204 protein-coding genes and 1 pseudogene (1 of these 205 cut by a window edge) are annotated in these 230,686 nt (G+C 71.1%); 130 read left to right on the forward strand and 75 right to left on the reverse strand.

The features are described from left to right. Positions 1-863, reverse strand: the 5' portion of a protein-coding gene (locus tag C2865_RS21685; RefSeq protein WP_106400371.1) for an acyl-CoA desaturase. Its footprint begins 94 nt before the window's first position; 863 of the gene's 957 nt are visible here — the first part of the coding sequence; its start codon is at positions 861-863; its stop codon lies beyond the left edge, outside the window. Between the two features lie 195 nt (positions 864-1,058). Here C2865_RS21685 and C2865_RS39085 point away from each other — a divergent pair, with 195 nt between their 5' ends. The 6 genes from C2865_RS39085 (at position 1,059) to C2865_RS21715 (ending at position 8,354) form a co-directional block, all read left to right on the forward strand. Next, complete coding sequence (locus tag C2865_RS39085) at positions 1,059-2,306, forward strand: cytochrome P450 (protein ID WP_110554885.1); 1,248 nt, start codon at positions 1,059-1,061, stop codon at positions 2,304-2,306. After that, complete coding sequence (locus C2865_RS21695) at positions 2,303-3,886, forward strand: peroxidase family protein (protein ID WP_232835748.1); 1,584 nt, start codon at positions 2,303-2,305, stop codon at positions 3,884-3,886. The genes C2865_RS39085 and C2865_RS21695 overlap by 4 nt, the downstream gene beginning before the upstream one ends. Then, positions 3,883-6,159 carry a hypothetical protein gene (locus tag C2865_RS39525; protein ID WP_157963854.1) on the forward strand — a complete coding sequence of 759 codons (2,277 nt, stop codon included), beginning with the start codon at positions 3,883-3,885 and terminating at the stop codon, positions 6,157-6,159. Before C2865_RS21695 ends, C2865_RS39525 begins: the two co-directional genes overlap by 4 nt. Before the next feature lie 160 nt (positions 6,160-6,319). Continuing rightward, positions 6,320-6,571 carry a hypothetical protein gene (locus C2865_RS21705; RefSeq protein WP_106400373.1) on the forward strand — a complete coding sequence of 84 codons (252 nt, stop codon included), beginning with the start codon at positions 6,320-6,322 and terminating at the stop codon, positions 6,569-6,571. Between the two features lie 120 nt (positions 6,572-6,691). Then, a complete protein-coding gene (locus tag C2865_RS21710; protein ID WP_157963855.1) occupies positions 6,692-7,279 on the forward strand; it encodes a Uma2 family endonuclease in 588 nt (195 codons plus the stop codon). A 79-nt stretch (positions 7,280-7,358) separates the two neighbouring features. Continuing rightward, positions 7,359-8,354 carry an aldo/keto reductase gene (locus C2865_RS21715; protein ID WP_106400375.1) on the forward strand — a complete coding sequence of 332 codons (996 nt, stop codon included), beginning with the start codon at positions 7,359-7,361 and terminating at the stop codon, positions 8,352-8,354. A gap of 143 nt (positions 8,355-8,497) precedes the next feature. Here the strand turns inward: C2865_RS21715 and C2865_RS21720 are convergent, their stop codons facing one another. From C2865_RS21720 to C2865_RS21740, 5 genes are all read right to left on the reverse strand, one after another. Then, positions 8,498-10,180 (reverse strand): protein kinase domain-containing protein, encoded by a 1,683-nt coding sequence (locus C2865_RS21720; RefSeq protein WP_106400376.1) that lies wholly within the window; start codon positions 10,178-10,180, stop codon positions 8,498-8,500. A gap of 141 nt (positions 10,181-10,321) precedes the next feature. Continuing rightward, positions 10,322-12,292, reverse strand: a complete 1,971-nt coding sequence (locus C2865_RS21725; protein ID WP_269802737.1) for an ABC transporter ATP-binding protein — start codon at positions 12,290-12,292, stop codon at positions 10,322-10,324. Then, positions 12,289-14,022, reverse strand: coding sequence for an ABC transporter ATP-binding protein (locus tag C2865_RS21730; protein WP_157963856.1), 1,734 nt, complete (start codon positions 14,020-14,022; stop codon positions 12,289-12,291). Before C2865_RS21730 ends, C2865_RS21725 begins: the two co-directional genes overlap by 4 nt. Before the next feature lie 44 nt (positions 14,023-14,066). Further along, on the reverse strand, positions 14,067-14,660 hold the full coding sequence (locus tag C2865_RS21735; RefSeq protein WP_106400377.1) for a TetR/AcrR family transcriptional regulator: 594 nt from the start codon (positions 14,658-14,660) through the stop codon (positions 14,067-14,069). A gap of 99 nt (positions 14,661-14,759) precedes the next feature. After that, entirely contained in the window at positions 14,760-16,352 is a 1,593-nt protein-coding gene (locus tag C2865_RS21740) for an acyl-CoA synthetase (protein ID WP_106400378.1), read from the reverse strand. Positions 16,353-16,547: 195 nt separating this feature from the next. Between C2865_RS21740 and C2865_RS21745 the strand changes: the two genes are divergently transcribed. The 3 genes from C2865_RS21745 to C2865_RS21755 all read left to right on the forward strand — a co-directional run bounded on the left by C2865_RS21745 (position 16,548) and on the right by C2865_RS21755 (position 19,100). After that, positions 16,548-16,757, forward strand: a complete 210-nt coding sequence (locus tag C2865_RS21745) for an EF-hand domain-containing protein (protein WP_232835749.1) — start codon at positions 16,548-16,550, stop codon at positions 16,755-16,757. A gap of 86 nt (positions 16,758-16,843) precedes the next feature. Then, entirely contained in the window at positions 16,844-17,377 is a 534-nt protein-coding gene (locus C2865_RS21750; protein WP_106400380.1) for a hypothetical protein, read from the forward strand. Between the two features lie 118 nt (positions 17,378-17,495). Beyond that, positions 17,496-19,100, forward strand: a complete 1,605-nt coding sequence (locus tag C2865_RS21755) for a dolichyl-phosphate-mannose--protein mannosyltransferase (RefSeq protein WP_106400381.1) — start codon at positions 17,496-17,498, stop codon at positions 19,098-19,100. Here the strand turns inward: C2865_RS21755 and C2865_RS21760 are convergent. The 3 genes from C2865_RS21760 to C2865_RS39530 are packed head-to-tail and all read right to left on the reverse strand — an operon-like array spanning position 19,036 to position 22,606. Beyond that, entirely contained in the window at positions 19,036-20,241 is a 1,206-nt protein-coding gene (locus C2865_RS21760; RefSeq protein WP_106400382.1) for an Ig-like domain-containing protein, read from the reverse strand. The genes C2865_RS21755 and C2865_RS21760 overlap by 65 nt on opposite strands. A 13-nt stretch (positions 20,242-20,254) precedes the next feature. Next, complete coding sequence (locus C2865_RS21765) at positions 20,255-21,268, reverse strand: cupin-like domain-containing protein (RefSeq protein ID WP_106400383.1); 1,014 nt, start codon at positions 21,266-21,268, stop codon at positions 20,255-20,257. A gap of 27 nt (positions 21,269-21,295) precedes the next feature. Beyond that, entirely contained in the window at positions 21,296-22,606 is a 1,311-nt protein-coding gene (locus tag C2865_RS39530) for a DUF6801 domain-containing protein (protein ID WP_157963858.1), read from the reverse strand. A gap of 513 nt (positions 22,607-23,119) precedes the next feature. Between C2865_RS39530 and C2865_RS40125 the strand changes: the two genes are divergently transcribed. From C2865_RS40125 to C2865_RS21795, 3 genes are all read left to right on the forward strand, one after another. Then, positions 23,120-24,436 carry a DUF6801 domain-containing protein gene (locus C2865_RS40125; protein ID WP_198653491.1) on the forward strand — a complete coding sequence of 439 codons (1,317 nt, stop codon included), beginning with the start codon at positions 23,120-23,122 and terminating at the stop codon, positions 24,434-24,436. Between the two features lie 63 nt (positions 24,437-24,499). Further along, positions 24,500-25,717, forward strand: a complete 1,218-nt coding sequence (locus tag C2865_RS21790; RefSeq protein WP_106400387.1) for a DUF6801 domain-containing protein — start codon at positions 24,500-24,502, stop codon at positions 25,715-25,717. A 19-nt stretch (positions 25,718-25,736) separates the two neighbouring features. Continuing rightward, the gene (locus C2865_RS21795) at positions 25,737-26,816 is read left to right on the forward strand and encodes a DUF6801 domain-containing protein (protein ID WP_106400388.1); all 1,080 of its coding nucleotides are present in this window, start codon (positions 25,737-25,739) and stop codon (positions 26,814-26,816) included. A 55-nt stretch (positions 26,817-26,871) separates the two neighbouring features. Here the strand turns inward: C2865_RS21795 and C2865_RS21800 are convergent, their stop codons facing one another. Then, positions 26,872-28,110, reverse strand: a complete 1,239-nt coding sequence (locus C2865_RS21800) for a lipase family protein (protein WP_198653492.1) — start codon at positions 28,108-28,110, stop codon at positions 26,872-26,874. A 246-nt stretch (positions 28,111-28,356) separates the two neighbouring features. On the opposite strand from C2865_RS21800, the gene C2865_RS21805 reads away from it, so the two are divergent. The 15 genes from C2865_RS21805 (at position 28,357) to C2865_RS21875 (ending at position 41,764) form a co-directional block, all read left to right on the forward strand. Further along, the gene (locus C2865_RS21805) at positions 28,357-28,914 is read left to right on the forward strand and encodes a hypothetical protein (protein WP_106400389.1); all 558 of its coding nucleotides are present in this window, start codon (positions 28,357-28,359) and stop codon (positions 28,912-28,914) included. A gap of 3 nt (positions 28,915-28,917) precedes the next feature. Next, the gene (locus tag C2865_RS21810; protein ID WP_198653493.1) at positions 28,918-29,703 is read left to right on the forward strand and encodes an MlaE family ABC transporter permease; all 786 of its coding nucleotides are present in this window, start codon (positions 28,918-28,920) and stop codon (positions 29,701-29,703) included. 4 nt (positions 29,704-29,707) lie between these two features. Beyond that, a complete protein-coding gene (locus C2865_RS21815; RefSeq protein ID WP_106400391.1) occupies positions 29,708-30,544 on the forward strand; it encodes an MlaE family ABC transporter permease in 837 nt (278 codons plus the stop codon). After that, positions 30,541-31,746, forward strand: a complete 1,206-nt coding sequence (locus tag C2865_RS21820; protein ID WP_106400392.1) for an MCE family protein — start codon at positions 30,541-30,543, stop codon at positions 31,744-31,746. The genes C2865_RS21815 and C2865_RS21820 overlap by 4 nt, the downstream gene beginning before the upstream one ends. After that, on the forward strand, positions 31,743-32,783 hold the full coding sequence (locus tag C2865_RS21825; RefSeq protein ID WP_106400393.1) for an MCE family protein: 1,041 nt from the start codon (positions 31,743-31,745) through the stop codon (positions 32,781-32,783). The genes C2865_RS21820 and C2865_RS21825 overlap by 4 nt, the downstream gene beginning before the upstream one ends. Further along, positions 32,780-33,796 (forward strand): MCE family protein, encoded by a 1,017-nt coding sequence (locus C2865_RS21830; RefSeq protein WP_106400691.1) that lies wholly within the window; start codon positions 32,780-32,782, stop codon positions 33,794-33,796. The genes C2865_RS21825 and C2865_RS21830 overlap by 4 nt, the downstream gene beginning before the upstream one ends. 1 nt (position 33,797) lies before the next feature. Continuing rightward, the gene (locus tag C2865_RS21835) at positions 33,798-34,766 is read left to right on the forward strand and encodes an MCE family protein (RefSeq protein ID WP_106400394.1); all 969 of its coding nucleotides are present in this window, start codon (positions 33,798-33,800) and stop codon (positions 34,764-34,766) included. Next, the gene (locus C2865_RS21840) at positions 34,763-35,788 is read left to right on the forward strand and encodes an MCE family protein (protein WP_106400395.1); all 1,026 of its coding nucleotides are present in this window, start codon (positions 34,763-34,765) and stop codon (positions 35,786-35,788) included. The genes C2865_RS21835 and C2865_RS21840 overlap by 4 nt, the downstream gene beginning before the upstream one ends. Continuing rightward, a complete protein-coding gene (locus C2865_RS21845; protein ID WP_106400396.1) occupies positions 35,785-37,005 on the forward strand; it encodes an MCE family protein in 1,221 nt (406 codons plus the stop codon). The genes C2865_RS21840 and C2865_RS21845 overlap by 4 nt, the downstream gene beginning before the upstream one ends. After that, on the forward strand, positions 37,002-37,484 hold the full coding sequence (locus C2865_RS21850; RefSeq protein ID WP_106400397.1) for a hypothetical protein: 483 nt from the start codon (positions 37,002-37,004) through the stop codon (positions 37,482-37,484). Before C2865_RS21845 ends, C2865_RS21850 begins: the two co-directional genes overlap by 4 nt. Before the next feature lie 3 nt (positions 37,485-37,487). Further along, entirely contained in the window at positions 37,488-37,976 is a 489-nt protein-coding gene (locus tag C2865_RS21855) for a nuclear transport factor 2 family protein (protein WP_106400398.1), read from the forward strand. 40 nt (positions 37,977-38,016) lie between these two features. Further along, entirely contained in the window at positions 38,017-38,529 is a 513-nt protein-coding gene (locus C2865_RS21860; RefSeq protein ID WP_106400399.1) for a hypothetical protein, read from the forward strand. Then, positions 38,526-39,038: a hypothetical protein gene (locus C2865_RS21865; RefSeq protein ID WP_106400400.1), complete on the forward strand. Its 513-nt coding sequence runs from the start codon at positions 38,526-38,528 to the stop codon at positions 39,036-39,038. Before C2865_RS21860 ends, C2865_RS21865 begins: the two co-directional genes overlap by 4 nt. A 147-nt stretch (positions 39,039-39,185) precedes the next feature. Further along, positions 39,186-40,409 carry a PucR family transcriptional regulator gene (locus C2865_RS21870; protein WP_157963859.1) on the forward strand — a complete coding sequence of 408 codons (1,224 nt, stop codon included), beginning with the start codon at positions 39,186-39,188 and terminating at the stop codon, positions 40,407-40,409. A 122-nt stretch (positions 40,410-40,531) separates the two neighbouring features. Next, positions 40,532-41,764, forward strand: coding sequence for a PucR-like N-terminal domain-containing protein (locus C2865_RS21875; RefSeq protein WP_106400402.1), 1,233 nt, complete (start codon positions 40,532-40,534; stop codon positions 41,762-41,764). Here the strand turns inward: C2865_RS21875 and C2865_RS21880 are convergent. Continuing rightward, positions 41,715-42,134: a CoA-binding protein gene (locus C2865_RS21880; protein ID WP_232835750.1), complete on the reverse strand. Its 420-nt coding sequence runs from the start codon at positions 42,132-42,134 to the stop codon at positions 41,715-41,717. The genes C2865_RS21875 and C2865_RS21880 overlap by 50 nt on opposite strands. An 85-nt stretch (positions 42,135-42,219) precedes the next feature. Between C2865_RS21880 and hrpB the strand changes: the two genes are divergently transcribed. Both hrpB and C2865_RS21890 read left to right on the forward strand, forming a co-directional pair. Then, positions 42,220-44,658: an ATP-dependent helicase HrpB gene (gene hrpB, locus C2865_RS21885; protein WP_106400403.1), complete on the forward strand. Its 2,439-nt coding sequence runs from the start codon at positions 42,220-42,222 to the stop codon at positions 44,656-44,658. Positions 44,659-44,785: 127 nt separating this feature from the next. Next, on the forward strand, positions 44,786-45,139 hold the full coding sequence (locus C2865_RS21890) for a hypothetical protein (RefSeq protein WP_106400404.1): 354 nt from the start codon (positions 44,786-44,788) through the stop codon (positions 45,137-45,139). Here C2865_RS21890 and C2865_RS21895 read toward each other — a convergent pair. Then, positions 45,079-45,657, reverse strand: a complete 579-nt coding sequence (locus C2865_RS21895) for a MarR family winged helix-turn-helix transcriptional regulator (RefSeq protein WP_106400405.1) — start codon at positions 45,655-45,657, stop codon at positions 45,079-45,081. The genes C2865_RS21890 and C2865_RS21895 overlap by 61 nt on opposite strands. A 77-nt stretch (positions 45,658-45,734) precedes the next feature. On the opposite strand from C2865_RS21895, the gene C2865_RS21900 reads away from it, so the two are divergent. Further along, positions 45,735-46,286: a YceI family protein gene (locus C2865_RS21900; RefSeq protein ID WP_106400406.1), complete on the forward strand. Its 552-nt coding sequence runs from the start codon at positions 45,735-45,737 to the stop codon at positions 46,284-46,286. A 93-nt stretch (positions 46,287-46,379) separates the two neighbouring features. Further along, entirely contained in the window at positions 46,380-47,030 is a 651-nt protein-coding gene (locus C2865_RS21905) for an HAD family hydrolase (RefSeq protein ID WP_106400407.1), read from the forward strand. On the opposite strand, the gene C2865_RS21910 is transcribed toward C2865_RS21905, so the two are convergent. The 3 genes from C2865_RS21910 to C2865_RS21920 all read right to left on the reverse strand — a co-directional run bounded on the left by C2865_RS21910 (position 47,027) and on the right by C2865_RS21920 (position 48,076). After that, positions 47,027-47,593 (reverse strand): hypothetical protein, encoded by a 567-nt coding sequence (locus tag C2865_RS21910; RefSeq protein WP_157963860.1) that lies wholly within the window; start codon positions 47,591-47,593, stop codon positions 47,027-47,029. The genes C2865_RS21905 and C2865_RS21910 overlap by 4 nt on opposite strands. A gap of 77 nt (positions 47,594-47,670) precedes the next feature. Then, complete coding sequence (locus C2865_RS21915) at positions 47,671-47,853, reverse strand: hypothetical protein (protein ID WP_106400409.1); 183 nt, start codon at positions 47,851-47,853, stop codon at positions 47,671-47,673. A 7-nt stretch (positions 47,854-47,860) separates the two neighbouring features. Further along, positions 47,861-48,076 (reverse strand): HGxxPAAW family protein, encoded by a 216-nt coding sequence (locus C2865_RS21920; protein ID WP_106400410.1) that lies wholly within the window; start codon positions 48,074-48,076, stop codon positions 47,861-47,863. 118 nt (positions 48,077-48,194) lie between these two features. Here C2865_RS21920 and C2865_RS21925 point away from each other — a divergent pair, with 118 nt between their 5' ends. Further along, a complete protein-coding gene (locus C2865_RS21925; RefSeq protein ID WP_106400411.1) occupies positions 48,195-49,031 on the forward strand; it encodes an alpha/beta fold hydrolase in 837 nt (278 codons plus the stop codon). Positions 49,032-49,054: 23 nt separating this feature from the next. Next, complete coding sequence (locus tag C2865_RS21930; RefSeq protein WP_232835751.1) at positions 49,055-49,681, forward strand: dihydrofolate reductase family protein; 627 nt, start codon at positions 49,055-49,057, stop codon at positions 49,679-49,681. Positions 49,682-49,705: 24 nt separating this feature from the next. Here C2865_RS21930 and C2865_RS21935 read toward each other — a convergent pair whose 3' ends face one another. From C2865_RS21935 to bluB, 3 genes are all read right to left on the reverse strand, one after another. Then, entirely contained in the window at positions 49,706-51,331 is a 1,626-nt protein-coding gene (locus tag C2865_RS21935) for a protein kinase domain-containing protein (protein ID WP_106400413.1), read from the reverse strand. 78 nt (positions 51,332-51,409) lie between these two features. Further along, positions 51,410-52,378 (reverse strand): aldo/keto reductase, encoded by a 969-nt coding sequence (locus C2865_RS21940; RefSeq protein WP_106400414.1) that lies wholly within the window; start codon positions 52,376-52,378, stop codon positions 51,410-51,412. Between the two features lie 45 nt (positions 52,379-52,423). Then, entirely contained in the window at positions 52,424-54,196 is a 1,773-nt protein-coding gene (gene bluB / locus C2865_RS21945; RefSeq protein WP_106400415.1) for a 5,6-dimethylbenzimidazole synthase, read from the reverse strand. A gap of 56 nt (positions 54,197-54,252) precedes the next feature. On the opposite strand from bluB, the gene C2865_RS21950 reads away from it, so the two are divergent. Then, on the forward strand, positions 54,253-55,650 hold the full coding sequence (locus C2865_RS21950) for an NAD(P)/FAD-dependent oxidoreductase (RefSeq protein ID WP_106400416.1): 1,398 nt from the start codon (positions 54,253-54,255) through the stop codon (positions 55,648-55,650). Here the strand turns inward: C2865_RS21950 and pgm are convergent. Further along, entirely contained in the window at positions 55,608-57,233 is a 1,626-nt protein-coding gene (pgm, locus tag C2865_RS21955; protein WP_106400417.1) for a phosphoglucomutase (alpha-D-glucose-1,6-bisphosphate-dependent), read from the reverse strand. The two genes, C2865_RS21950 and pgm, sit on opposite strands and share 43 nt — an antisense overlap. Before the next feature lie 47 nt (positions 57,234-57,280). Next, positions 57,281-58,090, reverse strand: coding sequence for an Fpg/Nei family DNA glycosylase (locus tag C2865_RS21960; protein WP_106400418.1), 810 nt, complete (start codon positions 58,088-58,090; stop codon positions 57,281-57,283). Positions 58,091-58,151: 61 nt separating this feature from the next. Between C2865_RS21960 and C2865_RS21965 the strand changes: the two genes are divergently transcribed. Then, a complete protein-coding gene (locus C2865_RS21965; RefSeq protein ID WP_232835752.1) occupies positions 58,152-58,775 on the forward strand; it encodes a TetR family transcriptional regulator in 624 nt (207 codons plus the stop codon). Here C2865_RS21965 and C2865_RS21970 read toward each other — a convergent pair. Both C2865_RS21970 and C2865_RS21975 read right to left on the reverse strand, forming a co-directional pair. Continuing rightward, entirely contained in the window at positions 58,772-59,419 is a 648-nt protein-coding gene (locus tag C2865_RS21970) for a carboxymuconolactone decarboxylase family protein (protein ID WP_106400420.1), read from the reverse strand. The genes C2865_RS21965 and C2865_RS21970 overlap by 4 nt on opposite strands. Before the next feature lie 11 nt (positions 59,420-59,430). Beyond that, positions 59,431-59,997, reverse strand: coding sequence for a VOC family protein (locus C2865_RS21975; RefSeq protein WP_232835753.1), 567 nt, complete (start codon positions 59,995-59,997; stop codon positions 59,431-59,433). Positions 59,998-60,273: 276 nt separating this feature from the next. Here C2865_RS21975 and C2865_RS21980 point away from each other — a divergent pair, with 276 nt between their 5' ends. Beyond that, complete coding sequence (locus C2865_RS21980; RefSeq protein ID WP_106400421.1) at positions 60,274-62,451, forward strand: anthranilate synthase component I; 2,178 nt, start codon at positions 60,274-60,276, stop codon at positions 62,449-62,451. A gap of 67 nt (positions 62,452-62,518) precedes the next feature. Here the strand turns inward: C2865_RS21980 and C2865_RS21985 are convergent, their stop codons facing one another. Beyond that, positions 62,519-63,133, reverse strand: coding sequence for a TetR/AcrR family transcriptional regulator (locus C2865_RS21985; protein ID WP_157963861.1), 615 nt, complete (start codon positions 63,131-63,133; stop codon positions 62,519-62,521). 5 nt (positions 63,134-63,138) lie between these two features. Further along, positions 63,139-64,320, reverse strand: a complete 1,182-nt coding sequence (locus tag C2865_RS21990) for a globin domain-containing protein (protein WP_106400423.1) — start codon at positions 64,318-64,320, stop codon at positions 63,139-63,141. A gap of 377 nt (positions 64,321-64,697) precedes the next feature. Between C2865_RS21990 and C2865_RS21995 the strand changes: the two genes are divergently transcribed. Continuing rightward, positions 64,698-65,399, forward strand: coding sequence for a gamma-glutamyl-gamma-aminobutyrate hydrolase family protein (locus C2865_RS21995; RefSeq protein WP_106400424.1), 702 nt, complete (start codon positions 64,698-64,700; stop codon positions 65,397-65,399). A gap of 30 nt (positions 65,400-65,429) precedes the next feature. Here the strand turns inward: C2865_RS21995 and C2865_RS22000 are convergent, their stop codons facing one another. Continuing rightward, positions 65,430-66,611 (reverse strand): acyl-CoA dehydrogenase family protein, encoded by a 1,182-nt coding sequence (locus C2865_RS22000; RefSeq protein ID WP_106400425.1) that lies wholly within the window; start codon positions 66,609-66,611, stop codon positions 65,430-65,432. Positions 66,612-66,951: 340 nt separating this feature from the next. On the opposite strand from C2865_RS22000, the gene C2865_RS22005 reads away from it, so the two are divergent. From C2865_RS22005 to leuE, 11 genes are all read left to right on the forward strand, one after another. Next, positions 66,952-67,743 carry an MlaE family ABC transporter permease gene (locus C2865_RS22005; protein WP_106400426.1) on the forward strand — a complete coding sequence of 264 codons (792 nt, stop codon included), beginning with the start codon at positions 66,952-66,954 and terminating at the stop codon, positions 67,741-67,743. Between the two features lie 6 nt (positions 67,744-67,749). After that, a complete protein-coding gene (locus tag C2865_RS22010) occupies positions 67,750-68,613 on the forward strand; it encodes an ABC transporter permease (RefSeq protein WP_106400427.1) in 864 nt (287 codons plus the stop codon). Next, on the forward strand, positions 68,610-69,638 hold the full coding sequence (locus tag C2865_RS22015) for an MlaD family protein (protein WP_106400428.1): 1,029 nt from the start codon (positions 68,610-68,612) through the stop codon (positions 69,636-69,638). The genes C2865_RS22010 and C2865_RS22015 overlap by 4 nt, the downstream gene beginning before the upstream one ends. Then, the gene (locus C2865_RS22020) at positions 69,635-70,690 is read left to right on the forward strand and encodes an MCE family protein (protein WP_157963862.1); all 1,056 of its coding nucleotides are present in this window, start codon (positions 69,635-69,637) and stop codon (positions 70,688-70,690) included. Before C2865_RS22015 ends, C2865_RS22020 begins: the two co-directional genes overlap by 4 nt. Further along, a complete protein-coding gene (locus tag C2865_RS22025; protein WP_106400430.1) occupies positions 70,690-71,724 on the forward strand; it encodes an MlaD family protein in 1,035 nt (344 codons plus the stop codon). The genes C2865_RS22020 and C2865_RS22025 overlap by 1 nt, the downstream gene beginning before the upstream one ends. Next, positions 71,721-72,785 (forward strand): MCE family protein, encoded by a 1,065-nt coding sequence (locus C2865_RS22030; protein WP_106400431.1) that lies wholly within the window; start codon positions 71,721-71,723, stop codon positions 72,783-72,785. The genes C2865_RS22025 and C2865_RS22030 overlap by 4 nt, the downstream gene beginning before the upstream one ends. Further along, positions 72,782-73,825, forward strand: a complete 1,044-nt coding sequence (locus C2865_RS22035) for an MlaD family protein (RefSeq protein WP_157963863.1) — start codon at positions 72,782-72,784, stop codon at positions 73,823-73,825. The genes C2865_RS22030 and C2865_RS22035 overlap by 4 nt, the downstream gene beginning before the upstream one ends. Next, positions 73,825-75,117 (forward strand): MCE family protein, encoded by a 1,293-nt coding sequence (locus C2865_RS22040; RefSeq protein ID WP_106400433.1) that lies wholly within the window; start codon positions 73,825-73,827, stop codon positions 75,115-75,117. The genes C2865_RS22035 and C2865_RS22040 overlap by 1 nt, the downstream gene beginning before the upstream one ends. Positions 75,118-75,133: 16 nt before the next feature. Beyond that, on the forward strand, positions 75,134-76,006 hold the full coding sequence (locus C2865_RS22045; protein ID WP_106400434.1) for a hypothetical protein: 873 nt from the start codon (positions 75,134-75,136) through the stop codon (positions 76,004-76,006). Between the two features lie 41 nt (positions 76,007-76,047). After that, entirely contained in the window at positions 76,048-78,126 is a 2,079-nt protein-coding gene (locus tag C2865_RS22050) for a coiled-coil domain-containing protein (protein WP_157963864.1), read from the forward strand. Between the two features lie 61 nt (positions 78,127-78,187). Beyond that, complete coding sequence (leuE, locus tag C2865_RS22055) at positions 78,188-78,856, forward strand: leucine efflux protein LeuE (protein ID WP_106400436.1); 669 nt, start codon at positions 78,188-78,190, stop codon at positions 78,854-78,856. Between the two features lie 65 nt (positions 78,857-78,921). Here leuE and C2865_RS22060 read toward each other — a convergent pair whose 3' ends face one another. Next, the gene (locus C2865_RS22060; RefSeq protein WP_106400437.1) at positions 78,922-79,944 is read right to left on the reverse strand and encodes a CHAP domain-containing protein; all 1,023 of its coding nucleotides are present in this window, start codon (positions 79,942-79,944) and stop codon (positions 78,922-78,924) included. A gap of 200 nt (positions 79,945-80,144) precedes the next feature. Here C2865_RS22060 and C2865_RS22065 point away from each other — a divergent pair, with 200 nt between their 5' ends. Next, positions 80,145-81,377 (forward strand): MFS transporter, encoded by a 1,233-nt coding sequence (locus C2865_RS22065; RefSeq protein ID WP_106400438.1) that lies wholly within the window; start codon positions 80,145-80,147, stop codon positions 81,375-81,377. Between the two features lie 39 nt (positions 81,378-81,416). Beyond that, positions 81,417-82,214, forward strand: coding sequence for a hypothetical protein (locus tag C2865_RS22070; protein ID WP_157963865.1), 798 nt, complete (start codon positions 81,417-81,419; stop codon positions 82,212-82,214). Between the two features lie 21 nt (positions 82,215-82,235). On the opposite strand, the gene C2865_RS22075 is transcribed toward C2865_RS22070, so the two are convergent. Further along, positions 82,236-84,662, reverse strand: a complete 2,427-nt coding sequence (locus C2865_RS22075) for a Tex family protein (RefSeq protein WP_106400440.1) — start codon at positions 84,660-84,662, stop codon at positions 82,236-82,238. Positions 84,663-84,916: 254 nt separating this feature from the next. Here C2865_RS22075 and yczR point away from each other — a divergent pair, with 254 nt between their 5' ends. From yczR to C2865_RS22090, 3 genes are all read left to right on the forward strand, one after another. Next, positions 84,917-86,362 (forward strand): MocR-like transcription factor YczR, encoded by a 1,446-nt coding sequence (gene yczR / locus C2865_RS22080; protein WP_106400441.1) that lies wholly within the window; start codon positions 84,917-84,919, stop codon positions 86,360-86,362. 83 nt (positions 86,363-86,445) lie between these two features. Beyond that, positions 86,446-86,811, forward strand: coding sequence for a hypothetical protein (locus C2865_RS22085; protein ID WP_106400442.1), 366 nt, complete (start codon positions 86,446-86,448; stop codon positions 86,809-86,811). Continuing rightward, a complete protein-coding gene (locus C2865_RS22090) occupies positions 86,804-87,196 on the forward strand; it encodes a hypothetical protein (RefSeq protein ID WP_106400443.1) in 393 nt (130 codons plus the stop codon). Before C2865_RS22085 ends, C2865_RS22090 begins: the two co-directional genes overlap by 8 nt. A 39-nt stretch (positions 87,197-87,235) precedes the next feature. Here C2865_RS22090 and C2865_RS22095 read toward each other — a convergent pair whose 3' ends face one another. Both C2865_RS22095 and C2865_RS22100 read right to left on the reverse strand, forming a co-directional pair. Continuing rightward, complete coding sequence (locus tag C2865_RS22095; protein WP_157963866.1) at positions 87,236-87,469, reverse strand: DUF5302 domain-containing protein; 234 nt, start codon at positions 87,467-87,469, stop codon at positions 87,236-87,238. A gap of 41 nt (positions 87,470-87,510) precedes the next feature. Next, positions 87,511-87,855 (reverse strand): ankyrin repeat domain-containing protein, encoded by a 345-nt coding sequence (locus C2865_RS22100; protein ID WP_106400694.1) that lies wholly within the window; start codon positions 87,853-87,855, stop codon positions 87,511-87,513. Between the two features lie 110 nt (positions 87,856-87,965). On the opposite strand from C2865_RS22100, the gene C2865_RS22105 reads away from it, so the two are divergent. Next, positions 87,966-88,640, forward strand: a complete 675-nt coding sequence (locus C2865_RS22105) for a DUF402 domain-containing protein (RefSeq protein WP_106400445.1) — start codon at positions 87,966-87,968, stop codon at positions 88,638-88,640. 70 nt (positions 88,641-88,710) lie between these two features. Here the strand turns inward: C2865_RS22105 and C2865_RS22110 are convergent, their stop codons facing one another. After that, positions 88,711-89,916, reverse strand: a complete 1,206-nt coding sequence (locus C2865_RS22110; RefSeq protein WP_106400446.1) for a beta-ketoacyl-[acyl-carrier-protein] synthase family protein — start codon at positions 89,914-89,916, stop codon at positions 88,711-88,713. A gap of 195 nt (positions 89,917-90,111) precedes the next feature. On the opposite strand from C2865_RS22110, the gene C2865_RS22115 reads away from it, so the two are divergent. The 5 genes from C2865_RS22115 (at position 90,112) to C2865_RS22135 (ending at position 92,698) form a co-directional block, all read left to right on the forward strand. After that, the gene (locus tag C2865_RS22115) at positions 90,112-90,726 is read left to right on the forward strand and encodes a helix-turn-helix transcriptional regulator (RefSeq protein ID WP_106400447.1); all 615 of its coding nucleotides are present in this window, start codon (positions 90,112-90,114) and stop codon (positions 90,724-90,726) included. 12 nt (positions 90,727-90,738) lie between these two features. Then, on the forward strand, positions 90,739-91,182 hold the full coding sequence (locus C2865_RS22120; RefSeq protein ID WP_106400448.1) for a DUF3291 domain-containing protein: 444 nt from the start codon (positions 90,739-90,741) through the stop codon (positions 91,180-91,182). 12 nt (positions 91,183-91,194) lie between these two features. Continuing rightward, positions 91,195-91,659, forward strand: a complete 465-nt coding sequence (locus C2865_RS22125; RefSeq protein ID WP_106400449.1) for a fluoride efflux transporter FluC — start codon at positions 91,195-91,197, stop codon at positions 91,657-91,659. Beyond that, positions 91,656-92,027 carry a fluoride efflux transporter FluC gene (locus tag C2865_RS22130; protein ID WP_106400450.1) on the forward strand — a complete coding sequence of 124 codons (372 nt, stop codon included), beginning with the start codon at positions 91,656-91,658 and terminating at the stop codon, positions 92,025-92,027. Before C2865_RS22125 ends, C2865_RS22130 begins: the two co-directional genes overlap by 4 nt. A 68-nt stretch (positions 92,028-92,095) precedes the next feature. Next, positions 92,096-92,698, forward strand: a complete 603-nt coding sequence (locus tag C2865_RS22135; RefSeq protein WP_106400451.1) for a TetR/AcrR family transcriptional regulator — start codon at positions 92,096-92,098, stop codon at positions 92,696-92,698. 6 nt (positions 92,699-92,704) lie between these two features. Here the strand turns inward: C2865_RS22135 and C2865_RS22140 are convergent, their stop codons facing one another. Continuing rightward, a complete protein-coding gene (locus tag C2865_RS22140; RefSeq protein ID WP_106400452.1) occupies positions 92,705-93,655 on the reverse strand; it encodes a hypothetical protein in 951 nt (316 codons plus the stop codon). A 169-nt stretch (positions 93,656-93,824) separates the two neighbouring features. On the opposite strand from C2865_RS22140, the gene C2865_RS22145 reads away from it, so the two are divergent. The 4 genes from C2865_RS22145 (at position 93,825) to C2865_RS22160 (ending at position 97,190) form a co-directional block, all read left to right on the forward strand. Beyond that, positions 93,825-94,646 (forward strand): hypothetical protein, encoded by an 822-nt coding sequence (locus C2865_RS22145; protein WP_157963867.1) that lies wholly within the window; start codon positions 93,825-93,827, stop codon positions 94,644-94,646. A 99-nt stretch (positions 94,647-94,745) separates the two neighbouring features. After that, positions 94,746-95,891, forward strand: a complete 1,146-nt coding sequence (locus C2865_RS22150; protein WP_106400454.1) for an acyl-CoA dehydrogenase family protein — start codon at positions 94,746-94,748, stop codon at positions 95,889-95,891. Positions 95,892-96,186: 295 nt separating this feature from the next. After that, the gene (locus C2865_RS22155; RefSeq protein WP_106400455.1) at positions 96,187-96,585 is read left to right on the forward strand and encodes a hypothetical protein; all 399 of its coding nucleotides are present in this window, start codon (positions 96,187-96,189) and stop codon (positions 96,583-96,585) included. A 32-nt stretch (positions 96,586-96,617) separates the two neighbouring features. After that, positions 96,618-97,190, forward strand: a complete 573-nt coding sequence (locus C2865_RS22160) for a DUF6036 family nucleotidyltransferase (protein ID WP_106400456.1) — start codon at positions 96,618-96,620, stop codon at positions 97,188-97,190. Between the two features lie 277 nt (positions 97,191-97,467). Here C2865_RS22160 and C2865_RS22165 read toward each other — a convergent pair. From C2865_RS22165 to C2865_RS22185, 4 genes and pseudogenes are all read right to left on the reverse strand, one after another. Further along, positions 97,468-97,737: pseudogene (locus tag C2865_RS22165) on the reverse strand (transposase); the annotation flags it as partial. 75 nt (positions 97,738-97,812) lie between these two features. Further along, positions 97,813-100,329: a glycoside hydrolase family 78 protein gene (locus tag C2865_RS22170; RefSeq protein ID WP_106400458.1), complete on the reverse strand. Its 2,517-nt coding sequence runs from the start codon at positions 100,327-100,329 to the stop codon at positions 97,813-97,815. Between the two features lie 119 nt (positions 100,330-100,448). Continuing rightward, the gene (locus C2865_RS22175) at positions 100,449-101,795 is read right to left on the reverse strand and encodes an MFS transporter (protein ID WP_106400459.1); all 1,347 of its coding nucleotides are present in this window, start codon (positions 101,793-101,795) and stop codon (positions 100,449-100,451) included. Positions 101,796-102,464: 669 nt separating this feature from the next. Continuing rightward, positions 102,465-103,460, reverse strand: coding sequence for a LacI family DNA-binding transcriptional regulator (locus C2865_RS22185; protein WP_106400460.1), 996 nt, complete (start codon positions 103,458-103,460; stop codon positions 102,465-102,467). 226 nt (positions 103,461-103,686) lie between these two features. Between C2865_RS22185 and C2865_RS22190 the strand changes: the two genes are divergently transcribed. The 3 genes from C2865_RS22190 (at position 103,687) to C2865_RS22200 (ending at position 108,932) form a co-directional block, all read left to right on the forward strand. After that, entirely contained in the window at positions 103,687-106,278 is a 2,592-nt protein-coding gene (locus C2865_RS22190; protein WP_198653495.1) for a glycoside hydrolase family 3 N-terminal domain-containing protein, read from the forward strand. Continuing rightward, positions 106,265-108,082: a family 43 glycosylhydrolase gene (locus C2865_RS22195; RefSeq protein ID WP_198653496.1), complete on the forward strand. Its 1,818-nt coding sequence runs from the start codon at positions 106,265-106,267 to the stop codon at positions 108,080-108,082. Before C2865_RS22190 ends, C2865_RS22195 begins: the two co-directional genes overlap by 14 nt. 85 nt (positions 108,083-108,167) lie before the next feature. Further along, the gene (locus tag C2865_RS22200; protein ID WP_106400463.1) at positions 108,168-108,932 is read left to right on the forward strand and encodes a DeoR/GlpR family DNA-binding transcription regulator; all 765 of its coding nucleotides are present in this window, start codon (positions 108,168-108,170) and stop codon (positions 108,930-108,932) included. Between the two features lie 16 nt (positions 108,933-108,948). Here C2865_RS22200 and galK read toward each other — a convergent pair whose 3' ends face one another. The 4 genes from galK to C2865_RS22220 all read right to left on the reverse strand — a co-directional run bounded on the left by galK (position 108,949) and on the right by C2865_RS22220 (position 113,171). Beyond that, complete coding sequence (gene galK, locus C2865_RS22205; RefSeq protein ID WP_232835754.1) at positions 108,949-110,013, reverse strand: galactokinase; 1,065 nt, start codon at positions 110,011-110,013, stop codon at positions 108,949-108,951. Next, a complete protein-coding gene (gene galE, locus C2865_RS22210; protein ID WP_106400465.1) occupies positions 110,010-110,960 on the reverse strand; it encodes a UDP-glucose 4-epimerase GalE in 951 nt (316 codons plus the stop codon). Before galE ends, galK begins: the two co-directional genes overlap by 4 nt. A 37-nt stretch (positions 110,961-110,997) precedes the next feature. After that, positions 110,998-112,020, reverse strand: a complete 1,023-nt coding sequence (gene galT / locus C2865_RS22215; RefSeq protein WP_106400466.1) for a galactose-1-phosphate uridylyltransferase — start codon at positions 112,018-112,020, stop codon at positions 110,998-111,000. Positions 112,021-112,382: 362 nt separating this feature from the next. Next, the gene (locus tag C2865_RS22220) at positions 112,383-113,171 is read right to left on the reverse strand and encodes an IclR family transcriptional regulator (RefSeq protein WP_198653497.1); all 789 of its coding nucleotides are present in this window, start codon (positions 113,169-113,171) and stop codon (positions 112,383-112,385) included. A 198-nt stretch (positions 113,172-113,369) separates the two neighbouring features. Here C2865_RS22220 and C2865_RS22225 point away from each other — a divergent pair, with 198 nt between their 5' ends. The 17 genes from C2865_RS22225 (at position 113,370) to C2865_RS22305 (ending at position 137,785) form a co-directional block, all read left to right on the forward strand. Next, positions 113,370-113,969 carry a TetR/AcrR family transcriptional regulator gene (locus tag C2865_RS22225; protein ID WP_198653498.1) on the forward strand — a complete coding sequence of 200 codons (600 nt, stop codon included), beginning with the start codon at positions 113,370-113,372 and terminating at the stop codon, positions 113,967-113,969. A gap of 485 nt (positions 113,970-114,454) precedes the next feature. Further along, positions 114,455-115,666: a hypothetical protein gene (locus tag C2865_RS22230; protein WP_106400469.1), complete on the forward strand. Its 1,212-nt coding sequence runs from the start codon at positions 114,455-114,457 to the stop codon at positions 115,664-115,666. A gap of 91 nt (positions 115,667-115,757) precedes the next feature. Continuing rightward, on the forward strand, positions 115,758-116,507 hold the full coding sequence (locus C2865_RS22235) for an SDR family NAD(P)-dependent oxidoreductase (protein WP_232835755.1): 750 nt from the start codon (positions 115,758-115,760) through the stop codon (positions 116,505-116,507). Positions 116,508-116,509: 2 nt separating this feature from the next. Then, positions 116,510-117,763: a sulfotransferase family protein gene (locus tag C2865_RS22240; RefSeq protein WP_198653499.1), complete on the forward strand. Its 1,254-nt coding sequence runs from the start codon at positions 116,510-116,512 to the stop codon at positions 117,761-117,763. Positions 117,764-117,827: 64 nt separating this feature from the next. Beyond that, positions 117,828-118,730: a sulfate adenylyltransferase subunit CysD gene (cysD, locus tag C2865_RS22245; protein WP_106400472.1), complete on the forward strand. Its 903-nt coding sequence runs from the start codon at positions 117,828-117,830 to the stop codon at positions 118,728-118,730. After that, the gene (gene cysN / locus C2865_RS22250) at positions 118,730-120,634 is read left to right on the forward strand and encodes a sulfate adenylyltransferase subunit CysN (RefSeq protein ID WP_106400473.1); all 1,905 of its coding nucleotides are present in this window, start codon (positions 118,730-118,732) and stop codon (positions 120,632-120,634) included. The genes cysD and cysN overlap by 1 nt, the downstream gene beginning before the upstream one ends. A gap of 53 nt (positions 120,635-120,687) precedes the next feature. Further along, positions 120,688-121,725, forward strand: a complete 1,038-nt coding sequence (locus C2865_RS22255) for an alcohol dehydrogenase catalytic domain-containing protein (RefSeq protein WP_106400474.1) — start codon at positions 120,688-120,690, stop codon at positions 121,723-121,725. Between the two features lie 184 nt (positions 121,726-121,909). Beyond that, entirely contained in the window at positions 121,910-123,406 is a 1,497-nt protein-coding gene (locus C2865_RS22260) for an FAD-dependent oxidoreductase (RefSeq protein ID WP_106400475.1), read from the forward strand. Between the two features lie 359 nt (positions 123,407-123,765). Next, positions 123,766-126,270, forward strand: a complete 2,505-nt coding sequence (locus tag C2865_RS22265) for a glycoside hydrolase family 2 TIM barrel-domain containing protein (RefSeq protein ID WP_106400476.1) — start codon at positions 123,766-123,768, stop codon at positions 126,268-126,270. Continuing rightward, positions 126,267-127,550 (forward strand): MFS transporter, encoded by a 1,284-nt coding sequence (locus tag C2865_RS22270; RefSeq protein ID WP_106400477.1) that lies wholly within the window; start codon positions 126,267-126,269, stop codon positions 127,548-127,550. The genes C2865_RS22265 and C2865_RS22270 overlap by 4 nt, the downstream gene beginning before the upstream one ends. 28 nt (positions 127,551-127,578) lie before the next feature. Beyond that, entirely contained in the window at positions 127,579-129,864 is a 2,286-nt protein-coding gene (locus C2865_RS22275; protein WP_106400478.1) for a beta-glucosidase family protein, read from the forward strand. 40 nt (positions 129,865-129,904) lie between these two features. Next, the gene (locus C2865_RS22280; protein WP_106400479.1) at positions 129,905-131,086 is read left to right on the forward strand and encodes a glycoside hydrolase family 1 protein; all 1,182 of its coding nucleotides are present in this window, start codon (positions 129,905-129,907) and stop codon (positions 131,084-131,086) included. Positions 131,087-131,155: 69 nt separating this feature from the next. Next, positions 131,156-132,613, forward strand: coding sequence for an MFS transporter (locus C2865_RS22285; RefSeq protein WP_106400480.1), 1,458 nt, complete (start codon positions 131,156-131,158; stop codon positions 132,611-132,613). A 49-nt stretch (positions 132,614-132,662) separates the two neighbouring features. After that, positions 132,663-133,427 (forward strand): SDR family NAD(P)-dependent oxidoreductase, encoded by a 765-nt coding sequence (locus C2865_RS22290; RefSeq protein ID WP_232835756.1) that lies wholly within the window; start codon positions 132,663-132,665, stop codon positions 133,425-133,427. 178 nt (positions 133,428-133,605) lie between these two features. After that, positions 133,606-135,807, forward strand: a complete 2,202-nt coding sequence (locus tag C2865_RS22295; RefSeq protein WP_106400482.1) for an MMPL family transporter — start codon at positions 133,606-133,608, stop codon at positions 135,805-135,807. Positions 135,808-136,022: 215 nt separating this feature from the next. Next, a complete protein-coding gene (locus C2865_RS22300) occupies positions 136,023-137,120 on the forward strand; it encodes a sensor histidine kinase (RefSeq protein ID WP_157963868.1) in 1,098 nt (365 codons plus the stop codon). Further along, a complete protein-coding gene (locus tag C2865_RS22305) occupies positions 137,117-137,785 on the forward strand; it encodes a response regulator (RefSeq protein ID WP_106400484.1) in 669 nt (222 codons plus the stop codon). Before C2865_RS22300 ends, C2865_RS22305 begins: the two co-directional genes overlap by 4 nt. 30 nt (positions 137,786-137,815) lie before the next feature. On the opposite strand, the gene C2865_RS22310 is transcribed toward C2865_RS22305, so the two are convergent. Further along, positions 137,816-138,145, reverse strand: coding sequence for a DUF202 domain-containing protein (locus C2865_RS22310; protein WP_106400485.1), 330 nt, complete (start codon positions 138,143-138,145; stop codon positions 137,816-137,818). Beyond that, entirely contained in the window at positions 138,142-138,501 is a 360-nt protein-coding gene (locus C2865_RS22315) for a YidH family protein (RefSeq protein WP_106400486.1), read from the reverse strand. The genes C2865_RS22310 and C2865_RS22315 overlap by 4 nt, the downstream gene beginning before the upstream one ends. A 165-nt stretch (positions 138,502-138,666) precedes the next feature. On the opposite strand from C2865_RS22315, the gene C2865_RS22320 reads away from it, so the two are divergent. The 5 genes from C2865_RS22320 to C2865_RS22340 all read left to right on the forward strand — a co-directional run bounded on the left by C2865_RS22320 (position 138,667) and on the right by C2865_RS22340 (position 146,057). Then, on the forward strand, positions 138,667-139,971 hold the full coding sequence (locus tag C2865_RS22320; RefSeq protein ID WP_198653500.1) for an MFS transporter: 1,305 nt from the start codon (positions 138,667-138,669) through the stop codon (positions 139,969-139,971). A gap of 38 nt (positions 139,972-140,009) precedes the next feature. Next, positions 140,010-142,223, forward strand: coding sequence for a glycoside hydrolase family 3 C-terminal domain-containing protein (locus tag C2865_RS22325; RefSeq protein ID WP_106400487.1), 2,214 nt, complete (start codon positions 140,010-140,012; stop codon positions 142,221-142,223). A gap of 46 nt (positions 142,224-142,269) precedes the next feature. Beyond that, positions 142,270-143,994 carry a sulfatase gene (locus C2865_RS22330; protein WP_106400488.1) on the forward strand — a complete coding sequence of 575 codons (1,725 nt, stop codon included), beginning with the start codon at positions 142,270-142,272 and terminating at the stop codon, positions 143,992-143,994. A gap of 34 nt (positions 143,995-144,028) precedes the next feature. Next, complete coding sequence (locus tag C2865_RS22335; RefSeq protein WP_106400489.1) at positions 144,029-144,937, forward strand: formylglycine-generating enzyme family protein; 909 nt, start codon at positions 144,029-144,031, stop codon at positions 144,935-144,937. A gap of 91 nt (positions 144,938-145,028) precedes the next feature. Next, positions 145,029-146,057, forward strand: a complete 1,029-nt coding sequence (locus C2865_RS22340; protein WP_198653501.1) for a LacI family DNA-binding transcriptional regulator — start codon at positions 145,029-145,031, stop codon at positions 146,055-146,057. Here C2865_RS22340 and C2865_RS22345 read toward each other — a convergent pair. From C2865_RS22345 to C2865_RS22360, 4 genes are read right to left on the reverse strand one after another with little or no spacing between them, the layout of a single operon-like run. Next, positions 146,038-146,490 (reverse strand): MaoC family dehydratase, encoded by a 453-nt coding sequence (locus C2865_RS22345; RefSeq protein ID WP_106400491.1) that lies wholly within the window; start codon positions 146,488-146,490, stop codon positions 146,038-146,040. The two genes, C2865_RS22340 and C2865_RS22345, sit on opposite strands and share 20 nt — an antisense overlap. 60 nt (positions 146,491-146,550) lie before the next feature. Then, positions 146,551-147,393 carry an alpha/beta hydrolase fold domain-containing protein gene (locus C2865_RS22350; RefSeq protein ID WP_106400492.1) on the reverse strand — a complete coding sequence of 281 codons (843 nt, stop codon included), beginning with the start codon at positions 147,391-147,393 and terminating at the stop codon, positions 146,551-146,553. A gap of 38 nt (positions 147,394-147,431) precedes the next feature. Next, on the reverse strand, positions 147,432-147,965 hold the full coding sequence (locus C2865_RS22355) for a nuclear transport factor 2 family protein (protein WP_106400493.1): 534 nt from the start codon (positions 147,963-147,965) through the stop codon (positions 147,432-147,434). A gap of 38 nt (positions 147,966-148,003) precedes the next feature. Next, positions 148,004-148,792 carry an SDR family NAD(P)-dependent oxidoreductase gene (locus C2865_RS22360; protein ID WP_106400494.1) on the reverse strand — a complete coding sequence of 263 codons (789 nt, stop codon included), beginning with the start codon at positions 148,790-148,792 and terminating at the stop codon, positions 148,004-148,006. Between the two features lie 184 nt (positions 148,793-148,976). On the opposite strand from C2865_RS22360, the gene C2865_RS22365 reads away from it, so the two are divergent. From C2865_RS22365 to C2865_RS22405, 9 genes are all read left to right on the forward strand, one after another. Continuing rightward, positions 148,977-149,861 carry an LLM class F420-dependent oxidoreductase gene (locus tag C2865_RS22365; RefSeq protein ID WP_106400495.1) on the forward strand — a complete coding sequence of 295 codons (885 nt, stop codon included), beginning with the start codon at positions 148,977-148,979 and terminating at the stop codon, positions 149,859-149,861. Beyond that, entirely contained in the window at positions 149,854-150,336 is a 483-nt protein-coding gene (locus C2865_RS22370; protein WP_106400496.1) for a nuclear transport factor 2 family protein, read from the forward strand. Before C2865_RS22365 ends, C2865_RS22370 begins: the two co-directional genes overlap by 8 nt. Positions 150,337-150,496: 160 nt before the next feature. Further along, positions 150,497-151,696: an ABC transporter substrate-binding protein gene (locus tag C2865_RS22375; RefSeq protein ID WP_106400497.1), complete on the forward strand. Its 1,200-nt coding sequence runs from the start codon at positions 150,497-150,499 to the stop codon at positions 151,694-151,696. A gap of 79 nt (positions 151,697-151,775) precedes the next feature. Next, on the forward strand, positions 151,776-152,633 hold the full coding sequence (locus C2865_RS22380) for a branched-chain amino acid ABC transporter permease (protein WP_106400498.1): 858 nt from the start codon (positions 151,776-151,778) through the stop codon (positions 152,631-152,633). Continuing rightward, positions 152,633-154,495 carry a branched-chain amino acid ABC transporter ATP-binding protein/permease gene (locus C2865_RS22385; RefSeq protein ID WP_106400499.1) on the forward strand — a complete coding sequence of 621 codons (1,863 nt, stop codon included), beginning with the start codon at positions 152,633-152,635 and terminating at the stop codon, positions 154,493-154,495. Before C2865_RS22380 ends, C2865_RS22385 begins: the two co-directional genes overlap by 1 nt. Then, on the forward strand, positions 154,492-155,271 hold the full coding sequence (locus tag C2865_RS22390) for an ABC transporter ATP-binding protein (protein WP_106400500.1): 780 nt from the start codon (positions 154,492-154,494) through the stop codon (positions 155,269-155,271). Before C2865_RS22385 ends, C2865_RS22390 begins: the two co-directional genes overlap by 4 nt. 229 nt (positions 155,272-155,500) lie before the next feature. Further along, positions 155,501-157,891 (forward strand): beta-glucosidase, encoded by a 2,391-nt coding sequence (locus tag C2865_RS22395; protein WP_106400501.1) that lies wholly within the window; start codon positions 155,501-155,503, stop codon positions 157,889-157,891. A 56-nt stretch (positions 157,892-157,947) separates the two neighbouring features. Next, positions 157,948-159,174, forward strand: coding sequence for an MFS transporter (locus C2865_RS22400; RefSeq protein WP_106400502.1), 1,227 nt, complete (start codon positions 157,948-157,950; stop codon positions 159,172-159,174). 13 nt (positions 159,175-159,187) lie between these two features. Then, on the forward strand, positions 159,188-161,932 hold the full coding sequence (locus C2865_RS22405; protein WP_198653503.1) for an alpha-L-rhamnosidase: 2,745 nt from the start codon (positions 159,188-159,190) through the stop codon (positions 161,930-161,932). A 60-nt stretch (positions 161,933-161,992) separates the two neighbouring features. Here the strand turns inward: C2865_RS22405 and C2865_RS22410 are convergent, their stop codons facing one another. From C2865_RS22410 to C2865_RS22425, 4 genes are read right to left on the reverse strand one after another with little or no spacing between them, the layout of a single operon-like run. Then, entirely contained in the window at positions 161,993-163,306 is a 1,314-nt protein-coding gene (locus C2865_RS22410; protein WP_106400503.1) for a glycosyl hydrolase 53 family protein, read from the reverse strand. A gap of 34 nt (positions 163,307-163,340) precedes the next feature. Beyond that, the gene (locus C2865_RS22415) at positions 163,341-164,600 is read right to left on the reverse strand and encodes an ABC transporter substrate-binding protein (protein ID WP_106400504.1); all 1,260 of its coding nucleotides are present in this window, start codon (positions 164,598-164,600) and stop codon (positions 163,341-163,343) included. 40 nt (positions 164,601-164,640) lie between these two features. After that, positions 164,641-165,462 carry a carbohydrate ABC transporter permease gene (locus tag C2865_RS22420; RefSeq protein ID WP_106400505.1) on the reverse strand — a complete coding sequence of 274 codons (822 nt, stop codon included), beginning with the start codon at positions 165,460-165,462 and terminating at the stop codon, positions 164,641-164,643. Then, positions 165,459-166,424 (reverse strand): carbohydrate ABC transporter permease, encoded by a 966-nt coding sequence (locus C2865_RS22425; protein ID WP_106400506.1) that lies wholly within the window; start codon positions 166,422-166,424, stop codon positions 165,459-165,461. The genes C2865_RS22420 and C2865_RS22425 overlap by 4 nt, the downstream gene beginning before the upstream one ends. Positions 166,425-166,603: 179 nt before the next feature. Here C2865_RS22425 and C2865_RS22430 point away from each other — a divergent pair, with 179 nt between their 5' ends. Continuing rightward, positions 166,604-167,506, forward strand: coding sequence for an AraC family transcriptional regulator (locus C2865_RS22430; protein WP_106400507.1), 903 nt, complete (start codon positions 166,604-166,606; stop codon positions 167,504-167,506). A gap of 439 nt (positions 167,507-167,945) precedes the next feature. Further along, complete coding sequence (locus C2865_RS22435) at positions 167,946-168,716, forward strand: SDR family NAD(P)-dependent oxidoreductase (RefSeq protein WP_106400508.1); 771 nt, start codon at positions 167,946-167,948, stop codon at positions 168,714-168,716. 31 nt (positions 168,717-168,747) lie between these two features. On the opposite strand, the gene C2865_RS41500 is transcribed toward C2865_RS22435, so the two are convergent. Further along, entirely contained in the window at positions 168,748-169,350 is a 603-nt protein-coding gene (locus C2865_RS41500; protein ID WP_106400697.1) for a TetR/AcrR family transcriptional regulator, read from the reverse strand. A gap of 102 nt (positions 169,351-169,452) precedes the next feature. Between C2865_RS41500 and C2865_RS22445 the strand changes: the two genes are divergently transcribed. Genes C2865_RS22445 through C2865_RS22455 form a run of 3 tightly spaced genes read left to right on the forward strand, consistent with a single transcriptional unit; the run spans position 169,453 to position 172,250 of the window. Then, complete coding sequence (locus C2865_RS22445; RefSeq protein ID WP_106400509.1) at positions 169,453-170,280, forward strand: SDR family oxidoreductase; 828 nt, start codon at positions 169,453-169,455, stop codon at positions 170,278-170,280. A gap of 15 nt (positions 170,281-170,295) precedes the next feature. Further along, positions 170,296-171,459, forward strand: a complete 1,164-nt coding sequence (locus C2865_RS22450; protein ID WP_106400510.1) for an NADH:flavin oxidoreductase — start codon at positions 170,296-170,298, stop codon at positions 171,457-171,459. 32 nt (positions 171,460-171,491) lie between these two features. Further along, positions 171,492-172,250, forward strand: a complete 759-nt coding sequence (locus tag C2865_RS22455; protein ID WP_106400511.1) for an SDR family oxidoreductase — start codon at positions 171,492-171,494, stop codon at positions 172,248-172,250. 83 nt (positions 172,251-172,333) lie between these two features. Here the strand turns inward: C2865_RS22455 and C2865_RS22460 are convergent, their stop codons facing one another. From C2865_RS22460 to C2865_RS22480, 5 genes are read right to left on the reverse strand one after another with little or no spacing between them, the layout of a single operon-like run. Then, positions 172,334-172,717, reverse strand: a complete 384-nt coding sequence (locus tag C2865_RS22460) for a hypothetical protein (protein WP_106400512.1) — start codon at positions 172,715-172,717, stop codon at positions 172,334-172,336. 1 nt (position 172,718) lies between these two features. Beyond that, positions 172,719-173,432, reverse strand: coding sequence for an ABC transporter ATP-binding protein (locus tag C2865_RS22465; protein WP_106400513.1), 714 nt, complete (start codon positions 173,430-173,432; stop codon positions 172,719-172,721). Beyond that, positions 173,429-174,160 (reverse strand): ABC transporter ATP-binding protein, encoded by a 732-nt coding sequence (locus C2865_RS22470; protein WP_106400514.1) that lies wholly within the window; start codon positions 174,158-174,160, stop codon positions 173,429-173,431. The genes C2865_RS22465 and C2865_RS22470 overlap by 4 nt, the downstream gene beginning before the upstream one ends. Beyond that, positions 174,147-176,396 (reverse strand): branched-chain amino acid ABC transporter permease, encoded by a 2,250-nt coding sequence (locus C2865_RS22475; protein WP_232835757.1) that lies wholly within the window; start codon positions 176,394-176,396, stop codon positions 174,147-174,149. Before C2865_RS22475 ends, C2865_RS22470 begins: the two co-directional genes overlap by 14 nt. A 58-nt stretch (positions 176,397-176,454) precedes the next feature. Continuing rightward, positions 176,455-177,837, reverse strand: a complete 1,383-nt coding sequence (locus C2865_RS22480) for an ABC transporter substrate-binding protein (RefSeq protein ID WP_106400516.1) — start codon at positions 177,835-177,837, stop codon at positions 176,455-176,457. Between the two features lie 360 nt (positions 177,838-178,197). Between C2865_RS22480 and C2865_RS22485 the strand changes: the two genes are divergently transcribed. From C2865_RS22485 to C2865_RS22500, 4 genes are all read left to right on the forward strand, one after another. Further along, entirely contained in the window at positions 178,198-179,067 is an 870-nt protein-coding gene (locus C2865_RS22485; protein ID WP_106400517.1) for an alpha/beta fold hydrolase, read from the forward strand. An 85-nt stretch (positions 179,068-179,152) separates the two neighbouring features. Beyond that, a complete protein-coding gene (locus C2865_RS22490; RefSeq protein ID WP_106400518.1) occupies positions 179,153-180,337 on the forward strand; it encodes an acyl-CoA dehydrogenase family protein in 1,185 nt (394 codons plus the stop codon). Between the two features lie 60 nt (positions 180,338-180,397). Then, entirely contained in the window at positions 180,398-181,318 is a 921-nt protein-coding gene (gene bphC, locus C2865_RS22495; RefSeq protein WP_106400519.1) for a biphenyl-2,3-diol 1,2-dioxygenase, read from the forward strand. A gap of 39 nt (positions 181,319-181,357) precedes the next feature. Beyond that, on the forward strand, positions 181,358-182,536 hold the full coding sequence (locus C2865_RS22500; RefSeq protein ID WP_106400520.1) for a 3-ketosteroid-9-alpha-monooxygenase, oxygenase component: 1,179 nt from the start codon (positions 181,358-181,360) through the stop codon (positions 182,534-182,536). A gap of 129 nt (positions 182,537-182,665) precedes the next feature. On the opposite strand, the gene C2865_RS22505 is transcribed toward C2865_RS22500, so the two are convergent. From C2865_RS22505 to C2865_RS22520, 4 genes are all read right to left on the reverse strand, one after another. After that, positions 182,666-184,336, reverse strand: a complete 1,671-nt coding sequence (locus C2865_RS22505; RefSeq protein WP_106400521.1) for an FAD-binding protein — start codon at positions 184,334-184,336, stop codon at positions 182,666-182,668. Between the two features lie 75 nt (positions 184,337-184,411). Further along, positions 184,412-185,266 (reverse strand): IclR family transcriptional regulator, encoded by an 855-nt coding sequence (locus C2865_RS22510; protein WP_106400522.1) that lies wholly within the window; start codon positions 185,264-185,266, stop codon positions 184,412-184,414. Positions 185,267-185,394: 128 nt separating this feature from the next. After that, the gene (locus C2865_RS22515; protein WP_106400523.1) at positions 185,395-186,654 is read right to left on the reverse strand and encodes a glycoside hydrolase family 1 protein; all 1,260 of its coding nucleotides are present in this window, start codon (positions 186,652-186,654) and stop codon (positions 185,395-185,397) included. A 95-nt stretch (positions 186,655-186,749) separates the two neighbouring features. Next, complete coding sequence (locus C2865_RS22520; RefSeq protein ID WP_106400524.1) at positions 186,750-188,210, reverse strand: MFS transporter; 1,461 nt, start codon at positions 188,208-188,210, stop codon at positions 186,750-186,752. A 253-nt stretch (positions 188,211-188,463) separates the two neighbouring features. Between C2865_RS22520 and C2865_RS22525 the strand changes: the two genes are divergently transcribed. Beyond that, entirely contained in the window at positions 188,464-189,960 is a 1,497-nt protein-coding gene (locus C2865_RS22525; protein WP_106400525.1) for an FAD-dependent oxidoreductase, read from the forward strand. A gap of 51 nt (positions 189,961-190,011) precedes the next feature. On the opposite strand, the gene C2865_RS22530 is transcribed toward C2865_RS22525, so the two are convergent. Continuing rightward, the gene (locus tag C2865_RS22530) at positions 190,012-190,638 is read right to left on the reverse strand and encodes a TetR/AcrR family transcriptional regulator (RefSeq protein WP_106400526.1); all 627 of its coding nucleotides are present in this window, start codon (positions 190,636-190,638) and stop codon (positions 190,012-190,014) included. 139 nt (positions 190,639-190,777) lie between these two features. Here C2865_RS22530 and C2865_RS22535 point away from each other — a divergent pair, with 139 nt between their 5' ends. Beyond that, complete coding sequence (locus C2865_RS22535; RefSeq protein WP_106400527.1) at positions 190,778-191,284, forward strand: nuclear transport factor 2 family protein; 507 nt, start codon at positions 190,778-190,780, stop codon at positions 191,282-191,284. 168 nt (positions 191,285-191,452) lie between these two features. On the opposite strand, the gene C2865_RS39535 is transcribed toward C2865_RS22535, so the two are convergent. The 3 genes from C2865_RS39535 to C2865_RS22545 all read right to left on the reverse strand — a co-directional run bounded on the left by C2865_RS39535 (position 191,453) and on the right by C2865_RS22545 (position 195,315). Further along, positions 191,453-191,617: a hypothetical protein gene (locus tag C2865_RS39535; protein ID WP_157963869.1), complete on the reverse strand. Its 165-nt coding sequence runs from the start codon at positions 191,615-191,617 to the stop codon at positions 191,453-191,455. A gap of 157 nt (positions 191,618-191,774) precedes the next feature. Further along, positions 191,775-194,651 carry a glycosyl hydrolase gene (locus tag C2865_RS22540; protein ID WP_106400528.1) on the reverse strand — a complete coding sequence of 959 codons (2,877 nt, stop codon included), beginning with the start codon at positions 194,649-194,651 and terminating at the stop codon, positions 191,775-191,777. 193 nt (positions 194,652-194,844) lie between these two features. Next, complete coding sequence (locus C2865_RS22545) at positions 194,845-195,315, reverse strand: MarR family winged helix-turn-helix transcriptional regulator (protein WP_106400529.1); 471 nt, start codon at positions 195,313-195,315, stop codon at positions 194,845-194,847. A gap of 298 nt (positions 195,316-195,613) precedes the next feature. Here C2865_RS22545 and C2865_RS22550 point away from each other — a divergent pair, with 298 nt between their 5' ends. The 3 genes from C2865_RS22550 to C2865_RS22560 are packed head-to-tail and all read left to right on the forward strand — an operon-like array spanning position 195,614 to position 198,677. After that, positions 195,614-196,510, forward strand: coding sequence for an SMP-30/gluconolactonase/LRE family protein (locus C2865_RS22550; RefSeq protein WP_198653504.1), 897 nt, complete (start codon positions 195,614-195,616; stop codon positions 196,508-196,510). A gap of 44 nt (positions 196,511-196,554) precedes the next feature. Then, positions 196,555-197,436, forward strand: a complete 882-nt coding sequence (locus tag C2865_RS22555) for an SDR family NAD(P)-dependent oxidoreductase (protein WP_106400531.1) — start codon at positions 196,555-196,557, stop codon at positions 197,434-197,436. Between the two features lie 32 nt (positions 197,437-197,468). Continuing rightward, positions 197,469-198,677 carry a cytochrome P450 gene (locus tag C2865_RS22560; protein WP_106400532.1) on the forward strand — a complete coding sequence of 403 codons (1,209 nt, stop codon included), beginning with the start codon at positions 197,469-197,471 and terminating at the stop codon, positions 198,675-198,677. A gap of 117 nt (positions 198,678-198,794) precedes the next feature. On the opposite strand, the gene C2865_RS22565 is transcribed toward C2865_RS22560, so the two are convergent. Then, positions 198,795-199,664: an SDR family NAD(P)-dependent oxidoreductase gene (locus C2865_RS22565; RefSeq protein ID WP_198653505.1), complete on the reverse strand. Its 870-nt coding sequence runs from the start codon at positions 199,662-199,664 to the stop codon at positions 198,795-198,797. A gap of 32 nt (positions 199,665-199,696) precedes the next feature. Beyond that, on the reverse strand, positions 199,697-200,224 hold the full coding sequence (locus tag C2865_RS39540) for a nuclear transport factor 2 family protein (protein ID WP_157963870.1): 528 nt from the start codon (positions 200,222-200,224) through the stop codon (positions 199,697-199,699). A gap of 370 nt (positions 200,225-200,594) precedes the next feature. Here C2865_RS39540 and C2865_RS22575 point away from each other — a divergent pair, with 370 nt between their 5' ends. From C2865_RS22575 to C2865_RS22585, 3 genes are all read left to right on the forward strand, one after another. Then, positions 200,595-201,773 (forward strand): 3-ketosteroid-9-alpha-monooxygenase, oxygenase component, encoded by a 1,179-nt coding sequence (locus C2865_RS22575; RefSeq protein ID WP_232835758.1) that lies wholly within the window; start codon positions 200,595-200,597, stop codon positions 201,771-201,773. Positions 201,774-201,877: 104 nt separating this feature from the next. Next, positions 201,878-202,075 carry a hypothetical protein gene (locus C2865_RS22580; RefSeq protein ID WP_157963871.1) on the forward strand — a complete coding sequence of 66 codons (198 nt, stop codon included), beginning with the start codon at positions 201,878-201,880 and terminating at the stop codon, positions 202,073-202,075. Further along, complete coding sequence (locus tag C2865_RS22585; protein WP_106400536.1) at positions 202,072-203,112, forward strand: ferredoxin--NADP reductase; 1,041 nt, start codon at positions 202,072-202,074, stop codon at positions 203,110-203,112. Before C2865_RS22580 ends, C2865_RS22585 begins: the two co-directional genes overlap by 4 nt. A gap of 35 nt (positions 203,113-203,147) precedes the next feature. Here the strand turns inward: C2865_RS22585 and C2865_RS22590 are convergent, their stop codons facing one another. Next, entirely contained in the window at positions 203,148-203,996 is an 849-nt protein-coding gene (locus tag C2865_RS22590; protein ID WP_106400537.1) for an IclR family transcriptional regulator, read from the reverse strand. A gap of 98 nt (positions 203,997-204,094) precedes the next feature. On the opposite strand from C2865_RS22590, the gene hsaA reads away from it, so the two are divergent. Further along, positions 204,095-205,249 carry a 3-hydroxy-9,10-secoandrosta-1,3,5(10)-triene-9,17-dione monooxygenase oxygenase subunit gene (gene hsaA, locus C2865_RS22595; protein WP_332873383.1) on the forward strand — a complete coding sequence of 385 codons (1,155 nt, stop codon included), beginning with the start codon at positions 204,095-204,097 and terminating at the stop codon, positions 205,247-205,249. 33 nt (positions 205,250-205,282) lie between these two features. Here hsaA and C2865_RS22600 read toward each other — a convergent pair whose 3' ends face one another. After that, positions 205,283-206,503, reverse strand: coding sequence for an acetyl-CoA C-acetyltransferase (locus tag C2865_RS22600; RefSeq protein ID WP_106400539.1), 1,221 nt, complete (start codon positions 206,501-206,503; stop codon positions 205,283-205,285). 127 nt (positions 206,504-206,630) lie between these two features. On the opposite strand from C2865_RS22600, the gene C2865_RS22605 reads away from it, so the two are divergent. Together C2865_RS22605 and C2865_RS22610 are read left to right on the forward strand one after the other, a co-directional pair. Continuing rightward, a complete protein-coding gene (locus C2865_RS22605; RefSeq protein WP_106400540.1) occupies positions 206,631-207,389 on the forward strand; it encodes an enoyl-CoA hydratase family protein in 759 nt (252 codons plus the stop codon). A 15-nt stretch (positions 207,390-207,404) separates the two neighbouring features. Next, positions 207,405-208,199: an SDR family oxidoreductase gene (locus tag C2865_RS22610; RefSeq protein ID WP_106400541.1), complete on the forward strand. Its 795-nt coding sequence runs from the start codon at positions 207,405-207,407 to the stop codon at positions 208,197-208,199. Between the two features lie 40 nt (positions 208,200-208,239). Here the strand turns inward: C2865_RS22610 and C2865_RS22615 are convergent, their stop codons facing one another. Then, entirely contained in the window at positions 208,240-209,877 is a 1,638-nt protein-coding gene (locus C2865_RS22615; RefSeq protein WP_106400542.1) for an AMP-binding protein, read from the reverse strand. A gap of 90 nt (positions 209,878-209,967) precedes the next feature. Here C2865_RS22615 and C2865_RS22620 point away from each other — a divergent pair, with 90 nt between their 5' ends. Beyond that, positions 209,968-210,594, forward strand: a complete 627-nt coding sequence (locus C2865_RS22620) for a TetR/AcrR family transcriptional regulator (protein ID WP_106400543.1) — start codon at positions 209,968-209,970, stop codon at positions 210,592-210,594. 44 nt (positions 210,595-210,638) lie between these two features. Here the strand turns inward: C2865_RS22620 and C2865_RS22625 are convergent, their stop codons facing one another. From C2865_RS22625 to C2865_RS22650, 6 genes are all read right to left on the reverse strand, one after another. Then, entirely contained in the window at positions 210,639-211,394 is a 756-nt protein-coding gene (locus tag C2865_RS22625) for a CoA-transferase subunit beta (protein WP_198653506.1), read from the reverse strand. Between the two features lie 2 nt (positions 211,395-211,396). Next, entirely contained in the window at positions 211,397-212,251 is an 855-nt protein-coding gene (locus C2865_RS22630; RefSeq protein ID WP_198653548.1) for a CoA transferase subunit A, read from the reverse strand. A 165-nt stretch (positions 212,252-212,416) separates the two neighbouring features. Next, positions 212,417-213,547: an acyl-CoA dehydrogenase family protein gene (locus C2865_RS22635; RefSeq protein WP_106400546.1), complete on the reverse strand. Its 1,131-nt coding sequence runs from the start codon at positions 213,545-213,547 to the stop codon at positions 212,417-212,419. 9 nt (positions 213,548-213,556) lie between these two features. Beyond that, a complete protein-coding gene (locus C2865_RS22640; RefSeq protein ID WP_106400547.1) occupies positions 213,557-214,555 on the reverse strand; it encodes an acyl-CoA dehydrogenase family protein in 999 nt (332 codons plus the stop codon). Then, the gene (locus tag C2865_RS22645) at positions 214,552-215,718 is read right to left on the reverse strand and encodes an acyl-CoA dehydrogenase family protein (RefSeq protein ID WP_106400548.1); all 1,167 of its coding nucleotides are present in this window, start codon (positions 215,716-215,718) and stop codon (positions 214,552-214,554) included. The genes C2865_RS22640 and C2865_RS22645 overlap by 4 nt, the downstream gene beginning before the upstream one ends. Then, positions 215,715-216,593 carry an enoyl-CoA hydratase gene (locus C2865_RS22650; protein WP_106400549.1) on the reverse strand — a complete coding sequence of 293 codons (879 nt, stop codon included), beginning with the start codon at positions 216,591-216,593 and terminating at the stop codon, positions 215,715-215,717. Before C2865_RS22650 ends, C2865_RS22645 begins: the two co-directional genes overlap by 4 nt. A gap of 147 nt (positions 216,594-216,740) precedes the next feature. On the opposite strand from C2865_RS22650, the gene C2865_RS22655 reads away from it, so the two are divergent. The 12 genes from C2865_RS22655 (at position 216,741) to C2865_RS22710 (ending at position 229,913) form a co-directional block, all read left to right on the forward strand. Beyond that, positions 216,741-217,925, forward strand: a complete 1,185-nt coding sequence (locus C2865_RS22655; RefSeq protein WP_106400550.1) for an acyl-CoA dehydrogenase family protein — start codon at positions 216,741-216,743, stop codon at positions 217,923-217,925. After that, positions 217,922-218,737 (forward strand): SDR family oxidoreductase, encoded by an 816-nt coding sequence (locus C2865_RS22660; protein WP_106400551.1) that lies wholly within the window; start codon positions 217,922-217,924, stop codon positions 218,735-218,737. The genes C2865_RS22655 and C2865_RS22660 overlap by 4 nt, the downstream gene beginning before the upstream one ends. Before the next feature lie 13 nt (positions 218,738-218,750). Continuing rightward, complete coding sequence (locus C2865_RS22665) at positions 218,751-219,902, forward strand: acetyl-CoA C-acetyltransferase (RefSeq protein WP_106400552.1); 1,152 nt, start codon at positions 218,751-218,753, stop codon at positions 219,900-219,902. A gap of 53 nt (positions 219,903-219,955) precedes the next feature. Continuing rightward, positions 219,956-221,308: an LLM class flavin-dependent oxidoreductase gene (locus C2865_RS22670; protein ID WP_106400699.1), complete on the forward strand. Its 1,353-nt coding sequence runs from the start codon at positions 219,956-219,958 to the stop codon at positions 221,306-221,308. Beyond that, entirely contained in the window at positions 221,305-222,498 is a 1,194-nt protein-coding gene (locus C2865_RS22675; RefSeq protein WP_106400553.1) for a flavin reductase family protein, read from the forward strand. Before C2865_RS22670 ends, C2865_RS22675 begins: the two co-directional genes overlap by 4 nt. A gap of 16 nt (positions 222,499-222,514) precedes the next feature. Then, positions 222,515-223,288: an SDR family NAD(P)-dependent oxidoreductase gene (locus C2865_RS22680; RefSeq protein ID WP_106400554.1), complete on the forward strand. Its 774-nt coding sequence runs from the start codon at positions 222,515-222,517 to the stop codon at positions 223,286-223,288. After that, a complete protein-coding gene (locus C2865_RS22685; protein ID WP_106400555.1) occupies positions 223,285-224,157 on the forward strand; it encodes an aldo/keto reductase in 873 nt (290 codons plus the stop codon). Before C2865_RS22680 ends, C2865_RS22685 begins: the two co-directional genes overlap by 4 nt. A gap of 12 nt (positions 224,158-224,169) precedes the next feature. Continuing rightward, a complete protein-coding gene (locus tag C2865_RS22690) occupies positions 224,170-225,726 on the forward strand; it encodes an FAD-dependent oxidoreductase (RefSeq protein WP_106400556.1) in 1,557 nt (518 codons plus the stop codon). Between the two features lie 27 nt (positions 225,727-225,753). Continuing rightward, complete coding sequence (locus tag C2865_RS22695) at positions 225,754-228,069, forward strand: sensor histidine kinase (RefSeq protein ID WP_198653508.1); 2,316 nt, start codon at positions 225,754-225,756, stop codon at positions 228,067-228,069. Then, positions 228,066-228,482 (forward strand): roadblock/LC7 domain-containing protein, encoded by a 417-nt coding sequence (locus C2865_RS22700; RefSeq protein WP_106400558.1) that lies wholly within the window; start codon positions 228,066-228,068, stop codon positions 228,480-228,482. Before C2865_RS22695 ends, C2865_RS22700 begins: the two co-directional genes overlap by 4 nt. Before the next feature lie 50 nt (positions 228,483-228,532). After that, the gene (locus C2865_RS22705) at positions 228,533-228,970 is read left to right on the forward strand and encodes a nitroreductase family deazaflavin-dependent oxidoreductase (protein WP_106400559.1); all 438 of its coding nucleotides are present in this window, start codon (positions 228,533-228,535) and stop codon (positions 228,968-228,970) included. A gap of 127 nt (positions 228,971-229,097) precedes the next feature. Beyond that, the gene (locus C2865_RS22710; protein WP_106400560.1) at positions 229,098-229,913 is read left to right on the forward strand and encodes an SDR family NAD(P)-dependent oxidoreductase; all 816 of its coding nucleotides are present in this window, start codon (positions 229,098-229,100) and stop codon (positions 229,911-229,913) included. Positions 229,914-230,221: 308 nt separating this feature from the next. On the opposite strand, the gene C2865_RS22715 is transcribed toward C2865_RS22710, so the two are convergent. Continuing rightward, positions 230,222-230,590 (reverse strand): helix-turn-helix domain-containing protein, encoded by a 369-nt coding sequence (locus C2865_RS22715; RefSeq protein WP_106400561.1) that lies wholly within the window; start codon positions 230,588-230,590, stop codon positions 230,222-230,224. Between the last annotated feature and the right edge of the window lie 96 nt (positions 230,591-230,686).

Here is a 230,686-nt window from a genome sequence, read left to right on the forward strand (position 1 = left end):
AGGCGCTCCAGGGCGCGGATGAGGACGGCGCTGGGGTCGTGGTGGCCCTTGAGGACCCCGTGGCGGGCGCAGGTGGGCTCGGCGTGGTGCCAGTTGTGCCAGCCCTCGCCGAAGGTGAGCAGGGCGACCCAGCGCAGGTCGGTGGACCGGTCGCGGGTGGTGAAGGGGCGGTCGCCGAAGCTGTGCGCGAGGGAGTTCACCGACCAGGTCACATGGTGGACCACCGCGTAGCGGACCAGGCCGCCCCAGAAGAGCGCCGACCAGAAGCCCGCCCACGACTGGGACAGCACGCCGCCCAGCGCCGCGGGCAGCAGGAACGAGGCGGCCGCGACGAGCGGGTAGGCGGCGTCCAGCCGCCGGATGCCGGGGTCGGCCAGCAGGTCGGGCGCCCAGTGCGCGCGGCTGGAACGGCGGCGCGCGGTGTAGAACCAGCCGGCCTGGGCGTGCAGCAGGCCCCGGAGCAGGCCGAGGCCGCTCTCGCCGTACGCCCAGGGCGAGTGCGGGTCGCCGGGCCCGTCGGAGTACTTGTGGTGGCGCCGGTGCTCGGCGACCCACAGCGTCACCGGCCCCTGGAGCGCGAGGCCGCCCGCGACGGCCAGGGCGGCGCGGACCGGCCGCGCGCACTTGAACGACCGGTGGGTGAGCAGGCGGTGGTAGCCGACGCTGATCCCGAAGATGCTCACCGTGTACATGACCAGGAAGATCATCAGATCGCGCGGGCCGACGCCCCGTCCCCAGGCGGCGCACACCGCCGCGCCGAGCGCCAGCAGGGGCAGCACGACGAGCACCAGCAGGTACGCGTGCCGGCGTGCATGCGAGACGGGGAGCGTCCCCCGCACGTCCGGCTCGGGCGTGTCGGACATCGAGGCCTCCCGGGAGCGCGGTCGTGACCCCATTCGACCCGGGAGGCATGACGGTCGGTAGTGGCGGGAGGTGCATGAAAGTCTCACCTGGGGAATCTAGTTGCCTACTCTTCGTGTTTCCGGGCTTGCGACCTGCGCGATCATCTGCTTACTCTCTGGCTCCGGTCGATCACAGTCCCCCGCGTGGAGGCCAGCATGCACACCGACGGTTACCTCGCCCGGTACGACGCGCTCCAGCAGGCCGACCCCGCGGCGGCGCTCATGCTCCTGGCGGGCTGGCTGCGCACCGACTGGCGGCCCCTGTTCGCCGAGCTCCGCGCCCGCAGACCCGTCCTGACCACCCCGGCGTTCACCCTCGTCACCCGCCACGCGGACGTCACCGAGGTGCTGTCCCGCCCGGCCTCCTTCACCGTGGGCGCCTACACGGCGCCCATGGAGACCGCGCTGGGCGGCCCCGTCATGCTCACCCGCGACGCCACCCCGATGAACTGGCGGGAGAAGGGCCTCATGCAGGTCGTGCTCGCCCCCGAGGACGTCCCCGGGCTGCGCGCGCTCACCGGGGAGCTCGCCGACGCGGCGCTCGACGCGGCGGGCGGTGCGATCGACGTGGTCGGCTCCCTGTTCCGCGCCGTCCCGCTGGCCGTGTGCGCCCGGTACTTCGGCTTCCCCGGGCCCGACCCGCGGACGCTCTCCCGCTGGTCCCGCGCCGTCATGACCGACGTCACCGCCAACCTCGCCGGCGACCCCGCGATCCGCGCGGCGTCCGCCGAGGCGGGCGCGGAGATGATGGCCTACCTCCGCGGCCTCGTGGCCGACCGCCGCGCCGGCCCGGAGGGCGCCGACGTCCTCGGCCGGCTCGTGCGCACCCGGCTGCCCGCCGAGTTGGGCTTCGACGACGAGCGGATCGCCGTCAACACCGCCGGGCTCCTCCTGGGCTTCGTGGAGAACGCCGCAGGGTCGATGACGAACGTGCTCGACCACCTCCTGGCCCATCCCCCGCTGCTGGAGCGGGCCGCCGATGCCGCCCGCGACCCCGAGCGCTTCGAGCCCCACGTCTGGGAGGCCCTGCGGTTCGACCCCTTCCTCAAGATGATCGTCCGTTTCTGCGTCCGCGAGCACGCCCTGCCCTCGGGGGCGGTGGTCCCGGCCGGCGGGCTCGTGCTGGCCGCGGTCGCCTCGGCGATGGACGACGAGGCGGCGGTCGAGGAGCCGGAGTCCTTCCGGCTCGACCGGCCCGGACACACCCTGCTGCACTTCGGGCACGGCCCGCACGCCTGCGTCGGCGTCCACCCCGGCCGCACCGTCGTCACCGAGACGCTGCGCAGGCTGCTGCTGCGGCCGGGCCTGCGGTCGGGCGGCGAGACCGTCCGCGACCGGGGGATCTTCCCCGACCGCCGCATCCTGCATCTGGACGCCCCCGCATGGAAGGAATCCCGGGTTTGAGCCGTTCCAAGGCACGGAGCATCGCCACCGACGGCGCCGTCAACAGGCTGCGCTTCCTCGCCCTCACCCACGCCCGGCCCCTCTGGCGGCTCGCCGAGACCGCCGTGCCCGTGCGCCGCCGCCTCAACGCGACACTGATCGACCAGGCGGTCCGCGAGATGCCGCCCCGGCCCGAGCCGCTGAGCACCCTGGCGCCCTACACGTCCTGGACGTCCCTCACCGACCGCACCTACAGCGGCAGGCACCTGCCCCCGCACGACGACCAGGAGACCGGCCGCCCCTCGGTCGACAAGGCAGCCGACCTCTTCCTGCGGGAGGGGCCGATGGACCCCTGCCCCCGCTCGACCGTGCTGTTCGCCTACTTCGCCCAGTGGTTCACCGACGGGTTCCTGCGCGGGGAGTCCCGCGAGCCGCGCGACCCCCGGCGCAGCACCTCCAACCACGAGATCGACCTCAACCCGCTCTACGGCCTCGACGCGGCGGCCACCGCGGCGATCCGCGCCCACGAGGGCGGCCTGCTCAAGAGCCAGCTGGTCAACGGCGGCGAGTTCCCGCCCTACCTGTGCGAGAACGGCGAGGTCAAACCGGAGTTCCGGGCGCTGACGGCCGTGCGCATGGAGATGCTGCCGCCCGAACGCCGCGACACCCTCTTCGCCCTCGGCGGCGACCGCGGCAACGTGCAGGTCGGCTTCACCATGATGACCGTGCTGTTCCTGCGCGAGCACAACCGCGTCGCCCGGCTCCTGGCCGAGCAGAACCCCGGCTGGGACGACGAACGCATCTTCCAGACCGCGCGCAACATCGTCATCGTGCAGGTCATCCGGATCGTGGTCGAGGAGTACATCAACCACATCACCCCCTACCACTTCCGGTTCCTGCTCGACCCGAAGCTCGGAACGATGCTGCGCGGAGCCCCCTGGCACCGGCAGAACTGGGCGTCGGTGGAGTTCAACCTCGTCTACCGCTGGCACAGCCTGATCCCGGGCACGCTGGTGGTCGGCGAGAAGGAGCTGCCGGCACCGCACACCCTGTTCGGCGGGGCGCTCATCCCCGGCCCCGGCCTGGGCAGGCTCTTCGAGGACGCCTCCGAGCAGCGTGCCGGACGCATCGGCCTCTTCAACACCGACCCGTCGCTGCGCGAGGTGGAGGTCTCCTCCATCACCGACGGCCGCACCCTCGGCCTGGCCCCCTACAACGACTACCGCGAGCACTGCCGCTTCCCCCGCGTCCGGCGCTTCGACCAGGTCTCCGGCGACCCGCGCGTCCACGAGTCCCTCGCCGACCTGTACCGGGACGTCGACGACCTGGAGCTCTACGTCGGCATGTTCGCCGAGGAACCGGGCTCGCCGAAGGCCATCCTCCCGCCCCTCCTCACCAAGATCATCGCCATCGACGCCTTCTCCCAGGCCCTCACCAACCCCCTCCTGGCCCCCCGCGTCCTCAACGCCGCCACCTTCACCCCCCTGGGCCTGGAGACCATCGCCCGCACCCGCACCCTCTCCGACGTCCTGCACCGCAACACCCCCGAGGACCCCGCCCCCCGCTTCGTCTCCATGACCTGGCGAGGCGCCCTGCGATGACCCCCGAGAACACCCCCATCCCCGCCCGAACCCCGGAGGAGCGGGACCAGGTGAGCGGTGAGAGCGATTCCGGGGCGCGGTGCGGGGGAGCGGGGGAGGAGGCCTCCGGGCGGTTGATGGCGGCGGCCCGGGAGCTGGCCGAGATCGCGCACGCGTTGCGGGAGGCCTCCGTCCACGCCACGGCGGCGCTCCACGAACCCGCGCTGGCGGCGTCGCTGCGGCGGTCGCCCGGCACGGGACTGCGCGCGCAGCGCGCGCTGCTGCGGGCGGTCACCGACCGGCGCGGGCTCGGGTGGGCCGTCAGCGGGGGCAGGGCCGGGACGCTCGGGGCGAAGCTCGGCGGGCTCGTGCACGCCGGGAACCTCCCCATCCGGGTCATGACCACGTCGTTGCGGCTGCGCATCGCCGCCGTCGTCCTGCACCACCCCGAGCTCGCCGAGGATCCGCTGCTGCGCCGCCTGCTGGAGGCCGTCTCCGCCGACGGCGACCTCGCCGCAGGCCGCGCGCTGCACGCCCTCATCAGGGACCGCGGGGCGGCCCGCGCCCTGTCCGGCATCGCGCCGATCTTCGGCGAGCTCCTGGCGCTGCGCGCCCTGCTCGACAAGAACCCGCTCAACGACAACACGGCCTGGCTCATCGCCACGGGCCTGGGCGCCGCCACCGCCGACCCGCTGACCGGCATGAGCAACCGCGTCGTCGCCCGCCTCGACCGCGGCGCGGGCGCGGCCGTGCCCGTCGAGCCCGCGCCGCACGAGGCCGGACGCCTCAGCACCCGCGGCTCGTTCCTGGACTACCTCTGCGACCTGCTCGTCATCCGCCCCACCGGCCGCGCCCTCGTCCAGACCGTCCGCGGCCCCGACGGGGTGGAGCGCCACGTCGTGCTCGCCCCCGGCATGCGGACGGGCGGTTTCGACACCGACTCCCCGGCCGACCTCCTGGGCGCCTTCAGCAGCACGGTCCTGGACAGCGGCCCCTACAGCCGCTCCCTGGCCGCGGCCGTCGCCGACTACGGCGTCCCCGAGGGCGCCGAGGTGGCGCTCATCGGCCACAGCGCGGGCGGCTCGGCCATCATGAGCCTCGCCCAGGACCCGGAGTTCAACGCCCGCCACGTCCTGACCGACGCCATCGCCATCGGCTCGCCCATCGACTTCAAACAGCCCGCCTCACCCGCCACGCGGGTCTCCAGCATCACCAACCACCACGACATCATCCCCACCCTCGACGGCCAGGGCGCCGGGAACTGCTTCGCCCTGCACCCCGACTGGTACATCGTCGACTACACCGACTCCACCCACCTCTTCCCCGCCTGCCACGGCCTGGAGCAGTACGCCGCCAACCTCCGCGACGACCTCCCCGAGGCCCGCGCCCACCTGGAGGCCCAGCTCACCGCCTACACCGGCCCCATCGTGCGCCGCCGCCTCTACCGCCTGTACGACCACGCCCCGCACCCCGCGGGCTTCCCCTTCCTCACCGTCCCCACCCACTCCAGGCACACCTCCGAGGGCCCCGTCACCGTCCCCGTCCGCACCTTCGACGCCACGGTGTTCACCGCCTGGTTCACCGTCCCCGCGGAGAAGGCCGCCGCCCTCCTCACCGGCACCCCCTTCACCCCCGTGACCGCGGCCTCCCGCGCCATCGCCGTCCTGCACTTCACCACCCACCACCGGAGCACCCTCGACCCCCACCACGAGACCACCCTCAGCCTGCTCGTCCACTCCCCCCTGCACCCCCGCCCCACCGGCCTCCTGCGCGACCTGCTGCGCGCCCCCGCCCTCCGCCACGCCGGCCTCCACCCGCTGGCCGCCGCCGTCACCACCCCCCAGGCCCGAGCCGCCGCCGCCGACCTGTGGTCCCACCCCGCCCACCTCACCGAAACGACCCTCACCCTCACCCCCACGGCGGTGGAAGCCGCCATCACCGCCCCCGGCGAGACCACCCCTCTCCTCGTCCTCACCGGCACCCCGGGCCCCCGGCTCCGCCCGCCCGCCCCCCGCCGCTCCGCGGCCACCCGAGTCCTGTACTCCCGCACCGGGAACACCCCCTACCGCTCCACCCTCCAGTCCACCGGCCCCACCACCACCCACCCCGTCCCCCGCCTCCTCCTCACCGCCGGAGCACCCGAGCACCCCCTGCCCGCCCTCCTCCACGCCCTCTCCCTCCCCCGAACCCGCCCCTTCCTCTGCCAGACCACCCCTTCCGCCCGCCTCCTCCACCATCCCCCCGCCCCGCTCACTTCTTCTTCCGTCGACCACCCGCTCACCCCGGAGCCCTGATGCCCGTCCCCCTCGCTCCGCTCGCTTCTTCTTCCGTCGACCGCTCGTTCATTTCGGGGCTCTGATGTTTCGTCCCGCTCAGTAGTCCTTCTGGCCATCACCTTCGCCATCCCCCCGTTCCGCTCGCTTCTTCCGTCCACCCGCTCATCCCGGAGCCCCGATGACCGATCCGCTCAGCGACCACGCCGCCCGCCTGGCGTCCGACGCGGAGGCCCTCGAGCGCTGCACGGTGCGCCTCCGCGCTCTGGCTCGCCGCCTCCGTGCCGACGAGGCCGCGCCGTCCTGGCTCCACGCCGCCCTTGACGCACACCTGACGGCCTGCACCGTTGCGTACGACGACCTCTCCACCGCCGCCGTCCTTCTCCGCGCCCATGCCTCGGGCTCGGCCGGGCCTTTCGAAGACCGGGAATGACGTACCAGGCGGAACGGGTCCGGAACAGCGAAAGGAGCCGCCGCCGGACAGGTGATGGCGTACACGCTGATGACGTCTTCGTTCCGTGAAGGCCCGCAGCGGACCGGTAGACTCGCGGCCATGACGAGCGGCGCTCCTGAAGACTGGTATCGCTGGATTCCCGAGCAGATCACCGCGCAGGAGTACGAGGCGCTGCCCGAGGATTTCTGCCGGACGATCGAGGTCATCGACGGGCATGTCGTCAAGTGCGAGAGTGCTTCCCGGTTGCACAACCGCGTCGCACGGCGGCTGGCGGCGGTACTGGAGCAGGGACGTAAGCCCGAGCCATGCCTGATGGTGGAAACCGATGTCGATGTCCGGATCAGCGATGTGCCGCTCAACCTCAGGCGCCCGGACGTCACCGTGTACAGGTGCCTGCCCGACGACCGGCGTTTGTACGCGGGAGACAGCGTTCTGGTCATCGAGATCGTGTCACCGGAGAGTTCCTTCCGCACCGACACGGTCGACAAGAAGGCCGCCTACGCTGCGGCGGGCATCCCGGTCTATCTGATCGTGTTCCTCTCCGAGTCCCAGGACGGTATCGAGCAGATCGAGGAGTACCGGCTCTCGGAGGGTCGGTATCACCTGGTCTGCCTGCACACCCGCAGGCTGTCCCTTGACGGACCGATCCCTGTCGATACGACTTTCAGGGAGCTTTCCGACGGGTGACGAGGCTTTCGTGCAGCCGGGCGGAGGAGAGCGGGGCGGTGATCGGAAGATCATGCGGCTTCGGGGCGTTGTTCAAGGTATGGACTACGTACAGCTGGGACGTACCGGACTCAAGGTGAGCCGTCTGGTGCTCGGGACGATGAACTTCGGGCCGGAGACCAACGAGGCGGACAGCCACAAGATCATGGATGCGGCGCTGGACGCGGGCGTCAACTTCTTCGACACGGCCAACGTGTACGGGTGGGGCGAGAACAAGGGGCGCACCGAGGAGATCATCGGGACCTGGTTCGCGCAGGGGGGCGGGCGCCGGGACAAGACGGTGCTGGCCACCAAGGTGTACGGGAGCATGGGGGCCGACGGGAAGCCGTGGCCGAACGCCGACAAGTTGTCGGCGTTGAACATCCGCCGTGCGGCGGAGGATTCCCTGCGGCGGCTCGGCACCGACTACATCGACGTCTACCAGTTCCACCACATCGACCGGGCCACTCCGTGGGAGGAGATCTGGCAGGCGATGGACGTGCTGGTGCAGCAGGGGAAGGTGCTCTACGTCGGGTCGTCGAACTTCCCCGGGTGGGCGATCGCGCGCGCCAACGAGACGGCGGCCCGCCGCGGCTCGCTCGGGCTGGTGAGCGAGCAGTGCCTGTACAACCTCTTCGAGCGCCGCGCCGAGATGGAGGTCATCCCGGCCGCCGAGGCGTACGGGCTCGGCGTCATCCCGTGGTCGCCGCTGCAGAGCGGCCTTCTCGGCGGGGTACTGCGCAAGGAACGTGAAGGGGGAGGAGCCCGGTCGTTGTCCGAGCGGAACCGGCAGCTCCTCTCCGACCCCGCGACCCGCGCGAAGATCGAGGCCTACGAGGAGCTCTGCGCCGCCCACGGACTGGAGCCCGGCGAGGTGGGGCTGGCCTGGCTGCTGACCCGGCCGGGCGTCACCGGCCCGATCGTCGGCCCCCGCACCATGGAGCAGCTGGAGTCGGGCCTGCGCGCCGCAGCCCTGGAACTCTCCCCGGAGTTCCTCGAGAAGCTCGAGGAGATCTTCCCCGGCCCCGGCCCCTCTCCGGAGGCCTTCGCCTGGTGACGGGCGGCCGGACCGCGGTCCGGCATGTTTCACCGTCCCGGAGGCAGCAGCCTCCGGGACGGTGCGGGACGGCGGAGCGGAATGCTCCGCCGTCGGCTTTCCGGCAGGACGGCGGCCTGCCCCGAAGCCGGGTGCTTCGGCGGTCAGTGCCGGGCACAGGTGTGGTCGGCGGGCAGGGTGGTGTTGCTCTGCGGGGACTCGCCGCGGCGGCGGGCCAGATCCTGGAAGAAGGCGGTCTCGTGCGAGTCGAGGTGAGTGGGGATGTCTATATGGATAGAGACGTAGATATCGCCACGGCCCTCACCGTTCACGTGGCGGGCGCCGTAGCCGGACAGGCGGAACCGCTGGGCGGGCTGGACGCCGGGCGGGATCTTGAAGGTGACCGGCTTCCCCGTCAGGTCACGGAGGGTGGCCTGGGAGCCGAGCACGGCCTGTGACAGCGGGATCCGCAAAGTGCAGTGCAGGTCGTCGCCCTCACGGCGGAAGGTCTCGTGGCCGAGCTCGACGATCTTGAGGTAGAGGTCGCCGGGTTCGCCCGCGCCCGGGCCGACCTCTCCTTCGCCGGCGAACTGGATGAGGGTGCCGTGCTCGACGCCCGCGGGGATCTTCACCTTGAGCGTCCGCTGGACGGCCACCCGCCCCTCGCCCTCGCACTCCCCGCAGGGACGGGTGAGAAGGTCCCCGTAGCCGTCGCACCGCTCACACGCCTGCCAGCGGGACGGGCCGGTCATCGTGCCGCCCCGGCCGCGGCACGGGGGACAGGGGACGGGAGAGCGGCCGTCGGAGGTGCCCGCCCCCGAGCAGGCGGAGCAGGCGGCCGCGGTCTCGATGGTCAGCTCCTCCACCGAACCCTCGCAGGTCTTCTGCAGGCAGAGCTCGAGCGGGATCGTCGCGTCTTGGCCCCGCGCCACCCGCTCGCGCCGTCCCAGGACCGTCTTCTTCCTGGATCCGGCGGCCCCGGAGTCCTCCGCCGCCGGCCGCGGCGCCCAGTGCGTGGCACGCGCCGAACGCAGTTCGGCGGCGACGAGGGAGGCGTCCGCGGGACGGTCCGCGGGCTCCTTCGCCAGCAGGGCGCCGAGCAGGTCCGTGACGGAGCCGGGGACGCCCGCGCGCAACGAGCCCAGCGACGGCGGCGCCAGGTTCAGGTGCTGGTTCATGAGCTGGTAGATGGTCGAACCGTCGAACGGCGGCCTGCCGGTCAGCAGCGCGTATCCGAGGCAGCCGAGCGCGTACAGGTCCGCCCGGTGGTCGATGCGCGAGTCCTTCCACTGCTCGGGGGCCATGTAACCGGGTGTGCCGATCGGGGCGCCCGCCCGGGTCAGCGCGGTGGCGCCCCCGTACCAGGCGATCCCGAAGTCGCAGATCTTCACCCGTCCTCCGGCCAGGAGCATCAGGTTGGCGGGTTTGAGGTCCCGGTGCACCACGTCGTGCGCGTGCGCGACCGCCAGCGCCTCGGCGGTCTGCGCCAGCAGGTCGATCGCCCGGTCCACCGGCAGCCCGCCCGGGTGCGCCCGCAGTTCCCGGTCCAGATCCGACCCGTGCAGGAACTGCATCACGATGAACAGGTGCCCCCGGTCGTCCCCGCTGTCGAAGACCGTGGTGATGCCCGGGTGGTCGAGCTTCGCCGCGGCCCTGGCCTCCCGGTGCAGCCGGGCCGACAGCCTGTGGTCGGGAGTCCCGCCCGGTTCGGTGAGCACCACCTTCACCGCGACGTCCCGGTCAAGCCGCAGGTCGGCGGCCCGCCAGACCTGGCCCATCGCCCCGTTCCCGAGCAGCGCCTCCAGACGGTACCGATGCGCCAGAAGCATTCCGGCCTGCAGTGCCATGGATCCCCCGACAGAGTTCTGCTGGACTCCGCTGAATATCTCACCGGTCCTCGCGTTCCGTACAGGATGAGAGAGGACGAAAAGGCCGGACCCCCGGTGGGAGCCCGGCCCTGTCGTTCGGACGGGGAGCGGAGGGGGCCGTCAGGTGGTGACGGCCTCGGCGAACTGGGCGGCGTAGAGGCGCTGGTAGGCGCCGTCGGCCGCGATCAGCTCGTCATGGGTGCCCTGCTCCACGATGGTGCCGCGCTCCATGACGAGGATGAGGTCGGCGTCGCGGATGGTGGACAGGCGGTGGGCGATGACGAAGCTGGTGCGGCCCTGGCGGAGGCTGCGCATCGCCCGCTGGATGAGGACCTCGGTGCGGGTGTCGACCGAGCTGGTGGCCTCGTCGAGGATGAGGATGGCCGGTTCGGCGAGGAAGGCGCGGGCGATGGTGATGAGCTGCTTCTCGCCCGCGCTGACCGTGCCGCCCTCCTCGTCCAGGACGGTGTCGTACCCGTCGGGGAGGGTGCGCACGAACGGGTCGACCTGGGTGGCCTTCGCCGCCTCGACGACCTGCTCGCGGGTGGCGCCGGCGTTGCCGTAGGCGATGTTCTCGGCGATGGTGCCGCCGAAGAGCCAGGCGTCCTGCAGGACCATGCCGGTGCGCGAGCGCAGGTCGGCGCGGCTCATCTCGGCGATGTCCGCGCCGTCCAGGGTGATGCGGCCGCCGTTCAGCTCGTAGAAGCGCATCAGGAGGTTGACCAGCGTCGTCTTGCCGGCGCCGGTCGGGCCGACGATCGCGACGGTCTGGCCCGGCTCGACGGTCAGGGACAGGTCCTCGATGAGCGGCTCGTCCTGCTTGTAGGAGAAGTTCACGCGCTCGAAGGCGACGCGGCCCTCGACGTGCTCCAGCGTCGCGGGCTCGTCGCGGTCCGGGCGCTGCTCCTCGGCGTCGAGCAGGCCGAAGACCCGCTCGGCCGAGGCGACGCCGGACTGCACCAGGTTCGCCATGCTCGCCAGCTGGCTGAGCGGCTGGGTGAACTGGCGCGAGTACTGGATGAACGCCTGCACGTCGCCGAGCGACAGGGAGCCGTTGGCGACCCGCAGCCCGCCGATCACCGCGACCAGCACGTAGTTGAGGTTGCCGATGAACATCATCGCGGGCTGGATCAGCCCGGAGATGAACTGCGCCTTGAACGAGGCCTGGTAGAGGCTGTCGTTCTGCTCGGTGAACGTCTCGGCGGCCTCGTCCTTGCGGCCGAACACCGACACCAGCGTGTGCCCGGTGTACATCTCCTCGATGTGGGCGTTGAGCTTGCCGGTGCTCGCCCACTGCTGGATGAACTGCGGCTTGGACCGCCCGCCGATCTTCGCCGCGACGAGCATCGACAGCGGCACCGTGATCAGGGCGACCAGCGCCAGCAGCGGTGAGATCCACAACATCATCGCCAGCACGCCGACGATGGTGAGCAGGGAGTTCGCCGCCATGCTCAGGGTCTGCTGCATGCTCTGCGACAGGTTGTCGATGTCGTTGGTGACACGGCTGAGCACCTCGCCGCGCTGCTGCCGGTCGAAATAGCTCAGCGGCAGCCGGGAGAGTTTGGCCTGCACCCGCGCGCGCAGCCGGTACATCGCCCGCTGGACGACCGTGGTGGTCACCCGCCCCTGCACCACCGCGAGGAGGCTGGCCACGAGGTAGACGGCGAGGGCGGCGAGCAGCACCCGGCCGACCGCGCCGAAGTCGATGCCCTCGCCGGGGACGACGTCCATCGAGGAGACCATGTCGGCGAAGTTGTCGTCGCCCTGCGCGCGCAGCCCCTCGACGACCTGCTCCTTGTCCGCGCCGTCGGGCAGCCTCGAGGAGATCGCGCCGTTGAAGATGAGGTCGGTGGCGATGCCGAGGATCTTCGGCCCGGCCACGGTGAGCGCGACGCTCACCGCCGTCAGCGCCAGCCCGGCGATGATCAGCGCGCGCTCCGGCCGCAGGTCGCGCAGCAGCCGCTTGCCCGACTCGGTGAAGTTCGAGGGCTTCTCCAGGGAGGGCCCGGCCATCCAGGCCCCGGGGCCGGTGCGGGGCGGCCCGCCTGCGGCCGGCGCCTTGGGCGCCTCGGGGCGGTTCGGCGTGGTCATGCCGCCTCCTGTTCGGTGAGCTGGGAGAGGACGATCTCCCGGTAGGTCTCGTTGCCGGCCATCAGCTCCTCGTGGGTGCCCGTCCCCACGACGCGGCCGTGGTCGAGGACCACGATCCGGTCGGCGTGGCGGATGGTGCTGACCCGCTGGGCGACGATGAGGACGGTGGCGCCGGAGGTCCGCTCGGCGAGCGCGGCGCGCAGCCGCGCGTCCGTGGTGTAGTCGAGCGCGGAGAAGGAGTCGTCGAAGAGGTAGATCTCCGGCCGGTGCACCAGGGCCCGCGCGATGGCCAGGCGCTGGCGCTGGCCGCCGGAGACGGTGGTGCCGCCCTGGGAGACCGGGGTGTCCAGGCCCTCGGGCATGCGTTCCACGAAGTCCCTGGCCTGGGCGATCTCCAGTGCCCGCCACAACTCCTCGTCGGTGGCGTCGGCCCTGCCGTAGCGCAGGTTGGAGGCGATGGTCCCGGAGAACAGGTAGGGCCGCTGCGGGACGAGGCCGATGAGGTCCGACAGCTTCGCCGGGTCGAGCTCCCGCACGTCCACGCCGTTGACGAGGACGTCGCCGCCGGTCACGTCGAACAGGCGGGGGACGAGGCCGATCAGGGTGCTCTTGCCGCTGCCGGTGGATCCGATGATCGCGACGGTCTCGCCGGGCCGCGCGGTGAGGGAGACGCCCTGCAGCACCGGCTCCTCGGCGCCCGGGTAGCGGAACTCCACGTCGCGCAGCTCCAGGGTGCCGTGCCCGGTGGTCTCGGTGACGGGCTCGGCGGGCGGGACGACGCTGGAGTCGGTGTCCAGCACCTCCCGGATGCGCTCGGCGCAGACCGAGGCGCGGGGCGCCTGCATGAACATGAACGTCGCCATCATCACCGACATCAGCGTCTGCATCAGGTAGCTGAGGAACGCGGTGAGCGCGCCGATCTCCATGCCGCCGCTCTCGATCCGGTGCCCGCCGAACCACAGGACGGCGACGCTGGCGAGGTTCACGACCCCCAGCACCAGCGGGAAGATCAGGCTCATGAAGTTCCCGGCGCGCCGGGAGACGTCCATCAGCTCGGTGTTGGCCCGGTCGAACCGCTCGGTCTCGCGGTCCTCGCGGACGAAGGCGCGGACGACCCGGACGCCGGTGATCTGCTCGCGCAGGATCTGGTTGAGCTGGTCGAGCCGCTCCTGGATGGTGCGGAACAGCGGGTGCATCCTGGACAGCGCGAAGGCGACGGCGGCCGACAGCAGCGGCAGCACCACCAGCAGCAGGCCCGACAGCGGGACGTCCTGGCGCAGCGCCATGATGATGCTGCCGGTCCCCATGATCGGCGCGGTCACCGCGATGGTCATCGCCATCAGGACGAGCATCTGCACCTGCTGCACGTCGTTGGTGGTGCGGGTGATGAGCGACGGGGTGCCGAACTGGCCGACCTCGCGGGCGGAGAAGCGCTGGACCCGGTCGAACAGGCCGGCGCGCAGGTCGCGGCCGAGCGCGCCGGCCGTGCGGGCCGCGAAGTAGATGGCGCCGACGGAGCACAGGACCTGGCCCACGGACACCGCGAGCATGACGCCGCCGAGCCGCAGGATGGTGCCGGTGTCGCCGGTGACCACGCCGTCGTCGATGATGTCGGCGTTCAGGGTCGGCAGGTAGAGCATCGCGAGGGTGGCGAGGAACTGCAGCGCCACCAGCAGGGTCAGGTCCCTGCGGTAGGGCCGCAGGAACTCGCGGACGAGACTGATCAGCAAGGGGGGCTCGCTAGAGGTGGTAGCGACCGGCGGTGCCGGCCTGGTCAGCGATGGTCGTGGGCGGACGCGACGGGGGCGACGTGCAGCAGGCCCTCCCGCAGCGCGTCCTGGAGCGTTCGGCCGGTGTGCTGTTCGTGTTCGAGCCAGTGCTGGGTGGCGATCCGGACGGCGGTGCCGAGCGAGGCCGCCAGCAGGGAGGGGAACATGTCCCGCTCGGGATCGAGCCCGCAGCGCTCGGCGATGGCCTCCACGAGGGGTTGGGACATCGCCTTGTGGCTCTTGAGGAACTCGCCGTGCAGCGCCCGGTTGCAGAAGATCATGTGCATGATCCGCCAGTCCGGGGAGCCCTGCTCCGCGTGGTGTTCGAGCACGGCCTGGACGCAGGCGTCGGCCAGCGGCTCCTGCGGAGGCCGCGCCCTCAGCCGTTCCCCCAGCTCCCGGTTGCGGGCGACGGGGATGGCGCAGATCGCCGCCTCCCGGCTGGAGAAGTAGTTGTTGTAGGTGCGGGGGGAGACGCCGGCCGCGGCGGCGATGTCCTCCACCCGCACGTTCTCCGGACCGTGCTTCAGGGCGAGGTCGGCCGCGGCGAGGCTCAGCGCCTGCCGTGTCGCTTCTTTCTTGCGCTCCCTGAGGTTCACGCAGGCGACGGTATGCGCTTCCTGCGTGCCGCGCAAATTTTTATTCAGAGAAAAACTGCGTGGCGCGCAATTTAAGCGCGCCACGCTCCTCCGGCCGGGTCAGCCCCGCTCGGCCGCGGCCTCCTTGGCCCAGCGATAATCGGCCTTGCCCGACGGGGTGCGGCGCACCTCGTCCACCACGTGGATCCGCTTGGGGATCTTGTATCCGGCGAGCACCTCGCGGCAGTGCCCGCGCAGCTCCTCCTCGGTGACGGGGGAGCCGAGCGAGACCACCGCGGTCACCCGCTGGCCCAGCAGCTCGTCGGGCAGCCCCACGACCAGCGCGTCGTAGATGGCCGGGTGCGACTTCAGCGCACTCTCGACCTCCTCGACGTACACCTTCTCGCCGCCGGTGTTCACCACGGTCGAGCCCCGGCCGAGCAGGATCATGTGGCCCTCGGCGTCGACGCGCATCATGTCGCCCTGCAGCGCCCACCGGACACCGTCCGCGTCCGTCACGAACGTGGCCTCGGTCTTCGCCGGGTCGTTCCAGTAGCCGATCGGGATCCGCCCGGAGCGGGCGAACACCCCGATCTCCTCCGATCCGGGTTCGATCCGGCGCAGCTTCTCGTCCAGCACCGCGGCGTCCGGCTGGGGCATGAAGCGCGGCCGCCCGTCCGGGCCCGGCTCGACGGCCCGTGCGGCCGTTCCGGTCTCCGAGCCGCCGATCGGGTCGAGGATCGTCATCAGCGACGGCAGCGCCCGCTGGAGCCGCTCCTTCACGTCGGGCGAGGTGACCGAGCCGCCGGTGGCCACGACGAGCAGGGACGACAGGTCGTAGGCGTCGGGGTTGGCCTCCAGGAAGTCGGCGATCGGCCGTGCCATGGCGTCGCCGATCGTGGTCATCACCTGCGCGCCCTCCCGCGAGGCGACCTCCAGGATCCCGGCCGCCGAGAAGCTGGGCTCCGACCACAGCACCAGCTTCGACCCGGAGGTCAGGGACGCCCAGCTCACCCAGATGCCGGCGGCGTGCATGAGCGGCGCGTTGCACATGATGGTGAGCCCGCCCGCCGCGGCGTTCTCACCCGCCTGCTCGGGCCGCTGGATCGGGTCGCCGACCATGTTGCCGCCGCCCATGGCCTGGAAGAAGATGTCCTCGATACGCCACATGACGCCCTTGGGCAGGCCGGTGGTACCGCCCGTGTAGAGCAGGAAGAGGTCGTCGCCGGAGCGTTCGGCGGGCACCCGCGCGGGCGAGGCGGCGGCCAGCGCCTCCTCGTACCGGACGGCCCCGGGCACCTCGCCGCCGTCCCCGTCCTCGATCACCAGCACGGAGCGCAGGTCGGGCAGCCGGTCGCGGGCGGGGCCGAGGCGCGCCAGCGGGCCGCGCTCGCCGACCACCACGGTGCTGCCCGAGTCGCCGATCACGTGGGCGAGCTCGTTCGCCGTGTAGCGGTAGTTGACGTTCACCGGGGCCGCCCGCAGCTTGAAGGCGGCGATCTGGGTCTCCAGCCACTCGGCGCGGTTGACCGACAGGATCGACACCCGGTCCCCGGGGCCGACTCCGGCCTCGGCCAGGACCGCGGCGGCCCGGTTCGCCCGCGCGTCGAGCTCGGCGAAGGTCAGGCGGGTGTCGCCGGCGACCAGGGCGAGCCGGTCGGGCACGGCGTCGGCGACGATCTCGAACAGGTCGGCGAGGTTGAAGGACGGCATCTTTGGGATCCTTCCGACGGAGGACACCCAACCTAACCCGGTCCCTCCCGGTGAGGTAAGTCCTTGCTTATGGCGTTCCTCTGCCCTAACGGCCGCAGGCCGGGAAACGGCCGGTGGGGACGGGAGAAGGCCCTCGCCGGGAGCGCCGCACGCTAGGTTTGGACCCACGGTCGGCAAGCTGGAAGGGGTGCTCGAATGGGAATGAGCCAGGAGAAGGCCAGGGAGCTGTTCCCCGTGGTGGACGCCAACGGGGACGGGCTGATCTCGCCGGCGGAGCTGGCGCGGCTGTACGAGCGGAACGGGACGCCGATCACGCCCGAGGAGATGGAACTGATCTTCGCCAAGGCCGACGCCGACGACGACGGGCTGATCTCGCTGGAGGAGTTCGTGGTCTTCCTCGGCTGAGCGGGCGCGTCAAGGACGGGCAAACCTTCGGCGTCGCGCCTGGTCACGCAGCGTGACCGGCGGCATGATCACTCCCGGAGAGGGGAGTGATGCACCGGATCGGGCTGTGGGCGATCGTGGCGGCCGGGCTGGCCACCGCGCTGCTGGACGTCCTGCTGTGCCTCAGCCTGATGGGCGATGTGATGCGGGCCGAGGGGGCGGGGCTCCTCGCCTGGGCGGCGACGCTCGTCCTGTCGGGGTGCTTCCTGATCGCGGTGGCCATCGTCCTGCTGCACTGCGCGGCCGACTGGGGCTGGTGCCGGCCGGGATGGTGCTTCGGGCTGCTCTACCTGCTGGTGGTCGCCGAGGAGCTGTGGGACCGCGGCGGGACCTACGGCTCTCCCACGCCGATGATCCTCGTCTGCTCCTACCTGACGACGATCCCGTTCCAGTTCGCCGTCTGGGCCCGCCGCACGGCGGCGCTGGAGGCGAAGGCGGAACGGCCCGAGCCGGAAAGGCCGCTCGTCCAGTGGCCGCACACGGTGCGGCAGGTGTTCGCCCGCCCCGCCGGCGACGCGGACGCCCTGGCCGGGGAGAACCCGCCGGCGCACGGGCTGAGCTCGGCGGCGAACCGCCGGTAGGCCGCGCCGGTAAGGCATTTTCCGCACATCTTCCTCCGCCGACTCCGCTCCGGAAGGCGGTCACTCCCCGCCGGAACATCCCTACGCTTCGGGCGCATCGACCCGAAGGCGAGGTTCCGTGGCGACCGCGACGACGACCGGACGAGAAGAACGGCGGGCCGGATGGGCGAGGCGCCTGGCGGCCTGCGCGCCCGACTGGGGATGGCTGGGGCCGCTGATCGTCGCGGCGTACGCGTTCACGGTGGTGTTCGTCCGGCTGGGCGACCCGCACGAGCTGATGTGGGACGAGACCTACTACGCCAAGGACGCCTGGGCGCTGCTGCACAGCGGTGTCGAACTGGCCTGGCGCGACCAGCCGGGCGGGCAGCCCGCCAACGGGTTCGTCATGGCCGGAAACCCCGAGGCGGGCCTGCGGCCGGGCGCTGCGGGCCACGCCGTCCACCCCCCGGCGGGCAAGTGGCTGATCGCCCTGGGCATCGCCGCCTTCGGCATGGACCCGTTCGGGTGGCGGGCCGCCGCGGGGCTGGCCGGGATGCTGATCGTGCTCATCACGGCCCGGACCGCCCGGCGGATGACCGGTTCGACCCCGCTGGGCTGCGCCGCCGGACTGCTGGTCGCGCTCGACGGTTCCTGGCTGGTCGCCGCCCGCGTCTCGATGCTCGACGTCTTCCTCGCGCTCTTCGTCGTGGCGGGTTTCGGCTGCCTCGTCGTCGACCGTGATCTCACCCGTGCCGCGCTGGCGGACCGCGCTCGTCCGGGAGGGTTCGGCCCCTTCCTGTGGCGGCCGTGGCGGATCGCGGCGGCCGTCTGCCTCGGCCTGGCGTGCTGCACCAAGTGGGCGGGCCTGTACGCGCTGGTCTTCTTCTGGCTGCTGGCGCTGCTGTGGGACCGGGGCGCGCGGGCCGAGGCCGGGGTGCCCCGGCCGTGGAGCGGCACCCTGCTGCTGGACGTGGTGCCGTCCTTCCTGACGGTGTGGGCGGTCGCGGCGGCGACGTACCTGGCCGGCTGGTGGGGCTGGTTCGTCTCCGGGACCGGGCTGCAGGAAAGGTTGTTCGGCCGGACGGTCCCCGGAGCGGGACGCCTCTGGGCCCAGGAGAACCCCAGCTCCTTCTGGCCGGGCTTCCTCGATCCGCTGCGCTCGTTGTGGCACCGGCACGCCGAGACCCTCGAGTTCCACCGGGGCGTCACCGGCTCCCACCCCGCCCAGTCCTGGCCGTGGGAGTGGCTCTATCTGGGGCGGCCCGCGGGGATGCACTTCCAGGTCCACCAGGACGGGCGCGAGGGCTGCACGCCGCTGCGCCAGTGCGTCACCGCGGTGACGGACCTCGGCACACCGGCGATCTGGTGGGCGGCGCTCCCGGCTCTGGCAGCCCTGTTCGTGCTGACGATCCGCGCGTGGGACTGGCGGTCCGGGACCGTCCTGTGGGGATGGCTCGCGGGCGTCCTTCCGTGGCTGCCCGAAGCGGCCGGAGGCCGCGTCATGTTCTCCACCTACGCGCTGCCGCTGCTGCCCTTCACCGTCCTGGCGCTGGTGCTGCTGTTCGCCAAGGGGCTGGAGGCGGCGCGCGACCGCACGGGACGCCGGATGGCGGTGTACCTCGCGGGCGCCGCCTACCTCGGGGTGGTCGCGTGGAACTTCTGGTACCTCTACCCGGTCCTCACCGCCGACCTCGTCCCCTACGCCTCCTGGTCCGAGCGGATGTGGTTTCCTCGCTGGTCCTGACCGCGGTCTCGATGGCGTCGCGTTCGGCGGCGACGCGCTCGTGGGCGGTGGGCGGAGCGGGAGGGGCGAGCGCGGCCAGCCTCCGGCGGCGCGACCAAAGGCCCAGATGCGTCAGTGAGAGGAAGAGGACACCGCCGATCGCGGCGCCCCGGGCGGCGTGCTCGTCCAACGCGGGCAGCAGGGGGTCGCGGTCGGCCACCAGGCCGAACGCGGGCGGAGCCGGGGACGAAGGCGCCACCACGGGCAGCGACGGCAGGAGTCCCAGGTCGCCGGGACCCGGGGAGGGTGGGGAACTCGGGTCTTCGGGCAGGGGGCCGGGCCAGTTCGGGACCGCCGGTGGAGCCGGACTCGACGGGACGGCGCCGTCGGGAGAGGGGTTCGGCGAGCCGCCGGGCGCGTCCGGGGTTGCGGAGGCGGGGCTCGGACCGTCCGGCGGTTTCGGTTCGTCGGAGCCGCTCGGGGACGGCGAGGGCTGTTCGGAAACGGGGGAGGGAGCCTCGGGGGCGGGTTCGGGGCGCGGCGCCGGCTCCTGGGGAGGGGGTTCGGGAACGTCCAGATCCACGAAGTTGTAGGACGTGGGGGAGGACAGGGTCGCGCCCGCCCGTTCGGCCTCCACCCCGACGGCCAGCGCCCCGGACGCCGAGGCGGGAACGTCGAAGGAGGTCCGGCAGGTCCCCGAGCAGGGCCCGGCGGAGGACCCGCCCTGCTCGCTCCGCACCTCGTAGCCGGTGATTCCGGGTTCGGCGTTGGCGTTCCACGTGACCGTGACGGTCCTGCCCGCCAGCGAGGCCCGCACCCCGGTGGGGGCGGCGGGCCTCGTGGCCATCCGGAACGTGCTCTCGCTGCCGTCTCCGCCGAGGACCGGGTCGAACCGGACCCGGTGCGTGCCGTTCGGCACGGTCAGCCCGTCCAGGGTGTAGGTCAACTCCCGGTCGCTTCCTGCGTCGCGTACGACCCCGTCAACCAGCAGCCGCCCGCCGCCCGCGGGGGCCTGCACCCGGACGGTGACGGTGCGGGCGGTGACGGTCGAGCCGTCCGCCGGGGAGATGGCGGGTCCGGCCGCCCGCGCGGAGGCGGCCGGGAACACCGGGACGGCGGCCAGGACGAGCAGGAAGAGCGGAGGGACACCGCGCTTCGGCATGAACGGTCCCCTTCTACAGGTCGTGGTAGGTGCGGTAACTGCGGGAGAAGTCGTTGCGCTCGCGGAAGTTGATGAAGCTCATGGTCACCGAGACGTCGAGACCCTCGACGTAGTGCCACCAGCCGATGGGGATGAACAGCAGGTCCCCGGGGCCGATGACGCATTCGATGACGGAGGCCTCCCGCATCGCCGGATGCCGTTCGTAGTCGACGCCGCTCCCGTCGACCTGTGAGTAGCAGTGGAAGTGGTTGTAGACATGGGCGGTGTCGGTCATCGGGATGAGCTTGACCTTCTTGCGGCCGATGACCTGGGCCATGAAGTTGTTGGTCAGGTCGTGGTGGAACGGGGTCTTCGTGCCGGCCGGGCCGAGCCAGAAGAACCCGGTGTCGGGCGAGTCCGGGTCGAGGTACTCGGTGACGGTCTCGACGTCGTCCCACAGGCCCGCCAGCGCCTCCCGGTTCACGCCGGTGTTGTTGGCCGTCATGTAGAAGTCGTTGGTCGCGCCCGCCCGCTCCACCAGGTGGACGTACTCGCCGAAGAGCATGGTGCGGACGTGCTTCTCCCGGTTGATCTCGAACTCCGGATCAGAGTCGCGGCCGAACTGCACCTCGACCTTGCGGTCGCCGTACCCGTCGCGGAAATGGGCGAGGTCCCACTTCTCCATCGCTGGCCAGGACGAGAGCCGGCCGGTGATGACGACGGGCCGGTTCTGGAAGTAGTGCTCCTCGAAGAACTCCTCCCGGGAGAGCAGCTCCTTCCGCGGCACGTCCGCGCTTCCCGATCGCATCCGCCCGAGCCGCGAGAGGACCGACAACGTCCACTCCCGCTTGGCCAGCCGGTTGCGCATCCGGGCCGCCCCCACCAGGTAGGGGTGGGTCAGCGCCGTCTCGAGCTCGCGCACCGCCTCCTCGGCGGAGAAGCCCTCTTCGACGAGCTTGGCGCACAACGCGTTCGGCGACGTCTCCAGCAGCAGGTTCTCGGCGATCCAGCGCCGCCAGTCGTCCAGCGAGGGTGCCGGTGAGGACATGGGAGTACCTTTCTTCGGGCGCCGGGCTCAGAACCTCGGACGCAGCTCGACGGTGTTCCCTGAGCCCGCGGTCATCGCGTTGACCAGGGGGGTGAGCGGGCCGCATTCGTGCAGCGCGGGCAGGTGGTACCGGCCGGTGAGCGTGGAGCCCCGCTTCTTGGACCTGAGGTTGATCTCGGCGGGCGAGTACGTGCGGCAGTGCGCGCCGCCCCCGAACGGGATGCCGTACAGCTTGATCGCGGTGACCTTCACGTGCAGCCTCGAACGGGAGGTGAGCACGCCCCGCTTGAACCTGCCGGTGGTGTCCCCCTTCGGCTCGAAGACCACCCTGGCCCGCACCGGCAGGACGCGCAGCACCTTGAACCGCCCGGTCGCGGAGTCCAGCGACAGGCGGCCGGCGTAGCGCCCCGTCCTCGGGTCGACGTTCGCCTGGAGCCTGCCCGCCAGCGGGACGGAGCCGTTGGCGCGCTTGAGGAAGGTGGAGCCCTTCAGCTTGACGGAGTAGGGCACCGTCCCGCCGGGCGGTGTCGGCGTGGGGGTGGGTGTCGGTGTGGGGGTCGGCGGTGTCGTCGGTGTCGGCGTGGGGGTGGGCGTGGGCGTCGTGGGCGTGGGTGTCGGCGTTGGAGGCGTCGGCGTCGGCGTCGGAGTGGTCGGTGTCGGTGTGGGCGGCGTCGGGGTGGGCGGTGTGGGCGTCGGCGTGGGGCCGCTGCCCTTGGGGACGACCTTGCCCCGTGCCAGCACGGTCTCCTGCCCGGCGGGGATGGTGCAGGGCGCGCTGAAGGCGTCCGAGCCGGTCTCCAGCTGGATCGGGACGCCGGCCGCGTCCTTCAGCGTCATCGGGCCGAGCGACAGCCCGGTGACCGTGACGACGATGTCGCCCTCCTCCTGGAAGGTCAGCGACGGCGAGCTGCCGGTCGCCTTGATCTGCATCTCCCCACTGGCCGGAACGTTCGACTTCTCCAGCTCGACCGGGATCCGCGGGTCGAGGTCGGTCCGCGGCGCCGTGATGTTCGCGGTGGAGGTGCCCGAACCCTCGATCGTCTTGCCGCCGACGAGATTCATGCCGCGGACGGTGCTGGCGTTGATCGTGGAGATCGCCTCGATGGGAAGCTCGCCGGTGGCCTGGCCGATCTCCACGATCTCCGGGATCGGGATGCTCATCGCGACCCTGACGTCCTGCACGCCCACGATGGGGAACGTGCAGCTGAAGGTGAGGTCCAGCGTCGCAGCCGAGGCCGGGGCGGAGCCGAGCGCCCCGACCGTGCCGAGCGCGAGGCAGCCGACGGCCGCCGCGGCGAGCCCGGTCACGGCGCCGCGTCTTTGGTTCCTGGTGCGCAAACTGCCCTCCATACGTCTGAAAGAATTGACGTGAGCGGAGGGGTAAAACTATCCGGAGTGCGCTCGGGCGGTATTGGGCTCGGCTGACAAGTTTTTCGTTCCGATGCTCACCGGCCGCCGGTCTTATGGCATGGCGACGGCATGATCGGGAACTCAGGAAACGCAGGATTTCGGTAGGGGATTCTTGCCCGGCTGACAATGCGGGGCGGGTTCGGCATGGAAAAGGATGATTGATCATGGCGCTGAACTGGTCTTATGGGGAGTTCTTCCTGCGGGTAGAGGGCCGCGGGGGCCGGAAGATCTTTTCCGGTGGCCTTTGCGTGATGTGAGCCAAGATCCGGGAAAACTTGTCATCCGTCTCTGGGGACGCGACATGAACCGGTGAGTAGTTTACGCCACTGAAACGTCGTGATTCTGCGACGCGTGCCCTGTCCGGCGCAAAAGCAAGGCGCTGTCGAGCGGCGTTTTCCAGACGCCCGCCAAGGGGCATTTCCGCAAACGGAAGGCAGTTCAGTGAGCACTCGGAAGAAATCCAGGAAGGCCGGCACCGGGCTGGCCGCGGCGGCCGTCGGCTGCCTCGCGCTCGGCACGGTCGGCGTGCTCGGGTCCGCCCCCGCGTCCGCGGCGACGCTGGACCTCACCTTCAGCTGCACGTTCCCCATCGTGGGCGTGCAGGACGTCAAGGTCGCGATGAGCATCCCGACCCCCGAGACGATCGGGATCGGCGAGCCGACCGGCGAGCTCCCCATCGAGGCGATCTCCACGATCAACGCCAACACCGTCCGCGGCATGATCCTCGTGGGCGGCAAGACGATCGAGGGCTCCGGCCTGTCGAAGGCGAACATCACCGCCCCGCGCACCAACCTCAACCCGCAGATCCCGGTCGAGCTGGAGAAGTCGAACGTCCCGGCCAGCGGGGAGATGCAGATCAAGGCGACCGGCAGTTCGCCGTCGCTGACCTTCCAGGAGGCCGGCCCCGGCACGATCACCGTCACCGGCCTGGAGCTCGGGCCGATGATCGTCCGTGACGCCGCCGGCGCCCCGATCCAGCTCGAGGTCGGCTCGGACACCTTCAACGCGCCCTGCACCATCCCCGCCGGGCAGAACACCGTCCTGGCCACCTTCGACGTGATCGACACCCCGACCCCCACCCCGACCCCGACCCCGACTCCGACCCCCACCCCCACCCCCACGCCGACCCCGACTCCGACCCCCACCCCCACGCCGACCCCGACCCCCACGCCGACTCCCACCCCGACTCCGACCCCCACCCCCACGCCGACCCCGACCCCGACCCCGACCCCGCCGGGCGGCATGCACTTCGACTTCGACCTGAAGGGCTCCTCGAACATCAAGGCCGCCAACGGGACGGTGCCGCTGACCGGCTCGGTCAGCTCCGACCTGGTCATGGAGACCGGTGAGGTCACCGCGGACCTGACGCTGAACCCGACCAAGGGCACCTTCCAGATCCTCGGCTTCCTGCCGGTCAACGCCGACGTCGCCTTCGACCCGGTCGGCGGGACCACCGGCACCTACAAGGAGGGGGTGCTGACGACCACCTCGAAGATGACCGTGCGGCTGCCGTCGCTCAAGGCGTTCGGCATCCCGCTCGGCGGCGGCGAGAAGTGCCGGACCTCCGCGCCCTCCGAGATCAGGCTGAAGTCGACCGAGCCCTTCTTCAACCCCTCCAAGGGAGGGCCGCTGAAGGCCGCCGACTACAAGATCGCCAAGCTGCAGGACTGCGGTGCCCTGAACGGCGTCCTCAGCCTCTTCACCGCCGGGTCCGGCAACACGATCGACCTCGTGCTCACGCCCAAGGCCCAGGGCTGACCCCGTCCGCACCCCAGGGCCCCCGCCGCGCCGCGGCGGGGGCCCGCCAGGAGGAGGCACCCGATGACGCGAAACCGGCAGGGCGCGCTCGTCCTGGTCCTGCTGCTCGCGCTGACGGCGGTCGCGGCCGAGCCTCTCGCCCGGCGGCCCGCCCGCGCCCAGGCGGCCGAGGCCGACCTGTCCTACGCCTGCGCCTTCTCCTCCGGACGGGCGAAGACCGGCGTGACGGTCTCCGGCACTTTTCCCGACACCGGCACGGCGGGGCAGCCGCTCGCCCCCGGCCGCATCACCCTGACGCTCACCGTCCCCCGCGCCGCCCTGCCCGACGCGGTCCCGGCGGTGACGGCCGACCTGGCGATGTCCCTCGTCCAGGGAACGGCCGCCACCCCCGTGGACTGGCCGGTCTTCACGCTCCCCGCCGCGCCCGTACCGGAATCCGGCGACGTGACGCTGACCGGCTCGGCGGCGGTCCCACCGGTGACACCTCCGGCCGAGGGGAGCGCCGTCTTCACCGCGGGCGCGCTGAAACTGGCAGTCGGCGAGGCCGTCGAGGTCTCCTGCGCCCCGGAGCCTGGCACCGCCACGGCCGTGGCGACCATCCCGGTGGCGTCCGGAGCCGCCCCCGGCACACCCCCCGAATGCGGGAAGATCGCCATTGATCCCGCCGACCCCGGCAACACCGGCTGCGCCTACATGACGGGCTTCGCGAACGTCGCCAAGCTCGGCGCGGCCACCCTGCTGAACGACCCCGCGTCCGCCGGCCCCGCGCTCACCAACGTCATCGTCCACCCGCCGAAGGCCGGCCACCTCCTGGTGGACTTCCAGTTCGCCTCCCCGCTGCGCGCCCGCTCGACGTTCCTGGTGTTCGGCTTCATGCCCACCACCGCCGTGATCGAGATGAGCCAGCCGGAGAAGGGCCTGGTCGACCTGTCCATCGCCACCGGGAAACTCACGGTGACCGGGGAGATGGAAATCCGGATCACCGAAGCCTCCATCAACGGCACCCCTTTGGACATCGGTCCCCGCTGCCGCGGAAGAACTCCGGCGAAAATCGAGGCGGTCGGCGGAGAGGATTACGGGAACCCTCTCGTCGGCGGTTCCCTGAATGGATCGTTCGCCATTCCTGAATTCATCGGTTGCGGTGTCGGAGAAGACCTCAGCCGCATTTTCTCCGGTGCCGTCTCCGGCCCCGGAAACCTGCTCAAGCTCGTGCAGGGACCCGTGTGCGCGCCCCCCGACCCCGGCGAGTGCCCGCCCAAGGTCCCCGAGCTCCGACGATGACCCGGAAGAAAGGCGACCCGTGCGGATCAGGATGAGAGCGGCGGGCCTGGCGCTGGCCGCGACGGGGGCCGTCTGCGTGACGGGCCCCGCCGCGGCCGAACCGGTGGCCCTGGAACTGGACTACAGGTGCAACTTCCCGCTGATGGCGGGCGAACCGGTCGTGGTGCGCGTCACCACCGACCTGCCCCGGCGCCTCGCCGTCGGCGAGCGCATGCCCCCCATCACGCTGGAGACCGCGGACACCGTCAGCGCCTACGCGGCCAAGGGCCTGACCACCATGTACGCCGCCACGCTGGAGGGCACCGCGGACGCCTCGGCCGTCCTGACCACCCCCGACGGCCTGCGGCTGCCCCTCACCGTCCCCAACGTCCTGGAGAAGGCCGAGATCCCGAAGACGGGGGAGTTCACGGTGCAGAGCCGCGGCTCGACCCCCGGCCTGGTCTTCGACACCCCGGGCGAGGCCCGGATCACCGTGGGCGACCTGCTGCTGAGGCTGACGCCCCGCGACGCCTCCGGCGAGCTCACCGGCCTGGGCACGTTCGAGTCCGAGTGCGTCCAGGTCCCCGGCCAGAACGACGTCCTGGCCGTCATCCAGGTCGGCGACGAGCCAGGCCCCGGCGGCTACACCGCCAAAGGCTCCGCCCGCATCAAGGCCGGCTCCGCCACCCTGCCCCTGACCGGCGCCCTCGACGGCGGCCTCACCGGCGGCTCCTTCGAAGGCGCCCTGACCCTGGACAGGACGACCGGCACGTTCAAGGCGCTGGGCTTCCTCCCCGTCACCGCGGACGCCCTCTTCACCCCCGCGGGCCCCCTGACCGGCACCGCCGCGGGCGAGACCCTCACCGCCTCCGTGGAGACGCATCTGTCCCTGCCCTCGGCCCGCCTGTTCGGCCTGCCGATCGCCACCGGCGACTGCCGGACGTCCGCACCCGCCCGCCTGGACCTGAGGTCCTCCGCGTTCACCGCCGCGTCAGGAGGCACCCTCACCGCCGCCTACACCCTTCCCGCCCTCGCCGGCTGCGGCCTCTTCACCCCGCTGATCAACGGTTTCACCGCAGGTCCGGGCAACACCATGACCCTCACCCTGAAGCCCGCCTGACCGGACGAAAGAAGGAGGGGACGCCGTGGCGGCGTCCCCTCCTTCCGTGTGCGGGTCAGCAGTTCGTGGCCGCGTCCTTCCCGGCGACGCGGTCGGTGAGGAATGCCAGGGCGTCGGCGTTGCCGAGGTGGACGCCGGTCAGGTGGCCGGCGTCGAAGGTCTTCCAGGTCAGCTTCACACCCTTGCTGCAGTAGGTGCTCCGCAGGGTGGCGGCTTGCTGATGGTCGACGAGTTCGTCGCGCGTGACGTGGTACTGGAACACCGGGACGGTGATGGTCGAGCCTCCCAGCTTGTTGACGCCGTAGGCGCGCTGCCACGCGGCGTCGGCCAGGGGACTGCGGGTGAAGTAGTCGGCGACGCTGCGGCCCTGGTAGTCGGCGAACAGCTCGATCGCGCAGTCGTTCTTGCGCATGGCGCCGAAGACGGCGCGCCCGTTCTCGTTGAGCACGCCGTCCAGGCCGAGGCCGTAGGCGTTGTCCAGGCCGATGAGGGCGTTCATGAGGAAGCCGAAGCCGACACCGCCGTTGAGGGCGAGGGAGACGAGGGCCAGGTCGGCGGGGACGCCGCCGCCGACCACGCCGACCAGGTTCAGACCGGGCGCGTAGGACGGCTGGAGCTCGCCCGCCCACATCGCGGCGCCCCCGCCCTGGGAGTAGCCGCGGAAGGCGACCTTCGCGTCCGCCGACAGGCCGGCCTCGGGCAGCCGCTGGGCGGCGCGGACGGCGTCGATGAGCGCGGGCCCGGTGGAGCGCCCCACCACGTAGGTGGTCTCGGGGTCCGGGTGGTAGCCCTCGTAGTCGGTCACCGCCACCGCCCATCCCCTGGCCAGCATGTCGTTCACCGCCGGCTGCTCGTAGAAGGCGCCGTCGTCGATCATCCGGGAGGGGGCGCACCGGTAGGCGGGCCCGTGCGTGCCAGGACCGAACCCGACGATCGGCGCCGCCGCCCGGTCGCCCTTCCTGGGCACGAGCACCATCCCCGTCACCGCGTTGGGCTTCCCGTGCGCGTCCGTGGACAGGTACATCACCTCCCAGGCGTCGGCCAGGGCGCGGGCTCCGGGCGGGCCCGCCTTGGCGGGACGCGCGCGGATGACGTCGCCGGGCGCGCCCGGGGGCAGCGGGTTCGGCGGGGTGAAGAACGCGTCGTCCGCCGCATCGGCCGCGGTCCGGGAGGGCGGAGGCGCCGCCGAGGCCTGCACGGCCGCCCCGGCGAGCCCGCACACGGCCCCGGTGAGCGCGGCCACGGTCAATACGAGAACGCTGCGGCCGCCGCGCGGCCCCTTCCCGTCATTCAATTGTCGACCTCTTCCGCAGCTGGCTGGTCCCGGCAATCAAGGGCGTCAGGCTATCCGAGCCCGCCGTTGCGGAGCCTGTGCGGAACCTGATGAATTCCCCGCCCCCCGCGCTCATTTTCCGCACGTTCTCCGGAAGCGATGGATTCAAGGGCGAACAAGTGTCTTTTAAATGTGCGTCCGCTGACAATGCAAGCCCGCCGGGCATTCCTAGGATCGCTTCACCCACCCGAAATAAGGAGTACCACCATGGCAAGGCGATGGATTCTCGCCGCCCTGCTGGCCGTCGCGGCCGGCGGAGCGGCGGCCGGTTGCTCGTCCGGCGAGGAGAAGGCGGCCGCGGACGAGACCCCGCTGCTCGGCCCCGAGGCCGCATGGGCGACCAAGGTCTGCACGACGGTGGCCGGGCAGGGCCTCCAGCTGAAGATGCCCGCCCTGGACACCAGCCAGGGCGCCCAGGCCAAGCAGGGCATCGTCGACTTCCTCACCCAGGTGTCCGGCCAGATGCAGAAGATGGACGAGGGACTGCGCGCCGCCGGGCCGCCCCCGGTCGACGGCGGCCGGGAGAAGACCGACAAGGCGCTCACCCGGCTGGACGGCGCCCGCAAGGCCGTCGACAAGGCCGCCACCACCCTGCGCAGGGCGAAGGTCACCGACGAGAAGTCGCTGCAGACCGCGCTCGGCTCGGTCGCCAGGGTGATGGTCAAGTACGGCGAGTACCAGGGCCCGCTGCAGGACCTCAAGGCCGCCGATCCCAAGCTGAACATCGCCTTCCTGGCCGCGCCCTCCTGCCGGGGCCTGGGCTGACCCGTGGCCACCCCCTTGACCGGTGTCCCGGCGGCCGCGCTGCGCCAGACGGGACGGCTGTTCGCGCTCGGTGCGACGGTGCTCGCGCTGACGTTCAGACGGCCGTTCCAGCTCCGCGAGCTGGTGGAGCAGTTCTGGTTCATCGCCGGGGTGACGATCGTGCCGACCGCGCTGGTCACCGTCCCGTTCGGCGCGATCATCTCGCTCCAGGTCGGCTCGCTCACCCAGCAGCTCGGCGCACAGTCCTTCACCGGCGGCGCCAGCGTGCTGGCGATCATCCAGCAGGCGAGCCCGCTGATCGTGGCGCTGCTGATCTCGGGGGTGGCCGGCTCGGCCATCTGCGCCGACCTCGGCTCCCGCAAGATCCGGGAGGAGATCGACGCGATGGAGGTGCTCGGGGTCTCCCCGGTGCACCGCCTGGTGGTGCCGCGCGTGTGGGCGTGCGTCCTGGTCGCCGTGCTGCTCAACGGCCTGGTGTCCGTCGTCGGCGTCGCGGGCGGCTATGTCTTCAACGTCCTGATGCAGAACGGCACACCCGGCGCGTACCTGTCGAGCTTCTCGGCCCTGGCGCAGCCGGCCGACCTGTACGTCAGCGAGTTCAAGGCGCTGCTGTTCGGCTTCATCGCCGGCGTCGTCGCCGCCTACCGGGGGCTGAACCCCGCCAGCGGCCCCAAGGGCGTGGGCGACGCGGTCAACCAGGCGGTCGTCATCACCTTCCTGCTGCTCTTCTTCGTCAACGCCGTGATCACCGCGATCCACCTGCAGATCGTCCCCCCGAAGGGAGGCTGAGCCGATGTCCGTGTTCGCCGGGCTCGCCAGGCGCGTCCGCAACCCCCTGTCCTACCTGGACGCGCCAGGGGACCAGCTGCTCTTCTACGCCCGCGCGCTGCTGTGGACGCCCAGGGCCGTGCGCCGCTACCTCAAGGAGATCCAGCGGCTGCTGGCCGAGGTCGCCTTCGGCAGCGGCGGCCTGGGCGTGGTCGGCGGCACCGTCGGCATCATGATCTCGATCACCCTGTTCACCGGGATCGTGGTCGGCCTGCAGGGCTACGCCGCGCTCCAGCAGATCGGCACCGCGGCGTTCACCGGCTTCACCTCCGCCTACTTCAACACCCGCGAGATCGCCCCGCTCGTCGCGGGCCTGGCGCTCAGCGCGACGGTCGGCGCGGGGTTCACCGCCCAGCTCGGCGCGATGCGCATCAACGAGGAGGTGGACGCGCTGGAGGTCATGGGCATCCCCGGCATGCCCTACCTCGTCACCACCCGGATCGTCGCGGGCGCGGTCGCGATCATCCCGCTGTACGGCATCGGCCTGCTCAGCTCGTATCTGGCGTCGAGACAGGTCACGGTCTGGTTCAACGGCCAGTCGGCCGGAACCTACGACCACTACTTCACGCTGTTCCTGGCCCCCGTGGACGTGCTGCTGTCGTTCCTCAAGGCCTTGGTCTTCAGCGTGCTGGTGATCCTCTCGCACTGCTACCACGGATTCCGCGCGTCCGGCGGCCCGGCCGGGGTGGGCGCCGCCGTCGGACGCGCGGTCAGAACGTCGATCGTGCTCATCAGCATCACCGACTTCTTCCTCAGCCTCGCCCTGTGGGGCACCACGACCACCGTGAAGGTTGCGGGATGAACAAGCAGAGATGGGCGGGAGTGGTGTTTCTGCTGATCCCGGCCCTGCTGGTGTGGCTGTCGATCGCGGTGTACGACAAGCGGTTCACCCGCGTCAGCATGGTGACGCTGGAGACGGGGACGGCGGGCAGCGAGATGCATCCGTACGCGGATGTGAAGCTGCGCGGTGTCCGCGTCGGGGAGGTCCGTGAGATCGACGCGGATGGCTCGGGGGCGCGGCTCGCGCTGGCCTTGGAGCCGGACAAGCTCCGGCTGCTGCCCGCGAACGTGCTGGCGCAGTTGTTGCCGACGACGCTTTTCGGCACCCGTTACGTGGCGCTGATCCCGCCGGAGCAGCCCAGCGCGGAGCGGTTGAGGCCGGGCGGGACGATCGGCCAGGACCGTTCGCAGAATGCTGTGGAGCTTCAGCAGGTGCTCGACAACCTGCTGCCTCTGTTGCAGGCCGTCCAGCCCGCGAAGCTCTCGGCCACCCTCACCGCGATCGCCCAGGCGCTGGACGGCCGCGGGCAGCGGCTCGGCAGGACGCTGGTCGAGCTGGACGCCTACCTCAAGAAGCTCAACCCCTCCCTGCCCGCCCTCAACCGGGGCATCCGCGAACTGGTCGAGCTCACCGGCCACTACGGCGAGGCCGTCCCCGACCTGATCACCGCTCTGTCCGACCTGACCGTCACCAGCCGGACCCTCGCCGCCCAGAAGGCGAACCTCGCGTTGCTGTACGACACCGTCACATCGGCCTCGCAGGACTTCACGGACTTCCTGAAGGACAACTCCGAGACGTTCATCCGACTGTCGGCGCGCAGCAAACCCACCCTGAGGCTGTTCGCGAAGTACTCGCCGGAGTTCCCCTGCACGCTGCGGACGCTCACCGAGTTCATCCCGAAGATGAACGAGGTGCTCGGCAAGGACACCGGACGTCCGGGAGTCCGCGTCAGGGTCCGCACCGTCCCCGACCCCGGCGCCTACCAGCCCGGCAAGGACAAGCCCGCCTACACCGCCAAGAGCGGCCCGGCCTGCTACCCCGTCCCCTACACCACCGCGAAGGTGGCGCGCGGCGGTCTCGGCCCGGCCAACTCCCCCCAGGAGAACTCCCTGCTGAACGAGCTGATCGCCCCCGAGCTCGGCGAGCCCGCCCAGGTCCTGCCCGACTGGAGCAGCGTCCTGATCGGCCCGCTCTACCGGGGAGCGGAGGTGACGGTCGGATGAGACGCAAGGGACTGGCCGCGCCGCTGGTCAAGTCGGTGCTGTTCATCGTGACGACGGTGCTGGCCACCGCTCTGCTGGGGGTGACGATCGCGCAGAGCGGCGGCGGTGACGCCGTCTCCTACCGGGCCAGGTTCACCGACGCCTCCGGCCTGCGGGCGGGGGACAGCGTCCGGATCGCCGGTGTGCAGGTCGGCCGGATCGAGCGGTTGCGGATCGTCGACCGCAGGCTCGCCGAGGCCGTCTTCACCGTCGAGAAGGGCCGCGCGCTGCCGGCCACCGCCACCGCCGGGGTGAAGTGGCTGAACCTCGTCGGCCAGCGCTACCTGGAACTCGGCCAGGGCACCGGGCTCGGGGGAGTGCTGCCACCCGGCGGGCTCATCCCGCCGGACCGCACGCTCCCCGCCGTGGACCTGACCGAGCTGTTCAACGGTTTCCAGCCGCTGTTCCAGGCCCTGTCCCCGCAAGACGTCAACAAGCTCGCCGACTCCCTCATCCAGGTGCTCCAGGGCCAGGGCGGGACGCTGGAGACGCTGCTGACCACGGTCGGCTCACTGACCACCACGATCGCCGCCAAAGACCAGGTGATCGGCCAGGTCATCACCAACCTGAACACCGTGCTGGAGACCGTCAACTCCCGGGGCGACCGGTTCGGCGGCCTCATCTCGACGTTGCGCGCGCTGGTGTCGGGGCTGGCCGCGGACCGCGAGCCCATCGGTGAGGCGGTCACGGCGCTCGGCGACCTCACCGAGACCACCACGTCCCTGCTGGAGGACGGACGGGAGCCCCTACGCGCCGACATAGCCGAGCTGGGACGGCTGTCGAAGAACCTCCAACAGGACGCGCCGACCGTCGAGCGGTTCCTGAAGCGGCTGCCGACCAAGCTCGAGACGATCGCGCGGCTCGGCTCCTACGGCTCCTGGCTGAACTTCTACGTCTGCGAGGCCACCGTGACCGGCGTGTCCTACAAGCAGTACCCGGGGGAGACTCCGCCCCCGCTCACTCCGGTGGCCGGGGACGCGGCGAGGTGCGGCTCATGATCCGCCGCCGCAAGCGCGTCGCCGACCGCGATCCGATCGCCGTCGCCATCGTCGGCCTGCTGCTGATGAGCCTTGTCGGCGGCCTGGCCTACTCCGCGGAGGACCTCCCGGTCGTCGGAGGCGGCACCACCTACAGCGCGGACTTCACCGAGGCAGCCGGGCTCCGCTCCGGCGGTGAGGTGCGGATCGCCGGCATGAAGGTCGGCAAGGTCACGCGGGTGGCGCTGGACGGGGCCAAGGTGCGCGTCGACTTCCGCGTCGAGGACGTGTGGATCGGTGATGCCAGCACCGTCGCCATCGCCATCAAGACCGTCCTGGGCGACAAGTACCTGGCGGTCGACCCCCTGGGGACCGGCGCCCAGAAGCCCGAGGAACGCATCCCGGCGAGCCGGACGACCTCTCCTTACGACGTGGTGACCGCCTTCCAGGACCTTTCAGGGACGATCGACCAGATCGACACCGAGAAACTGGCACAGAGCCTCGACACCCTGGCTGAGACGTTCTCCGGCACCGCTCCCGGCGTCCGCAAGACCCTGTCGGGCATGTCGGCCCTGTCGAAGACCATCGCCACACGGGACGACGCACTGGCGACCCTGTTCCAGAACACCAAGAAGGTCAGCGGGCAACTCGCCGACCGCACGTCTGACTTCGAAGCGCTGCTCCGCGACGGCAATCTCCTGCTCGGCGAGCTCAAACGCCGCCGCCAGGCCATCCACGGCCTCCTTGTGGGCACCCGCACCATGTCCGAGCAGCTCTCAGGCTTCGTCGACGACAACCAGAAGAAGCTCAAACCCACCCTGCAAGCGCTGGGCGAGGTCGCCGACGTGCTCCAGCGCAACCAGGACAACCTCGACCGGGCGCTGAAACTGACCGCCCCCTACACCCGCCTGCTGGGCAATGCCCTGGGCAACGGGCGCTGGATGGACGGCTACCTCTGCGGTCTCGTGCCCAACGCCTACCAGGCCGACCCCCCGGCGGCGGGCTGCCTCCCGCCCAAGCAGGAAGGGCAGTGAGATGCTCCGGAAACTCCTGCCACTCCTCACCTTCGCGGCGGTCGTGGCGGTGGCGGTGGCGCTCGTACCCGTCCTGCGCGGCCCGGCCGGCACCCGCATCACCGCCTACTTTCCGCTGGCGATCGGCGTCTACGCCGGTTCGGAGGTCAGGGTGCTGGGCGTGAAGACCGGGACGATCGACTCGGTGCACCCTGAAGGCACCCGCGTCAAGGTGGTGCTGACCGTCGACGGCGGCGTGCGGATCCCCGCTGACGCCCGCGCCGTCGTCGTCGCCCCCAGTCTCGTCTCCGACCGCTACATCCAGCTCGCCCCCGCCTACACCGGAGGACCCGCCATGCGGTCCGGGGCGGTCGTCCCGCAGGAGCGCACCGCCGCCCCCGTCGAGCTCGACCAGCTCTACGACAGCATGAAACGCCTCGCCAAGGCGCTCGGTCCGGAGGGAGCCAACCAGGACGGCGCGGTCAGCCGGGCCCTGGAGACGGGCGCCGAGAACCTCGAAGGCAACGGCGCGAACGTCCGGCGGATGATCGACGACTTCGCGCAGGCGTCCAAGACGCTCTCCACCTCCAAGGACGACCTGTTCGGCGCCATCGGCGACCTCAACACGTTCGTTTCCATGCTGGCGGCGAACGACGGCCAGGTCCGCAAGGCCGAACGGCAACTCGCGGCGGTCTCCGGCTTCCTCGCCGACGACCGCGACGAGTTGGCCGCCGCGCTCACCCACCTCACGAAGGCCATGCTCAAGGTGAAGTCCTTCATCAAGGACAACCGCGCGCTCGTCCGGCAGGACGTGGAACGCCTGGAGAAGGTCGCCAAGGTGCTCGTACGGCAGCGCGCCGCCCTGGCCGAGGCGCTGGACACCCTCCCGCTGACCGTCCAGAACGTCCTCAACGCCTACGACCCGGCCACCCGCTCCCTGCGCGGCCGGGGCAACATCCTGGAACTCATGCCGCTCGGGGAGGTCCGATGAAGAGGCTGGCGGCGGGCCTGCTGCTCCTCGGCACCGCAGGATGCGGGCTGCCCGGTCTGCAGGACATGACCCTGCCGGGCGGCGCGGACCTCGGTGACCGTCCATACACCGTGCACGCGGAGTTCGCCGACGTGCTGAACCTCGTGCCGCAGTCCGCGGTGAAGGTCAACGACGTGCCCGTCGGCAGGGTCACCGGCGTCGACCTCGCCGCCGACGGCTGGACGGCCAGGGTGAGCATGCTCGTCAACGGCGGGGTGAGGCTTCCCGCCGACGCGCAGGCCCAGGTGAGCCAGTCGAGCCTGCTGGGGGAGAAGTTCATCAGGCTTTCCGCCCCGCCCGCCGGAGCCGGGACACTCGCCGACGGGGCGGTCATCCCCGTCGAGCGCACCAACCGGAACACCGAGGTGGAGGAGGTCTTCGGTGCGCTGTCCCTGCTGCTCAACGGCGGCGGCATCACCCAACTGCGGACCATCACCACCGAGCTGAACAAGGCGATGGACGGCAACGAACCGGCGATCAGGAGCCTGCTCGGCCAGGTCTCCGAACTCGCCGGGCAACTGGACGGCAACAAGAAGGCGATCACCGATGCGATCGACGGGGTGAACCGGCTGTCGCTCACCCTCGCCCGGCACAAGGACGAGACGGGCGAGGTCCTGGACCACCTCGGCCCCGGCCTTGACGTGCTGGCCGACCAGCGGACCGCGCTCGTCGGCATGCTCACGGCGCTGGAGGACCTCTCGGGGATCGCGACGCGCACGATCGAGCGGAGCAAGAAGGACCTGATCGCGGACCTCAAGGCGCTCGAGCCGACGCTGAAACGCCTCGCAGACTCCGGACGGGATCTGCCCCAGGCGCTGGAGGTGCTCTTCACCTACCCCTTCACCGACGCCGTCCTGCCCGCCGTCAAGGGCGACTACCTCAACTCCTACCTGACGGTCGCCGCGGTGGAGGGCACCGAGCTCATCCCGCCGATCAGCGCGCCCGCCGAGCCCGCGCCGACGGAACCGGAGGCACAGCCATGATCACCCTCGGCACGCGGCTGAAGAACCTCGCCTTCCTGGTCATCGGGCTGCTCTCGTTGTCCTACATCGCCGTGCACTACGCGGACCTGGGCAGGTACGCCGGCCTGAGCGGCACCTACACCGTCCACGTCGAGCTGGCGCAGGCGGCCGGGCTGCTCACCAACGCCGACGTCACCTACCGGGGCGTCTCGGTCGGCAGGGTGGGGCCGCTGCACCTGACGGACGACGGCGTTCGGGCGGACCTGCGGCTGGAGAACACCGCGCCGCGGATCCCGGCGTCCGTCCAGGCCGTCGTGGCCGGCCGCTCGGCCGTCGGCGAGCAGTACATCGACCTGCGCCCGACCACCGGTGCGGGCCCGTACCTGGAGGCTGGCTCGGTCATCCCGCGCACCGCCACCGTGCTGCCCGCCCCCGTCACCGACCTGCTCGCGGGCCTGGACGACTTCGCCTCCTCCGTGCCGCTGGACGCCCTGCGCACCGTCGTGGAGGAGCTCGGACTCGCCTTCACCGGTCAGGGGCCCGACCTGCAGGCCCTGCTGGACCACGGGGACGACTTCGTCGCCGCCGCGAACGAGCACAGCGCCCAGACGACGAGCCTGATCGAGAACGGCGAGAACATGCTGCGCACCCAGAACCAGGAGGCCGCCTCGCTGAAGGACTTCGCGTCAGGGGCGAAGCTGCTGGCCGAGCAGCTGAAGAAGTCCGATCCCGACCTGCGCAGGCTCATCGCGACCGCGCCGGGGGCGGCGGCAGAGGCGGGCGGCCTCCTGCGCGACCTCGACCCCGAGCTGGGACTGCTGCTCTCCCACCTGCTGAACACCTCCGACGTGCTGTACACGCGGCAGGCGGCACTGCGCGAGCTGTTCGTACGAGCCCCCGCCGCCATCGCGGTGGGCTCCTCGGTCGTCCAGGACGGAAGGCTGAACCTCGGCATGGTCACCACGTTCTTCGATCCGCTTCCCTGCACCCGCGGATACGGCGGGACCGTCTACCGCAACGGATTGGACTTCACCGACATCGAGCTGAACGCCGCGGCCCGCTGCACGCTGCCGGTATCCGGCGGAGTCAACGTCCGGGGCTCGGCGCAGGCGCCGAAGGGCGGCAGGGTGCCTCCCGCCTCCGCGGCGGGCGCCCGGCCTCCGGGCGCGCTGTCGCTGCCGCCGCTCGGCGACCGGCCGTCCGACCTGCCCGCCCTGCTCGGGATCGGTGGACGGTGAGGCGCCTGCGGCCCGGCCGGTGGGCGGTCGTCACGGCGGCGGGGTTCTTCGCCTGGTCGGCCTGGACGTACCAGGGCCGTGAACCCGACCGGGCCGCCGAACGGGACCGCGCCCTGGCCGACGGGCGGGAGCGCGTCGCCGTCCTCAACACCCTCGACCACACCAGGGCCGAGGAGGGGCGGCGGGCCTGGCTGGAGGCCTCCACGGGGGACCTGCGCGTCCGGCTCGAACGCGAGTCCTCCGCCGGCCGGCTCGTGAGCTCGCGTACCTCGGCCGTCGGCACGGTGCTGGCCGCCGCGCTCACCTCGTTCGACGGCCGGGCGGGCTCGGCCGAGCTCATCGCGTCCGTGAACATCCAGATCACCCCGGCCGAGGGGGAGCCGAGCGTCCAGCGCAAACGGTTCTCCGCGGGCCTGACCCGCACCTCCGGAGGCTGGTCGTTGTCCTCCCTCATCGCGCTCCCCGCCCAGGACGGATGACCCGTGCAGACCTCCAGGTCCCTCCAGCCGCTCGCCGCGCTCCTGCTGACCGCCGCCGGCGCGGCGCTGCTGTACCTCGGCCGGGCGGAGGAGCCCCGCGACCGCGCGCTCCTGGACGCCGCCGCGACCGGGCAGGTGCTCGATGAGGTCGGCGACGGGCTGACCCGCGTCCTGTCCTACTCCCCGGACGGGCTCGATCTCACCGAGGACGCCGCGCGGGACGTCCTCCGGGGCAGGGCCGCCGAGCAGTACCGGACGCTGTTCGCGCGGGTACGCGAGGAGGCTCCCGCCCAAGGGACGTCCATGCGCACCCGGGTGGTCAGGGCGGGAGCGGTGGAGCTCACCGGCGACCACGCCGTCGTGCTGGTCTTCCTCGACCAGACCAGCGTCAGGGAGGGCGGGCGCGAGAGCCGCCCGGCCGCCGCGCAGCTGACCGTCACCGCCCGGTACGAGGACGGCCGCTGGCGCATCACCGAACTGAAAGCGACCTGAGACCACTGAAACAGCCTGAGATCACTGAAGGAGGACCGAGATGGAAGGCGGGGTACGGACGAGGCGCGTCCTTCTCGCGCTCACGCTGGTCACCGCCCTGTGCGCGGTCTGGTCCGGCTGGTCCTGGTACGCGGCCGCGCACGACGGCGAGGCGGCGTTCTCCCGGCTGCGGGAACACGTGCTGCGGGAGGGCACGCAGGCCGTCCAGGACCTCAACACCCTCGACTACCGCGACCTGGAGCGGGGCCTGGACCGGTGGGAGGCCGCCACGACCGGCGAGCTGCACCGGCAGATCACCGCCGGCAGGGCCGACTTCGCGCGGCAGGTGACGAAGGCCGGGACGGTGACCCGGGCTCGGGTCCTCGACGGCGCGGTGGCCGAGCTCGACGAACGCGCGGGCCGCGCCCGACTGCTGTTCGCGGTCCGGATGACCCTGGCGCCACCGGGGGCCGAACCCGTCGACAAGCGCATGAGGCTGATCGCCGACCTGACCCGCACCTCCGGCGGCTGGAAGGCGGACGCCCTGTCCCAGGCTCCGGGGAGCGCCGCGTGAACCGCCGCCTTCCGCTCGTCCTGAGCGCGCTGATGCTCGCCCTGGGCGCGTTCACCGGCTGGGGCGCGCACCAGACCCGCGCAGAAAGGAACGCCCCCGGCGTCCGTAATGCGGCGCTGACCGATAACGGCCACACCGCGGAGGTCCTCGGCCAGGTGACCGGAGCGGTGGAGCGCCTCTTCTCCTATGACCGACTCGATCCCGAGGCGACCCGGAAGGCGGCGGGGGAGCTGCTGACGGGCGCCGCGGTCGCGCAGCACGAGCAGCTCTTCGGACCGCTCCGGGACGCCGCTCCGAAGCGGGGGTTCGTCCTGACCACCAAGGTCAGCCATGCCGCGGTGCGCTCGCTGTCCGGGGACCGCGCCCATCTCCTGGTGTTCGCCGAGCAGCTCGGCACCACGGCGGGCGCCGCCGGGCGGAGCACTGGCGCGGCGGCGATGCTGGCGGTCGACGCGGTGCGCCGCGACGGGCGCTGGATCCTGTCCGAAATCGACAGGCTCGATGACTGAGATAAGCGTGACATAAGTCGCTCGAGAAACGCTTCACCCTTTCAGGCTGGATAAGGGCGCCTCATCTGTTGAACCATGAGCACGACGTGAAGGAACCGCTCCACCGACAGAGAGGGGGCCCGGAACGTGGGCCTGCTCCAGGGAATCTTGGACTACGAGTCCCACCGGAGAACCCTGGACGATCTCGTACGGCACTACCGGCCGCAACTGCCGCAGATCGCCCGGGAAGGTGTGGCCGCGATCGAGAAGACCATCCCCGACTACGTGCGCCCGCACGACCCCAGGTACGCCGAGGTCGTGGAGAAGGCCGTCGAGTACGCCATCGGCCACTGGTTCGACATGGTCGCCGACCCGGCGCTGGAGTCCGACGAGGTCATCGCCTTCTTCCGCGAGCTGGGGGTCGGCGAGGCCAGGGAGGGCCGCAGCCTGGAGACCTGGCAGCGGTCGGCGCGGATCGGCACCAGTGCCGCCATCGCCTACATCACCCGCCGCAACCGGGAACTGCCGATGGAGGTGCCGGGCGAGGTCGTCGGCCAGATCACCGCGTCGGTCCTGGCCTACATCGACCGGCTCGCCGAGGCGGTGGCCGCCGGGCACGCCGAGGCCAGCGCCCGCGAGGTCGGCGAGTACCAGGGCAGGCGCCGCCGGCTGCTGGAACTGCTCGTCGCCGGGCCGGAGCCGGACCTGAAGGAGGTCAGGGACCTGGCCGCCAAGTCCGAGTGGACGGTCCCGCAGACGATGGCCGTCGTCGCGCTGCGGGAGCGCGAGGGCGTGACCGTGCGCCGGCCCGCGCTGCCCTCGGAGGTGCTGGTCGGGCTGCACCTGAGCGAACCCTGCCTGATCGTGCCCGATCCCGAGGGGCCGGGCCGCCGCCGGATGCTGGAGAACGGGCTGCGCGGGTGGACCGCGGTCGTCGGCCCCACCGTCCCGCCCGCCGAGGCCGCCCGCTCCCTGGACTGGGCGAGGCGGGGCCTGGACCTGGCGCGCCGCGGCCTCATCGGCGGCGACGGGCCGATCCTGGCGGTCGAGCACCTGCCGTCCCTGATGATCCTGGACCGGCCCGACCTGCTGTGCCAGGTCGCCGAGCGCCGCCTCGGGCGGCTGCTGGAGCTGCGCCCCCGCCAGCGCCGCGTGCTGGCCGAGACCCTGCTGGCCTGCCTGGAGTCCGGGTTCAACGCCACCGAGGTCGCCCAGCGGCTGCACATGCACGCGCAGACCATCCGCTACCGGGTGCGGCAGCTGGAGGGCCTGCTCGGCGAGGGCATCTACGACCCGGCGAGCCGCCTGGAACTGCACATGGTGCTGCACGGCTGGCTGGCGCTGCACCCCGAGACGGCCGAGGAGCAGGCCGGGCCTGTGCGCACCGGATGACGCGCGGACCCCGTCACACGCACTCGACTCATGAAGCGGGACCCGCCTTTTAGCAGGGCGGGTACTGGAGGGGCCTCACCGGCGGGACACAGAATCTCGCGGGAAAGAGGAGGAGTCTTTCCATGACAGAGATCCCCCTGGACGTGAGTTCCTTCGAGGCGCTCCCCTCGCGCCTCGTCCTGCACCTGCGGGCCGACCTGGACCGGATGGCCGCCGACCTCCTGCGCGAACTGGAGGGAGGGGTCCCTTCGGAACGGCTGCGCGAACGGGTGATGAGCGGTCTGGCGCACTTCGCCGACCTGGTGGAGGAACCGCGCGGCGCGTGGAGCAGGCTCGCCCCCTGGTACCAGGACCTCGGCCGCAGGCTCGCCCGTGAGGGACGCGGGCCGGAGGAGGTCCACCAGGGCCTGCGCCAGACCGGCCGGGCCGTGTGGCGCAGCGTGAAGGGCGTGCTGGAGACCCTGGACATCGACCGGGCCACCATCGGCAGGCTGGCCGAGGCGCAGTTCAGCTACATGGACGCGGTCGCCGCCGCGGTCCGCCAGGGGTACGAGGCCGAAGGCGAGGCCACCCCCGAGGTGCTCGAGCGCCGGCGTGCGGCGCTGCTGTCGCGGCTGCTGGCCCTGGAGCCGGGCGACTCCGCCGAGGCCGCCATCGCGGAGGCCGCCGGGCGGGCCCGCTGGCCGGTGCCCGCCACCGCGGCCGTCGCCGTGCTGGCGCCCCGGGACCCGCGCCACCAGCCCGCGCGGCCGCTGTCCGGCGGGGTGCTGGTCGACTGGGGCAGGGCCCGGCCGCGCGTGCTGCTGCCCGACCCCGACGGTCCGGGCGGCGCCCGCCTGCTGGAACCGCTGCTGCGGGACTGGATCGTGGTCGTCGGCCTGACCGTGCCGGTGCGCGCGGCGGCCGACTCCCACCGCTGGGCCCAGCAGACCCTGCTCCTGGTGGAGCGCGGCGTGGTGCCGCGGGACGGGCTGGTGCGCTGCGCCGACCACGTGCCGACCCTGGTGATGTTCGGCGCCGAGAACCTGCTCGACACCATGGCGCCCACCCGGCTCGCCCCGCTGGAGGGGCTGCCGCCGGTGCAGCGGGAGCGGCTCACCGAGACGCTGCTGTCCCTGCTGGCCCACAACTTCAACGCCACCGAGGCGGGCCGGCGCATGCACGTCCACCCGCAGACCGTCCGCTACCGGTTCCGCCAGCTGGAGAAGCTGTTCGGCGCCGATCTCGCCGACCCGCAGCGGTGCCTGGAGATCGAGATGATCCTGCGCACCCGCAGGCCCGGAGCGCCGGGCCGCCGGCCGGCGCTCAGCGGCGGTGCCGCAGCGACCACTCCACGGCCGGACAGCGGTCCATGACCACCTCGAGGCCCGCCTCCAGCGCCCGTTCGGCCGCCGCGACGTCGACCACGTCGAGCGGCAGCCACACGCCCTTGGCGCCCGCCCGGATCGCCTCGTCGACGACCTCGCCCGCGGAGTCGGCGCGCCGGTAGACGCCGACCACGTCGATCGGCACCGGCACCTCGGCCAGGCTCCCGTAGGCCTGCTCGCCCAGGACCGGGGCGCGGCCCGGATGCACCGGGATGATCTTCTTGCCGCGCTCCTGGAGCAGCCGCGCCTGGTCGTAGACGGTACGGGTGGGATTGTCGCTCAATCCGACGAACGCCCAGGTCTGCGAGTCCCACAACATCCGCCGGATCACCGTCTGGTCCGCGAAGCGCTCGTCCACCGTCGTCCTCCTCCATCCGCCCGACACGGGAACTCTTGATCGCCGAAACGCCAAGAGGACCCCGGGTATTTCCTATCCTTGGGTCATGCGCGGTCTGGACCTGCCGATCCGCGAGGCACTGCCGTCACTGGTGACGGCCGTGGCCTCGGGCACCGCCGTGCTCACCGCGCCGCCCGGCACCGGCAAGACCACCCTGGTCCCGCTCGCGCTGGCCGGGCTGCTCGGCGGCGCGCCCGCCCGCGTGCTGGTCGCCGAGCCCCGCCGGATCGCCGCCCGCGCCGCGGCCCGCCGCATGGCCTGGATGCTGGAGGAGGCCGTGGGGGAGCGGGTCGGCTTCGCCGTGCGCGGCGAGCACCGGCCGGGGAGCCGGATCGAGGCCGTCACCACCGGCGTGCTGCTGCAGCGCCTGCAGCGCGACCCGGAGCTCGCAGGCGTCGACGTGGTCGTGGTCGACGAGTGCCACGAGCGGCACCTGGACGCCGACACCGCGCTCGCCTTCCTGCTGGAGGTCCGCCAGACCCTGCGCCCCGACCTGAAGGTCGTCGCCGCCAGCGCCACGGCCGACGCGGCGCGCTGGGCGGCGCTGCTGGAGGACGCGCCGGTCGTCGAGGCCGCCTCCGTCCTGCACCCGCTGACCGAGGTCTGGGCCCCGCCGCCGCGGGCCGCCGCGCCCGCCCACGGCACCCGGGTGGACCCCGCGTTCCTCGACCACGTGGCCCGCACCGTCCGCCGCGCCTGGGACGAGCGGGAGGGCGGCGTCCTGTGCTTCCTGCCGGGGGTGGGCGAGCTGCGGCGGGTCGCCGGCGCGCTCTTGGGGCTCCCGGTGCTGCAGCTGCACGGGCAGGCGCCGGCCGAGACGCAGGACGCCGCGCTGAGCGCCTCGGCCGAGCGCAGGGTGATCCTGGCCACGTCGGTCGCCGAGTCCAGCCTCACCCTCCCCGGCATCCGCACGGTCGTCGACTCGGGCCTGGCCCGCGAACCCCGCACCGACCACACCCGGGGCCTGGGCGCGCTCACCACCGTCCGCGTCTCGCGCGCCACCGCCGAGCAGCGAGCCGGACGCGCCGCGCGGGAGGCGCCCGGCACCGTCTACCGCTGCTGGCACGAGTCCGAGCGGCTCGCGCCGTGGCCGCAACCCGAGATCGCCCTGGCCGACCTCGCCCCCTTCGCACTGCACCTGGCCTGCTGGGGGACGTCCGACCCGGCGGAACTCGCGCTGCTCACCCCGCCGCCCGAGACCGCGCTGGCCGCCGCCCGCACCACTCTGCACGGCCTGGGCGCCCTGGACGGCGCGGGCCGCGCCACCGGGCGCGGCAGGCGGATGAACGGGATGGGCCTGCACCCCCGGCTGGCGCGCGCCCTGCTCGACGCCTCCCCGCGCACCGGCGCCCGCCGCGCCGCCGAACTCGTCGCGCTGCTGTCGGAGCCCCTGCCGTCCGACGCCCCCGAGGACCTGGTCGCCGCCTGGCGCCGGCTGCGCGACCAGCAGCGCTGGAAGTCCGAGGCGCGCCGCCTGCGCTCCGCCCTGCGCGGGCGCGACGACGGCGCCGCGCCCGCAGAGCACCTGCCGGACGAGGCGGCGGCAGGGCTGGTCGTGGCGCTGGCCTACCCCGAGCGGGTGGCGCGGGCGCGTCCGTCGGGCGGCCATCTCATGGCCTCCGGAACGGGCGCGACGGTGCCCGGCGGGCTGGCACGGGCGTCCTGGCTGGCCGTGGCGGTCGCCGACCGCCCGGTGGGAGCGGCCTCGGCCAGGGTCCGCCAGGCGGTGGAGATCGACGAGGCGACGGCACGGGAGGCAGCGGCGGCGCTGCTGGCCCTCCGGGAGGAGGTCTTCTGGGAGGGCGGCGCGGTCCGGGCCAGGGAGGTGGAGCGCCTCGGCGCGATCGAGCTGGCCTCCAGATCCGTCGCACCGGGCCGGGAGGCGGTGCGCGAGGCGCTGCTGGCCGAGCTGCGCAGGGCAGGGCCCGCGTTCCTCCGCTGGAGCGCGGAGGCCCGCAGGCTGCGGGAGCGGCTGGACTTCCTGCACCGCGCGATGGGCGAGCCGTGGCCCGCGGTGGACGACACGGCGCTGACCGAGCGGGCGGCCGAACGGCTGGCGCAGACCCCGGAGGCGGGCTCGGCGCGCTCCGCCGAGGACCTCCTGCGCGGCCTGCTGCCGTGGCCGGAGGCCGCGCGGCTGGAGGAGCTGGCGCCCGAGCGGATCGCGGTGCCCAGCGGCTCGCGGGTCAAGGTGGACTACTCGGGGGAGCAACCGGTGCTGGCGGCCAAGCTGCAGGAGCTCTTCGGCTGGCCGAAGGCGCCCGCGCTGGCCGGCGGCAGGGTGCCGCTGCTGGTGCACCTGCTGTCCCCGGCGGGGCGTCCCGCCGCGGTGACCGCGGATCTGGAGTCCTTCTGGCGGGAGGGCTACCGGGCGGTGCGCGCCGAGCTGCGGGGGCGCTACCCGCGCCACCCGTGGCCGGAGGACCCCGCGGGAGCCGCGCCCACGGCCCGGACCAACCGGGCGCTGCGCGACAGGGCGCGCTGAGCGGGGGAGAACGGTGGAGCGGGGGCGTGTGAGTTTCCCCCTCTTCCCCGGTGGCAGGGTGGTCGGGGGAACGTCATGACCTTGTTCCTCCGTTCACCGGATCAGGCTGAGAAGAAGGAGGTGGCAGGTGAGGATCCCCAAACGCGTCAACGCCGCTTGGGACTGGGCCGAAAGGCACGGTCGCGCGTTGTCCGCCGGGACGATCCTCCTCATCATCACGGTGGGGGCGTTGTGGTTGCCGGCGCTGGGGGCGCTGGTGGCGGGGATGGTCGTCGGGGGAGTGCTGGTGCACCGGCGGATGCGCAGGAGGCTGGGCCGGCTGCAGGCCGACAACGACCAGCTGCTCCGCCAGACCGGGGCCCTGCGGCACAAGATCGCATTGCTGGAGCAGGGGGTCAGGCGGGAGTCGTCGGTGACGACTCAGCGGCTGCCCTTCATCCCGGGCTCCGTCGAACTGCCGGAGGCGTCCGAAGCGGACTGACCCGGTCCGTCCTGGGGGGCGGCCCCGGACCCCGGGGGCCGCCCCCCAGGCCCGCCCTCCGCCGCGGCCGCCCCGGCCGGCCCGGTGAGGACCGAGGCGCAGATGTCGGCGAGGGCGTCGAGCTGCTGCGGGGTGAGCACGTCGAAGAGCACCCGCCGGACGGACTCGACATGCGCGGGGGCCGCCGACTCGATCGCGCCCAGCCCTTCGGGGGTGAGCACGGCGAAGGCGCCCCTCGCGTCCTCGGGGCACTCCTGCCGGACGATCAGCCCCCGCTTCTCCATCCGGGCCAGCTGGTGGGAGAGCCGGCTGCGCTCCCAGCGCATGGCGCGCGCCAGTTCGGTGACGCGCAACCGGTGTTCGGCGCTGTCGGTGAGGTGGACGAGTACCTCGAAGTCGCCCGGGGACAGGCCGGATCCGGTCTGGAGGTCACGGCCGACCACGGCCCAGAGCTCGGTGTGCATGCGCAGGAAGTCGCGCCACAGGCGCTGCTCCCGGTCGGAGAGCCATCTCGTCATGTTCCCCAGATTACTTGACACGTCACCAATCTTGGCTAATCTAAGTGTTGAAAGTTCAACTTCTTATGGAGGCAGCGATGAGCACCGCCCTTTCCGAGCTGACCGGCACCTACACCATCGACCCGGCCCACACCCGGATCGGCTTCTCGGCCCGCCACGCCATGGTCACCAAGGTGCGCGGTGCGTTCAACGAGTTCTCCGGCACCGCGAAGGTCGACGGCGACGAGCCGGGCCGCTCGTCGGTCGAGGTGCGGATCGCCACGGCCAGCATCGACACCCGCAACGAGCAGCGCGACGGGCACCTGCGCACCGGCGACTTCCTCGAGGTCGAGAAGTACCCCGAGATCACCTTCGCCTCCACCGCCGTCGAGCGGGTCTCCGACACGACCTTCCGGATCACCGGCGACCTGACCATCAAGGGCGTCACCAAGCCGGTCACCATCGACTTCGAGTTCGAGGGCGCGGCCAAGGACCCGTTCGGCAACGAGCGCATCGGCTTCGAGGGCTCCACCTCGATCAACCGCAGCGACTTCGGCGTCACCTTCAACGCCGCGCTGGAGACCGGCGGCGTGCTGGTCAGCGAGAAGATCAACCTCGAGTTCGAGGTCTCGGCGATCAGGAACGCCTGAGCGCGCGGACCTCGCGGAGGGCGGCGCCCGGGGCGCCGCCCTCCCGGCCGTCGCCGGTAAATCATTTCGCGGGCTCCGGCGGAGGTGCCTAACATGACCGCCGTGAAGCACATCATCTGGGATTGGAACGGAACGCTCCTCGACGACCGGGACATCGTGCTGGACGCCAGCGTCGAGGTCTTCCGGGGCACCGAGGCCGAGGGCGTCACCGCGGCGGAGATCATCGCCGCCTACACCCGCCCGATCTGGGTGACGTACGAGAAGCTGCTCGGCCGCCCCCTGCGCGAGGGCGAGTGGGAGCGGATGGACACCCTCTTCCACCTCGCCTACGAGCGGCTCCTGGACTCCTGCCTGCTGTCCGGCGAGTGCCTGGCGGCGCTGAACCGGGTGGCCGACGGCGGGCGCAGCCAGTCGATCCTGTCGATGGCCGGACACGACCACCTGGTGGCCACCGTCGGGAAGTTCGGCATCACCCCGTTCTTCTCCGCGGTGCACGGTCTGCGCGACGCGCCTCCCGGCGGCGGCAAGGCCGAGCACATGGTCCGCCACGCCGCCGCGCTGGGCCTGGCCCCCGCCGACCTCGTGGTGATCGGCGACGCCGCCGACGACGCGGTGGCGGCCGCGCACATCGGCGCCCGCGCCGTCCTGTACACCGGCGGCATGCAGCGCCGCGAGGAGCTGGCGCTGACCGGCGCCCCCGTCGTCGACAGCCTCATGGAGGCACTGGACCTCATCGGCGCCTAGAGGCGGCGGTAGCTCCAGGTGCCGTTGAGGGTGCCGCCGGCGGAGACCTCCTTCTGGTGCAGGCGCAGGGTCCCCGGACCGCAGGTGTAGGTGGCGCTGGCGGGGATGCCGCTGAACCCGCCGCGCCTGAGCAGGGACGCCACCCGCTGGGGGGAGGGGTCGTAGTTCAGGGGGCGGGTCTGGCGGATCTTCAGGGTGGCGGGGCCGGACGCCGAGGCGGGCGAACCGGTCAGCCGCGCGGCGGAGACGCGCGTCTTCAGCCGCAGCGTCTTGCGGTACCTCATCCAGCCGGAGACGGGTCGCCCGTCGGACGTGCCGGTCTCGGTGAACTTGGCCGAGGAGCCGAAGGAGTGCAGGGCGGTGCGCCCGTCCAGGGTCAGGACGGAGCCCGAACCGCCGCTGAAGCGCAGGTGGGCGTTGCCGGAGTCGACGTGCAGCACCGCGCGGGTGAGCTTCCACGTGCCGAGGGCGCAGCGTGCGGGCGGCGCGGCCGCCGCCGGAACGCCGATCGCCGTGCCCGCCAGCGCGAGCACGGCGATCCCGGTCATCGTTCGGATCGACACCACACCTCCCGGAACCGCCGCATCCGCTGACGACAGGACTTTACCGGGAGGAATGATGGGTTCGTCGTGGAGGCCGCTCAGCTCGGGGTGAAGCCGAGCGCCACCAGGGCGATCAGGTGCGTCACCACCACGATCGCGAGCAGCGCGATGAAGACGAACTTCGCCGGTCCGTGCTCGAAGGTCTTGCCCTCCTTGAGGGGCCCGCGGGCCCGCTGGCGGGCCCGGATCTCCTCTTCGAAGGACAGCTTGTGCAGCCTCATGGCGCGCTCAGGCCTGCGGGGGCACCGCGACGACGACGTCCGCCATGATCCGGACGTAGAGGGCGACCACACCGCCGACCGCGACGATGGCCGTGCCCGCCCAGAACATGGGCCAGATGCCCAGCGGAAGGCCCAGCCCGCCGACCGTGAAGCCGATGAAGATGATCGCGACCGCCACCCAGGACTTGAATGCACCCGCGTGCGAACCGCCGCTGCCAGACATGTGTTGAGCCTTTCGCCAATGGTGATGCAACGGCCACAGTGTACCGGCGGGTCCGGCGGGCTCCGCGTCGCCCCGGGCGGACCTTGACCCCGGGGGCGCGGGCCACTGTAATCAGCGGATGCTCATGAAGATCCAGGGAGACGGAGTCGGGCTCGCGGCCGAGGTGAGGGGCGACCCGGACGGCCCGACGCTGGTGCTCCTGCACGGCTACCCCGACACCCGCCGGGTGTGGGACGGGATCGTCGAACGGCTCGCCCCCCGGTTCCGCGTGGTCACCTACGACACGCGGGGCGCGGGGGAGTCGGGCAGGCCGCGGGACCGCGCCGCCTACCGCTTCGTCCACCTGATGAACGACCTGCGCGCCGTGCTCGACGCGGCGGGCGGCGACGGCCCGGTGCACCTGGCCGGGCACGACTGGGGCTCCATCCAGGGCTGGGAGGCGGTGACCACGATGCCGGAGCGGTTCGCCTCCTACACCGCCATCTCCGGTCCCTGCCTGGACCACGTCGGGCAATGGAGCCGGAACGGGGCGCGGCCCTCGGCCCGGCTGGCCCAGGCGCTGCGCTCGTGGTACATCGGGTTCTTCCAGCTGCCGCTGCTGCCCGAGCTGGCCTGGCGCACGGGACTGGCCGCGCGGATCATCACCCGGGCGGACGGCATGCCGGGCGGCGGGCACTTCGGGCCGAGCCTGCCCGCCGACGGCGTGGCGGGCGTCGCCCTGTACCGCGCCAACATGCCCGCCCGGCTGCTGCACCCGCTGGAGCGCTCCACGGACGTCCCGGTGCAGGTCGTCATCGCCGAGGGCGATCCCTTCGTGACGCCCCGCCTGGCCGAGTCGGCGCGTCCCCACGCCGCCGACCTCAGGTTCGCCCGGCTTCCCGCCCGGCACTGGGCGCCGGTGACGCACCCCGCCGAAGTGGCGGAACTGGTGGCGGGCCACGCGGACAGGGTGTGAGTTCTGCGTGTATGGCTGTAAGCATGGTTGAACACGACGAATATGCGGAGTACCGCTACCCGGAGGGTCCCTGGCTGCGCGCCAACATGATCGCCAGCGTCGACGGGGCCGCGGCCCGCGACGGGCTGAGCGGCGGCCTGGGCAACGAGGCGGACCGCAGATTGTTCCACCGGCTGCGCGAGCTGGCCGACGTGGTCCTGGTCGGCGCCGGGACGGTCAGGGCCGAGGGGTACGGGGCGGCCCGGGTGCCGCTGGCCGTCGTGTCCCGCACCCTGGGATTCGACTATTCCAGCCCCCTGTTCGAGGGCCGCACGATCCTGGTGACCACCGGCAGGGCGCCGGGCCTGGCCGAGGCCCGCGCCCACGCCGAGGTGATCGTCGCCGGCGAGAACTCCGTCGACCACCGGTCGGCCCTGGCGCAGTTGCGCGAGCGGGGCCTGGACAAGGTGCTGTGCGAGGGCGGTCCCGCCCTGCTGGGCCAGCTCGTGGCCGAGGGGCTGCTGGACGAGCTGTGCCTGACCGTCAGCCCCGTCCTGCTGGGCGGCGGCGCCATGCGCGTCCTGGACGGTCCGGCCGTCTCCCAGGAGCTGGCGCTGGCGAGCGTGCGGCAGGACGGCGACCACCTGTTCCTCAGGTACCGCCGCCGCTGAACGGGCGCGGTGACCGCCCGCCCGCTACGTCTCGGTCTCGGGTTCCTCGGAGGTGTCGGGAGAGGGCGTGACCGTGGGTTCGGGCGAGGGCGGGTCCGTGGGCTCGGAGGTGGGCGGATCCGTCGGCTCGGTCCGCGCCTCCCAGCTGATGGTGCGGCTGCACGACGTTCCGGCGCCCGTCACGGTGAGGGTGGAGGAGCCCGCCGCGGCCAGGTCGGTCGCGGACAGGTGCAGGGCGACGTAGGTGTGCGCGCCCGCGGCGAGGGTGCCACCGGCGGAGCTGAGCGCACCGGCACCCGAGACGGAGGCCGTCCACGGGACCGCCCCGCCCACGGCGTCGAACCCGAGACCGCCGGAGGCCTCCCCGGGCTTGAGCGTGTAGGGGCTCGTGTCGGTGCACTTCAGCACGCCCGCCTGGGCGGGCGGCGGCGAGCCGGTGGTCGGCCGGTTCCCGGTCGGCTGCGGCCGGGGCGAGCTGCGGGAGGGCTCGGGCCCACCGCTCTGCGCGCCGTCGGAAGAGGGCGAGCCGGCGGCCACGGGACCGGAGGAACGGGGGACGGGGTCCTTCTCCCCCTTCATCTGGGTGGCCAGCAGCACCCCGCCGCCGGCCAGCAGCACCACGAGCGCCGCCGAGGCGGCGGCCACACCGGGCCGGAACCGGGACCGCTCGGGCCGCGCGGACCGGGAGGCCTGGGTGGCCCCGAAGGGCGGGGCCCCCGCGGCGGCGTGCGCGGGCCACGGGTCGGGCGGCAGCGGGGTGGTCGTACGATCCGGGACGGCACGGTCCTCGCCGAGCTCCAGGAGCGCGGTGGGCGGCGCCTGGGCCGCGGCGGCGGGCAGCTCGGGCCCGCCCAGCAGCCGCAGCAGCAGGTCCTGGGCGCTGGGCCGGGCGTTGGGGTCCTTGGCCAGGGCCTCCCGCACCAGGTCGCGCAGCTGCCCGCTCATCGCGCCGAGGTTGGGGTCGGCGTGCAGGATCCGCCCGATGACCGTGGTGATGCCGTCCAGCCCGAACGGCGGCACCCCGGTCGCGGCGAACACCAGGGTCGCCGCCCAGGCCCACACGTCGGCGGGGCGGCCCACGGCCTCGCCCCTGACCTGCTCGGGCGCCATGTAGGCGGGGGTGCCGATGACCTCGCTGGGCTGGGTGGCCGCGGCCATGCCGTCCAGCGCCTTGGCGATGCCGAAGTCGATGACGCGCGGCCCGTCCCGGCCCAGCAGCACGTTGCCGGGCTTGAAGTCGCGGTGCACCACCCCGGCCTGGTGGATGGCGGCCAGCGCGGTGAGCGTGCCGGTCGCCAGGCGCTCGAGCGCGCCGTCGGCCAGCACCCCCTCGGCCTCGACCGCCGCCGACAGCGAGGGCCCCTCCACGTACTCGCTGACGATGAACGGGCGGTCGCCGTCGAGGTCGGCGTCGATCACCTGCGCGGTGCAGAACCGGGCGACCCGCTTGGTGGCCGCCAGTTCCCGCACGAACCGCCGGCGCGCGGCGTCGTCCAGGTTGGCGTGCAGCAGCTTCACCGCCACCGGCCGCCCCTCGGGCCCCTCGCCGAGGTAGACCACGCCCTGCCCGCCCTGCCCCAGCCTCCCGGTCAGCCGGTATCCGCCGATGGCGTCGGGATCGCCGAGCTGCAGGGGCTGGGCATCGGGCATGGAGGGCTCCTCGCGTACGTCGTCACCGGTAGGACGCCCGAGCGCCCCGGCGGGTTTGCCCCGTGACCCTACGGTGACTTAATAGCGGCTGCCCGTCACTCGTGCCGCCAGCGGGTCGAGCCTTTCCCGTTCGGAGGGCGTCAGTTGCAGGTCGGCGGCGGCGGCGTTCTGCTCCAGGTAGGCGGGGCGCTTGGTGCCGGGGATGGGGACGACGTCCTCGCCGCGGGAGTGCACCCAGGCGAGGGCGACCTGGCCGGGCAGCACGCCCTTCTCCTCGGCGATCCGCTTCACGACGCCGACGAGCTCCTGGTTGGCGGCGACGGCCTCGGGGCTGAACCGGGGGTTGGTGCGGCGCATGTCGTCGTCGGCGAACTCCGCGTTCGCGACCGTCCCGGTGAGGAAGCCCCGGCCGAGCGGGGAGAACGGCACGATCCCGACGCCCAGCCGCCGCGCGGCCGGCAGCACCGACTCCTCGATGCCGCGCGTCCACAACGAGTACTCGCTCTGCAGAGCGCTGATCGGGTGGACGGCGTGCGCCTTCTCCAACTGCTCGGCGGTCACCTCGGACAGGCCGAGGTAGCGCACCTTGCCCTCCCGGACGAGCTCGGCCATCGCGCCGACGGTCTCCTCGATCGGCGTCTCCGGGTCCACCCGGTGCAGGTAGTACAGGTCGATGCGGTCGGTGCGCAGCCGCTTCAGGGAGTCCTCGCAGGCCTGCTTCACGTACTCGGGCGAGGCGCCCAATCGGAAGCGGAGGCCGTTGGTGACGATGCCCTTGATGCCGCACTTGGTGGCGAGGGTGATCTCGTCGCGGCGCTGACGGAACGCGTAGCCGAGCAGCTTCTCGTTCGCGCCGAACCCGTAGATGCCCGTCACGCCGTACACGTCGGCGGTGTCGAGGAAGTTCACGCCCAGCTCGAGTGCCCTGTCCAGCGTGGCGATGGACACCGAGTCGTCGGCGGGCCCGTACGACTGGCTCATGCCCATGCAGCCCAGTCCCTGTGCGGAGACCGTCAACCCCTGGGAGCCCAGGTTCACCTGCCGCATCTCATGTCCTCTCGAAGATCCTTTCCTCAGACTAACCACCCGGACTCACGATGTACGAGCCATTTCGCGGCGAATGCGCAGGCCGTCGAGCACGAGCCCGGCGGCCAGGCACGCCCCGGCCCCCTCGCCCGCCCGCAGGCGCAGGTCGAGCAGCGGCTCCAGGCCGAGCGCGCGCAGCACGAGCGCGTGCCCGCGCTCCCTGCTGCGCTGGCCCGCCACCAGGTGCGCGGCCACGCCCGCCGACAGGCGCACGGCCGCCAGCGCCGCGACCGAGGTGGCCAGACCGTCCAGCAGGACGATCCCGCCTCCTTCCGCGGCGCCCAGCACCACGCCGGTGAGCAGCGCGAACTCCGCCCCGCTCGCGACCGCCAGCGCCTCCATAGGGTCGCGCCGCCCGGCCAGCCGCGCCAGGGCGCTCTGCGCCACCCGCCGCTTGCGCTCGACCATGGCGCTGTCGGCGCCCGCACCCAGCCCCACGGTCTCCTCCGCCGGGACGTCCAGCAGGGCGGCGGCCAGCGCGGCGGCCGGAGTGGTGTTGCCGATCCCCGCCTCGCCCAGCACGACCAGCCCGCGCGGGGCGGCCCAGGCGCCCACGGCGCGTCCGGCCTCGACGAGAGCCCGTACGCCTTCCAGGGTGAGGGCGTCCTTCTCGACGAGGTCGCCGCGTTCGGAGGAGGCCGCCACCGCCCGCGCGACGACCTCCTCGAGACCGTCCGGCAGCGGCGGCCTCGGCACGGACTCGGGCGGCAGCACCCCGGCGTCCACCGCGAGCACGCCCAGCCCCGCCGCCCGCGCCGCGACCGCGCCCTGCGAGGTTCCCGCGGAGGTCGCGTCGAGGATCTGGCGGGTGACCGACACGGGATAGGCCGACACCGCGTGCCGGGTCACCGGATGGTCGGAGGCCGCCAGCACCAGATGGCCCGACTCCAGGCCCTGCGGGCGCACCGCCAGGATCCGGTCCAGGACGGCGTCCAGCACGCCCAGCGACGCGGGGACGGCCAGCAGTTCGTCGGCGTCGTCCCGGGCGGCGACCACCGCCGGAGGGAGGGGGGCGGCCAGGTGGGACGGCGGGGGCGCGGGCTCCTCGCCGGGCCAGCGGTCGGTGAGCACGACCTCCTCCAGCGGCAGCCTGCTCGACCAGCCGCGGCGCTGCAGCCCCGGCTCGGGCGGGCGCTCGTCGGGCCAGCCCAGGCACAGCCAGCCCAGGGTGACGACGCCCTCGGGCAGGCCGAGCAGCGCGGCGAGCTCCTCGGGCGGGAACAGGGTGACCCAGCCCAGGCCCAGCCCCTCGGCGCGGGCGGCGAGCCAGAGGTTCTGGATGGCGCAGGCGCAGGACCAGACGTCGGCGTCGGGGAAGGTGGCGCGGCCCAGGACGCCGGCGGCGGGCGTCCGGCGGTCGCAGCAGACCACCACGCCCAGCGGCGCGGCCCGGATTCCCTCCAGGGACAGGTCGCGCAGCCGCCGGGCGCGCTCCTCCTCCAGCAGGTCGGCCTGGGCGAGCTTCTCCCGCTCGGCCATGAGCGCGGCGGCGTCCCGCAGCGCGCCGTCCCTGACCACCAGGAACCGCCAGGGCTGGCTGTGCCCCACCGACGGCGCGGCGTGCGCGGCCTCCAGGACCCGCCGCAGCACGTCCTCCGGCACGGGATCGTGCCGGAAACGGCGGATGTCGCGCCGCGCTCCCACGATCCCGTAGAAGGCGGCCCGCTCCGCAGGGTCGAAGGCCCAGGCCGCCGGATCGGCGGCGCGCTCGGCGGCGGCCGAGGCGTCTCCGATCAGCGGAATAGGACGGGTCCAGCGTGACGGTTCCCAACGTGACATGTCACTGAAGATAGGCTCACAGTTTCCATGCGGAGACATCGGGCACCGCATGAGATATGACGAAAAGAATCCTGATCGTCGGCGGGGGATACGTCGGCCTCTACACCGCGCTGCGGCTGGAGCGGAAACTGCGCCGCCGGCTCGGACGCGGCGAGGTGGAGCTCACCATCGTCGACCCCGAGTCCTACATGACCTACCAGCCGTTCCTGCCGGAGGCCGCGGCGGGCAACCTGGAGCCACGGCACGTGACCATCCCGCTCCGGAGGGCGCTCAAGCACACCCGGCTGATCGTGGGCAGGGTCACCTCCATCGACCACGCGCAGCACACCGCGCGGGTGGAGATCGTCGAGGGCGAGGACTGGCCCGTGCGCTACGACCTCCTCGTGGTGGCGCTCGGCTCGGTCTCCCGCACCCTGCCCGTGCCCGGCCTGGCCGAGAACGGCATCGGATTCAAGACCATCGAGGAGGCCATCCACCTGCGCAACCGGGTGCTCGGCCTGCTCGACCGCGCCGCCTCCACCCGCGACCCCGACGAATGCCGCCGCTCCCTGACGTACGTGGTCGTCGGCGGCGGCTTCGCGGGCGTCGAGGCGCTGGCCGAACTGGCCGACATGACCGAGGACGCCCTGCGCTACCTGCCGGAGCTGCCTGCCAAGCCGCGCTGGGTCCTGGTCGAGGCGACCGGCCGCATCCTGCCCGAGGTGGGCGAGGAGATGGGCCGCTACACCGTCGACGAGCTGCGCCGCCAGGGCATCGAGGTACTGCTGAACACCCGCCTGGAGTCCGCGGAGAACTGCCGGATCGTGTTGTCGGACGGGCAGGAGTTCGACGCCGCCACCCTGGTGTGGACCGCCGGCGTCAAACCCCACCCGATGTTGCGCGACACCGACCTGCCGCTGGACGAGAAGGGCAGGGTCAAGACCGAGCCCACCCTCACCGTCGAGGGCCACCGCGACGTCTTCGCCGCCGGGGACAACGCCGCGGTCCCCGACCTCACCGACCCCGGGGCGTTCTGCGCGCCCAACGCCCAGCACGCCGTCCGCCAGGCCAAGGTCCTGGCCGACAACATCGTGGCCACCCTCACCGGACAGCAGCTCAAGCCCTACCGGCACGCCTACGCCGGCTCGGTCGCCAGCCTGGGCCTGCACCGGGGCGTCGCCCAGGTCTACGGCGTGAAACTGCGCGGCCTGCCCGCCTGGTTCATGCACCGGACCTACCACCTGGCCCGGGTGCCGACCTTCAACCGCAAGGTCAGGGTGATGGCCGACTGGACGCTCGCCCTGTTCTTCCACCGGGAGATGGTGGCGCTCGGCCGCCTGCAGAACCCCTACGAGGAGTTCCGCCTGGCGGCCGGCCGCAAACAGGGCACGCTCACCGCGGCGGAGTCGGCGCAGACGGCGAAGGAGCCGGCTCAGCCCAGCGCCGAGGCCACCAGCGCCCGCGCCTCCTCCTGAACCCGGGACAGGTGCTCGGGCCCGTGGAAGGACTCGGCGTAGATCTTGTACACGTCCTCGGTGCCCGAGGGGCGCGCGGCGAACCAGGCGTTCTCGGTGCCGACCTTGAGGCCGCCGATGGCGGCGCCGTTGCCGGGCGCGGCCGTGAGCACCGAGGTGATCGGCTCCCCGGCCAGCTCGGAGGCGGTGACCTGCTCGGGCGACAATTTCGCCAGCACGGCCTTCTGCTCCCGGGTCGCCGGGGCGTCCACCCGGGCGTAGCTCGGCGCGCCGTACCGCTCGGTGAGCTCGCCGTACAGCGCGCTCGGGGACCTGCCGGTCACCGCGGTGATCTCCGCCGCGAGCAGCGCCAGGATGATCCCGTCCTTGTCGGTGGTCCACACCCCGCCGTCGCGGCGCAGGAAGGAGGCGCCCGCGCTCTCCTCGCCGCCGAAGCCCAGCGAGCCGTCCAGCAGGCCCGGCACGAACCACTTGAACCCGACGGGCACCTCCACCAGCGGGCGGCCCAAGCCCGCGGCGACCCGGTCGATCATGCCGCTGCTGACCAGGGTCTTGCCGACCCCGGCCTCGGCGGGCCAGTCCGGCCGGTGGGCGTACAGGTAGGAGATCGCGACGGCCAGGTAGTGGTTGGGGTTCATCAGCCCGGCGTCGGGGGTGACGATGCCGTGCCGGTCGGAGTCGGCGTCGTTGCCCGTGGAGACGTCGTAGGCGTCCTTGTTCCCGATGAGGGAGGCCATGGCGTACGGCGACGAGCAGTCCATGCGGATCCTGCCGTCCCAGTCCAGGGTCATGAACCGCCAGGTCGGGTCGGCGACCGGGTTGACCACGGTCAGGTCGAGCCGGTGGGTCTCGGCGATCGCCGCCCAGTACTCCAGGCTCGCCCCGCCCAGCGGGTCGGCGCCGATGCGCACCCCGGCCGAGCGGACGGCGTCCAGGTCCAGCACCGAGCCCAGGTCGGCCACGTAGGAGCCGAGGAAGTCATAGGTCTCGGCGGTCTTCAGCGCCCGCTCGTAGGGCAGGCGCCGCACCTCCTTCAGGCCGTTCGCGATGATCGCGTTCGCCCGGTCCTGGATCCAGGAGGTGGCGTCGGTGTCGGCGGGGCCGCCGTGCGGCGGGTTGTACTTGAAGCCGCCGTCCTGCGGCGGGTTGTGCGAGGGGGTGACGACGATCCCGTCGGCGAGGTGGGCGGTGCGGCCCTTGTTCCAGGCCAGGATGGCGTGGGAGACCGCGGGGGTGGGCGTGTAGCCGTCCTGGCGGCGCACGGTCACGTCGTTGGCCGCGCAGACCTCCAGCGCGGTGACCCGCGCGGGCTCGGAGAGCGCGTGGGTGTCGGCGCCCAGGAACAGCGGCCCGTCGATGCCCTGGGCCGCCCGGTACTCGCAGATCGCCTGGGTGGTCGCCAGGATGTGCGCCTCGTTGAAGGACGAGCGCAGCGCCGTGCCCCGGTGCCCCGAGGTGCCGAAGGACACTCTCTGGGCGGGGTCCTGCGGGTCGGGCTGCAGGGCGTAGTACGCCGTGACCAGCTTCGCGACGTCGACGAGATCCTCGGGGCGGGCCTGCTGCCCGGCGCGCTCGTTCACCATGTACTGATCTTAGGGGTCCGTCCCGCACGCCCGTTCCGGGCCGGGGATCAGGGGCGGTCCTGGCAGCCGGGGCACCAGAAGAGGTTGCGCGCCTGGAGGTTCTCGGTGCGCACCGCCAGCCCGCAGACCAGGCAGGGCAGCCCGGCCCGCCGGTAGACGTAGACCTCACCGCCGTGGGCGTCCACGCGCGGCGGCCGCCCCATCGCCTCGGGGGTGTGCTCGGGGCGGACGGTGTCGATCCGGCCCGCCTCGACGCCGTCGGCCATCAGCTCCACCAGATCGGCCCAGATCGCCTTCCACTGGGCGCGGGTGAGGTCCTTCCCGGCCCTGCGCGGGTCGATCCGGTGCCGGAAGAGCACCTCGGCGCGGTAGATGTTGCCGACCCCGGAGACGACCTTCTGGTCCATGAGCAGGGCGGAGACCGGCTGCCCGCTGCGGCTGATCTTCGCCCAGGCGCGTTCGGGGTCGGCGTCCGGGCGCAGCGGGTCGGGGCCGAGCCGGGCGTGCAGCGCGTCCTTCTCGCCGGGGGTGAGCAGCTCGCAGGCGGCCGGGCCGCGCAGGTCGCAGTAGGCCTGCCCGCCGACCAGCCGCAACCGGATCTGGCCGACCGGGGCGGGGGCCGGCGGCTCCCCCCAGGCGAACTTGCCGTACAGGCCCAGGTGGACGTGCAGCCAGCCGGCGGGGAAACCGGCGAACAGGTGCTTGCCGTGCGCCTCGGCCTCCAGCATCGGCTGCCCGTGCAGCAGGGCCGCGCCCTCGGAGAACCGCCCCTGCGGGCTGACCGCGGCGACGGGACGGCCCGCGAACGCCTCGGTGAACCTGCGGGCGAGGCGGTGGATGACATGACCTTCGGGCACGCGCCGACCTTACCCGGCTCCGATTGGCGGGGGAGATGGACCTGCCCGTAACGTTTGCGCCGTGAGCACAGGCAGCGTGGGCACCGGTACGGGCGCGGCACCGGGCGGGCGGGACCCCGACCGCCGCCGCGCGCTGCTCGAGGCCGCCGACGCGGTGATCCAGCGGGAGGGACCCGAGGCCTCCATGGCGGCGATCGCGGCCGAGGCGGGGGTCAGCAAACCCATCCTCTACCGGCACTTCGGCGCCAAGAGCGGCCTCTACCGCACCCTGGCCGAGCGGCACAGCCGGGTGCTGACCGAGGCGATCAGGGAGCGCATGCTCGCCGCGGACGAGGCGCCGGAGCGGGTGCGCGGCGGCATCGACACCTACCTGGCGATGATCTCCGAGAACCTGAACTTCTACCGTTTCCTCATGCACCGGGCCAGGGCCGAGGACAGCGCCACGCACAGCGTCATGTCCACGGCGATGCAGACCCTGGGCCGGGAGATCGCCGAGCTGATGGCGGGCGGGGGCAGCACGGACGACCGGATCCGGGCCCAGGTGTGGGGGCACGCGATCATCGGGATGGTCCAGAACGCCGGGGACTGGTGGCTGGACCACCCCGAGGTGCCGCGGGAGAGCGTGGTGGACGCGCTGACCGAGCTGGTGCTCAGCGGCCTGCCCGCCGCGGCCTTCACGCCCTAGCCCGGGACCCCGCCGGTGATGTCGTCGGCGATGTCGCGGCTGCCGTAGCCCTCGGGCGCGGCGACCTCGGTGATCACCTCTTCCCTGTCGTCGAACTCCAGGCGCAGGGCCTTGGTCATCACCGCGTGCATGTCGTACAGGCACGTGGTGTAGGTCAGCTCGAGGATCTGCTCGTCGGGCAGGTGCTTCTGCAGTACGGCGAACACCTCGTCGCGGACCCGGCCTCCGCCCAGGACGAGCGCGTTGGTGTAGGCCAGAACGGCACGTTCCAGCTCGTCGAAGACGTCGCTGACCTCCCAGGACGGGATCGCCTGGATCTTCTCCTCGGGCACCCCCATCGCGCGCATCTGCTTGCAGTGCTGGGAGAAGACGAACTGGCTGCCCCGCAGGTAGCCGGCGAGGGTCTGGCCCAGCTCGCGCAGCAGCGGGTCGAGCTTGACGCCGCGGTAGAGCTGGAAGCCCTTCACGCAGTGCTTGAAGATGGTGCTGTCGAGAGCGAAGGTGGTCCACCAGTCGCCGGGCGTCCCGGTCGCGGTGCCGGGCTTCTCGACGGGGTCGACGCCCTCGCCGAACAGCCGGTCGTAGAAGAACAGGACCAGCGGGTCGTCGGTCTCCTCGCGCTTGACCTGGCGCAGTCTCGGCATGGCTGGTCCTCTCAGTCGGCGGTGCTGTTGCGGGTGAGGTCGGCGGCGGTCTTCGGGGTGTGCCGCACGTCCTCGGGGCGGTCCAGGGCGCGGGTCCAGCCCGCGAACTCCACGAGGACGCCGTCGGGGTCCTTGAAGTACAGGGAGCGCACGAACACGCCCTCGTCCCAGGTGGGGGCCACGCCGTACTCGCTGTCGTCGTGGTTGAGGATGTTGCCCACCTCGAGGCCCTTGGCGACGAGCTTCTCGCGGTACTCCTCGAGCTTCTCGGGCGGGACGTCGATGGCGATGTGGTTCATCGAGCCGACCGCCGAGAGCAGCTCCCCGGAGTCGGGCACGCCCTTGGGCGCGGAGATCCCGGGCACCGCCTCGGGGGCGTCGGCGAACCAGAAGAAGGCCAGCGCGTTGCCGCCCCCGGCGTCGAAGAAGAAGTGCTGGCCGTAGCCGAGGGGCAGCTCGATGGTCTTGATCAGCGGCATGCCCAGCACGCCCTGGTAGAAGTCCACCGTCCGCTGCATGTCGCTGCACACCAGAGCGAGGTGGTTGAACCCTCGCATCTCGAATTCGTTGTTCGCCACGACCACCACCAAGTAAGCGATTGCTTTTCCCCCATCCTGACAGGAACCATGCCGTGGCAAAACCCTGTCGGGGGACGTTCCTGCTCGACCGCGGCCCCGCCGGGCGATAACCTGCTTCCATCATGCGGACCGAGATGATCGCCCAGGCGATCGGCCAGTGGTGGTGGCGTCGCTGAGGCGGCGCAGGTTGAGCATGTTCTGAACCCAGCGACCGCCCTCAGGGCGGTCGTTTCGTGTTTCCGTCCTGAGCCGGTCCGGCCAAGAGGAGACCAGAGGGTGGAAAGTCAGACGAGCACGACCTATCGCACCGCCGGGGGCGTCGCGGTGACGCGTACCGCGGTTCCGGTGGACGCCGCCAGCGAAGCCGAGCTCCTCGCCCGGCTCGTCTCCGCCGTCGAGGTGCGGCGCGGCGGAGTCCTCAGCTCGGGCATGGAGTATCCGGGACGCTACAGCCGCTGGGCCATGGGCTACGTGGACCCCTCCCTGGAGATCGTCGCCCGGGGGCGCCTCATCAGCGCCCGCGCCCTCAACGCCCGCGGCGAGGTGCTGCTGCCCGCCGTCGCCGCCGCCGTGCGCGGCGCCGGCGAGGTGCGCACGGACGAGCCCGGCCTCGTCGAGGTGTACGTTCCCCGCGGCGAGGAGGTCTTCGCCGAGGAGGAGCGCAGCCGCCAGCCCACCGTCTTCACCGCCCTGCGCGCCGTCGCCGAGCTGTTCCGCCCCGCCGACGCGTCCGACGCCGATCCCCACCTGGGCCTGTACGGGGCCTTCGGCTACGACCTGTCCTTCCAGTTCGAGCCGATCGAGCAGCGGCTCCCGCGTTCTCCCGAGCACCGCGACCTCGTCCTGCACCTGGCCGACGAACTGCTGGTCATCGACCGCAAGCGCGAGTCCTACACCCGCTTCTCCTACGACTTCGCCACCGGTGAGGGCGCCACCCACGGCCTGCCCCGCGGCACCGAGCCGACCCCGGTCCCGGTGCCCAGGCAGGTCCCCGGCCAGCCGGCGCGCGGCCAGTACGCCGAGGTGGTGCGCCGGGCCAAGGAGAAGTTCGTCAGGGGCGACCTGTTCGAGGTGGTCCCCGGCCAGGTGATGTACGGGGCGTGCGAGTCCCCGGCCCGCTTCTTCGAGCGGCTGCGCGAGACCAACCCCGCCCCGTACGAGTTCTTCTTCAACCTGGGCGAGGGCGAGTACCTCGTCGGCGCGTCCCCCGAGATGTTCGTCAGGGTCGCGGGCGACCGGGTCGAGACCTGCCCGATCTCCGGCACGATCAAGCGCGGCCGCGACCCGCTGGAGGACGCCGAGAACATCCGCACCCTGCTCAGCTCCCTCAAGGAGGAGTCGGAGCTGACCATGTGCACCGACGTCGACCGCAACGACAAGTCCCGGGTCTGCGTGCCGGGCAGCGTCAAGGTCATCGGCCGCCGCCAGATCGAGATGTACTCCCGCCTCATCCACACCGTCGACCACATCGAGGGGCGGCTGCGGCCCGGCTTCGACGCCCTGGACGCCTTCCTCACCCACATGTGGGCGGTGACCGTCACCGGCGCGCCCAAGACCTGGGCGATGCAGTTCATCGAGGACCACGAGGAGACCCCGCGCCGCTGGTACGGAGGGGCCGTCGGCTACGTGGGCTTCGACGGCTCGATGAACACCGGCCTGACCCTGCGCACCGCGCAGATCCGCGACGGCGTGGCGGCGGTGCGCGCCGGGGCGACCCTGCTGTACGACTCCGACCCCGACGCCGAGGAGCGCGAGACCCTGCTGAAGGCCAGCGCGCTGCTGGAGGCACTGGCCTCCTCCCAGGGCGGCGAGGCCGCGGCCGGCGAGGCCGCCGCCGAGCCGGAGGCGGAGCTCGCCGGGCAGGGCCTGAAGGTGCTGCTCGTCGACCACCAGGACTCGTTCGTCAACACCCTGGCCGACTACTTCCGCCAGCAGGGCGCGGAGGTGACGACGTTGCGCTTCGGCTTCCCCGAGCGCGTCCTGGACGAGCTCGACCCCGACCTGGTGGTGCTCTCACCGGGTCCGGGCCGCCCGTCGGACTTCGACACCGACGCGCTGCTCAAGGCGGTCGACGCCCGCGACAAGCCGGCCTTCGGCGTCTGCCTGGGCCTGCAGGCGATGGTCGAGCACGCGGGCGGCCGGCTCGCGGTGCTGTCCTATCCCCAGCACGGCAAGCCCGGCCAGGTCCGCCGCCTGGGAGGGGAGGTCCTGGAGGGGCTGCCCGACGAGTTCACCGCGGCCCGCTACCACTCGCTGCACACCACCGAGGAGCTGCTGGGCGACACCGGCTTCACCATCACCTCGATGACCGGGGACGGCGTCGTCATGTCCATCGAGGACCCGGCCCGCCGCCGCTGGGCCGTGCAGTTCCACCCCGAGTCGATCCTCACCGCCGCCGGCGGCCACGGCCACCGCATCATCGCCAACGTCCTGCGCCGGGTGCGCGGGTCCTGACGGAGCGCAAGGCCGCGGATCCCGGTCCGCCGCGCGAGCGGTGGACCGGGCGCCCGCGCGGGGTCGCTCACAGGGCCGTCGCCCCGGCGGGCGGCCTGGTCAGGTGGGTGATCAGGGCATGGAGGTAGGAGCGGAAGCCGGTCAGGGTCTGCGGGTCGTGGGGGGTGCGGTAGCCGGGATCGGCTTCGGGGGCGGACGGCTGGTTACCGCTGGTCAGGAAGCCGAAGGTGCACCAGGTGATCGTCCAGACCAGGTGGCCGGCGTCGACGTCGGGCTGCACCACCTCCCGTATCGCGTCGGCCAGCTGCCGGGTCAGCCTGCGGATGTAGGCCTCCTGGCCGGACACGTCGGCGGCGTCCCCCATCCAGCGGTGCATCCACAGGGTCAGGAACCGCGGATGGGCGGAGTAGAAGTCCAGCATGGCGTCGAACAGGTCGATCACCCCCTGGCGGGTGGGGACGAAGACGCCGAGCGCCTCGTCCACGGCGCGCTGCTCGGCCTCCAGCGTCCGCGCCACCACGGCCTGGTACAGCTGCGGTTTGTCCCCGGCGAGCTCGACCACCCGCTCCACCGGGATTCCGGCGGCGTCGGCGATCAGCCGGGTCGAGGTCCCGTCGTACCCCAGGTCGGCGAACAACCGCATCGCCAGGTCGAGCAGGTGATCCGTCTCCAAGTCCCCCATGTGCATCACTGTAGGTAATCGGATGCGGGAGGTGTCGAGGGGGAGGCGGGAAGCGGCACGCCGGTGCGGGCGGCCATGCCGGACAGGGGGTCGTGGCGGACGCGCTCGGCCGGGACGCCGAGCCGCCGGAGCCGGGCCAGCGTCGCGGCGATCATCGGGTGCGGGCCCGCGACGTAGACGTCGTGCTCCGACCAGTCCCGCAGGCCGCCGACCGCCTCGGGGGCGGTGCCCTGCAGGCCCCGGTGGCGCGGGTCGTCCGAGACGGCCGCGACGACCTTCAGCCGGGGGTGGGCGGCCTCCAGTAGTCGCAGGGCCGGCAGGTCGTAGAGCCCTTCGGCACTGCGGGCTCCGAAGACCAGCACGACGCGGCGGGCGCCGTTCTCGGCCAGCGCTTGCTCGGTGATCGCCTTGAGCGGGGCGAGCCCGGTGCCCCCTGCCACGCACAGCACGTCGCGGGCGGAGCCGGGGTCCAGGGTCATGGCGCCCAGGGCGGGGCCGAGCAGCAGCGTGTCGCCCGTCCCGGTGCGCCGCACCAGCGCGCCGCTCACCCACCCGCCGGGCAGCGCCCTGACGTGGAAGCCGAGCAGCCCGTCCTCGCGGGGGGCGTTGGCGACGGAGTAGGGCCGCCACACCCGCGGCCAGCGCGCGGACTGGACGGTGAGGTACTGGCCGGCCCGGAACGGCAGCGGCTGGTCCGGGCGGACGGTCAGCACGGCCAGGTCCGCGCCCCGCCGCTCGTGCCCGACGACCTCGCCGATCCACCAGGAGGGTCCCCGTTCGGCGTCGGCGCGGGCGGCCTCCCGCATGATCCCGGCGGCGAACCCGTAGAAGGCCTCCCACTCCCGCCGGACCTCGGGGGTCCAGTGCGGTCCGAGGAACCGGCCCAGGGCGGCCAGCAGCGCCTCGCCCACCGCCGTGTAGTGCTCATCGGTCACCCCGAACTTGCGGTGGTCGCGGCCCAGTCCGTCCAGCCGGAGCCGCAGCAGCTCCGGTTCGTCGAGGTCGTCGATGATCTCGGTGATCGTCCGGAAGAGCCGTTCGCGTTGCGCGTCCATGGCCGGCGGGAAGAACGCGCGGATGCCCGGACGCGCGGCGAACAGCCTTCCGTAGAAATATGCCGCCGTGTCTTCCAGGTGCGGAGTGAGCAGTGCGAAGGTCTCCTTGAGCAGGCCGGTGTCCAAGGACATGCCGAATTCACGCCCCCTTGGCGCAGGGTTTTCACCCGGTGCGGCGCGCGGTGGCGGGCGGGGCCCCTCCCCGGCGTCCGTCACGCGATCGCCTGTTTCCGATCACTTACGGAGAGTGTGGCATCCCAGGTCGTAGAGCTCAACCTTTTCCTATTGAAAAGCCAGAACCACCGCAAGGTGGGATGTGGGATGAACTTTCAGGACTTCTCAATAGGGCTCAGTACCATCCGGCATTCACTGGATTCTGGTACGGCTTCCGCTTTTCAAGACCCTGTCCGACCGGCGATCTCGTGCCGATCACGGCCGCCCGGGGAAGGCGGAGGGGCTGCGTTCGCCGCCGAATTACGGCAAGCTGTTCGCGAGACGGAAGGGACGGCATGACCAGACCTCTGATCGGGATCACGACCTACCAGGAGGCCGCGCGCTGGGGCGTGTGGATCAGGGAGGCCGCGCTGCTGGCCACCGCCTATCCCCGCGCGGTGGAGCGCGGCGGGGGAGTGCCGGTGCTGCTGCCGCCCCCGGCGGAGCTGGACGGGGTCGAGCCGCTGGTGTCCCGGCTGGACGGGCTGGTGGTCGCGGGCGGTCCCGACGTCGAGCCCGCCCGGTACGGAGCCGATCCCCACGAGCGCACCGGCGTCCCGGACCTGCCGCGCGACCGCTGGGAGTCGGCGCTGCTGCGCGCCGTCCTGGAGGCCGACAAGCCCTTCCTGGCGATCTGCCGGGGCATGCAGCTGCTCAACGTGGTGCAGGGCGGCACCCTGATCCAGCACCTGCCCGACGAGGTGGGGCACGACAGGCACCTGCCGCAGCAGGGGCGGTTCACCCGGCACAAGGTGCGCGTGGCCGCCGACAGCCTGGCCGGGCGTCTCCTGGGCGAGTACGCCGACGTCCCGACCTACCACCACCAGGCCGTGCGGCACCTGGGCCGGGGCCTGGTCCCCGTCGCCTGGGCGGGGGACCAGGTGGTGGAGGCCGTCGAGGTGCAGGGCCACCGGTTCGGCCTCGGGGTGCAGTGGCACCCCGAGGAGGACGACGACCTCCGCCTCTTCGAGGCGCTGGCGGAGGCCGCCGCGAAGTGAGCCGTGCCCGGCTCGGTGGCCCTCGCCCGCTCAGTAGCTCTTGGGCAGGCCCAGGTCGTGCTGGGCGATGTGGGCCAGCACGAGCTCCTCGGCCACCGGGATGTTCTTGCCGATGCGGGCGTCCCGGAACATCCGCGCCACCGGGTACTCCAGCGAGTAGGCCATGCCGCCGTGCGTCTGGAAGGTGCGGTCGGCCGCCTGCCAGGCCGCCTCGGAGGCGGTCAGCTTGGCGATGTTGGCCTCGCTGCCGCACGGCTGGGCGCGGTCCCACAACCAGGCGGCCTTGTAGGTCATCAGCCGGGCCAGTTCGGTCTGGGCCTTGATCTTGGCCAGCGGGAAGGCCAGCGCCTGGTTGGTGCCGATCGGCTTGCCGAAGGGCGCGCGCTCGGTCGCGTAGTTCACCGCGATCCGCAGCGCGGCCTCGGCCCCGCCGACGCCGGAGGCCGCCGCCAGGATGCGCTCGGGGTTGAGGATGTCCCACAACACCGCGAACCCGGCGTCCACCTGTCCCAGCACGTCGGCCTCGGTGACCCGCAGGTCGTCGAGGAAGACCATGCTGGAGGCGACGGTGTTCGTGCCCATCTTCGGGATCGGCCGGTAGCTGAGGGTGCCGGCCTCGACGCCCGCCTTGACGTCCACCAGGAAGACGGTGAAGCCCGAGGTGCGCGGCCTGGCCTCGGCCGCGGGGACGGTGCGGGTGACCAGGAGCATGTAGTCGGCGCGCTCGACGCCGGAGATCCAGATCTTCTGGCCCTTGACCAGCCAGCCGTCGCCGTCGCGGCGGGCGTGGGTGGCGATGTTGATGGCGTTGCTGCCGGCGTCGGGCTCGGTGAGCGCGAAGCAGGTCTCGATCTCGCCGGTGGCCAGCTTGGGCAGGAGCCTGCGCCGCTGCTCCTCGGTGCCGTGCCGGCTGACGGTCAGCGCGCCGAAGCCCGGGGTGAGCAGGTAGATGAAGGACGCCGCGGCGCCCGCCCCGGAGGAGGCCAGCGTCTCCAGGGCCACGGCCAGTTCCAGCAGGCCCTGCCCGCCGCCGCCGTACTCCTCGGGGATGGCCAGACCCAGCCAGCCGCCGTCGGCGAGGTCGCGGAAGACCTCCTCGGGCCAGCGGTGATCGGCGTCGCACTTGTCCCAGTACTCGTAGCCGTACTTGGCGGTGACGGCGGCGATGCCGTCCCGGACCGCCTGCGCGCTCTCCGGCAGGTCGAAGTCCACCGGCGCCTCCTTGTCCTAGGTCGTGCCTTCACCGACCACCCTAGCCGATGCAGTAAGTGGTCACTGACAGAGCCCTGCGCCTGTGTTCGCCGGTGCTCACGGGACGGGAGAAAGTGCAGGTTCCGGCAGGGGCAAGGGGTGGGCGAGAGATGGCCGGGGTCGGCCGGATCGCGGCGCGGAGGCCACTGGGAGGAGTAAGAGAAGTGAGAGACGGGAAAGCCGGTAACTTCCCGTTATTTGCCATCCAGGGGGCCCAAGGTCTTGTGGTCGCCGTGTGACGCGCGTTACGGTACCAAACGCTTGGTCGGTAAACGGCTCATTACTGCAATGGAGGTGGCCTGTGGCGAGTGTGCCCGTGCTGGTCACCAGCAGGATCCGCGGTGTTCTTACCCAGATAGGTGACCTGTTCACCATCGCGTTGGAAGGTTTGCGGCGTACCTGGGACGTCCGGAGCTGGTTCTGGGAGTTCGTCGAGCAGTGCTGGTTCCTGGCCCGCGTGACCACGCTCCCGGTCATCCTCATCGCGCTGCCGCTGGGCGCGACCGTCGCGCTGCAGGTCGGCGACCTCGCCGCCCAGCTGGGCGCGCAGTCGGCCACCGGCGGCGCGGTCGTCGTCGGCCTGGTCCGCGAGGTGGCGCCGATGGCGGCCGCTCTGATCATGGCGGGAGCCGGCGGCTCGGCGATGACCTCCGACATGGGGGCCAGACGCATCCGCGACGAGTTGTCGGCCATGGAAGTGATGGCGGTCAACCCCATCCACCGCCTGGTGACCCCGCGCATGTGGGCCGCCAGCCTGGTCTCCACGATGCTGGCCTCGCTGGTCATCCTCTCCGGGGCGATCGGCGGCTTCTTCTTCAACGTGCTCCTGCAGAACGTGACACCGGGCGCGTACTTCGACGGCGCGCTCAGCCAGCTGCGGACCTCCGACCTGGTCGTCACCCTGTTCAAGTCCTGGCTGTTCGGCCTGATCGCGGCGATGGTCGCCTGCTACAAGGGAATGACCTGCGAGCAGAGCCCGGTCGGCGTGGGACGGGCGGTCAACCAGGCGACGGTGGTGGCGCTGCTGCTCGTCTTCGCCTTCAACTACATCATCACCACCATCTACGTCATCGCCTACCCCCCGAAGGTCTGAGACCGGATGCTGATCAACGCTCCCCGCAAGGCCGTGCTAGGCGTGACCCAGGGCTCCGCGGCCGCGGTCGAGAAGTTCGCCGGGCTCTCGGGCGTACCGCTCTTCCTCGGCCGGCTGCTGCTGTACCTGTTCCGCGACATCATCTTCCGCTTCAAGTACGCCAAGACGGTCGCCCAGCACGTCAGCGACATCGTCATCGGCGTCGGCGGCACCGTCGTGGGCGGCGGCATGGTCTTCGTGACCTTCACGATGTCGCTGTTCGTCGGCACCGAGGTGGGCCTGCAGGTCTACACCGGCCTGGAGGTCATCGGCGCCGAGTCGTTCATGGGCCTGGTCGGCAGCTTCATGAACGTCCGCGAGATCACCCCGATCATCGCCGCGATCGCCCTCGCCGCCCAGTGCGGCAGCGCGTTCACCGCCGAGCTCGGCGCGATGCGCATCAGCGAGGAGATCGACGCCCTGGAGGTGATGGGCATCAACTCCTTCGCCTACCTCATCGCCACCCGCGTCGCGGCCGCGCTCATCGCGCTCGTGCCGCTCTACCTGATCGCGCTGTTCGCGAGCTTCTTCGCCACCCGGTTCATCTCCACCTCGTTCTTCGGGCTGGCGCCGGGTGTCTACGACTACTACTTCCACCTCTATCTCCCCTTGAAGGACCTGGTGTTCAGCTGCATCAAGGTGGGGGTGTTCTCCTTCGCGGTCATCGCCATCCACTGCTACTACGGCTTCTACGCCACCGGCGGCCCCGTCGGAGTCGGCACGGCCGCCGGCCGCGCGATCCGCCTGTCGATCGTGGCGATCGTGACGCTCAACCTGCTGCTGTCCTACGTGTTCTGGGGCCAGGGCGGATCGGTGAGGTTGTCCGGATGAAAGAACGTTCCCTGCGGACCAGGGCCACCATCGCGCTGGTCACCGTCCTCGTGACGAGCCTGGTGCTGTACATCCTGATCTTCAAGCCCTTCAAGAGCGAGGGGCCGCGGTTCACCGCCATGTTCGGCCAGGCCGGACAGGGCCTGAGCACCGCCTCCCCGGTGAAGGTGCGGGGCATGCACGTCGGCAGGATCAGCGAGATCGAGCTGCTGCCCAACGGCCGCGCCCGCATCACCATGACGATGGACGAGGGCGTGCGGGTCCCCGACACGGCGACCGCCTCGCTGGAGCCCGAGTCGGTGTTCGGGCCCAAGTTCATCAACCTGCTGCTGGGCGCGCACGAGACCTCCGGGCCCTTCCTGAAGCCCGGATCCCAGATCGCGAAGACCTCCGACCCGCGCGACCTCAACGACCTGCTGGCCGACGCCAACACCACGCTGGCGGCGCTGGACCCCGCGGACATCTCGGTCGTCATCCACACCCTCGCCGAAGGGCTCGGCGGCCAGGGCCAGAACCTGCGGGAGACGCTGGACAGCGCCGAGACCATCATCGAGGTCGCGCACGAGAACCGCGGCAACGCCAAGGCGTTCCTGGACGACCTGGCCAGGCTGGCGAGCATCCAGGGCGCGGGCCAGGACATCGCCTCGATCGTCGCCGACACCAACGCGGTCATCGACACCGCGGCGAACGGGGACGGCAGGCTGCGCGACTTCGCCGCGAACGTCTCGGGCATCTCCTCCCTGGTCGCCCACGGCTTCCGCTCCCACGGCGGAGACCTGCGCGCGGGGTTCCGCTCGAGCGAGCGGGCGGTCGGCGTCATCCACGCCCAGCTCGGCCTGCTCGGACCCGCGCTGCGCACCGGCAACAACCTGCTGCCCGTCTACAAGCAGGTGAGCTGGCCCACCGCGCCCGGAGGCAGGCGGATGCTCGCCATCAAGGTGCTGCTGCCCGCCAACCCCTGCGCGATCGTGCTCGGGGTCTGCCCGAGCCCGACCACCGAAAAGAAGAAGGGAGGTCGGCGGTGAGCACCAACGCGCGTTCGAAACAACGCCGGTCGACCCTCATCCGGCTCGCCGTGTTCTTCGCGGTGACCGGCACCCTGACGTTCCTCATCGGCAGCCAGATCGCCCGGATCTCCTTCGGCGGCGGCTACCGGCTCGTCGCGGTCTTCGACGACGCCACCGGGCTGATCGACGGCGACGTCGTCAAGATCGCCGGCGCCCCGGTCGGCCAGGTCGACACCGTCAGGGTCGAGAAGGGCAAGGCGGTGGTCACCCTGACCGTCGACGAGCGGTACCGCGTCCCGGCCGACAGCGAGGTGGCCATCAACTGGCGCAACGCCATCGGCCAGCGGGTCGTCTACGTCATCCCCGGCACCAGCGCCGAGAAGATCAAGGACAACGCCAGGATCACCAAGACCCGGTCGGTGGTGGACATCGGCGAGCTGGTCGACCAGCTCGCCCCGCTGGCCAAGAGCCTCGACCCCGAGCAGCTCAACCAGATCCTCACCTCCATCTACCTGGCGCTGGACGGCAACAAGGAGAACGTCACCCAGCTCATCAGCGACGTCGACCAGCTCGCCTCCACCATCGCCGCCCGCCGCACCACGCTGACGCAGATGCTGGAGAGCTACACGACGGTCACCGGGGTGATCTCCCGCCGCGACGACCAGATCCGCCAGATGACCGACAACCTGGTCGAGATGTCGGACGCGTTCGTGCGCAACCGCAAGCTGATCGACAGCTCCCTGGTGGAGCTCGGCCGCATGTTCCACACCTCCGACGAGCTGCTCGCCGGCAACAGCGAGCAGCTGCGCCAGGTCATCGCCGGACTCGCGGTCGTCGCCGAGGGCGTGGACGAGAACACCAAGAGCATCAACAACGTGCTCGACCTGGCCGGACCCAAGCTCCAGCGGCTGTTCGCGGTCTTCGACGAGGGCGAGTACGCCAAGGGCGCGGTCGCCTGCCTCACCCTCGTCGAGCAGAAGAGCTGCCCCTATCCGGTCGTCCTGAAGGACTACCAGGGCAACCCGCAGAGCCCTGACACCATGCGCAAGATCCTGGTCGGGGGTAACTGATGGCGCTGAAGTCCTTCCGCGACCGCCCGCCCATCCTGGTGGGCCTGGTCTCCCTGCTGGTCATCGGCCTGGTCCTGACCACCGTCTTCCTCACCGGCACCATGGGGCTGCTGAAGAACCGCTACGAGATGAGCGGGATCTTCACCGACACCGGCGGCCTCAAGGACGGCAACGACGTGCTCGTCGCCGGCGTCCTGGTCGGCGAGGTCACCTCCGTCGAGCCCGACTTCGAGGCCGGCCACGTGCTGGTGCGGTGGAAGGTCGACCACGGCATCGAACTGGGGCCGCAGACCCGCGCCGAGATCAGGATGGTCAACATCCTCGGCGGCAGGTACATCCGCCTCGCCGGCCCGGTGCCCGACAAGGGCCCCTACATGGAGGACCTCTCCGAGGCCGAGCGCCGCATCCCGGTGGGGCGCACCCAGATCCCCATCACCGTCAACGACGCGCTCAAGGACGGCGCCACCGCGATCAAGGGCCTGGACGCCAAGACGTTCGCCAAGGTGCTCGACCAGCTCGACGGGCTGTCGGACGAGAGCAAGAAGCAGCTCGCCCACGCGGTGGGGCGGCTCGTCGAGATCGCGGAGGAGCTCAACAACAGCGACGCGAAGGTCAGCGAACTGCTCGACAACAGCGACCGGATCATCAAGACCGTCCAGGACAAGGACGCCTCGTTGTCCCGGCTGGTGAACAACGCGATGACGCTGATCGACACCCTGCGCCGGCGCAAGACCCAGCTGACCCTGCTGCTGGGCAGCGGCAGCGCCGCGGTGAACGAGGTGGACCGGCTGATCAAGAACCAGCAGAAGCAGCTCAACGGGATCATCAGCGACCTGCAGGGCACGATGAAGGCCCTGGACCCCAAGGTCGACGACCTGAACACCGCGCTGGCCTGGGCGGGGCCCGCCATGACGGGCTTCTCCAACATCGGCAACTACGGCAACTACGCGGACGTCATCTTCACCCAGCTCGGCCAGCTCAACGGCACCGACCTGGCCAAGCTCTCGGGGATGCTCAAGGGGGCGAAGAAATGAGAAGACCCCTCTCGGCCCTGCTGGCCCTGTCCCTGACGGCCGCGCTCGGCGGCTGCTCGGCGGTCGGCGGGTCCGGCACCTACACCCTGACCGCCTACTTCACCAAGACGCCGTCGCTGTACGAGAAGTCGCGGGTCAAGGTGATGGGCGCCAACGTCGGCACCATCGACAAGATCGAGGTCGACCAGGCCACCCAGAAGGTCAAGGTCACCCTGAGCGTCCGCGGCGACGTGCCGGTCCCGGCCGACGCGAACGCGGCGGTCGTGTCGGCCAACACCATCGGCGAACGCAACATCGTGCTGTACCCGGCGTGGAAGCCCGGCATGCAGAAGATCAAGCCGGGCACGGTCATCCCCGAGGAGCGCACCGACCTGCCGGTCGAGATCGACGACGCGCTGGACGCCTTCACCACGCTCGCCCAGTCCATCGACCCCGAGAAGCTGGGCTCCACCTTCCGGGGCGGCGCGGACATGCTGCGCGACAACGGCGAGGACATCAACGGCGCGCTGCAGACCGTCGGCGACCTGACCGGCGACCTGGCCGCGCAGGACGAGCGCATCATCTCGCTGGCCACCTCGCTCAACGAGCTGGCCGGTTCGCTCAACGAGCGGGACGACAAGCTCAAGGCGTTGTTCAAGGCGTTCAACGACGCCGGCGGCATGCTGGCCGACGAACGCAACCAGCTGCGCGGCTTCCTGGCCGGCCTCGAGGCGGTGATCCGCCAGGGCGACGTGATCGTGGAGGTCTACCACGAGAAGCTGCCGTCCACGGTCACCGACCTGTCGGAGATCGTGATGACGATGAAGGCCAACTCCGGCTCCGTGGGCCAGGCCATCGAGGGGATGGCCCGCCTCACCCAGGCGGTGACCAAGGCCTACGACCCCAAGCGCAAGCTCGTCACCATCCGGCTGCAGCTCAGCGCGATCACGCGGGCGTGGCTCCAGCCGATCTTCACCGCGGCGGGCTGGGGCGAGCTGCCCTGCCTCGACCAGCCCTTCGGCAACTGCGACGACACGATCACGAAGAAGGCCAAAAAGAAGAAGAAGGCGGGGGGCTCGTGAAGAAGATCCTCGTCGTGACGGTGCTGGCCGTCTCGACCGGCGCCTGCTCCGTCACCACCCTGGGCGCGCCCAAGGGCGGCTTCGAGTTCAAGGCCGAGTTCACCGACGTGCAGAGCCTCGTCGTGGGGCACAGCGTGCAGATCTCCGACGTGTCGATCGGCACCGTCACCGACATCGAGCTCGAGTCGGACTTCCGCGCGCACGTGACCATGGAACTGGAACCCGGCCGGAGGATCCCGCTGGGGGCGACGGCGGCGGTCGCCAAGACCTCGCTGCTGGGCGAGAACTACATCAAGATCGTCCTGCCGCCCGGCAAGACGCTGGAGAGCACCCCCTCCCTCAAGGAGGGCGAGGTCATCACCCAGACCTCCGTCCAGCCCGACCTGGAGAGCATCTCGGCGAAGGTCGGCCCGATCCTCGCCTCGATGGGCGGCCAGGACCTCAGCCAGATCGTCGACGCGGTCGCGGTGGCGGTCAGGGACAAGGGGCCGCAGCTCAACAAGCTCATCAAGCAGATCTCCGACGTCTCCGACAGCTACGCGGCGGCGGCGAAGGACCTGCAGACCACCATCGACGGGTTCGCCCGCCTGGGCGACGCGCTGGAGAAGAACAGCTCCGAGCTCGACCGGCTGCCCGGGCGGCTGGTGCTGGCCACCGACCGCATCGAACGCGACCGCAAGGAGCTGAAGACCGCGGTCCAGGACCTGGTGGAGCTCGGCGAGGCGTTCAACTCCACGGTCCACTCCCGGCACGCCACCCGGCTGAAGACCCTGCTGGGCAAGGTCGACCGGATCCTGGAATCGATGATCCGCGGCAGGAAGACGCTCAAGGCGCTGGTGGAGAGCCTGCACGGCGGGCTGCTGGCGGCGCCGTCGCTGACCTACAAGAGCCAGGGCCTGATGCAGGCCTGGCTGGCCGGGTTCATCGACTTCAACGCCGACTCCAGCCACATCACCGCCAACGACGGCGCCGGAAGGCCCGTCGACCTGTCGATCACGGCACGGCGCGCGCTGTCGCCGGTCTCGGACAAGGGGAACTGATGCGGCCCAGGATCGTGATCAACCTGATCTCCTTCGCCGCGCTCGGCGTGGTGTTGTGCATCTGGGCGCTGACCAGCATCGTGTCCGTCGACGCCCTGCGCAAGCCCTTCACCGTCCGCGTCGAGTTCGCCTCCTCGCCGGGCCTGCGGTCCGACCTGGAGGTCGCCTACCTCGGCGTCAGGGTCGGCTCGGTGGACAAGGTCACGCAGGGCACCGGCATGGTGCTCGTCGACATGCACCTGGACCGCGGCACGGTCGTGCCGTCCAACGCCAAGGCCGCGGTGCTGCGCAAGTCGGCGATCGGCGAGCCCTACATCGCGATGGAACCGGGTGACGGCGAGCCGGAGCGCCCCCTGCGGGAGGGCGACCGCATCCCGCTGTCGCGCACCAGCGTCACGGTGAACTACAAGGAGCTGTTCGACAGCGTCGGAGGCCTGCTGAAGGCCGTCGATCCCAAGGACGCCGACACCGTCATCCACGAGCTGGCGCTCGGCCTGTCCGGGCGGGACAACACCCTGCGCGACCTGATCGGCGACGCGCACCAGCTGACCGGCACCCTCGCCGAGAACGCCGAGGTCCTCGACGAGCTCTCCGTGCAGCTCACCGCGCTCGCCCAGGTCCTGGCCGACGGCGGCCCGGACCTGGCGGCCGGCCTGGACGGGCTGGCGGCGTTCAGCACCGAGCTGTCCGGGCAGCGCAAGAACCTCGACAGCGTCCTGGACCGGGGACCGCAGTTCCTGTCCCAGGTGCAGAAGCTGGTCGAGGCCGGCCGGCCCGGGATGAGCTGCCTGCTGACCGCGCTGGGCACCCCCTCCACGCCGCTGTTCACCCCGAAGGCCAGCCGGGACCTCAGCACCGCCCTGGGCCTGCTGCACTCCCGCTTCCCGAAGATCGTCAAGAACGTGATCGAGACGGAGCCGAGCGGCCGCCCCTACGCGCGGGTCACCGCGGCGATCGTCGGTGCGGGACCGGTGTCGGCGGCCAAGGAGTACGTCCCGCCGCTGCAGGGGGCCACGGCGCCCAACCTCTACTACTGTACGAAGGCGTACAAGACCAGCGATCTCGAAGAGAAGGCCGACCAGGCCAGGACGAAGAACGAGCCGCAGACGACAGCCCGGTCCGGCCCGTTCACCGCGGTCGAGGCGCCGGAGCCGACCCAGGCCGAGCCGGTCTCCGACGAGTCCGCGCTGGGCCGCTGGTTGCCGGTCCTGCCGATCGTGCTGGCCGCCGCGGCTCTGGCTCTGACCGCCCGCCGTACCCTCGGCGTCATCCGCCGCCGCGCCAGGCGCTGAACCCCCGGGAGAACAGATGAGCAAGACCACCGAGACCGAAGAAGCTCTCGAGGGCGCCGAGGCGCTGGAGACCGGGAAGGCCCAGGCGGGGAAGGCCGAGGCTGAGAAGCCGGAGGTCGAGAAGCCGGAGGTCGAGAAGGCCGAGGCGGGGAAGCCGGAGGCCGGCGAGCCGGAGGCGGAGGAGAGCCCGGTGGAGATCGTCGCCGCGGACGAGTCCGCGGCGAGGGACACGGACGAGGACGAGAAGGACGGCGCGCTTCCGGCGGCGAAGGACGGCGGGGCGAAGGACGGCGAGCCCGCCAAGCGGGGCCTGCGGGACCGGCTGAACGGCGGCGTCGTCGGGGTGCTGGCCCTGATCGCCCTGGTCGCCTCGCTGGCGACCTCGGCGTTCCTGTGGACCTCCTACTCCGGGGCGTCGGAGGAGCTGGACACCCAGCAGCAGGTCCGCACCCGTTCCGCGGAGTTCTCCCGCGCCTTCCTGCTGTACGAGAAGTCCGACCTCCAGGGCTGGGAGAAGCGGCTGACCGCGCTGGCCGCCCCGGACTACCGCAACGCCATCGGCCAGGCGGTGAAGATGCAGTTCCCGGTCATCACCAGCCTCGAGGCGAGCTCCGACGTCACGGTCCGCGAGGTGTTCCTCAACGACTTCGACGGCACCGTCGCCAAGGCGATGGTGGTCGCCGACACCCAGGTGAACAGCAAGGAGTTCGTGCGCACCGTCACCGGGATGCGGCTCCTGGTGGAGCTGAACCAGGTGAAGGGCGAGTGGCTGGTCAGCGGGGTGGGCGTGCTGGGCATCGACAACGAGACGATGACCGACCACGAGGGCAACGAGGTGGACCCGTCCAAGGTCGAAGTGCCGGAAGTGGCCCCGACCGGCGCTCCCTGACCGGTTCGCCGGAGCACGTCGGAATGTGAGACGTTACGGCCATGAGCTCGGAGGAACTTCAGCAGCGGATCTCTGTGGAGTACGCCCCCCTGGTGGCGCTGTACCAGCTCCTGGAGGACCGCGGCAGAGAGCCGGGCTCGGCCGCCGCTCCCGGGCCCGACTGGAACTCCCGGCTCATGGCGCTGCGGGCGCTGCGCGAGGGCGCACTGCCGGGCGACCGGGACGCCCTGGCGGGCGCGCTGCTGGACCCCGCGCACCGGGACGTCCGGCAGGTCGCGGTCGTCACCTCCCCGGACCGGCTCGCCGAACTGGTGGCCGAGTCCGTCCGGCTGGGGGAGCGGGTGCTGCTGTTCGGTGATCCGGCGCGGGTGCCCGGCGGGCTCCTGGCGGTCGACGCGGCACTGCGTCCGGTGGGGCCGCGCTGGGAGGAGGAGCTGCAGGCCCTGCGCCGCGACCTGCTGAGGCTGGAGCAGTGGCCGGGCGACCTGGCCGCGCTGGAGGCCGCCGAGGCCGAGACGGCGCGCAGGCAGGCCGCCGCCGCCGAGGAGGAGCGGCGGTTGAAGGCCGAGCTGGAGTCCCTGCGGGCGGAACGCGAGCAGGCGTCCGCGGCGACGGCGCGGGCGGTCGAGGAACGCGAGGCGGCGGCCGCCGCCGAGCTGCAGGCCGGAGCCGTGGCCGCCCGCTGCCTGGAGACCTTCACCGGGGCGAGGAGCGCCGCGGACGCCGCGGCACGGCAGTCCGCGGCGGCCTCGTCCGCGGCGGGCGAGGCCGCGCGGCGGCTCGCCGAGGTGGAGCAGCGGCTCGCGGCGCTGCGGGTGGAGGCCGCCTCGGCGCGGCAGATGCAGGGCGACCTGGGGGAGCGGCTGGAACGGGCCAGGGCGAGCCTGCCCGAGGTCACCGCCGAGGCCGAGCGGATCAGCGGCCTCGCCGCCGAGGCCGAGGCGCTGCGCCACGCCACCTACTACCGGCTGGCCGGCGCGGAGTCCTCGCTGGCCGCCGAGCGCAAGCGCCAGAACTTCGCCCAGCGGCTGCACCTGGCGCCGGGCCGCCCGCAGCTGTCCGAGCTGCGCGCGCTGGTGGCGTCCCGCAAGCTCGACGCCGAGCAGGCGCTGGCCCGGGCGAACGAGCTGAACGAGGCGAGGCAGCGGGCCGAGGGCGAACGGGCCGGGCTCACCGCCTTCCTGGAGCAGGGCGGCCGGGAGATGGAGGCGGCGCGGGAGGCGCAGCGCCGGCTGACCGAGGAGCTGCCGCGCCTGGAGGCCGAGCTCGCCCCGCTGGCCGCCGAGCACGAGCGGCTGGCCGCGCTGGCCGCTGAGGCCGCGGCGGAGGCGGCGCGCGCGGCCGAGCCCGCCGACCGGGCCAGGGCCGAGGGCATGGCCGCGGAGGAGCGCCTGACGGCCGCCCGCGCCGCGCTGAGCGAGGCCGAGGCCGCGGTCGCGCGGGCCCGGGAGCACGAGCCGGAGCTGGACCGCCGCCTGGCCGGATGCGAGGCGGAGCTGGAGCGGCACGAGGCGGCCGGCGCCGAGGCCGTGGCGCAGGCCCGCCGCGAGCAGGAGGCCGCGCGCGAGACCGTCGAGCGCCACCGCCGGGAGATCGAGGAGCTCCTGGCGGGGGAGGACGAGGAGGCCTGGCGGGAGCGGGCGTCGGCGCGGCGCGACCTGCTCGCCGACGCTCCGGCGGAGGCGGCCCAGGTGGTCTGCGCGGCGCCCGACGCGCTCCCGCCGGGGGAGTACGACGTGCTGTTCGTCGACGCGGCCGAGACCGTCACCGACGGCGACTTCCTGCTGGGCGCCGTCCGCACCCGCCGGCAGGTGCTGGTGGGCACGCCCGAGGGGGGAGCGCCCGCGGCCGCCACGGTGCTGCGCGACCTCCTGGACGCGCTGCACTCCCTGGCCGGGACGGTCGGGACGGACGGGCTCACCGCGGGCGCCGCCGCCGAACGCGAGCGGCTGCGGCCGGGCCTGTGGGAGGGGCACTACGCCGAGCGCCATGCCAAGATCGTCCGCCGCCTCTCCGGGCTGGGGCTCGACCCGGTCGCGGCGCTCGAGCGGGCGGTGGCCGAACGGCTGGAGACGAGCCTCTACCGGCGCTGCCTGGACGCGGTGGCCCGGCCGGAGTGACCCGGGCGGCGGAGGGGGATTCCCTTCCGGCCGAAGTCGGCCAAATGGCACACTGAACGGCATGTTCGGCATCACCGACCTCACGACCTACACCGTGGGCGCCTTCCTGATCATCCTGCTCCCCGGCCCCAACTCCCTGTACACGCTGTCCGTGGCCGCCGGGCAGGGCGTGCGGCGCGGCTACCGCGCGGCGTGCGGGGTGTTCCTCGGCGACTCGGTGCTGATGCTGCTGACCGCCGTCGGGGCGGCGTCCCTGCTGAAGGCCAACCCCGTGGTGTTCTCCGCGGTCAAGTACCTCGGCGGGGCCTACCTGGCCTGGCTGGCGATCGGCCTGCTCCGCGCCGCCTGGGGCATGTGGCGGGACCGCTCCCGCGGGACGGGCCGAGCGGCTCCCGCCGCGGTGGCGGAGGAGACGGCGGCGGAGGAAGGCCGCACCTTCCGCCGCGCGCTGCTGATCAGCCTGCTGAACCCGAAGGCGATCCTGTTCTTCCTCTCCTTCTTCGTCCAGTTCGTCGACCCGGCCTACCCCTATCCGGCGGTGTCGTTCCTGGTCCTCGCGGCGATCCTGCAGGTCTTCAGCATGCTCTACCTGACCGCCCTCATCTTCGGCGGCACCTGGCTGGCCGAGGCGTTCCGCCGCCGCAGGCGCCTGTCGGCCGCCGCCACCTCCGCGGTGGGCCTGGGCTTCCTGGGCTTCGCCGCCAAGCTCGCCACCTCCACCGCCGGCTGACCGCCCGGAACGCCGAGAGGCGCAGGCCCGCGGGCCTGCGCCTCCTCGCGCTCGCGGGGGCGCCGCTACGGGCGGCGGCCGGTGAGCTGGGCGTTGGTCTCGGCGGTCTGGGTGACCGCGGAGTGCAGGTCGGTCCAGAAGCCGAGCTCCTCGTCCTCCTTGAGGTGGGCGATGCGGCCCCAGAACTCGCGGTCCTCGACCTCCTGGGCGACCTGGGCCGAGATGGCGGGCATCATCAGGGTGTCGTTCTCGGCGTCTTCCAGGTCGTAGCGGGTCATCTCCGCGGGCATCCTGACCGGCGGGGCGCCGGAGGTGCGGTGGTGGCGTCCGCGCTTGCGCACCCGGACCTCGGGGGCGTTGGCCACAGCGGCCGGGACCTTCACCGCGGCGGCCTTGGCCAGCCCCGCGGCGAGCACGCCCAGGATCGCCAGCCCGACCACGCCGGTGAGCGCCGCCTCCTTGACGGGCAGGTCGGCCGCGCCGGAGTCCTGGCGGGCCTGCACCGCGGCCTGGGTGTCGGTGCGGGGAGCCTGGGCCAGCTGCTCGACCGACGGCGCGGGAGCCGAGTGCCTGGGCTGGTAGGCCTGCTGGGCCAGGGTCTCCTGGTAGTTCATCCCGGCCACCTCGACCTTGCCCGGGTAGCCGTAGCCGACGATGTCGGAGGAGTCGCGCTCGCGGCGGGCCAGGGTGTCCTGGGTGTTGGCCTCGATGGTGTGGACGGTGCCGTCCTCGCCGACCTTCTCCACGATGCCCACATGCTGGATGGAGCCGATGTCCTTGGCGCCCGACCAGTTGAAGAAGACGATGGCGCCCGGCTCGGGGGCGGTGCCCCAGGCGTCGTTGTCCTTGAACCACGAGGCGTGGTCCTGGGTGGCGGCGAACTGCCCGGCGAAGTCGGTGAGCCCGGCCTTGTCGGCGGCCCAGGCGAGGAACATGTCACACCAGGGGGCGGTGGTGAAGTACGAGTTGGCGTCCTCGTCGATGTTCTTCGTCCACCAGTCGCCGAACTTGGTGTAACCACCGGCCTTCTCGGTGTAGCCCAGTTCGCTCTTCGCGATGTCCAGGAGCTTCTGGCCTACCGGATCCACGTGCTTACTCCTTGTTCCGCGACCTTCGAGGGTCGATCACGGCTCGATCTCGGAAGAATGTACTCAAGGTAACTGACATGGGCAAGCGGTACTGAAAGATACGTCCGGTCCGGGTCAAGTCGTGACGGCTTCGCGTAAGGAAAAAGTTTTCCCAGGTCAAGGGCTCCTGGCAGACTGTCCACCCGGAGGTAAGGAACCACATGAAGCTAGAGCCTTACCGGCAGGTGTTCGCCCTGCCGGGGTTGCGCGGTCTCATGACCGTGGGCACACTCGCCCGGATCCCGGTGGCGGCGACCGGGATCGCCCTGACCCTGCACGTGACCCTCACCCTGGGCCAGGGGTTCTTCAAGGCGGGGCTGGTCGGTGCCGCCTGCACCCTCGGGGTGGCGATCGGCGCGCCGATCGCCGGACGCATCATGGACCGGTACGGGATGCGCCCGGTCCTGCTGGCCACCATGCTGGCGCAGCTGTGCTTCTGGCCGCTGGCCGGGTTCCTGCCGTACTGGCCGCTGCTGGGCGGCGCGCTGCTCGCCGGCCTGCTGGCCCTGCCGGTGTTCGGGCTCACCCGGCAGTGCCTGGCCGCGATGGTCCCCGAGGAGCAGCGCCGCACCGCGTTCTCGCTGGACTCGATGCTGGTCGAGATCGGCTTCATCGTCGGTCCCGCCTTCGCCACGGCCGCGGTCGGGCTGCTGGGCAGCGGCTGGACGTTCGCCATGATCGGCCTGGGCATGGCCGCGGCGGGAACGGCCCTCATCGTGCTGAACCCGCCGATCCGCACCGAGGAGGAGGCGAAGGCGGCGCTGGCCGGGGGCTCCGCCCCGGTGTCCCGGCGGTCCTGGCTCACCATCCCGATGCTGGCGCTGCTGCTGGTGACGTTCTCGGCCACGTTCCTCGTCGCGGCCACCGAGCTGGGCATCATCGCGGTGCTCACCGAGGGCGACGCGGTGAACTGGACGGGCCTGGCCATCGGGCTGTGGTGCCTGTGGTCGCTGGTCGGCGGCTTCGTCTACGGCGGGCTCCCGCGCGGCCTGCCCGCCCCGGTGCTCATCGGGGCGATGGCCGTGCTGACCCTGCCGCTGGTGCTGGTCACCGACTGGCGGTGGCTGATCCTGGCGCTCATCCCATCGGGACTGCTGTGCGCGCCCTCGTTGTCGACGACCGTGGACGCCATGTCCCGGTGGGTGCCGGCCCGGGTGCGGGGCGAGGCGATGGGCCTGCACAGCACCGCGATGACGCTCGGTCTGGCCTGCGCGACCCCCGCCGCGGGCTGGGTGATCGACGAGGCAGGCTCCGGGTGGGCGTTCGTGCTGGCGGGCGGCGTGGGCGTGACGGTCGCCGTGGTCTCGGGGCTGGTCTGGCGCGGCGGCTCCGGCGGGTCAAGGTCCCCGGTGGCGAAGGAGACAGGAGATCCGGTCACTTCGGCTGTCGCCTGATCCCGCCGGTCAGGGCACAATTTGGACGGGAGGCGCTCGATGAAGCCGTACCGTTCGAGAACCGCAGGACTCGTGCTGGGTCTCGCCCTGGCGGCCGCCGGGTGCGGCGGCGAGGCGGATCCGCGGCCTTCGCCGGCCCCGACCGCCCCGTCTGCCCCGTCGGCACCTGCGCCGCCGCCCGCCGCGGCGGAGTCAGCACCGCCCCCGCGTTCGCCGGCGTCGCGGTCCCCGTCCCGGGGAAGCCTGCTGCCCAGCGGCTACCTGCCGCTGTGGCCCTTCACCGACCTGGCGGACTCCCGCTCGTTCCGGGCGGACGAGGACGGGCGGTGGAACCTGGACGCGGGCGCCACCGCGCTCGCGTTCACCCGCTCCTACCTCGGGCTCGCCGGGATCGACCGGGTCACCAGCAGGTCGGTCGGCGCCGTGGAGGCCAGGATCGGCGTCGGTTACCGGGCCGAGGGCGGCGCCCTCACCGCCGCGGTCGTCCATCTGTTCCGCGCGGGCGGGTCGCCCGACGGGCCGTGGGAGGTCGTCGGCACCGACGACACCACCCTCAGCCTCACCACCCCCTCCTACGGGGCGAGGGCGTCCTCCCCCGTCGCGGTGGCGGGCCGCATCACCGGCGTGGACGAGAACCTGCGGGCCAGGCTCGTGCACCCGCACGCCGGCGACCCGCTCGGGGAGTACTGCTGCCTGCCCGCCGGAGGGCGGGACGCCCGCTGGCGGCTGGCCCTGCCGTTCACCGGCGGGATCGAGGAGGTCGCCACCCTCGTGGTGTGGACGGGCGGCCATGTGGCCGAGGTGGAGCGGTTCGCGGTGACCGGGATCCGCCCCTGACCGCCCGTCCCGACACGCGTCCTAGGCCAGGCCCGCCCGGCGCAGCGCGTCGGCCAGAGCGCCCGAGGGCTCCTCGCGCCGCCCGGCGCCGCCCTTGCCCCTGCCGCCGCTGCGACCGCCCTGGCCGTTCCTGCCGCCCTGGGCTCCTTGGCCGTTCCTGCCGCCCTGGCCGTTCTGGCTGTTCCTGCCGCCCTGACCGCCCTGGGCGTTCTGGCCGCCCTGGCCGTTCTGGGGCCGGCCGCGCCGCTCGTCCCCGCCGCGGCCCTCGCCGCGCCGGCCGCGCGGCGACTCCTCGTCCAGGCGCAGGGTGAGGGAGATGCGCTTGCGCTGCAGATCGACCTCCAGCACCTTCACGCGCACCACGTCGCCGGGCTTGACGACCTCGCGCGGGTCGCTGACGAAGGTGTTCGACAGCTGGCTGACGTGGGCGAGGCCGTCCTGGTGCACGCCGACGTCGATGAACGCGCCGAACGCCGCGACGTTGGTGACCACGCCCTCCAGCAGCATGCCGGGCTCGAGGTCGGTGAGCTTCTCGACGCCGTCCTTGAAGGCGGCGGTCTTGAAGGCGGGGCGCGGGTCGCGTCCGGGCTTCTCCAGCTCGGCCAGGATGTCGGTGACCGTGGGCAGCCCGAAGGTGTCGTCGACGAAGTCCTGCGGCCGCAGCGTGCGCAGGGAGCTGCTGCCGATCAGCTCCTTGAGGCCGGTGCCGGTGGCCTCCAGGATGCGGCGCACCACCGGATAGGCCTCGGGGTGCACGGCCGAGGAGTCCAGCGGGTCCTCGCCGCCGGGGATGCGCAGGAAGCCCGCGCACTGCTCGAAGGCCTTGGGACCCAGGCGCGGCACGTCCTTCAGCGACCGGCGGCTGCGGAACGGGCCGTTGGCGTCGCGGTGGGCCACGATGCTCTCGGCCAGGCCGGTGCTGACGCCCGAGACCCGGGTCAGCAGCGGCACCGAGGCGGTGTTGACGTCCACGCCGACGGCGTTCACGCAGTCCTCGACGACGGCCTTGAGGGAGCGGGAGAGCTTGGTCTCGGCCAGGTCGTGCTGGTACTGGCCGACGCCGATGGACTTGGGGTCGATCTTCACCAGCTCGGCCAGGGGGTCCTGCAGCCGGCGTGCGATGGAGACCGCGCCGCGCAGCGAGACGTCCAGGTCCGGCAGCTCCTGGGCGGCGTAGGCCGAGGCGGAGTACACCGAGGCGCCCGCCTCCGAGACCATGATCTTGGTGACGCCGGGGACCAGCTTGGCCAGCTCGCCCGCGAGCCGGTCGGTCTCGCGGGAGGCGGTGCCGTTGCCGATCGCCACCAGCTCCACGCCGTGCGCCTTGACCAGCTCGGCCAGCTTCGCCAGCGAGGCGTCCCACTGGCGGCGCGGCTCGTGCGGGTAGATCGTGTCGGTCGCCACGACCTTGCCGGTGGCGTCGACCACCGCGACCTTCACCCCGGTGCGCAGGCCCGGGTCCAGGCCCATGGTGGTGCGGGTCCCGGCGGGCGCGGCCAGCAGCAGGTCGCGGAGGTTGGCGGCGAAGACCCGCACGGCCTCCTCCTCGGCGGCCTCCCACAGCCGGGTGCGCACGTCGCCTCCCACGTGCACCTGGATGCGCACGCGCCAGGCCCGCCGGACGGTGTCCAGCAGCCACCGGTCGGCGGGGCGGCCCCGGTCGGCGATGCCGAAGCGCAGGGCGATGCTCCGCTCGAAGGAGCTCGGGCCCTCCACCGGCTCCTCGGGCTCCAGGACGAGCTCGAGGACCTTCTCCTTCTCGCCGCGGAACAACGCCAGGGCGCGGTGGGAGGGGAGGTCGGTGAACGGCTCGGCGAAGTCGAAGTAGTCGGAGAACTTGGCCCCGGCCTCCTCCTTGCCCTCCACGACGCGGGAGACCAGCCGCCCGCCGTTCCACATGCGCTCGCGCAGCTCGCCGATGAGCTCGCCGTCCTCGGAGAACCTCTCCATCAGGATGAACCGGGCGCCCTCCAGCGCGGCGGCGGCGTCGGGGACCTGCTCGTTGACGAACCCGGCGGCCAGGTCGTCCGGGTTGTGGGACGGGTCTTCCAGCAGGGTGAGGGCGAGCGGCTCGAGGCCGGCCTCGCGGGCGATCTGGGCCTTGGTGCGGCGCTTGGGCTTGTAGGGGAGGTAGAGGTCCTCCAGGCGGGCCTTGGAGTCGGCCGTGCGGAGCTGCGCCTCGAGCTCCTCGGTCAGCTTGCCCTGGGAGCGGACGGACTCCAGTACGGCCGTGCGGCGCTCCTCCAGCTCGCGCAGGTAGCCCAGGCGCTCCTCGAGCGTGCGCAGCTGGGTGTCGTCGAGGGCCCCCGTGGCCTCCTTGCGGTAGCGGGCGATGAAGGGAACGGTCGAGCCGCCGTCGAGCAGCTCGACCGCCACCTCAACCTGCCGCTCCCGCACATCCAACTCGTCCGCGATACGCCGGTGAATGCTCGGCAGACTCAAGCTCATGGCTGCATTCTTCCGGCTCCGGGGAGTGCTTGTCGCCCCGAACGTGACGACGCGCGCCGTGGCCGCGGCGGGAGGTCCAGTCGCGGCCGTCCCGGGAGTCGGCGCCGAAGAGCGGTCCGAGCACCGCGAGAAGCACGAAGAAGATCAGCGCGTAGACCATGATGGCTCCTGAGTGGTGGGGGATTTCCGGGCCATTTCCATTAAGCAGGGCCATTGACTTGTCTGTGAAGAGCCAATCAGGCAAAGTGGCCTGTATGGGTGATGTGAGGTATGTCAGTGGACTGCAACTGGCCAGGCTGCTGGGCGAGCTCCCGGCGGAACGGCCCTTCTACGCGGTGCTCGCCGCGGGAGTCCGGGCGCTGATCCAGGACGGGCGGCTGCCCCTGGGCGTCCGGCTGCCCGCCGAACGCGACCTGGCCGTCGCGCTGTCGGTCAGCCGCACCACCGTCACCTCCGCCTATGACGCCCTGCGCGAGGACGGCTACGTCTCCAGCCGGCAGGGCTCGGGCAGCTGGACGACGCTGCCGCCGGTCGCGATGGCGCACCATTCCCCGGCCACCGCCTTCACCGCGACCCCCGTGGGGTCGCATTCCGACACCATCGACCTGGGCTGCGCCGCGCCCGGCGCGCCCGGGGTCTTCGCCGAGGCGGTCGACGCCGCGGTGCGGGAGCTGCCCCGCTACTCCTGCGGAGCCGGCTACCAGCCCGCCGGGCTGCCCGTACTGCGCGCCGCCATCGCCGAGCGCTACACCGCGCGCGGCGTGCCCACCCGGCCCGAGGAGATCGTCATCACCACCGGCGCGCAGCAGGCCTGCGACCTGCTGGTCCGCACCCTGGTCGACCGGGGCGACGCGGTGATGCTGGAGCGCCCCACCTACCCGCACGTGCTCAGCGCGCTGCGCTCCCGCGGCGCGCGGCTCGTCCCGGTGGGCGTCGCCGACGGCTGGGACCTCGACCTGATCGCCGCCGGGATGCGGCAGGCCGCCGTCCGGCTGGGCTACTTCATCCCCGACTTCCAGAACCCCACCGGCCACCTGATGTCCCAGCCGGACCGGGCGGCGCTGGTGGAGGCGGCCCGCGCCGCCCAGGGCCAGCTCGTCATCGACGAGGCCTTCGCCGAGCTCGGCCTCGACGCCGACGCCGGCGTGCCCGTCGCCGCCCACGACACCGGAGGCCGGGTGATCACGGTCGGCTCGGCGTCCAAGCTCTTCTGGGGCGGCCTGCGGATCGGCTGGATCCGCACCACCGTCCCGCTCGCCCGCAGGCTCGCCTCCGCCCGCGAGCCCCTGGACATCTCCTCCCCGGTCCTGGAACAGCTGATCACCGCGGAGCTGTTCCGGCGGCTGGAGGAGGTGCGGGCGGAGCGGAAGGCCGGGCTGACGGCCTCTCGTGACGCCCTGGTCGCGGCGCTGGAGGCCAGGCTGCCCGCCTGGCGCTTCACCGTGCCGGTGGGCGGCATGACGGTGTGGGCGAGACTGCCGGCCCCGGTGGCCTCGGCGTTCTGCGAGGTGGCGCTGCGGCACGGCGTCCGGATCGTCCCCGGTCCGGTCTTCGGCGCCGACGGCGTGCTGGAGGACGCCGTCCGGCTGCCCTACGTCCTGCGGCCCGACACCATGCGCGAGGCGGTCGAGCGCATGGCCGCGGCCTACACCGAGGCCGAGGCGCTGCCCGCCGCCCGCTCCCTGCCCGCCTTCGTCTGACGGGTCGTGCCCGGGGCGGTTCGGTCGCCTCCCGCGGCGGTTGTACGGTAAGTCCGCCGGAACGAGAGAAGTGGGGGGAGCCGATGGTCGGCTGGCTCGCGGGGACCATGATCGCGCTGTCGCTGGCGGCCGCGGTGTGGTTCCTGGTGCTCTCGGCCCGGGACAAGCCGATCCAGGCCGTGCACCTGCTGGCCATGGCGGTGCTGGAGGTCGGGCTGCTGGTCCAGGTGATCACGGCTGCCGTCCTGCTGACGGGCGGGCACGGCCCGGAGGGCAAGGGCACCTTCGTCGGCTACCTGGCGGGCTCGCTGGTGGTGCTGCCCGTCGGCGCGTTCCTGGGCGCGGGGGAGCGCAGCAAGTGGGGCTCGGTGGCGGCGGGCGTGGCCTGCCTGACCGTGCCGGTGGTCATCCTGCGCATGCAGGACCTGTGGAGCGGCACCGGTGTCTGAGCTGTCCAGCGGGCCGGGACGCGCCCTCGTCGCGGTCTACGCGGTCTTCACCCTGTCGGCGGGCGCCCGTTCGGGCGTCCAGCTGGCCACCGGCTTCGACCACGCGCCCGTGGCCTACCTGCTGTCCGCGGTCGCCGCGCTGATCTACCTGCTGGCCACCTTCGCGCTGTGGACCTCGCGCCGCCGGATCGCGCTGGCGGCCGTCGGCGTCGAGCTCGCCGGCGTCCTGGGCATCGGCCTGTACAGCGTGCTCGACCCCGGATCCTTCCCCGAGCCCACCGTCTGGTCGCAGTTCGGGGCCGGGTACGGGTACATCCCGCTGATCCTGCCCGTCCTGGGCCTGTGGTGGCTGCGCCGGGGCGCGAAGGAGCCCGCGAACGGGTGAGGGCTCCGGCCCCCACCCGTCCCCGTGGCGTGCCGGGTGTCAGCCGCCCGCCTTGCGGCGGAAGGTGCGCTTGCCCCCGCCCTGGTTCTGCGTTCCGTGGATCTTGGAGCCGCCCGGGCCGCCTCCGGTACCGGCGTGGCGCGCGTTCTGCTTGCGCTCCAGCGCCTCCCGGAACCTGCGCTTGGCCGCCTCCTCCGGGGTCTCTTCCGGTGTCTCCTCCGAGGCCTTCTCCTCGGACACGCCGGTCTGTTCGTCATGCTCTTGATCAGCCATGTGTCCAGCTTGCCACGCCTTCACCGGTACCGGCGCCAGGGTCAGGCGTCGAACCAGGAGAGGAACTCGGTGTTGCCGAACATGCGGGCGGTGTCACGGGCGGAGGGCTGCCCGGCGTCGGGGGACGCCCCGCCGTCCAGCAGGGCGCGCACGACCTCGGGTTCCTTCTTGAAGACCGCCCCGGCCAGCGGACGCTGCCCCCGGTCGTTGGCCCGCTCGGGATCGGCGCCCAGCTCCAGCAGCATCCGGACGGTCGCCGCGTGCCCGTGGTAGGCGGCGAGCATCAGCAGGGTGTCGCCCGTGCCGTTCGTCAGGTTCGGCGGCACGCCCGCCTCCACGTAGGCGCGCAGCCGCTCGGTCTCCCCGGTCCTGGCCAGGTCGAACATCCTCGTCGCGAACTCCTCGAGTTCGGCGTCGCTCTCTTCGTTCGTCACAGGTACGACCTTTCCCCAGCCTCGCAGACGAGAAGTCCCACGGAGCTGATTCAATCAGTGTCATGACGACGCAGCACGACCTGGAGACCCTTCGGTTCGCCCCCGGGCAGGTCATCCTGCACCGCCAGTTCACCGGGGACCGGCTCGTCTACGTCCGGGCCGTCCGGGTGGTCGACCACGACGAGCGGGGCCTGCGGTTGTGGATCCCGCGGGACACCGCGATGTCCCTGACGCTGACCGCCGACGGGCGCGGGCTGCGGGACATGCCGTTCGCCGAGTGGGTGAAGGTGGAGCGCACGCTCACCGAGACGCGCTGGCGGGGGCCGAACATCTTCATGTTCATGCCGGCGGGGGCGGCGCACTCGGTGCTCTTCTTCTGGTACCCGGCCGAGGAGTTCTTCGGCTGGTACGTCAACCTGGAGGAGCCCGGGGTCCCGTGGCGGGACGAGACCGCCGCCGGGATCGACATCTGCGACCAGGACCTCGACATCTGGGTCGACCGGGACCGCAGCTGGTCCTGGAAGGACGAGCACGAGCTGGCCGAGCGGCTCGCCTTCCCCGACGACTACTGGGTCTCCGACGAGCACGCGGTGCGGGCCGAGGGCCTGCGGGTGGCCGAGAAGATCGAGAAGGGGGAGTTCCCCTTCGACGGCACCTGGTGCGACTTCCGGCCCGACCCGCGGTGGCGGGTGCCCGCCGGGCTGCCGCCGGGCTGGGAACGCCCGCGCGCCCGCTGAACGACCGGCGCGGGGCGGCCCGTCCGGACCACCCCGCTTTTTCCGCTTCACCGCGGTCGGCTGAACCCGGTCAGGGAGTGATGACCAGGGAGACGTTGTGGCCGCCGAAGCCGAAGCTGTTGGCGACCGCCGCGCGGACCGGCATGCGCCGAGCGCCGCCCCTGGCGATCTCGACCTTGATCTCGGGGTCGAGCTCCTCGAGGTTGAGCACGCCGGGGATGATCCCGTCGCGCACCGACAGCAGCGCGCTCATCGCGCCCAGCGCGCCGCTGGCGCCGATGAGGTGCCCGGTCATCGACTTGGTGGCGGTGACCACCGGGTGCGAGCCCAGCGCGGCGGCGATGGCCTCGGCCTCGGCGACGTCGCCCTGCGGCGTGGAGGTGGCGTGCGCGTGCACGTGGTCGATGTCCAGCGGGGACAGGCCCGCGTCCTCCAGCGCGGCGCGGATCGCCCTGGACTGGCCCTCGGGGTGCGAGGCGGTGATGTGGTCGGCGCTGGAGGTGATGCCCGACCCGGCGATCCGGCCGTGGACCGTCGCGCCGCGCGCGGCGGCGAACTCGGCGCTCTCCAGGACCATGACGGCCGCGCCCTCGCCCATGACGAACCCGTCGCGGGTGACGTCGAAGGGGCGGGAGGCGGTCTCGGGCGAGTCGTTGCGGGTGGACAGGGCGCGCATCTGGGCGAAGGCCGCCATGGTGAGCTGGTGCACGCAGGCCTCGGCTCCGCCGGTGACGACGACGTCGGCGCGGCCCAGCCGGATCAGGTCGGCGGCCATCGCGACGGCCTCGGCGCCGGCCGCGCAGGCGCTGACCGGGGTCCGGGCACCGCCCTTGGCGCCGATGTCCATGCTCACGTAGGCGGACGGGCCGTTGGGCATGAGCATCGGGATGGTGTTGGGGGAGACCCGCCGGGGCCCGCTCTCGTTGATGACCTGGCTCTGGCCCAGCAGGGTGGTGGCGCCGCCGATGCCGGTGCCGATGACCACGGCCAGGCGCGTCGGGTCGACCTCGGGCCGTCCCGCGGACTCCCAGGCCTCGCGTCCGGCGACCAGCGCCATCTGCTCCACCCGGTCCAGGCGGCGGGCCTCGACCCTGCTGAGCACCTCGGTCGGCTCGACCTTGAGCCGGCCCGCGATCCGGGAGGGCAGCTCGCCCGCCCACTCGTCCTCGATCAGGGTGACCCCGGACCGCCCCGCGAGCAGCGCCTCCCAGGTGCCGGGCAGGTCGCCGCCCAGGGGGGTGGTCGCGCCCAGGCCGGTGACGACTGCTTCACGCATGGTGTTCTCCCGTCTAGTTCTCACAAACCGATTTCGCCTCGGGGGTCGAGACCGGTTCACCGGATCCTCAGTCTGCCAGGGGGTAGCGCGATTCCCGCTACAGATCATGAACCAAGCTGACGGGTAGCCTCTTGTAGGGAACCTATAAATTGATCTTGAAACTTCCGGGTTTTGCGGCGCTTCTAGTATGGCGGGGTGAGCATCGAGGCGATCGCGCTGCTGAACGATCCCGTCCGGCGCGGGCTGTACGAGTACGTGGTGTCCCGCGGGCATGACGTGGGGCGGAACGAGGCGGCAGAGGCGGCGGGCGTCCAGCGCACCCTGGCCGCCTTCCACCTGGACAAGCTCGTCGAGGCGGGCCTGCTGGATGCGGTCTTCCGCCGGCCCGGGGGGCGCGGCGGGCCCGGCGCGGGCCGCCCCGCCAAGTACTACCGGCGGGCCTCGGGTGAGTTCGCGGTGAGCGTCCCGCCCCGCGACTACCGGACGGCCGCGTCGCTGCTGGCCGAGGCCGTCGAGCGGGCGGGGCTGGACGAGAGGGCGGAGGAGGCGGCCCGCGCCCGCGGCCGCGCGTGCTCGGGCGGCCCGGAGGAGGTGCTGCGGGAGCGCGGCTACGAGCCGTATGAGGAGGAAGGCGTCCTGCGCATGCGCAACTGCCCGTTCCACCTGCTGGCCGAGGAGCACCCGGTGCTGGTGTGCTCGATGAACCTCGCCCTGGTGGAGGGTGTCGTCGAGGGGACGGGCTGGAGGGCGCGCATGGACCCGGCTCCGGGAAGATGCTGTGTGGCGGTTTCTAAAACCAACGAGATTTGACATATTGGTGCCATGCAGCTCGCCCAATACAACATCGCCCGGCTCGCGGCGCCCCTCGCCGACGCCGCCAACCGCGATTTCGTCGCCAACCTGGACCGCGTCAACGCACTCGCCGACGAGTCGCCCGGATTCGTCTGGCGGCTCGTGGACGAGGCGGGTGACGGCACCTTCCATCCCTACGACGACCACCAGGTCATCGTCACCATGAGCGTCTGGGAGTCCCGGCAGGCGCTCTTCGACTTCACCTACCGCAGCGGCCACCTGGAGTTCCTCCGCCGCAGGCGCGAGTGGTTCGGGCACTCCGAGGCCCCCACGATCGTGTTGTGGTGGGTCCCCGACGGGCACGTCCCCACCGTCGAGGAGGGCAAGGCCCGCCTGGAGCTGCTCCGCGCCCAGGGGCCCACTCCCGAGGCCTTCACCTTCCGCGAGGACTTCGAGCCCGCCGCGGTTCGTTAGACTCCCGGGGCCATGGCCGCCGACCAGCCCCGCGATCCCGACGTCGACCTCGGGTTCCCCGCCCAGCGCCGCGAACTGGAGCGCGCGCCCGGACCGCTCCTCGGCGCCATCGCCCTGGGCGGGGCGCTGGGCGCGGCGGCCCGCCACGGCCTGACCGTCCTGCTGCCCACGCCTTTGGGCGGGTTCGCCCTCGCCACGTTCCTCATCAACGTGACCGGCTGCCTCCTCATCGGCGCCCTGATGGCCGCGATCGCGGCCGTCCCCTCCCTGCCCGCCCTGACCCGGCCCTTCCTGGGCGTGGGCTTCCTGGGCGGGTTCACCACCTTCTCCACCTACGCCATGGACGTCCACCGGGCGGACTCCCCGCTCACCACGGTGCTCGTCCTTTCGGCCACGCCGCTGGCGGCGCTCCCGGCCGTCCGGCTGGGCGCCGCCGCGGCCCGGATTCCGCTGCGCCGCACGGGTACCGCGTCGTGACCGTCCTGCTGGTGATGCTGGGCGCGGCGGTGGGGGCGCCGCTGCGGTACCTGGTGGACCGGGCGGTGCAGCGAAGGCTCGGAACGGGGTTCCCGTGGGGGACGCTCACGGTGAACGTCGCGGGCTCGTGGGTGCTGGGCCTGCTCGCGGGGGCCTCGGTGGGGGGCGGGACGGCGGCACTGGCGGGGGCGGGGTTCTGCGGGGCGCTGACGACGTACTCGACTTTCGGTTACGAGGCCGTACGGCTGGTCGAAGGGGGCGCGCGGGCCCGCGCGTCGGCGTACGTGCTGGTGAGCACGGCTGCGGGGCTGGGGGCCGCCGGTCTGGGGATGGTGCTCGGCCAGGGGTTTGAGGCTGTCGGAAAATAACCGGGCGATTGCCCTGAAACGGGCAGGATGTTTAGGGTGTCCGCCGTGGTCACCCTGAGGAAGAGCGAGTGAGGTCCGTCCCCGTGGGGTGGAACCCGCGCAGGCGCGGGAGGGAGACGGTGCCCCGGCTGCTCGACGCGGGCATCGAGTCCCTGCTGGAACTGGGGCCGGCGCGCTGCACGCCGCAGGCCGTCAGCGCGCGGGCGGGGGTGGCCCCGGCGGCGCTGTTCCACCACTTCGGCACCCTGGAGGACTTCTACATCGCGGTGGCCGAGGAGGTCGCCTGCCGCCAGCTCGCGGCCATGCAGGCACTGCTGGACGCCGCGCCCCGGGACGAGGAACCGCTCGAGACCGCCCTGCGCCTGCTGGCGGAGCTGAGCTCGAACCGCGTCAGCGCGGTCTTCCTCGACCTGATGGGAGCGGCCCGCACCGACCCCGCCCTGGCCGTCCGGCTCGGCACCCTGCTGGAGGCCTACCGCCGCGACATCCAGGAGATCGCCGTCCAGCTGCCGGGCCTGGACGAACTGCCGTCCGGCCTGTTCGCCGACCTCGTCCAGCTCGCCCTCGACCTGTTCCGCGGCACCCGCCTGCGCGGGGGGGACCAGCGGGAGCGGATCCCGCTGATCCTGGCCCTGCTGCGGGGGCGGGTCGCGGTGCTGCTGGACGGCTGAGCCCGGTCACCGCCGCTGCGGGACGGCCGCCTCCCGGCGGCGCGACCCGTACCGGGGCGCGACGCTGGGCCGCGGCATCTCGTGGCGGGGGAACAACACGATCGCCATCAGGGCGAGCAGGAACCCGCCGGTGCGCAGGGCCGTCGGGACGAGGCCGTCCGGCCAGGGCTCGTCGAAGAGCACCGGGCTGCACAACACCAGCATCATCCGCCCGGTGACCGTGATGAGGGTGGCCACGATGACGATCCGGCAGCGCTGCAGGGCGATCTGCAGCTGGGCGAGCGCGATGCCGGCCATGCCCAGCGTCAGGTACGGGTAGGGGGAGGCGACCAGCGCCATGACGGTGCCCTCGGACGCCCACACCGCCGCGATGCCGCGGATTCCCGTCTCGGCGACGCCCGAGCAGACACCCGCCCCGATGCCGTAGGCGACGCCCGCCAGGGGCCGCGCGTGCCGCCCGCCCCGGCTGCGGTCGCCGACCAGCCAGACCAGGCCCGCGACCAGCAGCGGCGGGACGGTCACCAGGGCCAGCTCCCACGGCGAGGGGGAGCGGGGGGACAGGTCGGCGCTGTCGGTGTCGGCGCCGGACAATCCCAGCAGCACCGTCGCCAGCCCGAACAGCGCGACGCTGGCCCACTCCCGCGGGCCGAGCCGCTCGCCGAGGAAGAGCGTCGCGTAGACCAGCAGCAGGACGAGGCTCACCGAGAAGGCCGCCTGCGCGACGCCCAGCGGCAGCGCCGAGAAGGCGATCACCTCGTAGGCCAGGCCGATGAACAGCAGGACGCCGCCGGTGAACCAGATCCCGTCGGTGAGCATGTGCCACACGGTGTGGAACGGGCGGCTGCCGCGCAGCGACGGCATGCGCGCCGCGGCCTGCCGGAAGAAGAGGAAGGCCATGTAGTAGACGCTCGTCCCGAGGATCGCCGCGCCCACCGAACCCAGGGTGACTCCGTCCAAGGCGGCGCTCCTCATCTGAACTTAGTGTGATCTGTCTCTCTTCCGACGGATACCTTACGGGAAGCAGGTCAGGGTCGTTATCTCGCCTGGATATCACCTCTAGCTCCGCTTTCACGCTATGTGGCACAATCCTCACGCTCGTTTCGTTCCCCAGGGAGGCGCGTTCCGCATGAGACGTCTGAACAGCGCAGGAGCGGTGCTCCTGGCCGTCGCGGCGGTCCTCGCCGCCCCCGGGGCGGTCTCCGCCTCGGCCCGTGCGGACAAGACCCTCCGGCTGCGGCAGGACACCCCGGTCGGCGCCGCGAGCAAGGCGGGCGGCACATGCCCCGTGCCCGCGGACAAGGACGGCTGGCACTTCAGCCTCGCCGAGGCCCCGCAGAACGTGGAGTTCCGGTCGGTGACCGCCACCTTCGACATCGGCGGCGCCCAGACGGTCGGCGCGGGCGGCCGCGACGCCTACGTGGCGTCCGAGAGGGGGGCGAACCTCACCGGCGCCACCGCCGTCGTGGACGGTTCGCTGCTCGTCCTGCCGCTGGTGCGCTACTTCGACCTGGCCGGCACCTGCCCCGGCCAGGCGCCTCCGCCCCCGCCCCCGGCCGCACCCCCGCCCCCGGTCGAGCAGCCGCCCGCGGAGCAGCCGCATCAGGACGACCGGCCCGCCCAGGACCAGCCTCAGGACCAGCCCGCGGCGGACCCGGTGAACGACGGCCGGCCGGAGGAAGACGGCCAGAAGCCCGGCGCCTCCCCGGCGGCGGCCTCTCCCACCTCCGGCCCGGCCGACGCCACGAAGCTGCCGAAGGTCCCCGGCGGCCCCGACCAGCCCCGGCTCCACGTCAACACCGAGGAGGGCGGCACCCCGGTGCCCGCCGCCGCCGACGAGCCCTCCGGCGGGCTGGGCGTCCAGGGGTTCTCCCTCATCGCCGGCGGCCTCTTCCTGCTGGTCTTCGGCGGTGCGGCCGCCTATCTGAACCTCCGCCGCCGCGGCGCCTGACCCGGCCGTTCACCGCTCCCGGCGGACGGTGAACCGGGAGGCGTCCGGTACATTAAGCGTGCGCTTAATGAGCGGGCGCCCAGTGGACTGGAGGACGATGTGCGGCGGACGCTGTTCAACGAGGACCATGAGGCTTTCCGGGAGACCGTGCGCGGCTTCGTCGAGCGCGTGCTCGTCCCGAACCACGAGCGCTTCATGGAGCAGCGCTCCATCGACCGCGAGGTCTGGCTGGAGGCCGGCAAGCTCGGCCTGCTCGGCCTCGAGGTCCCCGAGGAGTACGGCGGCTCCGGTGCCCACGACTTCCGCTTCAACGTCGTGGTCAACGAGGAGTTCTCCAAGGTCGCCCTGGCCTTCGCCTCCTGCATGAGCATCCACGCCGACATCTGCGCCCCCTACCTGGTGAAGCTCACCACCGAGGAGCAGAAGAGGCGCTGGCTGCCGAAGTTCTGCACCGGCGAGCTGTGGACCGCCATCGCCATGACCGAACCCGGCGGCGGCTCCGACCTGGGCGCTTTGAAGACCACCGCCGTCCGCGACGGCGACGAATGGGTCATCAACGGCAGCAAGACCTTCATCACCAACGGCTACTCCGCCGACCTCGTCATCGTCGCCGCCCGCACCGACCCGGCCAAGGGCGCCAAGGGCATCTCCCTCTTCGCCGTCGAGACCGGCACCCCCGGCTTCGAACGCGGCCGCAAACTCGACAAGATCGGCCAGCACGAGTCCGACACCGCCGAGCTCTTCTTCAGCGACGTCCGCGTCCCCGCCGACAACATGATCGGCGAAGAGGGCATGGGCTTCGTCAACATGATGAAGCTCCTCCCGCAGGAACGCCTCGGCACCGCCGTCACCAACCTGGCCCACGCCACCCAGATCTTCACCGAGACCCTGGCCTACGTGAAGGAGCGCAAGGCCTTCGGCCGCCCCGTCGGCTCCTTCCAGCACAACGCCTTCCAGCTCGCCGACCTCGCCACCGCCCTCGACGTGGCCCAGGCCTACGTGGACCAGTGCACCCAGGCCCACGTCCTGGGCGAGGCCACCACCGTCGACGTCTCCAAGGCCAAACTCTGGTCCTCCGAAATCCAGAACCAGGTCATCGACACCTGCGTCCAGCTCCACGGCGGCTACGGCTACATGACCGAATACCGCACCGCCCGAGCCTGGGCCGACGCCCGAGTCACCAAGATCTGGGCCGGCTCCAACGAGATCATGAAGCTGATCATAAGTCGGGACCTGGGGTTGTAGTCCTGGCCTGGGCTTTTACGGATCCGGTGGGTCCGTCGGTGCTGCGAGCCTAGTGCCGTGTTAGATCAAAAGTCAGGGGATCCGGTAAGGGTCTTGTTCTCCCGGCCGGGTCCTGTCCGATATCCCCGGATATGTGGCCCGGCTTTGCGTGTCAGGGTGTCCGCCCTGGTGGTGCTCCGTGTCGGATCAGGGCCGACGGCTGTCCCGTCGTGCTGTCGGCCTCAACGTCGCTGGACGTAGCCTGTCGCGCATCTTGGTGATGTTGGGTGGTAGTGCCCGTGGGTATGCTTCGGCTATGTCGGATGGGCTGCTGGTGGATGCGGATCGTGAGGCTGTCGAACGCTTCGTGAATGCCGCGAGGAGGCGGCTGCCCAGGGAGGCTGAGCGGTCGCTGTGGTTGAACCGCGCTGTCGTCTCGGCTCTGGAATCCGATCCTGATCGTGTGTTGGCCATCGCTCGTCGCAACCTTCAGCGTATGCGGGATAGGCAGGGCTGGGGTCGCAATCCCTGGCTCGTTCGATGGATGATCATTCTCGATGCCGGAGTCGATGCAGTGATCGAGGTGCTTCTGTCGCGTGATCCCGAGGCGGTTGAACTGCGGCAGAACGCCCCGTTCGCCGGGGTGCTCGAGCAGGAGCATCGCGAGCGTCTTCTTGAGGAGTTCCGGAGGCACTGGGCTCGCGCGAACGGCTGATCGGCCGAGTCGATGGAGGCTAGTGTCGAGGCGTGAAGCGCAGTGAACTGGACGATCTCCTCACGTTGATCGGTAGCAGGCTCGGTGGTGAAATCCTGGTGGTCGGCAGTCAGGCCATCCTCGCAGCGGTGCCGGAGGAGGAGTTGCCTGCGGAGGTCACGGCGTCGATCGAGGTGGACGTGACCTTCCTCGACGGGGATGAGGAGAAGGCGGATATCGTCGATGGCGCGCTGGGCGAGTACTCGCGCTATCACGAGGAGCACGACGTCTATGCTCAAGGCGTCGGCTTGGAGACGGCCAAGCTTCCCGCTGGTTGGAGAGACAGGCTCGTTCGGTTCGAGGGACTTCCTGACGAGGTTGTCGCCTTCGCTCCGGATCCGCATGATCTCGCAGCGGCCAAGGCTGTCGCCGGCCGGGAGAAAGACGCGGTCTACGTCTTGTCCTTGATTAAGTCGGGCATCCTGGATATTGAGCTCCTGTTCGAGCGTCTCCAGCAGATGCCGGCCGAGGTGCCTCCCGAAATGATCAACATGGTGAGCGATTACCTGGCCGATCTGCGTTCTGCTACCGACGAACCGACCGACCGGAGTCCATACGAATTCTGAGCCCGGTCAACACTACGAGTGAACCCACTTCGTCCCCGGGCGGCCTGGCGATGCGTTGGAAGCGGACAACCGCCAACGACTTCGGGACTCAGATGGGCCCCACCTTTAACTAAGCGCTCCGGGCCTGATGGAGGCTCTGGTCTGCCTCCACCACACCCGGGGCAGGCCACCGAAGGAGGCCGGCGTTTGCGGCCGTAGTAGGTGCCCGGGCACAGGTCCAAGACCCTGCAGACAGGCTCGACCCCGAAGCCGCCGCGGAAGTGGTCGACCACCGCGACTACCTCGTCCGGGGCTGGCCGAGCTCCGTGGCGAAAAACACCGAAGCGGCCTTGAGGATCTCATTAGCCCGCTTGAGCTCGGTGTTCTCCTTGCGCAACCGCTTGATCTCCTCGCGCTCCGCGCAGGTCGGCTGCTCAGGCCGCCGTCCTGTATCGGCCTCGGCCTGGCGGACCCACAACCGCAGTGCCTCGCGGTGGATCCCCAGGTCCTTGGCGATCTGTGCGATCGGCCGGTCCGACTCCAGCACCAGGCGCACGGCCCGGTCCCGGAGCTCTTGGGGCGGCCGTGCTGCGGGGGGAACCTCACAATGCGGGACGGCACGTCGTTAGCGAGTCAGGATCGCTCATCTTTCCAACACCGCCCGCAGGTCTTCTTCCAGGGCCGGGATGTTCCTCGGCAGCATCTCGAGGACGGCATTCAGCGAGGCGTCACTGGTTTCGATGCCGGAGGCCTCGATGGGAAATCCGGGGAGGTGCTTCGTGAGCACGCCTCGTACGGCTGCCCAGATCTCGGGCTCATCAGCCACCTTCGCCAAAGGAGTGTCCATCGTGAGCAAGGGGCGTTCGCCATAGTCTGCCGGTACCGGATAGCGCCATGTGTGTGTGCCGGACTCCACCTCCTCGGCGGAGTCTTCGGAGTGAAGCGGTAGTACGACCATCGCGGTTGCGCCTGCCGGGACCGTGACATCGAGGGTCAGCTCGCCGTTCGCGATCTGCCAACCTACTTCCACGCGTCCTCTGACCGTGTCGTGCACCGTGCGAGCAGAAGTGAGTCCGCCACCGGGTCGGGGGGCGATCTGGAGTCGTTTCCAGCCCGGCGAGGTGCGTACCAGACCGCCGACCACGCGGTGCAGCCAGGCGGCGACGGCGCCCAAGGCGTAATGGTTCAGGGAGGTCATCCCCGTCGAGTTCAGTGTGCCGTCGGGACGGATCGAATCCCAGCGCTCCCAGATCGTCGTCGCGCCCATCGTGACCGGGTAGAGGAAGGACGGGCACTCTTTCTCCATCAGCAGCCGATATGCCTCTTTGAGATGGCCGGTGCTGCTGAGTGCCTCGGTCACCAGCGGGGTTCCCGCGAAACCGGTGGAGATGCGGTAGTCCTCCTTCTTCACGATCTCCGCGAGGCGGTCGCCGGCCTTCTGCCGCTGGGGCTCTTCGAGGATGCCGAACATGATGGCCAGGGCGTAGGCCGTCGCGGTCTCGTTCACGACGCGACCGGAGTCGGTGACGTACTCGCGCCGGAACGCGTTGCGGACCCGCTCGTGCAGGGCCCGAAAGTGTTCTTCGTCCTGGTCTATGCCGAGGATCGCGGAGGTCAGAGCCATCTCGCGCGTGGTCTTGACGAAGTACGCGGAGGCGACGAGGAAACGATCGGTCTTTCCCCCGGCCGCGTTGTCGGCGGGCGCGTCAGGGTCCAGCCAGTCGCCGAACTGGAAACCCGAGCTCCACAGCCCGTCCTCGTCGAGCAGGCCCTCCACCTGCCGCACGAAAGCGGTCATCGACTCGTAGCTGCCGCGCAGGATGGCCGTGTCGCCGTACTCCTGGTAGAGCTCCCAGGGCAGGCTGACGGCGACGTCACTCCAGAGCGCCGTGGGTGAGGAGGGGGTGGACTGCACGTCCGGCACGGTCCAGGGGACGTCGCCCGTCTCCCGCTGCTCGGCTGCGAGGTCCTGCAGCCAGGAGCCCAGCACGCCCCGCACGTCGTACAGGAAGGTCGCGGTCGTCGAGAACGCGTTCAGATCGCCCGTCCAGCCCATGCGCTCGTCGCGCTGAGGGCAGTCGGTGGGCAGGCCGACGAAGTTGCCCCGCATCGACCACAACGTGTTCTCATGGAGCCGGTTGATCAGCGGGTCGGATGTCTCGAACCAGCCGGTGCGTGTCATGTCGCTGTGCACGACGACGGCACGAAGGGCCTCTGCCGTCGGGTCTCCGGGCCAGCCTTCGATCTCGACGTAGCGGAAGCCGTGGAAGGTGAACTGCGGTTCCCACACCTCGACGCCGTCTCCGCGGAGCGTGTACCGGTCGGTCGCTTCCGCCGTGCGGTTCGTCTCCCGCTCGAGCTCGCCGGAGGGGGTGAGCACCTCGGCATGCCGAAGGGTCACCGTGGTGCCCGCCTCACCGGCCACGCTGATCCGCACCCAGCCGGAGATGTTCTGGCCGAAATCGACGATCGTCGTCCCCGCGTCGGTTCTGCGCAGCAGGGTCGGAGCGAGCTCTTCGACGCGCCGGATCGGGGGCGCGGCCGTCTCGGTGAGGCTCGAAAGGGGCCAGTCGAAACGCCGGGCCGCCGCCCAATCGCCGTCGTCGAACCCGGCTCGGGTCCAGCCGCTCGGCTCGAGCCGGGCGTCGTAGGTCTCACCGGCGTAGATTCCGTTCGCCCGGACCCCGCCCGTGCCGATCCGGAACCGCTCGTCGGTCGCGACGATCTCGGTCCGGTCGGGGTATTCGAGCTCCAGCTGTGCGAACAGAGCCGGACGATCCGCGTAGTTATGGCGGTTGTTGTCCCAGGTCAGTGCGCCGACCGCCCAGCCTTCGCCGACGATGGCGCCGAAGGCGTTGGCGCCCGGGGAGATCAGAGCGGTCACGTCGTGGGTGCTGACCGCGAGCCGGTGCCGGTACGACGTCCACCCGGGCGCGAGAACCTCGTCTCCGACACGGGATCCGTTGATGTAGGGGACCACGATTCCGAGTCCCGTCACCGTCAACCGTGCGCGAAGAGGGAGGTCTTCGACGTTGAATTCTCGTCGAAAATAGACGGCTGGATCCCCATCGGCAGCGGCGCTCGTGCCGCTGACAAAAGATGCCTGCCATTTGAGGGATGCGCGGTCGTGCTCGGTCGTGCTTGTGACGGGGGTCGTCATGGAACTCCTTGCCATTGTCTGCTCGCGAGGCCGGACCAGGCCGGTTGTGAGTGGTGTTCAGGAAAAAGCCGCCGCGTGCGGTGTCGTGTCGTCAGGCAGTTTCGGACACTGCGCACGTCCTATCGGGATCCACGCACGAGCATGGCTGTGATGACGGCTCCGAGGCTCAGGATCCCGCCGAAGGTGAAGAGCAGCGTGTAGTTCTGTCCTGCACCGCCGATGGCAAGGATCATCGGTGCGATGATCGGACCGAGCGCGCCGGCCAGGTTGCCGGAGAGGTAGTAGATCGACATCCACTTGCCGTTCTCGTCTTTCGTGGGGAGGACGTCCGCTGCCAGGGCGAGGTCGACGGAGTTGAACGCGCCGACGCCTGCCGCGAGCACGGTGCCGCCGATGGCGTAGGTGAGGAAGCCGGGGGCGAACGCGGCGATGACCGAGCCCACGGCGATCATGGATGCCGCCGTGTAGATGAACGGCTTGCGGCGTCGCAGGCGGTCGGAGAGGTATCCGCCTCCGATCGTGAACAGCATCGTGGCGAGCAGGCTCACGCCGCCGACGAGTGCGAGCTGCCGTCCTGCGCTCTCGGCCGTGTAGCCCAGACGATCGAGGAGGAAGTAGAGCTGGTAGGTCCCGAAGAACGCGTACCCGAACTGCAGGCAGAACTTGCCCAGCCAGACCCACGCGAAGTCCTTCGCCTTCAGGGGATTGAACGCGAGGCTGCGGAAGATGTCGAGTACCGATCCAACTCGCGCTTCGGCGGGAGCCGGCGCATCCGGCACGGTGATGAGCCAGAGGACCACCACCAGGGCGAAGACGGCCACGGGTGCGAGGAAGAGCAGGAGCAGGTCACCCGTCAGGAAGCTGCCGGCGAGTGTTGCCAGGACACCGGCGATGGACGCGGCGACCCCGGTGAGCGCGCCGAGCTTTCCGCGTTGGGAGCTCGGCACCCGCTCGGCGAGCGTGGGGTTGAGCGCCGCGCTGATCGCGCTGCCGGCGAACTGCGCGACGAGCCAGCCGACGAGGACGACCCAGAAGTTCGGCGCCACTGCGATGATCAAAGCACTGAGGAGTGCGAAGCATAGGCCGACGACGAGGTACGGACGGCGGCGTCCCCACCGTGAGCGAGTCGCATCGCTGATCACGCCGAAGACCGGTCCGACGACCAGACTCACGAATGCACCGATACCGACGATGAGGCCGAGATTAGCCTCTTTCGTCGTGGGGTCCATCAGTTGCACCTTGTAAGCCAAACTGAACAAGGATGGCATGAAGAGCACGAGGTAGAAGCCGAAATAGGTGAGCGTATAGACGGTGGTGAACCACGTGCCCACTCGGGGGATGCCCGGTGATTCGAGGGCTCCTGCCGTATCGGCGATAATGGCGCATTCAACCGGATCTTCGGGCGGGAGATCGTGCGCTGTGTCGGTCGCCGAGGAGTCGGTAATGGCGGACGGGTCGTGCTTCATGGCAGGTCCATTGGCGTCTAGAAAATGCAATGATCGATTCAGATCGCGATGTGCGGACCTCATGGAACCATGCGAATTGACGCGCGTCAATACTAAGGTGGAGCCTCGTGCCGACCCGTCGACCCGCCGACCCCGGGTCGCCAGGGCCGCCGTTACCGGCTGGGCCCGCTGCCGGCATTGTGCCTGCTCGCGATGCCCGGCGGAGCGCCCTCGCCCGTCGGGGACAGGAGATTCATCGGGCTGCGACTCCACCCTGCTCGCAGTCCTCGGACTACGCCAAGGCGCCGACCTGCCCGGGGCCAGCACACTAAGCCCGCTGCTGGCCCGCCTGGACGGCGACACCCTGGACAAGGCGGCGGGCGGATACCTCGCCCGACTGGCCGCCGAACAACCCGGCGCCCCGCCCCTGGCCGCCATCGCGGTCGACGGCAGGATCCTGCGCGGCAGCCGCACCGAAGACGGCACCGCCGTTCACCTGCTCGCCGCGGCCCTGCACCACGTCCGGGACGTCACCTACCGCGAGATCGCCTCAAAGATCCGCACCGGGACCGCACCCCGAGCGATGGCGACCTTCCGCAACCTCGCCATCGGCTTGGCCCGCATGATCGGCTGGGCCAACCACACCGCTGCCACCGCGCCCACCCGACCACGGTCTTCAGCCACTCGGTCTCATGATCTGAACAGGCTTTCACCTTGGTTCCGCATCCGCGAGGTGCTCTCGCCCGGGACGACCGTGATCTGCTTCTTCACGATGTCCAAAGGCTGCTCGGGCATCGACTGGGGGCCCAGGAGCAGGGCCTTGACGATCTCGTGCGCGCTGTACTCGACGTCGATGTCGATCGTCGTGAGGGAGGGTTCCGAAACGTGGGCGACCGTGGAGTTGTCGACCCCGATCACGCCGATGTCCTCGGGGACGCGTTTTCCCGCTCGCCGTGCGGCGCCCAGCACGGCGAGCGCCGCTTCGTCGTTGTAGGCGGCGAATCCCGTCCTGCCGCCGTGAGGCGGGAGGAACGCCGTCTCAGAGGCCGTCCCTCGTTCCATGTTCAGATGCAGAGTGGGCAGGGCATCGACGCCGTTCTTCGCGCACCACTCGACCACGCCCCTCTCCCGTGCGGTCGCGAAAGGCTGTTCCCGCTGGTCGACCGGCATGGCGACGGCGACGCCGGTATAGCCCGTCTCGGCGAGATGCGCCGCTTGGAGAGCACCGATCTCGGCATCGATGGCGACCTGCAGCTCTCGGGACTGCTCGATCACCGGGACGTTGTTCGTGGCGAGGCGCGCGCGCTGTTCCGGGGAGAGCGGGGCGACGCTCCATACCCCGACGGGCCGGAGTCCGAGGATGGCGTCTTCCAGGGTGTCGTCGGAGGAGGCCAGGCGGAGCAGGTTCGTTTTGCCGGCCTGTGCGAGCTCGGCGGTGATGCGGTCTATGAGCTCTCGCAGCCGGGGGCCGAAAGTGATGTTGGGGATCAGCGTGATGACGATGTCGCTGGTTCCGCGGGCGAGCGTGCGTCCGGCGACCGACGGGCGGTAGCCCAGTTCTTGGGCAACCTGACGGACATGCTCCACCATTTCGGGCTTGAACCGGTGACCGTGGCCGTTCATGATCTGGCTGACCGTGGAACGGGACACGCCGGCGCGGGCCGCGACGTCCGCACTGCTCGCCATGTGGTCTCACCCCTTTCGGTGTGGGTTCTCTCCAGCCTGGCACGTTGATCGGACCAGGAGAAATTGACGCGCGTCAATACTCGTGGTTTGCTGACCGACCACGTGCAAGTCTTACGCGTGGACGCGTGACGAAGGGGCGACGATGACCGGGTTCGAGGAGGGCAGGCTCACTGCCGCCGCTGCAGAGGCCGGACTTTATGCGGCATACAGGGACGTTTCGCTTCCCGTGGGAGAGCGCGTCGTCGATCTGATCGAGCGGATGACGTTGGAGGAGAAGGCCGCTCAGATCGCCTCACCGTTCGGGTCGGCCGTCGATGTGCACGCTCCTCCGCCGACGGGATGGGGCAGCGCCACCGCCGCGCTGTCCGTTCTCGGCACGACTCCGCGCGAAGCGGCGGAGAAGGCGAACGAGCTGCAGCGCAAGCACGTCGAGGAGACCCGCCTGGGCATCCCCGTCCTGCTGATCGAAGAGGCGCTGCTCGGCCTGAAGGTGCGGGATGCGACGACCTTTCCCGACGCGATCGCGCAGGCCGCGACCTGGGATCCCGACTCGATCGAGGAGATGGGCGCGGTCATCGGCGCCCAGATGGCGGCGCTCGGCGTGCGGCAGGCGCTGTCGCCGCTCGCGGACGTCGCACGCGATCCCCGATGGGGGAGGGTCGGCGAGACCTACGGCGAGGAGCCGTATCTCGTCGGGGCCATGGCGACGGCGTTCGTGCGCGGGATACAGGAAGCCGTGCCGGACGTTCCACTGATCGCGACGTTGAAGCACTTCGTCGCATACGGGGCGAGCGAGGGCGGACGGAACACGGAGCCGGCCCAGCTCGGTGAGCGTGCGCTCCGGGAGACCTACGGCGTGCCGTTCGAGATGGCGATCCGCGAAGGCGGCGCCCAGGGCGTGATGCCGTCGTACAACAGCATCGACGGGGTGCCGGTGACCGGATCCCGAGAGCTTCTGACCGAACTGCTGCGTGAGGAGTACGGGTTCAACGGCCTGGTCATCTCCGACCTTGCGGCCGTGGCGCAACTGCACACCAAGCACGGCGTCACCACCGATGTCGTCGGCGCCTACGCCCAGGCCCTGCGGGCGGGGGTGGACCTCGACCTGGACAACCGGGTGTCGTCGGACCGCGTGATCGAGGCCGTCCGTACCGGCGCGCTGCCGGAGCCGGACCTGGACCGCGCCGTCGCGAGCGTCCTGCGCGCCAAGTTCCGGCTCGGCCTGTTCGAGCGACCGTACGTGGATCTGGAGAAGGTGCCCGAGAGCCTCGACTCCGGCGAGTCCAGGGCGCTCGCCAGGTCGATCGCGGAGAAGTCGGTCGTGCTCCTGCAGAACGAGCCGGTCGACGGGACGCCGCTGCTGCCGCTGGCGTCCGATCCGGGGACCATCGCCGTCATCGGGCCCAACGCGGATCGTCCGATGGGTCAGCTCGGGCATTACAGCTACCAGGTGCTCGACAGCATGACGAAGCGGTTCGCGCTGGCCGCGGATCCGCAGGCGCGAGCGGCGGACGCCGAGGGGCTGGCCGGCAGAAGCGGACCGGACGACGCGGAGCTGCTGGTGGAATCGGTGCCGGTCGTCACGTTCCTCCAGGGCATCCGCGATCGTGCCGGAGCGGATGCGACCGTGCTCTACGAGCAGGGGTGCCCCGTCGCAAGGGAGGACAGGTCGGGCTTCGCCGCGGCCGTGCGCGCCGCGGCGAAGGCGGATGTGGCGATCGTCGTCGTCGGAGACCAGGCGGGCATCAACACGCGGGGCACCGTCGGGGAGGGGCTGGACAGCACCGACTGCGCGCTGCCCGGGGTTCAGCGGGAGCTCGTCGAGGCCGTAGCGGGCACCGGCACCCCTACCGTCGTGGTCCTGAGCCACGCCCGTCCCTTCGTCCTCGGTTGGATGGCCGACACCGTTCCGGCGATCGTGAGCTCCTGGTTCGGCGGTGAGGAAGCGGGCAACGCGGTCGCGAACGTGCTGTTCGGCGATGTGAATCCGGCGGGACGCCTCCCGATCGCGATGCTCGAGTCGGCAGGCGCCGCACCCGTCCCCTACTGGCGCTCGCTCCAGTCCCCGGCGTACACCGATGGTTCGATCAAGGCGGTCTTCCCGTTCGGCCACGGCCTGAGCTACACCGCCTTCGAGTACCGCGATCTGCGGATCCCGTCGGGCAGGGTGCGCACGGACGGTGTCATCCGCGTCGAGTTCACGGTCGCGAACGTCGGATCGCGAGCCGGGGACGAGGTGGTGCAGGTCTACGGACGCGACGTCCACGGGCGGACGGCGCGCCCCGCGCGGAAGCTGGTCGCGTTCCGGCGGCTGACACTCGCTCCCGGTGAGGAGGAGCGCGTCGCGGTCGACATCCCGGCCGACCTGTTCGCCCTCTGGGACCCGCGGGAGGGGTGGGTCGTCGAGCCCGGTGCCGTGAAGCTCTTCATCGGCCCGTCGTCGGCGGTCACCCCCCTCCGCGGCGAGGTGAACCTCATCGGGCGGGAGCACCGTCCGGGTGCGCACCGGGCGCTGAGCAGCACCGTGACGGCCGGCGTCGAGGTGTCGCCGGCCCCATCGGCGGCCGAAGAGAGTGAAGACGGGGACGAGGAACCGGTGCCGGTGAGGCCGCTGACCGCCGAAAGCACGGTCGGGGACTGGTTCGCGCATCCGGTCGGGGCCCGAGTCCTGCGCTCCGTGCTCGGCGGCGTGGACGAGGAGACGCTCGCCCCCGCCTTCGGCCTCACGCTCGAGCAGATGGTGATGTACAGCAATGGCGCCCTGCCGGCGTCCCTGCCCGGAGAACTCCTGGAGAGAGCGGCCCGTGAATCCGACTGACCCGCACCTCTGCCGGACCGAAGCGATCGATGATGAAGGTGCCCCGGAGCCACCGGTCATCTGCAACCCGATCGATCTGCCGTACCGGTACCAGGACTTCGGACGCGGCCCGATGCGGGCCGTGTTCCGCGAGTCCGCAGACCCCTCGGTGGTCCGGTTCAAAGGCCGGTTCTACCTTTTCGGATCGATGTCCGGCGGGTTCTGGCACTCGGCCGACCTGGGTTCGTGGGAGTTCACCAGCGCGCCGCAGCTGCCGGCCGGCGACTATGCGCCGGACGTCCGTGAACTGAACGGGCACCTGTACATGACGGCGTCCCGCCGGAAAGGCGCCTGTCCGATCTTCCGTTCCGCGGATCCGCTGACAGAGCCGTTCGAGCAGGTCGGCGGCAGCGCCTTCCCGTACTGGGATCCGAACCTCTTCCAAGACGACGACGGCCGGGTGTACCTGTACTGGGGGTGCTCCAACACCGAACCCCTCCGGGGTGTGCGGCTCGACCCTGACACGCTGCAGCCGCTCGGCGACACGGTGGACCTGCTCACCGGGCATCCGGAGGAGTACGGATGGGAGCGTCCGGGGGAGTCGAACCGGATCGTTCCGCCGTCGACGCTCGGGCAGAAGCTCTCCGCCCGCTTGTTCGGCACGCACAGCCGGACGCCGTTCATCGAGGGTCCGTGGCTGACGAAGCACGGCGACACGTACTACCTCCAGTACGCCGGGCCCGGTACGGAGTACAACGTCTACGCCGACGGCTACTACACCGGTCCCACTCCGCTCGGCCCGTTCACGTACGCGCCGGACAGCCCGTTCTCCTCCAAGCCCGGCGGGTTCATCACCGGAGCCGGACACGGCAGCACATTCCAGGACCGGTATGGCAACTGGTGGCATGCCGCCACGATGCGCATCTCGGTGAACCACCACTTCGAACGGCGGATCGGCCTGTTCCCGGCCGGTTTCGACGAGGACGGAGTGCTGTTCTGCAACCAGAACTTCGCCGACTATCCGCTCGCCCTGCCCGACCGGAAGGTGGACCCGTGGACGGGTTGTGCGACGGGCTGGATGCTGCAGTCCTACCGCGCGGCCGCCACGGCGTCCTCTTCGCTGCCCGGGCACGGTCCGGAGCTCGCCGTGAACGAGGACATCCGCACCTGGTGGGTCGCCGGCACCGACCGGCCGGGGGAGACTCTGACCATCGACATGGGAAACGACCGGATCGTCCACGCGATCCAGGTCAATCTCGCCGATCACGACCTCACACGCCGCAAACCGAAACGGCCCCTGCGTGATCCGGACGAGTCGCGGGCGGCGTTCCGCGCCGTCGTCACCGACGACCACCCCGCGGTCTACGTCCTGGAGGGCTCGGCCGACGGACGGTCGTGGCGGGTTCTGTTCGACGGCCGGACCGACCCGTCCGACGCCCCTCACCGGCTCGTGCGTCTGCCCGAGGCCCGGGCGCTGCGGTTCGTGCGCGTGACCGCGGTGTCGACTCCGTGGAACGCCCATTTCGCGGTCAGCGGCCTCCGCGTGTTCGGGGCCGACGACCGGCCGCCTCCGGGCGCCGTTTCTCCTTCCGCCGCCCGCATCGAGCCGAGGAACGCCTTGGTGCGGTGGGAGCCGGCGGAGGGCGCGGACGGATACAACGTCCGCTACGGCCGGCGGCCCGACAAGCTTTATCACTCCTGGCAGGTGTGGGGGGCGACGGAACTCGACCTGTCGACCTTGAACGCCGCAGAGGACTACTGGGTCGCCGTCGACGCCTACAACGCCGGCGGGGTGACCGAAGGAGAACCGGTCAGGATCAGCTGACCCGCGGAGCAGACAGGCCCGAGCTCGTCACCGCCTTCCCCTGGAATGTTGGATAGTGTGGGGTTTTCTTGGTTTTGGGGAGCGGATGCTTGCTTCGCAGCGACAGGGGTTGATCGTGGACCTCGTGCGGCGGTCCGGGGCGGTGCGGGTCGCGGACCTGGTGGAGCGGTTCGGGGTGTCGGACATGACCATCCGGCGCGATCTGGAGACGCTCGCCGAGCGCGGCCTGCTGGTGAAGGTGCACGGCGGGGCGGTCGCGCCCGGCTCGTCGGCGGACGAGCCGGGCTTCGCGGTGAAGTCGGCGGTGCGCCCGGCGGAGAAGGACGCGATCGCGGAGCGGGCCGCCGCGCTGGTGGAGCCGGGGATGGCGGTGGCCCTGTCGGCGGGGACGACGACCCGCGCCCTGGCCGGCCGGCTCGTCTCGGTGCCGGAGCTGACGGTCGTGACGAACTCGCTGAGGGTCGCCGAGGCCTTCCACGCCGACGGGCGGCCGGATCAGACCGTGGTGCTGACGGGAGGAGTGCGCACCCCCTCCGACGCGCTCGTCGGGCCGGTGGCGGTGGCGGCGATCCGGTCCCTCAACGTCGACCTGCTCCTGCTGGGCGTGCACGGGATGAGCGTCCGCGCCGGGTTCACCACCCCGAATCTGCTGGAGGCCGAGACGGACCGGGCGCTGGTCGCCTCCGCCCGCCGCACCGCCGTCCTGGCCGACCACACCAAGTGGGAGGTGGTCGGCCTTTGCACGATCGCCGCGCTCGGCGAGGCGGACCTGCTCGTCACCGACGCGGCGCTGGAGGAGCCGGCGCGAGAGGCGCTGCGGGCGGAGGTCGGCGAGCTCATCGTCGTGTGAGGCGGACCGGTCCCCGTCACAGGGCTCGGGCGCCCGGGCCCGCGACGGCCGTCAGGAAGGACGGCGCAGGCCGGCCCCCCTCGGCGAAGGCCGCGGTGACGGCCGCTTCGACGGCCGGGATCCGGTCGGAGGCCACCAGGGCGATGACGGAGCCGCCGAAGCCGCCGCCGACCATCCGGGCCCCGGCCGCGCCCGCCGCGACCGCCGTCTCGACCGCGAGGTCGGCCTCGGGCCAGGAGACCCCGTAGTCGTCGCGCAGCGAGGCGTGCGAGGCGGTGAGCAGCGGCCCGACCTCGGCCGTCGCGCCCGACTCCAGCAGCCGCACGGCCTCCTCGACGCGGCGGTTCTCCCCGACCACGTGGCGGACGCGCCGCCGCAGCACCGGGTCGTCCAGGCCGTCGGGCGCCTCGGAGACCTCCCGCAGGGTCGGGACGCCCAGCAGCGCCGCGGCCTTCTCGCAGGACGCCCGCCGGTCGGCGTATCCGCCGTCGCCGTGGCGGTGCTCGGCGCGGGTGTCGATGACGAGCACGCGGTGGTCGCCCGACTCCAGCGGGATCGGGGTGATCAGCTCGTCGCGGAAGTCCATGAGCAGGGCGTGGCCGGGGCGGCCGAGCATCGAGGCGGCCTGGTCGAGGAGGCCGCACGGGACGCCCGCGTACAGGTGCTCGGCCCGCTGGGCGATCCGGGCCAGCTCCAGCGGCTCGATCTCCAGCTCGAACAGGTCGCGCAGGGCCACCGCGGTCGCGCACTCCAGGGCCGCGCTGGAGGACAGGCCCGCTCCCTGGGGCAGGTCGGAGGAGAAGCGCAGAGCGGCGCCGCCGATCCGGTGCCCGGCTTCGATCAGGCAGCCCGCCACCCCGGCCGCGTATGCGGCCCAGCCGCCGACGCCGCCGGGGGAGAGCCCGTCGAGCGGCACGGTCGCCGTCCGGCCGCCGGAACTCAGCTCCAACCGCCGGCCGGGGCGGCGCTCTCCTTCGACCGTGATGCCCTGCAGCAGGGCGAACGGCAGGACCAGGCCGCCGTTGTAGTCGGTGTGCTCACCTATCAGGTTGACCCTTCCGGGTGCGTGCCAGGTGTTCATCGGCGTGCGAACTCCCAGGCGTCGGAGACCATCGTCTTCAGGTCGCGTTCGGCGGCCCATCCCAGGTCGCGTCCGATCGTGTCGGACGAGGCGACCAGGACGGCGGGGTCGCCGGCGCGGCGCGGCCCCATGGCGACGGGGATCGGGTGTCCGGTGACCTCTCGACAGGCCTCGACGACCTCCAGCACCGAATACCCGGTGCCGCTGCCGAGGTTGTAGACCTTGTGGCGGTCCGGCGTGGTCGCGGCGAGGGCCAGCAGGTGGGCCCGTCCGAGGTCCGTGGCGTGGACGTAGTCGCGCACGCACGTCCCGTCGGGAGTGGGGTAGTCGTCGCCGAACAGGGTGACAGTCCGGCGTTCACCGAGCGCCACGGCCAGGACGTTCGGGATGAGATGGGTCTCGAGGGCATGGCGCTCGCCGAACCGCCCGTGCGCTCCCGCGACGTTGAAGTAGCGCAGGGAGACCCCGCCGAAACCGTGGAGCCGGGCGTACTCCGCCAGGGTGTGGTCGATCGCGAGCTTCGTGGCCCCGTAAGGGCTGGTCGGCCGGGTCGGCGCGTCCTCCGGGATCGGCACGGCCTCGGGCTCTCCGTAGACGGCCGCGGTCGAGGAGAAGACGATCCGCGTGACGCCGGTGCAGCGCATGGCGTCGAACAGCGCCAGGGACTCACCGAGGTTGCCGTCCCAGTACCGGTGCGGCTCCCGCACGGACTCGGCGACCAGGGAGCGGGCGGCGAAGTGCAGGACGGCTTCGAAACCTCCTTCTTCCAGGACGTCGAAGGCGGCGTCGCGCAGCGTTCCCTTCACGAACCGGGCGCCGTCGGGGACGGCGTCGGCATGGCCGGTCGAGAGGTCGTCGAGCACGACGACTTCGTGCCCCGCCTCCAGCAGCTGGGCCGTGACGACGGAGCCCACGTAACCGGCGCCGCCGGTGACGAGGAGTTTCATGTGATTGCCTTTCAGGGCGGATCGAGCCGGAACCCGGTCAGGCCGAGCGGAGGCGCTCGGCGGCCGTCTCGGGCAGGACGTCATTGATGAAGGCCCCTGCGGCCGATTCGCTGGAAGCCAGGAACTTGTACCTGTCGGCGGCCCTGCGGGTGGTGAAGATCTGGGCGTAGAGGTGGTCCAGATCGGCGCGGTGGCGGACCGGTGCCTGATGCCAGGCGGCCATATAGGGGGTCGGGCCGGTGAACAGCCGGTCGAAACGGCGCAGAACGTCGGCGTACAGGCCCATCAGCTCGGCACGCTCGTTCTCGGTGAACGCGGCGAGGTCGCCGACGCAGGCGCGCGGCGCGAGATGGACCTCATACGGCCAGCGTGCGGCCTCGGGAACATAGGCGACGAAGCCTTCGCTCTCCGCGACGACCCGCGGTCCCGCCGCTTCGCGGTCGACGATCGCGCACAGCAGGCAGCCGCCGCGGGCGGCCCGGTGCAGACGCGCCGACTCCAGCACCGCGGCCTGGACCGGAGGCAGATAGGGGTAGGCGTAGATCTGGCCGTGCGGATGGGCGAGGGTCGCGCCGATCTCCGCACCCCTGTTCTCGAACACGAAGACCTGCTCGACCTCGGGCAGGGCGGACAGCGCGGCCGTCCGATGCGCCCATGCCCGCCCGATGGTCGCCAACCGCTCCGCCGGCAGCTTCGCCATGTCCCCCTCATGGTCGCTGGAGAAGCAGACGACCTCGCACCGCCCCCCGACCTTCCCTCCCAACGACGGGAAGCGGTTCTCGAACACCGCGACGTGGTAGTCGCCGGCCGGAATCTCCGTCCTGCGTCCCGGTCGTGTAGGGCACAGCGGGCAGTCGGCGGTGCCCGAGCTGATCGTTCGCACCTGCCGCCGCGCAGCGACGAGCACCGGCTGCCGCGTCAACGGATCAAGCCGCACCTCCGCCTCCGGTGCGAACGGCTCCAGCTTCCGCCCGTCGACCGCGTCCCGATCCCGCCCCGGCACGTCGTCGAAGTAGGTGATCTCACGTCCGTCGGAGAGTCGACTCAACATGTCCGCCATCATGGCTCATGATCAAACATTAATCAACAAAGTCAAACATGACCGACTCCTGTAGTGCACGACAGGCCGTCCCCGGGTGAGGGCGCCGTCCGCCGCCTGCATGCCGCGGGAGCGCTCGCACACGGCTCCGCCCGGGCTGGGAACCACAGAGTCGGCGGCCCGCCGCGGCCGCTCAGGGGGGTGCTCCTGACATGGCCGCACGGCCCCCCGCCCTGTCGCCGGTCGGCGATGAACCCTCTGGAGAGGAGACGGGATTTATCCGGGTTCTTGGAATTTACTTGAGTCCTTCCCGTCCCTGTCGGCATCCGGAAGGCGGAGAACCGCCTGAATTGCGGATTCCCAGAAGGGAATCCATGAGGAGCTCATTTCTGAGCGGTCGCCGGAAACGCTGTGCGAATGGGGAGGCGAGGAGTCCGCCGACGCGGGAAATTGAACCCCGAAGAGGCGTACCAGAGGTCCATGGCGGCGATCCTCACGGTATCGGAAGCCTGTTTCATCTGCACCGCACCGGTCGGCCCGCACAGCGACAGCGCCGTCCGGAGGTCGCCTTCGGGCGGACCGATCGGCGCCGCCACCACCGTGGTGTCCGCGGCGCAGCCGCCGGCGTCGATCGCGACACCGCCGCGGTCACGGACCGCGTCGAGTGCGCGCCGCAGCCGCGTCCGCGTGTGGAGCCCGTGCGAGGCGGGAGACGGAGGGAAGAGGGGCTCCGGCCATTCGGCCTCCTCCAGCTGCGCCAGCAGCGCACGGCCCGCGGCCGTGTGCACGGCGGGCTGCCGGGAGGCGGGAAGCCAGCCCTCACCGGTCGCGGGCCAGCAGCCGATCCTCTCGAGATGCAGGATGTCCGAGGACACCAGCGTGCTCAGATGGACCGTCAGGCCGGTCGACCGGTGCAGTGCGTGCATGGCGGGCAGCGCCGCCTGGTGGAGGGCGCTCCGCTGGACCGCCCGCGCCCCGAGTTCGAACATGCCGATGCCCAGGGTGTACTGGTACCCCCGGCGTTCGAGCCAGCCGAGCTCCACGAGGTGCTGGAGTATCCGGTGGGTCGAGGACCGCGGCAGGTGGGCCTGGCGCGAGACCTGCGCCAGCGTGAGGTGGTGGTGCCTGCTGAAGACCTCGAGGAGCGAAGCCACCCTGTCGATCATCGCCATGGGCGCATCGTGGTTCTCCGCCCTGGTCACGTCACCTCCCAGCGCGCGTCCGGTTGCCGATCATGTAACCTGTCATAAACTGACAGGCAGCAGTGTAGCCAGGGGGGGAGGTCGTGTAAATGGAATGTTTCCAAAATCCGCATACGATTTTGTATCTAGATGGGCGGCCCGTCGCCGGCGCGGGCGCAGGGAGCTGAAGTGGCCAGACGGGATCAGCCGACCGTTACGGAACGGCTCGCTCAGGAGCGCCGCATCTCCATCGCCCGCAAGGCGATGGAGATCTTCGTGGCCGACGGCGACACCTCGGCGACGGTCGAGCGCATCGCCGAGGCGGCGGGTGTCACACCGCGCACCTTCCACCGGCACTTCGCCGCCAAGGAGGACGTGGTCCTGCCGATCTTCCGCGCCAGCTGGGAGGCGGTCATCGAGGCCCTGGCGAAGGCGCCCGAGTCGGGCGACCTGGTGGAGGCACTGGTCGCGGTGTGGACTTCGGAGTTCCCGGACGGCAGGCTCTCGGACTTCGACCGCGCCTTCCTGAAGCTGATGGTCACCACTCCGCAGTACCGCCTGCGCTGGCTGGAGGCCGACGACGACCTGTACGAGGCAGTCGCCGACCTCCTTCGGAGACGCATCTCGCTGGAGGGGGATCCGCTGCTCCAGACCTTGCCCGCCTATCTCATCGTCCACGCGACCCGCCATGTCTTCGACCGGTGGCTGACCTCCGAGACCGACGAGGACCTTGTGGACATGCTGCGCAGGGCCTTCCGGATCACGCTCGCGGGCGTCGGCGTCCTGTGATCCCGCCGGGCGGGAATTGCATCAGGCCGCCTGGGCGCATGGAAGTGAAAGTCATGCCGACCGGTGTCCGTGAACCGCTCGCCATGGCTTTTTGAGATTTCCGTGTTCGCCGGGCCGCCGGCCCAGAGCCCCCGTGACGCACCGGAGTGGCTTTGCCCATAAAGGGTTCCACTCAGTGGAAAGAGTGAATGCCGGCCTTATAAGGCGCTCCTAGCCTCAAGGCGTGTCCTTATTCGAAACCGTCCTCGGCGGCGCGTGTCCTCGTCTGAGCACAGCGAGGACACGCGTCGACCGAATCGGTTCGATCCCTCACGGAAACCGGGAGAGCACGTCCCTCCCTCCGGCGCAGGCGTTCACGTCCGTCGTTGATCCAACGAGGTCTCTCGCACCGGTCCGGCCGCGGGAACAGGTCGTCGGCGCAACAGAAGTCCACGGCGGTGACGCGGTGCCCGGGTCCTCGTCATCCTCTTGGAGAGGCTGGTCTCATGACCGTTTCAGAAGACAGATCCCAGGCCGGACCGCTCCTTCCGGCCTGGAACGCCTTCCTCGACGGACTGCGCGATCTCGCGCCCCTGATGCTCGACGGGGTCCCCTCGGAGGTGCGGGACGACCTCCAAACGCAGCACGAGATCGGGCGGTTGATGCTCGGAGCACTGGCCGCGCGCAGTCTCGACGCGATCGCCGCGGACGGCGACCGTCCCGTGTTCCTGCCCTCGATCAACGCGGTGCTCAACGTCTTCCAGCCGAACGCGGACACCGTCTACAAGACGGCCGCGATCACTCCGGGAGGCAGCTACCGCCTCCGCGGACGCGCCGGCTCCCTGCGCATCGCGAAGATCGGAGCGATGGCGCCCCCCTCCGCCGACGGCGCCGTCCGCGCCTCGGAGTACTACGACCTCAACACGCTGAAGACCGACGAGGACGGCGCCTTCGACCTCCTGCTGAGCCCCTCCCCGCCGCCGGGATACACCGGCGAATGGCGGCCGCTGGATCCCGAGGCCCGTACGCTCGTGCTCCGCCAGGTCGCCTACGACTGGTCGCAGGAACGCGATCCGGTCATCTCGATCGAACGCACCGACGCTCCGCCGACCCGGCCCCGGCCCGCCGCGGCCGATCTCGAGCGGCGGCTGCGAGGGCTGGCGGCCGCCACCAGCCGCACGGCGACGCTCCTCGTCGGGCACGTCGAGCAGCTGCGGCAGGAGGGCTATGTCAACAGGTTCAAGGTGTGGGACGTCACCGCCGACCACGGAGGCCTGTTCGGCCAGTTCTACTACGAATGCGCCTACGAGCTCGCGGACGACGAAGCGCTGATCATCGAGACGGACTGCCCGGAGACCTTCGGCTACGCCTCGTTGATCCTCACGAACCAGATCTTCGAGACGACCGACTGGTGCAACAACCACAGCAGCCTGAACGGCTCGCAGTGGCGGCTGGACACAGACGGAAGACTCAGAGTGGTGGTGTCCGCGAAGGACCCCGGGGTGCCCAACTGGCTCGACACCGCCGGTCACCCGATCGGCGCCGTCCAGGGGCGCTGGGCCGACAGCAGCTCCACCCCCATGCCGTCGGTGCGCAAGGTCGCCGTGGCCGACGCGGCCGGGATGCTTCCGCCGGACACGCCGCGGGTCACCGCCCACGAGCGCGAGCGGACCATCAGGGAGCGCCGGGCCCTGTACCAGCAGCGCGTGCTCTGGTGAGCGGCACGGACGCGAACGACTTCTCGACCACCCCATCCAGCTCGAGCGGACATCCGTCCGGTCGTCGCAAGCCACTCGGAGGAGAATTCTCGTGGCGAACATCTGCTTTGACTTCGCGGGGAGCCGCGTTCTCGTCACAGGCGGTTCGAACGGCATAGGCCTGGGCATCGCGAGGGCTTTCCGCGAAGCGGGCGCCGAAGTCGTCATCACCGGTACGCGCGCGAACGCGAAGGACTACGAGCACGACCTCGAGGGGTTCGACTACCGGCCTCTCTCGCTGACCGACGCCGCCGGGATCACCCGGCTCGCGTCCTCCCTGGACCGGCTCGACATCCTGGTGAACAACGCGGGACAGAACCGCGCCGGCTTCCCCGGGGAATGGGATCCGGACGTCTTCGCGGAGACCGTGGAGATCAACCTGACCGGGGCCTTCAGGCTCGCCGCCGCATGCAAGCCCCTGCTCGCCGCCAGTCCGCTGGAGGGCGGCGCCAGCGTCGTCAACATGGGTTCGATGACGAGTTACTTCGGCCAGGCCGTGGTTCCCGCCTACGGCGCGGCCAAAGGCGGGATCGTCCAGCTGACCAAGGGGCTGGCCGTGGGCTGGGCCTCCGACGGAATCAGGGTCAACGCGGTGGCGGCGGGCGTCATCGAGACGAACATGACCCGGCCCATGCTCGGAGTGGAGTCGCAGGTGGAGCGCGTGCTCGCCCGCACGCCGATGGGCCGCTGCGGCGAGCCCGGGGACGTCGCTCCGGTCGTGCTGTTCCTCGCCGGCCCGGCCGCCCGGTTCGTGACCGGCCAGACGCTGCCCGTCGACGGCGGCTACTCGATTCAGGGATGACCATGGCCGACGACATCCGCATCGACGACCTCGCCGCGCCCCGCCTGACGCCGGCGCAGCAGGAGGCGCTCGCCTACGGCGAATCGACCCCCGTCGACCTGAGCGTCGACGCCGTCCTGGAGACGGCGACGGCTCGCGCCGGACTCGACGACTTCGGCTCCGACGACTTCCGCGAACGCCTGGGCCTGTGGTTGGCCGAGATGGAGGAGGACGAGGACCGCACCGGCCTCGGCCGGCTGTCCATGTTCGGCGAATGCGTGCGCCACGCCGTCAACCGGCTGCGCATCCACGACCTGCTCCAGCGGCATCCCGAGATCCACGACGTGCCGATCGAGCGGCCCGTCATCGTGGTCGGCCTGCCCAGGTCCGGGACCACCCACCTGGTCAACATGATCGCCGCCGACGGGCGTTTCCGCTCGATGCCGTTGTGGGAGAGCCGGGAGCCGGTGCCGGACCCCCGCGAGAGACCCGGACCCGGCGGTGTGGACCCCCGCTGGGAGCGATGCGACCAGTCGTGGAACGCGGCGCGGCGCACGCTGCCGCACCTGGCGGCCATGCACCCGCTGCTGCCCGATCACGTGCACGAGGAGTTGGAGCTCGAGCTGCCCGACTTCTCCAGCTACTACATCGAGTGGGTCGCCCGCTGCCCCGGCTGGCGGGACTACTACCTCACCCACGACCAGACCCCGCACTACGCGTACATGCGGACCGTGCTGCAGATCCTGCAGTGGCGACGCCCGGGTCGGCGCTGGGTGCTGAAGTCGCCGCAGCATCTCGAGCAGCTCGGGCCGCTGCTGAAGACGTTCCCCGACGCGACCGTCGTGGTCACCCACCGGGACCCCGTCTCGGTGGTCCAGTCGACCGCCACGATGATGACCTACAGCGCCCGGCTGCACTACCGGCACACCCGTCCCGAGTGGTACGTCGAGTACTGGACGGATCGTATCCGCCGTCTGCTCGACAGCGCGGTGCGCGACAGATCCCTGCTGCCGGCGGACCGCACCGTCGACGTGCACTTCCACGAGTTCATGGCCGACGAAATGGGCACGGTCGAGCGGATCTACGACGCCGCCGGGCTGGAGCTCACGCCCGAAGCCCGTTCTGAGATCGTCGCGTACCACGACTCCCACCGGAGGGGGCGTGACGGCCAGGTCGTCTATGACCTCCGCCGCGACTTCGGCGTCACCCCGGACGAGGTGAGGGCGCCGTTCGGCTTCTACCTCGACCGGTTCGACGTTCGGGCGGAGGTCCGATGACGAGCCTGCTCATCCGCCGCGCGGAACCGGTGTCCGCCGTCCTCGACCTCTCGCTGGAGCGACCGTGAAGCCCCTTACCCACCTGCAGCGGCTCGAAGCCGAGAGCATCCACATCATGCGCGAAGCGGTCGCCGAGAGCGAGCGTCCCGTCATGCTGTACTCGATCGGCAAGGACAGCTCCGTCATGCTGCGGCTGGCGATGAAGGCGTTCTACCCGTCGAAGCCGCCGTTTCCGCTGCTGCACGTGGACACGACGTGGAAGTTCCGTGAGATGTACGCCTTCCGCGACCGGACGGCCGCAGAGCTCGGTCTCGACCTGCTCGTCCACCAGAATCCGGAGTGCCTGCGGCTCGGTATCAATCCCTTCGAGCACGGTTCGGCCACGCACACCGACATGTGGAAGACCGACGGGCTCAAGCAGGCGCTCGATCAGCACGGCTTCGATCTCGCGTTCGGCGGGGCCCGCCGGGACGAGGAGAAGTCGCGCGCCAAGGAGCGGGTGTTCTCCATCCGTTCGCCGCAGCACCGGTGGGATCCGAAGCGGCAGCGGCCCGAACTCTGGCGGACCTACAACACGCGGACGAACCCCGGAGAGACGGTGCGCGTGTTCCCGCTGTCGAACTGGACCGAACTGGACGTGTGGCAGTACATCCACCTCGAGCAGATTCCGATCGTCCCGCTGTACTTCGCCGCGCCGCGGCCGGTCGTGCAGCGGAACGGGATGCTCGTCATGGTCGACGACGACCGGATGCCGCTCGAACCGGGCGAGGTCCCGGAGAAGCGGAGCGTCCGGTTCCGCACCCTGGGCTGCTACCCCCTCACCGGAGCCGTCGAGTCCACCGCGGACACGCTCCTCGACATCATCCGGGAGATGCTGCTGGCCACCACCTCCGAGCGGCAGGGCCGGGCGATCGACCACGACGCCGACGGGTCCATGGAGAAGAAGAAGCAGGAGGGATACTTCTGATGGCCCACACCGACAGGCGTATCGCCTCCGACATCGAGACCTACCTCGCCGCGCAGCAGGAGAAGTCGCTGCTGCGGTTCATCACCTGCGGCAGCGTCGACGACGGCAAGAGCACCCTCATCGGACGGTTCCTCTACGAGTCCAAGCTGGTCTTCGAGGACCATCTCGCCGCACTGGAGAACGATTCCAGGAAGGAGGGTACGCAGGGCGGCGACCTCGACTTCGCGCTGCTCGTCGACGGCCTGGCGGCCGAACGCGAGCAGGGGATCACGATCGACGTCGCATACCGCTACTTCTCCACCGAGAAACGCAAGTTCGTCGTCGCAGACACGCCGGGGCACGAGCAGTACACCCGCAACATGGTCACGGGCGCCTCGACCGCGGACCTCGCGGTGATCCTGGTCGACGCCCGGAGGGGGGTGCTCACCCAGACTCGGCGCCACAGCCACCTCGTCGCGCTGCTGGGCATCCGCCACGTCGTGCTGGCGGTCAACAAGCTGGATCTCGTCGACTACTCGCACGAGGTCTTCGACCGCATCGACACGGAGTACCGGGCCTTCGCCGCCGAACTGGGCCTGTCCGACATCGTCAGCATCCCGCTCTCGGCCCTGCGGGGCGACAACATCACGCAGCCCAGCCCCAACACGCCGTGGTACTCCGGACCGACCCTCATCGAGCACCTGGAGACCGTGGAGGTCGACGATGACCGGGCAGGGTTGCCCTTCCGGATGACGGTGCAGTGGGTGAACCGGCCCCATCTCGACTTCCGGGGCTTCTCCGGTCTCGTCGTCGGCGGTGTCGTTCGGCCGGGTGACCGGGTGCGCGTCGCGCCCTCCGGGGTCGAGAGCACCGTGGCGCGGATCGTCACCTACGACGGCGACCTTCCGGAAGCGGTCGCCGGCCAGTCCGTCACGCTCGTCCTCACCGACGAGGTCGACGTCAGCCGCGGCGACGTCATCGCCGCGGCCGACGACCCCCCGGGGGTCGCCGACCAGTTCGAGGCGCATGTGGTGTGGATGGGCGAGGACGAGCTGCTACCGGGGCGCCGCTATCTCGCCAAGATCGGCGCGACGACCGTCGGGGTCACCGTCGACCACCCCAAGTACCAGGTGAACGTCAACACCCTGGAGCACGTCGCCGCGAAGACGCTGGGCCTGAACCAGATCGGTGTCTGCGCGGTGCACTTCGACCGCCCGACGCCGTTCGACGCCTACCTCGGCAACCGGGACCTCGGCGGCTTCGTCATCATCGACCGGCTGACCAATGCCACGGTGGGCATCGGGCTGCTGCGCTTCGTGCTCCGGCGCGCCCAGAACGTCCATTGGCAGGCGCTCGAGGTCGACAAGGCCGCCCGCGCCGCTCTGAAGCACCAGCGGCCCGCGGTGGTGTGGTTCACCGGGCTCTCCGGCGCGGGGAAGTCGACCATCGCGAACGCGGTGGAGCGCAGGCTGCACGCGCTGGGGCACCACACCTACCTGCTCGACGGCGACAACCTCCGGCACGGCCTGAACCGCGATCTGGGCTTCACCCCGGCCGACCGCGTGGAGAACGTCCGGCGCAGCACCGAGGTCGCCGCACTCCTGGCGGATTCCGGCCTCATCACCCTGGTCTGCCTGATCTCTCCCTACCGGGCGGAACGCCGCATGGCCAGGGACCGGATCCCGGACGGCGAGTTCATAGAGGTCTTCGTGGACACTCCGCTCGAGGTCGCCGAGGCCCGGGACCCCAAGGGCCTGTACGCCAAGGCCCGCCGGGGCGAGCTGCCGAACTTCACCGGCGTCGACGCGCCCTACGAGCCTCCGGAGGAGCCCGAGATCCACATCCGTACCTCCGAGACCACCCTGGAGGAGGCAGCCGAGAAGATCGTCGCCCACCTCCTGGACCGGTGCGGCGAGAGGCCCTGACCGCTGCTCGCCCCGTTCTCATCTACCGCTTGGTTCCTTGTGAAAGGACTGGAATGCAGGCATATCGACTCTTTGGACAGCTCGACCTGAGACTGCAGGACGAGCCGGATCCGGATCTGAAGCCGGGCGAGGTGCGGCTCCGCATGGCCCACGTCGGCGTGTGCGGCACCGACCTGCACTACTACTTCGCCGACGACAGGGCGATGCCGGGCCGTCCCCGGCACATCGGGCACGAGCTGTCGGGGACCGTCGTCGAGGCGGCCCCGGACGTCACCTCGGTCGCCGTGGGCGACCGCGTCGCCGTATTCCCGTTGATCTCCTGCGGAGAGTGCGGTGAGTGCCGGGACGACCACCCGATGTCGTGCGAGCGGGTCGACCGCGCCGTCTCGACGGTGGGGTGCGGCGGCCCGATCGGCGGCCTCGCCGAGCATACCGTGATCCCCGCGGACCTGGCGGTCCCGCTGCCCGAGGGCGTCAGCCTGCTGCAGGGCGCCCTGATCGAGCCCCTCTCCGTGGCGGCGACCGCCGTCCTGCGATCGGATGCGCCGCAGGACGGCGTCGCGGTCGTCACGGGCGCCGGACTCATCGGCATCGGCTGCGCGCTGGCCCTCCGCGCGACGGGGGTGTCCAAGATCGTCGTCGTCGAGCTGTCCGAGGAGCGCCGGAAGAACCTGGCCGGCATCGAGGGCCTGACCGTCGTGGACCCCGCTGTCGACGACGTCGAGGGGATCGTCCGCGGCTTGAGCGGCGGTCTCGGCGCCGACGTCGTCTTCGAGTGCGCCGGCGCGTCGGCGGCCATGGACCTGGCCTTCTCCGTCACCCGCAGCCGCGGCCGCATCGTCATCATCGGGATCCACGAACGGCCGTATCCGTTCAACGCGCTCCTCGCCCTGGCCAAGGAGCTGACCGTCCAAGGACACAGCGGCGAGTCCCGGAGCGGCTTCGAGGCGGTCATCGACTGGATGGACCGGGGACTGCTCCCCGTCGAGCAGTGGGTGACCCGTGTCGACTTCGACAGGATCGTCGAGGACGCGCTCGAGCCGTCCCGCAGCGGACGGCTCGTCAAGGCCGTCATCGACATCCCGCAGTAGGCCGCCGTGCCGCCGGGGTGGACGGGCGCCCGTCCACCCCGGGTCCGTCCCTGGCATACCGCGGTCTTCTCCGGTCGGAGCCCGGGGTAGTGGCGGGTGATCTGAGTTTTCCGGTGCCGACCTCTCCTGCTGTGAGGGGGCGGCCATGCAGACATGAGAGTACGGACATCAAGGAGAAACGCTCATGACGAACGACCATGCCGAGACCACGTCGTCCGGTTCCCGGGTTGCTGCCGCACCGGTGCCGCTGTCGGAGGTGGAGCGGTTCGATCACGAGACCGACGTCCTGGTCGTCGGGTTCGGGTGCGCCGGTGCGGCGGCCGCCTACGAGGCCGCGAGCGCCGGGGCCGACGTGCTGGTGTTGGAGCGGTTCTCGGGGCCGGGCGGGTCTGCCGCCCAGTCCGGCGGGGAGGTCTACCTGGGCGGCGGCACCCGGGTGCAGGAGGCGTGCGGGTTCGACGACACCCCGGAGGACATGTACGCCTATCTGCACGCCGCGCTCGGTCCTCATGCGGATGAGGAGAAGCTGCGGTTGTACTGCGAGGGCAGCGTCGAGCACTTCGAGTGGTTCCGTGCCCGCGGGGTGCCCTTCCAGGAGTCGCTGTACGGGGAGCCTGGCTGGATGGCGCCGACGAAGGACGGGTTGATGTGGCTGGGTGAGAACGCCTGGCCGTACAACACCCTCGCCCGTCCCGTCCCGCGAGGCCACCGCCCGCCCGTGGAGGGCTTCGCGGGCGTTCTGCTCATGGAGAAGCTGGCCGCCGCTGCGGTCGAGGCCGGGGCGCAGGCCCACACCGACACCCGGGCGTCCGCGCTCGTGGTCGACGCCTCAGGGCGTGTGGCGGGCGTGGTGGCCCGGCGGTTCGGCGAGGAGGTGCGCTACCGGGCCCGCAAGGGGGTCGTCCTCACCACCGGAGGCTTCGTCGACGACGAGGAGATGCTGGCTGATCATGCTCCGGTGCTGCTCGGGCACGGCAAGGTCAGCGACGGCGGCGACGACGGCAGCGGGATCCGCATGGCCTGCGCGTTGGGCGCGGCGACCCGGCGCATGGGTTCGGTGGAGGCGGCGCTGGTGGTGATGCCGGAGGCGGCCTGCCGGGGCATGCTGGTCAACGCGCTCGGGCAGCGCTTCATCAACGAGGACGTCTACCCCGGCCTGTTCAGCCACGCCGCGCTGCACCAGCCCGCGCCCTGGTGGGTGATCCTCGACGAGGAGGGCTTCGCGGCCTATTCCGAGCGGAACCCGGGGGCGATGCCGCCGGACCACGTCGCCGAGAGCCTGGCCGAGCTCGAGGAGGAGTTGGGCATCCCCGCAGGCGCGCTGGAGAGCACGGTGGCGATGTACAACCGGTACGCGGCCCTTGGCGAGGATCCTCTGTTCCACAAGAACCCCAAGTGGCTGCGCGAGCTGAAGGCGCCCTTCGCCGCCGTCGATCCGCGTGTCCTGGCCAGGTTGGCGGAGAACCGCCGCGAGGCCACCGGGATCTCCGGTTTCACCCTCGGCGGCCTGCACACCACGGTGGACGGGGAGGTGCTGCACGCGACCCGCCGCCCGATCCCGGGCCTGTACGCAGCGGGTCGGGCTTCGTCGGGCATCCACGGCGAGGGCTACGTCAGTGGTACCTCGATCGGGGACGGGACGTTCTTCGGCCGCCGGGCCGGACGCGCCTCCGCCCATTAGACGCCCGACGGGGTGGCGTCGACGCCCTCCCGGTGTGCCTGCACGATGCGTGCATGGTCCGGCGGGAGGGCGTCGCCCGGTGCCCGACCGCGCGGACGCTCTGGTCCTGGAACCGAGATCGCCGCTCGAGGCGATGCCGGGGATGAGGGAGGCGATCGGCTCGCCGGCGCTGTCGACCATCTCGGTGCTCCCTCACCCGCTGTTCCCATGATGACACATTAACGCGCGACAATAGATGGAAAATCTCAGTGCCGCGCGACAATTATATACTATATTCGCATTGACACGCGACAATGGACATGCTTCTCTGAGACCCCGATCACACGTCCGGGCGACGAAGAAGCATGGGAAGAGCAACGATGACTGTGGGAACGGTCGAGCACACGAGAGTCCGAGTGCTCGACACCTGGGAATTCCGCCGCGCCGACGGCACGGGCGGACGCGTGGTGCGGTTGCCGCATGATGCGATGCTCGCCGAGCAGCGCAGCGCTTCCAGCCCCGGCGGGGCCGACACGGCGTGGTTTCCCGGCGGCCGGTACGAGTACCGCACCACATGGACTCCTCGTGCCGAGGACCGGGGGCGCCCGGTGGGTCTGCGTTTCGAGGGCGTCCAGGGCGATGCGGCCGTTACCGTGAACGGCACCCCTGTCGGGACCGTGCGCAGCGGCTATTTCGAGTTCGAGTTCCCGATCGAGCACATGCTGCGCTGGGACGCCGAGAACGAGATCGCCGTCGACGTCGACCACGAGGACCAGCCGGGCAGCCGCTGGTATCCGGGGTCGGGCCTGTACCGGCCGGTCTCGGTGGTCGTCCATGCCGCCACCCGTTTCGCGCCCGACGGCGTACGGCTGCACACCCGCTCGGTCGACGGCGGCACGGCCGAGGCCGAGGTCTCGTTCGAGGTGGTCGGTGAACACCTCGAGGGAGCCGAGGTCTACATCGGTCTCGTCGACGCCGGAGAGGTCGTCGCCTGCGGGACCTCCCGTGCGGCGGTCGGCGCCATACCCCTTTCCGTGGCGAACGCGCGCCTTTGGTCGGCGGAGTCCCCCCACCTGTACGACCTGGTGGCGCGGATCGAACAGGACGGGAAGGTCCTGGAGGTGCGCACGGAGCGGGTCGGTCTGCGCACGGTCGCCGTCGATGCGCGCCGCGGCCTGCAGATCAACGGCCGGGCCGTCAAGCTGCGGGGGGCGTGCATCCACCACGACAACGGCATCCTCGGAGCCGGCACCCATCGGGCCGCGGAGCTCCGACGCGTCCGCATCCTCAAGGAGAGCGGGTTCAACGCTCTTCGCAGCGCGCACAACCCCATGTCCCGCGAGCTGCTGGACGCGTGCGACGAGCTCGGGATGTACGTGCTGGACGAGTTCGCCGACCACTGGTTCGCCGCCAAGACCGCCCATGACCGTGCCGACCGGTTCCGCGAGACGTGGCGGGAGGACGCCGCCCGGCTGATCGGAAAGGACCGCAACCGGGCATGCGTGGTGATGTACGCGATCGGCAACGAGATCCCGGAGACCGCGACCCCCGAAGGGGTGGCGCTGTCGCGGGAGATCGCCGACCACTTCCGCCGGGCCGACCCTCACCGCCCCGTGACGCTCGCGGTGAACCTGTTCCTGAACACGCTGGTGTCCCTGAACGCCTCGCCGTACAAGAGCCGTTCGTCCGGGAGCGACGAGACGTCGATGGCGGGGAGCACCGAGGCGAACGTGATGGTGAACCAGATCGGGCGCATGATGCACGTCGTCTCCCGGCTGCCGCGCGCGGACAGGGCGTCCCGGGACGCCTTCGCCACCGTCGACGTCGCCGGCTACAACTACGGCCTCGCCCGCTACGAGCGGGACGTCCGGCACTACCCCGACCGCGTCATCCTCGGAACCGAGACCCTTCCCGGGGACGTGCCGCGGGCGTGGGAGCTCGTGCGGCGCCACCCCGCGGTGATCGGCGACTTCGTGTGGACGGGCTGGGAGTACCTCGGCGAAGCCGGCGTCGCGGTGTGGGTGCCGGGCAAGCGGGCCGGGCTCTCCAAGCCGTATCCGTACATCATCGCCGGGCCCGGCATGCATGATCTGACCGGCCGCCCCGATGTCTCTCTGCGGCTGGCGCAGGCCGCGTGGGGAACCCTCGAATCCCCGGCGATCGCGGTACGGCCGCTGGACCGGGCCGGAACGCCGGTCGTGCGGTCGGCGTGGCGGATCACGGATGCCGTGGAGAGCTGGGCCTGGCGCGGCTGCCGGGGCCGCCTCGCCGAGATCGAGGTCTACAGCGCGGACGACGAGATCGAGCTGCTCCTGAACGGCCACTCGTTGGGCCGCCGCCGGACGGGCGGGCGTCGCGGCCACCTCGCCCGGTTCAAGACCCGCTACGAGCCCGGGACCCTGACCGCGATCGGCTACCGCGGCGGTCGGCCGGTATCGAAATCCACCCTCCGCTCGGCGGCGGAGGAGCTGGCGCTGCGCCTGTCGGCCGAACGGTCCGAGCTCACCGCGGACGGCTTTGACCTGGCCTTCGTGACCGTCGAGGTCGCCGACCGGGACGGCGTGGTGGAGATGCTCGCCGATGAGCCGGTGGCCCTCGCCGTCACCGGGCCGGCCGAGCTGATCGGATTCGGAAGCGCCGCGCCGGCGACCGAGGAGTCGTACCTGTCCGACCGGCATACCACCTTCCGCGGCCGTGCCCTGGCCGTCCTCCGCTCCACCGGGGGAACGGGGACGGTCACCCTCACCGCGCGAGCACGATCCGCCGGCTCAGCACGGCTCGAGCTGCAGGCGATCACCGCACCCGAACCGCACGACGCCGCGGCGCCCGCCGTTTCCGGTGCCGCCGAAGTCGAAGTCGAAGCCGAAGCCGGAGCCGGCAGATGACCACCGGCCGGTCCGACTCCAGCCCGGCCGCCGTGGAGATCGCCGACGCCCCCGCGGAGCCGCCCCGCGCGTCCAAGCGGATGATCTCCGTCTACACCGCCGCCATGTTCGCGGGAAGCTTCGCACTGCTCACCCCCACGCTCTTCACCGTCGCGTACAAGCTCCAGGTGATCGCCCCCGAGGGCAAGGAGGCGAGTCTGGGCGTCATCGTCGGCGCCGCGGCCGTGTTCAACCTCGTCGCGGGTCCCCTCTTCGGAGTGCTGTCGGACCGCACCCGCACGCGATGGGGTCGCCGGCGGCCGTGGATCCTCGCCGGGATCGTCATCTGCACGGCCAGCGGCCTGCTCATGGCCCTGTCCGCGACCCCGCTGATCCTCGGCATCGGCTGGTCGCTCTACACGATCGGCATGGCCGCCGCGCTCGGCGCGATGAACCCCGCTCTCGCCGAGGTCATTCCGAGCTACCAGCGCGGCAAGGTCGGAGCGCTCGTCGGCGTCGGCGGCCAGCTCGCCGGCGTCATGGGCGTCGTCCTCGGCGGGATGCTCACCGGCAGCCTCCTGCTGCTCTTCCTCGTCCCGGTGGCGGTCTTGGGGGTGTTCTTCGTGTTCTACGCGTTCACCATCCCCGACCACCCCGTGAAGGGGGCAGAGCAGGGCGAGCCGATCTGGGCGATCTTCCCGCAGCTGGTGTTCGACCCGCGGAAGCACCGGGATTTCGCGCTGGTCTGGGTCGGGCGGTTCCTGATGCAGGTCGGTCTGACGTTCCTCAGCACCTACCAGCTGTACTTCCTGCTGGACCGGCTCGGCCTCACTCCGGAGGCCGCGAGCCGGCAACTGGCGTTCGTCGGCGGCCTCGGGGTCCTCGTGACGACCGCCTTCGCCGTCATCGGCGGCATCCTGTCCGACAGGCTCAAGCGCCGCAAGGTGTTCATCTACCTCGCGTCCGCTCTATCGGCGACCGGCCTGAGCGTCCTCGCGTTCGCATCCTCCGTCCCGGCGTTCGCGGCCGCCGTCGTCTTCATACTCGCCGCAGCCGGCCTCTTCGGCTCGGTCGACCTCGCCCTGGCCAGTGACGTCATGCCGAACAAGGAGGAGGCGGGGCGGTGGATGGGGATCTACTTCGTCGCCAACACCACCTCCACCGCCATCGCACCCATCTTCGCGCCGCTGATCCTGGCGATCGGAAAAGACGGAGCGAACTACACGGTTCTGTTCCTCGTCGGCGCGACGGTCGCCCTCGGCGCCGCTCTGGCCGCCCAACGCATCGGTTCCGTCCGTTGACCACACGAATCCACGGAGTACTGCACTCATGACCGACCACCCGTTCGAGGAATCCGCCGGCGAGCAGAACGCGCATGCTTCCTCCTCCTTCTCCGAAGTCCCCGCCGAGCGGAAGGCCGCGCTGTTGTCCGGCCGCACGTTCTGGGAGACCGAGTCGCTCGAGGAAGCCGGCATCCGACCGGTGGTGATGGCGGACGGCCCGTACGGGCTGCGGCACCAGTCCGGGCGGCACGACAACCTCGCGCTGTTCGAAAGCGACCCGGCGACATGCTTCCCTCCCGGGGTCGCGATCGGATCCAGTTGGGATCCCGGTACGGCGGCGCGCCTGGGAAGCGCGCTGGGGAAGGAGGCCGCCGCCCGGCGGATCGATGTGGTGCTAGGCCCCGGGGTGAACATCAAAAGGTCACCGCTGTGCGGCCGGAACTTCGAGTACTACTCCGAGGACCCGCACATCTCGGGGGTGCTGGGAGCGGCGTTCGTCCGGAGCCTGCAGGCGGAGGGGCCCGGCGCGTCGGTGAAGCACTTCGCCGTGAACAACCAGGAGACCAACCGGCAGACGATCAGCGCGGACGTCGACGAGCGCACTCTCCGCGAGATCTACCTTCCCGCTTTCGAGCAGGTCGTCACGCAGGCGCGGCCGGCGACGGTGATGTCCTCCTACAACAAGATCAACGGGGTCTACGCGTCCGAGAACCGGTGGCTGCTCACCGAGCTGCTCCGCGGCGAGTGGGGCTTCGACGGGCTCGTCGTCTCCGACTGGAGCGCCGTCACCGACCGGGTCGCGGCCCTGAAGGCCGGGCTCGACCTCGAGATGCCTGGCGGGGACATGGGGCATGACGCCGACGTGATCGAGGCGCTCCGGGCGGGTGCCGTCACGGAGGAGGACATCGACGCCGCCGTCGCCCGGCTGCGCACGCTGGCGGCACGCGAGCTGCCCGCCGGGGGCGACGTCGACTACGACGCGCATCACGAGCTCGCACGCGAGCTCGCGGCGGAGTGCGCGGTACTGCTGCGCAACGAACACGGCGTCCTCCCGATCCGAGGCGGAGCGCACGTCGCGGTGATCGGGGCCTTCGCGGAGCATCCGCGCTACCAGGGCGGCGGAAGCGCGCACGTCAACGCCATCCGCGTCGACCAGCCCCTTGAGGAGATCCGCGCGATCGCGGATGAGATCGGCGCCATGGTCGCCTACGCCCAAGGATTCGCCCTGGACGGACCCGAAAACGAGGAACTTCGGGAGGAAGCGATCCAGACGGCGCTCGACGCCGACGTCGCGGTGGTCTTCGCCGGCCTCACCGAGGCGCGCGAGTCGGAGGGAATCGACCGGGAGACGATCGGCCTCCCCGCCGATCAGGTGAAGCTCATCCGCGCCGTCGCCGCGGCCGCGCGCCGTACCGTCGTCGTCCTCTCCAACGGCGGAGTCGTCTCGCTCGAAGGGTGGCACGACGAGGTCGACGCGATCCTCGAAGGGTTCCTGCTCGGGCAGGGCGGCGGACACGCGATCGCCGAGATCCTCTTCGGACGCGTGAACCCGTCGGGGCGCCTCGCCGAGACGATCCCCCTGCGGCTGGAGGACCACCCGAGCTGGCTGAACTTCCCCGGTGAGCAGGGCCATGTCCGCTACGGCGAGGGAGTGCTGGTCGGATACCGCTACTTCACGACCGCCGACGCACCGGTCCGGTACCCGTTCGGGCACGGCCTGTCGTACACGGCGTTCGAGACCGGCGACCTCGTCGTGGAGCAGACCGGGCCGGACTCGGCGGTCGCGCAGGTCCGGGTGACCAATACCGGTGACCGTGCGGGCAAGCACGTCGTCCAGGTGTACGTGTCCACCGGCGCCGGACCGGTGCGCCGCCCCCTCCGGGAACTCCGCGGGTTCGCGAAGGTCGCGCTGCAGCCGGGCGAGACCGCGGCCGTGGAGATCGAACTCCCGCGCCGGGCGTTCGCGTACTGGAACGTCGCCGCACAGGACTGGGTGGTCGCCGGCGGAGAGCACCGCGTCCAGGTGTGCGCTGACGCGGCGACGGTGCTGGCCGAAGCGGCGCTGATCCTCGAGGGCGATCGCGTCGCGATCGAGCTGACCCTGGACACGCCGGTCGGCGCCTGGTTCGAACACCCCGACGTCGGCGCGCGCACGAAGCGGACCCTCGGACTGGAGGGAGCCCCGATCACCGAGGAGCAGCTCGCCATGGTCGCGTCCATGACGATGCGCCAGTTCATCGGCATCTCCGGGCTCGACATCTCCACTGACGCGCTCGAAGAGCTGATGGACGTCAGCCGCGGCGGGCGGCCGGCCCCATCGCCCGCCGGATGAAACCCGCTCTGTGACACCGCATGAAAGAAAAGGAATTCCTGTGACCCGCTCATTCCCCGACGGCTTCCTCTGGGGGGCCTCCACCGCGGCGCACCAGATCGAGGGCAACAACCTCAACAACGACTGGTGGCAGCTCGAGCACACCGCCGCCGACTACGGCGTGCAGTTCAGCGGCGACGCGCTGGACAGCTACCACCGGTACGAAGAGGACATGCGCCTGCTCGCCGAAGCGGGCTTCAACGCCTACCGGTTCAGCATCGAGTGGTCCCGTATCGAGCCCAGCCCGGGCAAGTTCTCCCGCGCGGTGCTGGCCCACTACCGCCGCATGATCGACACCGCCCGGCGGCTCGGCCTGAACCCGGTCGTCACCCTCCACCACTTCACCCACCCGATCTGGTTCGGAGAGCGCGGGGGGTGGCTCGGCGAGCACGCGGTCGAGGACTTCACCCGCTACGTCGAGCAGGCGTGCACGATCCTCGACGGCGTCGAGTGGGTGTGCACCATCAACGAGCCCAACGTCCTGGCGGTCAACCACGGCCAGCTGCGCCGCGTCGCCCGGGGCGAGGACTACCAGCTGGTCGGCGCCCTGCCCGACTCCGAGATCGGCGAGGCCCTCATCGAGGCCCATCGCGCGACCGCGCCCCTGGTGCGCGACGCGGTCGGCGCGAAGACGGGGTGGACGGTGGCGAACCAGGCGCTCGTACCCGCCCCCGGAGCGGAGGCCAGGCACGCCGAGGTGCAGTGGATCTGGGAGGACATGTACCTCAAGGCGGCCCGCGATGACGACTACGTCGGCGTGCAGTCCTACACCAGCCAGCCCGTGGACGAGAACGGCGTCGTCCCCCACCCCGACCACCCCGACAACACGCTGATGGGCTGGGCGTACCGCCCCGACGCGCTCGAGATCGCGGTCCGCCACACCCATGACGTGCTCGGCGGCGTGCCGATTCTCGTCACCGAGAACGGGATCGCCACCCCCGACGACGAGCGCCGCATCGCCTACACGAAGGCGGCGCTCCAGGGGCTGCGCAACGCGATGGACGACGGGATCGACGTGCGGGCCTACCTGCACTGGAGCCTGCTGGACAACTTCGAATGGGGCCGCTGGGAGCCGACGTTCGGACTCGTCGCCGTCGACCGGGAGACCTTCGAACGCCGTCCCAAGCCGAGCCTGGCGTGGCTCGGCGGCATCGCCCGCACGAACGCCCTCCAGACGCGGTGAAGCGCTCCGGAGCGGACGAAGGCTGATCTGACCCCTCACCCCCCCCACCCCCCCCACGAGGAGCCCCCCATGACCTCACCCGACAGTCCGCCGCGGGCGGGCCGGACAGGCTTCGGCCCGCGCCTGGCCGTCCTGCTGCTCGCCCTGCTGTGGCCCGCCCAGCTGCTGCCGATGATCGGGCTGCTGGCCGGCAACGCCCAGGCCGATGTCGCCCTCCACTTCCACACGACGCAGATCGCGTGGTTCACCCTCATCACGGCCCTGGTGGCGACCTTCGCCACCCCGTTCGTCGTCAAGGCCGCCGACCTGTACGGCAAGCGGCGCCTGATGCTCGTCGTCACCGCCCTCGGCCTGATCGGCGACCTGATCGCGGCTCTGGCCCCGACCTACGAGGTCCTGCTGATCGGCCGCGGCCTGGCCGGCGTCTACGGGGCGGTGGGGGCGCTGGTGTTCGCGATCACCCGGGACCTCTTCCCGCCGCGGCTGGTCGGTGTCGCCAGCGGCCTCATCGGCGCCGGAGTCGGCGTGGTCGCCGTCGGCGGCCCGTTCCTGTCCGGCTGGCTGATCGACGACTTCGGCTTCCGCGGCGTGCTGTGGTTCCTGGTCCTCGCCACGGCGCTGAGCCTGGTGCTCCTGATCTTCGTCGTGCCGGAGAGCCCGGTCCGAGGGGAGCGCACCGGCATGGACTGGGCCGGCGGACTGCTCCTGGGCGGCGGCATGACCGCGGTCGTCTACGCCATCGGCAAAGGCGCCGAGTGGGGCTGGACGAGCGGGAAGACGATCGGCTTCCTGGCCGGCGGCGGCGTCGCCCTCGTCCTCTTCCTGATCGTCGAGAAGGTCGTGCCGAATCCGATGTTCGACCTCGGGATGCTGGCCAGGCGGCAGGTCTGGACGGCGCTCCTCGCCACCTCGATCATCGCCGCCTCGGTCTTCGCGGGCGGGACCGTCTCCCAGCTCCTCGGGCTGTTCCCCAAGATCCCGGGCGTCTCGGACGGGCTCGGGTTCTCCGCCACCAAGCTGGCGGTCATCGGCATCCCCTCGAGCGTCCTGCTCCTGGCCGCCGCGGTCGCCACGGGCGTGCTCGCCCGGCGGATCGACGCCCGTCTGCTGCTGGTCGCGGGGGCGGTCCTGGGCGGCGGGGGGCTCGTGCTCATGTCGCAGTACCACTACACCGTCCCTCAGCTGGTGCTCACGGCTATCCCGTTCGCCCTCGGAATGGGCTCGATCTCGGCCCTGGTGCCGATCCTGATCATCGAGGCGGTGACGCCGAAGGAGCAGGCCCTGGCCAACGGAATGCAGGGCCTGCTCCAAGGAGTCGTGGCCGGCGTGGTCACCCAGTTGCTGTTCGTGGTGATGGCGCAGCACGGCACGGTGCTGCAGGGCACGCAGTTCTACCAGGACAAGGGCTTCACCTACGGCTACCTGCTGCCGGTGGCCTTCGTGGCCGTCGGCGTCCTGGTCGCGCTGCTGATCCCGCGCACCGCCAAGCTCGACGAGGTCGAAGCCGGCGCAGCGACGGCGTCCTGACGAGCCCTTCCCACCGACCCGGAAAACCTAGAAACCTGAGAAAGAGGTCATGTCAATGGAACGGCTCACCGACCGGCGGATCCTGGTCACCGGAGCGGCATCCGGCATCGGCCGGGCGACGGTCCTGCGCCTGCTGGCCGAAGGCGCCCGCGTGGCCGCAGCCGACGTCTCCGACGACGGGCTCAAGGAGACCGAGGCCCTGGCCGGCAGCGACCGCATCACCACCCACAGGGTCGACGTCTCCGACGAGGCGTCGGCGGCCGGCGCGGTGAGCGCGGCCGCCGCCGAGTTCGGAGGCCTGGACGCCCTGGTGAACGCGGCGGGGATCCTGCGCGGCGCTCACACCCACGAGTGCTCGCTGGAGCTGTGGAACAGGGTCATCGGGGTCAACCTGACGGGTACCTTCCTGATGACCCGGGCGGCGCTTCCGCACCTGCTGGAGAGCGGCAGCGGGGTGGTGGTGAACTTCAGTTCGACCTCCGCCTTCTTCGCCCACCCGTTCATGGCCGCCTACTCGGCGAGCAAGGGCGGCGTCGCCTCCTTCACCCACAGCCTCGCGCAGGAGTACGGCAAGCGGGGACTGCGCGCGGTGAACATGGTGCCCGGCGGGATCAGCAGCGGGATCACCGACAACATCGGCGACCTGATGCCCGCGGACACCGACTGGGAGCTGCTCCTCAAGCTGTCCCCCGCCCTGCCGGGCGGGATCCCGGGACCCGAGAAGGTGGCCGGAGTGGTGGCGATGCTGGTCTCCGACGACGCCGCCTTCATCACGGGCACCGAGATCCGCGTCGACGGCGGCGCCCACCAGTGAGCCGAGGCGGGTGATCACCGCGCTCCGATCCGCCCGTACTGCTTCCGCAGTACGGGCGGATGCCTGCGGTGGTGTGACGACGCACGGGAGTCGACCAGGAGAGTCTTGAAGGACGCGCTCGGGAGGGGACCGACCCACCCGGCCTCCTTTCTTACGACACCTTCTCTGGGGGACTGACGTGTCTGTGATCGCCCGGTGGTGCCATGCCCACCGGATGCCGGTGATCCTGCTCTGGCTCGGGCTGATCGGGGTGCTGGGGGCGGGGGCGATGTCCGCCGGCTCCCGCTACACCTTCGAGTCCGACATGCCCGATACCGAGTCGAGCATCGCCGCCTCCCTGCTGGCCCGGGAGGCTCCGGCGGCCTCCGGGACCGGCGGAACGGTGGTGTGGCGGGTCTCCGAGGGGAGCGTGCGGGACGCCTCCGTCAAGGAGCGGATGCGCTCCGCGCTGGAGCGGATCTCCCAGGCACCCGGAGTGGCGTCGGTGGCCGGCCCCTACAACCCGCGGGGAGCCGCGCAGGTCAGCCCCGACGGCCGCACCGCGTACGCGGCGGTCACGTTCTCCGCGAGCGGCGAGGACCTGGCCGGCGAGGACGTCCGGCGGGTCGAAGGCATCGCGGCCGGCGCACGGACGGACGGCCTCGAGGTGGAGCTGGGAGGCCAGGCCTTCCAAGGAGGGTTCGCGCTCTCGCACTCCAGCGAGATCATCGGCATCGGGGCGGCGCTGGTGGTGCTGCTGCTGATGTTCCGCTCCGCGTGGGCCGCGGTGCTGCCGGTGCTGACGGCGGGCGCGGGCGTCGGCACCGCCCTGTTCGCCGTGATCCTGCTCAGCCATGTGATGAACCTGCCGGAGACCACGCCCACGCTGGGCGCGCTGATCGGCCTGGGCGTGGGCATCGACTACGCCCTGTTCATCGTCGACCGCCACCGCCGGGCCCTGATGGCCGGCATGGACGTCGCGCGGGCGACCGAGAAGGCGGTCACCACCTCGGGCCGTGCGGTGGTCTTCGCGGGGCTGACCGTGATGGTGGCCCTGCTCGGCATGTTCACCCTGGGGATCGGCATCCTCAACGGCATGGCCCTGGGCGCGGCGATCACGGTCGCGCTGACCGTCCTGGCCGCCGTCACCCTCCTGCCCGCCGTGCTGGGCGTGCTGGGAACGCGGGTGCTCGGCCGCGCCCAGCGCCGCGCCCTCGCCCAGGGCCGCCTGGAGCGGTCCCATGAGCCGACGGGCCGGTGGGCGCGCTGGGCCGGGCTGGTGCAGGCCAGGCCCGGGCCGACGGCCGCGGTCGCCCTGGTCCTCATCGGGCTGGTCGTGCTGCCGGGCCTGTCCATGCGCCTGGGCGCGGCCGACGCGGGCAACGACCCCGCCTCCAGTAGCAGCCGCAAGGCCTACGACATGCTGGCCGAGGGCTTCGGGCCCGGCTTCAACGGGCCGCTGCTGCTGGTCGCCCAGGCGCCCGCCGCCCAGGACCGGGCCCGGTTCGGCGCCCTGGCGGAGGACCTCGGCTCGGTCGAGGGCGTCGCCCGGGTCGACGCCGCCCCGATGCTCCCGGGCCGGGACCTCGGGGTGATCACGGTGGTGCCGGACGGCTCGCCCCAGTCCGAGGAGACCGCCGAGCTCATCGACCGCCTGCGCCAGGACGTCGTCCCGCGGGCCGAGCGGGGCAGCGGCCTGCAGGTCTACGTGGGGGGCGTCACCGCCGCCAACGCCGACTTCGCCTCGGTGCTGATCGGCAAGCTGCCCCTGTTCATCGGTGTGATCGTGGTCCTGGGCTTCCTGCTGCTGGTCCTGGCGTTCCGCAGCCTGCTCGTCCCGGCGATCGGGGCCGTGATGAACCTGCTGACCATCGGCGCCGCGCTCGGCGCGATCGTGGTGGTGTTCCAGCACGGCTTCGGCTCGGAACTGCTGGGCGCCGGCTCGGCGGGACCCGTCGAGGCCATCGTCCCGGTGATGGTCGTCGGGGTGATGTTCGGCCTGTCCATGGACTACCAGGTCTTCCTGGTGAGCCGGATGCACGAGGAGTGGACCCGCACCCGTGACAACCGGCGCGCGGTCCGCGTGGGCCAGGCCGACACCGCCAGGGTCATCACCGTGGCCGCCACGATCATGTTCTGCGTGTTCGCGGCGTTCGCCGGCGGCGGGATGCGGATGATCGCCCAGTTCGGGGTGGGCTTCGCCGTCGCCGTCGTGCTGGACGCCCTCCTGCTGCGCATGATGCTGGTCCCGGCCCTGATGCACCTGACCGGCAGGGCCAACTGGTGGCTGCCGGGCCTGCTGGACCGCCGCCTGCCGCACTTCTCGGTCGAGGGCGGGGAGGACGCCGAGCACGGCCTTCCCGCAGGGGAGAGGAAGGAGATCACCTCTTCCGTCGGCTGAGGAATCCGCCCGCGGCGGGCCGGAGGGAGCCCTCCGGCCCGCCGCGGGCTCGGATGCCGTCTTCGAACGGCGCGAGTTGCGGGTACGGTCGGTGCCCGGCGAGGAGGACTGTTGCCATGTGGCCTTCTGATCAGGCGATTTCGCCTCATACCCGTATCGGATTCACGCACCGTGCGTGGTTCCGGCATGCCTCTCTGCCCGCATCGCTGGTTCTGGTGGTGCAGGGCGCCATCGCCTCCACCGACGGCGTGCACTGGCAGCGGCCCTATCTCCTCTGCCTCCTCGCCATCGCCATCGGCAGCCTGGCGCTCCTCTGGCGCCGGAGCCGCCCTCTGGCCGCGGCCGTCATCACCGTCCTGGCCGACGGCGTCCTGCTCGTGGTCCCGCCTGACCGCAACTGGGTGCCGATGGCCGGCATGGTCGCGCTGTACACGCTGGCGACCCTGGCCGAACGCCGCGTCGTCTGGATCACCGGAGCCGCCGCGGCCCTCGGCCTGGCCCTGACCTGGGTGCTGCAACCGGGTGGAGGCCTGACCATCGCCGTCCTCCTGCCGGTCGACTGCGTCGCCTTCGCCGTCATCCTCGGCGAGGCGGTGCGCAACCGCCGCGCCTACCTCGCCCAGGTGGAGGAACGGGCGGAACAGGCCGAACGCACCCGCGAGGAGGAGGCGCGGCGCCGTGTGCGGGAGGAACGCGTACGCATCGCCCGAGAACTGCACGACGTGGTCGCCCACCACATCACCCTGGTCAACGCGCAGGCCGGTGTCGCCCATCACCTGCTGCGCAAGGATCCCGAGAAGGCATACCAGGCGCTGGGCCACATCAGGGACACCAGCCGCACGGCGCTGGAGGAGCTGCGGGCCACCGTAGGGCTGCTGCGCCAGGACGACGATCCTCCCCCCAGCCTCCAGCCCGCCCCCGGCTTCACCCGCCTGGACGACCTGCTGGACTCCTTCCGGGAGGCGGACATGGAGATCCGCCTCACCCGGGAAGGCCGGGCGAGGCCCCTGACGGGCACGGCCGACCTGGCCGCCTACCGCATCGTCCAGGAAGCCCTCACCAATGCCGGCAAGCACGGGACCGGCGCGGGCGCCGACCTCCGGCTCGCCTACACCGACGACGTCCTGCAGATCACCGTCGCCAACCGCGCCCATCCCGCCCGGCGCGGAGCGGGCACCGGCCACGGGCTCATCGGCATGCGCGAGCGCGCCGAGGCCGCCGGCGGATCCTTCCACGCGGACACCGGACCCGACGGCGTCTTCCACCTCCGCGCCACCCTGCCTCTCAGCACAGCCGAAGGAACGCCCACATGACTCTGCGCGTCCTGCTCGCCGACGACCAGGCCCTCCTGCGCGGCACCTTCCGCCTCCTGATCGACTCCGAACCCGACATGGAGGTCGTCGCGGAGGCGGGAACGGGCCGCGAGGCCGTCGACCTCGCCCTGGCCCACCCGGTGGACGTCGTGCTCATGGACATCCGCATGCCCGACCTCGACGGCCTGGCGGCCACCCGCATGATCACCTCCGATGAGCGGCTCGCCGGGGTGCGGATCCTCATCCTGACCACCTTCGAGGTCGACGAGTTCGTCGCCCAGGCCCTGCACGCCGGCGCCAGCGGCTTCCTCGGCAAGGGCGTCACCCCCGCCGACCTCCTCACCGCCATCCGCGTCATCGCCGCGGGCGAGGCCCTGCTCTCGCCCGCCGCCACCAAGAGCCTCATCGCCCGCTACCTGGCCCAGCCCACCGCCTCCCTGCAGCGGACGCCCGAGCGGCTCGAGGCCCTCACCCCCCGGGAGCGCGAGGTCCTGACCCTGGTGGCCGCCGGCCTGTCCAACGACGACATCGCCGAACGCCTCTTCATCAGCCGCTTCACCGTCAAGACCCACATCAACCGCACCATGGCCAAGCTCGCCGTCCGGGATCGGGCCCAGCTCGTCGTCATCGCCTACGAGACCGGTCTCGTCCGCTCCGGCTCCTGAAGCCGTGCGGGAAGCGTCGTCCCACCCGGTTCAGGACAGCACGGCGTAGCCGAGTCCGAGTGCCGCCAGGGCCGAGACGAGTGCGGCGGTCTGCAGGAGCAGCCCGCCGCCGGGCAGGGAGCCGGTCCCGGTGAGCAGCGAGAGCCGCGTTCTTCGCGACCGGCGTGATGCCGACGCCAGACCTGCGAGGGCGAGGGCGAGCCTGCCCAGTCCGACGGCCGCCGACCACGCGCCCGGGAGCGGTGAGAGCGCGCGCATCGACAGCAGGCAGCCCGCGGCCAGGGCCAGGCCGGTCCGCCGCCAGGCGAGTTCGGTGCGTTCGGGCTGCAGGCCAGGGTCGAAGATCCGCCGTTCTCTCATCGTGTCAGGGCGCCGAGCACCGTCAGGGCCGCCACCGCGGACACGCCGATCGCCAGCGGCGCCGTCACCCACGAGGAGGGCAGCGGCTCCCGGCGGCGCATCCGCCGTTCCGCGACGGCCCAGGAGAGCCAGGCCAGGACCGGAACGAGCAGGCCCAGCAGCAGCAACAGGAGTGCGGCGGCGGCGCGGAACGCCGGCTGGAGGGGGAGCGGCAGCGCCTCCAGGGCGATCCCGCCGCCGATCAGGGCGAGTGACGTGCGGACCCACGCCAGGAAGGTCCGCTCGTTGGCGAGGGTGAAACGGGGATCGGGTTCGGTCCCCTCCGCGTAGACCCAGCGCGGGAAACGGTGGTTCATGGAGATGCAGGCCCTTCCGCTCGTCGTCCTCCCGGCCCGGGTGAGCTTGCCACAGACGCAGCTTGCGCGCGCAAGTGGGTCGCCGTTAACATCCCGTTTCACAACTTGCGCGCTCAAGTACAGATTCCGGAGCGCGCCCGTGCCTGTGAACCCGGGAGGTCCCCCATGAAGCCGAGTCCCGGAGGCGGTCCGTCCACGGCGCCCGAGACCGCCGAGAAGAGGGGTCCGGTTTTCGAGGAGCCGTCCCCGGTCGGCGCCTCCTACATCTGGCTCATGGTGTTCGCCCAGTTCGGCGTGTACATGGCCTTCATCACCCCGATCGCGATCTCGCTGACGATCAGGGTGGAGGAGATCGCCCCCGGCCATGAGGAGTACCTCGGCTACGTGACCGGCGCGGGCGCGTTCGTCAGCATGATCAAGGGCCCTCTCGTGGGAGCCCTCAGCGACCGGACCCGCAGCAGGTTCGGCCGCCGTCGGCCGTTCCTGGTCGGGGGTATGGCCGTCGGCGTCCCCGCGCTCTTCGTGATGGCGTGGGCCCCCGACATCATCACGCTCGGTCTGGGATGGTGCCTGACGCAGCTCGGCTGGGGCGCGGTCCTGAACACCCTGCTCGCCTCGCAGGCCGACAGGCTTCCGCACTCGCAGCGCGGCAAGGTCGCGGGGCTGTGCGGCTTCTCCACCATGGCCGCGCCCGTCTTGGGCGTCGTCATCGCGGGCGGGCTCGTGGACCACTCCCTCCTGCTGTTCCTGGTCCCGGGCCTGATCGGCGTGATCGCCGTGACGTCGTTCGTATGGTTCGTCCCCGAGGACGACAGCCGCGGCCTGATGTTCGCCGAGCCCCTGACGGTCCGCTCGATCGCCCTGAAGTACGTCTTCAGCCCCCGCCGGAACCCCGACTTCGCCTGGAACTGGCTCAGCAAGTTCATCTTCATGTTCGGCGTCACCTTCAACACCACCTACACGGTGTTCTTCTTCGCCTCCCGGCTGGACGTGACGGTCAAGGAGGTGGCCGGCACGATCGCGGTGCTGTCCGCGGGCAGCGTCGCGGCCACCGCCCTGGGCGCGGTGGGCGGGGGCCTCCTGTCCGACCGGCTGGGCCGCCGCCGCATCCTGGTCATGGTGGCGGCCCTGCTGTTCACCTCGGGCGCGGTGACCATGGCGCTGTCGTCGGCCGTGCCGATGCTGTTCGCGGGCTCCCTGCTGTGCTCCCTGGGCAACGGCGCCTTCTCCTCGGTGGATCAGGCACTGGCCTTGGACGTGCTCCCCGACCGCGGCACCGACGCCGGCCGGTACATGGGCGTCATCGGCTTCGCCGCCACGGTCCCGCAGGCCCTGGCCCCTCTCGCCGCGCCGCTGTTCCTCGCGGTCGGCGCCGGCGGGGAGAAGAACTACACCCTGCTGTACCTGGTGGCCGCCGCCTTCACGGTACTGGGCGGCCTGACCGTCCTGCGCGTCCGGTCCGTCCGCTGATCTCCTCGACCCCATCCCCTAGGAAAGGCGACCTTCCGATGTCAGACGAGCTGTCGCTGGAGCAGAAGGCGTCCCTGCTGTCCGGGCGGGACTTCTGGTCCACCGAGCCGATCGAGGAGGCGGGCGTCCCCTCGATCGTCCTCACCGACGGTCCGCACGGGATCCGCCGCCAGACCGGGGACGCCGACCACCTGGGCATCAACGAGAGCCTTCCGGCCACCTGCTTTCCGCCCGCCGTGGCGGTGGGCTCCAGCTGGGACGCCGAGATCGCCGCCCGGGTGGGCGCGGCCGTCGGCAGGGAGGCGCGCGCGTTCGGCGTCGGCGTCGTGCTGGGGCCGGGGGTGAACATCAAGCGGTCCCCGCTGTGCGGGCGCAACTTCGAGTACTACTCCGAGGACCCGCTCCTGTCCGGCGTCCTGGCGTCGGCGCACGTGCGGGCGCTGCAGGCCGAGGGGCCGGGCGCGTCGGTCAAGCACTTCGCGGCCAACAACCAGGAGACCGACCGGATGCGGGTCAGCGCCGACGTGGACGAGCGCACCCTGCGCGAGATCTACCTTCCCGCCTTCGAACGCGTCGTCACCGAGGCGCTGCCGGCCACGGTGATGTCCTCCTACAACAGGATCAACGGCGTGTACGCCTCGCAGAACCGGTGGCTGCTGACCGAGGTGCTGCGCGAGCAGTGGGGCTTCGACGGGGCCGTGGTCTCGGACTGGGGCGGCGTCTACGACCGGGTCGCGGCTCTGGCGGCGGGGCTCGACCTGCAGATGCCCGGCAATGGAGGCGTCGACGACGCCGAGGTCGTGCGGGCGGTCCGCGACGGGGAACTGGACGAGGCCGTCGTCGACCAGAGCGTTCGCAGGATGCGAGTGCTGGCCGAGCGCGTCTCCCCGGCGACGGGCGAATTCGACGCCGAGGCCCATCACGCCGAGGCCAGGGAGCTGGCCGCCGCCTGCGCGGTGCTGCTGAAGAACGATCGCGCCACTCTGCCCATCACCGAGCGGACGCGGCGCATCGCCGTCATCGGCGAGTTCGCGGCAGAACCGCGTTATCAGGGCGGTGGCAGCTCCCGCATCAACGCCACCCGCGTCGATGCCGCGCTGCAGGAAATCCAGGTGCTCGCTGGAAGCCGCGGCCAGACCGTGGCCTACGCGCGGGGATACGCCGCCGACGGCTCCGGTGATCCGCTGGAGTTGCGCGAGCAGGCGGTGCGGGCCGCGGCGGAGGCTGACATCGCCGTCGTGTTCGCCGGGGTGGCCGAGGAGTCCGAGGGAGTCGACCGCGAACATCTCGACCTGCCCGCCGACCAGGTGGAGCTCATCCGCGCCGTCGCCGCCGCCGCTCCGCGCACCGTCGTCGTGCTGTCCAACGGTGGAGTGGTGTCCCTGGAGGGCTGGCATGACGACGTCGACGCGATCCTGGAGGGCTGGCTGCTGGGCCAGGCCGGGGGAGGCGCCCTCGCCGACCTCCTGTTCGGCGTGGCCAACCCCTCCGGCCGACTGGCCGAGACGATCCCGCTCCGGCTGGAAGACACCCCGGCCTACCTCAACTTCCCCGGCGAGCAGGGGCATGCGCGGTACGGCGAAGGCGTCATGGTCGGCTACCGCTACTACGAGACCGTGGGACGCGCGGTGCGTTACCCCTTCGGCCACGGCCTGTCCTACACCGTGTTCACCACCGGTGACCTGAAAGTCACCGTCACCGGTGACGACACCGCCACCGCGGCGGTCACCGTGACCAACACCGGTGACCGGGCGGGCGGGCACGTCGTGCAGGTCTACGTCGCCACGACCGCCGGTCCGGTGCGCCGCCCCGCCCGCGAACTGCGCGCCTTCACCAAGGTCTTCCTCCAGCCGGGAGAGTCCCGGCGCGTCGAACTGGCCCTGGACCGGCGGGCGTTCGCGTACTACGACGTCGAACTCGGCCGCTGGACGGTCGCCGCGGGGGAGTACGCCGTCCAGATCGGGCAGGACGCCTCCACCGTCGTGGCCGAGCAGACCATCACCCTCACCGGTGACGTCATCGTCAAGGCACTGTCCCTGGACACTCCGGTCGGTGACTGGTTCGCCCACCCGGTCGTCGGGCCGGAGCTCATGCGCACCCTCATGGCGGGCCTGAGCGAGGAGCAGGCCCGCCAGGCCGAGGAGCAGGCCGAGATGCTGCAGATGGTCGCGTCCCTGCCGATGCGGCAGTTCCTCGGGTTCGTCAGCATCCCCGAAGAAGCCCTGAACAGGATGATCGCGATGGGGGCGTGAGCCCGCCGATCTCCGGTCCGATTCCCGACCCCATGAAGGAAGCGCCATGAAAGCGATCATGTTGATGTTCGACAGCCTGAACCGGCACATGCTCCCGCCGTACGGGGACACCCTGGTGCAGGCTCCGAACTTCGCCCGGCTGGCAGAGCGGTCGGTCACGTTCGACGACTTCTACGGCGGGTCGATGCCGTGCATGCCGGCCCGGCGGGAGCTGCACACGGGCCGTCACAACTTCCTGCACCGCAGCTGGGGGCCGCTGGAGCCGTTCGACGACTCCATGCCCGAACTGCTGAAGAACGCCGGTGTGCACACCCATCTGGTCTCCGACCACCACCACTACTGGGAGGACGGCGGCGCCACCTACCACGGCCGCTACAGCACCTGGGAGTTCTTCCGCGGACAGGAGGACGACCCCTGGAAGGGCGTGGTGGGCGTGGCCGGGCACCGGCAGAACGACGTCAACCGCCGCTACATGCCCACCGAGGCCGAGCACTCCCAGACCCTGACCGTGGACGCGGGTCTGCACTTCCTGGAGACCAACCTGGAGGCCGACCGCTGGTTCCTGCAGCTCGAGCTGTTCGATCCGCACGAGCCGTTCTTCTCCCACCGGTTCTACAAGGACCTGTACCCGCACGACTACGAGGGGCCCGACTTCGACTGGCCGCCGTATCAGAAGGTGGTCGAGCCCCAGGCGCAGGTCGAGCACGCCCGGTACGAGTACGCGGCGCTGGTGTCGATGTGCGACCGCTCGCTGGGCCGGGTCCTGGACTTCATGGACGAGCACGACCTGTGGCGCGACACGATGCTGATCGTCAACACCGACCACGGGTTCCTGCTGGGCGAGCACGGCTGGTGGGCCAAGACCGTCCAGCCGTGGTTCAACGAGCTGGTGCACCTGCCGATGTTCCTGTGGGACCCCCGCACGGGCGAGCGCGGGACCCGCCGCAACGACCTGGCCCGCACCATCGACATCGCACCCACCCTCCTGCGCTACTTCGGGCTCGAACCGGCCCCCGACATGCAGGGACGCGACCTGAACTCCGACGCCCCCGCCCCGCGAGGCGCGCTGTTCGGCATCCACGGCGGCCACGTCAACGTCACCGACGGGCGCCACGTCTACATGCGGGCCTCCCGCGAGGCGACCAACGGGCCTCTGGAGGAGTACACCCTCATGCCCACCCACATGAAGAACCGCTTCGGAGTGCACGAGCTCAAGGACTGGACGCCCGCACCCCCGTTCTCCTTCACCAAGGGCCTGCAGACCATGCGCATGCCGTCAGGGGGATCCTGGGTGAACCCGTGGCAGCACGGCACCCTGCTCTTCGACCTCGTCACCGACCCCGCCCAGGAGCACCCGGTCGTCGACGACGAGCTCGAGCTGCGCATGCTCGGCCTGCTCAGGGAGCTCATGCGCGAGGCGGACGCGCCGTCCAGCCAGTACGAGCGGCTCGGCATCCCCGAGGACGGGGAGCCGACCGAAGCCCACCTCCTGGTGCGCGAGCAGCGCGACCACGCCGCCCGAACGGCCGAACCGCTGCCCCGGCTGGGCGAGATGGAGGCGCAGGACCTGCTCTCCCTTCCCCTGGCCGAACTGCTCCAGGTCACCGGCGCCCGCGACTGCGTCGCCCGGCACGCGCCCGGCCTCGTGCAGACCGAGCTGCTGTCCGTCCCCCTGCCGCTCAGCCTCATCGACCTGGCCCGTTACTCGGGCGTGCACGCCGCGGCCCTGCGCGCGATCGGGAAGGACCTGGCCGCGCTCGCCGAGACCTGACCGGTCCTCACCCTCGAAGCCGGAGGAGACCGACATGACAGAGAGCGCACCGGCATGCTGCGCGGCCGGCAGGCAGGCCGTCGACCTCGCCCCGGGCGCCGGTGGGACGGTCCGCGTCGAAGCCGTCGCCCCGTCCTGGCACCGCGAGACGGTCGCACTGCCAGGCGGCACGTTCCTCATGGGCGCCGAGGACGCCGACGGATTCCCCGACGACCACGAAGGTCCGATCCGCCCGGTGACCGTGGAGCCGATAGCCATCGGCCGCTATGCGGTCACCAACGCGTGGTTCGCCGAGTTCATCGCGGACACCGGATACGTCACCGAGGCCGAGCGGTACGGCTGGTCCTACGTCTTCGCCTCCTTCCTGCCGGGAGCGCTGCGCCGCGACTCGCCCCGCCCGCCCAAGACGCCCTGGTGGTGCGGTGTCTCGGTTGCCTGCTGGGCTCGCCCGGAGGGTCCCGGCTCCGGACTCGACGGCCGGTGGGACCACCCCGTCGTTCACGTCTCCTGGAACGACGCCACGGCCTTCTGCGCCTGGGCGGGCACCCGTCTGCCCACCGAGGCCGAGTGGGAGTACGCCGCTCGCGGCGGTCTGGAGCAGGCCCGCTACCCCTGGGGCGACGAGCTGACGCCGGGCGGAGAGCACCGCTGCAACATCTGGCAGGGGAATTTCCCCACCCGCAACACCGCTGAGGACGGCTACCGCGGCACCGCCCCGGTCGACGCCTACCCGTCCAACGGCCACGGCCTGTACAACTGCGTCGGCAACGTCTGGGAATGGACCGCCGACCCTTGGGGCCGCGGGGAGCCCACCCGCGTCATCCGCGGCGGCTCCTACCTGTGCCACGACTCCTACTGCAACCGCTACCGGGTCGCCGCCCGCAGCCGCAACACCCCGGACAGCACCAGCGGCAACACCGGCTTCCGCGTCATCGAAGGGTGAAACCCGGCTCGGCCGACCGGCGCCTCCTAAGATGAGAACGGCGGTGACTTGCGCGTACAAGCTGGTTCCCCGACGGAAAAAGGAGGTTCTTGTGGCCGGTGGCAGGCCGACACATCGCGTGACGGCGGCGGACGTTGCGCGGGCGCTCGGGATCTCCCGGGCGACGGTGGGGTACGTGCTGAACAACACGCCGGGGCAGACGATCTCGGCGGCGACCCGGGAGCGGGTGCTGGCGGAGGCCGCCCGCCAGGGGTACCGGCCGCACCGGGCGGCGCAGGCGCTGGCCAGCGGCCGCAGCATGATCATCCTGCTGGTGCTGCCGGACTGGCCCGTCGGGCACAGCCTCCAGCGGAGCCTGGAGGAGTCGACGCAGCTGCTCGACGACGCCGGATACTCCCTGGTCGCCCATGTCCGGCACGAAGGGGGCAGGGCCCGGCCGCTGTGGGAGTCACTGAACCCCGACGCGGTCATCGGCTGGACGCCCATCACCGCCGAGGAACGCGCCTCCATGCGGGCCGTCGGCATCACCAGGATCCTGCCCACCGACCAGGAGGAGCGCACCTTCCTCGCCTCGCCCACGCTCACCGCCGGCGCCCGCGCGCAGGTCGAGCACCTGCACGCGCTGGGGCACCGGCGGATCGCGTTCGCCGCGTCCGCCGATCCGCGCGTCGCGCTCATGAGCGAGGGGCGCGCCGCGGCGGCGCAGGAGACCGCCGCGCGCCTCGGCCTCGCCCCCATGGACGTCCGCCCCGTCGACCCCCGTGACGGCGGTGCTCTCGAGGCCGTCCGGGACTGGCACCGCTCGGGCGTCACCGGGGTCGTCGCCCACCAGGACGACATCGCGCTGGCGCTCATGACGGCGGCCCTGCGCAGCGGCCTGTCCGTGCCGGACGACCTCTCGGTGATCGGACACGACGACAGCCCGTTCGCCGAACTGCTCTTCCCCTCCATGTCCAGCGTGCGCCTCGACTACGCCGGCCTCAGCCGCTACTTCGCGGACCTGGCGCTGCGGCTCGCCGAAGACCGGCCCCTGCCCGAGACGGCCCCCGATTTCCAGGCCACCGTCGTACCCAGGGAGTCCACTGGAGCTCCGCGCCAGGTCAGGGCACCAGGACGCTGAGCCTCTCGACGACGCAGGCCGGCTTGCCACCGCCTTCACGCTCGACGGTCACCCCGGCCTTCAGCAGGTGTCCGCCTCTGCGGGGCGTGAGCGAAAGCAACTCCACACCGGCGCGGACCCGGGAGCCCACGGGCACGGGAGAGGGGAAGCGGAGCTTGTCGGCGCCGTAGTTGATGGTCATCTTCAGCCCGTCGACCCTGTAGACCCGCCCCGCGAGCATCGACACCAGCGACAGCGTCAGATAGCCGTGGGCGATGGTGGAGCCGAACGGGCCCCGGGCGGCTTTGTCCGGGTCGACGTGGATCCACTGATGGTCGCCGGTGGCTTGGGCGAAGGCGTCGATCTGCTCCTGCGTGACGGCGTGCCATCCGGAGTACCCCAGACGGGTGCCGACGGCCTGCCGCACCTCTTCGACGCCGTGGAAGACCCTCATTTTCGCCTCTCTTCCTTCCCGAGGCGGTGGCCTCGGGGACATCACCTTCCGTCCCGGCGCTCAGCGGGACAGCCAGGAGGAGATGGTCCTGATGCTGCGGTGGAACTCCGGCTTCTGCGGCCGGTTCAGGTGGCCGTGGGAGGTACCCGGCTCGAAGCCCTCCTCCACCGGACGTCCGTGGGCGCGCAGCTCGTCGGCGAAGGCCTCTCCGGAGGCGCGCAGGGTGTCCCGCTCGGAGTTCACGATGAGGGCCGGGGGGAAGCCGCCGAGGTCCGCGCCGCCGGGAAAGGCCTCTGGCAGGCGGTCGATGCCGTCCCGTCCCACGTAGTTGCGGGCCATCCACCTCACCGAGGCCGCGGTGAAGGTGCCCAGGCGCCGGAATCCCCGCAGGCTGCGGCGCAGTTCGTCGCTGAAGGGCGGCAGGGACGGGTGCAGCAGCGGGTAGGCGAGGACGACCCCGGCCGGAGGCCTCGCGTTCCCGCGCAGGAGCCGGAGGACGAGGGTGGAGGCCAGGGCCCCGCCGGCGCTCGCGCCTCCCACGTGCATCCGCTCGGGGTCGATCCCGAGTTCCGCCGTCTTGTTCCGCACCCACTGCCAGGCTCGTTCGCAGTCGTCGAGCGGCAGGGGGAAGCGGACCGCCGCGGGAGCGTTTCGGGCTCGCCGCGCTCCGAAGTTCGGAGCGAGCCGGTACTCGACGGCGACACAGGTGATCCCGTCTTTCGCGAGCGCGGCGCAGACCGCGTCGCTCTCGGGCATGTCCAGCGAGCCTCCGACGAACCCGCCGCCGTGCAGCCACAGGAGGAAGGTGCCGGAGGCCTTCGCCGAGGCGTCTGCGGGGTAGATCCGGAGACGGAGGGAGAGACGCTCGTCGTCCAGGACGAGATCGTACTCAGGCGGGATCACCTGTTCTCCTCAAGGCCGGGGTGTCCGAAGGCGTCCGGTCACCGCGGCTTCTTCAGGAAGTCGTAGAAGCCCGGAGTGCGGTCCTCCCGCAGGCGGGAGAGGTTGCGGTAGCCGATCAGCCAGCGGCCTTCCACCTTGCGGTACTCCTCGTGGTAGTGGCCGTACCCGTGGAGGTGCTCCTCGCGGTCGCCGTTGGTCCACCACAGGTGGTCCTCCATGGCCCAGACGCCGCGGGCGGTGGTGTCGGAGGTCAGCTCGATGACGGGCGTGTGGCCGTGGTGGACCGTGGTGAGGGGGACCGGTCCGTCCAGCAGGCCGCGGATCGTGGCGGTGAGCTCCTCCTTCCCGATCACGCGCCTGCGCTCCCCGGGCGTCGGGGGCCGGTCCTCCGAGGGGAGGCGGCCGAACGTCTCGCTGACGACGTCGTCGGTGTGGAGGGCTGGGTAGACCTCCCACTCCTTGGCGTCCATGCAGCGGAGCCGTTCGGCGAAGACGCCCTTGATCTCCTCGATCGCGAGGAGCCTCTCGACGGCGCTCAAGGTGACCGCCTCACCGGATGCGTTTCCTGCCACGGGTCTTCCTGTCTTCCTCGGGTGATATGGGCGGGGCGTCAGTGGCCGAGCAGCCGCTTGACGGCCTCCGCGTGGTTCTCGACGATCTGGTCGCGCGCCATGCCGCTGTTGGCCTCCGCGGTCTTCAGGTTGCCCCCCGCCACCCACACCGGTCCGTCCGCCAGGTGGTCGAGCCCCTCCTGGGCGACGTCCTCGGGGTCCGCGACGTTGAGGCCGGGCCGGTCCAGCTTCAGCCCGGCCCGCTCCATCGCCGGTGTCCGCGTCACTCCCAGCACGAGTTCGAGGACGTGCACCCCGTGCGGCTTGAGTTCCAGCCACAGGCCCTCGGCGAAGATCCGGCCGAACGCCTTGGACGCCGCGTACACGCCGATGCCCGGCTGGCCGAGGTAGCCGGCCAGCGAGCCGACCAGCATGATGCCGCCCTTGCCCCGCTTCTTGAGCCTGGCGCCGAAGTACTGCGACAGGAGCATCTGGCTGGTGATGTTCAGGTCGATGACCCGCTGGAACTGCTCCAGGTCCCCTTCGACGAACTCGGCGCCGTAGGTGTTGGCGCCCGCGTTGAAGATGAGCAGCCCGACCTCGACGTCGTCGGACGCCCGGCGGATCGCGTCGAAGGTCCCCGGGTCGAGGAGGTCGGCCGCCACGGTCCGGACCTCGACGCCGTGCTTCCTCGCCCGGTCGGCCGTCTCCTCCAGCGGTCCGGGCTTGCGGGCGATCAGCACCAGGTTGATCCCGGCCGCGGCCAGCCTGTCGGCGAAGGCCGCGCCGACGCCTTCGGATCCGCCTGCGATGACGGCCCACGGACCGTAGACCTCGGTGTCGAGCATGCTGCTTCTCCTCGTCTGCCGTTGCGAGTGCTCAAGGGGGTGCCGCTTGAGCACAGGACGAGTCTCGGGAGACGCAGGGAGGACGGCCAAGGGGGGCTCCCGCTGAGAGGGAGACGGGGTTACCGGCCTCTGACCACGGCACATACCGTCGCCGCATCTTGTGAACCTCGAAGAAAGGCACTGGATGCGTGTCGGAATCGTCAGCCCTGTGGTGACCCTCATGCCGGGAACGCATGCGGAATGGGAGCGCTCGGCGGGCATCGAGGACCTCGGGCGGATCGCCCGCGTCGCCGACGGGCTCGGGTTCGACCACCTCACCTGCAGCGAGCACGTCGCCGTTCCGTCCGAGGTCGCCGAGGTCAGGGGAGGGACCTATTGGGATCCTCTGGCGACCTTCGGCTATCTCGCCGCGTGCACCGGCCGGATCAGGCTGGCCACCCACGTGCTCGTGCTCGGCTACCACCACCCCCTTGAGATCGCCAAGCGCTACGGGACGCTCGACCGGATCTGCGGCGGCCGGCTCGTCCTCGGGCTCGGCGTGGGCACCCTGCACGAGGAGTTCGCGCTGCTGGGGGCGGAGTTCGAAGGCCGCGGACGGCGGGCCGACGACGCCCTCGCGGCGCTGCGCGCCTCGCTCTCCCGGCGCGAGCCGGAACACCACGGCGAGTTCTACGAGTTCTCCGGGATGATCGTGGAGCCGCACGCGGTCCAGCCCCGGGTGCCGCTGTGGATCGGCGGGCGCACTCCGCGCTCCCTGCGCAGGGCCGTGCGCTTCGGCGACGGATGGGTGCCGTTCGGCCTCTCCTCGGACGAGCTGACGGGGATGCTGGCCGCCGTCGGCCTTCCCGAAGGGTTCGAGGTCGTCCTGACGGCGGAGGGGATGCTCGACCCGATCGGATCTCCCCGGGTCATAGAGCAGAAGTTGCACAGCCTGCGCGCCGCAGGCGCGACCGTGGTCGACGTGCGGATCTCCGCGGAGTCGCCCGCCCACTACTGCGAGCAGCTCGAGGCGCTGCACGCGCTGGTCCAGGAAATCGAAGGAATCGAAGGGAATGCGTCACATGACTGATGTCGAACGGCGGCTGGCCGCACTGGAGGAGCGTCTGGCCCAGCTCGAGGAGGAGAAGGCGGTGGCCCGGCTGATCTCCTCCTACGGTCCGCTGGTGGACAGCGGCAGCGCCGACGCGGCCGCCGCACTGTGGGAGCCCGACGGCGTCTACGACGTGGAGGAGCTGGTGATGACCGGCCGCGACGAGATCGCCGGCATGGTCCGCTCGGACACCCACCAGGGGTGGATCACGGGAGGGGCCGCCCATTTCGTCGGCCCGCCCCACGTGACCGTGACCGGCGACGAGGCCGTGGCGGTCGGCTATTCGCTCATGATCCTCCGGCAGGGGGACGGGTTCGAGGTCCGGCGCGCGACCGCCAACCACTGGCGGCTGCGCAGGGGCCCCGACGGCTGGCGGGTCACCGCGCGGACCGCCCGCGTCCTGGACGGCCGTCCGCAGGCCCGGGAACTGCTCGCCGAAGGCATCATGCCCTGACCCTCGCATTTCTGTCGGTCACCTTATTTTTCAGACGCCGTGCCAGGTCCAGAACGTCCGGACCGCCCTCTTGACGATGTGACGCACGCCACCTAAGTTCCCAAACAAATGTTTGTTACCGCAAGGTGGGCGCGCCGTGCGGTCAGTGGGAGGTCGATGGATGGTGCGACGTTACAGTGTGGCGGCCTCGGTCATCACGGGCGCGGTGGTGGCGCTCACCGGGTGCGGAGGAGGGCCGGCCGAGGACGGCGGAGGGGCGCGGCCCTACCGCGTGCTGATCACGGCCGGCCTCAGCACCCAGGGCGTGCTGGCGGCCAACGCCGAGACCGCGGTGGTCGCCGCCAAGGCGGGGGCCGCGAAGGTGAACGAGGCCGGCGGCGTCGACGGCCGCAAGGTCGAGGTCGCCGTGGTGGACGACGAGGGCAATCCCACCACCGCCCTCACCAAGATCCGTCAGGAGATCGCGAAGAAGAAGCCGGACCTCGTGCTCAACGCGGGGCCGTCCACGATCACGGCCGCGACCCTGCCGGTCTTCAAGCAGAACAAGATCCTCTCCTTCAACATCGCCCCGACCGAGGACTCGGGCGACCCCGAGGCCTATCCGCTGAACTTCGACCTGACCGGTTCCCCCGACGACTACACCAACGGCCTCCTGCCCTACTTCGCGGAGAAGGGGTACAAGTCGGCCGGGATCATCCACAGCAGCACGGCCAACGGCGTCGCGTTCGACACCGCGGTCACCGCCGCCCTGAAGGCCGAGGGCATCCCGGTCCTGGACAGCCAGGAGTACGACCCCGCGGCCCTCGACATGACCCCGCAGCTCCAGTCCGTCCAGGCGAAGAAGCCGGACGTGCTCCTCCTGAACGGCTACGGGGCGCCGGTCGGCTACCTGCTCAAGGGCATCGAGAAGCTGGGCTGGGACGTGCCGGTCATCGGTGACGGCTCGGTGAGCGCGACCGGCCTCATCGCGACGCCGCCGCCCGCCGGCGTCCTCGGGACGCCCCAGGTGGAGAACCTCGTCATCCAGGCCCTGAAGTCCTCCGTCAAGAACCCGGACGACCAGGCGGTCAACGACGCGATCACGGCCATGACCTCGACAGGGGAGATCAAGGCGACGCTGATCATGGCGACGAACTACGACGCAGTGCCCCTCATCGCCGCGGCGGCGGAGAAGGCCGGCGGTGCCGACGACCCCGAGGCGCTGGCCGAGGCGCTGGAGGACCCCGCGGTCCAGAGCGCCGCCAAGGTCGCCGTCCTCAAGAAGTACAACTACAGCGCCACCTCCCACGGCGCCAACCTCGGCGCCGAGGAGTTCGCGTTCATCCCGCCCTCCGAGGTCGTGAACGGCCAGTACCAGTGATCATCCCCGCTCCGGCGCCGGACCGGCGCCGGAGCGGTCGGCACGCCCGGCCACCGGGCCGAGACAGGGGTTCGACATCATGACGATCATCTGGGGCGGGCTGGCGCTCGGCGCGGTGTACGCGCTGGTCGCCATCGGCTACAACATCGTCTTCATCTCCTCCAACACGTTCAACTTCGCGCAGGCCCAGCTGATGATGGTGGGCACGTTCGTGACCTACACCGGGCTGGTGACGTTCCACCTGCCGGTCTTCGCCGCGGTCCTCCTCGCCATGGCCGCGGTGGCGGTCGTCGCCTCGATCGAGGAGCGGGTGGCGATCCGTCCGGTGGCCGATCCCTCGGCCCTCCTGGTCACCACCCTCGGCGCGGCCGTGCTGCTCAACGGACTGAGCCAGCTCACCTGGGGCACCCAGCCGCTGTCGGTGCCGTTCTTCGCCGGCGACCGGGTGCTCGGCCTGCTCGGCGGCCGGGTCTACCCCGTGGAGCTGGCCCTGGTGGCGGTCGCGATCGCGGCCGTCCTGATCTTCACGCTGCTGAGCCGGCGGCTCGTGACCGGGTTGGCGCTGCTGGCCATGGCCGAGGACCGCGAGGCCGCGATGCTGCGCGGGATCAACGTCCGCCGAATGGCCTTCTGGGCGTTCGCCGCCTCGGGCGCTTTCGCCGGGCTGCTCGGCGTCTTCGTGGGCCCCAAGACCTTCGCGGTCGCCACGCTGGGCGCGTCCCTCGCGCTCAAGGGCTTCGTCGTCGTGGCCATCGGCGGATTCGGCTCGATGCCGGGCACTCTCGTGGGCGGGCTGGCCGTCGGCCTGGTGGAGGCGGTCGCCGCGCGCTACCTGGGCAGCGAGTACGCCCTCATCTCCGTCTTCGCCGTGCTCCTCTTGATCCTGCTCGTCCGGCCGTCCGGACTGTTCGTCCGCGCGCAGGAAAGGACGGTGTGATGGCGGCCGTCTGGCGGGGGCTGCGCTCCCTTCCCACCTGGACGCTCCCCCTGGTCCTGGGGCTCGTCCTGCTGTCGCTCCCGTGGTTCGGGCTGGACTTCACGCTGTCCCGGCAGATCCAGCTCGGCTGCATCCTGGCGCTGCTGGTGAGCGGGCTGAACCTCAGCCTCGGCTACGCCGGCGAGCTCGCGCTCGGCCAGGTGGCGATGTACGCCGCCGGCGCGTACACGGCCGGGCTGCTGGCGACGGCCGGCTGGACCGACCTCCTGCTCCAGCTCGCCGCCGCGGGCCTGGCCGTGGTGCTGGTGGGCGTGGTGACGGGCATGGCGGGCCTGCGGCTCGGCAGCCTGTCGCTGGCGATGACCTCGTTCTTCCTCATCCTCCTCATCCCCGACATCGTGGCGATCTTCGAGGAGCACACGGGAGGTCGCAACGGGCTCGCCGGCATCCCCGCGGGAACGCTCCTCGGCAGGCCCGTGGACCCCGAGTCCTTCTACTTCGTCGTCGTGGCGGTCCTGATCGGCTGGTTCGCGGTGATGCGCAACATCGCGGCCTCCCGGCACGGGGTGGCCCTGCAGGTCCTGAAGCAGAGCCCGGTCCTGGCGTCGTCCATGGGGATCTCGGTCTTCCGCATGAAGCTCCTCGCGTACGCCGTCGGAGCCGTTCCCGCGGGGCTGGCCGGCGTCCTGTTCGCCAACCTCGACCTCTACATCTCCGCGGAGGCGTTCGGCTTCACCATGGCCACGACGATCCTGGCCGCGTCGATCCTCGGCGGGCCGATGAGCGTCTACGGAGCCGCCGTCGGGGCGGCCGTCATGCAGGCCGGACCGAACCAGTCCTCGAACTTCCAGCAGTTCGCCCTGGTCTTCACCGGGATCTTCCTCATCGCGGGCGGCGTCCTCCTCAGGGGAGGCCTCGCCGATCTGGCGCGCAAGGCCGTGGACCGCCTCGACCGGGCGGCCGGGCTGAAAGGCCGGCCGGAGCCCGAGGCCGGGGAGGCACCGGACCTGCCCCGGATCGAGGGCGTGGAACTCGGCGTCGAGGACGTCTCCAAGGCGTTCGGCGGCAACCAGGCGCTCAAGGACGTGAGCTTCCGGGCGCTCCCCGGCCGGGTCACCGCGCTCATCGGCCCGAACGGCTCCGGCAAGACGACGCTGCTCAACATGATCTCCGGGTTCTACCGGATCGACTCGGGCCGCGTCCTCGTGGCCGGCGCTCCGCTCAAGGGCGCCGTGCCGCACCGGGTCGCGCGGGCGGGCGTCGCCCGGACGTTCCAGACGCCGAACATCCCGGAAGGGGTGACGGTCCTCCAGGCGGTCGCCTCCGGCCGCTACTCCTCCGACCGGGTCTCCCTGCTGTCCGCGGTCCTGCGGCTGCCCCGCTTCCGCAGGGCCGCCCGCGCCGACCTCGACGAGGCCGGTCGAGTGCTGGCGCTCGTCGGCATGGGGCATCTGCGCGACGCTGAGGCGGTCTCGCTGCCCCTGGGCATGCGGCGGCTGCTGGAGGTCGCGCGTTCGCTCGTCGGCGCGCCGGGCGTGCTCCTGCTGGACGAGGCGGCCTCCGGCCTGGACGAGGACGAGGTCGACCGGCTGGCCGGGCTGATCCGCCGGATCCGCGCGGCGGGAGGAACCGTCGTCCTGGTCGAGCACAACTTCCGGCTCGTGCTCGACCTCGCCGACGACATCGTCGTCCTGGCCCACGGCCAGGTCATCGCACAGGGACCGCCGTCGGAGATCGCGGAGAACCCGAGGGTGCTCAGCGAATACCTCGGAGTGGACAACGAGTGGGGCGCGGACCACGGCACGGCCGCGGAGTTCGCCGGTGCCGCCAAGACCGCCGAAGCCCCGGAGGAGGCGTCATGACAGCCGAACCGTCCGGCGAACCCGTCCTGCGGGTGCGCGACCTCGGAACCGGGTACGGCGACCTGCGCGTGGTGTGGGACGTCAGCATCGACGTGTGGCCCGGTGAGATGACCGTGCTCCTGGGCCGCAACGGCGCGGGCAAGACGAGCACGCTGCGGGCCGTCACCGGCCTCAACAAGGCGGTCGCGGGGTCGGTGGAACTGGCCGGAGCGGACGTGACGAGAGCCGCCGTCCATCAGCGGGTCCGAGGCGGTCTGGGATACGTGCAGGAGGGCAAACGCGTCTTCCACAAGCAGACGGTCGAGCAGAACCTCATCCTCGGCGGATACACGCGCGGCATGAGCCGGTCGGCGCTGCGCGCCGAGGCCGGGAGCGTCTACGAGGTCTTCCCGGTGCTCGGGGAGAAGAGGGGGCTGCTCGCGGGCAGCCTGTCGGGCGGGCAGCAGCAGATGCTGGCCATCGGGCAGGCGCTCATGGCGCGGCCGAAGGTCCTGCTCCTCGACGAGCCCTCCGGCGGCCTGGCCCCCGTGGTCATGGGGGAGGTGATGCGGCAGGTGGCCCGGCTCAAGGAGCGCGGGATAGGAGTCCTGCTGGTCGAGCAGGCGCTGGAGGCCTCGGTCCGGGTCGCCGATCACGTGGTCGTGCTCGACATGGGCAGGGTGCTCTTCAGCGCGCGCAAGGACGAGATCGATGACCTTTCGGTGCTGCGCGAGGCGTACTTCGGCAAGGTGAGCGGCGGCTCGTCCGACGCAGGGAAGTCCTCCGGTCCAACCTGAGACCGGCTGCGGATTCCGGGTGCCGCGGTCCGGGCGAGGGCCGCGGCACCTCATCCCGGCGATGCCGCCTCTTCTTCTCATGGCGTGCTCACGCTCCGAGCATCCGGGGAGTGGAGGCCGTGCCGCGGTCCTCGTCCGGGACACGGTGCGGACGGGTGGTGCGCGACCACTTGAAAACCGAGGATAACTTGGTTTTAGATGGGGGGCCACCCCGCGAAAGGAACCCCTCATGACGGCTGACCTCCCCCCGGAGACGGATCTCGAACGCCGCCTGGCGGCCATGACGTTGAAGGAGAAGGTCTCGCTGCTGACCGGCGCCGATGCCTGGAGCCTGGTGGAGGTTCCCGCGGCGGGCCTGCGGTCCCTGCGCCTGTCGGACGGGCCGGCCGGGCCGCGCGGGACCTCCTTCGGCCCCGACTCCGAACCCTCCCTGCTCTTCCCCAACACCACCTCCCTGGCGGCGACCTGGGACGTGGACGCCGTGCGCGAGGCGGGTGAGCTGATGGGAGCCCGGGCCCGGGAGATGGGCCTGCACGTCCTGCTCGCGCCGACGGTGAACCTGCACCGCTCCCCGCTGGGCGGCCGGCACTTCGAGTGCTTCTCCGAGGACCCCCTGCTCACCGCGAGGATGGCCGCCCCCTTCGTCGAGGGCGTGCAGTCGGCGGGCGTCGCCGTCTGCGTGAAGCACTTCGTGGGCAACGACTCCGAGACCGAGCGGATGAGCTACGACGCGCGGATAGACGAGCGCACCCTGCGCGAGGTCTACCTCCAGCCGTTCGAGGCGGCGGTGCGCGAGGCGGGCGCCTGGACGGTGATGGCCGCCTACAACGGGGTCAACGGCCGGACGATGACGGAGAACACCGCCCTGCTCACCGGCCTCCTCAAGGAGGAGTGGGGCTTCGACGGCGTCGTGATCTCGGACTGGACGGCGGCCCGCTCCACCGAGGAGCCCGCGCTGGCCGGCCTCGACCTGGCCATGCCCGGCCCGATCGGCCCGTGGGGCGACGCGCTCGTCGCCGCCGTCGAGGAGGGGCGCGTGCCGCAGGCCCTGATCGACGACAAGGTGCTGCGGATCCTGCGCCTGGCCGCACGGACGGGCGCGCTCGAGGGCGTGGACGCCGTGCCCGCTCCGCCCGTGCCGGACGACGTGCGCTCCCGGCTGCGGGATCTGGCGGTCCGGGGCACGGTCCTGCTGCGCAACGACGGCATCCTCCCGCTCTCGCCGGTGCGCAGGCTGGCGCTCGTCGGCCCCAACGCGGCGCGCTTGGCCGCGCAGGGCGGGGGCAGCGCCAACGTGCGGCCCGAGCACGTCGTCAGCCCGCTGGAAGGCCTGCGACGCGCCCTCGGCGACGACACCGAGATCACGGTGCACCCGGGTGTGTTCCCCCGGGCCAAGCTGGACCCGCTGACCGCGGCGAACGACCCGGAGACCGGCGAGCCCGGAGTCCGGCTCCGCTACCTGGCCGAGGACGGCTCGGTCCACTCCGAGGAGCACAAGGACCCCGCCCTGTGGTGGTTCCCGCTGATCCTCGACGACGCCGTCGCCGAACTGTCGGTCCAGGCCGTGCTGGAGCTCGGGGCGTCGGGCGACCACCGTCTCTCGGTGCTCGGAGCGGGCGAGTTCACGCTGCTCGTGCCCGGCCGGGAGCCGATGGCCTGCAGCCTGCTCGTCGAGAACCCCGACATCGGCGAGCTCGCCCTGAATCCTCCCTCGCACACCTTCGTCCTGCCCGCCTCCGCGGGCTCGCTTCCGGTCGAGATCAGGTGCCGGCCGCAGCGCGACTTCCCCTACCCGGTCGCGCTGCTGGGCCTGGGCTACGCCGAGCCGCGCGGCGATGACGCCGCCGAGTTCGCCGCCGCCGTGGAGGCCGCCCGCGCCGCCGACGTGGCGGTGGTGGTCGTCGGCAGCGACGAGTACGCCGAGACCGAGAGCGTCGACCGGACCTCGCTCGTGCTCCCCGGCGGTCAGGACGAGCTGGTGCGGGCGGTGTGCGAGGCCAATCCCCGCACCGTGGTCGTCGTGAACGCGGGCGCGCCGTGGCTGATGCCGTGGGCGGACGAGCCCGCCGCGCTTCTGTGGTCGTGGTTCCCCGGCCAGGAGGGCGGCGACGCCATCGCCGACGTCCTCACGGGTACGGAGCCGGGCGGGCGCCTGCCCACCACCTTCCCGACCGCCGAAGCCGATGCGCCGGTCCTCTCCACCAAGCCCGAAAAGGGAGTCCTCGACTACGCCGAGGGAGGCGTCATCGGCTACCGCGCCTACGCGCAGGCCGGGACCGAGCCGCTGTTCCCGTTCGGATACGGCCTGTCCTACACCGCCTGGAAGCACCTGGAGGCCCGCGCTTCCGGCCGTGTCGTCGAGGTCGAGGTCCGCAACTCCGGCGACCGCGCCGGCCGGGAGGTCGTCCAGGCCTACCTGATCGCTGACGACGAGCCCCCGCGCCTCGTCGGCTTCGCCGCGGTGCAGGCCGGACCGGGCGAGACGGTGACCGCCCGCATCGAGCTGACCGAACGGGCCCTGTCCCGCTGGACCGACGACGGCTGGACGCCCCTGCCCGGCCCGCACCGCCTGCGCCTCGGCCGCTCCGCCGCGGACCTGAGACTGGAGGCGGAGCTGTGATCCCGGAGGTCGGAGCCGGAACGGAACCACCGCAGGAGCGACGGGAGCCCGCCCCGGTGAGCCGCGGCTTCATCACGCTCTACGTCCTGGCGCTCCTGGGGACGTACCTGGCGGTGATGACACCGCTCCTGGTGTCGCTGGCGGTGCACCTCGAGCAGATCGACGAGGCGCGCAAGGAGACCAACCTGGGCCTGGTCATCGGTGTCGGCACGTTCGTGAACATCGCGGTCGGCCCTGTCATAGGCAGGCTCAGCGACCTGACCACCGGCCGCTGGGGACGGCGGCGCCCCTGGATCGTCGCCGGGATGCCGATCATGGTCGGCGGCATGCTCGTCATCGCCGGCGCCGGAAGCGTGGGCATGGTGCTGGCCGGATACGCGATCGGCCAGGTCGGCATCTCCTGCATCATGACGGGCCTGCTGGCCATGCTGCCCGACCAGGTCCCCGAGGCGCAGCGCGGCAAGGTCTCGGGCTTCGCGGGGTTCACCGCGCAGATCGCCGGGGTGATCGGCTTCCAGGCGGCCAACGTCCTCGACGGCTCGCCGCACCTGATGTTCGGGGTTCCGGCGCTGCTGTGCTGCGTGCTCGTGCTCGTCGCGGTGCTCGTGCTGCCCGATCCCGTCCCGGAGGCCGCTTCCGCGAAGGCGCGACGTGCCGGTTTCGACCTCCGGGGGATCCTGCGCGGCTTCGTCTTCGACCCGCGCCGCCACCCCGATATGGGCTGGACGTGGACGGGGCGTTTCCTCATGCAGTTCAGCCTCATGTTCCTGTCGACGTACCAGCTCTACTTCCTCACCGACCACCTGGACTACGAGCTCGACGAGGTCACCGGCCTGCTGGCGCTCACCGGAGGTGTCGGGCTGGTGATGACCTCGGGCGGAGCCGTGCTCTCCGGTCTGCTGTCGGACCGGCTGGGCCGCAGGAAGGCGTTCGTGTACGCCGCGGGCGCCCTGTTCGCGGCGGGTTTCCTGCTCGTCGCGACGGCTCCGTCGTTCCTCCAGGTCTTCCTCGGCTCCCAGCTCATCCTGCTCGGCGCGGGGGTGTTCGGCGCCGTCGACCTGGCGATCGTCACCGACGTCATACCCGACCGCGACACCCAGGCCGCCCGGTACATGAGCATCTTCGGGATCGCCTCGGCCCTGCCGCAGTCGGCGGCCCCCGTCGTCGCTCCGCTGATCCTCGCCCTGGGCGGCGGGGACAACTATCCGTTGCTGTTCACCGTCGCCGCTGCGATCGCCATCACGGCGGGCCTGACCGTGCGGCCCATCAAGGGCGTCCGCTGACACCGGAAGGAAGATGATGATCATGAAAGTGGCCGGATTGAGGTTCGAGCAGGTGCGCGAGCCGTTGGGCGTGGGCACGGCCCGCCCGCGGCTGTCCTGGTACACCGAGACCGACACGCCGGGCTGGGTGCAGACCGCCTACGAAGTGGAGGCACGCGGTGAGCGGGTGCGGGTGGAGTCCGCTGATTCGGTGCTGGTGCAGTGGCCGTTCGCGCCGCTGGAATCACGGGAACGCGTCACGGTCTCGGTCCGGGTGACCGGGCCGCCCGGCGAACCGTCGCCTTGGACGTCGGAGGAGGTCGAAGCGGGCCTGCTGCGGACGGAGGACTGGGAGGCGGAGTTCGTCGGCCCGGGGGAGGGATCGTTGTTGCGGACGGAGTTCGAATCCGGCCCCGGCTTGGTCTCGGCCCGCCTGTACGCGACGGCGCTCGGAGTCTACGAGGTCGAGCTGAACGGTGAGCGGATCGGCGACCACGTGCTGGCTCCCGGTTGGACCAGTTACCGGCACCGGTTGCGCTACCAGACCCACGACGTCACCGGCCTCGTCCGGGAGGGCGCCAACTGCCTGGGGGCGATGCTCGGTGACGGCTGGTACCGCGGCAGGCTCGGGTTCGAGGGCAAGAACGCCCTGTACGGCGACCGGCTGGCACTGCTCGCCCAGCTCGAACTCACCTACGACGACGGCACTGTCCGCCGGATCGCCACCACCCCGGCCACCTGGCGGGCCTCATCGGGGGCGCTGCTGTCCAGCGACCTCTACGACGGCGAGGCCTATGATGCCAGGAAGGAGCAGAAGGGCTGGTCCGAGCCCGGTTTCGACGATTCCGCCTGGTGGCCCGTCGAACCCGTCGAACATGATCTCGGCACCCTGGTCGCGCCGGCCGGCCCGCCGGTGCGCGTCACCGAGACGCTCGAACCCGTCGCCACCCTCACCTCACCGTCCGGGAAGACGATCCTGGACTTCGGGCAGAACCTCGTCGGCAAGCTCCGGATCACCGCCACCGGCGAGGCGGGCCAGGCGGTGACACTCCGCCACGCCGAGATCCTGCAGGACGGCGAGCTGTGCACCGAGCCGCTGCGCACGGCCGAGGCGACCGACACCTACGTCCTGCGCGGCGGCGGAACCGAGACCTGGGAGCCTCGCTTCACCTTCCACGGGTTCCGCTACGCGGAGATCACCGGGCCGGTGACCGGGGCCGTGGCCCTGGTGTGCCACTCCGACCTGGAACGCACCGGCTGGTTCGCCTGCTCCGATCCGCTGGTGGAGCGGCTGCACGAGAACGCCGTCTGGGGGATGCGCGGCAACTTCCTGGACGTGCCCACCGACTGCCCGCAGCGCGACGAGCGCCTCGGCTGGACCGGCGACCTCCAGGTCTTCGCGCCGACCGCGTCGTTCCTGTACGACAGCGCCGGCTTCCTCCGCTCCTGGCTCGCCGATCTGGCCGCCGAACAGGGAGCGGACGGCTCCGTACCGTCCATAGTGCCCTCCGTCGCGTACGCCCCGACGGCCGCCGCCTGGGGCGACGCCGCGGTGATCGTCCCTTGGACGCTCTACCAGCGGTACGGCGACCTCGGCGTCCTGGAAGCGCAGTTCCCCAGCATGCGCGCATGGGCGGACCATGTGGCGAGCCTCGCGGGTGAGAATCTGCTGTGGGACTCCGGCTTCCAGTACGGCGACTGGCTGGACCCGACGGCTCCGCCCGGACGGCCCGAGGCGGCCAGGACGTTCCCCGAGATCGTGGCGACCGCCTACTTCGCGTACTCCACGGACCTGGTGGCCCGGACCGCGTACCTGATCGGCCGCACAGAGGAGGCCGAGCGCTACGAGGCGCTGGCGGCGCGGATCCGGCGGGCGTTCCAGGACGAGTACCTCACTCCTGCCGGTCGCCTGCTGTCGGACTCCCAGACCGCCTATGCGCTGGCGCTGCGGTTCGGCCTGCTGCCGGACGGCGAGCAGCGGCGCCGCGCGGCCAGGCGCCTGGCCGAACTGGTGCGCGGCGGGGGCTACCGGATCGCGACGGGTTTCGTGGGGACTCCGCTGATCTGCGACGCGCTCGCCGAATCCGGATTCCTGGACTCGGCTTACCGGCTGCTGCTGGAGAAGGAGTGTCCTTCGTGGCTCTCCACGGTCGTCCGGGGCGCGACGACCATCTGGGAGCGCTGGGACAGCCTCCTTCCGGACGGGCGAGTGAACCCGAGCGGCATGACGTCCTTCAACCACTACGCGTTCGGCGCGGTCGCCGACTGGCTGCATCGCACCGTCGCAGGGTTGGCCCCGGCCGAGCCAGGCTACCGCCGTCTGCGGATGGCGCCCCGGCCCGGAGGCGGCCTCACCCGCGCCTCAGCCCGGTTGCGCACCCCCTACGGCCTCGCCGCGTGCTCCTGGACGCTGGACGACGGCAGGCTCTCCGTCGAGATGACGATTCCGGCCAACACCTCGGCCGAGGTGAGCCTGCCCGACGGCATCGAGCGGATCGTCGGCTCGGGCGTTCACCGGTGGAACATCCCGTTCTCCGACCTCGCTGCGGAGCTGCAGCCCCTGACCTTGGACAGTACCTTCGGCGAGGTGGCCGACCGGCACGGCGGGCTGAAGGCCGTCGCCGACGCCATCGTGGCCGCGAAGCCGGAGTTCGCCGAGTTCGTCGAGGTCGGGATGGGCACCGTGGACCCGAAGACGAAGGTCAGGGACGCCCTGAGCATGATCCCCGACGCGGAGCCGATCCTTCGCGACGTGGAGGCCGCGCTCGCCGCCCTGTGAAACGGCCGCGGGGCCGGGATCCTCCGATCCCGGCCCCGCGGCCGTCCCTCCACAGGGATCTCAGGCGCCCTCCGCCAGGCGCAGTCCTTCGGAGATCGCGTCGAGCACCGGCTCGGCGGCGGCCGTGGAGCCGGAGACGGTGAAGTGGCTCATCGGCTGCCAGCCGCTGACGCAGAAGTCCGGAGCCCAGGGACGCACGCCCGACAGGGGGCCGCGGCCGGCGCCCCAGGCGACGAGGTCGCGGACGAGGGCGTGCTCGCCCTCCGGGGAGATCGGGTATCCGGGCAGAGGGCTGTTCCACGCGTACGGCGGCGGCATGGTGGCCGAGGGGTAGCCGAGCTCCGCCACGAACACGCGTTTGCCGAACGTGGAGTACAGAGCGTTGGCGGCGTCCTTGAACGTCGCCAGCCGGTCACCATAGTCGTTGCTCGTCGGGTAGAAGGACGTGCCCAGCTCGCTCACGTGGTAGCCCGCCTTCTTCATGGCGGCCCAGAAGGCGACGGGCAGCGCGGTCGACGCGGCACCGATCGTGCTGGTGTGGCTGCTGAACCGGGCGGTCGGGGAGACCGAGCGGATCCCGGCTGCGGTGGCCGCGAGCATCCGGCCCATGTGCGGCCACAGGTGGGCCTCCAGCCAGGCGATGCGATCCGGCTCCGGCATCATGATCAGCGTCGTGAAGTCCATCTGCCCGATCGCCGGGTCGATCGCGTCCGGCGGGCTGTAGCTCCACCGGTCGGTCTGGGTGACCAGGCCGCGGATGGCGACCCCGGCCAAGCCCAGTTCGATCTCGTTGCCCAGGTTCCACACGCCGACCCTGACCCCGGTGGCCAGGATCTGCCGGGCGACGGCCGCACCGTACCGGTAGAGGATCGGCGTCATCTGGTCGACGGTCAGCGACGTCCAGGGGCCGGGCGGGTTGATGCCGGGGTAATCGGAGAAGTCCGGCTCCGGCTGGTAGGAGATGTCACCGTACACGGCGAACAGGCCGATCTCCGGGTTGAAGGGCTGTCCGAGTGAGCGGGCGAGCCGGGCCCGCTGCAGGCCGCGCACGAGGCCGTGCTGCGCCTCTCCGGACGGCGCGTCGCGGAGGGTCGCGATGCGGGCGTAGACCTCGGTGGCGCCGTGGGCCTTGAACAGGCGCTGGACCTGCTCGACGGTCCGCGCGGTGCGGGTGCCGTCGGTGAGCGCCACGCTGCCGAGCACCAGCTCGGTGAACGGGCTGACCGACAGGGCGGAGCGGAATACGCGTCCGCCGGGACCGGCGGCCCCGGCGGGCGAGGCCGGAAGGCCGAGAGCCAGGCCGGTGGCAGCGGAGGTCGCCAGGAACGTTCTTCTGCCGATGCGCGGGCCGGAAGTCCGGGGGGTGGGTTTCATGCTGGTTCCTTCCTCATGGTGTGGGGTGGTGCCGTCAGTCGTTCTTGTAGGCCTCGTCCATCTCGGCGAGGACGTCCCTCGGCTCGGACTCACCCGAGAAGAGGTCCTGGACGCCGGACAGGTGGGCCTGCTGGACCTTGGGGTTGGGCCAGAGCTGGTCCATGAAGGGCACGGTCCGGCCGGCCTTCTGGTGCTCGAGCAGGGCCTTGAACGCCGGGTCCGGGGCGAAGGCGTCGTTGGGGATGGCGGGTGCGGAGTTGCTCTTCGCCGCATAGTCGTTGGTGTTCTGCGGCTGGGCGAGGAAGTCGAGGAACTTCCCGGCGGCCTCGGCGTTCGCGGCCTTGGCGTTGGCGGCGTAGGAGGCGCCGACCGCGCCCGGCATCCTGGTCTCCTGCGCGTCGTCGGTCGCCGGCAGCGGGAACATGCCGAACTCGGTGCCCTCGGGAGCGGCGTCCTTGATCTGCCCGGCCGTGGCCAGGACCTGGACGGCGGCCACCGCCTCGCCTTGGCCCACCTGCTTGAGCGCCGTTTCGACGGGAGTGCCGAGCGGGTCCTTGGAGAAGCAGCCGCGCTCGTTCATCTCCAGGTACTGCTCCATGGCCTTGTGCCAGCCGGAGCCGGCGAAGGTCGCCCTGCCCGCGGCGAGGTCGGCGTCGAAGGTGGAGCCCTCGCCGTGGACGAGCGTGGCGACCAGGGCGTAGTCGATGAGCTGGGTCACCCAGGGGGTCTGGTTGCCCAGCGCGAAGGCGTACCCGCCCTCGGCCTTGGCCTTGTCGCACAGGTCGAGCACCTGCGACCACGTGGTGGGCTCCGACACCCCCACTTCCTGGAGCGCCTTCTTGTTGTAGACCGCGCCGATGCCGGTGAAGGTGACGGGCAGGACGTACTGCTTGCCGTCGACCTGCGTGACCGTCTTGACGCTGTCGGGGATGTTCGCCGTCCAGGACCGGGATGACAGGTCGGCCAGGTATCCGGCCGGTGCCAGCACCTGGATCGAGCCGGCGTTGCCGTTGCCGGGGAAGGCGTAGAAGACGTCGGGGCCGGTGCCCGCGGAGAGCTGGGTGCGCAGAGTGCTCAGGTAGGGGTCGGTGTCGGCGTAGGTCGTCTGGACGTCGATGCCGGGGTTGGCCTTCTCGAACGCCGCGACTGCCGCGTCCAGCGAGATCTTCTCGCTGGAGTTCGAGGCGACGCGCAGGACGGAGCCGTCACCGGACATGCCGCTCGTGTTGCTGCAGGCCGTCAGGGCCATGCCTGTCATGACCGCGCAGAGCGCGCCGAGGAGGGGTCGGTTCATATCGGTTCTCTTTCTCGGAGTTCACGGGAGGGGGCGCCCGTCAGCCCTTGAGCCCACCCGCGAAGCCGCGGATGATCCGCTTCTGCATCAGGAAGTAGGCGACGAGGATCGGGATGATGCTGATCACCAGGCCGGCGAAGACCAGGTGCCAGTTCGCGACGTACTGGCCCACGAACTGGAAGACCGCGACGGGGACCGTCTGCTGCGAACTGCCCGACAGGTACAGCAGCGGGGTGAGGAAGTCGTTCCAGATGAAGATCGCGTTGAGGACGGCGACCGTCCCGGTGACGGGACGCAGCAGCGGCAGCACGACGGAGAAGAAGGCGCGGACCGGGCCGCAACCGTCCACGGCGGCGGCGTCCTCGTACTCGGCCGGGACCGCCCGGAGGAATCCCGTGTACAGGAAGACGCTGAAAGGGATCTGAAGGCCGCAGTAGAAGAGCACGAGCGACCACACGGAGCCGAGTAGGCCGAGGTCCCGCATGCTCTGGTAGAGGGGGATCATCCCCAGTTGCGCCGGCAGTAGCAGGCCGATGGCGAACAGGAGGAAGGCCCAGCGGGGCCAGCGGCCGGTCGCCCGGGCCAGCGGGTAGGCGGCCATCGCCGAGGCGATGATGATCACCACCACGCTGAGCACGGTGACGGCCATGCTGTTGACCAGGGCCGAGGCCAGTCCGGCGGCGCGCCACGCCTCCGCGTAGTTCGCCAGGGTGGGGGAGAGGGTCGGCGCCACAGGGGAGGAGGCGTCGTCGGCGCCGCGCACCGAGAGGTTCACCAGGATGTAGATCGGGAAGGCGAAGACGAGCCCTGCCAGGATCATGACGGCCTCCAGCAGGGCCGTCCGGGCCGTGTAGCGCTTCATGACATGCCCTTCTGCCGCTGGAGCCCGCGGTACTGCCCGGCGGAGACGGCGGCGACGACGATGGCCAGGAGCACGGCGAGCGCGGTGCTGTAGGCGTACTCATCGAACTGGAAGGCGTTCTTGTAGATCAGGGTGGAGAGGGTCTCGGTCGCGTGGCCGGGGCCGCCGCCCGTGGTGACGTAGACCTGGTCGAAGAGCTTGAAGCCGCCGATCATGGACAGCATCAGGTTGATCGTGGTCGCGGGAGCGAGGAGGGGGCGGGTGATGTGCCAGAAGCGCTGGAAGGAGCCGGCGCCGTCCACTCCCGCCGCCTCGTGCAGTTCGCGGGGCACGCTCTGGAGCCCGGCCAGGAAGATGACCATGGAGTATCCGGAGAACTGCCAGATGACGACGGCGGCGACCGACCAGAGCGCGAGGTCCGGGTCCCCCAGCCAGTTCTGCGTCAGCGAGCCGAGGCCCAGCGTCTCCAGGGCGGTGTTGAACGCCCCCTCCGGGGCGTACATGTAGCGCCACAGGTAGGCCGTCACGACCGGGGTCATCACCGCCGGAGCGAAGAACAGGACGCGCAGGAGGTTGCGGCTCCTGATCCGGGAGTCCACGCCCAGCGCGAGCAGCAGGCCGATGGCGTTCTGCGCCACCGTGATGACCACGGTGATCAGCAGCGTCTGCCACAGGGCGTCTCGTGCGGCCGGGTCGTCGAGGACCTTCCTGAAGTTCTCCAGCCCGGTGAACGAGACCTGCGATCCCAGCCCGGTCCAGTCGGTGAAGGCGTAGCCGGCCCCTCGGAGCGAGGGCGCCAGGACCACGTAGAGGTAGAGCGCCAGAGCCGGGAGAAGGAACCACCACGAGACCGAACGGAGGGGGCCGTACCTCGTGGTCCGTCTTCTTCGCGGGAAGGGCCGCTCCGGCCCGGGGCGGACCGGCGGCCGCGTTACGGCCGCGGCCTCGGGAGCGTGTGCCATCGTCAAGATCTCATCCAGAATTGAGTATTGCGATAAATCCTTGGGAGGGCTGATCGAGCACCGCTCCACATGGTGTAGTGAGAGATGATCCGCCCAGCGGGCGTCCATCCGGTAGGCCAAAATTAACCGTCGTTAGCATGGAATTAACAAGATGTGCCCTGCCGGGGTAGTGTTCCCGTATGAATGCCGCGCCGATTTCGGACTCGAGCGGGCTGGTCTATTTCACCGATGGTTCGCTCGTCTACGCCGGACGGCACGTCCATGAGGACTCCTATCCGGCGCACACGCACAGCTTCGTGGAGATCGCCGTGGTCGCCGAGGGCGGAGGAACGCACCTTTCGCAGGCCGGCCGCCGGGATCTGACCGCCGGTGACGTGGTCCTGCTGCGGCCGGGCGTCTGGCACGAGTACGAGGAGTGTGCGGGCCTGGTCCTCCACAACTGCTGCTTCGGTCCCGGCCTGCTGGGGCGAGAGCTGGCCTGGGCTCGGGAGGACCCGCTGCTGGGGCACCTGCTGTGGACCGGGCCCTATGCGCTGGACAGGCGGGGCATGCTGACGACCCGTCTCGAGGGAGCCGCTCTGCAGGAAGGACTCTCGCATCTGGAAGCGCTCGCGGAGCTGCAGGCCAAGCCCGTTCACCTGCACCGGGGCGACGCCGTCGGCCGGCTCGCGCTGCTCTTCGGCTGCCTGGCCAGGGCGGTGGCCGGGCCGGGAGCCGACGCGCTTGCACCCGCCTCGCCGCCCCACCCCGCCGTCGCCGAGGCGATGCGGCTCATGGAGGGAAGGCTGGCCCACCGCTGGACCCTGGCGGAGCTGGCCGGAGAGCTTCATCTGGTGCCGGGTTCGCTGGTGCGGTTGTTCAAGTCGGCGGTCGGAGTGCCTCCGATGACCTACCTCGCCCGGCAGCGGGCCGAGGCGGCCGCCGCTCTGCTCGTCCGGAGCGACCAGCCGATCGTGCAGATCGGCCAGGCCGTCGGATGGCCTGACCCGAACCATTTCGCCCGCCGGTTCAAGGCCCATTTCGGGCTCAGTGCGAGTGTGTACCGCAGACGCTTCTCAGGGGCGCCGCACATTTCACGGTAGTGGCCGAAGGGCGTGCCGGGTGAAAGCGTCTCCGCTTGCGGAGGCGATACGGCGCGATAGCGGTGTTTTTCTTCGGTCCGAGGCCGGAAACGGTGAAGGGGAGAAGGGTCCGCCGTCTATCGGCATGGATCGCGGACGGGCGCGGTCCGTGACCCTTTCTTCCTCGAGTGAATTCGTCCGGGGGCGGAGGGCGTCCGGCCTGCCCGCTCTCTCGTGAGAGTAGAGACGATCCTGGGCGCAGTCAAGGCTAAAACCGAGGCTGACTTGGTTTTAGACTGGTCACGCCGCGGGGCCGGTGGGCCGCGGATCGACGTTCCGGCGGCCATCGTCCGTCGACGAGCGCGGATCCGCATCTCGACGATCCGGGACGGCCCGGCGGAGCGGATTCCGCCGAGTGCTCCCCGCGGAAGTTCCGTTGTGGACCCATCAGGAGGACTTGATGAAGCGTTATGCCGACCGGCGCGTGCTGGTGACGGGTGCGGCCTCGGGTATCGGCCGCGCGATCGTGCTGCGGCTGCTGGCCGAGGGCGGCCGGGTGGTGGCGGTGGACGTCGCCAAGGAGGGTCTGGAGGAGACCGCGCGGCTGGCGACGGAGGCCGGGAACGGCGGACGTCTGGTCACCGACGTGATCGACATCTCCGACGAGACCGCGGTGAACGAGGGCGTCGCCACCGCCATCACCGGCCTGGGCGGCCTGGACGTGCTGGTCAACGCCGCCGGGATGTTGCGCGGCGCGCACACCCACGAGTGCGAGCTGGACCTGTGGAACCGGGTCATCGGGATCAACCTGACCGGCACGTTCCTGATGACCAGGGCGGCGCTGCCCGCGCTGCTGGAGTCCGGCCGCGGCGTGGTGGTGAACTTCAGCTCCACCTCCGCGCAGTTCGGCCACCCGTACATGGCGGCCTACTCCGCCAGCAAGGGGGGCATCCTGTCGTTCACCCACTCCATCGCCCAGGAGTACGCCAAGCAGGGCCTGCGGGCGGTGAACATCATGCCCGGCGGGGTGAGCAGCGGCATCACGAACAACATCGCCTCGCTGGTGCCCGAGGACGTCGACTGGAACCTCTTCCTCAAGCTCAACGCGGTGATCGGCCAGGGCTTCGGCCGGCCTGAGGACATCGCGGGCGTGGTGGCGATGGTGGGCTCGGACGACGGTGCCTTCATCACCGGCACCGAGATCCGCGTCGACGGCGGCGCCCACCAGTGAACGGCGCCCGTCCGCTGAAGGCCGGGGGCCTTCAGCGGACGGGGGCGGTCAACCCGGCGGTGAGGAAGGCGGTGACGGTCTCGGAGCGGACGGCGGGCTGGGAGGAGGAGGGGGCTGAGGCGTAGCCGTAGATCTCTAGGAGGAGGGTGAACGTCAGCCGCCAGCGTTCGGAGATATCGCGGACCGACAGCTCGGGCATCGCCCGGCCGAGCATGACCTCGAACGGCGCCGAACTGAACCAGGGGGAGGAGATCGGCATCCGCCACCGGGGCAGGGCGGTGCAGGCCAGCAGATGGCAGAGCATCCGGCCCTTCTCGGTGCGGATCAGCTCCTCGAACGGCTGGACGATCGCCGCCACCAGGTCGGCGACCGAGAACGGCTCGCCCTCCTCGGGGTGCTCCGACCGGTGGACCACCGGTGCCAGGCGGTCGGCCCAGACCGGGACGAGTTCGCGTTCCAGCAGTGCGGCGATCAGCCCCTCCTTCGACCCGAAGTGGTAGTGGACCGCTCCCGGGTTCAGCCCGGCCTCGGCGTTGATGGCGCGCACGGAGACCTGCTCGGGGTCCTTGCCCAGGAAGAGCCGCTCGGCGGCGGCCAGCAGGCGGTCGCGGGTCGAAGAAATCTCATCGGACATCTGGTCATTGCACCACACCTTGCGCAATCATCGGTCAATCATTGATTGAATGATGATTGGCCCCTGGAGGGTCCAGGAGCCGGAGCGAGAGCGAGGTGGGAGATGGCGATCTTCGCCGTCACCGGATCGGCTTCGGGCATGGGCGCCGCGACCGCGGCCCTGCTCACCGCAGAAGGGCACACCGTGATCGGTGTGGACCTGCGCGACGCGCAGGTGATCGCCGACCTGAGCACGCCGGAGGGCCGCGCCGCGGCGGCCGAGCAGATCCTCGCGATCAGCGGCGGCACCCTCGACGGCGTCGCGGCGGTGGCGGGCGTCGGGCCGGACATGCCGAGTGCCGCCGGAGTCATGTCGATCAACTACTTCGGCACCGTGGCCCTGCTGGAGGCGCTGCGCCCCGCGCTGGCCGCCTCGGGCGCCGGACGCGCCGTCGTGATCGGCTCCAATTCGGCCTCCACCGTCCCGCTGGTGGACGACGAGCTGGTGGAGCTCGCCCTCGCCGGGGACGAGGCGGCCGCCCGCGAGCACGCCGACGCCGCCCAGGCCGCGATGCCCGCCGAGATCACCGCGATCGTGCCGTCGATCGGCGCCTACGCCTCCTCCAAACTCGCGATCGCCCGCTGGGTCCGCCGCACCGCCGTCACCCCCGAGTGGGCGCGCCAGGGCGTGACGCTCAACGTGATCGCGCCCGGCGCGGTCCTCACCCCCCTCATGCTCGGCTCCACCGGCAAGGAGGAGGACCTGAACGCCGACGAGTTCCCCACCCCGATGCCGCTGGGGATCTTCGGACGCCCCGAGGACATCGCCTTCTGGGTGCACCAGTTCCTCAAGCCCGAGGCCCGCTACACCACCGGAGCCGTCCTGTACGTCGACGGCGGCACCGACGCGGCCATGCGGACCGACGCCCAGCCCACCCCGATGACCTTCTGAACCCCTGGAGGACGCATGCCCACCCCCGATGTCTTCGCCCCGGCCCAGCTGGGCCCGGTCACCCTGCGCAACCGCGTCATCAAGGCCGCGACCTTCGAGCACATGGCTCCGGGCGCGCTGGTCAGCGACGACCTGATCGAGTTTCACCGCGCCCACGCCGCCGGCGGCGTGGGCATGACCACGGTGGCGTACTGCGCGGTGGCGCCCGAAGGCCGCACCGAGTACGACCAGATCCTCATGCGGCCCGAGGCCCTGCCGGGGCTGCGCCGCCTGACCGAGGCCGTGCACGCCGAGGGCGCCGCGGTCTCCGCGCAGATCGGCCACGCCGGGCCGGTCGCCAACGGCAAGTCCAACCGCGTGCCCGCGCTGGCGCCCACCGCCACGTTCAGCCCGCTGTCCATGCAGAAGATCCACCGGGCCACCGCCGCCGACATCGAGCGCATCACCAAGGCGCACGCCGACGCCGCGCTCCTGGCGATAGAGGCGGGCTTCGACGCGGTCGAGATCCACCTGGGCCACAACTACTTCGCCAGCTCGTTCCTCAGCCCGAAGGTCAACAAGCGCAAGGACGAATACGGCGGCTCCCTGGCCAACCGCGCCAAGGTCGCCCTCGGCGCGGCCCGCGCCGTGCGCGAGGCCGTCGGCGACCGCATCGCGATCCTGGCCAAGCTCGGCATGGACGACGGCGTGCCCGGCGGTTTCTGGCTGGACGAGAGCCTCCAGGTCGCCCAGTGGTTGGAGCGCGACGGAAGCGTGGACGCCCTGGAGCTCACCGCGGGCAGCTCCCTGCTCAACCCGATGTACCTGTTCCGCGGCGAGGCCCCCATCCGGGAGTTCGCCGAGACCTTCCCCCAGCCGATGAAACTGGGCGTGCAGCTGGTCGGCAAGAAGTTCATCCGCGAGTACCCCTACCAGGAGGCGTTCCTCCTGGAGAGCGCCCGCCAGTTCCGCGCCGCGCTGAAGCTGCCGCTGGTCCTGCTGGGCGGTATCAGCCAGCGCGCCACCATGGACAAGGCGATGGCCGAGGGCTTCGAGTTCGTGGCGATGGCCCGCGCCCTGCTGCGCGAGCCCGACCTGCTCAACCGCATGCAGAAGGAGCCGGCCACCCCGTCCCTGTGCATCCACTGCAACAAGTGCATGCCGACGATCTTCACCAAGACCCACTGCGTCCTGGCCTGAGCCGGGAACCCCCCCGAGGAGGAGCAACGAGTATGAGCGGACGACTCGCGGGCCGGGTGGCCCTGATCAGCGGAGCGGCCTCAGGCATGGGGGCGGCTCACGCGCGCGCCTTCGTCGCCGAGGGCGCCCAGGTCGTACTGGGCGACATCGCCGACGAACCCGGCCTCAAGCTGGCGGCGGAGCTGGGCGACGCGGCGGCCTACGTCCACCTGGACGTCACCGTCGCCGAAGAGTGGGACGCCGCCGTGAAGACGGCCGTGGAGCGCTTCGGCAGGCTGAACGTGCTGGTGAACAACGCCGGCATCCTCGACGGCGGCGCGCTGGGCGCCTACACCGAGCAGCAGTGGCGGCGCATCCTGGACATCAACCTGACGGGCGCGTTCCTCGGCCTGACCGCGGCCCGCGACGCCCTGGCGGCCGCCCGCCCGTCCTCGGTGATCAACGTCTCCTCCGCGGCGGGCATGGAGGGAGTGGCCGGGATGCACGGCTACACCGCCTCCAAGTGGGGCCTGCGCGGCCTCACCAAGTCCGCGGCCCTGGAGCTGGCCGAGCACGGCGTGCGGGTGAACTCCCTGCACCCGGGCGCCGTCATGACCCCGATGATCGCCGGAGAGGCCGCCGAGCACGGGGTGACCGAGATCGACCGGAACCAGAACTCGCTGAAGCGCCTGGCCGCGCCGGAGGAGATCTCCGCCCTGATGGTCTTCCTCGCCGGCGAGGAGTCCAGCTTCTGCACGGGCTCGGAGTTCATCGCCGACGGCGGCCTCACCGCGGGGTCGATCCACATGTAGCGTCCGCCATGGGCCGAAGCCACCGCCGGGTCCGGGACCCGGCGGTGGCTTCGCCGTTGTGGAGGGGACGAGGGGCCACGGGCTCACGACGTGACGTCGGCGGTCTCGTCGGCCTTGGCGAGGGGGAGCAGCGCGGCGGCGAGCTGGTCGGTGCGCTCCTTGCTGTCGACGAGCTGGCGGAGCAGCCACAGGCGGAGGACCTGGGCGATGGCCGCGGCCAGGTAGAAGCCGACGCCGACGATCGCGACGACGCCGAAGGCGATCGCGAGGACCTGGCTCGACGCGATGTCGCGCAGATCGCTCTGCGAGAGCGAGGCGCTGTAGGCGACGAATGCGCCGACGACGCCGGCGATCATCATCAGGGCGCCGATGACGCGGATCGGACGGTCGGTCTTGGCCGAACCGGTCTTGAGCCCGTGTGCCGCGACGGACTCGTGGAACTCGGTGCGGCGGGTGTCGTTGGGCATGTCAGCCTCCCAGGTAGGTCGTGGAGAGTTCTTCTTCGATTTCGGCCGGGGGGCCGGTGCGGACGGCGTGCCCGTTCACCATCAGGACGGCCTGGTCCGCCAGCGGCAGGACGATGCGGGCGAACTGCTCGGCGAGGAGGATCGAGACGCCCTCGGCGGCCAGGCCCGCGACGACCTCGTACATCTCGGAGACCACCATGGGGGCGAGCCCCATCGAGAGCTCGTCCAGCAGGAGCACGGCCGGATTCGTCCCCAGCGCTCGGGAGAGGGCCAGCATCTGCTGCTCGCCGCCCGACAGCGAACCGGCGAGCTGGCTCCGCCGCTCCTTCAGGCGGGGGAACCGCGCGTACGCCACCTCTTCCATGTCGTCGAGGGAGGCGCGCTCCCCGGCGGAGACCCACAGGTTCTCCCGGACCGTCAGGTTGGCGAACACCCCCCGGCCCTCCGGGATCGAGCACACGCCGAGACCGGCGGCCTCCACGGCCGTGATGCCGGTGACGTCGCGCCCCGAGAAGCGCAGATGCCCCGCGGTGGGGCGCAGCAGCCCGCTGACGATCTTCATCGTCGTCGTCTTCCCGGCGCCGTTCGGCCCGAGGAGGGCGACCACCGACCCGGCGGGCACGGTGAGGTCGATGCCGTGGAGGACCTCGATGTCGCCGTACGCCGCGTGGACGCCGCGCAGTTCGACGACCGGCGGTACTTCGGGAATCGTCATGCGACGGCCTCCGTTCCGATGTAGGCGGCGATGACCTCGGGGGAGCGCTGCACCTCGGCGGCGGTTCCGGAGGCGATGAGCGTCCCGTGGTCGAGGACGTGGATCGTGGAGCAGAGCGACATCACGAGCGGGAGGTCGTGCTCGACCAGGCAGACGGCGATGCCGTCGGCGGCGAGCTCGCGCAGCAGGTCGGCGAACCGTTCGCTCTCCTGCTCGGTCTGCCCTGATGCGGGCTCGTCGAGCAGCAGGAGCTTCGGCCGCGTCATCAGCGCGCGGGCCACCTCGACGACCCGCGCGCGGCCCGTCGGGATCTCGGCGACGTTCTCGCCGGCGATGTCCGCGAGACCGGCGAGTTCGAGGACCCGGTCGGTCTCGGCCTCGACGTCGATCCGGTGCCGCGTGTTCGCGCGCACGATGTCCCCGGCGACCCGGATGTTGTCCCGCACGCTCAGCGACAGGAACAGCTCCAGCCGCTGGAACGTGCGGGCCATGCCCAGCCGCGCACGGCCGCCGGGCCCGAGGCCGGTGATGTCCCTGCCGTCGAAGACGACACGTCCGGACGCCACCGTCTGCATGCCCGTGACGCAGTTGAACATGGTCGTCTTGCCCGCGCCGTTGGGGCCGATGAGCCCCGTCACCCGGCCGGGCTCGATGGTGAGGCTGACGTCCCGCAGTGCGACGTTCCCACCGAACCGGACGCTCACGCCCTGGGTCTCAAGCACCGGCATGGGACACTCCTCTCCTGTCTCGCAGGGCGTTGACACCGAGCTGCTCGTCCAGCCTGTCCGCGAGGCCGGGCGGGTAGTCGGAGTCGATCCCGATCAGCTCGGGAGGCACGGGCCGCGCGGAGCCGCCCGAGACCTTCTCCGGCCGCAGCGCCGCCCCGATCGACGGCAGGCTCAGCCAGAGCACCAGGCTGAGGAGGACGAACGTCCCGGTCCCCAGGACGTCGAACCAGGCCAGCGCGTAGAGCACGCACTGGACAGCGAGGGCGCCGTACCGGATCTCGGGCGCCTTCGCCAGCCGCCGCTGGGCCGCGAAGACGTCGTGGAGGATGCCGCTGGGGTTCTGGGCGATCCCGATCCCGGCGAGCCCGGCACCCACCAGGATGATGTGGGAGACGAGCCCGAGGGATTCTTCGAACTGCGGGTGCTCGGTCGCGGTGTCGCTCAGCAGCGTCACGATCGCCGTCAGCCCCGCGCCGGCGATCAGCCCGCCGAACAGGGCGCCGCTGACGTACCCGATGCCGCCGATGACGGCGAGCATCACCAGCGACAGGCTCATCGTGAAGACGAAGTGCTCCTTGGTGACGGACCTGAGGCCCATCGACATCAGGATGCCGCCGAGCCCGGCGATCGCGGTCGAGAGCGCGAAGACGGTCAGCTTGAGCCGGAGCAGCCGCTGGCCGAGCATCGCCGAGGCCGCGGGGCTGTCCTTCATCGCGGCGAGGCGGCGGCCGTAGCCGCTGTTGCGCAGCGCCACGAGCCCGACGCCGAGTACCGCGAACAGCACTGCGGTGACCATCAGGAAGACGTCGTCGTCCGCGAGGTCGACGGGCCCGATCGCCAGCCGCGGGAACAGCAGGTTGCCGTTCGGGAAGATCGCGAAAGTCTTCCCGAAGAGGGTGTGCTCCTGGATGTCGCGCAGGATCATCGACGAGACGAACACGCCGAAGGCCAGCGTCGCGAGCGCCAGGTAGAGTCCGCGCAGCCGCAGCGCCGGGACCGCGACGATCGCCCCGGTCACCGCCGCCGCGACGACCCCGGCGACCAGGCCGCCGACGCTCATCCTGGCGTCCAGGCCCTCTCCCTGGATCCCCGCGTGGAAGGCCACGAGGGTGGCGATGGCCGAGAAGGCCAGCGGTGCGAGGTTCAGCTCTCCCGCGTACCCGGTGAGCAGGGTCTGCGAGAGCGCGATGACGGCGAAGGCGATGCCGAGCTGCAGCACGCCCACCGACGACGGGTCGATGATCTGGCGGAAGGCCAGGACGGCGAGGACGAACACGCCGCCCCACACGACCGCGCGGCGGACGGTCGGCACCTCGTAGCGCTCCCGGGAGCGGGTCGCGGTGCCCCGCAGCCGCTCATGCCTGAGCAGGATCAGGATCGCGAACAGGACGATCATGGCGAGCGACTGGCGCAGGTTGCCGACCCAGGTCCACTCGGACGGCGCGTAGGCGACGAGGTAGCTGTTCATGAGCCCGAGCACGATCGCCCCGAGGAAGGTGAGCGGGATGCTCTTGAGCCTTCCGAAGAGCGCGGCCGCGAACGCGTCGACGACCAGGAGGGTCAGCGCGTTCGCCTCGAGCGGCCCGCCGATGACCGGCGTGATCAGGACGCCCGCCAGGACAGCGAGGGTGGATCCGAGCATCCACGCACGGGCCGACACCCGGTCGGGGTCGTGCCCGGCCAGGCTGAGCAGGTCCGGGTCGTCGACGGTCGCCCGCATGAGCACCCCGAGCCGCGACCTGTTGAACAGCACGCGCAGCCCGACGGCCAGGGCCACCGCGATGACGAGGCAGAGCACCTCGTGGTAGCGCAGCACGACGCCGAGGACGGTGACCGTCCTGTCGACGCCGAAGAGCATCCCGGGGATGCGGGCCTCCTGCGGATCCCACAGCCACTGCGCCAGCGCGACGAGGCCGAGCATGATCGCGACCGTCACCACGATCCGCGTGATCTGCTCGGTGTCGCGCAGCCCGCGCATGATGAGGGCGTGCTGGATCCAGCCCATCGCGGGGCCGAGGACACCCAGGACGACGACGAGGGCGACCCCCGCGGGAAGGTCCCACGCCACGTCGAGCTGGTAGTAGGTGAACGCGCCGATCATCGCCTGCGCGCCGTGGGCGAAGTTGAAGATCCCCGAGGTGTTGTAGGTCAGGACCAGGCCGGAGGCGGCGATGGCGTAGACCGCGCCGAGCACCAGGCCCAGTGCGGTGTAGGTGAGGAAGGTGGTCACAGGCACATCCCGATCGTTCGCGGCCCCGGTCCGCAGGGGACCGGGGCCGACCGCCGGCAGCGGATCAGTTCTTGAGGAACGCCGTCGACAACCGGTCGTCGTTCAGCTTCACGCCCGAGAGCTTGGGGTCGAGCTCGACGACCTTGCTCTCGTCGCAGGCGAACTCGCCCTGTGTCTCGGGGGAGACCTGCTTCCAGGTGCCGCCGTTGAGCTGGACGACCAGCGCGCACTCGCTCGGCAGGTTGCCGCCCGGGTCGGTCGGGGCGTGGAGGCCGCCGCCCGTCCACTCGTGGACCTCCGACAGCGCCTTGGTCACGCAGTCGCGGGTGAGGCCGTCGCCGCAGCCCTTCGCCGCGGTCGCCCAGAGCAGGAACGCCGACGCCGCGGACATGCCCAGCGTCGCCGGCTTGCCGCCGTCGGCGCGCACGAGGTCGAGGTACTGCTTGACCGCGGGGACCTTCTCGGCGTTCTCGAAGGGCTGGAAGTACAGGGCGGTGATCAGCCCGTCGGCCGCACCGGACTTGCTGTTCCACTGCGAGGCGACCTCGCTGTACCACTGGGACTCGACGACCTTCGGGGGCTTGGCGCCGACCCGGCCGAGCGCCTCGAACAGGCCCATCTGGCTGGGGATGGGGCCGTTGCTCGTCCAGAGGGCGGAGGCGCCGCAGTCCTTGAACTTCTGGGCGAACGGCACGTAGTTCGCCTCGCCGTTCTGGCTCATGCTGATGCCGCAGTCCTTGACCTTGACGCCGAGCTGCCCGAGGACCGCGGCGACCTTCGCGCTCGCCGCCTGGACCGGCGGGGAGTCCGAGAGCACCATCGTCGGGCTCTCCTTGAACTCGGGGACGAGCTCGAGCGCCTGGGCGAGGCCCGAGGCGTTGTAGCGGTCGACCGGGAACGGAACCGGCTCGAACTTGTCAGGCCCCATGTTGGCGTTCGGCCCGACGGTGTAGGACGGCACAGTGGGCAGGTCGCAGCCGACCCGGATGGGCTCGGAGGCCTCGTCGTAGGCGAAGCCCTGCCCGACCAGCATGAAGTCGGACGCGCAGGCCTTCTGCACCACCGAGGCGGCGTTGGTCAGCGCCGCGTCGTAACGCGTTCCGGTGATCTTGCGGCCGAGGATGCCGCCCTGCTCGTTGCACCATTTGATCATCGCGTCGATCGCGTCGCCGTTCTCCTCGCCCAGGCCGGGAGCGGCGGTGAAGCCGCGGTCGTCGCCGTAACCGATCTTGATCTCGGTGTCGGTGACGCCCTGTCCGGTGGCGCCCTTGGCGGAACCGGGCCCGCACGGCGACGCCAGGTCGCCGAACGCCGAGGAGGAGGCGGAGGGGTTCGCGCCGTCCGTCCCGGTGACGGCGTCCCCCGATCTGCTGGAGCCGCATCCGGCGGCGGCCAGAGCGAGGGCGAGAACCGCTCCTCCGACCTTCGTGGTCCTGCTCAGTCTCATGACGACCCGCACTCCTTCGATCCGTGTGACCCGCGTTACGTGCAGGGAGAGACTGGGTGTGACCGCCGACACATGTATACGGGTCCTCCCGTTCATCGGGAGGGGCTTATATGCATGACATCGCCCAACCCGGTGCAGTGGTCGTTGTGGCCGAAAGGGCAGGCGGTCGGAGCCGCCTGTGCCGCGGTGCGTACGGCGGCATCGCGCACAAGGAGACGACCGTGACCTCGGCTGGGGACTGGCCGACGGTCAGAGAACTCTGTGATGTAGGTCTCCCAGTGAGCGGGAGAGGGGGAGGTCAGGGGCCTTGGTGCGCACCTAGGTTCCGGATAAGCCACCCCGAGGAAGCCGAGGAGCCCCATGACAAGGGAGCCGACCTACGAATCGACACTGCGCGAGCTCGCCACCGACCAGGGTGTGCTGCGTTACCACGAGGCCGGCGAGGGGCCGCCTCTGCTGTTCCTGCACGGTTCGGGGCCGGGAGTCACCGGCTGGCGCAATTTCCGCGGCAACCTCGCCCGGTTCGCCGAGCACTTTCGGTGCCTGGTCCTGGAGTTCCCCGGGTTCGGGGTGAGCGACCCGACCGACCAGCATCCGATGCTCGCCGCCTCCGGCGCCGTCGTCCGGTTCCTCGACGGGCTCGGGCTGACCCAGGTCGACGTGATCGGCAACTCGATGGGCGGCATCGTCGGCGCCCAGGTGGCGCTGGCCCACCCCGACCGGGTGCGCCGCCTGGTCACCGTGGGGGGCATCGGGCGCGGCATCTTCAGCCCGGCTCCCGGCGAGGGCATCAAGCTGCTGATGGAGTTCACCGACGACCCCAGCCGCGAGAAGCTGGTCCGCTGGCTGCACTCCATGGTCTACGACCCCGCCCTGGTGACCGAGGAGCTGATCGAGGAGCGCTGGACGCAGGCCACCGACCCCGAGACCCTGGCCGCCGCCCGCCGCATGTACGGCAGCGCCGCGATGACGGCGGCGCTGAAGGCCGCCGAGACGGCCGACACCCCGCCCTACTGGGCGATGCTGCACAAGCTCAGGGCCAGGACCCTGATCACCTGGGGCCGCGACGACCGGGTCAGCCCCGTCGACATGGCGCTGCTGCCCATGCGCACCATCCGCGACGTCGAGGTGCACGTCTTCCCCGACTGCGGACACTGGGTGATGATCGAGCAGAAGGACGCCTGGGAGAGCGTCGTACTCGCCTTCCTGACCCGCGAGGACACGGCCTGAGCACGACCGCGCCCGCACCCGCCTGGAGCGGGCCCACCCCGAAACCGGCCGCGCGGCCGGAGCGAACCCCACGGGAGACACGAGGATGACCGAAAGCGTCCTGGACAGGATCATGGAGCATGCCGAGGAGATCGCCGCCCTCGGACCGGTGAACGAGCAGCTGGGCAGGCTGGACGACAAGGCCGCCAAGGTGCTGCGCGACTCCGGCATGATCCGGATGCTGCAGCCGAAGACGCACGGCGGGCTGGAGACCCATCCCCGCGAGTTCGCCGAGGCGGTCATGGCGATCGCCGCGAAGGACGGCTCCGCCGGCTGGGTCGCCGGGATCGTCGGCGTGCACCCCTGGGAGATGGCGCTGGCCGACCCGAAGGTGCAGGAGGAGATCTGGGGCGAGGACCAGGACACCTGGATCGCCTCCCCCTACGCCCCGATGGGCGTGGCCCGCCCCGTCGACGGCGGTTACGTCTTCAACGGCCGCTGGCAGTTCTCGTCCGGCACCGACCACTGCGACTGGATCTTCCTGGGCGGCATGCTCGGCGACAGGGACGGCAACGTCGCCCAGCCGCCCACCGGCCTGCACCTGATCCTGCCGCGCTCCGACTACGAGATCGTCGAGGGCTCCTGGGAGGTCGCCGGGCTCAAGGGCACCGGCAGCAAGGACATCATCGTCCGCGACGCCTTCGTCCCCGACTACCGGGCCATCGAGTTCGGCAAGGTCATCGACGGTTCCGCGGTCGCCGCGTCGGGGCACACCAACCCGCTCTACCACCTGCCGTTCTCCTGCGCCTTCCCGCTGGGCATCACCTCCGCGGTGATCGGCATGGCCGAGGGCGCGCTGGCGCTGGGCCTGGCCTACCAGCGGGGGCGGACGCAGATCACCGGCACGAAGGTCAAGGACGACCCGTACATGCTCACCGCGATCAGCGAGGCCGCCGAGGAGATCGCCACCTCCCGCAGCCGGTTCCTGGACAACGTGTGCCGGACGTACGACAAGGTCGCCGCCGGGAAGCAGATCACCTTCGGCGAGCGCGCCGCCGGCCGGCGCGTCCAGGTCCGGGCGGCCTGGCGGGCCGCGCACGCGACGACCGAGATCGTCATGCGCTCGGGCGGCAACGCCCTGCGGCTCGACAACCCGATCCAGCGGGCCTGGCGCGACGTGCACATGGGCCTGGCCCACGCCATCCACGTGCCCGGCCCCGTCTACCACGTCTCCGCGCTGACCGACCTGGACATCGAGCCGCCGCTGGGACCGCTCCGTTCGATGATCTGAACCCCGCTTCCCGCTGGACGGGAGGCGGGTTTTCCAGGAGAAGAAGAAAGAGGAGGAGCGATGACGCATATCAAGGGACTCGGCTACCTGCGGGTCCAGGCGAGCGACCTGGCGCGCTGGCGCGAGCTGGCGCTCGAGGGCCTCGGCTTCGCCGAGGGCTCGGGCCCGGATTCCGACGGCCTCTACCTGCGCATGGACGAGCGCAGGTACCGGCTCGCGGTCCTGCCCGGGGACGTCGACCGGGTACTGGCCGTCGGCTGGGAGGTACGCGACCAGTACGCGTTGGCCGCCGTCCGCGAGGCGGTCGAGAAGGCCGGCGTCGAGGTCACCGCCCTTTCCCCGGCGGAGGCCACCGCCCTGGACGTCGAGCAGGCCATCGCCTTCAAGGACCCGGCGGGCACCCCCGTGGAGGTGTTCTTCGGCCCGGTCCTGGACCACAGCCCGCTGCGGACGGGCCTCGCCCAGAAGTTCGTCACGGGCGAGCAGGGCATGGGCCACGTCGTCATCCCCGCCCTGCAGCAGGAGGAGACCCTCGCCTTCTACGCCGAGGTCCTCGGCTTCCTGCCGCGCGGCGCCATGAAGGTCGCCGAGGTCGCCCCGGGCCACCACGTGCGGGTCCGCTTCCTCGGCGTCAACCGGCGCCACCACAGCCTGGCCGTCTGCCCCGCCCCGTTCACGGGCGACCCCGGCCTGGTGCACCTGATGGTGGAGGTCGACACCCTGGACGCGGTGGGCCGCGCCCTGGACAACGTGAACAAGCAGGGCTTCTCGCTCTCGTCCACGCTGGGCCGCCACACCAACGACAAGATGGTGTCCTTCTACGTTCGGGCCCCCGGCGGCTGGGACATCGAGTACGGCTGCGAGGGCATGCTCGTCGACGAGACGCACTACACGGCCGAGGAGATCACCGCCGACAGCTACTGGGGCCACGACTGGTCCGGCTCCGAACCTCTGGCGGCGTTCACCCCTCCGGGGGCTTGACCGCCCTCCGCTCCTCCCACCCCGATCACAGGAGTTCTCATGAACGAGGTACGAACCGAAGGAGACACCGAGGTCCGTGTGATCGAGGCGGCGGCGCCCCCCGCGCGTTACGCGCGGGGGTGGCACTGCCTCGGCCTGATCGAGCATTTCAACGACGGCAAGCCGCATGCGGTGGAGGCGTTCGGCACCAAGCTGGTGGTGTTCGCCGACACCAGCGGCAAGCTGAACACCCTCAACGGCTACTGCCCCCACATGGGCGGAGACCTCTCCCAGGGAGAGGTGAAGGGCGACGAGGTCGCCTGCCCGTTCCACGACTGGCGCTGGTCGGGTAACGGCCGGTGCGCGAAGATCCCTTACGCCCGGCGTGTGCCGCCGCGGGCCCGCACCAAGTCGTGGCCGGTGCTGGAGCGCAACGGCCAGCTCTATGTTTGGAACGATCCGCAGGGCAATCCGCCTCCGCCTGAGGTGACGATCCCGGAGATCGAGCAGTTCGGGTCGCCGGAGTGGACGTCGTTCACGTGGAACCGGTTGTTGATCGAGGGGTCGCACTGCCGGGAGATCGTCGACAACGTCGTGGACATGGCGCACTTCTTCTACATCCATTACTCGTTCCCGACGTTCTTCAAGAACGTCTTCGAGGGCCACGTCGCCTGGCAGTACATGAACGGCCAGTCCAGGCCCGACGTGAACCTGGGAACGAACTACGCCGGTGAGAAGACGCACAACGTGTCCGAGGCCGCCTACTACGGCCCGTCCTACATGATCAACCCGATGAAGACGGTCGGGGAGGGCTACACGATCGAGACGGTCCTCATCAACTGCCACTATCCGGTGTCGCCGACCAGCTTCGTGCTCCAGTGGGGCGTGATGGTCAAGAAGGTCGAGGGCATGAGCGATCAGGATGCCGAGCAGTTCGCGCTCGACTTCGCCTCGGGTGTGGAGACGGGTTTCCTGCAGGACGTGGAGATCTGGAAGAACAAGGCCAAGATCGACAACCCGCTGCTGTGCGAGGAGGACGGCCCGGTCTACCAGCTGCGCCGCTGGTACGAGCAGTTCTACGTGGACGTCGAGGACGTCACGCCGGAGATGGTCAACCGGTTCGAGTTCGAGATCGACACCGACCGGGCCAGGGAGTTCTGGCTGAAGGAGGTCGAGGAGAACCTCGCCGCCGGCCGGGTCGTCGGCGACGTCGACCTCAAGGCGCCGATCCGCGCCTGACGACACTGAAAGGCCTCCCGGGTGACCGGGAGGCCTTTTCGTGTTGACGCGAGCGGGGCGGCCCCTGAGAAGACGAGATCCCCGGCCCTGCCGTCCGGCGCGGCGGCAGGGCCGGGGCGTTCTTCGCGGTCAGTCCGCGGCGGGGTGCGCCGCGGCGTGCCGCATGGCGGTGTAGGCGAACGCCATCGCGGGACCGATGGTGGCGCCCGCGCCGGCGTACTCGTTGCCCATCACCGAGGCCGAGGCGTTGCCGGTGGCGTAGAGCCCTTCGATCGTGCTGCCGTCAGGGCGCAGGACACGGCCGTGCTCGTCGCTGAGGAGGCCGCCCTTGGTGCCGAGGTCGCCCGCCTCGATCCGGATCGCGTAGTACGGTCCGGGGCCGATCTCGTCGAGGTTGGGGTTGGGCAGCGTCGGGTCGCCGTAGTAGTGGTCGTACCTGCTGTCCCCGCGGCCGAAGTCCTCGTCGCGGCCGTTGCGCGCGAACACGTTGAACCGGTCGACCGTCGCCTGCAGGGCGTCGGCCGGGACCTTGATCCGCTCGGCGAGCCCGGCCAGGGTGTCGGCCCTGGCGACCAGACCCGAGGTGTAGTAGTCCTTCGGGAAGGGCTGGCCGGGCATGATGCCCGCGAACTGGTACCGGGCGCGGGCCTTGGCGTCGAGGATCTCGTAGGCGGGCACGTGGCCCCCCTCGAGCTGGGCGTGGACGAAGTTGACGTAGGGGGCGGCCTCGTTGGTGAACCGCTCGCCCTTCTGGTTCACGATCACCATGGGGGGGATGCAGCGCTCGGTCACCAGGGGGAAGATGCTCCCGCTGGGCCGCTTGATGGACGGCATCCACCAGGCGTCGTCCATGAGGTCCAGGGCGGCCCCGGCCTCCTCGCCGATCCGGATGCCGTCGCCGACGTTGGCGGCGGCGCCCGCGCTGTAGTCGTCCCGGCCCAGCTCGGGAAGGTATCTCTTGCGCATCTCCGGGTCGTGGTCGAAACCGCCGGTGGCGATCAGGACGCCGTGCCGCGCCCTGACCCTGACCGGCCGCCCGTCGCGTTCGACGACCGCCCCGACGACCCGGCCGTCCTCCACGACCAGCTCGGTGATCGGCGCTTTCAGCCACAGCGGGATGCCCAGGTCCTTCATCGTCAGGCGCAGCCGGACGGCGAGCGAGGCGCCCAGCGTCTTCATGTGGCGGCGGCGGAACAGGTTGCTGACCACGCGCCAGGCCGCGACGCGGATCATCCACTTGCCCGACCAGGTGCGCCGGACGAGCATGAGTTTGCGCCCCTCGGAGCCGGTGAACCACAGGCCCATCGGCGAGGGGAGGCTGGCGGGGAGGAGGTGCTTCTCGTCCTCGCCCAGGAGCTTGGCGTCGATCGGGAGCGGCTCGATCGTGCGGCCGCGCGGGCGGCCGCCCGGCAGTTCGGGGTGGTAGTCGGAGTAGTCGGGGCACCAGGCGAAGTCCATGTGGCGGCTCACCCGGTACAGCATCTCCAGCGCCTTGGGGCCCTCCTCGACATAGGCGTCCAAACGGTCGGGGGACACCCGGTCGCCCACGACCTCCTGGAGGTAGCGGCGGACGTCGGCGGGGTCGTCGCCGCGGCCTATGGCCTTGAGGGTGGGGTTGTTGGGCATCCAGATGCCGCCCCCGGACAGCGCGGTGGAGCCGCCGAAGAACGCGGCCTTCTCCACTAGCAGCGCCGAGAGCCCGGCGTCGTGGGCGGCGATGGCGCCGGTCATGCCGCCGGCGCCGCTGCCGGCGATGAGAACGTCGACCTCGTGGTCCCAGGCGGGAGGGCTGGACGTCATGAGTACTCCTGTAGTGCTGATGTGCGGTTGGTGGCGGGAGCGGCGGCGTCCCGCGGACGCCCGCGCCGCCGGAGGTCAGAACCAGTCGGTCAGGCGGGGCCAGGTGGCCCAGGCGTCCAGCGTTCCGGCGGGCCAGTCGCCCGGTGCGGGGGCGTCGGCGACGCGCGGGGCGGGTTTGGGGGCGCCCAGCCCGACCGCGCGCCAGATGCGCAGTGCCCCCTGCTGGACGGCGGGCGCCAGCCGGGCGAAGTCGAGCTGGCGGACGGGTCCGCACACCGACAGCGCCGCGACCGCCTTGCCCGGCCCGCGCACCGCGGCGGCGACGCACCCGACGCCCCGCATCGCCTCCTCGCGGTCGAACGCCACGCCTCGCTCCCGGATCCGCCGCAGCTCGCGGACGAACTGGGCGGGATCGGTGATCGTGAAACGCGTGCGCGCCCGCAGCCCGCCGTCGAGCACCTCCTGCACGGCCTCCGCGTCGGCGTAGGCGAGGATCGCCTTGCCCACCCCGGTGCAGTGCGCGGGCGCGCGCCCGCCGATCCGGGACGGCAGGTCCACGTTCGGCGGGTTCCCGATCTTCTCCAGGTAGACGATCTCCATGCCGTCGAGCACCGCCAGGTGGACGATCTGCTTGCTGGAGGCGTACAGCTGGCGCATCACGGGCAGCGCCGCGTCGTGCAGGGTGTCCTGCTGGAGGGCCAGCGATCCCAGCTCCAGCATGCGGATGCCGAGCCGGTAGTCGTTGCCCTCCCGCGAGAGCCAGCGGACCGCGACGAGCTGGTCCAGGATGCGGTGCACCGAGGAGCGCGGCAGCCCGGTGCGCTGGACCACCTGGGCCAGGGAGAGCCGGGCGACCCCGTCGAAGGCGTCGAGGACGTGCACGACCCGCTCGATCATCGACACCGGAGCGCCGTCTGAGCTGTCAGCCATACGGTTCCGTCCTGCTGAAGGCGATGTGACTTGGAATACATGTGACCAGACGAAACAGGATGACGACCGGAGAGTTTCCCACTGGCCGGGAGGAATTCTCCCTTCCTTCCCGGCCCTGCCGAGGCGGCTCAGAAGGACGCGCCGTTGCTCCGTGCGATGTCGCCGAGCCAACCGAGACTCGGTTTGGGAGCGCGCTCGAAGGTGACGCGGTCGACCGCGATGAGGCCGAACGTCATGGCATATCCGGAATGCCATTCGAAGTTGTCCAGCAGGCTCCAGTGCAGGTAACCGAGGACGTCGACACCCTCCTTGAGGCACTCCGCCAAGCCGCGGAGAGCCGAGGCCGTGTACTCGATGCGCTGTGCGTCGTCGGCTGTGGCCATGCCGTTCTCGGTGACGAGCACGGGTACCCGCGCCACCCGGGCGGCCAGACGGACCGAGTTGCCCAGGGCCTGCGGGTACATCTCCCAACCGGTCTGGAATTTGGGGGTCTCCTCGGGGACCGGCACCCGGCCCTCGGGGCCGAGGACTTCGCGGGTATAGGTCTGCACGCCCACGAAGTCGTCCTCCCGCGACACCAGCAGGAAGTCTTCCAGGGACTTCTCGCGTACCAGGCCGGCGATCCCCTCACCGCCCGGGATCGTCTGGAAGTCCGGTATCGCGAGGGTCCAGCCGACCTTCGCCGAAGGGTCCACCCGCTTGACGGCGTCGCGGCCCCGGCGGTGCGCCTCCATGAGATGGGTGATCCCCTCTGCGGAGGTGGCGGGGTTGCCGAGCGTCGCGGTGCGCTCGTCCCCGCCGATCCGGGCGGCGAACGCGCGCACGGCCTCGGGGTCGGGCCGCTCCACCACCCCCAGCTCTTCGAGGGAGGCCATGGGGATGGTGCCGCCCATGGAGAGCATCGCGCCGAGGTTGGGTTCGTTGAGCGTGCAGTACCACGGGACGGCACCTCCCATATGGGTGGCGACGGCCTCGCAGTAGCGCGCGAACCTGCCGGGGGATTCGGGGTTGTTCCAGGCGCCGTCCCGGGCGAGCCATGCGGGCACGGTGAAGTGGTTGAGCGTGACCACCGGGGTCACTCCGGCCTCGTGGCAGGCCTGGACCACGTGCAGGTAGTGATCCAGCTCGGCACGGGAGAACACGCCGGGTTCGGGCTCGATCCGGGACCATTCCACGCTGAACCGGTAAGTGTCCAGGCCGGCCTGCGCCAGCAGCGCGATGTCCTCGGCGAAGCGGTGATAGCTGTCGCAGGCGTCTCCGGAGGGCTCGGTGAACGGTGAGCGGGGCACGTGCTCCATCGCCCAGTGGTCGCTGAGCGTGTTGTTGCCCTCGATCTGGTGTCCCGCGGTCGAGGCTCCCCAGAGGAAGCCTTCGGGGAAGTTCGTCATGAGTGTCCTGTCTTCTGGATCGGGTTCGATTCCTGCGGGAGGGCTCAGGAGAAGAGGCCGGGCGCACTCGCGCCCGGCCTGGTGCGAGAGCGCGGTCAGGCGGCCGCCTGACCGGTCTCGGCTTCGTCGAGGCGCTTCACCTTGGGGATCAGCGCGATGGAGAGCAGTCCTGCCAGGAAGAAGCCGGCGGCCAGGAGGAAGGCGTTGGTGTATCCGGCGTCGAGGTAGAACTGCGTGCCCTGCATGACCGTGCCGTTCTGGGAGAGGACGACGAAGATCAGCTGGGTCACCAGGGACAGGAGGACGCCCTGGAGCATGCCCTGCATGCCGTTGGCGCGGGCCTGCTCGGCGGGGGAGACCACCTCGATGACCAGGACGGGGACGAGGGCGGCGATCAGGCCGATGCCGACCGCGCTCAGCATGCCGACGACCATCAGCTGCGTCACGGTGTGGTGGAACTGCGAGAGGAGCGCGTGCCCGGCGGCGGAGGACAGCGCTCCGGCGGCCAGCAGGATCCGGGTGTCGAAGCGCCGGGCGAGGGCGCCGGCCGTCACGGCCACCACGATGATCAGGACGCTCGCGGGGGCGCCGATGAGGGCGACCTTGGTGGCGGTGAAGCCCAGGCCGTCGGAGACGGTGGGGATCTTCGGCATCAGGCCGAGGAGCTGGTTGACCGTCCCGGCGGCGAAGGCCGTCCCGGCCAGCAGCGAGGTGGTGAGGAACACCGTCCAGACGGGGCGGCGCGCCAGCATCGACAGCTCGTACAGCGGGTGGGGGCTCCTGCTCTCGGCGATCACGAAGAGGACGAGGGCCAGGAGGCCGCCGCCGACGAACGCCAGGGTCCGGCCGCCGGTCCAACCCCACTCGGTGCCCTTGCCGATGCCGTAGAGAACCGCGGTGAGGCCGCCGCCCAAGAGCAGGCCGCCGAGCCAGTCGACGGGCGTGCGCTCACCGCGGACGGGGCTCTCGGGCACGAAGGCCAGCAGGAGGACCAGGCTCAGCGCGGTGGCCGCCACCAGGAACCACAGCACCCCGCGGAACCCGAAGCCGTCCAGGAGCCAGCCGGACAGGAACGGGCCGCCGAGCGCCACCAGACCGACCCCGCCGCCGATGAACCCGCTGGCCGGCCCGACGAGGCGGGGAGGGAACACGTCGCGGGCGATGGCGTAGACGAGCGCCACGATGGGGGCGTAGAAGCCGGCCACCGCCCGGCCGACGAGGAGCATCGGGTAGTCCGCGGCGAGCGCGGCGACCAGGTCGCCGACGAGGCCGAGCACGGTGAGGGCCACCATGACGCGCTTCTTGCCGTACAGGTCGGCCGCCTTCAGCACGAAGGGCGTGATGAAGCTGCCGACCAGTGCCGTGACCAGGGTGAACCAGGCTATCTGCGTGGTCTGGAAGTGCACGGCTATCTCGGCCTGGGCGTTGCCCGCCAGCAGGCCGATGACCGACAGGAGCTGGGCCGACCACAGGAGCGAGACCAGGATCAGGGCCGTACGCGCGCCGAAGCCGGAACCGCCCGCCCCGCGTCGAGGGGAGGTCGCGGTAGGGGTCATGGGGGAGTCTCCTCGGGTGGGGGGTCTGTGACCGGGGACACTAATCCTTAAAACCGAGTAAAGCTAGGCTTTTGGTGGATGCTTTTCTCCGTGTGCTCGCACGGGCGTTCCGCATGGCCTCCTGGAACTGAATCTCCCGCCCACCGGGAAATCGGGGTTTCGGGGAAGCGCGCCTCTTCCTACGCTGACCGCGCTGACGCCCCGGGGGCGCGGCAGCGCGGACGGAGAGAACGGCCATCGAGGAGAGACGCCCATGACGAACGACCACGCCGAGATCCCGTCATCCGGTTCCAGGAGCTCCGTCGAGCCGGTTCTCCTGTCCTCGGTGGAGCGGTTCGACCACGAGACCGACGTCCTGGTCATCGGGTTCGGAGGCGCCGGCGCGGCCGCCGCCTACGAGGCCGCGGCCGCCGGAGCCGACGTGCTCGTGCTGGAGCGGTTCTCCGGGCCGGGCGGGTCCACTGCCCAGTCCGGCGGAGAGGTGTATCTGGGCGGCGGTACCCGGGTGCAGAAGGCGTGCGGGTTCGACGACACCCCTGAGGACATGTACGCCTATCTGCACGCTGCGCTCGGCCCTCACGTGGATGAGGAGAAGTTGCGGCTCTACTGCGAGGAGAGTGTGGAGCATTTCGAGTGGTTCCGCGCCCGCGGGGTTCCTTTCCAGGAGTCGCTGTACGAAGAGCCGGGTTGGATGGCGCCGACGAAGGACGGGCTGATGTGGCTGGGCGAGAACGCCTGGCCCTACAACACCTTGGCCCGTCCGATCCCGCGAGGTCACCGTCCGCCCGTGGAGGGCTTCGCGGGCGGTCTGCTCATGGAGAGGCTGGCCGCTGCCGCGGTCGAGGCCGGGGCGCGGGCCCACACCGACACCCGGGCGTCCGCGTTGGTGGTCGACGCTTCAGGACGTGTGGTGGGTGTGGTGGCCAGGCGGTTCGGTGAGGAGGTGCGCTATCGGGTGCGTAAGGCGGTCGTCCTCACCACGGGGGGTTTCGTCGATGATGAGGAGATGGTCGTCGACCACGCGCCGCTGCTGATCGGGCACGGGAAGGTCAGTGACGGTGGTGACGACGGCAGCGGGATCCGCATGGCCTGCGCGCTGGGTGCCGCTACCCGGCGTATGGCGGCTGTGGAGGCGGCGCTGATCGTGATGCCGGAGGCGGCCTGCCGAGGGATGCTGGTCAACGCGCTCGGGCAGCGTTTCATCAACGAGGACGTCTACCCCGGCCTGTTCAGCCATGCCGCGCTGCACCAGCCCTCACCCTGGTGGGTGATCCTCGACGAGGAGGGCTTCGCGGCCTACTCCGAACGGAACCCGACGGCCATGCCGCCGGACCACGTCGCAGAGACCCTGACCGAACTCGAGGCGGAACTGGGCATCCCGACGGGTGCGCTGGAGACCACCGTCGCGACGTACAACCGGCACGCGGCGTTGGGGGAGGATCCGCTCTTCCACAAGAACCGTAAGTGGCTGCGCGAGCTGAAGGCGCCTTTCGCCGCCATCGACCCGCGCATTCTGGCCAGGCTGGCGGAGAACCGCCGGGAGGCCACCGGGATCTCCGGCTTCACTCTCGGGGGCCTGCACACCACGGTGGACGGCGAGGTGCTGCACACGACCGGCCGCCCGATCCCGGGCCTGTACGCCGCGGGCCGCGCCTCGTCTGGCATGCACGGCGAGGGTTATGTCAGCGGTACGTCGATCGGCGACGGGACGTTCTTCGGCCGCCGGGCCGGACGCGCCGCCGCCCGCTAGCCGCGCGAGGGTCGGCCGGAAGGCAGCGGGCGCCTGGAGCGGACGCTCCGGTCACCGCCCGGATTCCGGCTCCCGGTCGGGAGCGGCCTGGCAGAGGAGGTTGAAGGTCTCGACGATCGCCGCCATGTCGATGGACGGGTCCATCAGCCACTGGATCTGCAGGCCGTCGGAGATGGCGAGGAGCAGGCGGGCCATGTGCTCGGCGTTCGCGTCGGCGCGGATCTCGCCGTTCTCCCGGCCGCTCTCCAGGCCCTTCTGGATCGTCAGGGCCAGGTCGCGGTACCGGTCGCTGAAGAACCCGTGCGCGTGGTGGGCGGGCTCGGTGGCCGCCGCTGACAGCGCCACGAACAGCTTCACCAGGCCGGGCTGCTCCATGTTGTGCCTGACGGTGCGCACCACGGCCTCACCCGGGCTGCGGACCTCGGTCTCCTCCTTCACCGTCCGGCTCTCGGTGTCCAGCACGTCGCGCCGCTCGATCACCGCGAGCAGCAGCTCCTCCCGGGAACCGAAGTAGTGCAGGAGGCCGGGCAGGGAGAGTCCCACACGATCGGCGATCTCCTGAAGGGAGGAGCCGCGGTCTCCGTGCTGGGAGAAGACCTCCAGGGCCGCGTCGAGGATCTGCTCCCGCCGCTGTATCCCCTTGCGGTAGGGGCCACGGGGCTTGCGCTGGGTGGTCACCCCCGCAACCTACTCCAGGGACGCGATGACCTGGAAACAGAGACCGATCAGCCGGTGTCCGTACTCCCGCAAGCGTCGCCTCCCGATCAGCGGGAGCGCCTCTCGTCGCGGCCGGAGAAGTGTAGGGAAGCTCACACTCATGAGTCGGACATGGACCAACGAAGAGCTGGAAGACGCGTTCCACCTGCACGCCGGTACGGTCACGGCCGCGGCCGAGTCGGGGGACTGGGAGCCGTTCGTGCAACTGTTTCTGCCGGACGCCACCTACGTCGACCCGATGGTGGGCGAGATGAGGGGCCACGAGCAGATCCGGCCCTGGGTCATGAGCACGCTGAGCCCCTTCCCCGGCTCCGCCATGCACTACCCCGAGGCCTGGCACCTCGTGGACGTGGAGCGCGGCAGGGTCGTCTGCGAGCTGCGCAACGTCATGCGCGACCCCGGCGACGGCAGCTCCTTCGAGGAGAACAACATCACCATCCTGGACTACGCGGGCGACGGCCGGTTCCGGTGCGAGCGGGACGTCTACGACCCGGCCGCCATGATCAAGATGATCGAGTCCTGGGGTCGCCGCTCCTTCGAGCTCGGCACCCTCGACGAGGACGAGCTGGCCTGGTTCGGCGCGGCCTACCCGCACATCCTGAAGTGACCTGCCCCGCGTCCGGGGCGTGAGCGCATCCGCCGACGACGACATCGCCGGGCGCGGGGGTCCCATCTCCTGGAACGCCGTCACCTCGGGAAGTGAGGCCCGTCCCGGTCGCGTACGAGTACGCGACCGGGACGGGCTCCGCGTCATCCGTCCCGGCCGGAACGGGTGTCATGCGCCGAGTGCGTCCTCGATGAGGTCCGCGACCGCGACCATGCCGTCGGCGTTGGGGTGGGCGGGGGAGGCCGCGGTGCTCTTGCAGGCTTCGTGTCCGGTGCTCGCCTGGAAGGGGTCGACGCCGACGGCGCCGTCGGCCTCGGCCCGGCTCTTGATCATCTGGTTGAGGCTCTGCTGCTTGGCGGCCGGCCAGGGGACGTCGCCGGGGGCGAAGGGCAGGGCGGGCCAGCACCCTCCCGAGTCGGGTACGAGGGGTCGCGCACTTCTGAGGGTGTTTATGGGGATTCCTCCTGGAAATGGGGGTGTGTTCCTGGAATCAGTCCTGGATGGGCGCTTCTCGGTAGGGGAGGAGCCGGACGGGACCGATCAGGCCGTAGCGTTGGCGGGGTTGCTGTGCCTGGAGGGGGAGGTCCGGGGTCACCCGGAGCCGGTTCCGCAGCGTGGTCGCCACGCGGATCGTGATGGTGTTCGTCCCGGGTTCGAGGTGGCCGGCGAGGTCGACGCGCCGGGTCACCTGGTCGGACGGGGGCAGTGCGCGTCCGTTGACGCTGATCTGGAAGGTGTCGGTGACCTCGCCGAGTTCGAGGTAGGCGCCGTCCAGGTCGCCGAGCGTCACCGTCGTGCTGTAGGTGCCGATCCCGGAGGAGTCGGCCAGCTCGGGGATGTCCGACCACGGCTTCAGCGATGGCAGGTCGAGTTCGTGCCGCACGGTTTCGCGCCGCCCGTCTGCTCCTCGCCGCCAATCGTCGACGGTGAGCTTCCAGGAGTCGAGCCGCTGTTCGGGCGCGACCTCGGGAAGGGCGATTTGAGCCGTCGTCCCGTCGTTCAGCCGAGCCGTGTAGGTACCGCCGGTGGTCGCGCGGAGGTGCAGGCCGTCGTTCGCGACGACCTCGCCGCCGTCCACAGAGATCACGTGGCGGCCTTCGCCGCCGCCGAGCGCGATGACGGTCGAGGCGCCCGGTGCGAGAGAGACCGGCACCACGGTTCGCGCCTTCTCGGTCCGGTACCGTCCGAGCGGCGAGATCTTCCCGGTCCACGCGTCCAGCGAGAACGGCCTGCCTTCGCCTTCGAGCGACACCTCGGCGGAGACCGCCGCGGAGGTCGGGTTGTACAGGTAGTAGAGGTTCCCGCCGTTCACCGCGCGCCGCACGGTCAGCAGGCCGGGAGCAGAGGACTCCGCGGAGGACCGGACCCCCAGGGCCGCGAGTGAGGATCCCAGTTCGCCCGGGGCGGAGACCCGGCGGACCGAGGGTTGCGCGAGCAGGCGCTGCATGAGCCGCCCGAGCTCCGCGTCCTGGTCGGCCGCGCGGTGGGCTCCCGGAGTGCGGGCCGGAGGTTCGCCGACGACGACGATGGGCAGTCCCCGGCGGGCGTGGGACAGGAGGGTTCGGGCGGTGTCCAGCCCGAGGGTCGGCTGCCGGTCGAGGACCAGCGCCCGGTAGGCGGGGCCGTCCGGCGCCAGGCGGCGTCCGCGCACGGACGTGCCGGCGAGCTGGTCGGGGCCGGTGAAGTCGAGGGTGAATCCGGGCACGCCTTCCGGTTCGCGGACGTCCGAGCCGTGGCTCTGCCGGTAGACGGCCAGGTCCACCGAGGGGCGGCCCTGCCGGAGGACGTACTGCATCCGCGCCGTCCAGCCGGTGACCTCGTCGGTGTCGTCCCAGGTCGGCTGGCGCGGCCCCCAGGCCTCGGAGAAGCCGTTGCCGCCCTGCATGGTGAAAGGGGAGAAACCCGGCCAGGGGATGCCCAGGGCGTTCTCGGTGGGCACGCCGTGGAAGACGACCTGGTTGACGTCGTGCGCGAAGGCCGTGTTGAAGTGCCGGAGCATCTGCGGCCAGGTCTGGGCGTAGGCGCTGTTGAAGACGGCGCAGCACTCCAGCGAGTAGACGTCCTTGCCGGACAGGTGCACCGCTCCGTCCGCGACCCACCGGAACGGTTCGTCCACGTGCCCGTCGTGGAAGCCGAGCGACTCGGTCTCGGGCACGTCGACGGCGGCGTCGACGCGCGGCGTGTCGATGGTGGTGCCGTAGGGCTGGGCGCGGAACCGGAGGCCCAGCGAGTTCGCCCACTTCTTCAGCGGCTTGACGTGCCGGTCGACGTACAGGTCGGTGAGGGTGCGGTAGTAGTCGTCGCGGACGCGGGCGCCGCTGCCGTCGGTGAACTCGAAGTCCGGAGTGTCCGTCGGCTTCGCCGAGGTGTACTGGCGGTGGATCTTGTCGATGAACAGGACCGGCAGGTTCTCGCGCAGGGAGTATCCGCGCAGGTCACGGAAGCGGTCGGGCAGGTTGGCGGTCCAGTGCTGTGCCGAGTCCAGCTCCAGGGAGTCCTCGAACAGGTCGCCGCCCGTGCTCCTGAGGAGTTCGCGCAGCTTCGGCGACAGGACGTGCGCGTCCAGGTGGCCGGTGGCGGCCCGGGCGCCCGAGGCGCCGAAGTGGTCCACCACGTAGGCGGGCCGTCCCGAGACGGACTGCCCGGAGACCGGTGCCTGGCCGGTGCCGCGCCGCCAGTGGCCGAGCAGCAGCCACTGCCCTCCGGCCGGCGCGGTCCAGGAGACCCGGCCGTCGCGGACCTTCGCGGTGAGGTCGACCAGGGAGTCCTTGTCCAGCTTCACGGGCTTGGCCGTGGTGCAGCCGTCAGGGCATCGTGCCGCCTGGACGGTGACGAGCGTCTGCTCGGTCACTCCCTCCCTGGGCGCCGGGGCCGCCGGTACGGGGCCGTCGTAAGCGCTCCCGCCCTCGACGACCGCTCTGCCGTAGGCGAGTTCCTGCGCGGCCTGCGGACTGTCGGGCGTGAGGCCGGGGACGACCAGGGGCCAGGACGGACCGACGGTGAGGTCGACGTCGAGGCCGTGCTTCCGGCCCGCGGCGGCGGCTTTCTCCAGCCGGTCGGTGAACTCGGGACCGCCCCAGCCGTACTTCGCGGGGTCGGTGGTGAACATGCACTGGATCTCCACGGAGCCGAAGCCCCGATCCGCGATCTGCTTCATCTCCGTGTCGATGGAGGCGGGGTCGACCTGGCCGCACGGCCACCAGTACCGGGTCTTCGGCCTGGCTTCGGAAGGCGGTGCGGCGAACAGGCGGGCGAACGTGGGACCGAAGGGGGAGGGGGCGGCCGAGGCGGCTGAGGGCACCGAGAGCAGGGTCGCGGTGAGGGTCAGCGCTGCGAGACCGCCCCACCTGCGGGGGGTGGGGAACATGAGGCTCCTGAGAACGTCGAGTGGGGGGGATGCGGCGGGGACGGCCGCGGTGTGCTCGGCAGGAGTGTTAAAACGTTTTAATCTCTGCGTCCAAGCTGGACGATAAATGTGATCCGGAACACCCGTCAAGTGAAAACAGAGATGTACTCGGTTTTTGGGTCCCCCGGCGAGGGGGAGCGGGGCTCTGGTCTTCTCACGTCGGGAACGAGGCGCGGAGGGACCGGGCGAAGCGGCCGAGGAGGCCGCCCAGCCGGTCGACGTCGTCTTCGGGCCAGTCCTTCAGCAGTTCGCCGAGCATCTCGACGCTCGTCCTGTCGATCAGTTCGGCGGTGCGGTGGCCCTCGCCGGTCAGGACGATGGAGACGGCCCTCAGGTCGTCCGGTTCGGCCGCGCGCTCGACGAGGCCGGCGCGCGTCATGCGTGCCAGCACCTTGCTGACGTTGGAGGCACTGGTGCGCGTCGCCTGCGCCAGGTGGGAGGGGCGGGCGGCACCTCCCGTGCGCCGCAGTTCGAGCAGCAGGGTCATCGACGCGGCGTCGGCGTCGACCCCCGCGCGCTCGAGGATGAGATCGGCCATGCCCACGGCCGTCCACCTGCCGATGATCAGGCTGAAGGCCTCGAGCACCCGGCCGAGGTTCTGATCCTGGTCCTTCTCCGAAGTCATCTGCGCCGAGTTCTTCCCTTGGGCCGGTCCGCGTGCTTATGCTGTCGCACCGACATTGTTTCCCATGGACAGTATCCATGACCGGGCGCCGGGGACGCGCCTCGGAAACGAGATGTCGTACACGGGCGCGCCGCCTCGTGGGCTTCATGCCCGCGCCGGGCCGCCGCCCGCCGGTCACCCTCCGCCCGGTGCGCTCGCCTCCACGGCGTCCGCCGGTTCCCGCCCGCCCTCACCTCCGGCGATCACGCTCGGGAAGACGGCCGGGCACTGACCGAACAAGCATTTGATGAGGAGCTCCATGGAGACGTTCACCGCCGAGCGCCTGGCGCAGGGATTCAGCTGGACCGAGTGCCCCCGCTGGCACGCCGGCCGCTTCCACTTCTCCGACATGTACAACCGCCGCATCATCGCCCTGAGCGAGACCGGCGAGGCCGAGACCATCATCGACCTCACCGACCGGGAGGCCCTGGACGGAGCCGAGATCATCACGGTCGGCACGGGGTACCTCCCGGACGGCCGCCTTCTGGTGAACTCCATGTTCGAGAAGGTCGTGCTGGTGGTCGACGACGGCAAGGCCGAGGTCTACGCGGACCTGCGCGGCCTGGCGGCCGGACCGATCAACGACATGGTCGTCACCGCCTCGGGGCGCGCCTATGTCACGCAGCTGGGCTTCGACCTGTGGAAGGGCGAGGACCCCGCGCCTTCCCCGATCATCATCGTCGAGCCGGGCGGCGAGGCCCGCATCGCGGCGGGGACCGAGCACCTCATGGGCGCCAACGGCATCGCAGTGAGCGAGGACGGCTCCACCCTGGTCACCGCGGAGGCGTTCGCCGACAAGGTCTCGGCCTTCGACATCGGCGCGGACGGCGAGCTGACGGGCTACCGGCTCTTCGCACAGCTCGACGAACTGCCCGACGGGCTGTGCCTGGACGCCGAGGGCGCCGCCTGGGTCGCCTTCCCGATCAGCGGCAGGGTGACCCGGTTCGCCGACGGCGGGGAGGTCCTCGCCCAGGTGAGCATCCCCCAGGCCGAGGCGGGCTCCACCACCGCGTGCGGGCTGGGCGGCGAGGACCGGAGGACCCTGTACGTGGCCTGCGGGTTCGAGGTCCAGGACTACGAGAAGTCCCGGCAGGGCGGCCAGGGTTCGATCTGGCGGGCCCGCGTGAGCGTCTCCGGCGGCGAGACGCGGCCCTGACCTCAGCTCCGGCACCCCACTCCGAAACCCCAAGAGGAGCCATCATGCTCGACTTCACCGGTCGCGTCGTCATCGTGACCGGCGCGGGCCGCGGCATCGGCCGCGCCTACGCCCACCTGCTCGGCGCACGCGGAGCCTCGGTCGTCGTCAACGACCTCGGCGGCGACACCGACGGACGCAACCCCTCGGACGGTCCGGCCTCCGCCGTCGCCGCCGAGATCGAGGCGGCCGGCGGGACCGCCGTCGCCAACGCCGGCTCCGTCGCCGACCCCAAGGACGTCGAGGCGCTCGTCGCCCTGGCCGTCGAGCGGTTCGGCCGGATCGACGCCGTCATCAACAACGCCGGGAACTACCGTCTCGGCAAGTTCGAGGAGCTGGAGCCCGAGGTCTACCAGTCCTTCCTCGACGTGCACTACCACGGCAGCCTGCTGCTGTCCCGGGCCGCCTGGCCGCACCTGGCGGCCTCCGGGAGCGGGCGCGTCGTCAACACCGTCTCGGCCGCGCTGACCGGCCAGCCCGACATGGTGCACTACGGCTCGGCCAAGGGCGCCGTCTACGGGCTGACCCGCGCCCTCGCGGTCGCCGGCGCCGCGCACGGGATCAAGGTCAACGCCGTCGCCCCCGGAGCCGGCACCCGGATGATGGACGTCGCGGCCCCTGCCCTGCCGCCCGGCACCGCCGAGTACATGCAGGAGCAGATGCCGCCGGAGATGGTCGCGCCGGTCGGCGCCTACCTGGCCCACGCCGACTGCGCGATCACCGGCGAGGTCCTCAACGCGGCGGGCGGCTACGTCTCGCGCATGGTCATGGTCGGCACCCCCGGCATCCACGACCCGGAGCTGTCCCCCGAGACCGTCGCCGCGCGCATCGACGAGATCACCGACACCGCGAACGCGCAGCCCGCCGAACTCGCCTTCCCGTCCTGACCGGGACCTCAGAGAGAGACACCACGAGACCCATGAAAGCCGATTACCCCTTCGGGCCGGTCAGCGCGGCGGAAGCGCAGGAGATCATGCGCGCGATCCGCGACGACCGGCCGATGACCAAGGTGACCTTCGCGGTCGGCGGCGACGCCTGGCTGGTCCACCGCCACGAGGCGTGCAGGGAGCTGCTGGAGAACCGCACCTTCGTCCGCAAGCCCTTCGTGGACGGCAGGCCTGTCCCCTACGCGTTCGAGTTCCCCGAGTTCCTCACCAAGACGTTCCAGTTCATGGACCCGCCGGACCACACCCGGATGCGCCGTCTGATCGCCAAGGCCTTCACCGCGCGCAGGGTGGAGAAGCTGCGCGAGTCCACCACGGTGCTCGCCAACGAGCTCATCGACCGGATGACCGCGGACGGCGCGAAGAGCGCCAACCTCGTCGACGCCTACATGCTGCCGCTGCCCATCGGCGTCATCGGGGACCTGCTCGGCGTGCCCGAGGAGGGCCGGGCCAACTTCGTGGAGTGGAGCCACGCCCTGCTGGCGACCACCGGCCTGGAAGAGGCCAAGGTCATGGAGCACACCACGGCGCTCTACATCTACCTGTCGGAACTGATGGCGGCTCGGCGTGCCGAGCCGCAGGACGACCTGCTGAGCGCGCTTGCGGCGGCCAAGGAGGCCGACGACCGGCTGACCGACGGCGAGATCCTCGAGATCGCCATGCTCCTGGTGGCGGGCGGCTTCGACAACACCGCCAACTTCATCGGCCAGGGCACCCTGTCGCTGCTGCTCTCCCCCGGGCAGCGGGCCGTGCTCACCGAGGACATCGACGGCAGGATCGGGTCCGCGGTCGACGAGATCCTGCGGCACAGCTCCATGGAGATGGGGAGGCAGATCACCGCGCGGGCCGGTCTGGTGCCGTTCGTGGCGGGTGAGGACACCGAGATCGCCGGCCTTCCCGTCAAGAAGGGCGAGGCCGTCATGGTGGACATCGAGTCGGCCAACCACGACGACAGGGCCTTCGACGGGCCCGATGAGTTCGACCTGCGCCGCACCCGCAACCAGCACCTCACCTTCAGCCACGGGCTGCACCGGTGCGTGGGCGCCTCCCTGGCGCAGATGGAGCTGCAGGTCGGGATCGGCACCCTGTTCAAGCGGCTGCCGGGCCTCGCCCTGGCCGGCGACCCCGTCTACCTGCAGGGCGTGCTCACCGGGGGGATGCTGGACCTCCCGGTCAGCTGGTGACCGGCTGACCCCGGAACCGGCCGTACGCGGCGAGGGCCGTCCGCTCGATCGAGCGGACGGCCCCGTCGTTTCCCCCGGCGGTTTCCGGCCGCACTCCGTGCGCGGCCGGAAACACGGTCAGGAGGCGGGTTCGGCGAGCACCGGGAAGACCTCCCGGGGATCCGCCGGCGCGCTCCGGGCGTCGAGGTGCTCGGCGCGCGAGCGCAGCGCCGCGGCGCCGCGCTCGTCGTCCGAGAAGACCCAGAACTCGCCGGCCGCGATCTGGGCGACCATGTGCTCGGCGGCCTCCACCGGGTCGAGCCCGGAGGCGACGTTGGCCTCCTGCATCCAGGAGAAGAAGCGGTCGGCGAGCGGGTCGCCGCTCGGCGCAGCGGCCTGCGCGTCGAGGAAGATCCGGCTGCGCACCGAGTGCGGCAGCACGGCGCAGACCTGGATCGGCGCCCCGGTGAGGCTGATCTCCTGGTGCAGGCACTCGGTCAGGGCCAGCACGGCGTGCTTGGTGACGATGTAGGGGGTCTGGAGCGGCACGGTCCGCACACCGCCGACCGAGGACAGGTTCGCCACGACGGCCGGGCGCCCCGCCTCGATCATGCGCGGGATGAACGAGCGCACGCAGTGGAACACCCCGTCGATGTTGATGCCCGTCACCTGCCGCCACCTGGTGACGGGGATCTCCCACAACCAGCCGGAGCTCTCGACGCCCGCGTTGTTGACGAGAAGGTCCACGCCGCCGTACGTGTCGAAGACGTGCGCGGCCATCCTGTCGACGGCGTCCGCGTCGGTGACGTCGACCTCGTACGGCTCCGCGAGGCCGCCGCCCGCCCGAATGGCACCGGCGACGGCCTCGGCGCGGGCGCCGTCGACGTCCGCGACGACGACCCGCATGCCCAGAGCGGCCAGATGGCGGACGAATCCCTCCCCGATGCCCGCGGCCCCGCCGGTCACCAGCGCGGTCCCTCCCGCGAACCGCTCGGCTGCGCTCGTCACATGCCCTCCCATGGTCTTCTCGGAATCCCGGTTCAAGCCGATCCCGCATTCCCGTTGGCGGTCGTCCCGCTGACCGGGCGGCCGGCGAGAACGGTCTCACCGCCCTCGGGGAAGCGCGGGAGGGCGTCCATGAAGTCGATGACGACCTCGAGCGAGCGGAGGACGGGACGGCGGGGGCCGGCCACCACGCTTCCCGAGACGATCCCCGAGGTGAGGTTCTTCGGCGCCCCGTTCACGTTCTTCGTCACGAACATGTACGAGGAGAAGCGCGTCTCCCCGTCTTCGACGCCGGTGATGTGGACGTTGGTCGCGAAGTGCCGGATCGGGAAGGGGCTGACCATGCGGTGGCTGGACTGCCACGAGACCACCGCGTCGGCGCCGGTCAGCTCGCAGCGGATGCTCTCCTCGTAGGGGGCGTCGCCGGTGTCGCTGCGGGAGGAGAAGCGCACCTCCTCGTGCAGCAGCTCGCGCAGCGTGGCGAAGTCGCCCTGGTCGTAGGCGAACCACCAGAGCGAGACCAGTTCGGTGACGTCGGCGACCGGGATGGCTGGGGTGGGCACGAGGCATCTCCCATCGTGGTGCGGGGAACGGACCCGGCCACGGTAGGAAGGGCCGTCACCCGTCCAGAAGAGGGTTTCCCGGTCATCGGCCGCAATGGGAGGACGGTTCTGTATGTGCAGGTAGGCCGACCGAAAGAACGCTCTCCGCTGATGATCCATCACCTTTCGTGGTGGTCGATCTCCGGCCGAGGGGCGGCTCACTCCTCCCTCCCGATCAGCGGGAGACCTCATGGTGAGAGCCTCGTCCGCCGCCTTAGCTTCGAAGCGGAGGGAGACCTGCCTCACATTCGCCCGGCGGCCCGCCGTCTGCGTCCCCGGCATATGCCGGGCCGCCCCGGACCGACATCGAATCCCGACTCTGGAGCTTTTCGTGACCACCCCACAGACCGCCGGCGGCGACGGAGTCCGTGTGATCGAGGCGGCGGCGCCTCCCGCGCGTTACGCGCGGGGGTGGCACTGCCTCGGCCTGATCGAGCATTTCAACGACGGCAAGCCGCATGCGGTGGAGGCGTTCGGCACCAAGCTGGTGGTGTTCGCCGACACCAGCGGCAAGCTGAACATCCTCAACGGCTACTGCCCCCACATGGGCGGAGACCTCTCCCAGGGAGAAGTGAAGGGAGACGAGGTCGCCTGCCCGTTCCACGACTGGCGCTGGTCGGGTAACGGCCGGTGCGCGAAGATCCCTTACGCCCGGCGTGTGCCGCCGCGGGCGCGCACCAAGTCGTGGCCGGTGCTGGAGCGCAACGGCCAGCTCTACGTCTGGCACGACCCGCAGGGCAACCCGCCTCCACCTGAGGTGACGATCCCGGAGATCGAGCAGTTCGGGTCGCCGGAGTGGACGTCGTTCACCTGGAACCGGATGCTGATCGAGGACTCCCACTGCCGGGAGATCGTCGACAACGTCGTGGACATGGCCCACTTCTTCTACATCCACTACTCGTTCCCGACGTTCTTCAAGAACGTCTTCGAGGGCCACGTCGCCTGGCAGTACATGAACGGCCAGTCCCGGCCCGACGTGGATCTGGGGACCGGCACCTCCGACGACAAGATGAGCATCTCCGAGGCCGCCTACTACGGCCCGTCCTACATGATCAACCCGCTGAAGAGCGTCATCGGGGACCAGACGAGGGAGAGCATCCTCATCAACTGCCACTACCCGGTGTCGCCGACCAGCTTCGTGCTCCAGTGGGGCGTGATGGTCAAGAAGATCGACGGCATGACCGACGAGGCCGCCGAGCAGTACTGCGCCGCGGTCACCAAGGCGGTGGGGACGGGCTTCCTGCAGGACGTGGAGATCTGGAAGAACAAGACCAAGATCGACAACCCGCTGCTGTGCGAGGAGGACGGCCCGGTCTACCAGCTGCGCCGCTGGTACGAGCAGTTCTACGTCGACGTCGAGGACGTCACTCCCGAGATGACCAACCGGTTCGAGTTCGAGATCGACACCGACCGGGCCAGGGAGTACTGGCAGAAGGAGGCCGAGGAGAACCTGGCCGAAGGACGTGTGATCACGGTGACGGCACCCGCGCAGGCCGGAGCCGGCAACTGAGCGCGCCCGGGGGCGCAACGCCCCCGGCCCGCCTTTCGAAGATCTGAGTCGAGGAGATATCCGTGTACCCGGTGTCCTGCCACCGCTGTGGGACCTGCGTCCTGGTGAAGAAGAACAGTCTCGCTCACACCGAGATCCAGTGGACCACCGAAACGGACCGGTGCGCGGAACTGGGAAAGACCGTCCGGCCGGACGTCCTGCACAGCGTCACGCCGACCTGCGAGGCGCTGCGCGACAGCGTCGAGGCGTCCGTGCGCGGCGGGCTGCTTCCGGTTCCGGACGCCGAGGAGCGAGTCCTTTGAGTGAGACCAGCGCCTGCACGCTGACGGTCCTCGACGTCGTCGAGGAGACCGCGGACGCCCGATCACTGATCCTGGGCGTACCCGAGGAACTGGGGGACCGGTTCGACTACCGGCCCGGCCAGTTCCTCACCCTGCGCATCCCCGGAGCCGAGGGACGGGGGAGTGCCCGCTGCTACTCGCTGGCCAGCGCGCCCGGCGTCGACCCCGACCTGAAGGTCACGGTCAAACGGGTGGACGGCGGCGTGGGATCCAACTGGATCTGCGACAACATCCGCCCCGGGCAGGCGATCGAGGTCCTGCCCCCGGCCGGGGTGTTCACGCCCGAGCGGCTGAACGGCGACCTGCTGCTCTTCGCGGGCGGCAGCGGCATCACGCCGGTGATCTCGATCGTCAAGGCGGTGCTCGCCCAGCCGGAGGGCACGGCCGTGCTGTGCTACGCCAACCGCGACGAGTCCTCGGTGATCTTCTCGGCCGAGCTGCGCGAGCTGGTGGCCCGCGCCCCGGGCCGGCTCCAGGTGATCCACCTGCTGGAGAGCGTCCAGGGCCTGCCGACCGTGGACACCCTGACCGCCCTCGCCGCGCCCTTCGCCGGACGCGACGCGGCGTTCGTCTGCGGTCCGGCCCCGTTCATGGAGGCCGTCACCGAGGCGCTCCGCCGGGCCGGGATGCCCAAGCAGAAAATCGTCCTGGAGAGGTTCCACTCCCTGAGCGGCGACCCGTTCGCCGAACGGGAACCGGTGCCCGAGACCGGCGACGACACCGGGACGGCACGGCTCTCGGTGACGCTGAACGGCAACGTGCACGAGTTCCGCTGGCCCGCCGAGACCAAGCTGCTGGACCTGCTGCTGGCCCGGGGGCTCAAGGCCCCCTACTCCTGCGGGGAGGGCAACTGCGCCGCGTGCTCCTGCCGGGTCGTCAGTGGAGAGGTCAAGATGCTGGTCAACGACATCCTCGAGGAGGAGGACCTGGAGGAGGGCTGGGTACTGGGCTGCCAGAGCGTCCCGATCACCGACGAGGTCGAGATCAGCTTCGACTGACCGGACCGCCTGCGCGCGGGCACGGCGGTCCGGCCTCAGAGCCAGTCGGTCATCCTGGGCCACGTGGCCCAGGAGTCGAGCGTCCCGGTCGGCCAGTCGCCGGCCGGGGCTCCCTCGGAGTCCGGAAGCGACAGGGACGGGCGGGCGTGCGTGGCGGACCAGATCCGCAGCGCCGCCTGCTGGACGGCGGGAGAGAGCCGGGTGAAGTCGAGTTGCCGGGCCGGCCCGCACACCGACAGGGCCGCCACGGCCGGGCCCGGGCCGCGGACCGCCGCGGCGACGCACGCGATGCCGCGCACCGCCTCCTCGCGCTCGAACGCCACGCCGTGCTCGCGCACCCGCTGCAGCTCGCGGACGAACTGGGCGGGATCGGTGATCGTGAACCGGGTCCGCGCCTTGAGCCCGCCCCTGACGACCTCCCGGACGGCGTCGTCGTCGGCGTAGGCCAGGATCGCCTTGCCCACCGCGGTGCAGTAGGCCGGGGCGCGTCCGCCGACCCGCGCGGGCGTCTCGTTCTCCATGGGTCCCTCGATCCGCTCCAGGTAGACGACCTCGGCGCCGTCCAGCACGGCGAGGCGCACGCCGTGGCGGCCCGAGGCGCTCAGCCTGCGCATGAGGGGCAGCGCGGCCTCGCGGAGCGCGTTCTGCTGCAGGGCGAGGGAGCCGAGTTCGAGCATCCGCAGGCCGAGCTGGTAGTCCCTGCCCTCCCGGGAGAGCCAGCGGACGGCCACGAGCCGCTCGAGGATGCGGTGCACCGAGGAGCGGGGCAGGCCGCTGCGGCGGACCACCTGGGAGAGGGACAGGGGGGCGGAGCCGTCGAAGGTGTCGAGGACGCGGACGACCCGGTCGATCATCGAGGTCGGAGCGGGATCGTCGCCTTCCATGCTTTCTTCCTACTCAACGGGAGACTCTTCGGTGAGAATTGTGGCCTAGCATACACAGACCGCATCAACAGGAAGGAAAGGCCATGACAAGCGAGGGGATGCGCGAGGCCGTGGCTGGAATTCTTCCCGATCTGCGGGAGAGGGCGCCTCGGGCGGATCGCGACCGTGCCATTCCGCGCGTGTCCATCGAGGAGCTCGCTTCGGCGGGAGTGTTCCGGATGCTGGCGCCACGGCGGCACGGCGGCGCGGAGGCCGGGATGATCCCGTTCTTCGAGGTGGTCCGCGACATCTCGTCGGCCTGCGGGTCGACCGGCTGGCTGACGAGCTGGTTCGGGGTGCACACGTGGCATCTCGCCCTCTTCCCCGCCAGGGCGCAGGAGGACGTGTGGGGCTCGGGGCCGGACGCCCTCCTGACGGCTGCCTACGCGGCGACCGGTCACATCGTCGAGGTCCCGGGCGGATACCGCATCCAGGGCCGGTGGAGCTGGGCGGTCGGGTGCGAGCACGCGGACTGGGCGCTGCTGGGGGGCATGCTCTCGGCCTCGGACGGCTCCCCCGCCGACCTCGTGACCTTCCTCGTTCCCATGAAGGACCTGCGGATAGAGCACAACTGGGACACCGTCGGGTTGCGTGCGACGGCCAGCCACGACCTCGTCGCCACCGACGTCTTCGTACCCGCCCACCGGGCGCTGAGCTTCGCGCCCTGCCTGCGGTGCAGCGCCCCGGGACAGGAGGTGAACCCGGGTCCGCTCTACCGGCTGCCGCTCCCGTCGATGTTCGCCGCCGCGACCGCCGTGCCCGTCATCGGCATGGCGGAGGGGGCGTACGCCATGCTGGTGGGGTGGCTGCGTTCCCGTCTCGGCATGGCCTGGGCGGGACTCGCGACGATCAGCGACGACTTCAACAGCGCCCGTCTGGCCGCGGCGGGCGCTGATCTCGACGCCTCGTGGCTGCAGCTCCTGCGTGACATGCGCGAGCTCGTCCGGCACACCGAGGCCGACGAGCCCATCCCGGCGGCGTTGCGCAGAAGGGTCCGGCGCGACCAGGTGGTGGCGACGCAGCGTGCCGCCGCGGCGGTGGACCAGCTGTTCGAGCACTCCGGCGGCGAGGTCGTCCGGACGGGCAACCCCATCGAGCAGGCGTGGCGCAACATCCACACCACCCAGGCCTACGCCCTCAACGACCTCGACCGCACCCTGGCCATGTACGGCGCGGGGGAGCTGGCGGTCGAGACCCACCCGCCCATGGTGTGAGTCCCGCGCCGCCGGCTCCCCCGGTGTCCTCTCTCAGGACAGGCGCTCGAGGATGAGCGCCATGCCCTGGCCGCCCGCGGCGCACATGGTGACCGCGCCGAGCCGCCCGTCGCGGTGCCGCAGGCCGTTGACGAGCGTGGTGGTCAGACGGGCGCCCGTCATGCCGAAGGGGTGGCCGAGGGCGATCGCGCCGCCGTGGACGTTGACCCGGTCGAGGTCCAGGCCGAGGTCGTCGCAGGCGGGCAGCACCTGGGCGGCGAACGCCTCGTTGATCTCGACGAGGTCGAGGTCGCGGGCGGTCAGTCCCGCGTGCTCCAGGGCGCGTCCCATGGCCTCGGTCGGGCCCAGCCCCATGATCTCCGGGGACAGCGCGGAGACGCCGGTGGCGAGGATCCTCGCCAGAGGCGTCAGGCCGAGGTCGCGGGCGCGCACGTCCGACATGACGACCAGGGCCGCCGCGCCGTCGTTCAGCGGGCAGCAGTTCGCCGCCGTGACGGTGCCGTCGGGCCGGAAGACGGGCTTGAGGGACGACACCGATTCGACGGTCACCCCGGCGCGCGGGCAGTCGTCGCGGTCGACGACGCTGCCGTCGGGCAGCGTGACCGGGGTGATGTCGAGGTCGAAGAAGCCGTCGGCGAGCGCCTTCTCGGCCAGGTTCTGGCTCCGGACGCCGAACTCGTCCTGCCGCTGACGGCTCACCTTCTTCAGCTGCGCGACGTTCTCGGCCGTCTGGCCCATGGCGATGTAGGGGTCGGGCAGTTCGCCTGCCGTGCGCGGGTCCGTCCAGGGGGCGGTTCCGGCGACGGTCCTGGCCTGCGACCTGGCCTCGGCCTCGGTGTAGCGCGGGTTGCGGGTGTTCTCCATCCCGTCCGACTTGCCGAAGCCGTAACGCGAGACGCACTCCACCCCGGCCGAGACGAAGACGTGGCCCTCGCCGGCCTTGATGGCGTGCAGCGCCATCCGCGTGGTCTGGACGCTGGAGGCGCAGTAGCGCTGCACCACGGTGCCGGGGACGTTGTCGAGGCCCACGCCGATGGCGGCCTGCCGGGCGAGGTTGTATCCCTGCTCCCCGGCGGGCTGCGCGCAGCCCACCATGATGTCGTCGAGGGAAGCGGGGTCGAGCGCGGGGACCTGCTCGAGCGCGGCGGTGACCATCTGGACCAGCAGGTCGTCGGCGCGCATGTCCTTCAGCGAGCCCTTGTACGCCCGGCCGATGGGGGAGCGGGCCATCGCCACGATGACTGCCTCGGGCATGTCTACCTCCAGAACGATGCGGCGCACCGGTCTTCTTCCAGGGCGCCGGGTGGTGTTACGCTACCTAACAAACATTTGGTAGACAACTTCCGGACGCATGCCGGAACGCAGGAGAGAAGGGCAGAGCATGGGCATCACCTCCGTCACAGAGGACGGGATCCACGTCGTCACGATGGACTTCCCGCCGGTCAATGCACTGCCCGTCGCGGGATGGAAGGACCTGGCCGAGGCCGTCACCGAAGCCGGCCGGGCGGAGGGCGTCCGCGTCGTGGTGCTCCGGGCCGAAGGGCGCGGTTTCAATGCCGGAGTCGACATCAAGGAGCTCCAGCAGAAGCCCGGCTTCGACGCGCTCCTCGAGGTGAACCGCGGCTGTTACGCGGCCTTCAAGGCGATCTACGAGTGCGCCGTCCCGGTCGTCGCCGCGGTGCAGGGCTTCTGCCTCGGCGGCGGAGTCGGCCTCGTCGGAAACTCCGACACCATCGTGGCGAGCGAGGACGCCTACTTCGGGGTGCCTGAAGTCGACCGGGGTGCTCTGGGCGCGGCGACTCACCTTTCCCGCATGGTGCCCCAGCACCTGCTGCGCACGCTCTACTACACCGGCCGCACCATCCCCGCCCGGCAGCTGGTGGGCTACGGCTCCGTCCTCGAGGTGGTGCCGCGGGAGCAGCTCGATGAGGCGGCCCTGACCGTGGCGCGCGAGATCGCCGCCAAGGACACCGCGGTGGTCCGCGCGGCCAAGGAGGCGCTCAACGGCATCGACCCGGTCGACGTCAACCGCTCGTACCGCTTCGAGCAGGGCTTCACCTTCGAACTGAGCCTCTCCGGCGTCGCCGACCGGCACCGCGACGCGTTCGTCGCCACGGGCAAGCCGCTGGCCGCGGGCTGAGCGGGGGATCGCGAAATGGCACTGGAGATCGATCTGTCGGGCCGCGTCGTCCTGGTGACGGGAGGCGCGCGCGGGGTCGGAGCGGGGATCGTGCGGACCTTCCAGGAGGCCGGGGCTGTCGTCGAGATCTGCGGTCGTACGTCGCCCGGACCGGAGGGGGACGGCCCCGCGCCCAGGTTCAGCCAGGTGGACGTGCGGGAGGAGGAGCAGGTCCGGCGCTGGGTGAACGAGGTCGCCCAGCGGCACGGCCGCATCGACGTGGCGGTGAACAACGCCGGGGGAGGACCCTTCACCGGATTCGCCTCCGCCTCGCCGCGCTTCCACCGGAGGATCACCGATCTCAACTTCCTCTCGGCGGTGTTCGTCTCCCAGTTCGTCTTCCCGGTCATGAACGCCCGGGAGGAGGGCGGCTCCGTCGTGAACATCACATCGATCAGCGCCCGCCGTCCCAGCCCCGGGACGGCGGTGTACGGCGCGGCCAAGGCGGCCCTGGAGAGCCTCACCAGGAGCCTGGCCGTCGAGTGGGCGCCGCGGGTGAGGGTCAATGCCGTCAGTTGCGGCCTTGTGGAGACCGAGGGGTCCGCCGACCACTACGGCGGCCCCGAGCAGCAGGCGAGGGTGGCCGCGACCATCCCGCGCGGAGTGTTCGCCCGACCGGAGGAGGTCGGAGCCGCCTGCGTCCTGCTCGCCTCGCCGCTCGCCTCGCACATCAGCGGCACCGTGCTCAACGTGGACGGCGGCGGTGAGTGGCCCGCGTTCCTGCAGCACGCGCCGGGCACCGAGAAACTGCCGGGACAGGCCCCCGTGTGATGGTCCGTGCGGCCGCGCCCCGATGCGCGGCCGCACGGCCTCAGCCCTCCGACGGCCGCGCACCCAGCTCCGCCTTGAGGATCTTGCCGCTCGCGTTACGCGGTAGCGCTTCCACAAAGAAGACTTCGCGGGGCACCTTGAAGTTCGCCAGCCGGTTCCTGCAGTGGGCTATGACGGCGCGGGGATCGGGCGCGGCACCGGGCCGGGGGACGACGTAGGCCATCGCGACCGCACCGAGCCGCGTGTCCGGCCCGGCCACGACGGCGGCCTCGGAGACGTCCGGATGGGACGTCAGGGCGCCCTCCACCTCGGCGGGGTAGACGTTGAACCCGCCCACGGTGAACATCTCCTTGAGCCGGCCCGTGAGCTTCAGGCAGCCGTGCTCGTCGAGGCGGCCGATGTCGCCGGTGTGGAACCAGCCGTCCTCGTCGATCGCGGCGCGGGTGGCCTCCTCGTCCTCGAAGTAGCCGAGCATCACGTTGCGGCTCCGTACGAGGATCTCCCCGTCCGCTCCGACGGGAACCTCCGAGCCGTCGGCGATGTCGACGAGACGGAGCTCGACGCCGTCGACCGCCGGTCCGGTCGTCTCCTCCACATGCGCGGGATCTTCATCGGGCCGGGAACGGCTCACCATGACGCATTCGGTGAGTCCGTACGCCTGGGCCACCTCGGCGAATCCGAGTTCCTCGCGCATCCTGTGGAACAGCGCATCGGGCACCGTGGCCGCCCCGGCGGTGGCGAAACGCAGCGAGGAGAGGTCGTGATCGTCCAGGCGCGGGTGGTCGAGGAGCGTGGTGAAGATGGTGGGGGCGCCCGGGAGAACGGAGATGCGCTCGTTCTGGACGAGTTCCAGGAGCCGGTCGGCGTCGAAGGCGGCAACGGGGTAGATCGTCGAGCCCGAGCCCAGCGCGGCGAGGAAACCCGCCTTGTAGCCGAAGCTGTGGAAGAACGGGTTGACCAGCGCGTACCTGTCCTGCGGGGTCAGTTTCGCGCCGGAGGCCCAGATCCGTGCCACGTCGACCGTCTGGCGGTGGGCGCTCATGACGCCCTTGGGGAGGCCGGTCGTGCCGGAGGTGAAGAGGATGTCGCACACGTCGTCGGGCCGCACCTTCTCGGCGGCGGCCCTGGCGGCCTCGGCGGAGACCTCCTCGGCCCGGGCCAGGAAGGCCTCCCAGCTGATCGCTCCCTCCGGCGTGCTCCTCCAGGGCTCACCGGCGGGGGGAACATCCACCACGGCGCCGAGGTGGGGCAGGCCGGGTACGGGACCGGTGGACTCCCCGCCTTCGTGTTCGGCCGCCGCGGCCCGTAGCATGCCGAGGAAGTCATTGCCGAGGAAGCCGTTCGAGGTGATCAGTACGCAGGCGCGGGATCTCGCCAGGATGGCGGCCGCCTCGTGCCCGCGGTACCGGGTGTTGAGCGGCACGACGGAGGCGCCGGCCGACAGTGCGCCCAGCAGGGCGACGACGAACTCCGCCCGGTTCGGCATCCAGATCGCCACGCGGTCTCCGGGGCTCAGGCCGAGGGCCAGGTGGGAGCGCGCGACCCGCTCGGCGAGTTCCGCGAGCTCCCGGTAGTCCAACCGGACGTCCCCGTCGACGACGGCGGGGCGGGAGCCGAACCGCAGGGCGGCACCGCGCAGCAGGGCCGGGACGGTCGTTCCGGGTTCGAAGGTGTGCATGATCTTCCTTCTTTGACCAAATGTTTGTTTGGTATGATGGCCGGACGGTCGTGCGTCCGGTACGGCCCTTCGGCGGAGAGGGAGGCCCTCATGGGGGTGGCGAGGTCGCGTGGAACGGCCGCGAAGGACGAGGCGGCCGACGCCAGGCGCAACCGGCGCGAACATCTCCTGGAGGCCGCGGTCGAGCTCTTCGCGACCAAGGGCTACGCCGCGACGACGATGCGCGACATTGCCGACGCGTCGGGCATCCTGGCGGGAAGCATCTACCACCACTTCGCCTCCAAGGAGGCGATGCTCGACGAGATCCTCCGCGGGTTCCTCGTTCGCCTCCACGAACGCTTCGCCGCCGCCGAGAAGGCCGGCGACGATCCGCGCAAGACGCTCAGCCAACTGGTCAGGATCTCCTTCCTCAGCATCCACGAGTCCCCGCACGCGGTCGCGGTGTATCAGAACGAGACCGGCAGCGACGTCCTTCGCAAGGAGGCGTTCGCCTACGTCGGCGACTACGGCAACCGCATCGAGCAGGTCTGGCTCCGCGTGCTGACCGCGGGACAGATGTCCGGGATGGTCCGGCCGGACTTCGACGTGAAGGTGGGCTACCTCTTCATCCGCGACGCCATCTGGTCCGCGGTGCGCTGGTACCGGCCCGGAGGCCAGATGAGTCCGGAGAGCCTCGCCGAGCAGTACCTCGGCCTGCTCTACAAGGGCCTGGACTGAGAGGCGGCCGCCTGAGGGGCGGCCGCTCTCAGGCGGCGCCTCGCTCAGGCCGGGACTTCTCGGGAACGCAGGGACTTCGGGTCGATGACCTCGCGGATCAGCCGCAGTTCCTCGGAGGTCGGCGTACGGGTCTCCACGGCGTCCGTCCCGTCCAGGTCGAAGCCGGTGCTGCGCTGCACCTCCTCGACGGTGACGCCGGGATGCACGGACCTGATCCGCAGCCGGCCGTCGGGCCCGTAGTCCAGGACGGCCAGGTCGGTGATGACGACTCCGAGGTCGTGGAACCGCAGGGCCGCGCCCCCGTTCGCCCGCGCCCGGTCGTTGCCGACGCCCGAGACGACGTCGACCTTCTCGACGAAGACCCTGCTCGAGTGCCGGGAGACCCAGTAGTTCGTCCGGTGGTTCACGGTGTTGCCCGGCGCGCCGCGGACGCCGATCAGCTGCCGCTTCGGCTGCCGCCAGTCGCCGATGCAGGAGATGTTCTGGTTGCCGTACCGGTCGAGCTGGCTCGCCCCCATCATGCTCCGGCGGCGGCCGGACTGCAGGATGTCGAAGATGCTGCTGAACGGGGCCCAGGCCTCGACCACCCCTCCGTCGGCGGCGGTCTTGCCCAGCGGCGCGGGTTCGCTCATGAAGAACGCCTCGCCGTCGGACAGCACGAGGTCGGGGGAGTGGGTCAGCCGCGCCAGACGGGCGCTGAGCGCCGGGACGGTCCCCACCGCGTGCGCCAGCACCTCCCCGGCGTTGCGCCAGGAGTCGGAGGCGGCGACGACGCAGACTTCTGCTCGGGTGAACTCCATGGTCAGGCACTCCTCGTTCCGGTGCTGGCGAAGTCGGCGACGGCGGCCTGGTACCCGCTCTCGTCCCCTCGCAGGTAGGCCTCCTCGAAGCGGCTCCAGGACTCGGGGTCCTTGGCGGCGGCTGCGTACTCCCGCTGGAACGCCTCATCGCGGTCGTAGTCGGGGACGCAGGAGGTGAAATGGGCGCCGTGAGGCGTCTCGATCACACCGTCGACGTACATCCGCCGGATGAGGAGGGATTGGAAGGGCGCCTCGCGCAGCCGCTCGGTCGGGACGATCTCCTCGCAGCTGAGGTAGCAGCGGTCGGCGGCCATGGAGTACAGGTCGTCGAAGTACGGGTCGGGGCCGAGGTACTGGCCGTTGCCCGCGGCGTCGGCGCGGTTGAGGTGGATCAGCGCGACGTCCATGCGCAGCGCCGGCATCGCCACGTACTCCTCCCCGTCGTCGTAAGGGGAGGTGACGGTGCGAAGCCCGGGGTTCATGGTGAGGACGTCGGAGGCGAGGCCCGCCCGCGTGGGCAGGAACGACAGCCGCTGGGCCGCCGCCTTCAGGCCCGCCACGAACATGCCTTCGTCGTACTCCGCGATCTCCACCGAGCCGCTCTCCCTGGCCGCCCGGAAGTGGGGGTCCAGCGGGATGCTGTCCAGCGAGACGAAGCCGTAGGCCACCTTGCGCACCTTCCCCGCGGCGCAGAGCAGCCCGACGTCGGGCCCGCCCAGGCTCACGACCGTCAGGTCGGTGACGTCGGTGCGCAGCAGCGCGCGGACGAGCGCCATGGGCTTGCGCCGGGAACCCCAGCCGCCTATGCCCACGGTCATCCCCGACTCGATCGTGGAGGCGAACTCCTCCACGGACATCGTCTTGTCACTCAACGAGGTGACTCCTCTCCCCGGCACGGGATCCGCGCCGGACACGGAAGCGTTGCCGACGAACGGCTTGATTGCGAAAAAACGCTCCGGCATCCTGAACCGACAGTATGCACCAAACGGTCATTTGTTTGAAGAAGGGCGGGGTGGTGCACCTCAGCCCCTGTCGGTGGCGAGGCCCAGGTGCTCGAAGTACCTGCGGCGGTGCTCATGCGGCTGCCCGAACAACTGCGACATCGCGTGGGCCCGCTTGAACAGCAGTTGCGCGTCGTGCTCCCAGGTGATGGCGATGCCGCCGTGCAGCTGGACCGTCTCCCCGGCCACCGTGTTGAGCGCGTCGGAGCACCACGCCTTCGCCGTGGCCGCCCGTTCCCGCAGGTCCGGGGCGCCCTGGGCGGCGGACCAGGCCGCGGCCCAGGAGAGGGTCCGTGAGGTCTCGACGTGGACCAGCATGTCGGCCATCCGGTGCTTGAGCGCCTGGAAGGAGCCGATCTGGCGGCCGAACTGCACGCGCTCCCCGGAGTACCGGACCGTCATGTCGAGTCCGCGCTGCGCGGCGCCCACCTGGAGCGCGGTGACGGCGACGGCCGCCACGTCGTGGAGCTCGCCGAGCAGGTCACCGGCGTCCGCCGTGAGAGGCCGCGCGGGCGCGGAGTCGAGATCGACGCGGGCGAACCGCAGGGTGACGTCCAGAGCGGGAGTGGACTGCCGCCGCACCCCGGCCGAGGCGGGATCGACCTCGTACAGCCCGACCGTGCCGGCGTCGTTCCGGGCGACGACGAGCAGGACGTCGGCGGTGGCCCCGTCGAGCACCAGGTGGGCCGAGCCGGTCAGCACCGGATCGCCGCCCCCGGGGTGCGAGGCGTGGACGTCGGAGCGGTCGCGGTGCCAGCCTCCGTCGGCCGACGCCCAGGCGAGCGCGGCCGACGTCGTGCCTTCCGCGATGCCGGGGAGCAGGCGCGCGCAGGCTTCGGTGTTCCCGGAGCGCAGGAGGGCCTGCGCTCCGAGCACGGCGGAGCCGAGCAGCGGGGACGGCACCAGGGCGTATCCGAGCTGCTCGAGGACGACGTGCGTCTCGAAGAGCGTGAAGCCCGCGCCGCCGTACTCCTCGGGGATGGCGAGCGCCGCCGCCCCGATCTGCTCGCAGAGGGTCGACCACAGCCCGGGATCGTGGCCGAGCCCGCTCCGCGCGGCCTCGCGCACGGAGGCGCTGTCGGCGCGCCGGTCGAGCAGGGCGCGGACGGTGGCGGCGAGTTCGGTCTGCTCATCGCTCAGGGCGAAGAACACATGCCCTCCTCATGCGGTCGTGGCGGTGATGGCGGCGAGCACCCTGCCGCGGTGGAAGGCAGGGGTGCCCCAGGCCGTGACCAGGGCTCGGATCTTGTTGATCCACAGGCCGAGGTCGTACTCCTCGGTGTAGCCGATCGCCCCGTGCGTCTGGAGCGCGATGCGGGAGGCGAGGTAGGCGGCCTCGGCGGAGGCGACCTTGGCGGCCGAGACGTCGCGGGGGGCGTCGGCGCTCCCGGTGGCGAGCGAGACGGCGGCGCCGTAGACCAGCGGGCGGGCGAAGTCGAGGGCGACCCTGACGTCGGCGAGCATGTGCTTGAGCGCCTGGTACTCGCCGATGACCCGGCCGAACTGCCGGCGGGTCCCGGCGTACTCCACGGAGGTGGCCAGCGCCCGTTCTCCGGCGCCGAGCAGCTGCGCGGAGCAGGCCAGCGCGGCGGTGTCCAGCGCCTCCGCCACGACGGCGGCGTCGAGCCGGACGAGCTCCTCTCCGGGCAGGACTTCGAACAGCCTCCGCGATCGGTCTACGGACACCCGCAGCTCACCCGCCGCCGCGGTGGACAGCGCCGCTCCGTCGAGGCGGAGCACCACCTGGGCGGCGTCGGCGTCGAGGGCGAACGGTGTCGCCGGGGGAGCCGCGACGGTGACGATCGCCGCCCCGTCCGCCAGGCCCTCCAGCGCGGGCAGGGCAGGTGCCGCGTCACCTGCCGCGGCGAGCAGCGCCGGGGCGAGGACCACCGACTCGACGTACGGGCCGGGCACGAGGTGGCGGCCCAGCGCCTCGAAGGCGACCACCACGTCGACGGGTCCGGCGGAGAGGCCGCCGTGCTCCTCGGGGACGCGCAGCGCGGTCACGCCGACCTCCGCCAGCCGCCGCCACAGGTCGAGCCCGCCGGAGAGGTCGCCCTCGGCCCAGCTCCGCGAGACGGAGGGGACCTCCGCCTTGCCCAGCAGGTCGTCGAGCGCCTCGGCGAAGCCGCGGTGCTCGTCGGTCAGAGCGAATCTCATCGCTTCCCCCTCGGCAGGCCCAGCAGGCGCTCGGCCACGATGTTGCGCTGGATCTCGTTCGTTCCGGCGTAGATGGGCCCGGAGAGGGCGAACAGGTAGCCGTCCATCCAGGCGCCGCCGGCCGCCGCGCCCTCGTCGCGCAGCTCGGCCTCCGGGCCGAGCAGGTCGAGCGCCGTCTCGTGCAGCCGCACGTCGAGCTCCGACCAGAAGATCTTGTTGACGCTGCCGTCGGCCCCGATGTCGCCGCCGCCGGTGAGCCGGGCGACGGTGCCGAAGGTGTAGAGGCGGTAGGCCTGCGCGGCGATCCAGGCGTCGGCGACGCGCTCGCCCAGCGAGGCGGGGGCCTCCTGGCCGCGCTCCTTCCACAGCGCGGCCAGCCGGTCCGCCGCCGCGCAGAAGCGGCCGGGGGAGCGCAGGGACAGGCCGCGCTCGTTCCCGGCGGTGCTCATCGCGACACGCCAGCCGTCGCCGGGCGTGCCGAGGACGTCGGCGTCGGGCACGAAGACGTCCTCGAAGAAGATCTCCGCGAAGCCGGGGTGCCCGTCGAGCTTGCCGATCGGGCGGACCGTGATCCCCTCGGCGTCCAGCGGGAACAGGAAGTAGGTCAGGCCCCGGTGCCGCTCCTGCGAGGGGTCGGACCGGAAGAGCCCGAAGCCGCGGTGCGCGAACGCGGCGCGGGAGCTCCAGGTCTTCTGGCCGTTCAGGACCCAGCCGCCCCGGGCGTCGTCGCGGACCGCGGTGCTGCGCAGCGCCGCGAGGTCGCTCCCGGCCTCGGGCTCGGACCAGGCCTGCGCCCAGACCTCGGTGCCGTCGGCCATGGGGCGCAGGTAGAGCTCCTTCTGCTCGGCGGTCCCGTACTCGAAGATGATCGGGGCGAGCAGGGAGATCCCGTTCTGGGCGACCCGCGAGGGCGCGCCCGCGCGGTAGTACTCCTCCTCGAACAGGACCCACTCCAGGAGGGAGGCGTCCCGCCCGCCGTAGGCGGCGGGCCAGGAGACGACGGACCAGCCGCCGTCCGCGAGGGTCCGCTCCCACTCGCGGTGCGCGGTGAAGCCCTCAGGGGTGTCCATGTTCGGCAGGGGCTCGGCGGGCACGTGCTCGCGCAGCCAGGCCCGCGCCTCCTCCTGGAAGGCGCGTTCGCGTTCGTCGAGGTCGAGGTTCATCGGGCTTCCTCGGCGCGCTTGTTCGCCTTCGCCATGCCGCGGGCGTCCAGGCCCGCCAGCGAGTCGGCGCTCACCTCGGCGTTGTGGGCGTGCGCGGCGTGGTGCAGCCCGAAGACCGAGTCCATGCCGGAACGCATGCCCTGGAGGTCCTCGGCCTGGTTGATCGCCTTCTTCGTCAGCGCGAGGCCGAAGCTCGGCATGTCGCTGATGCGCTCGGCGAGCTCCACGACCTCCGCCTCCAGCCGCTCCCGCGGCACCACGTGGTTGACCATGCCGAGCTCGTGGGCGCGCTGCGCGCTGAAGCGGCCGCCGGTGTAGAGGAACTCCTTGGCCGCGCGCGGGTTCATCACCCACGGGTGGGCGAAGAACTCCACTCCGGGGATGCCCATGCGGACGACGGGGTCGGAGAAGAAGGCGTCCTCGGACGCGACGATGAAGTCGCACGACCAGGCGAGCATCAGGCCGCCCGCGATGCAGGCGCCCTGGACCATGGCGATCATCGGCTTGGGGATCTCCCGCCAGCGGCGGCACATGCCCAGGTAGACCTCGGCCTCGCGGGCGATCCTGCGGTCGACGCCCTGCTTGCGGGTGTGGTCCCACCAGATGACGGCCTTGCGCTCGAACGACTCGTCGACGTCGCGGCCGGGGGTGCCGATGTCGTGCCCGGCGCAGAAGTGCTCGCCGTTCCCGGCGAGCACGATGACCTTGACGTCGTCGTCGTCGACGGCGCGGACGAACGCGGCGTCGAGCGCGTAGGTGACCTTGGAGTTCTGCGCGTTGCGGTACTCCGGCCGGTTCAGCGTCACGAAGGCGATCGGGCCGCGGCGCTCGTAGAGGACTACCTGCTCCTCGGACGCCGGCTGTTCACTGCTCATCGAATCTCGTCTCCCTCTGAGCGGTCATGGGGGTTGCGTGCCGCCCCGTAGAACGTATACCAAACAAATGTTTGATTTAGTATGGTCGCTTCCGCCTTCGGCCGCCACCCCCGCGGCCGAACGGAACCAGGAGACGGAGAGGCGCGCGTGGACCTGACGTACTCGGCGGCGGACGAACGATTCCGCGAGGAGGTGCGGGACTGGCTGGAGACCCACCTGACCGGCGACTTCGCCGGTCTGCGCGGCCTCGGCGGCCCCGGGCGCGAGCACGAGGCGTTCGAGGAGCGGCTCGCGTGGGACCGCCACCTCGGCGCCCACGGCTGGACCTGCCTCGGCTGGCCGGCCGAGCACGGTGGACGCGATCTGGACCTGCTGCGCCAGATCGTCTTCCACGAGGAGTACGCCCGCGCTAACGCCCCGGCCAGAGTGAACCACCTGGGCGAGGAGCTGCTGGGGCCGACCCTGATCGCGCTGGGCACTGAGGAGCAGAAGACGCGCTTCCTGCCGGCCATCGCCGCCGTCGAGGAGCTGTGGTGCCAGGGCTACTCCGAGCCCGGCGCGGGCTCCGACCTGGCCTCGGTGTCGACCCGCGCGCGGCTCGAGGGAGACGAGTGGGTCGTCGACGGTCAGAAGACGTGGACGTCACTGGCCCAGTACGCCGACTGGTGCTTCGTCGTGGCGCGCACCGTTCCCGGCTCCAAGCGCCATGCCGGGCTGTCGTACCTGCTCGTCCCGATGCGCCGGAAGGGCGTCGTGATCAGGCCGATCCTCCAGCTCACCGGAACCTCCGACTTCAACGAGGTCTACTTCGACGGGGCCCGCACCGAGGCATCCCTCGTCGTGGGAGAGCCCGGTGACGGCTGGAAGGTCGCCATGGCCACCCTGGGCTTCGAGCGCGGCATCTCCACCATCGGGCAGCAGGCGGCCTTCGCCCGCGAACTCGAAGCGATCACCGGGCTCGCCCGCCGCAACGGCACGATCGACGACCCGCTGATCCAGGACCGCATCGCGCACGCCCGAATGGGCCTGGACCTGCTTCGGCTGCACGCGCTGCGCACCCTGGCCGGGCGGGGCCCGGAATCGCAGGGCCCCGCCCAGGCGTCGGTGTCGAAGCTGGTCTGGGCGACTTGGCACCGCTCGCTCGGCGAACTGGCCATGCAGGTCGCGGGCGCGGGATCACTGCTCGTCGAGGGCGCGCCGTACGAGCTCGACGAGTTCCAGCGCCTGTTCCTCTACACCCGTGCCGACACGATCTACGGCGGCTCCAACGAGATCCAGCGCAACATCCTCGCCGAGCGCGTGCTCGGCCTTCCCAGAGAGGCGAGGCCTTGACCCACTTTGAGACCCCTCCCAAAACCGAGCAGCCGGCACCCGACTACGTGCCCGGACACGGACTGCTGGAAGGCCGCACCGTCGTGGTCACCGCCGCGGCGGGAGCCGGTATCGGCTCGGCCGCCGTCCGGCGCTGCCTCGAGGAGGGCGCCCGCGCGGTCGTCCTCGGCGACACCCACGAGCGGCGGCTGGAGGAGGCCGTCCGCGCGCTCGGCGACGAGTTCGGCGCCGACCGGGTCACCGCCGTACCGTGTGATGTGACCGAAGAGACGCAGATCACAGCGCTGCTGGACGCGGCGGAGCCGTTCGGCGGCGTCGACGTGATGATCAACAACGCCGGTCTCGGCGGCACCGTCTCCCTGCTGGAGATGACCGACGAGCAGTGGCAGAAGGTCCTGGACATCACCCTCACCGGGACCTTCCGCTGCGTCCGGGCCGCGGGAAGGCGCATGGTCGAGGCGGGCCGCAAGGGCGTGATCGTCAACAACGCCTCGGTCGTCGGCTGGCGCGCCCAGGAGGGCCAGGCCCACTACGCGGCGGCCAAGGCCGGGGTCATGGCCCTGACCAGGTCCGCCGCGATGGACCTCGCCCCGCACGGCATCCGGGTCAACGCCGTCTCGCCGAGCCTGGCCATGCACCCGTTCCTGGAGAAGGTCACCACCCCGGAGTTCCTCGCCGAGCTGAAGACCAGAGAAGCGTTCGGCAGAGCGGCGCAGCCCTGGGAGATCGCCAACGTCATGGTGTTCCTCGCCAGCGGCTACTCCTCCTACCTCACGGGCGAGGTCGTGTCCGTGAGCAGCCAGCACCCCTGACAGGAGAATCCCCATGGCCGAGGCCTACATCATCGACGCGGTCAGAACACCCGTCGGCCGCCGCGGCGGCGCCCTCGCCGCCGTCCACTCCGCCGATCTCGGCGCCCACGTGCTGTCCGCCCTGATGGACCGCAGCGGAGTCGACCCGGGCCGGGTCGACGACGTGATCTTGGGTTGCAACGACACCGTCGGTTCGCAGGCCGGGGACATCGCCCGCACCGCCTGGCTGGCCGCGGGCCTGCCCGACCACGTGCCCGGCGTGACCATCGACCGGCAGTGCGGCTCCAGCCAGCAGGCCGTGCACTTCGCCGCGCAGGGCGTCATGTCGGGCACGGCGGACCTCATCGTGGCGGGCGGCGTACAGAACATGTCCGCCATCCCTATTTCCACCTCGATGACCGTCGGCGAGCAGTTCGGCTTCACCACCCCCTTCGCCGAGTCCGAAGGATGGACCGCCCGGTACGGGGACCAGGAGGTCTCCCAGTTCCGCTCCGCCGAGATGATCGCGGAGAAGTGGGGGATCACCCGCGAGGCGATGGAGGCGTACGCGCTGCAGAGCCACCGCCGTGCCGTCGCCGCGACCGACGAGGGCCGCTTCACCAGGGAGATCGCCCCGCTCAGGGGCCTCTCCGCCGATGAGGGGCCGCGCCGCGACACCAGCCTGGAGAAGATGGCCGGACTCAGGACCCTCCAGGAGGGCGGCCGGCTCACCGCCGCCGTCGCCAGCCAGATCAGCGACGCCGCGTCGGCGCTCCTGATCGCCTCAGAACGCGCCGTTGCCGAGCTCGGCCTCACCCCCAGGGCCCGGATCCACCACATCTCGGTGCTGGCCGACGACCCGATCTGGATGCTGACCGGGCCGATCCCCGCCACCAGGCGCGCCCTGGAGCGGACCGGCATGTCGATCGAAGACATCGACCTCTTCGAGGTCAACGAGGCATTCGCGTCGGTCGTGCTCGCCTGGCTCGAGGAGACCGGCGCCGACCCGGAGCGGGTCAACGTCAACGGCGGGGCCATCGCCCTCGGCCACCCGATCGGTGCCACCGGCACCCGGTTGATGACGAGCATGCTGCACGAGCTCGAGCGGCGCGGCGGGCGCTACGCGCTCCAGACGATGTGCGAGGGCGGCGGACAGGCCAACGTGACGATCATCGAGCGGCTCTGACCGGGGTGCCCTTCCCCGAACACCACAAGCAGACGTCCATGCAGGGAGAGAACATGAGTGACAACGACCGGCAGATGCACCTCGCGGTCTTCGCCCAGGGGCTGGGTGCCGCGCAGTCGGTGTGGCGGTCTCCACGGACGGAGCCCGCCAAGGTCCACACGCTGGAGCACTGGACGAAGGTCGCCCGGGTGGCCGAGGCGGGCAAGCTCGACGCCGTCTTCATCGCCGACGCGCTCAACCTGAGCACCTCGATCGGCTCGGACGCCAGTGAGCGGCCCGACCCCATCGTCATCCTGTCCGCCCTGGCGGCGGTGACCTCGCGCATCGGCCTCGTCGGCACCAGCTCCACGACCTACGGCGCGCCCTTCACCGTGGCCCGCCAGTTCGCCACCCTCGACCACATGAGCGGCGGCCGGGCCGGCTGGAACATCGTGACCACCGCGATCAACGCCGCCGCGGGCAACTTCGGCGGCGCGGAACTGCCCGCGCACGCCGACCGCTACGAGCGGGGCGAGGAGTTCGTGGAGGTGGTCACCCGGCTGTGGGACGCCTGGCGGGACGACGCGCTCGTCCTGGACCGGGAGGCCGGCGTGTACGCCGACCTGGAGCGGATCCGGCAGGTCGACCACGAGGGCAAACACTTCACCGTCCGAGGGCCGCTGACCGTCCCGCGCTCCCCGCAGGGGTGGCCGCTGCTCGTCCAGGCCGGCTCGTCCCCGACGGGCATGAACCTGGCGGCCCGGTTCGCGGACATGGTCTTCACCACCCAGTTCGACATCGAGGACTCCCGCGCGTTCGTCTCCCAGATGCGGGAGCTGGTCTCCTCCAAGGGCCGCGATCCGCTCGCGGTCGCCGTCATGCCCGGCATCACCCCGATCATCGGCCGGACCAGGGCGGAGGCGCGCGACCTCGCCCGGGAACTCGGCGAACTGGTCCGTCCCGAGGCGACCCTGGCCTTCATGCAGCAGATGTTCGGCGGCATCGACTTCACCGTCTACGACCTCGACGCGCCCTTCCCCGACGTGCGCGGCCTCCTGCCCGCCCACGCGAGTGTCTCGCGCCCCGCGCTGTTCATGGCGATGGCCGAGGAGGAGGGGCTGACGCTGCGGCAGGTGGCGCAGCGCATCGGGCTCAGCACCGGGCACCGCTCCCTGGTCGGCACGCCCGACGAGATCGCCGACGACCTGGTCCGCTGGTTCGAGGCCGGGGCCGCGGACGGCTTCAACCTCATGCCCGCCGACCTGCCCCTGGGCCTGGAGGACTTCGTCGAGGAGGTCGTGCCGCGGCTCCAGGACCGCGGCGTCTTCCGCAAGGAGTACACCGGCGGCACCCTGCGCGAGCACCTCGGCGCCCCGGCCCCGGCACCCGTCCAGGGAGACGGCACGCTCATGGCGGACACCCGATGAGCGGCCCGCAGACGTCCTTCGACGCCAAGCGCTTCCGCGAGGTCCTCGGCCACTTCCCGACCGGCGTGGTGGTGATCACGGGCATCGGCGACGACGGCGAACCGGTGGGGATGGTGGTCGGCTCGTTCACCTCCGTCTCCCTGGACCCGCCGCTCGTCGCGTTCCTGCCGAGCAGGACCTCGAGCAGCTACGCGAAGCTGCGCACGGCCTCGTCCTTCTGCGTCAACGTGCTCGCCGCCGACCAGGAGGACCTGTGCAGGCGGTTCGCCTCCAAGACGGGCGACAAGTTCGCCGGCGTCGCCTGGCACGCCGCCCCTTCCGGCGCTCCGGTGCTTCAGGAGGCGGTCGCCTGGATCGACTGCGACTTCTCCGAGACCATCGAGGCGGGGGACCACGACATCGTCCTCGGAGCGGTCCGCGACCTCGGAGTGCTCAACTCCGTCCCGCCGCTGCTGTTCTTCCAGGGCGGTTACGGCGCGTTCTCCCCGGGAGCCCTGGTGGCCCCGTACGAGAGCGACCTCCTCGGCCAGATCAGGATCGCCGACCTGGCCCGGGAGCACATGGAGCGGCTCTCGGCCGACCTGCAGCTCGAGTGCTACGCGCAGTCCGTCGTCGCCGACGAACTCGTCATCGTCGCGGGCTCGGGAACGGCGAAGAGCACCGTCCACGGCCACATCGGCCGCAGGATGCCCTTCGCCCCGCCCTACGGCGCGCTGTTCGTCGCCGACCGCGGGGACGAGGCGGTCGACGCCTGGCTGGCCAGGCGCAACCTCCCCCTGACCGACGAGGACCGGGCGTTCTACCGGGACAAGCTCGCCAGGGTCCGGGAGCGCCGCTGGTCGCTGGCCCTGCGGGCACCCGACCACGACGAGGTGTGGGAGGAGATCGACCGGTTCTCCACCGCACCGCGCACGCCCGGGCTGGAGCGCCGGGTGGGCGCGCTCCTCGAGCGGATCAAGGGCTCCTACGAGCCCGGCGACCTCGAGCCCGGACGGCTGTACGACGTCCGGCTCCTGGGCGCCCCGGTGTACGGGCCCGATGGCTCGGTCGTGCAGGTCCTCGCCCTCTTCGGCATGCCGCCGCAGGCGGACGTGGAGCAGATCACCGCCTGGCTGAAGAGGCTGACCGGCGCGGCCGAGGCCGTCACCGAGGCGATCGGCGGACGTGCGCCGCAGGCGACGGACGACTAGCGAGGGAGAGACGACCATGCTCACAGAACACGCGATCGTCACCGGCGGCAGCAGCGGGATAGGCCTGGCGGTCGTACGGCGCCTGCTGACCCGAGGGCTCGCCGTGACCGTCCTGGACCTCCAGGCGCCCCCGGACGAGGCCGGGCAGGAGGGGCTGCTCCAGTTCTTCAAGGTGGACGCCACCGACGAGGACGCGGTGCGCGCCGCCTTCGAGAAGGCAGCGGAGAAGGCGGGCGTCCCGTCCCGCCTGGTGACCTGCCACGGAGTGCGGGGAGAGTTCAAGCCCGCCCTGGAACTGGACCTGAAGAGCTACCGGCGGGTCCTCGACATCCACCTGGTCGGGACCCTGGTGACCGCCCGCGCGCTCGCCGCCGGGCTGGCCGGGGACGGCCCCGTCCCGGCCGGCGACGGGCCGACCGAGGGACGTCCGGAGCGGGGTGCGATCGTCACCATCTCCTCGACGACCGCCTACCGGGGATGGGCCGACCAGGCCGACTACGGCGTCGCCAAGGCCGCCATCGGGCAGCTCACCCAGAACCTGGCGATCGAATGGGCGCCGCTCGGCATCAGGGTCAACTCCGTCGCGCCGGGCCACACCCTGACCCCCATGGTCCAGGAGATGGTCGACCAGGGCTACGACGTGTCGGCGACCAAGGCGCGCATCCCGATGAGCCGCCTCGCCACGCCCGACGAGATGGCCGCGGCCATCGAGCACCTGCTGCTCGACGCCTCGTACACCACGGGCGTCTGCGTGCCGGTCGACGGAGGCTGGACGGTGGTCGGCAAATGAGCGCCGCCCGCGTCAGGACCCGGCGGATCGGCGACCTGGAGGTCACCGCGATCGGCCTGGGCTCGATGACACTGACCCAGGTCCCCGGCTACGACGAGGAGCGCGGCCTCCGGACCGTGCACGCCGCCCTCGACGCGGGCGTGAACCTGCTCGACACCGCCGACGTCTACGGTCCGGCAGGCGGTGGATACGGCGTCAACGAGAGGTTCGTCGCCCGGGCGCTGAAGCTCTACCCCGGCCCCACCGACCACGTGGTGGTGGCGACCAAGGGCGGCCACCTGCGGTACGCCGAGCACGACACCTGGTGGATCGACGGCAGCCCCGAGCACCTGCGGCGGGCCTGCCAGGCGTCCCTGGACCGCCTGGGCCTGGACGCCCTCCCCCTGTACCTGCACCACCGCCCCGACCCCCGGACGCCCTTCGAGGAGAGCATGGGCGGCCTGAAGGACCTGCACGACGAGGGCCTGATCCGGCGGGTGGGCATCTCCAACGTCGACACCGGCCAGATCCGGACCGCGCACCGCGTCCTCGGCAAGGCCCTGGTCGCGGTCCAGAACGAGTACTCGCCCCGGGCGCGCGGGAGCGAACCCGAGATCGCCCTGTGCGAAGAGCTCGGGCTGGCCTTCCTCTCCTGGGGCCCGCTGGGCGGCATGCGCGAGGCCAAGGCCCTCGGCTCGACGTACTCGGCCTTCAACGAGGTGGCGAACGCCCGGGGAGTGAGCCCGCAGCGGGTGTCCCTCGCCTGGCAGCTGCACCGATCCGCGTCGATCATCCCGATCCCCGGCGCGAGCCGCCCCGAGTCGGTCCTCGACTCGCTCGCCGCGGTGGACCTGGAACTCACCCCCGAAGAACTCGAACTGCTGAATTAAGAGGAGACCCAGATGAGCGCAGTACAGGACGGCTTCGACGAGACCGCGGACGTTGTCGTCGTCGGCTCCGGCGGAGCTGCTCTGGCGGCCGCCTACACGGCTGCGTCCGGCGGGCTGAGCACCGTCGTGCTGGAGAAGACGGAGTACTTCGGCGGGACCAGCGCCTACTCGGGAGCCGGCATCTGGCTGCCCGGCAACCAGGTGCTCGAGCGCGCCGGCCTGCCGGACAGCGTGGAACTCGGCAAGGAGTACTTCAAGGCCGTCGTCGGTAACAGAACCCCGGCCTCCCTGCAAGAGGCGTTCCTGTCCACCGGACCGGAACTCGTGGAGTTCCTGGAGAACGACCCCGTCCTGCGGTTCCAGTACATGCCGTTCCCCGACTACTTCGAGGCGCCCGGCCGCATCGAGGGCGGGCGGGGCATCTACCCCGTGCCGCTCCCGTCCGCCGAGCTCGGCCCCTGGCTCGACCTGCTCCGCCCGCCCATCTCCACGGACCAGTACGGCGTCGACCAGGACCGCGAGACCCTCATCGGCGGCCAGGCGCTCATCGGCCGCCTCCTCCTGGCCCTGGACGCGACGGGCGACGCGAGCCTGCGCACCGGCACCCGCATGACCTCCCTGATCACCGAGGACGGCCGGGTGACCGGCGTCGTGGTCGAGACGGAGAACGGGACGCGGCGCATCCGCGCCGAACGCGGCGTGGTGCTCGCCGCGGGCGGTTTCGAGTGCGACGACGAACTGCGCGCCCGCCACCACGGTCTCCCCGGCGGCCGGTGGACCTCGGCCGCGCCCGGCTCCAACACCGGCGACGCCCTGGCCGCCCTGCGCGAGGCCGGCGCCGCCGTCGACCTGATGGACGAGGCGTGGTGGTGCCCGGCCACCCTCTTCCCCAACGGCCGGGCCGCCTTCACCCTCGGCCTGCGCGGCGGCATCCTCGTCAACGCCGCGGGGGAGCGGTTCGCCAACGAGTCACTGCCCTACGACCGGATGGGCCACGAGATCCTCCGCGGCCAGAGCACCGGGACCTCGCACATCCCCGCCTGGTTCGTCTTCGACGACCGCTTCGACAACATCCCGGCGATCAGCCAGCCGGTGCCGGATCCCGCGGCCTTCCGCGAGGCGGGCCTGTGGCGCACCGCGGGCACCCTGGCCGGACTCGCCGGACTGATCGACGTCCCCGCCGAAGCCCTGGAGAAGACGGTCGAGCGGTTCAACGGGTTCGCGGAGTCCGGCGTCGACGAGGACTTCCACCGGGGGGAGGACCCGTTCGACAGGTTCTTCGCTGCGGGAGAAGGACCGAACCCCTGCTTGATCCCCCTCGAACGGGGTCCGTTCCACGCCGTCCAGATCGTGCTCGGCGACCTCGGCACCAAGGGCGGCGCCCGCATCGACGAGGACGGCCAGGTCCTGAACGAGTCGGGCACTCCCATCCCCGGCCTGTACGCCGCGGGCAATTCGGCCGCGTCCGTGGCCGGTCACGTCTACCCGGGCCCCGGGACCCCCCTCGGCTCGGGCATGGTCTTCGGCTACCGTGCCGCCAGGCGGATGGTGTCACAGGAACGCGCGTGACGCGCCCTTACGTTCATGGAGTCACTCATGTCCGCCTCTCAACGAGCTCCGGTTTCGCGCAAGCGTGCCCGGCAGCGCTCGATTCGTTATCGGATCACCCTGCTGCTGATCCTGCCGCTCGCTTCTCTGCTGGTCCTGTGGGCTTTCGCAGCGAGCCTCTCCCTCGGTGAGGCACTGAAGAAGATCGAGTTCGCGCGGATGGTCGACGAGGTGGCTCTGCCCGTCGGGTCCGTCGGTGTCGCCCTGCAGCAGGAGCGGGCCGCCGCCGCGGTGGTGCTCGGTTCGAACGGACGGCGAGGGGCCCAGCAGCTGAAGACGGCCGAGGCGGTGACGGATGCGGCACTCAAGGCGTTCCGGGAGAAGGCCCTCCCCTCCGCCTGGGACATGCTCGAAGGCGAGACCAGCCGGAGCCTGCGCGAGCTCGATCAGCGGTACGACGGCATCGCGGGCCTGCGGACCGAGGTCAAGGCGGCGGGCATCCTCCCGGCGGAGGCGATCGGCCGGTACGACGAGCTCTTCGACGACACGACCAAGGCGCTCGGCGGCATCGCCGCGGCCGGTGACGCGGGTGTCTACCAGACCACGATCGCCATGATCGATCTGAACCGGGCAGGGGACCAGCTGCTGCGTGAGGACGCACTGCTGTCCCTCCTGGAGATCCGCAAGAGGCCGATGACGGCTGACGAGCACCGGCGGTTCACCAGAGCGGCCACCCTCCGCGAGGAGGCCGCCGACGCGGCGCTGACCAGCCCGAGCATCGAGGTGCGCGAGGTCTTCGAGGACGTGGTCCGCACACCCGAGTACTCCCGGTACCAGGAGCTGGAACACGGCATTGTGAGCTCCGACCGCGCCGCCACCTCCAGGACGCTCCAGGAGTGGCGGGCCACGATCCCGAAGGTGACGGACCCCTGGCAGCAGGCGCAGCTGGACGCCATCAACATCCTGACCGACCAGACCGAGGCGGCGGGGCACTCCACGTTGCGGCAGCTTCTCGTGGTCGGCGGTGCGGGGCTGCTGGTGGTGGTGGCCTCTCTTCTGCTGTCGGTCCGGTTCGCCCGGGGTCTGTCGGGCGAGCTGCGCGGGCTGCAGGGAGCGGCTCAGGAACTGGCGAACGAACGGCTGCCCGAGGTCATCGCCCGGTTGAGGCGGGAGGACGAGGTGAACGTCCCCGCCGAGACACCGCTCTTCGCGACGGGAAAGGTCCTGGAAGTGGCCAGGGTGGCCGATGCCTTCACCAAGGTGCAGCGCACCGCGATCGAGGCGGCGGTGGGCGAGGCACAGGTACGCAGAGGCATCAGCAGAGTCTTCGTCAATCTCGCGTGGCGGAGCCAGTCGCTGCTGCAACGGCAGCTGCGGATGCTCGACGCGATGGAGCGCAAGGCGTCCAGCCCGCAGGAACTCGAGGAGCTCTTCCACCTCGACCATCTCACCACCCGTATGCGCCGCCACGCCGAGGGCCTGGTCATCCTGTCCGGGTCGCGGACCATGCGGAGCTGGAACAGGCCGGTCCCCGTGGAGGACCTGCTCCGCGCGGCCCTGGAAGAGGTGGAGGACTACACCCGCGTCGAGGTGGCGGCGGCCGTTCCCGTCGCGGTGCCCGGAAGCGTGGCGGCCGACATCATCCACCTCCTGGCAGAGCTGATCGAGAACGCGACGACGTTCTCGCCGCCGCACACCGAGGTCCAGGTCCAGGCCGTGCCCGCCGGCAACGGGCTGACCGTGGAGGTGGTGGACCGCGGAGTCGGCATGGACGCAGAGGACCTGGCCCTCGTCAACCAGCGGCTGGCCGACGCGCCGGAGTTCGACCTGGCGGAGAGCAAGAGGCTCGGGTTGTTCGTGGTCGCCAGGCTCGCCGCACGCCACGGCATCAAGGTCACGCTGCTCCCCTCCGTCTACGGAGGCACCACGGCGGTCGTGCTCATCCCCGCCTCGCTGGTGGTCTCCGGGGAGGAGCCCGCTGCGCGCGAATCCGGAACCCGCTCCCCGGAGAGGGGCCCCGCCCCTGCTCCGGCGGATCCGATGCCTAGGCCCGCCTCGCGTGCAGGCGACCCCGTCCCGAAGCCGTCGCCGGGCACACCCGCGACACGACCGGGAGACGAAGACGGCGGTGTCCTTCCCCGCCGTACACGGCGGGAGCACCTGGCCCCCCAGTTGCGGTCCACGCCCATGCCGGCCCCGGGAGACGATCCGTTCGAGGCGGCTCGCGAGGGTTCCGACGAGAACCGCCCGGAAGCCAACCGCCGCCTGCTGTCGTCGCTGCAGGAGGGCTGGACCGCCGCACGCGCCGCCGACGGCGATGGACCACCCGCCTTCGGAGGCGGCCCCACCCAGGGAGAGACGTGAGACAACGGAGTTCACCCAACGACCTGAGCTGGCTTCTCGACGATCTGGTCGACCGTGTCGGCGAGATCCGGCAGGCCGTGCTCCTGTCCCGCGACGGCCTCGTGATGAGCGCCTCCAGGACGGTCGGGTACGAGGAGGCGGAGCGCCTCGCGGCGCTCTCCTCCGGCCTGCACAGCCTGGCCAACGGAGTCCGGGAGCACTTCGGAAGGAGGGAGACGAAGCAGTCCATCGTCGAGCTGGAAGACGCCCTCTTCTTCGTGTCCGCCGCCGGTTCCGGAAGCTGTCTCGCCGTGCTCAGCGATTCCGACGGGAACATCGGGCTGGTCGGCTACGAGATGGCCATGCTCACCACCCGCCTCAACAAGCAACTGTCGGCCGCCGCAAGAACCTCGTCCGAAGCCCCGAGAGGCTGAGCGGCGCCCACAGCCGAACCGAACAGAATCCGAAGAGAAAAAGAGTCACGATGCCGCTGACAGGTGAATACGAACCGAGCCCCTATGCCCCGGTCGCCGACCAGGTGGCGCTCTACGAACGTACCGGCGGTGCGGAGGGGAACACCCTGCAGGGACGGCCCGTCATCATCCTCACGACCAAGGGCGCGAAGTCAGGAAAGATCAGGAAGACCCCGCTGATGAGGGTCACCGACGGCTCCCGCTACGCCGTCGTCGCCTCCCAGGGAGGAGCGCCCACGAACCCCTTCTGGTACCACAACATCGTGGCCGACCCGCACGTATCGCTGCAGGACGGCGCGACCGCCCGTGACCACACCGCCCGTCTCGTCGAGGGCGAGGAGCGCATGAAGTGGTGGGCCCTGGCCGTGGAGGTCTGGCCCGACTACGAGGAATACCGGACGAAGACCGACCGCGAGATCCCGGTCTTCGTCCTCGAGCCGTCCGCCTGACCCTCCGCAGGCCTTCCAAAGAACACGCAGGCCCCGATCCGAAAGGACCGGGGCCCGCTCGAAGCGGTGAAGGCGGTTTTTCATTTCATCCACGAGTGAAGCCGATATTTCGGCCTGAGGAGGAGTAATGGGACGCTTGGTGGGCAAGACGGCGATCGTCACCGGGGCAGGGCGCTTCGGCAACATCGGCGTAGGAGTGTGCGAGGCCTTCCTGCGGGAGGGAGCCAGGGGTGTCGTCGCCACCGATCTGACGGTGGACGAAGGAGACGCCCTGCGACGCGAGATGGAGAAGCGCCACGGTGCCGACAGGTTCGTCCTCCTGCGGCACGACGTGACCGATCCAGAAGACTGGAAGCGCGTGGTCGCGACCACCGTCGACGCCTTCGGCGGCATCGACGTCCTGGTCAACAACGCCGGGATCTCGATCCACGGCGGCGTCGAGAGCACCAGCCTCGACGATCTGCGCAAGGTCATGGCCGTCAACCACGACGGCGTCTTCCTCGGGATGAAGTACTGTGCACCCGCGCTCGCGGAGGCTGTCGAGCGGTTCGACGGCGGTGGTTCGATCATCAACAACATGTCGATGTCGTCCTTCATGCCGTCGAACAAGAACCTCGGCTACACGGTCTCCAAAGCGGCCGGCCGGATGCTGACGCTCTGCGCGGCCACCGAGTTCGGCCCTCGCCGCATCAGGGTCAACTCCATCCACCCGGGGCTGACTCTCACGCCCCTGATCGAGGAGGCGTTCGAGGACTACGCGCGTCAAGGGTTCTGGGAGAGCCGCGAGGCCGCCGTGGACGGCGTCGCGGCGATGTCACCGCTCGGGATCAAGAGCTACCCCGAGGACACCGCACACGCCTTCGTCTACTTTGCCTCCGAGGAGGCGCGCTTCGTCACGGGAGCCGCCCTGTACCACGACGGCGGCCTCGGGAAGCGCTTCTGAGGTCCCGCCGCCTTCCGGAGCCCACTGTCGCATCGCGGCGATGTCAGGAGGACCATGCCCGGGTCCGCGTCCCGGCGCGATCCGGCACCGAGGTCGGGACGCGGATATCCGCGAGCTCCCGCCGGCTCAGGGACAAGGCGTCGACCGCACGGTCACCGACCGGGTGGACGGCGTCTTCGGCCACGGTGAGCAGGCGGCAGTCGGGCATGGAGACGGCGAAGAGACGTCCCTGCGCGTCGAAGCCGATACCGCTCTGACCCTCCGTTGCGAAGGCTCATGCCGAGTTCGCCGGACGGCTCGCCCCGAGATCACGCAGCCGACGTGTGGCTGTCAGAGGACGAGGCATCAGGGCCGGGATCCTGATGAGGAGTGAAGACGAAGGTGGAGTCGCTGTCGTCCAGCCGGATGGTGAGAGAGGCGTCCAGGGCTCCGGCGAGTCTGGTGAGCAAGGGGAGGGTCGGCACCGAATCGCCGCCCTCGATGTTGGAGATCTGCGGTTGGGTCATGCCCGCGCGGCGGGCGAGTTCGGCCTGGGAGATCCCGAGCGCGGTGCGGCGGTCGTAGACGGCCTGCCCGAGCGCCAGAGCGTGCCCGGCCTCGATGTAGGCAGGGGATTCTTCGACCGTCTCGCCGAGAAGCCTCCTGGTCCGGCGGGTCTTCCACTGGGAGTGGTTCACGGTGCCTCCTCCTTGCTCCGGTCGTAGGTGTGCGCGGCGGAACCGTGCTCGGCTGGGACGCGAGCATGTCGGCGGCCCGTTCGGCCTTGTCGTAGT

It is taken from the genome of Actinocorallia populi, assembly GCF_002995495.1.
Taxonomy (GTDB): domain Bacteria; phylum Actinomycetota; class Actinomycetes; order Streptosporangiales; family Streptosporangiaceae; genus Actinocorallia; species Actinocorallia populi.

Coding starts and splice junctions, on each gene's coding strand:
- C2865_RS39085 (WP_110554885.1), top strand. CDS start 1,059: ATGCACACCGACGGTTACCTCGCCCGGTACGACGCGCTCCAGCAGGCC.
- C2865_RS39525 (WP_157963854.1), top strand. CDS start 3,883: ATGACCCCCGAGAACACCCCCATCCCCGCCCGAACCCCGGAGGAGCGG.
- C2865_RS21705 (WP_106400373.1), top strand. CDS start 6,320: ATGACCGATCCGCTCAGCGACCACGCCGCCCGCCTGGCGTCCGACGCG.
- C2865_RS21710 (WP_157963855.1), top strand. CDS start 6,692: ATGACGAGCGGCGCTCCTGAAGACTGGTATCGCTGGATTCCCGAGCAG.
- C2865_RS21715 (WP_106400375.1), top strand. CDS start 7,359: ATGGACTACGTACAGCTGGGACGTACCGGACTCAAGGTGAGCCGTCTG.
- C2865_RS21720 (WP_106400376.1), bottom strand. CDS start 10,180: ATGGCACTGCAGGCCGGAATGCTTCTGGCGCATCGGTACCGTCTGGAG.
- C2865_RS21725 (WP_269802737.1), bottom strand. CDS start 12,292: ATGACCACGCCGAACCGCCCCGAGGCGCCCAAGGCGCCGGCCGCAGGC.
- C2865_RS21740 (WP_106400378.1), bottom strand. CDS start 16,352: ATGCCGTCCTTCAACCTCGCCGACCTGTTCGAGATCGTCGCCGACGCC.
- C2865_RS21745 (WP_232835749.1), top strand. CDS start 16,548: ATGGGAATGAGCCAGGAGAAGGCCAGGGAGCTGTTCCCCGTGGTGGAC.
- C2865_RS21760 (WP_106400382.1), bottom strand. CDS start 20,241: ATGCCGAAGCGCGGTGTCCCTCCGCTCTTCCTGCTCGTCCTGGCCGCC.
- C2865_RS21765 (WP_106400383.1), bottom strand. CDS start 21,268: ATGTCCTCACCGGCACCCTCGCTGGACGACTGGCGGCGCTGGATCGCC.
- C2865_RS21790 (WP_106400387.1), top strand. CDS start 24,500: ATGACGCGAAACCGGCAGGGCGCGCTCGTCCTGGTCCTGCTGCTCGCG.
- C2865_RS21805 (WP_106400389.1), top strand. CDS start 28,357: ATGGCAAGGCGATGGATTCTCGCCGCCCTGCTGGCCGTCGCGGCCGGC.
- C2865_RS21815 (WP_106400391.1), top strand. CDS start 29,708: ATGTCCGTGTTCGCCGGGCTCGCCAGGCGCGTCCGCAACCCCCTGTCC.
- C2865_RS21820 (WP_106400392.1), top strand. CDS start 30,541: ATGAACAAGCAGAGATGGGCGGGAGTGGTGTTTCTGCTGATCCCGGCC.
- C2865_RS21825 (WP_106400393.1), top strand. CDS start 31,743: ATGAGACGCAAGGGACTGGCCGCGCCGCTGGTCAAGTCGGTGCTGTTC.
- C2865_RS21830 (WP_106400691.1), top strand. CDS start 32,780: ATGATCCGCCGCCGCAAGCGCGTCGCCGACCGCGATCCGATCGCCGTC.
- C2865_RS21835 (WP_106400394.1), top strand. CDS start 33,798: ATGCTCCGGAAACTCCTGCCACTCCTCACCTTCGCGGCGGTCGTGGCG.
- C2865_RS21840 (WP_106400395.1), top strand. CDS start 34,763: ATGAAGAGGCTGGCGGCGGGCCTGCTGCTCCTCGGCACCGCAGGATGC.
- C2865_RS21845 (WP_106400396.1), top strand. CDS start 35,785: ATGATCACCCTCGGCACGCGGCTGAAGAACCTCGCCTTCCTGGTCATC.
- C2865_RS21860 (WP_106400399.1), top strand. CDS start 38,017: ATGGAAGGCGGGGTACGGACGAGGCGCGTCCTTCTCGCGCTCACGCTG.
- C2865_RS21875 (WP_106400402.1), top strand. CDS start 40,532: ATGACAGAGATCCCCCTGGACGTGAGTTCCTTCGAGGCGCTCCCCTCG.
- hrpB (WP_106400403.1), top strand. CDS start 42,220: ATGCGCGGTCTGGACCTGCCGATCCGCGAGGCACTGCCGTCACTGGTG.
- C2865_RS21895 (WP_106400405.1), bottom strand. CDS start 45,657: ATGACGAGATGGCTCTCCGACCGGGAGCAGCGCCTGTGGCGCGACTTC.
- C2865_RS21900 (WP_106400406.1), top strand. CDS start 45,735: ATGAGCACCGCCCTTTCCGAGCTGACCGGCACCTACACCATCGACCCG.
- C2865_RS21905 (WP_106400407.1), top strand. CDS start 46,380: ATGACCGCCGTGAAGCACATCATCTGGGATTGGAACGGAACGCTCCTC.
- C2865_RS21915 (WP_106400409.1), bottom strand. CDS start 47,853: ATGAGGCTGCACAAGCTGTCCTTCGAAGAGGAGATCCGGGCCCGCCAG.
- C2865_RS21920 (WP_106400410.1), bottom strand. CDS start 48,076: ATGTCTGGCAGCGGCGGTTCGCACGCGGGTGCATTCAAGTCCTGGGTG.
- C2865_RS21925 (WP_106400411.1), top strand. CDS start 48,195: ATGCTCATGAAGATCCAGGGAGACGGAGTCGGGCTCGCGGCCGAGGTG.
- C2865_RS21930 (WP_232835751.1), top strand. CDS start 49,055: ATGGTTGAACACGACGAATATGCGGAGTACCGCTACCCGGAGGGTCCC.
- C2865_RS21935 (WP_106400413.1), bottom strand. CDS start 51,331: ATGCCCGATGCCCAGCCCCTGCAGCTCGGCGATCCCGACGCCATCGGC.
- C2865_RS21940 (WP_106400414.1), bottom strand. CDS start 52,378: ATGCGGCAGGTGAACCTGGGCTCCCAGGGGTTGACGGTCTCCGCACAG.
- bluB (WP_106400415.1), bottom strand. CDS start 54,196: ATGTCACGTTGGGAACCGTCACGCTGGACCCGTCCTATTCCGCTGATC.
- C2865_RS21950 (WP_106400416.1), top strand. CDS start 54,253: ATGACGAAAAGAATCCTGATCGTCGGCGGGGGATACGTCGGCCTCTAC.
- pgm (WP_106400417.1), bottom strand. CDS start 57,233: ATGGTGAACGAGCGCGCCGGGCAGCAGGCCCGCCCCGAGGATCTCGTC.
- C2865_RS21970 (WP_106400420.1), bottom strand. CDS start 59,419: ATGCCGAGACTGCGCCAGGTCAAGCGCGAGGAGACCGACGACCCGCTG.
- C2865_RS21985 (WP_157963861.1), bottom strand. CDS start 63,133: ATGGGGGACTTGGAGACGGATCACCTGCTCGACCTGGCGATGCGGTTG.
- C2865_RS21990 (WP_106400423.1), bottom strand. CDS start 64,320: ATGTCCTTGGACACCGGCCTGCTCAAGGAGACCTTCGCACTGCTCACT.
- C2865_RS21995 (WP_106400424.1), top strand. CDS start 64,698: ATGACCAGACCTCTGATCGGGATCACGACCTACCAGGAGGCCGCGCGC.
- C2865_RS22010 (WP_106400427.1), top strand. CDS start 67,750: ATGCTGATCAACGCTCCCCGCAAGGCCGTGCTAGGCGTGACCCAGGGC.
- C2865_RS22015 (WP_106400428.1), top strand. CDS start 68,610: ATGAAAGAACGTTCCCTGCGGACCAGGGCCACCATCGCGCTGGTCACC.
- C2865_RS22025 (WP_106400430.1), top strand. CDS start 70,690: ATGGCGCTGAAGTCCTTCCGCGACCGCCCGCCCATCCTGGTGGGCCTG.
- C2865_RS22030 (WP_106400431.1), top strand. CDS start 71,721: ATGAGAAGACCCCTCTCGGCCCTGCTGGCCCTGTCCCTGACGGCCGCG.
- C2865_RS22040 (WP_106400433.1), top strand. CDS start 73,825: ATGCGGCCCAGGATCGTGATCAACCTGATCTCCTTCGCCGCGCTCGGC.
- C2865_RS22045 (WP_106400434.1), top strand. CDS start 75,134: ATGAGCAAGACCACCGAGACCGAAGAAGCTCTCGAGGGCGCCGAGGCG.
- C2865_RS22050 (WP_157963864.1), top strand. CDS start 76,048: ATGAGCTCGGAGGAACTTCAGCAGCGGATCTCTGTGGAGTACGCCCCC.
- leuE (WP_106400436.1), top strand. CDS start 78,188: ATGTTCGGCATCACCGACCTCACGACCTACACCGTGGGCGCCTTCCTG.
- C2865_RS22065 (WP_106400438.1), top strand. CDS start 80,145: ATGAAGCTAGAGCCTTACCGGCAGGTGTTCGCCCTGCCGGGGTTGCGC.
- C2865_RS22070 (WP_157963865.1), top strand. CDS start 81,417: ATGAAGCCGTACCGTTCGAGAACCGCAGGACTCGTGCTGGGTCTCGCC.
- C2865_RS22075 (WP_106400440.1), bottom strand. CDS start 84,662: ATGAGCTTGAGTCTGCCGAGCATTCACCGGCGTATCGCGGACGAGTTG.
- yczR (WP_106400441.1), top strand. CDS start 84,917: ATGGGTGATGTGAGGTATGTCAGTGGACTGCAACTGGCCAGGCTGCTG.
- C2865_RS22085 (WP_106400442.1), top strand. CDS start 86,446: ATGGTCGGCTGGCTCGCGGGGACCATGATCGCGCTGTCGCTGGCGGCC.
- C2865_RS22095 (WP_157963866.1), bottom strand. CDS start 87,469: ATGGCTGATCAAGAGCATGACGAACAGACCGGCGTGTCCGAGGAGAAG.
- C2865_RS22100 (WP_106400694.1), bottom strand. CDS start 87,855: ATGTTCGACCTGGCCAGGACCGGGGAGACCGAGCGGCTGCGCGCCTAC.
- C2865_RS22105 (WP_106400445.1), top strand. CDS start 87,966: ATGACGACGCAGCACGACCTGGAGACCCTTCGGTTCGCCCCCGGGCAG.
- C2865_RS22110 (WP_106400446.1), bottom strand. CDS start 89,916: ATGCGTGAAGCAGTCGTCACCGGCCTGGGCGCGACCACCCCCCTGGGC.
- C2865_RS22120 (WP_106400448.1), top strand. CDS start 90,739: ATGCAGCTCGCCCAATACAACATCGCCCGGCTCGCGGCGCCCCTCGCC.
- C2865_RS22125 (WP_106400449.1), top strand. CDS start 91,195: ATGGCCGCCGACCAGCCCCGCGATCCCGACGTCGACCTCGGGTTCCCC.
- C2865_RS22145 (WP_157963867.1), top strand. CDS start 93,825: ATGAGACGTCTGAACAGCGCAGGAGCGGTGCTCCTGGCCGTCGCGGCG.
- C2865_RS22155 (WP_106400455.1), top strand. CDS start 96,187: ATGTCGGATGGGCTGCTGGTGGATGCGGATCGTGAGGCTGTCGAACGC.
- C2865_RS22170 (WP_106400458.1), bottom strand. CDS start 100,329: ATGACGACCCCCGTCACAAGCACGACCGAGCACGACCGCGCATCCCTC.
- C2865_RS22175 (WP_106400459.1), bottom strand. CDS start 101,795: ATGAAGCACGACCCGTCCGCCATTACCGACTCCTCGGCGACCGACACA.
- C2865_RS22185 (WP_106400460.1), bottom strand. CDS start 103,460: ATGGCGAGCAGTGCGGACGTCGCGGCCCGCGCCGGCGTGTCCCGTTCC.
- C2865_RS22200 (WP_106400463.1), top strand. CDS start 108,168: ATGCTTGCTTCGCAGCGACAGGGGTTGATCGTGGACCTCGTGCGGCGG.
- galK (WP_232835754.1), bottom strand. CDS start 110,013: ATGAACACCTGGCACGCACCCGGAAGGGTCAACCTGATAGGTGAGCAC.
- galE (WP_106400465.1), bottom strand. CDS start 110,960: ATGAAACTCCTCGTCACCGGCGGCGCCGGTTACGTGGGCTCCGTCGTC.
- galT (WP_106400466.1), bottom strand. CDS start 112,020: ATGGCGGACATGTTGAGTCGACTCTCCGACGGACGTGAGATCACCTAC.
- C2865_RS22220 (WP_198653497.1), bottom strand. CDS start 113,171: ATGGCGATGATCGACAGGGTGGCTTCGCTCCTCGAGGTCTTCAGCAGG.
- C2865_RS22230 (WP_106400469.1), top strand. CDS start 114,455: ATGACCGTTTCAGAAGACAGATCCCAGGCCGGACCGCTCCTTCCGGCC.
- C2865_RS22240 (WP_198653499.1), top strand. CDS start 116,510: ATGGCCGACGACATCCGCATCGACGACCTCGCCGCGCCCCGCCTGACG.
- cysN (WP_106400473.1), top strand. CDS start 118,730: ATGGCCCACACCGACAGGCGTATCGCCTCCGACATCGAGACCTACCTC.
- C2865_RS22255 (WP_106400474.1), top strand. CDS start 120,688: ATGCAGGCATATCGACTCTTTGGACAGCTCGACCTGAGACTGCAGGAC.
- C2865_RS22260 (WP_106400475.1), top strand. CDS start 121,910: ATGACGAACGACCATGCCGAGACCACGTCGTCCGGTTCCCGGGTTGCT.
- C2865_RS22265 (WP_106400476.1), top strand. CDS start 123,766: ATGACTGTGGGAACGGTCGAGCACACGAGAGTCCGAGTGCTCGACACC.
- C2865_RS22270 (WP_106400477.1), top strand. CDS start 126,267: ATGACCACCGGCCGGTCCGACTCCAGCCCGGCCGCCGTGGAGATCGCC.
- C2865_RS22275 (WP_106400478.1), top strand. CDS start 127,579: ATGACCGACCACCCGTTCGAGGAATCCGCCGGCGAGCAGAACGCGCAT.
- C2865_RS22285 (WP_106400480.1), top strand. CDS start 131,156: ATGACCTCACCCGACAGTCCGCCGCGGGCGGGCCGGACAGGCTTCGGC.
- C2865_RS22290 (WP_232835756.1), top strand. CDS start 132,663: ATGTCAATGGAACGGCTCACCGACCGGCGGATCCTGGTCACCGGAGCG.
- C2865_RS22305 (WP_106400484.1), top strand. CDS start 137,117: ATGACTCTGCGCGTCCTGCTCGCCGACGACCAGGCCCTCCTGCGCGGC.
- C2865_RS22310 (WP_106400485.1), bottom strand. CDS start 138,145: ATGAGAGAACGGCGGATCTTCGACCCTGGCCTGCAGCCCGAACGCACC.
- C2865_RS22315 (WP_106400486.1), bottom strand. CDS start 138,501: ATGAACCACCGTTTCCCGCGCTGGGTCTACGCGGAGGGGACCGAACCC.
- C2865_RS22320 (WP_198653500.1), top strand. CDS start 138,667: ATGAAGCCGAGTCCCGGAGGCGGTCCGTCCACGGCGCCCGAGACCGCC.
- C2865_RS22325 (WP_106400487.1), top strand. CDS start 140,010: ATGTCAGACGAGCTGTCGCTGGAGCAGAAGGCGTCCCTGCTGTCCGGG.
- C2865_RS22330 (WP_106400488.1), top strand. CDS start 142,270: ATGAAAGCGATCATGTTGATGTTCGACAGCCTGAACCGGCACATGCTC.
- C2865_RS22335 (WP_106400489.1), top strand. CDS start 144,029: ATGACAGAGAGCGCACCGGCATGCTGCGCGGCCGGCAGGCAGGCCGTC.
- C2865_RS22345 (WP_106400491.1), bottom strand. CDS start 146,490: ATGAGGGTCTTCCACGGCGTCGAAGAGGTGCGGCAGGCCGTCGGCACC.
- C2865_RS22360 (WP_106400494.1), bottom strand. CDS start 148,792: ATGCTCGACACCGAGGTCTACGGTCCGTGGGCCGTCATCGCAGGCGGA.
- C2865_RS22365 (WP_106400495.1), top strand. CDS start 148,977: ATGCGTGTCGGAATCGTCAGCCCTGTGGTGACCCTCATGCCGGGAACG.
- C2865_RS22370 (WP_106400496.1), top strand. CDS start 149,854: ATGACTGATGTCGAACGGCGGCTGGCCGCACTGGAGGAGCGTCTGGCC.
- C2865_RS22375 (WP_106400497.1), top strand. CDS start 150,497: ATGGTGCGACGTTACAGTGTGGCGGCCTCGGTCATCACGGGCGCGGTG.
- C2865_RS22380 (WP_106400498.1), top strand. CDS start 151,776: ATGACGATCATCTGGGGCGGGCTGGCGCTCGGCGCGGTGTACGCGCTG.
- C2865_RS22385 (WP_106400499.1), top strand. CDS start 152,633: ATGGCGGCCGTCTGGCGGGGGCTGCGCTCCCTTCCCACCTGGACGCTC.
- C2865_RS22390 (WP_106400500.1), top strand. CDS start 154,492: ATGACAGCCGAACCGTCCGGCGAACCCGTCCTGCGGGTGCGCGACCTC.
- C2865_RS22395 (WP_106400501.1), top strand. CDS start 155,501: ATGACGGCTGACCTCCCCCCGGAGACGGATCTCGAACGCCGCCTGGCG.
- C2865_RS22405 (WP_198653503.1), top strand. CDS start 159,188: ATGATGATCATGAAAGTGGCCGGATTGAGGTTCGAGCAGGTGCGCGAG.
- C2865_RS22410 (WP_106400503.1), bottom strand. CDS start 163,306: ATGAAACCCACCCCCCGGACTTCCGGCCCGCGCATCGGCAGAAGAACG.
- C2865_RS22415 (WP_106400504.1), bottom strand. CDS start 164,600: ATGAACCGACCCCTCCTCGGCGCGCTCTGCGCGGTCATGACAGGCATG.
- C2865_RS22420 (WP_106400505.1), bottom strand. CDS start 165,462: ATGAAGCGCTACACGGCCCGGACGGCCCTGCTGGAGGCCGTCATGATC.
- C2865_RS22425 (WP_106400506.1), bottom strand. CDS start 166,424: ATGGCACACGCTCCCGAGGCCGCGGCCGTAACGCGGCCGCCGGTCCGC.
- C2865_RS22430 (WP_106400507.1), top strand. CDS start 166,604: ATGAATGCCGCGCCGATTTCGGACTCGAGCGGGCTGGTCTATTTCACC.
- C2865_RS22435 (WP_106400508.1), top strand. CDS start 167,946: ATGAAGCGTTATGCCGACCGGCGCGTGCTGGTGACGGGTGCGGCCTCG.
- C2865_RS41500 (WP_106400697.1), bottom strand. CDS start 169,350: ATGTCCGATGAGATTTCTTCGACCCGCGACCGCCTGCTGGCCGCCGCC.
- C2865_RS22445 (WP_106400509.1), top strand. CDS start 169,453: ATGGCGATCTTCGCCGTCACCGGATCGGCTTCGGGCATGGGCGCCGCG.
- C2865_RS22450 (WP_106400510.1), top strand. CDS start 170,296: ATGCCCACCCCCGATGTCTTCGCCCCGGCCCAGCTGGGCCCGGTCACC.
- C2865_RS22455 (WP_106400511.1), top strand. CDS start 171,492: ATGAGCGGACGACTCGCGGGCCGGGTGGCCCTGATCAGCGGAGCGGCC.
- C2865_RS22460 (WP_106400512.1), bottom strand. CDS start 172,717: ATGCCCAACGACACCCGCCGCACCGAGTTCCACGAGTCCGTCGCGGCA.
- C2865_RS22465 (WP_106400513.1), bottom strand. CDS start 173,432: ATGACGATTCCCGAAGTACCGCCGGTCGTCGAACTGCGCGGCGTCCAC.
- C2865_RS22470 (WP_106400514.1), bottom strand. CDS start 174,160: ATGCCGGTGCTTGAGACCCAGGGCGTGAGCGTCCGGTTCGGTGGGAAC.
- C2865_RS22480 (WP_106400516.1), bottom strand. CDS start 177,837: ATGAGACTGAGCAGGACCACGAAGGTCGGAGGAGCGGTTCTCGCCCTC.
- C2865_RS22485 (WP_106400517.1), top strand. CDS start 178,198: ATGACAAGGGAGCCGACCTACGAATCGACACTGCGCGAGCTCGCCACC.
- C2865_RS22490 (WP_106400518.1), top strand. CDS start 179,153: ATGACCGAAAGCGTCCTGGACAGGATCATGGAGCATGCCGAGGAGATC.
- bphC (WP_106400519.1), top strand. CDS start 180,398: ATGACGCATATCAAGGGACTCGGCTACCTGCGGGTCCAGGCGAGCGAC.
- C2865_RS22500 (WP_106400520.1), top strand. CDS start 181,358: ATGAACGAGGTACGAACCGAAGGAGACACCGAGGTCCGTGTGATCGAG.
- C2865_RS22505 (WP_106400521.1), bottom strand. CDS start 184,336: ATGACGTCCAGCCCTCCCGCCTGGGACCACGAGGTCGACGTTCTCATC.
- C2865_RS22510 (WP_106400522.1), bottom strand. CDS start 185,266: ATGGCTGACAGCTCAGACGGCGCTCCGGTGTCGATGATCGAGCGGGTC.
- C2865_RS22515 (WP_106400523.1), bottom strand. CDS start 186,654: ATGACGAACTTCCCCGAAGGCTTCCTCTGGGGAGCCTCGACCGCGGGA.
- C2865_RS22520 (WP_106400524.1), bottom strand. CDS start 188,210: ATGACCCCTACCGCGACCTCCCCTCGACGCGGGGCGGGCGGTTCCGGC.
- C2865_RS22525 (WP_106400525.1), top strand. CDS start 188,464: ATGACGAACGACCACGCCGAGATCCCGTCATCCGGTTCCAGGAGCTCC.
- C2865_RS22535 (WP_106400527.1), top strand. CDS start 190,778: ATGAGTCGGACATGGACCAACGAAGAGCTGGAAGACGCGTTCCACCTG.
- C2865_RS39535 (WP_157963869.1), bottom strand. CDS start 191,617: ATGATCAAGAGCCGGGCCGAGGCCGACGGCGCCGTCGGCGTCGACCCC.
- C2865_RS22540 (WP_106400528.1), bottom strand. CDS start 194,651: ATGTTCCCCACCCCCCGCAGGTGGGGCGGTCTCGCAGCGCTGACCCTC.
- C2865_RS22545 (WP_106400529.1), bottom strand. CDS start 195,315: ATGACTTCGGAGAAGGACCAGGATCAGAACCTCGGCCGGGTGCTCGAG.
- C2865_RS22550 (WP_198653504.1), top strand. CDS start 195,614: ATGGAGACGTTCACCGCCGAGCGCCTGGCGCAGGGATTCAGCTGGACC.
- C2865_RS22555 (WP_106400531.1), top strand. CDS start 196,555: ATGCTCGACTTCACCGGTCGCGTCGTCATCGTGACCGGCGCGGGCCGC.
- C2865_RS22560 (WP_106400532.1), top strand. CDS start 197,469: ATGAAAGCCGATTACCCCTTCGGGCCGGTCAGCGCGGCGGAAGCGCAG.
- C2865_RS22590 (WP_106400537.1), bottom strand. CDS start 203,996: ATGGAAGGCGACGATCCCGCTCCGACCTCGATGATCGACCGGGTCGTC.
- hsaA (WP_332873383.1), top strand. CDS start 204,095: ATGCGCGAGGCCGTGGCTGGAATTCTTCCCGATCTGCGGGAGAGGGCG.
- C2865_RS22600 (WP_106400539.1), bottom strand. CDS start 206,503: ATGCCCGAGGCAGTCATCGTGGCGATGGCCCGCTCCCCCATCGGCCGG.
- C2865_RS22605 (WP_106400540.1), top strand. CDS start 206,631: ATGGGCATCACCTCCGTCACAGAGGACGGGATCCACGTCGTCACGATG.
- C2865_RS22610 (WP_106400541.1), top strand. CDS start 207,405: ATGGCACTGGAGATCGATCTGTCGGGCCGCGTCGTCCTGGTGACGGGA.
- C2865_RS22615 (WP_106400542.1), bottom strand. CDS start 209,877: ATGCACACCTTCGAACCCGGAACGACCGTCCCGGCCCTGCTGCGCGGT.
- C2865_RS22620 (WP_106400543.1), top strand. CDS start 209,968: ATGGGGGTGGCGAGGTCGCGTGGAACGGCCGCGAAGGACGAGGCGGCC.
- C2865_RS22625 (WP_198653506.1), bottom strand. CDS start 211,394: ATGGAGTTCACCCGAGCAGAAGTCTGCGTCGTCGCCGCCTCCGACTCC.
- C2865_RS22630 (WP_198653548.1), bottom strand. CDS start 212,251: ATGTCCGTGGAGGAGTTCGCCTCCACGATCGAGTCGGGGATGACCGTG.
- C2865_RS22640 (WP_106400547.1), bottom strand. CDS start 214,555: ATGAGATTCGCTCTGACCGACGAGCACCGCGGCTTCGCCGAGGCGCTC.
- C2865_RS22645 (WP_106400548.1), bottom strand. CDS start 215,718: ATGAACCTCGACCTCGACGAACGCGAACGCGCCTTCCAGGAGGAGGCG.
- C2865_RS22650 (WP_106400549.1), bottom strand. CDS start 216,593: ATGAGCAGTGAACAGCCGGCGTCCGAGGAGCAGGTAGTCCTCTACGAG.
- C2865_RS22665 (WP_106400552.1), top strand. CDS start 218,751: ATGGCCGAGGCCTACATCATCGACGCGGTCAGAACACCCGTCGGCCGC.
- C2865_RS22670 (WP_106400699.1), top strand. CDS start 219,956: ATGAGTGACAACGACCGGCAGATGCACCTCGCGGTCTTCGCCCAGGGG.
- C2865_RS22675 (WP_106400553.1), top strand. CDS start 221,305: ATGAGCGGCCCGCAGACGTCCTTCGACGCCAAGCGCTTCCGCGAGGTC.
- C2865_RS22680 (WP_106400554.1), top strand. CDS start 222,515: ATGCTCACAGAACACGCGATCGTCACCGGCGGCAGCAGCGGGATAGGC.
- C2865_RS22685 (WP_106400555.1), top strand. CDS start 223,285: ATGAGCGCCGCCCGCGTCAGGACCCGGCGGATCGGCGACCTGGAGGTC.
- C2865_RS22690 (WP_106400556.1), top strand. CDS start 224,170: ATGAGCGCAGTACAGGACGGCTTCGACGAGACCGCGGACGTTGTCGTC.
- C2865_RS22695 (WP_198653508.1), top strand. CDS start 225,754: ATGTCCGCCTCTCAACGAGCTCCGGTTTCGCGCAAGCGTGCCCGGCAG.
- C2865_RS22705 (WP_106400559.1), top strand. CDS start 228,533: ATGCCGCTGACAGGTGAATACGAACCGAGCCCCTATGCCCCGGTCGCC.
- C2865_RS22710 (WP_106400560.1), top strand. CDS start 229,098: ATGGGACGCTTGGTGGGCAAGACGGCGATCGTCACCGGGGCAGGGCGC.